Annotated in this window: 219 protein-coding genes, 4 tRNA genes and 4 pseudogenes; 143 read left to right on the top strand and 84 right to left on the bottom strand. The window is 68.6% G+C overall.

Annotated features, from left to right (window positions below):
- Nucleotides 1-122 precede the first annotated feature (122 nt).
- A complete protein-coding gene (locus tag C1737_RS15470; RefSeq protein ID WP_102418822.1) occupies nucleotides 123-1,028 on the top strand; it encodes an AEC family transporter in 906 nt (301 codons plus the stop codon).
- A gap of 3 nt (nucleotides 1,029-1,031) precedes the next feature.
- On the opposite strand, the gene C1737_RS15465 is transcribed toward C1737_RS15470, so the two are convergent.
- Genes C1737_RS15465 through C1737_RS15455 form a run of 3 tightly spaced genes read right to left on the bottom strand, consistent with a single transcriptional unit; the run spans nucleotide 1,032 to nucleotide 3,338 of the window.
- A complete protein-coding gene (locus C1737_RS15465; RefSeq protein WP_102418821.1) occupies nucleotides 1,032-1,934 on the bottom strand; it encodes a 1,4-dihydroxy-2-naphthoyl-CoA synthase in 903 nt (300 codons plus the stop codon).
- Between the two features lie 13 nt (nucleotides 1,935-1,947).
- On the bottom strand, nucleotides 1,948-2,403 hold the full coding sequence (locus tag C1737_RS15460) for a nitroreductase family deazaflavin-dependent oxidoreductase (RefSeq protein ID WP_068097542.1): 456 nt from the start codon (nucleotides 2,401-2,403) through the stop codon (nucleotides 1,948-1,950).
- Between the two features lie 11 nt (nucleotides 2,404-2,414).
- A complete protein-coding gene (locus C1737_RS15455) occupies nucleotides 2,415-3,338 on the bottom strand; it encodes an aldo/keto reductase (protein WP_102418820.1) in 924 nt (307 codons plus the stop codon).
- Nucleotides 3,339-3,420: 82 nt separating this feature from the next.
- Between C1737_RS15455 and C1737_RS15450 the strand changes: the two genes are divergently transcribed.
- The gene (locus C1737_RS15450; RefSeq protein ID WP_233214763.1) at nucleotides 3,421-3,969 is read left to right on the top strand and encodes a TetR/AcrR family transcriptional regulator; all 549 of its coding nucleotides are present in this window, start codon (nucleotides 3,421-3,423) and stop codon (nucleotides 3,967-3,969) included.
- 58 nt (nucleotides 3,970-4,027) lie between these two features.
- Here the strand turns inward: C1737_RS15450 and fadD8 are convergent, their stop codons facing one another.
- On the bottom strand, nucleotides 4,028-5,629 hold the full coding sequence (gene fadD8 / locus C1737_RS15445; RefSeq protein ID WP_102418818.1) for a fatty-acid--CoA ligase FadD8: 1,602 nt from the start codon (nucleotides 5,627-5,629) through the stop codon (nucleotides 4,028-4,030).
- A gap of 77 nt (nucleotides 5,630-5,706) precedes the next feature.
- Between fadD8 and C1737_RS15440 the strand changes: the two genes are divergently transcribed.
- The 6 genes from C1737_RS15440 to C1737_RS15415 are packed head-to-tail and all read left to right on the top strand — an operon-like array spanning nucleotide 5,707 to nucleotide 12,491.
- Nucleotides 5,707-7,320: an amidohydrolase gene (locus C1737_RS15440; RefSeq protein ID WP_102418817.1), complete on the top strand. Its 1,614-nt coding sequence runs from the start codon at nucleotides 5,707-5,709 to the stop codon at nucleotides 7,318-7,320.
- Nucleotides 7,317-8,297, top strand: coding sequence for an o-succinylbenzoate synthase (locus C1737_RS15435; protein ID WP_102418816.1), 981 nt, complete (start codon nucleotides 7,317-7,319; stop codon nucleotides 8,295-8,297). Before C1737_RS15440 ends, C1737_RS15435 begins: the two co-directional genes overlap by 4 nt.
- Nucleotides 8,294-9,076 carry an alpha/beta fold hydrolase gene (locus tag C1737_RS15430; RefSeq protein ID WP_067917722.1) on the top strand — a complete coding sequence of 261 codons (783 nt, stop codon included), beginning with the start codon at nucleotides 8,294-8,296 and terminating at the stop codon, nucleotides 9,074-9,076. The genes C1737_RS15435 and C1737_RS15430 overlap by 4 nt, the downstream gene beginning before the upstream one ends.
- Before the next feature lie 55 nt (nucleotides 9,077-9,131).
- A complete protein-coding gene (gene menD / locus C1737_RS15425; RefSeq protein WP_102418815.1) occupies nucleotides 9,132-10,757 on the top strand; it encodes a 2-succinyl-5-enolpyruvyl-6-hydroxy-3-cyclohexene-1-carboxylic-acid synthase in 1,626 nt (541 codons plus the stop codon).
- Between the two features lie 7 nt (nucleotides 10,758-10,764).
- The gene (locus tag C1737_RS15420) at nucleotides 10,765-11,298 is read left to right on the top strand and encodes a DUF3592 domain-containing protein (protein WP_102418814.1); all 534 of its coding nucleotides are present in this window, start codon (nucleotides 10,765-10,767) and stop codon (nucleotides 11,296-11,298) included.
- Nucleotides 11,299-11,336: 38 nt separating this feature from the next.
- Nucleotides 11,337-12,491 (top strand): glycosyltransferase family 1 protein, encoded by a 1,155-nt coding sequence (locus C1737_RS15415; protein WP_067917719.1) that lies wholly within the window; start codon nucleotides 11,337-11,339, stop codon nucleotides 12,489-12,491.
- A gap of 9 nt (nucleotides 12,492-12,500) precedes the next feature.
- On the opposite strand, the gene C1737_RS15410 is transcribed toward C1737_RS15415, so the two are convergent.
- Complete coding sequence (locus tag C1737_RS15410) at nucleotides 12,501-13,325, bottom strand: SDR family oxidoreductase (RefSeq protein WP_102419970.1); 825 nt, start codon at nucleotides 13,323-13,325, stop codon at nucleotides 12,501-12,503.
- A 100-nt stretch (nucleotides 13,326-13,425) separates the two neighbouring features.
- On the opposite strand from C1737_RS15410, the gene C1737_RS15405 reads away from it, so the two are divergent.
- Nucleotides 13,426-14,118 carry a demethylmenaquinone methyltransferase gene (locus C1737_RS15405; RefSeq protein ID WP_102418813.1) on the top strand — a complete coding sequence of 231 codons (693 nt, stop codon included), beginning with the start codon at nucleotides 13,426-13,428 and terminating at the stop codon, nucleotides 14,116-14,118.
- Nucleotides 14,119-14,125: 7 nt separating this feature from the next.
- Here the strand turns inward: C1737_RS15405 and C1737_RS15400 are convergent, their stop codons facing one another.
- Both C1737_RS15400 and menJ read right to left on the bottom strand, forming a co-directional pair.
- Nucleotides 14,126-14,479 carry a DUF732 domain-containing protein gene (locus C1737_RS15400; RefSeq protein WP_067917714.1) on the bottom strand — a complete coding sequence of 118 codons (354 nt, stop codon included), beginning with the start codon at nucleotides 14,477-14,479 and terminating at the stop codon, nucleotides 14,126-14,128.
- Between the two features lie 92 nt (nucleotides 14,480-14,571).
- Nucleotides 14,572-15,819: a menaquinone reductase gene (gene menJ / locus C1737_RS15395; protein WP_102418812.1), complete on the bottom strand. Its 1,248-nt coding sequence runs from the start codon at nucleotides 15,817-15,819 to the stop codon at nucleotides 14,572-14,574.
- Between the two features lie 15 nt (nucleotides 15,820-15,834).
- Here menJ and grcC1 point away from each other — a divergent pair, with 15 nt between their 5' ends.
- The 3 genes from grcC1 (at nucleotide 15,835) to C1737_RS15380 (ending at nucleotide 18,385) form a co-directional block, all read left to right on the top strand.
- Nucleotides 15,835-16,851, top strand: a complete 1,017-nt coding sequence (gene grcC1 / locus C1737_RS15390; protein ID WP_102418811.1) for a nonaprenyl/(2E,6E)-farnesyl/geranylgeranyl diphosphat synthase — start codon at nucleotides 15,835-15,837, stop codon at nucleotides 16,849-16,851.
- 82 nt (nucleotides 16,852-16,933) lie between these two features.
- Nucleotides 16,934-17,794 (top strand): zinc metalloprotease HtpX, encoded by an 861-nt coding sequence (gene htpX, locus C1737_RS15385; RefSeq protein ID WP_102418810.1) that lies wholly within the window; start codon nucleotides 16,934-16,936, stop codon nucleotides 17,792-17,794.
- Between the two features lie 234 nt (nucleotides 17,795-18,028).
- Complete coding sequence (locus C1737_RS15380) at nucleotides 18,029-18,385, top strand: type II toxin-antitoxin system HicB family antitoxin (protein WP_067917709.1); 357 nt, start codon at nucleotides 18,029-18,031, stop codon at nucleotides 18,383-18,385.
- A gap of 16 nt (nucleotides 18,386-18,401) precedes the next feature.
- Here C1737_RS15380 and C1737_RS15375 read toward each other — a convergent pair whose 3' ends face one another.
- On the bottom strand, nucleotides 18,402-19,955 hold the full coding sequence (locus C1737_RS15375; RefSeq protein ID WP_199182855.1) for a SulP family inorganic anion transporter: 1,554 nt from the start codon (nucleotides 19,953-19,955) through the stop codon (nucleotides 18,402-18,404).
- 245 nt (nucleotides 19,956-20,200) lie between these two features.
- Nucleotides 20,201-21,226 (bottom strand): NAD(P)H-dependent glycerol-3-phosphate dehydrogenase, encoded by a 1,026-nt coding sequence (locus C1737_RS15370; RefSeq protein WP_067917705.1) that lies wholly within the window; start codon nucleotides 21,224-21,226, stop codon nucleotides 20,201-20,203.
- Nucleotides 21,227-21,520: 294 nt separating this feature from the next.
- Between C1737_RS15370 and C1737_RS15365 the strand changes: the two genes are divergently transcribed.
- Nucleotides 21,521-22,891 carry a trypsin-like peptidase domain-containing protein gene (locus C1737_RS15365; protein ID WP_233214762.1) on the top strand — a complete coding sequence of 457 codons (1,371 nt, stop codon included), beginning with the start codon at nucleotides 21,521-21,523 and terminating at the stop codon, nucleotides 22,889-22,891.
- A gap of 18 nt (nucleotides 22,892-22,909) precedes the next feature.
- Here C1737_RS15365 and C1737_RS15360 read toward each other — a convergent pair whose 3' ends face one another.
- A complete protein-coding gene (locus C1737_RS15360; protein WP_102418807.1) occupies nucleotides 22,910-24,421 on the bottom strand; it encodes an NAD(P)/FAD-dependent oxidoreductase in 1,512 nt (503 codons plus the stop codon).
- A gap of 171 nt (nucleotides 24,422-24,592) precedes the next feature.
- On the bottom strand, nucleotides 24,593-25,084 hold the full coding sequence (locus C1737_RS15355) for a YajQ family cyclic di-GMP-binding protein (RefSeq protein ID WP_067917701.1): 492 nt from the start codon (nucleotides 25,082-25,084) through the stop codon (nucleotides 24,593-24,595).
- 69 nt (nucleotides 25,085-25,153) lie between these two features.
- On the opposite strand from C1737_RS15355, the gene C1737_RS15350 reads away from it, so the two are divergent.
- Nucleotides 25,154-25,237: transfer RNA gene (locus C1737_RS15350), tRNA-Tyr, on the top strand.
- Nucleotides 25,238-25,255: 18 nt separating this feature from the next.
- Here C1737_RS15350 and C1737_RS15345 read toward each other — a convergent pair.
- From C1737_RS15345 to C1737_RS15335, 3 genes are all read right to left on the bottom strand, one after another.
- Nucleotides 25,256-26,182: a cytochrome P450 gene (locus C1737_RS15345; protein ID WP_197509012.1), complete on the bottom strand. Its 927-nt coding sequence runs from the start codon at nucleotides 26,180-26,182 to the stop codon at nucleotides 25,256-25,258.
- A gap of 293 nt (nucleotides 26,183-26,475) precedes the next feature.
- Nucleotides 26,476-27,402 (bottom strand): DMT family transporter, encoded by a 927-nt coding sequence (locus tag C1737_RS15340; RefSeq protein ID WP_102418805.1) that lies wholly within the window; start codon nucleotides 27,400-27,402, stop codon nucleotides 26,476-26,478.
- Nucleotides 27,403-27,420: 18 nt separating this feature from the next.
- Complete coding sequence (locus C1737_RS15335; RefSeq protein WP_102418804.1) at nucleotides 27,421-28,320, bottom strand: oxidoreductase; 900 nt, start codon at nucleotides 28,318-28,320, stop codon at nucleotides 27,421-27,423.
- A gap of 91 nt (nucleotides 28,321-28,411) precedes the next feature.
- Between C1737_RS15335 and C1737_RS15330 the strand changes: the two genes are divergently transcribed.
- The 5 genes from C1737_RS15330 to C1737_RS15310 all read left to right on the top strand — a co-directional run bounded on the left by C1737_RS15330 (nucleotide 28,412) and on the right by C1737_RS15310 (nucleotide 36,037).
- A complete protein-coding gene (locus tag C1737_RS15330; RefSeq protein ID WP_102418803.1) occupies nucleotides 28,412-29,398 on the top strand; it encodes a diacylglycerol kinase family protein in 987 nt (328 codons plus the stop codon).
- 457 nt (nucleotides 29,399-29,855) lie between these two features.
- The gene (locus tag C1737_RS15325) at nucleotides 29,856-33,101 is read left to right on the top strand and encodes a thioester reductase domain-containing protein (protein WP_102418802.1); all 3,246 of its coding nucleotides are present in this window, start codon (nucleotides 29,856-29,858) and stop codon (nucleotides 33,099-33,101) included.
- Nucleotides 33,102-33,117: 16 nt separating this feature from the next.
- Nucleotides 33,118-34,026, top strand: coding sequence for a metal-dependent hydrolase (locus C1737_RS15320; RefSeq protein ID WP_102418801.1), 909 nt, complete (start codon nucleotides 33,118-33,120; stop codon nucleotides 34,024-34,026).
- 4 nt (nucleotides 34,027-34,030) lie between these two features.
- Nucleotides 34,031-34,951, top strand: a complete 921-nt coding sequence (locus C1737_RS15315) for an alpha/beta fold hydrolase (RefSeq protein ID WP_369807529.1) — start codon at nucleotides 34,031-34,033, stop codon at nucleotides 34,949-34,951.
- Between the two features lie 9 nt (nucleotides 34,952-34,960).
- A complete protein-coding gene (locus C1737_RS15310; protein WP_102418800.1) occupies nucleotides 34,961-36,037 on the top strand; it encodes a PDR/VanB family oxidoreductase in 1,077 nt (358 codons plus the stop codon).
- 20 nt (nucleotides 36,038-36,057) lie between these two features.
- Here the strand turns inward: C1737_RS15310 and C1737_RS15305 are convergent, their stop codons facing one another.
- Genes C1737_RS15305 through C1737_RS15295 form a run of 3 tightly spaced genes read right to left on the bottom strand, consistent with a single transcriptional unit; the run spans nucleotide 36,058 to nucleotide 39,171 of the window.
- Complete coding sequence (locus tag C1737_RS15305; RefSeq protein ID WP_102418799.1) at nucleotides 36,058-37,062, bottom strand: cation diffusion facilitator family transporter; 1,005 nt, start codon at nucleotides 37,060-37,062, stop codon at nucleotides 36,058-36,060.
- A 43-nt stretch (nucleotides 37,063-37,105) separates the two neighbouring features.
- On the bottom strand, nucleotides 37,106-38,440 hold the full coding sequence (locus tag C1737_RS15300) for an ATP-binding protein (RefSeq protein WP_102418798.1): 1,335 nt from the start codon (nucleotides 38,438-38,440) through the stop codon (nucleotides 37,106-37,108).
- Nucleotides 38,437-39,171 carry a response regulator transcription factor gene (locus C1737_RS15295; protein WP_102419968.1) on the bottom strand — a complete coding sequence of 245 codons (735 nt, stop codon included), beginning with the start codon at nucleotides 39,169-39,171 and terminating at the stop codon, nucleotides 38,437-38,439. The genes C1737_RS15300 and C1737_RS15295 overlap by 4 nt, the downstream gene beginning before the upstream one ends.
- 134 nt (nucleotides 39,172-39,305) lie before the next feature.
- Between C1737_RS15295 and C1737_RS15290 the strand changes: the two genes are divergently transcribed.
- Nucleotides 39,306-40,256 (top strand): DUF1259 domain-containing protein, encoded by a 951-nt coding sequence (locus C1737_RS15290; RefSeq protein WP_102418797.1) that lies wholly within the window; start codon nucleotides 39,306-39,308, stop codon nucleotides 40,254-40,256.
- Nucleotides 40,257-40,273: 17 nt separating this feature from the next.
- On the opposite strand, the gene chrA is transcribed toward C1737_RS15290, so the two are convergent.
- From chrA to C1737_RS15275, 3 genes are read right to left on the bottom strand one after another with little or no spacing between them, the layout of a single operon-like run.
- Nucleotides 40,274-41,491: a chromate efflux transporter gene (gene chrA / locus C1737_RS15285; protein ID WP_102418796.1), complete on the bottom strand. Its 1,218-nt coding sequence runs from the start codon at nucleotides 41,489-41,491 to the stop codon at nucleotides 40,274-40,276.
- Between the two features lie 41 nt (nucleotides 41,492-41,532).
- Nucleotides 41,533-41,925, bottom strand: coding sequence for a hypothetical protein (locus tag C1737_RS15280; RefSeq protein ID WP_142393465.1), 393 nt, complete (start codon nucleotides 41,923-41,925; stop codon nucleotides 41,533-41,535).
- A 29-nt stretch (nucleotides 41,926-41,954) separates the two neighbouring features.
- The gene (locus C1737_RS15275) at nucleotides 41,955-42,248 is read right to left on the bottom strand and encodes a PepSY domain-containing protein (protein WP_158243972.1); all 294 of its coding nucleotides are present in this window, start codon (nucleotides 42,246-42,248) and stop codon (nucleotides 41,955-41,957) included.
- Between the two features lie 403 nt (nucleotides 42,249-42,651).
- Here C1737_RS15275 and C1737_RS15270 point away from each other — a divergent pair, with 403 nt between their 5' ends.
- On the top strand, nucleotides 42,652-42,873 hold the full coding sequence (locus C1737_RS15270) for a hypothetical protein (RefSeq protein ID WP_067917670.1): 222 nt from the start codon (nucleotides 42,652-42,654) through the stop codon (nucleotides 42,871-42,873).
- A gap of 63 nt (nucleotides 42,874-42,936) precedes the next feature.
- Here C1737_RS15270 and C1737_RS26620 read toward each other — a convergent pair whose 3' ends face one another.
- The 3 genes from C1737_RS26620 to C1737_RS26880 form a co-directional block, all read right to left on the bottom strand.
- On the bottom strand, nucleotides 42,937-43,182 hold the full coding sequence (locus C1737_RS26620; RefSeq protein ID WP_142393464.1) for a hypothetical protein: 246 nt from the start codon (nucleotides 43,180-43,182) through the stop codon (nucleotides 42,937-42,939).
- A 657-nt stretch (nucleotides 43,183-43,839) separates the two neighbouring features.
- Nucleotides 43,840-44,583 (bottom strand): DUF523 domain-containing protein, encoded by a 744-nt coding sequence (locus C1737_RS15260; RefSeq protein WP_102418793.1) that lies wholly within the window; start codon nucleotides 44,581-44,583, stop codon nucleotides 43,840-43,842.
- A 179-nt stretch (nucleotides 44,584-44,762) separates the two neighbouring features.
- Nucleotides 44,763-44,900 (bottom strand): hypothetical protein, encoded by a 138-nt coding sequence (locus C1737_RS26880; RefSeq protein WP_199182853.1) that lies wholly within the window; start codon nucleotides 44,898-44,900, stop codon nucleotides 44,763-44,765.
- On the opposite strand from C1737_RS26880, the gene C1737_RS26875 reads away from it, so the two are divergent.
- The 3 genes from C1737_RS26875 to C1737_RS15240 all read left to right on the top strand — a co-directional run bounded on the left by C1737_RS26875 (nucleotide 44,899) and on the right by C1737_RS15240 (nucleotide 49,303).
- The gene (locus tag C1737_RS26875; RefSeq protein WP_199182852.1) at nucleotides 44,899-45,702 is read left to right on the top strand and encodes a ferritin family protein; all 804 of its coding nucleotides are present in this window, start codon (nucleotides 44,899-44,901) and stop codon (nucleotides 45,700-45,702) included. The two genes, C1737_RS26880 and C1737_RS26875, sit on opposite strands and share 2 nt — an antisense overlap.
- Nucleotides 45,699-48,257 (top strand): cation-translocating P-type ATPase, encoded by a 2,559-nt coding sequence (locus C1737_RS15245; RefSeq protein ID WP_233214761.1) that lies wholly within the window; start codon nucleotides 45,699-45,701, stop codon nucleotides 48,255-48,257. The genes C1737_RS26875 and C1737_RS15245 overlap by 4 nt, the downstream gene beginning before the upstream one ends.
- A gap of 137 nt (nucleotides 48,258-48,394) precedes the next feature.
- A complete protein-coding gene (locus C1737_RS15240; protein ID WP_068098534.1) occupies nucleotides 48,395-49,303 on the top strand; it encodes an alpha/beta hydrolase in 909 nt (302 codons plus the stop codon).
- Nucleotides 49,304-49,309: 6 nt separating this feature from the next.
- Here the strand turns inward: C1737_RS15240 and C1737_RS15235 are convergent, their stop codons facing one another.
- From C1737_RS15235 to C1737_RS15220, 4 genes are all read right to left on the bottom strand, one after another.
- On the bottom strand, nucleotides 49,310-50,659 hold the full coding sequence (locus C1737_RS15235) for a hypothetical protein (protein ID WP_067917658.1): 1,350 nt from the start codon (nucleotides 50,657-50,659) through the stop codon (nucleotides 49,310-49,312).
- A gap of 92 nt (nucleotides 50,660-50,751) precedes the next feature.
- Nucleotides 50,752-51,990, bottom strand: a complete 1,239-nt coding sequence (locus C1737_RS15230) for a cytochrome P450 (RefSeq protein WP_067917795.1) — start codon at nucleotides 51,988-51,990, stop codon at nucleotides 50,752-50,754.
- Between the two features lie 157 nt (nucleotides 51,991-52,147).
- A complete protein-coding gene (locus tag C1737_RS15225) occupies nucleotides 52,148-53,341 on the bottom strand; it encodes an MFS transporter (RefSeq protein WP_102418792.1) in 1,194 nt (397 codons plus the stop codon).
- On the bottom strand, nucleotides 53,328-54,227 hold the full coding sequence (locus C1737_RS15220) for an NYN domain-containing protein (protein WP_102418791.1): 900 nt from the start codon (nucleotides 54,225-54,227) through the stop codon (nucleotides 53,328-53,330). The genes C1737_RS15225 and C1737_RS15220 overlap by 14 nt, the downstream gene beginning before the upstream one ends.
- 110 nt (nucleotides 54,228-54,337) lie before the next feature.
- Here C1737_RS15220 and C1737_RS15215 point away from each other — a divergent pair, with 110 nt between their 5' ends.
- Nucleotides 54,338-55,210, top strand: coding sequence for an alpha/beta fold hydrolase (locus tag C1737_RS15215; RefSeq protein WP_102418790.1), 873 nt, complete (start codon nucleotides 54,338-54,340; stop codon nucleotides 55,208-55,210).
- Nucleotides 55,211-55,269: 59 nt separating this feature from the next.
- Entirely contained in the window at nucleotides 55,270-56,661 is a 1,392-nt protein-coding gene (locus tag C1737_RS15210; RefSeq protein WP_102418789.1) for a cytochrome P450, read from the top strand.
- 79 nt (nucleotides 56,662-56,740) lie between these two features.
- On the opposite strand, the gene C1737_RS15205 is transcribed toward C1737_RS15210, so the two are convergent.
- Nucleotides 56,741-58,990 (bottom strand): FUSC family protein, encoded by a 2,250-nt coding sequence (locus C1737_RS15205; RefSeq protein ID WP_102418788.1) that lies wholly within the window; start codon nucleotides 58,988-58,990, stop codon nucleotides 56,741-56,743.
- Nucleotides 58,991-59,102: 112 nt separating this feature from the next.
- On the opposite strand from C1737_RS15205, the pseudogene C1737_RS27175 reads away from it, so the two are divergent.
- From C1737_RS27175 to C1737_RS15195, 3 genes and pseudogenes are all read left to right on the top strand, one after another.
- Nucleotides 59,103-59,174: pseudogene (locus C1737_RS27175) on the top strand (hypothetical protein); the annotation flags it as partial.
- Nucleotides 59,148-60,182 carry a galactose-1-phosphate uridylyltransferase gene (gene galT, locus C1737_RS15200; RefSeq protein WP_369807563.1) on the top strand — a complete coding sequence of 345 codons (1,035 nt, stop codon included), beginning with the start codon at nucleotides 59,148-59,150 and terminating at the stop codon, nucleotides 60,180-60,182. The pseudogene C1737_RS27175 and the gene galT, both read left to right, overlap by 27 nt.
- Nucleotides 60,179-61,270 carry a galactokinase gene (locus tag C1737_RS15195; protein ID WP_102418786.1) on the top strand — a complete coding sequence of 364 codons (1,092 nt, stop codon included), beginning with the start codon at nucleotides 60,179-60,181 and terminating at the stop codon, nucleotides 61,268-61,270. Before galT ends, C1737_RS15195 begins: the two co-directional genes overlap by 4 nt.
- Before the next feature lie 109 nt (nucleotides 61,271-61,379).
- Here the strand turns inward: C1737_RS15195 and C1737_RS15190 are convergent, their stop codons facing one another.
- A complete protein-coding gene (locus tag C1737_RS15190) occupies nucleotides 61,380-61,955 on the bottom strand; it encodes a TetR/AcrR family transcriptional regulator (RefSeq protein WP_199182849.1) in 576 nt (191 codons plus the stop codon).
- Between the two features lie 164 nt (nucleotides 61,956-62,119).
- Between C1737_RS15190 and C1737_RS15185 the strand changes: the two genes are divergently transcribed.
- Together C1737_RS15185 and C1737_RS15180 are read left to right on the top strand one after the other, a co-directional pair.
- A complete protein-coding gene (locus C1737_RS15185) occupies nucleotides 62,120-62,866 on the top strand; it encodes an SDR family NAD(P)-dependent oxidoreductase (protein WP_102418784.1) in 747 nt (248 codons plus the stop codon).
- 55 nt (nucleotides 62,867-62,921) lie between these two features.
- Nucleotides 62,922-63,806, top strand: coding sequence for an alpha/beta fold hydrolase (locus tag C1737_RS15180; protein ID WP_102418783.1), 885 nt, complete (start codon nucleotides 62,922-62,924; stop codon nucleotides 63,804-63,806).
- Between the two features lie 21 nt (nucleotides 63,807-63,827).
- Here C1737_RS15180 and C1737_RS15175 read toward each other — a convergent pair whose 3' ends face one another.
- Nucleotides 63,828-64,163 (bottom strand): cupin domain-containing protein, encoded by a 336-nt coding sequence (locus C1737_RS15175; RefSeq protein WP_158243970.1) that lies wholly within the window; start codon nucleotides 64,161-64,163, stop codon nucleotides 63,828-63,830.
- 74 nt (nucleotides 64,164-64,237) lie between these two features.
- On the opposite strand from C1737_RS15175, the pseudogene C1737_RS27170 reads away from it, so the two are divergent.
- Together C1737_RS27170 and C1737_RS15165 are read left to right on the top strand one after the other, a co-directional pair.
- Nucleotides 64,238-65,036, top strand: a pseudogene (locus C1737_RS27170) (IS3 family transposase); the annotation flags it as partial.
- 106 nt (nucleotides 65,037-65,142) lie between these two features.
- Nucleotides 65,143-65,769 carry a TetR/AcrR family transcriptional regulator gene (locus tag C1737_RS15165; protein WP_102418781.1) on the top strand — a complete coding sequence of 209 codons (627 nt, stop codon included), beginning with the start codon at nucleotides 65,143-65,145 and terminating at the stop codon, nucleotides 65,767-65,769.
- 39 nt (nucleotides 65,770-65,808) lie between these two features.
- Here the strand turns inward: C1737_RS15165 and C1737_RS15160 are convergent, their stop codons facing one another.
- Complete coding sequence (locus C1737_RS15160) at nucleotides 65,809-67,332, bottom strand: glycosyltransferase family 39 protein (protein ID WP_102418780.1); 1,524 nt, start codon at nucleotides 67,330-67,332, stop codon at nucleotides 65,809-65,811.
- 187 nt (nucleotides 67,333-67,519) lie between these two features.
- Nucleotides 67,520-68,410 carry a helix-turn-helix transcriptional regulator gene (locus C1737_RS15155; protein ID WP_102418779.1) on the bottom strand — a complete coding sequence of 297 codons (891 nt, stop codon included), beginning with the start codon at nucleotides 68,408-68,410 and terminating at the stop codon, nucleotides 67,520-67,522.
- A 175-nt stretch (nucleotides 68,411-68,585) separates the two neighbouring features.
- On the opposite strand from C1737_RS15155, the gene C1737_RS15150 reads away from it, so the two are divergent.
- The 4 genes from C1737_RS15150 (at nucleotide 68,586) to C1737_RS15135 (ending at nucleotide 70,962) form a co-directional block, all read left to right on the top strand.
- A complete protein-coding gene (locus C1737_RS15150; protein ID WP_102418778.1) occupies nucleotides 68,586-69,011 on the top strand; it encodes a nitroreductase/quinone reductase family protein in 426 nt (141 codons plus the stop codon).
- Nucleotides 69,008-69,820: an alpha/beta fold hydrolase gene (locus tag C1737_RS15145; protein WP_233214759.1), complete on the top strand. Its 813-nt coding sequence runs from the start codon at nucleotides 69,008-69,010 to the stop codon at nucleotides 69,818-69,820. The genes C1737_RS15150 and C1737_RS15145 overlap by 4 nt, the downstream gene beginning before the upstream one ends.
- 111 nt (nucleotides 69,821-69,931) lie before the next feature.
- On the top strand, nucleotides 69,932-70,297 hold the full coding sequence (locus C1737_RS15140; protein ID WP_142393463.1) for a hypothetical protein: 366 nt from the start codon (nucleotides 69,932-69,934) through the stop codon (nucleotides 70,295-70,297).
- Entirely contained in the window at nucleotides 70,282-70,962 is a 681-nt protein-coding gene (locus tag C1737_RS15135; protein WP_102418776.1) for a PAS and ANTAR domain-containing protein, read from the top strand. The genes C1737_RS15140 and C1737_RS15135 overlap by 16 nt, the downstream gene beginning before the upstream one ends.
- Nucleotides 70,963-70,968: 6 nt before the next feature.
- Here C1737_RS15135 and C1737_RS15130 read toward each other — a convergent pair whose 3' ends face one another.
- Nucleotides 70,969-71,454 carry a hypothetical protein gene (locus tag C1737_RS15130; RefSeq protein ID WP_102418775.1) on the bottom strand — a complete coding sequence of 162 codons (486 nt, stop codon included), beginning with the start codon at nucleotides 71,452-71,454 and terminating at the stop codon, nucleotides 70,969-70,971.
- 231 nt (nucleotides 71,455-71,685) lie between these two features.
- Between C1737_RS15130 and C1737_RS15125 the strand changes: the two genes are divergently transcribed.
- Nucleotides 71,686-74,319 (top strand): GH92 family glycosyl hydrolase, encoded by a 2,634-nt coding sequence (locus tag C1737_RS15125; protein ID WP_102418774.1) that lies wholly within the window; start codon nucleotides 71,686-71,688, stop codon nucleotides 74,317-74,319.
- A gap of 14 nt (nucleotides 74,320-74,333) precedes the next feature.
- Here C1737_RS15125 and C1737_RS15120 read toward each other — a convergent pair whose 3' ends face one another.
- A complete protein-coding gene (locus C1737_RS15120) occupies nucleotides 74,334-76,712 on the bottom strand; it encodes a lysylphosphatidylglycerol synthase transmembrane domain-containing protein (RefSeq protein WP_102418773.1) in 2,379 nt (792 codons plus the stop codon).
- 158 nt (nucleotides 76,713-76,870) lie between these two features.
- Here C1737_RS15120 and C1737_RS15115 point away from each other — a divergent pair, with 158 nt between their 5' ends.
- The gene (locus C1737_RS15115; RefSeq protein ID WP_102419964.1) at nucleotides 76,871-77,818 is read left to right on the top strand and encodes a class I SAM-dependent methyltransferase; all 948 of its coding nucleotides are present in this window, start codon (nucleotides 76,871-76,873) and stop codon (nucleotides 77,816-77,818) included.
- Here C1737_RS15115 and C1737_RS15110 read toward each other — a convergent pair.
- Genes C1737_RS15110 through recC form a run of 4 tightly spaced genes read right to left on the bottom strand, consistent with a single transcriptional unit; the run spans nucleotide 77,815 to nucleotide 86,895 of the window.
- Nucleotides 77,815-78,528 (bottom strand): TVP38/TMEM64 family protein, encoded by a 714-nt coding sequence (locus tag C1737_RS15110; protein WP_068098559.1) that lies wholly within the window; start codon nucleotides 78,526-78,528, stop codon nucleotides 77,815-77,817. The two genes, C1737_RS15115 and C1737_RS15110, sit on opposite strands and share 4 nt — an antisense overlap.
- 38 nt (nucleotides 78,529-78,566) lie before the next feature.
- On the bottom strand, nucleotides 78,567-80,327 hold the full coding sequence (gene recD, locus C1737_RS15105) for an exodeoxyribonuclease V subunit alpha (protein ID WP_199182846.1): 1,761 nt from the start codon (nucleotides 80,325-80,327) through the stop codon (nucleotides 78,567-78,569).
- The gene (locus tag C1737_RS15100; protein WP_102418771.1) at nucleotides 80,324-83,605 is read right to left on the bottom strand and encodes a UvrD-helicase domain-containing protein; all 3,282 of its coding nucleotides are present in this window, start codon (nucleotides 83,603-83,605) and stop codon (nucleotides 80,324-80,326) included. The genes recD and C1737_RS15100 overlap by 4 nt, the downstream gene beginning before the upstream one ends.
- Nucleotides 83,605-86,895 (bottom strand): exodeoxyribonuclease V subunit gamma, encoded by a 3,291-nt coding sequence (recC, locus tag C1737_RS15095; protein ID WP_102418770.1) that lies wholly within the window; start codon nucleotides 86,893-86,895, stop codon nucleotides 83,605-83,607. The genes C1737_RS15100 and recC overlap by 1 nt, the downstream gene beginning before the upstream one ends.
- Nucleotides 86,896-86,979: 84 nt before the next feature.
- On the opposite strand from recC, the gene C1737_RS15090 reads away from it, so the two are divergent.
- Together C1737_RS15090 and C1737_RS15085 are read left to right on the top strand one after the other, a co-directional pair.
- Nucleotides 86,980-87,813, top strand: coding sequence for a lysophospholipid acyltransferase family protein (locus tag C1737_RS15090; RefSeq protein WP_067919536.1), 834 nt, complete (start codon nucleotides 86,980-86,982; stop codon nucleotides 87,811-87,813).
- The gene (locus C1737_RS15085; protein WP_067919535.1) at nucleotides 87,813-88,256 is read left to right on the top strand and encodes an SRPBCC family protein; all 444 of its coding nucleotides are present in this window, start codon (nucleotides 87,813-87,815) and stop codon (nucleotides 88,254-88,256) included. The genes C1737_RS15090 and C1737_RS15085 overlap by 1 nt, the downstream gene beginning before the upstream one ends.
- A gap of 9 nt (nucleotides 88,257-88,265) precedes the next feature.
- Here the strand turns inward: C1737_RS15085 and C1737_RS15080 are convergent, their stop codons facing one another.
- Entirely contained in the window at nucleotides 88,266-89,132 is an 867-nt protein-coding gene (locus tag C1737_RS15080; protein WP_067919533.1) for a cyclopropane mycolic acid synthase family methyltransferase, read from the bottom strand.
- Between the two features lie 178 nt (nucleotides 89,133-89,310).
- Here C1737_RS15080 and C1737_RS15075 point away from each other — a divergent pair, with 178 nt between their 5' ends.
- From C1737_RS15075 to C1737_RS15065, 3 genes are read left to right on the top strand one after another with little or no spacing between them, the layout of a single operon-like run.
- A complete protein-coding gene (locus C1737_RS15075; protein ID WP_067919531.1) occupies nucleotides 89,311-89,826 on the top strand; it encodes a nitroreductase family protein in 516 nt (171 codons plus the stop codon).
- Between the two features lie 48 nt (nucleotides 89,827-89,874).
- Entirely contained in the window at nucleotides 89,875-90,330 is a 456-nt protein-coding gene (cynS, locus tag C1737_RS15070; RefSeq protein ID WP_067919528.1) for a cyanase, read from the top strand.
- Nucleotide 90,331: 1 nt separating this feature from the next.
- On the top strand, nucleotides 90,332-91,342 hold the full coding sequence (locus C1737_RS15065) for a patatin-like phospholipase family protein (RefSeq protein WP_102418769.1): 1,011 nt from the start codon (nucleotides 90,332-90,334) through the stop codon (nucleotides 91,340-91,342).
- A 277-nt stretch (nucleotides 91,343-91,619) separates the two neighbouring features.
- Here the strand turns inward: C1737_RS15065 and C1737_RS15060 are convergent, their stop codons facing one another.
- From C1737_RS15060 to C1737_RS15050, 3 genes are all read right to left on the bottom strand, one after another.
- A complete protein-coding gene (locus tag C1737_RS15060; RefSeq protein WP_067919516.1) occupies nucleotides 91,620-92,315 on the bottom strand; it encodes a crotonase/enoyl-CoA hydratase family protein in 696 nt (231 codons plus the stop codon).
- Nucleotides 92,312-93,169: a hypothetical protein gene (locus C1737_RS15055; protein ID WP_067919514.1), complete on the bottom strand. Its 858-nt coding sequence runs from the start codon at nucleotides 93,167-93,169 to the stop codon at nucleotides 92,312-92,314. The genes C1737_RS15060 and C1737_RS15055 overlap by 4 nt, the downstream gene beginning before the upstream one ends.
- A 62-nt stretch (nucleotides 93,170-93,231) precedes the next feature.
- Nucleotides 93,232-93,945 (bottom strand): MBL fold metallo-hydrolase, encoded by a 714-nt coding sequence (locus C1737_RS15050; protein WP_067919512.1) that lies wholly within the window; start codon nucleotides 93,943-93,945, stop codon nucleotides 93,232-93,234.
- Nucleotides 93,946-94,056: 111 nt separating this feature from the next.
- Between C1737_RS15050 and C1737_RS15045 the strand changes: the two genes are divergently transcribed.
- The 12 genes from C1737_RS15045 to rplA all read left to right on the top strand — a co-directional run bounded on the left by C1737_RS15045 (nucleotide 94,057) and on the right by rplA (nucleotide 98,984).
- On the top strand, nucleotides 94,057-94,269 hold the full coding sequence (locus tag C1737_RS15045; RefSeq protein ID WP_067919510.1) for a type II toxin-antitoxin system VapB family antitoxin: 213 nt from the start codon (nucleotides 94,057-94,059) through the stop codon (nucleotides 94,267-94,269).
- Between the two features lie 77 nt (nucleotides 94,270-94,346).
- Nucleotides 94,347-94,419, top strand: a tRNA-Thr gene (locus tag C1737_RS15040).
- Nucleotides 94,420-94,471: 52 nt separating this feature from the next.
- Nucleotides 94,472-94,545: transfer RNA gene (locus C1737_RS15035), tRNA-Met, on the top strand.
- A 46-nt stretch (nucleotides 94,546-94,591) separates the two neighbouring features.
- On the top strand, nucleotides 94,592-94,759 hold the full coding sequence (rpmG, locus tag C1737_RS15030; RefSeq protein WP_007167776.1) for a 50S ribosomal protein L33: 168 nt from the start codon (nucleotides 94,592-94,594) through the stop codon (nucleotides 94,757-94,759).
- A gap of 34 nt (nucleotides 94,760-94,793) precedes the next feature.
- The gene (gene hadA / locus C1737_RS15025; RefSeq protein WP_067918516.1) at nucleotides 94,794-95,273 is read left to right on the top strand and encodes a (3R)-hydroxyacyl-ACP dehydratase subunit HadA; all 480 of its coding nucleotides are present in this window, start codon (nucleotides 94,794-94,796) and stop codon (nucleotides 95,271-95,273) included.
- Nucleotides 95,260-95,688: a (3R)-hydroxyacyl-ACP dehydratase subunit HadB gene (hadB, locus tag C1737_RS15020; RefSeq protein WP_067918518.1), complete on the top strand. Its 429-nt coding sequence runs from the start codon at nucleotides 95,260-95,262 to the stop codon at nucleotides 95,686-95,688. The genes hadA and hadB overlap by 14 nt, the downstream gene beginning before the upstream one ends.
- A 3-nt stretch (nucleotides 95,689-95,691) precedes the next feature.
- Complete coding sequence (hadC, locus tag C1737_RS15015) at nucleotides 95,692-96,192, top strand: (3R)-hydroxyacyl-ACP dehydratase subunit HadC (RefSeq protein ID WP_067918520.1); 501 nt, start codon at nucleotides 95,692-95,694, stop codon at nucleotides 96,190-96,192.
- A 149-nt stretch (nucleotides 96,193-96,341) separates the two neighbouring features.
- A tRNA-Trp gene (locus tag C1737_RS15010) sits at nucleotides 96,342-96,414 on the top strand.
- Between the two features lie 94 nt (nucleotides 96,415-96,508).
- A complete protein-coding gene (gene secE, locus C1737_RS15005; protein ID WP_102418768.1) occupies nucleotides 96,509-96,955 on the top strand; it encodes a preprotein translocase subunit SecE in 447 nt (148 codons plus the stop codon).
- A 26-nt stretch (nucleotides 96,956-96,981) separates the two neighbouring features.
- On the top strand, nucleotides 96,982-97,725 hold the full coding sequence (gene nusG, locus C1737_RS15000; RefSeq protein WP_102418767.1) for a transcription termination/antitermination protein NusG: 744 nt from the start codon (nucleotides 96,982-96,984) through the stop codon (nucleotides 97,723-97,725).
- A gap of 42 nt (nucleotides 97,726-97,767) precedes the next feature.
- Nucleotides 97,768-98,196 (top strand): 50S ribosomal protein L11, encoded by a 429-nt coding sequence (gene rplK, locus C1737_RS14995; RefSeq protein ID WP_067211717.1) that lies wholly within the window; start codon nucleotides 97,768-97,770, stop codon nucleotides 98,194-98,196.
- Nucleotides 98,197-98,276: 80 nt separating this feature from the next.
- On the top strand, nucleotides 98,277-98,984 hold the full coding sequence (gene rplA, locus C1737_RS14990) for a 50S ribosomal protein L1 (protein WP_067920380.1): 708 nt from the start codon (nucleotides 98,277-98,279) through the stop codon (nucleotides 98,982-98,984).
- 86 nt (nucleotides 98,985-99,070) lie between these two features.
- Here rplA and C1737_RS14985 read toward each other — a convergent pair whose 3' ends face one another.
- From C1737_RS14985 to C1737_RS14955, 7 genes are all read right to left on the bottom strand, one after another.
- Entirely contained in the window at nucleotides 99,071-100,288 is a 1,218-nt protein-coding gene (locus C1737_RS14985) for an RNA polymerase sigma factor (RefSeq protein WP_102418766.1), read from the bottom strand.
- Nucleotides 100,289-100,298: 10 nt separating this feature from the next.
- Nucleotides 100,299-100,991 carry a YciI family protein gene (locus C1737_RS14980; RefSeq protein ID WP_102418765.1) on the bottom strand — a complete coding sequence of 231 codons (693 nt, stop codon included), beginning with the start codon at nucleotides 100,989-100,991 and terminating at the stop codon, nucleotides 100,299-100,301.
- 105 nt (nucleotides 100,992-101,096) lie between these two features.
- Nucleotides 101,097-101,993, bottom strand: a complete 897-nt coding sequence (gene mmaA4 / locus C1737_RS14975; RefSeq protein WP_102418764.1) for a hydroxymycolate synthase MmaA4 — start codon at nucleotides 101,991-101,993, stop codon at nucleotides 101,097-101,099.
- A 115-nt stretch (nucleotides 101,994-102,108) separates the two neighbouring features.
- Nucleotides 102,109-102,969 (bottom strand): cyclopropane mycolic acid synthase family methyltransferase, encoded by an 861-nt coding sequence (locus tag C1737_RS14970; RefSeq protein WP_102418763.1) that lies wholly within the window; start codon nucleotides 102,967-102,969, stop codon nucleotides 102,109-102,111.
- Nucleotides 102,970-103,056: 87 nt separating this feature from the next.
- Nucleotides 103,057-103,962 carry an alpha/beta fold hydrolase gene (locus C1737_RS14965; protein ID WP_067923612.1) on the bottom strand — a complete coding sequence of 302 codons (906 nt, stop codon included), beginning with the start codon at nucleotides 103,960-103,962 and terminating at the stop codon, nucleotides 103,057-103,059.
- Nucleotides 103,962-105,308, bottom strand: a complete 1,347-nt coding sequence (locus C1737_RS14960; RefSeq protein ID WP_102418762.1) for an AarF/ABC1/UbiB kinase family protein — start codon at nucleotides 105,306-105,308, stop codon at nucleotides 103,962-103,964. The genes C1737_RS14965 and C1737_RS14960 overlap by 1 nt, the downstream gene beginning before the upstream one ends.
- A gap of 146 nt (nucleotides 105,309-105,454) precedes the next feature.
- Nucleotides 105,455-106,036 carry a DinB family protein gene (locus C1737_RS14955; RefSeq protein ID WP_102418761.1) on the bottom strand — a complete coding sequence of 194 codons (582 nt, stop codon included), beginning with the start codon at nucleotides 106,034-106,036 and terminating at the stop codon, nucleotides 105,455-105,457.
- A 59-nt stretch (nucleotides 106,037-106,095) separates the two neighbouring features.
- Here C1737_RS14955 and C1737_RS14950 point away from each other — a divergent pair, with 59 nt between their 5' ends.
- The 5 genes from C1737_RS14950 to rplL all read left to right on the top strand — a co-directional run bounded on the left by C1737_RS14950 (nucleotide 106,096) and on the right by rplL (nucleotide 113,128).
- Entirely contained in the window at nucleotides 106,096-110,274 is a 4,179-nt protein-coding gene (locus C1737_RS14950) for an NEW3 domain-containing protein (protein WP_102418760.1), read from the top strand.
- Nucleotides 110,271-110,882 (top strand): malonyl CoA-ACP transacylase, encoded by a 612-nt coding sequence (locus tag C1737_RS14945; RefSeq protein ID WP_067923601.1) that lies wholly within the window; start codon nucleotides 110,271-110,273, stop codon nucleotides 110,880-110,882. The genes C1737_RS14950 and C1737_RS14945 overlap by 4 nt, the downstream gene beginning before the upstream one ends.
- Nucleotides 110,882-111,796, top strand: a complete 915-nt coding sequence (locus tag C1737_RS14940; RefSeq protein ID WP_068092088.1) for an ROK family protein — start codon at nucleotides 110,882-110,884, stop codon at nucleotides 111,794-111,796. The genes C1737_RS14945 and C1737_RS14940 overlap by 1 nt, the downstream gene beginning before the upstream one ends.
- A gap of 270 nt (nucleotides 111,797-112,066) precedes the next feature.
- Nucleotides 112,067-112,699, top strand: a complete 633-nt coding sequence (rplJ, locus tag C1737_RS14935) for a 50S ribosomal protein L10 (RefSeq protein WP_067923595.1) — start codon at nucleotides 112,067-112,069, stop codon at nucleotides 112,697-112,699.
- Nucleotides 112,700-112,735: 36 nt separating this feature from the next.
- Nucleotides 112,736-113,128, top strand: coding sequence for a 50S ribosomal protein L7/L12 (gene rplL / locus C1737_RS14930; protein WP_067923592.1), 393 nt, complete (start codon nucleotides 112,736-112,738; stop codon nucleotides 113,126-113,128).
- A gap of 58 nt (nucleotides 113,129-113,186) precedes the next feature.
- On the opposite strand, the gene C1737_RS14925 is transcribed toward rplL, so the two are convergent.
- On the bottom strand, nucleotides 113,187-113,864 hold the full coding sequence (locus tag C1737_RS14925; protein WP_102418759.1) for a TetR/AcrR family transcriptional regulator: 678 nt from the start codon (nucleotides 113,862-113,864) through the stop codon (nucleotides 113,187-113,189).
- 71 nt (nucleotides 113,865-113,935) lie between these two features.
- On the opposite strand from C1737_RS14925, the gene C1737_RS14920 reads away from it, so the two are divergent.
- The 11 genes from C1737_RS14920 (at nucleotide 113,936) to C1737_RS14870 (ending at nucleotide 131,195) form a co-directional block, all read left to right on the top strand.
- Nucleotides 113,936-115,462 carry a carotenoid oxygenase family protein gene (locus C1737_RS14920; protein ID WP_102418758.1) on the top strand — a complete coding sequence of 509 codons (1,527 nt, stop codon included), beginning with the start codon at nucleotides 113,936-113,938 and terminating at the stop codon, nucleotides 115,460-115,462.
- A 169-nt stretch (nucleotides 115,463-115,631) separates the two neighbouring features.
- Nucleotides 115,632-116,642, top strand: coding sequence for an ABC transporter ATP-binding protein (locus tag C1737_RS14915; RefSeq protein WP_007167801.1), 1,011 nt, complete (start codon nucleotides 115,632-115,634; stop codon nucleotides 116,640-116,642).
- Between the two features lie 391 nt (nucleotides 116,643-117,033).
- Entirely contained in the window at nucleotides 117,034-120,555 is a 3,522-nt protein-coding gene (locus tag C1737_RS14910; RefSeq protein ID WP_102418757.1) for a DNA-directed RNA polymerase subunit beta, read from the top strand.
- Nucleotides 120,556-120,595: 40 nt separating this feature from the next.
- Complete coding sequence (locus C1737_RS14905) at nucleotides 120,596-124,546, top strand: DNA-directed RNA polymerase subunit beta' (RefSeq protein WP_102418756.1); 3,951 nt, start codon at nucleotides 120,596-120,598, stop codon at nucleotides 124,544-124,546.
- A 262-nt stretch (nucleotides 124,547-124,808) separates the two neighbouring features.
- Complete coding sequence (locus C1737_RS14900) at nucleotides 124,809-125,456, top strand: dihydrofolate reductase family protein (RefSeq protein WP_067916649.1); 648 nt, start codon at nucleotides 124,809-124,811, stop codon at nucleotides 125,454-125,456.
- A 27-nt stretch (nucleotides 125,457-125,483) separates the two neighbouring features.
- The gene (locus C1737_RS14895; RefSeq protein WP_067916647.1) at nucleotides 125,484-126,239 is read left to right on the top strand and encodes a deoxyribonuclease IV; all 756 of its coding nucleotides are present in this window, start codon (nucleotides 125,484-125,486) and stop codon (nucleotides 126,237-126,239) included.
- A 9-nt stretch (nucleotides 126,240-126,248) separates the two neighbouring features.
- Complete coding sequence (locus C1737_RS14890; RefSeq protein ID WP_067916645.1) at nucleotides 126,249-127,079, top strand: PHB depolymerase family esterase; 831 nt, start codon at nucleotides 126,249-126,251, stop codon at nucleotides 127,077-127,079.
- 54 nt (nucleotides 127,080-127,133) lie between these two features.
- Entirely contained in the window at nucleotides 127,134-128,762 is a 1,629-nt protein-coding gene (locus tag C1737_RS14885) for an acyl-CoA dehydrogenase family protein (RefSeq protein ID WP_102418755.1), read from the top strand.
- A gap of 8 nt (nucleotides 128,763-128,770) precedes the next feature.
- Nucleotides 128,771-129,709: a crotonase/enoyl-CoA hydratase family protein gene (locus tag C1737_RS14880; protein WP_067916641.1), complete on the top strand. Its 939-nt coding sequence runs from the start codon at nucleotides 128,771-128,773 to the stop codon at nucleotides 129,707-129,709.
- A 2-nt stretch (nucleotides 129,710-129,711) separates the two neighbouring features.
- Nucleotides 129,712-130,431, top strand: a complete 720-nt coding sequence (locus C1737_RS14875; protein ID WP_102418754.1) for a PaaX family transcriptional regulator C-terminal domain-containing protein — start codon at nucleotides 129,712-129,714, stop codon at nucleotides 130,429-130,431.
- A complete protein-coding gene (locus C1737_RS14870) occupies nucleotides 130,428-131,195 on the top strand; it encodes a crotonase/enoyl-CoA hydratase family protein (RefSeq protein WP_067916636.1) in 768 nt (255 codons plus the stop codon). Before C1737_RS14875 ends, C1737_RS14870 begins: the two co-directional genes overlap by 4 nt.
- A 21-nt stretch (nucleotides 131,196-131,216) precedes the next feature.
- Here C1737_RS14870 and C1737_RS14865 read toward each other — a convergent pair whose 3' ends face one another.
- The 3 genes from C1737_RS14865 to C1737_RS14855 all read right to left on the bottom strand — a co-directional run bounded on the left by C1737_RS14865 (nucleotide 131,217) and on the right by C1737_RS14855 (nucleotide 132,939).
- Nucleotides 131,217-131,951, bottom strand: coding sequence for a DUF732 domain-containing protein (locus tag C1737_RS14865; protein WP_102418753.1), 735 nt, complete (start codon nucleotides 131,949-131,951; stop codon nucleotides 131,217-131,219).
- An 89-nt stretch (nucleotides 131,952-132,040) separates the two neighbouring features.
- Nucleotides 132,041-132,493: a DUF3060 domain-containing protein gene (locus C1737_RS14860; protein ID WP_102419963.1), complete on the bottom strand. Its 453-nt coding sequence runs from the start codon at nucleotides 132,491-132,493 to the stop codon at nucleotides 132,041-132,043.
- 77 nt (nucleotides 132,494-132,570) lie between these two features.
- Nucleotides 132,571-132,939: a DUF3060 domain-containing protein gene (locus C1737_RS14855; protein WP_102418752.1), complete on the bottom strand. Its 369-nt coding sequence runs from the start codon at nucleotides 132,937-132,939 to the stop codon at nucleotides 132,571-132,573.
- 139 nt (nucleotides 132,940-133,078) lie between these two features.
- Here C1737_RS14855 and C1737_RS14850 point away from each other — a divergent pair, with 139 nt between their 5' ends.
- From C1737_RS14850 to C1737_RS14810, 9 genes are all read left to right on the top strand, one after another.
- Nucleotides 133,079-133,723 carry a TetR/AcrR family transcriptional regulator gene (locus tag C1737_RS14850; RefSeq protein ID WP_102418751.1) on the top strand — a complete coding sequence of 215 codons (645 nt, stop codon included), beginning with the start codon at nucleotides 133,079-133,081 and terminating at the stop codon, nucleotides 133,721-133,723.
- A 375-nt stretch (nucleotides 133,724-134,098) separates the two neighbouring features.
- Nucleotides 134,099-134,473, top strand: a complete 375-nt coding sequence (rpsL, locus tag C1737_RS14845) for a 30S ribosomal protein S12 (protein WP_007167812.1) — start codon at nucleotides 134,099-134,101, stop codon at nucleotides 134,471-134,473.
- Nucleotides 134,473-134,943 (top strand): 30S ribosomal protein S7, encoded by a 471-nt coding sequence (rpsG, locus tag C1737_RS14840; RefSeq protein WP_007167813.1) that lies wholly within the window; start codon nucleotides 134,473-134,475, stop codon nucleotides 134,941-134,943. Before rpsL ends, rpsG begins: the two co-directional genes overlap by 1 nt.
- A gap of 84 nt (nucleotides 134,944-135,027) precedes the next feature.
- On the top strand, nucleotides 135,028-137,133 hold the full coding sequence (gene fusA / locus C1737_RS14835; RefSeq protein WP_082972724.1) for an elongation factor G: 2,106 nt from the start codon (nucleotides 135,028-135,030) through the stop codon (nucleotides 137,131-137,133).
- Nucleotides 137,134-137,243: 110 nt separating this feature from the next.
- Complete coding sequence (gene tuf, locus C1737_RS14830; RefSeq protein ID WP_067921884.1) at nucleotides 137,244-138,434, top strand: elongation factor Tu; 1,191 nt, start codon at nucleotides 137,244-137,246, stop codon at nucleotides 138,432-138,434.
- Nucleotides 138,435-138,568: 134 nt separating this feature from the next.
- Complete coding sequence (locus tag C1737_RS14825) at nucleotides 138,569-139,321, top strand: PE family protein (RefSeq protein ID WP_102418750.1); 753 nt, start codon at nucleotides 138,569-138,571, stop codon at nucleotides 139,319-139,321.
- A gap of 88 nt (nucleotides 139,322-139,409) precedes the next feature.
- On the top strand, nucleotides 139,410-140,252 hold the full coding sequence (locus C1737_RS14820) for an SHOCT domain-containing protein (protein ID WP_102418749.1): 843 nt from the start codon (nucleotides 139,410-139,412) through the stop codon (nucleotides 140,250-140,252).
- A gap of 49 nt (nucleotides 140,253-140,301) precedes the next feature.
- On the top strand, nucleotides 140,302-141,120 hold the full coding sequence (locus tag C1737_RS14815; protein WP_067921877.1) for a mycofactocin-coupled SDR family oxidoreductase: 819 nt from the start codon (nucleotides 140,302-140,304) through the stop codon (nucleotides 141,118-141,120).
- 25 nt (nucleotides 141,121-141,145) lie between these two features.
- Nucleotides 141,146-142,324 carry an NAD(P)/FAD-dependent oxidoreductase gene (locus C1737_RS14810; protein WP_102418748.1) on the top strand — a complete coding sequence of 393 codons (1,179 nt, stop codon included), beginning with the start codon at nucleotides 141,146-141,148 and terminating at the stop codon, nucleotides 142,322-142,324.
- A 4-nt stretch (nucleotides 142,325-142,328) separates the two neighbouring features.
- Here C1737_RS14810 and C1737_RS14805 read toward each other — a convergent pair whose 3' ends face one another.
- Together C1737_RS14805 and mftR are read right to left on the bottom strand one after the other, a co-directional pair.
- Nucleotides 142,329-143,375 carry a DUF2332 domain-containing protein gene (locus C1737_RS14805; RefSeq protein ID WP_102418747.1) on the bottom strand — a complete coding sequence of 349 codons (1,047 nt, stop codon included), beginning with the start codon at nucleotides 143,373-143,375 and terminating at the stop codon, nucleotides 142,329-142,331.
- Nucleotides 143,372-143,968: a mycofactocin system transcriptional regulator gene (gene mftR, locus C1737_RS14800; RefSeq protein ID WP_067921868.1), complete on the bottom strand. Its 597-nt coding sequence runs from the start codon at nucleotides 143,966-143,968 to the stop codon at nucleotides 143,372-143,374. Before mftR ends, C1737_RS14805 begins: the two co-directional genes overlap by 4 nt.
- Nucleotides 143,969-144,067: 99 nt before the next feature.
- Here mftR and mftA point away from each other — a divergent pair, with 99 nt between their 5' ends.
- The 7 genes from mftA (at nucleotide 144,068) to mftG (ending at nucleotide 150,590) form a co-directional block, all read left to right on the top strand.
- A complete protein-coding gene (mftA, locus tag C1737_RS14795; RefSeq protein WP_040621348.1) occupies nucleotides 144,068-144,157 on the top strand; it encodes a mycofactocin precursor MftA in 90 nt (29 codons plus the stop codon).
- 4 nt (nucleotides 144,158-144,161) lie between these two features.
- Complete coding sequence (mftB, locus tag C1737_RS14790; RefSeq protein ID WP_067921865.1) at nucleotides 144,162-144,434, top strand: mycofactocin biosynthesis chaperone MftB; 273 nt, start codon at nucleotides 144,162-144,164, stop codon at nucleotides 144,432-144,434.
- A complete protein-coding gene (mftC, locus tag C1737_RS14785; RefSeq protein ID WP_068092139.1) occupies nucleotides 144,431-145,627 on the top strand; it encodes a mycofactocin radical SAM maturase in 1,197 nt (398 codons plus the stop codon). The genes mftB and mftC overlap by 4 nt, the downstream gene beginning before the upstream one ends.
- A 2-nt stretch (nucleotides 145,628-145,629) precedes the next feature.
- Nucleotides 145,630-146,820 (top strand): pre-mycofactocin synthase MftD, encoded by a 1,191-nt coding sequence (gene mftD, locus C1737_RS14780; RefSeq protein ID WP_067921860.1) that lies wholly within the window; start codon nucleotides 145,630-145,632, stop codon nucleotides 146,818-146,820.
- A 161-nt stretch (nucleotides 146,821-146,981) separates the two neighbouring features.
- Nucleotides 146,982-147,713, top strand: coding sequence for a mycofactocin biosynthesis peptidyl-dipeptidase MftE (gene mftE / locus C1737_RS14775; RefSeq protein ID WP_102418746.1), 732 nt, complete (start codon nucleotides 146,982-146,984; stop codon nucleotides 147,711-147,713).
- Nucleotides 147,710-149,128: a mycofactocin biosynthesis glycosyltransferase MftF gene (mftF, locus tag C1737_RS14770; RefSeq protein ID WP_067921852.1), complete on the top strand. Its 1,419-nt coding sequence runs from the start codon at nucleotides 147,710-147,712 to the stop codon at nucleotides 149,126-149,128. The genes mftE and mftF overlap by 4 nt, the downstream gene beginning before the upstream one ends.
- A gap of 22 nt (nucleotides 149,129-149,150) precedes the next feature.
- Nucleotides 149,151-150,590 (top strand): mycofactocin system GMC family oxidoreductase MftG, encoded by a 1,440-nt coding sequence (mftG, locus tag C1737_RS14765; RefSeq protein WP_102418745.1) that lies wholly within the window; start codon nucleotides 149,151-149,153, stop codon nucleotides 150,588-150,590.
- 425 nt (nucleotides 150,591-151,015) lie between these two features.
- Here the strand turns inward: mftG and C1737_RS14760 are convergent, their stop codons facing one another.
- Nucleotides 151,016-152,611 (bottom strand): MFS transporter, encoded by a 1,596-nt coding sequence (locus C1737_RS14760; RefSeq protein ID WP_102418744.1) that lies wholly within the window; start codon nucleotides 152,609-152,611, stop codon nucleotides 151,016-151,018.
- Between the two features lie 150 nt (nucleotides 152,612-152,761).
- Between C1737_RS14760 and C1737_RS14755 the strand changes: the two genes are divergently transcribed.
- The 15 genes from C1737_RS14755 to C1737_RS14685 all read left to right on the top strand — a co-directional run bounded on the left by C1737_RS14755 (nucleotide 152,762) and on the right by C1737_RS14685 (nucleotide 163,299).
- A complete protein-coding gene (locus C1737_RS14755; protein WP_255398332.1) occupies nucleotides 152,762-153,370 on the top strand; it encodes a TetR/AcrR family transcriptional regulator in 609 nt (202 codons plus the stop codon).
- 347 nt (nucleotides 153,371-153,717) lie between these two features.
- The gene (gene rpsJ / locus C1737_RS14750) at nucleotides 153,718-154,023 is read left to right on the top strand and encodes a 30S ribosomal protein S10 (RefSeq protein WP_003873519.1); all 306 of its coding nucleotides are present in this window, start codon (nucleotides 153,718-153,720) and stop codon (nucleotides 154,021-154,023) included.
- Nucleotides 154,024-154,038: 15 nt separating this feature from the next.
- Nucleotides 154,039-154,692: a 50S ribosomal protein L3 gene (rplC, locus tag C1737_RS14745; protein WP_067924227.1), complete on the top strand. Its 654-nt coding sequence runs from the start codon at nucleotides 154,039-154,041 to the stop codon at nucleotides 154,690-154,692.
- Nucleotides 154,692-155,345 (top strand): 50S ribosomal protein L4, encoded by a 654-nt coding sequence (gene rplD / locus C1737_RS14740; RefSeq protein WP_068061950.1) that lies wholly within the window; start codon nucleotides 154,692-154,694, stop codon nucleotides 155,343-155,345. The genes rplC and rplD overlap by 1 nt, the downstream gene beginning before the upstream one ends.
- Nucleotides 155,346-155,648: a 50S ribosomal protein L23 gene (rplW, locus tag C1737_RS14735; protein ID WP_067924225.1), complete on the top strand. Its 303-nt coding sequence runs from the start codon at nucleotides 155,346-155,348 to the stop codon at nucleotides 155,646-155,648.
- Between the two features lie 29 nt (nucleotides 155,649-155,677).
- On the top strand, nucleotides 155,678-156,520 hold the full coding sequence (gene rplB / locus C1737_RS14730) for a 50S ribosomal protein L2 (protein WP_067924224.1): 843 nt from the start codon (nucleotides 155,678-155,680) through the stop codon (nucleotides 156,518-156,520).
- Nucleotides 156,521-156,538: 18 nt separating this feature from the next.
- A complete protein-coding gene (gene rpsS / locus C1737_RS14725; RefSeq protein WP_010908582.1) occupies nucleotides 156,539-156,820 on the top strand; it encodes a 30S ribosomal protein S19 in 282 nt (93 codons plus the stop codon).
- Nucleotides 156,817-157,359: a 50S ribosomal protein L22 gene (gene rplV, locus C1737_RS14720; protein WP_068092153.1), complete on the top strand. Its 543-nt coding sequence runs from the start codon at nucleotides 156,817-156,819 to the stop codon at nucleotides 157,357-157,359. The genes rpsS and rplV overlap by 4 nt, the downstream gene beginning before the upstream one ends.
- Complete coding sequence (gene rpsC, locus C1737_RS14715) at nucleotides 157,359-158,198, top strand: 30S ribosomal protein S3 (RefSeq protein ID WP_067924222.1); 840 nt, start codon at nucleotides 157,359-157,361, stop codon at nucleotides 158,196-158,198. The genes rplV and rpsC overlap by 1 nt, the downstream gene beginning before the upstream one ends.
- Before the next feature lie 3 nt (nucleotides 158,199-158,201).
- Complete coding sequence (gene rplP, locus C1737_RS14710) at nucleotides 158,202-158,618, top strand: 50S ribosomal protein L16 (protein ID WP_007167840.1); 417 nt, start codon at nucleotides 158,202-158,204, stop codon at nucleotides 158,616-158,618.
- Entirely contained in the window at nucleotides 158,618-158,851 is a 234-nt protein-coding gene (rpmC, locus tag C1737_RS14705; protein WP_067924221.1) for a 50S ribosomal protein L29, read from the top strand. Before rplP ends, rpmC begins: the two co-directional genes overlap by 1 nt.
- Nucleotides 158,851-159,195 carry a 30S ribosomal protein S17 gene (gene rpsQ, locus C1737_RS14700; protein WP_067924220.1) on the top strand — a complete coding sequence of 115 codons (345 nt, stop codon included), beginning with the start codon at nucleotides 158,851-158,853 and terminating at the stop codon, nucleotides 159,193-159,195. The genes rpmC and rpsQ overlap by 1 nt, the downstream gene beginning before the upstream one ends.
- A 115-nt stretch (nucleotides 159,196-159,310) precedes the next feature.
- On the top strand, nucleotides 159,311-161,671 hold the full coding sequence (locus C1737_RS14695) for an arylsulfatase (RefSeq protein ID WP_102418743.1): 2,361 nt from the start codon (nucleotides 159,311-159,313) through the stop codon (nucleotides 161,669-161,671).
- On the top strand, nucleotides 161,646-162,320 hold the full coding sequence (locus tag C1737_RS27160) for a hypothetical protein (protein WP_233214758.1): 675 nt from the start codon (nucleotides 161,646-161,648) through the stop codon (nucleotides 162,318-162,320). Before C1737_RS14695 ends, C1737_RS27160 begins: the two co-directional genes overlap by 26 nt.
- Nucleotides 162,321-162,363: 43 nt before the next feature.
- A complete protein-coding gene (locus C1737_RS14685) occupies nucleotides 162,364-163,299 on the top strand; it encodes a DUF4436 domain-containing protein (RefSeq protein WP_067924218.1) in 936 nt (311 codons plus the stop codon).
- Nucleotides 163,300-163,310: 11 nt separating this feature from the next.
- Here the strand turns inward: C1737_RS14685 and pstS are convergent, their stop codons facing one another.
- Nucleotides 163,311-164,438: a phosphate ABC transporter substrate-binding protein PstS gene (gene pstS / locus C1737_RS14680; protein WP_068092158.1), complete on the bottom strand. Its 1,128-nt coding sequence runs from the start codon at nucleotides 164,436-164,438 to the stop codon at nucleotides 163,311-163,313.
- Nucleotides 164,439-164,769: 331 nt separating this feature from the next.
- Here pstS and C1737_RS14675 point away from each other — a divergent pair, with 331 nt between their 5' ends.
- From C1737_RS14675 to rplO, 15 genes and pseudogenes are all read left to right on the top strand, one after another.
- On the top strand, nucleotides 164,770-165,660 hold the full coding sequence (locus tag C1737_RS14675) for a formylglycine-generating enzyme family protein (protein WP_102419961.1): 891 nt from the start codon (nucleotides 164,770-164,772) through the stop codon (nucleotides 165,658-165,660).
- A 225-nt stretch (nucleotides 165,661-165,885) separates the two neighbouring features.
- The gene (locus C1737_RS14670) at nucleotides 165,886-166,875 is read left to right on the top strand and encodes a DUF4436 domain-containing protein (RefSeq protein WP_082972726.1); all 990 of its coding nucleotides are present in this window, start codon (nucleotides 165,886-165,888) and stop codon (nucleotides 166,873-166,875) included.
- 32 nt (nucleotides 166,876-166,907) lie between these two features.
- Nucleotides 166,908-168,424 (top strand): annotated as a pseudogene (locus C1737_RS14665) (HNH endonuclease signature motif containing protein).
- 81 nt (nucleotides 168,425-168,505) lie between these two features.
- Nucleotides 168,506-168,880, top strand: a complete 375-nt coding sequence (locus C1737_RS14660) for a hypothetical protein (RefSeq protein WP_067924216.1) — start codon at nucleotides 168,506-168,508, stop codon at nucleotides 168,878-168,880.
- A gap of 50 nt (nucleotides 168,881-168,930) precedes the next feature.
- Nucleotides 168,931-169,467 carry a DinB family protein gene (locus C1737_RS14655; protein ID WP_102418742.1) on the top strand — a complete coding sequence of 179 codons (537 nt, stop codon included), beginning with the start codon at nucleotides 168,931-168,933 and terminating at the stop codon, nucleotides 169,465-169,467.
- Between the two features lie 211 nt (nucleotides 169,468-169,678).
- On the top strand, nucleotides 169,679-170,047 hold the full coding sequence (rplN, locus tag C1737_RS14650; protein WP_003403649.1) for a 50S ribosomal protein L14: 369 nt from the start codon (nucleotides 169,679-169,681) through the stop codon (nucleotides 170,045-170,047).
- Nucleotides 170,048-170,365 (top strand): 50S ribosomal protein L24, encoded by a 318-nt coding sequence (gene rplX, locus C1737_RS14645; RefSeq protein WP_067924214.1) that lies wholly within the window; start codon nucleotides 170,048-170,050, stop codon nucleotides 170,363-170,365.
- 4 nt (nucleotides 170,366-170,369) lie between these two features.
- A complete protein-coding gene (gene rplE, locus C1737_RS14640) occupies nucleotides 170,370-170,933 on the top strand; it encodes a 50S ribosomal protein L5 (protein WP_067924213.1) in 564 nt (187 codons plus the stop codon).
- A 2-nt stretch (nucleotides 170,934-170,935) separates the two neighbouring features.
- A complete protein-coding gene (locus C1737_RS14635) occupies nucleotides 170,936-171,121 on the top strand; it encodes a type Z 30S ribosomal protein S14 (RefSeq protein WP_003873499.1) in 186 nt (61 codons plus the stop codon).
- 67 nt (nucleotides 171,122-171,188) lie between these two features.
- The gene (gene rpsH, locus C1737_RS14630; protein ID WP_067924212.1) at nucleotides 171,189-171,587 is read left to right on the top strand and encodes a 30S ribosomal protein S8; all 399 of its coding nucleotides are present in this window, start codon (nucleotides 171,189-171,191) and stop codon (nucleotides 171,585-171,587) included.
- 10 nt (nucleotides 171,588-171,597) lie between these two features.
- Nucleotides 171,598-172,137 carry a 50S ribosomal protein L6 gene (rplF, locus tag C1737_RS14625; protein ID WP_067924211.1) on the top strand — a complete coding sequence of 180 codons (540 nt, stop codon included), beginning with the start codon at nucleotides 171,598-171,600 and terminating at the stop codon, nucleotides 172,135-172,137.
- Nucleotides 172,138-172,178: 41 nt separating this feature from the next.
- Complete coding sequence (gene rplR / locus C1737_RS14620; RefSeq protein WP_082973128.1) at nucleotides 172,179-172,547, top strand: 50S ribosomal protein L18; 369 nt, start codon at nucleotides 172,179-172,181, stop codon at nucleotides 172,545-172,547.
- A 38-nt stretch (nucleotides 172,548-172,585) separates the two neighbouring features.
- On the top strand, nucleotides 172,586-173,263 hold the full coding sequence (rpsE, locus tag C1737_RS14615) for a 30S ribosomal protein S5 (protein WP_067924209.1): 678 nt from the start codon (nucleotides 172,586-172,588) through the stop codon (nucleotides 173,261-173,263).
- Complete coding sequence (gene rpmD / locus C1737_RS14610; RefSeq protein ID WP_067924208.1) at nucleotides 173,260-173,457, top strand: 50S ribosomal protein L30; 198 nt, start codon at nucleotides 173,260-173,262, stop codon at nucleotides 173,455-173,457. Before rpsE ends, rpmD begins: the two co-directional genes overlap by 4 nt.
- A complete protein-coding gene (gene rplO / locus C1737_RS14605) occupies nucleotides 173,454-173,894 on the top strand; it encodes a 50S ribosomal protein L15 (RefSeq protein ID WP_068098586.1) in 441 nt (146 codons plus the stop codon). The genes rpmD and rplO overlap by 4 nt, the downstream gene beginning before the upstream one ends.
- Here the strand turns inward: rplO and C1737_RS14600 are convergent, their stop codons facing one another.
- On the bottom strand, nucleotides 173,895-174,821 hold the full coding sequence (locus C1737_RS14600; RefSeq protein WP_102419960.1) for an LLM class flavin-dependent oxidoreductase: 927 nt from the start codon (nucleotides 174,819-174,821) through the stop codon (nucleotides 173,895-173,897).
- Nucleotides 174,822-174,860: 39 nt separating this feature from the next.
- Between C1737_RS14600 and sppA the strand changes: the two genes are divergently transcribed.
- Nucleotides 174,861-176,633: a signal peptide peptidase SppA gene (sppA, locus tag C1737_RS14595; protein ID WP_199182844.1), complete on the top strand. Its 1,773-nt coding sequence runs from the start codon at nucleotides 174,861-174,863 to the stop codon at nucleotides 176,631-176,633.
- 4 nt (nucleotides 176,634-176,637) lie between these two features.
- Here the strand turns inward: sppA and C1737_RS14590 are convergent, their stop codons facing one another.
- From C1737_RS14590 to C1737_RS14570, 5 genes are all read right to left on the bottom strand, one after another.
- Entirely contained in the window at nucleotides 176,638-177,552 is a 915-nt protein-coding gene (locus C1737_RS14590; RefSeq protein ID WP_102418740.1) for a class I SAM-dependent methyltransferase, read from the bottom strand.
- 22 nt (nucleotides 177,553-177,574) lie between these two features.
- Complete coding sequence (locus tag C1737_RS14585; RefSeq protein WP_067924199.1) at nucleotides 177,575-178,489, bottom strand: class I SAM-dependent methyltransferase; 915 nt, start codon at nucleotides 178,487-178,489, stop codon at nucleotides 177,575-177,577.
- A complete protein-coding gene (locus C1737_RS14580; protein ID WP_102418738.1) occupies nucleotides 178,486-179,451 on the bottom strand; it encodes a class I SAM-dependent methyltransferase in 966 nt (321 codons plus the stop codon). The genes C1737_RS14585 and C1737_RS14580 overlap by 4 nt, the downstream gene beginning before the upstream one ends.
- A gap of 118 nt (nucleotides 179,452-179,569) precedes the next feature.
- Nucleotides 179,570-180,580 carry a dihydrodipicolinate reductase gene (locus C1737_RS14575; protein WP_102418737.1) on the bottom strand — a complete coding sequence of 337 codons (1,011 nt, stop codon included), beginning with the start codon at nucleotides 180,578-180,580 and terminating at the stop codon, nucleotides 179,570-179,572.
- A gap of 22 nt (nucleotides 180,581-180,602) precedes the next feature.
- Nucleotides 180,603-181,241 carry a class I SAM-dependent methyltransferase gene (locus C1737_RS14570; protein ID WP_369807528.1) on the bottom strand — a complete coding sequence of 213 codons (639 nt, stop codon included), beginning with the start codon at nucleotides 181,239-181,241 and terminating at the stop codon, nucleotides 180,603-180,605.
- A gap of 74 nt (nucleotides 181,242-181,315) precedes the next feature.
- Between C1737_RS14570 and C1737_RS14565 the strand changes: the two genes are divergently transcribed.
- Complete coding sequence (locus C1737_RS14565; RefSeq protein ID WP_068098600.1) at nucleotides 181,316-182,167, top strand: AraC family transcriptional regulator; 852 nt, start codon at nucleotides 181,316-181,318, stop codon at nucleotides 182,165-182,167.
- Here the strand turns inward: C1737_RS14565 and C1737_RS14560 are convergent.
- Nucleotides 182,160-182,765 carry a TetR/AcrR family transcriptional regulator gene (locus C1737_RS14560; RefSeq protein WP_102418735.1) on the bottom strand — a complete coding sequence of 202 codons (606 nt, stop codon included), beginning with the start codon at nucleotides 182,763-182,765 and terminating at the stop codon, nucleotides 182,160-182,162. The genes C1737_RS14565 and C1737_RS14560 overlap by 8 nt on opposite strands.
- Before the next feature lie 86 nt (nucleotides 182,766-182,851).
- Here C1737_RS14560 and C1737_RS14555 point away from each other — a divergent pair, with 86 nt between their 5' ends.
- Nucleotides 182,852-183,709: an SDR family oxidoreductase gene (locus tag C1737_RS14555; protein WP_102418734.1), complete on the top strand. Its 858-nt coding sequence runs from the start codon at nucleotides 182,852-182,854 to the stop codon at nucleotides 183,707-183,709.
- Between the two features lie 3 nt (nucleotides 183,710-183,712).
- On the opposite strand, the gene C1737_RS14550 is transcribed toward C1737_RS14555, so the two are convergent.
- The 3 genes from C1737_RS14550 to C1737_RS14540 are packed head-to-tail and all read right to left on the bottom strand — an operon-like array spanning nucleotide 183,713 to nucleotide 186,260.
- Nucleotides 183,713-184,630 (bottom strand): MBL fold metallo-hydrolase, encoded by a 918-nt coding sequence (locus tag C1737_RS14550; protein ID WP_068098606.1) that lies wholly within the window; start codon nucleotides 184,628-184,630, stop codon nucleotides 183,713-183,715.
- The gene (locus C1737_RS14545; RefSeq protein WP_102418733.1) at nucleotides 184,630-185,283 is read right to left on the bottom strand and encodes an L-fuculose-phosphate aldolase; all 654 of its coding nucleotides are present in this window, start codon (nucleotides 185,281-185,283) and stop codon (nucleotides 184,630-184,632) included. The genes C1737_RS14550 and C1737_RS14545 overlap by 1 nt, the downstream gene beginning before the upstream one ends.
- Nucleotides 185,280-186,260, bottom strand: a complete 981-nt coding sequence (locus C1737_RS14540) for an NAD(P)-dependent oxidoreductase (protein ID WP_102419958.1) — start codon at nucleotides 186,258-186,260, stop codon at nucleotides 185,280-185,282. Before C1737_RS14540 ends, C1737_RS14545 begins: the two co-directional genes overlap by 4 nt.
- Before the next feature lie 30 nt (nucleotides 186,261-186,290).
- Between C1737_RS14540 and C1737_RS14535 the strand changes: the two genes are divergently transcribed.
- Nucleotides 186,291-187,649 carry an FGGY-family carbohydrate kinase gene (locus C1737_RS14535; RefSeq protein ID WP_102419959.1) on the top strand — a complete coding sequence of 453 codons (1,359 nt, stop codon included), beginning with the start codon at nucleotides 186,291-186,293 and terminating at the stop codon, nucleotides 187,647-187,649.
- A gap of 9 nt (nucleotides 187,650-187,658) precedes the next feature.
- Entirely contained in the window at nucleotides 187,659-188,324 is a 666-nt protein-coding gene (locus tag C1737_RS14530) for a GNAT family N-acetyltransferase (RefSeq protein WP_068098614.1), read from the top strand.
- Between the two features lie 31 nt (nucleotides 188,325-188,355).
- Here C1737_RS14530 and C1737_RS14525 read toward each other — a convergent pair whose 3' ends face one another.
- The gene (locus C1737_RS14525) at nucleotides 188,356-189,261 is read right to left on the bottom strand and encodes a class I SAM-dependent methyltransferase (RefSeq protein ID WP_102418732.1); all 906 of its coding nucleotides are present in this window, start codon (nucleotides 189,259-189,261) and stop codon (nucleotides 188,356-188,358) included.
- Nucleotides 189,262-189,482: 221 nt separating this feature from the next.
- Between C1737_RS14525 and secY the strand changes: the two genes are divergently transcribed.
- From secY to C1737_RS14485, 8 genes are read left to right on the top strand one after another with little or no spacing between them, the layout of a single operon-like run.
- A complete protein-coding gene (secY, locus tag C1737_RS14520) occupies nucleotides 189,483-190,808 on the top strand; it encodes a preprotein translocase subunit SecY (protein ID WP_067916694.1) in 1,326 nt (441 codons plus the stop codon).
- Nucleotides 190,805-191,350 (top strand): adenylate kinase, encoded by a 546-nt coding sequence (locus tag C1737_RS14515; RefSeq protein WP_067916692.1) that lies wholly within the window; start codon nucleotides 190,805-190,807, stop codon nucleotides 191,348-191,350. Before secY ends, C1737_RS14515 begins: the two co-directional genes overlap by 4 nt.
- A 2-nt stretch (nucleotides 191,351-191,352) precedes the next feature.
- Nucleotides 191,353-192,153, top strand: a complete 801-nt coding sequence (map, locus tag C1737_RS14510) for a type I methionyl aminopeptidase (protein ID WP_068098618.1) — start codon at nucleotides 191,353-191,355, stop codon at nucleotides 192,151-192,153.
- A gap of 48 nt (nucleotides 192,154-192,201) precedes the next feature.
- A complete protein-coding gene (locus C1737_RS14505; RefSeq protein ID WP_082974719.1) occupies nucleotides 192,202-192,747 on the top strand; it encodes a sigma-70 family RNA polymerase sigma factor in 546 nt (181 codons plus the stop codon).
- Nucleotides 192,748-192,787: 40 nt separating this feature from the next.
- Complete coding sequence (locus tag C1737_RS14500; RefSeq protein WP_102419957.1) at nucleotides 192,788-193,507, top strand: anti-sigma factor; 720 nt, start codon at nucleotides 192,788-192,790, stop codon at nucleotides 193,505-193,507.
- A gap of 9 nt (nucleotides 193,508-193,516) precedes the next feature.
- Entirely contained in the window at nucleotides 193,517-194,719 is a 1,203-nt protein-coding gene (locus C1737_RS14495; protein ID WP_102418731.1) for an NAD(P)/FAD-dependent oxidoreductase, read from the top strand.
- Between the two features lie 23 nt (nucleotides 194,720-194,742).
- Nucleotides 194,743-195,309 (top strand): DUF4389 domain-containing protein, encoded by a 567-nt coding sequence (locus C1737_RS14490; RefSeq protein WP_067916702.1) that lies wholly within the window; start codon nucleotides 194,743-194,745, stop codon nucleotides 195,307-195,309.
- Nucleotides 195,306-195,932 carry a class I SAM-dependent methyltransferase gene (locus tag C1737_RS14485; RefSeq protein ID WP_102418730.1) on the top strand — a complete coding sequence of 209 codons (627 nt, stop codon included), beginning with the start codon at nucleotides 195,306-195,308 and terminating at the stop codon, nucleotides 195,930-195,932. Before C1737_RS14490 ends, C1737_RS14485 begins: the two co-directional genes overlap by 4 nt.
- Here the strand turns inward: C1737_RS14485 and C1737_RS14480 are convergent.
- Together C1737_RS14480 and C1737_RS14475 are read right to left on the bottom strand one after the other, a co-directional pair.
- Nucleotides 195,919-198,318, bottom strand: a complete 2,400-nt coding sequence (locus C1737_RS14480) for an ABC transporter permease (protein ID WP_233214756.1) — start codon at nucleotides 198,316-198,318, stop codon at nucleotides 195,919-195,921. The genes C1737_RS14485 and C1737_RS14480 overlap by 14 nt on opposite strands.
- Nucleotides 198,319-198,407: 89 nt before the next feature.
- Nucleotides 198,408-199,103, bottom strand: a complete 696-nt coding sequence (locus tag C1737_RS14475) for an ABC transporter ATP-binding protein (protein ID WP_068098627.1) — start codon at nucleotides 199,101-199,103, stop codon at nucleotides 198,408-198,410.
- A gap of 78 nt (nucleotides 199,104-199,181) precedes the next feature.
- Here C1737_RS14475 and C1737_RS14470 point away from each other — a divergent pair, with 78 nt between their 5' ends.
- From C1737_RS14470 to C1737_RS14450, 5 genes and pseudogenes are all read left to right on the top strand, one after another.
- Entirely contained in the window at nucleotides 199,182-200,927 is a 1,746-nt protein-coding gene (locus C1737_RS14470) for a thiamine pyrophosphate-binding protein (RefSeq protein ID WP_102418728.1), read from the top strand.
- Nucleotides 200,908-201,555: an SRPBCC family protein gene (locus C1737_RS14465; RefSeq protein ID WP_102418727.1), complete on the top strand. Its 648-nt coding sequence runs from the start codon at nucleotides 200,908-200,910 to the stop codon at nucleotides 201,553-201,555. Before C1737_RS14470 ends, C1737_RS14465 begins: the two co-directional genes overlap by 20 nt.
- Nucleotides 201,556-201,559: 4 nt before the next feature.
- Nucleotides 201,560-202,579, top strand: coding sequence for a 3-oxoacyl-ACP synthase III family protein (locus tag C1737_RS14460; RefSeq protein ID WP_102418726.1), 1,020 nt, complete (start codon nucleotides 201,560-201,562; stop codon nucleotides 202,577-202,579).
- Nucleotides 202,579-203,599 (top strand): annotated as a pseudogene (locus tag C1737_RS14455) (histidinol-phosphate transaminase); the annotation flags it as partial. The gene C1737_RS14460 and the pseudogene C1737_RS14455, both read left to right, overlap by 1 nt.
- 11 nt (nucleotides 203,600-203,610) lie before the next feature.
- Nucleotides 203,611-204,123, top strand: coding sequence for a MarR family transcriptional regulator (locus C1737_RS14450; protein ID WP_068096169.1), 513 nt, complete (start codon nucleotides 203,611-203,613; stop codon nucleotides 204,121-204,123).
- A 106-nt stretch (nucleotides 204,124-204,229) separates the two neighbouring features.
- Here the strand turns inward: C1737_RS14450 and C1737_RS14445 are convergent, their stop codons facing one another.
- The 5 genes from C1737_RS14445 to C1737_RS14425 form a co-directional block, all read right to left on the bottom strand.
- The gene (locus C1737_RS14445) at nucleotides 204,230-204,688 is read right to left on the bottom strand and encodes a nuclear transport factor 2 family protein (protein ID WP_067924295.1); all 459 of its coding nucleotides are present in this window, start codon (nucleotides 204,686-204,688) and stop codon (nucleotides 204,230-204,232) included.
- An 18-nt stretch (nucleotides 204,689-204,706) separates the two neighbouring features.
- Nucleotides 204,707-205,582: a 3-hydroxyisobutyrate dehydrogenase gene (gene mmsB / locus C1737_RS14440; RefSeq protein WP_102419956.1), complete on the bottom strand. Its 876-nt coding sequence runs from the start codon at nucleotides 205,580-205,582 to the stop codon at nucleotides 204,707-204,709.
- Nucleotides 205,583-205,592: 10 nt separating this feature from the next.
- Nucleotides 205,593-206,762: an acyl-CoA dehydrogenase family protein gene (locus tag C1737_RS14435; RefSeq protein WP_067924293.1), complete on the bottom strand. Its 1,170-nt coding sequence runs from the start codon at nucleotides 206,760-206,762 to the stop codon at nucleotides 205,593-205,595.
- Nucleotides 206,763-206,766: 4 nt separating this feature from the next.
- Nucleotides 206,767-208,287 (bottom strand): CoA-acylating methylmalonate-semialdehyde dehydrogenase, encoded by a 1,521-nt coding sequence (locus C1737_RS14430; RefSeq protein ID WP_102418725.1) that lies wholly within the window; start codon nucleotides 208,285-208,287, stop codon nucleotides 206,767-206,769.
- A 79-nt stretch (nucleotides 208,288-208,366) separates the two neighbouring features.
- Nucleotides 208,367-209,263, bottom strand: coding sequence for an SDR family oxidoreductase (locus tag C1737_RS14425; protein ID WP_102418724.1), 897 nt, complete (start codon nucleotides 209,261-209,263; stop codon nucleotides 208,367-208,369).
- Between the two features lie 84 nt (nucleotides 209,264-209,347).
- Between C1737_RS14425 and C1737_RS14420 the strand changes: the two genes are divergently transcribed.
- Genes C1737_RS14420 through C1737_RS14390 form a run of 7 tightly spaced genes read left to right on the top strand, consistent with a single transcriptional unit; the run spans nucleotide 209,348 to nucleotide 214,386 of the window.
- Entirely contained in the window at nucleotides 209,348-209,920 is a 573-nt protein-coding gene (locus tag C1737_RS14420; protein ID WP_102418723.1) for a TetR/AcrR family transcriptional regulator, read from the top strand.
- 20 nt (nucleotides 209,921-209,940) lie between these two features.
- Complete coding sequence (locus C1737_RS14415) at nucleotides 209,941-211,365, top strand: NAD(P)-binding protein (protein ID WP_068096165.1); 1,425 nt, start codon at nucleotides 209,941-209,943, stop codon at nucleotides 211,363-211,365.
- Between the two features lie 45 nt (nucleotides 211,366-211,410).
- Nucleotides 211,411-211,959, top strand: coding sequence for an RNA polymerase sigma factor (locus C1737_RS14410; protein WP_068096163.1), 549 nt, complete (start codon nucleotides 211,411-211,413; stop codon nucleotides 211,957-211,959).
- Nucleotides 211,956-212,657: a Rieske (2Fe-2S) protein gene (locus tag C1737_RS14405; RefSeq protein ID WP_102418722.1), complete on the top strand. Its 702-nt coding sequence runs from the start codon at nucleotides 211,956-211,958 to the stop codon at nucleotides 212,655-212,657. Before C1737_RS14410 ends, C1737_RS14405 begins: the two co-directional genes overlap by 4 nt.
- A gap of 30 nt (nucleotides 212,658-212,687) precedes the next feature.
- On the top strand, nucleotides 212,688-213,077 hold the full coding sequence (locus C1737_RS14400; protein ID WP_102418721.1) for a cupredoxin family copper-binding protein: 390 nt from the start codon (nucleotides 212,688-212,690) through the stop codon (nucleotides 213,075-213,077).
- Nucleotides 213,074-213,997, top strand: a complete 924-nt coding sequence (locus C1737_RS14395) for a metallophosphoesterase (protein ID WP_102418720.1) — start codon at nucleotides 213,074-213,076, stop codon at nucleotides 213,995-213,997. Before C1737_RS14400 ends, C1737_RS14395 begins: the two co-directional genes overlap by 4 nt.
- A complete protein-coding gene (locus C1737_RS14390) occupies nucleotides 213,994-214,386 on the top strand; it encodes a hypothetical protein (protein WP_102418719.1) in 393 nt (130 codons plus the stop codon). The genes C1737_RS14395 and C1737_RS14390 overlap by 4 nt, the downstream gene beginning before the upstream one ends.
- On the opposite strand, the gene C1737_RS14385 is transcribed toward C1737_RS14390, so the two are convergent.
- From C1737_RS14385 to C1737_RS14345, 9 genes are all read right to left on the bottom strand, one after another.
- Nucleotides 214,343-215,458, bottom strand: a complete 1,116-nt coding sequence (locus C1737_RS14385) for an acyltransferase (RefSeq protein WP_102418718.1) — start codon at nucleotides 215,456-215,458, stop codon at nucleotides 214,343-214,345. The genes C1737_RS14390 and C1737_RS14385 overlap by 44 nt on opposite strands.
- Nucleotides 215,459-215,562: 104 nt before the next feature.
- Nucleotides 215,563-216,687, bottom strand: coding sequence for an acyltransferase (locus C1737_RS14380; RefSeq protein ID WP_067924282.1), 1,125 nt, complete (start codon nucleotides 216,685-216,687; stop codon nucleotides 215,563-215,565).
- An 86-nt stretch (nucleotides 216,688-216,773) separates the two neighbouring features.
- Nucleotides 216,774-217,952 carry an acyltransferase gene (locus C1737_RS14375; protein WP_068096150.1) on the bottom strand — a complete coding sequence of 393 codons (1,179 nt, stop codon included), beginning with the start codon at nucleotides 217,950-217,952 and terminating at the stop codon, nucleotides 216,774-216,776.
- Nucleotides 217,953-218,182: 230 nt separating this feature from the next.
- Nucleotides 218,183-218,791: a dTDP-4-dehydrorhamnose 3,5-epimerase gene (gene rfbC, locus C1737_RS14370; RefSeq protein WP_068096148.1), complete on the bottom strand. Its 609-nt coding sequence runs from the start codon at nucleotides 218,789-218,791 to the stop codon at nucleotides 218,183-218,185.
- Between the two features lies 1 nt (nucleotide 218,792).
- Nucleotides 218,793-219,788 (bottom strand): dTDP-glucose 4,6-dehydratase, encoded by a 996-nt coding sequence (gene rfbB / locus C1737_RS14365; RefSeq protein ID WP_068096146.1) that lies wholly within the window; start codon nucleotides 219,786-219,788, stop codon nucleotides 218,793-218,795.
- 26 nt (nucleotides 219,789-219,814) lie between these two features.
- On the bottom strand, nucleotides 219,815-220,681 hold the full coding sequence (locus C1737_RS14360; protein ID WP_067924278.1) for an LLM class F420-dependent oxidoreductase: 867 nt from the start codon (nucleotides 220,679-220,681) through the stop codon (nucleotides 219,815-219,817).
- A 25-nt stretch (nucleotides 220,682-220,706) separates the two neighbouring features.
- Complete coding sequence (locus tag C1737_RS14355) at nucleotides 220,707-221,549, bottom strand: LLM class F420-dependent oxidoreductase (RefSeq protein WP_102418717.1); 843 nt, start codon at nucleotides 221,547-221,549, stop codon at nucleotides 220,707-220,709.
- A 29-nt stretch (nucleotides 221,550-221,578) separates the two neighbouring features.
- Nucleotides 221,579-223,054, bottom strand: coding sequence for an ATP-binding protein (locus tag C1737_RS14350; RefSeq protein WP_067917039.1), 1,476 nt, complete (start codon nucleotides 223,052-223,054; stop codon nucleotides 221,579-221,581).
- A gap of 4 nt (nucleotides 223,055-223,058) precedes the next feature.
- Complete coding sequence (locus C1737_RS14345) at nucleotides 223,059-224,744, bottom strand: FAD-dependent oxidoreductase (RefSeq protein WP_067917041.1); 1,686 nt, start codon at nucleotides 224,742-224,744, stop codon at nucleotides 223,059-223,061.
- Between the last annotated feature and the right edge of the window lie 38 nt (nucleotides 224,745-224,782).

Raw genomic sequence — 224,782 nt, 5'->3', positions numbered from 1 at the left:
GTCTAGGGGCGTGGCGCGCGGCTTACCCCGCCGTGCTTGGCGATCGCCCCTTCAATACGATCGCCGACCGTCGGTTACTTCTTGTCGGCACGCGGCCCGGGCCGCCGGAGGAAGCGGGCTGCATGCGGGAGATCGCACTGGTCCTGGTCTGTCTGATCCTCGGTTTCCTGTTGCGGCTCTCGGGACGGCTACCGGACAACGCCGGCAGCGTGCTGGGCGGCTGGGTGATCAACGTCGCGCTGCCGGCCGCGGCCTTCCACAGTGTTCACAACCTGCGCGTCAGCGACGACTGGTGGTTCGCCGCCGCAACGCCGTGGCTCGACGTCGCCCTTGCCGTCGTGGTCATCGTTCCCCTGAGCCGTGCATTTGGATGGTCGCGGCGACGCACCGGCGCTCTGCTGCTCGCCGGGGGCTGGTGCAACACCTCGTTCGTGGGGCTCCCGCTGATCGCCGCGTACGCCGGTGAACAGTGGATGGCTCTGGGCATGGTGATCGACTTGTGCGGGTCCTATCTGGCGGTCTCCACCCTGGGTATCGCGGTCGCGTCGATCGCGGGCGCCAGCAGGCTCGACTGGCGTGACGTGGTGAAGAGGATCGTGACCTTCCCGCCTTTCCTGGCCATCCTCGCCGCTTTCGCCACCAATCATGTCGATCGCCCGACGTGGGTGACCCAGGTGATCGACGCGCTGGCGCTCACGCTGACGCCGCTGGCGATGGCGGCGGTGGGCTATGCCCTGCGGCTGGACCACATCGCCGGGCGTCTCGCACCACTGAGCGTCGGCCTGGGTTATCGGCTGCTGGTGGCTCCGCTGGCTTTGGTGGCCATGTATTGCGCCCTCGGGCAAGCGCACGATCCCGTCGCCAAGGTGGCGATGCTGGAGATGGGGATGCCCCCGATGCTCGGCGCCAGCATCATCGCCATGGAGCACGATCTCGAGCCCGAGCTCGTCGCCTTGTTGATCGGTGTCGGGGTGCCGCTGTCCATCCTGACGACCTGGTGTTGGTGGCCGGTGATCTTGGGGCTGTGAACGCTAGAAGTAGCGCGGGAACCGGCTCCAGTCCGGCGGCCGCTTCTCCAGGAAGGCGTCGCGGCCCTCGACGGCCTCGTCGGTCATGTACGCCAGCCGGGTGGCCTCGCCGGCGAACAGCTGCTGGCCGACCAGCCCGTCGTCGAGGAGGTTGAAGGCGAACTTCAGCATCCGTTGCGCCTGCGGGGATTTGGCGTTGATTTCGGCGGCCCACGCGATCGCCTCCTTCTCCAGATCGGCGTGGTCGACGACCGCGTTGACGGCGCCCATGTGGTGCATCTGCTCGGCGGTGTACGCGCGGCCGAGGAAGAAGATCTCGCGGGCGAACTTCTGGCCCACCTGGCGCGCCAGGTATGCGCTGCCGTAGCCGCCGTCGAAGCTGCCCACATCGGCGTCGGTCTGCTTGAACCGGGCGTGCTCGCGGCTGGCCAGGGTGAGGTCGCAGACCACGTGCAGGCTGTGCCCGCCGCCGGCCGCCCAGCCGTTGACCAGGCAAATGACCACCTTGGGCATGAACCGGATCAGCCGCTGCACCTCGAGGATGTGCAGCCGCCCGGCGCGGGCGGGGTCGACGGTGTCCGCGGTGTCGCCGCTTGCATATTGATAACCGCTGCGTCCGCGGATGCGCTGATCGCCGCCGGAGCAGAACGCCCAGCCGCCGTCTTTGGGGGAGGGGCCGTTGCCGGTCAGCAACACCACGCCCACATCCGGGGCCATCCGGGCGTGGTCGAGCACCCGGTAAAGCTCGTCGACGGTGTGCGGCCGAAACGCGTTGCGCACCTCGGGCCGGTCGAACGCCACCCGTACGGTCGCGTCTTCGACGTGGCGGTGGTAGGTGATGTCGGTCAGGTCGTCGAACCCGACGACGGGCCGCCAGGACTGCGCGTCAAAGGGATTGTCGGTCAAGGTGGTTGAACTCCTATGCCGGGTCCAGGCGGAAGACGGCGCAGCGGCCGGCCAGGGCCTCGAACTCCTCGGGCCGGCCTTCGGTGACGAGTCCGGCCCGCTTCATGAAGCCGACGCCCGTGGGCACTTCGGCCGGGAAGGCGCGCAGGATCGGCCGGGCGTCGTCGGCGGCCAGCTCGGCCATCCGCACCTTCTGGACGTGCCGCCCCCGCGCGATCGTCGCTTCGCCGGCGGCCCGCGCGTTGGCCACCCAGTCGGCGCCCGGGAACCCGGCGACGACGTACTGCTGCCCGTCAACCGTCATCGGGGTCACCGGTGTCGAGCGCGGTGCGCCCGACTTGCGGCCGGTCACCGTCAGCACCACGGGGCTTTCGCCGCCGAAACTCAGTCCCAGCCGCGACATCTGGATGAACACCTTGTTGGCCGGCTTCAGCCACCACGGCGGCTTGACCGGTTTGCCGCTTCCCATAGGCAGCGACGTTACCTCTGGAACGGCTCGACCCCGTGGGGCTGGGGCTCCGTTGTGCCGACGGCGTCCAGCCTTTCCATGGCGTCGGCGCCGAGGGTGACGTCTCCGGCGCCGAGATTCTCGTGCAGGTGCGCGACGGATCGCGTGCCGGGAATCAGCAGCGTGTTCGGCGTGTGGGACAGCAGCCAGGCCAGGCCGACCTGGGCGCCCGTGACGCCGAGCTCGCCGGCGATCTCGGCCACCACGGGATGGTCGGCGACCTTCGGGAAGCCGGGGAACGACGATCCCAGCGGGAAGTAGGGCACCCACGCGATGCCCTCGGCCGCGCACAGCTGCAGCGTGTCTTCCTGCGAACGGTCCAGCACGCTGTAGGCGTTCTGCACGCAGGCGATGCCGGCCGGCAACGCCCGGCGCACCACGTCGAGCGGCACGGCGCTGATGCCGATGCCGCCGATCTTGCCCTCGTCGCGCAGCGCGATCATCTCGGCGAGCTGGTCGTCGAGGTCGACGGCCTGGTCGCCCTCGGCGGCCACGCCGGGCCCGAGGTCCATGCGCCGCAGGTTCACCACCGGGATGCGGTCCAGGCCGAGCTGGCGCAGGTCGTCCTCGACCGCGGCGCGCAGCTCCGCCGGCTTCTGGGCGGCGGCCAGGGGTATCGGCTCTTCGCCGGTGTATCGCGCGCCGACCTTGCTGACGATGACGAGATCGTCGGGGTAGGGGGCCAGCGCGGCGCGGATCCGGCGGTTCACCTCGCCGGGGCCGTAGAACGACGCGGTGTCGATGTGGTTGACGCCGAGTTCGACCGCGCGGCGCAGCACCACGGCCGCGTCGTCGGCGGACGTCGCCTCGAACAGCTGCATCGCGCCGTAGCCCACGCGTGCGACGGTCGACGTGCCGATGGTGCCGAGACCGCCGGGTTGTGGTTTGTCCGTCATGGTGCTCCCTCGTGCCAGACTGGAGAAGATGCGGAGGATCCTCCGCTTATTCGAGCGTAGCAGAAACGGAGGAGCCTCCGCTTTGGCCGAGATCCGATCGGACGCACGCCGGAACCGTGAGCGGCTGCTCGAGGTGGCGACGGCGGCGTTCTCGCAAGGCCGGCCGGTGTCGCTGGAGTCGATCGCGCGCGAGGCCGGCGTCGGGATCGGCACGCTCTACCGCCATTTCCCGAACCGGGAGGCGCTGGTCGAGGCCATCTACCGCGCCGAGCTCGCGGAGGTGGCCGCGGCGGCCGAACGGCTCCTCGGGCGGCATCCACCCAAGACCGCGCTGCGCAATTGGATGGACCGTTACGCCGCCTTCGTGGCCGCCAAGCGCGGCATGGCCGAGTCGTTGCACGCAATCTTCGACTCGGGTGCCATGCAGCCCAGCCAGACTCGGGACAGCATCGTCGGCGCCGTCGACCTGCTGTTGCGGGCCGGCGCCGACGACGGCAGCCTGCGCTCCGACGTGCGGGCCGACGACGTGGTGTCCAGCCTGATCGGCATCTTCCTGGCCAGCGGCTCGGCGGAGCAGACCGGTCGCATGCTCGACCTGCTGGTCGCTGGGGTGACTGCGCCCCGAACGTGAAGCCAGTTTCACGCTCGGGCGCGAGCGTGAAGTTAATTTCACGCTCGGCGAGAGCCGCTCAGCCGACGGCGCGGTCGGCGCCCTCCCAGAACTGGGCGCGCACGGCCTTCTTGTCCGGCTTGCCCAGAGCGGTCACCGGCACCGACTCGACGACGATCACCTGCTTGGGCGATTGCACCGAACCCTTGCGCTCCTTGACGGCGGACTGGATCTCGATGGTCACCCGCGCCACCGACTCCTCGTCGGAGGGATGGTCGGGCCGCAACACGATCACCGCGGTGACGGCCTCGCCCCACTTCTCGTCCGGCGTGCCGATCACGCACACCTGCGCGACGGCCGGGTGCTCGGCGACGACGTCCTCGACCTCGCGCGGGAACACGTTGAACCCGCCGGTGACGATCATGTCCTTCACCCGGTCGACGATGAACCAGAAGCCGTCCTCGTCCTCGCGGGCCATGTCGCCGGTGTGCAGCCAGCCGCCCTTGACCGTCTTGGCCGTCTCCCCCGGCAGGTCCCAGTCCCCGCCGCTCAAAAGTGGCCCGGACACGCAGATCTCACCGACCTCGCCCTGCGGCACGGGGTTGCCGTCGGCGTCCAGCAGTGCCGTGCGCGCGAACAGGGTGGGCCGCCCGCAGGAGGTGAGCCGCTTCTCGTCGTGGTCCTTCTTGGCCAGATACGAGATCACCATCGGGGCCTCGGACTGCCCGTAGTACTGGGCGAAGATCGGCCCGAAGCGGCGGATGGCCTCGGCCAGCCGCACCGGGTTCATCGCCGAGGCGCCGTAATAGACGGTCTCCAGCGAGGACAGGTCGCGGGTGTGCGAGTCCGGGTGGTCCATCAGCGCGTAGATCATCGACGGCACCAGCATGGTCGCGGTGATCTTCTGCTCCTCGATCACCCGCAGCACCTCGGCCGGGTCGAACTTGGTCAGCACCACCAGCTCGCCGCCCTTGATGATGGTCGGCACGAAGAACGCCGCCCCGGCATGCGACAGCGGGGTGCACATCAAAAAGCGCGGGTTCTCCGGCCACTCCCACTCGGCCAGCTGGATCGTTGTCATCGTGGTGATCGACTGCGCGGTGCCCAGCACACCCTTGGGCTTGCCGGTGGTGCCGCCGGTGTAGGCCATCCCGCCGATGTGATCGGGCGGAAGGTCGGCCGCCACCAACGGTTTGGGCGAATACTTCGCGGCCTCGGCCACCAGGTCCACCGCGGAATCGCCGAGCGCCTCGGGGACCGGGCCGATGGTCAGGACCTGCTTGAGGCCGGGCACCTTCTCCAGCAGGCCCAGCGCCCGCTCGACGAACATCGGGTTGGGGTCGATGATCAGCGACGTCACGCCGGCGTCGCCCAGCACGTAGGCGTGGTCGTCCAGCGAGCCCAGGGGGTGCAGGGCCACGCGCCGGTAACCCTGGGTCTGGCCGGCGCCGATGATCATCAGCACCTCGGGCCGGTTCAGCGACAGCAGCCCGACGGTCGCGCCGGTGCCCGCACCGAGCGCCTCGAACGCCTGGATGTACTGGCTGATGCGCTCGGCGAGCTGACCGCCGGTCAGGGTGGTGTCGCCGAGATGCAGCACGGGCTTGTTCTTGTTGCGCTTGAGCGCACCGACGGTCAGGTGTCCGGAATGAATGGGATGGCGCAGCAGCTCGTCACTCATGTGGCCAGACTAGAACGTGTTGCAATTCCGGTCAGCCAGACCCTCCATGGCACCCCGGAGCACTAGCATCCGTTCTCATGGCCGACGCTGACCTCGTCATCACCGGGACCGTGCTCACCGTCGACGACAAACGCCCCACGGCCGAGGCGCTCGCCGTCGCCGACGGGCGCATCGTCGCCGTCGGGAGCCGGTCGGACGTCGCGGGATTCGTCGGCCCCGACACCCAGACCGTCGACATCGGCTCGTTAGGTGGAGGCTGCGTCATGCCGGGATTCGTTGAGGCACACGGCCATCCGCTGATGGAGGCGCTGGCGCTGTCGGACCGGATCGTCGATATCCGGCCCGTGACGGTGGCCGACGCCGACGCCGTCGTCGCCGCCGTCCGGAGCGAGGTCGCCAAGCGGGGCGAAGCCGGCGCGTTCCTCAACGGCTGGGATCCGCTGCTGCAGCCCGGGTTGCCCCGGCCGACGCTGGCCTGGCTCGACGAGATGGCGCCGGACGGGCCGCTGATCATCATCCACAATTCCGGGCACAAGGCCTTCTTCAATTCGCACGCGGCTCGGCACGCAGGCCTGACCCGGGACACCCCCGATCCCAAGGGCGCCCGCTTCGGCCGCGACGCGCACGGGGACCTGGACGGCACCGCCGAGGAAACCGGCGCGGTGTTTCCGTTGCTGGCCGGCGCCATCGCGCCGAGCGACTACCCGGCGATGCTGCGCGCCGAATGCGCCCGGCTCAACCGCGCCGGCCTCACCACCTGCTCGGAGATGGCCTTCGACCCGGCGTTCGGGCCGCTGGTCGAGCAGTTGCGCGGCGAGCTGACCGTCCGGCTGCGCACTTACGAGATCTCCAACCCGCAGATGCACACCGACGCCACCCCCGGTCAGGGCGACGACATGCTGCGCCAGGTCGGCATCAAGATCTGGGTGGACGGCTCCCCGTGGGTGGGCAACATCGCGCTGTCCTTCCCGTACCTGGACACCGACGCCACCCGCACCATCGGGGTGGCGCCCGGCTCCTGCGGACACGCCAACTACACGCGCGAGCAGCTCAGCGAGATCGTCGGCGCCTACTTCCCGCTGGGCTGGCCGATGGCCTGCCACGTGCAGGGTGACGCCGGGGTGGACACCATCCTCGACGTGTACGAGGAGGCGCTCAAGCGTCACCCGCGCCCCGACCACCGGCTGCGGCTCGAGCACGTCGGCGCCATCCGGCCCGAACAGCTGCAACGCGCCGCCGACCTCGGGGTCACCTGCAGCATCTTCGTCGACCAGATCCACTACTGGGGCGACATCCTGGTCGACGGCCTGTTCGGTCCCGAGCGCGGATCCCATTGGATGCCGGCGGGTTCCGCGGTGGCCACCGGCATGCGCATCTCCCTGCACAACGACCCCCCGGTCACGCCCGAGGAGCCGCTGCGCAACATCAGCGTCGCGGTGACCCGCACGGCGCCCAGCGGTCGGGTGCTGGCACCCGAGGAGCGGTTGACGGTCGAGCAGGCCATCCGCGCGCAGACCATCGACGCGGCCTGGCAGTTGTTCGCCGACGACGTGACCGGCTCGCTGGAGGTGGGCAAGTACGCCGACCTGGTGGTGCTCTCCGCCGACCCGCGGACCGTGCCGCCCGAGCAGATCGCCGACCTGCAGGTGCGTGCGACGTATCTGGCCGGCCGCCAGGTTTACGGCGAGTGATTCCATCCACCCAGGACTTGCTCGACCGCCTGCACGTGGTCGCGCTGCCGATGCGGGTGCGGTTCCGCGGCATCACGACCCGGGAGGTCGCCCTGATCGAGGGGCCCGCGGGCTGGGGTGAGTTCGGGGCCTTCCTGGAATACCGCCCGCCCGAGGCCGCGCACTGGCTGGCGTCGGCGATCGAGGCCGCCTACCGCCGCCCGCCGCCGCCGCGGCGCGACCGCATCCCGATCAACGCCACCGTGCCGGCCGTTGAGGCCGCCCGGGTGGGCGAGGTGCTGGCCCGGTTCCCGGGCGCCCGCACGGCCAAGGTGAAGGTCGCCGAACCCGGCCAGACGCTGGCCGACGACGTCGACCGGGTCAACGCGGTGCGCAGACTCGTGCCAACCGTGCGGGTGGACGCCAACGGGGGCTGGAGCGTGGAGCAGGCGGTGCAGGCGGCCGCCGCCCTGATCGCCGATGGCCCGCTGGAATACCTCGAACAGCCGTGCGCGACCGTCGCCGAGCTCGCGGCCCTGCGCCTGCGGCCGGACATGCCGGACGTGCCGATCGCCGCCGACGAAAGCATCCGCAAGGCCGACGACCCGCTGGCCGTGGTCCGCGCCCGTGCCGCCGACATCGCCGTGCTGAAAGTCGCTCCGCTGGGCGGCATTTCGGCCATGCTGGCGATCGCCGCGCAGATCGACATCCCGGTCGTGGTCTCCAGCGCGATCGACTCGGCGGTGGGGATCGCCGCCGGGCTGGCCGCCGCGGCGGCCCTGCCGGTGTTGGACCACGCGTGCGGCCTGGGCACCGGTGGGCTGTTCACCGAAGACGTGGCCGACGTCGCCCCGCCCATCGACGGCGCCCTGCCGGTGGGCCCGGTCACGCCCGATCCGGCGCGGCTGCGCGCCTTGGCCGCGCCCGCGCAGCGGCGGCAATGGTGGATCGACCGGGTCAAGGCCTGCCACGGACTGCTTGTACCGTCGTCGGAGTGATCAACCTGGCTTACGACGACCGCGGCTCCGGTGAGCCCGTGGTGTTCATCAGCGGTCACGGCGGCGCCGGTCGGACGTGGCACCCGTATCAGCTTCCCGCGTTCCTGGCGGCCGGTTACCGCGTGATCACCTTCGACAACCGCGGGATCGGCGCCACCGAGAACGCCCAGGGGTTCACGACGCAGACCATGGTCGCCGACACGGCGGCGCTGATCGAGGGGCTCGACGCCGCCCCGGCCCGCATCGTCGGGATGTCGATGGGCGCGTTCATCGCCCAGGAGCTCATGCTCGCCCGGCCCGAACTCGTCAGCTCCGCGGTGTTGATGGGCACCCGCGGCCGCATGGACAAGACCCGTGAGTTCTTCCGCGACGCGGAGGCCGAGCTGGCCGATGCCGGTGTCCAGGTGCCGAGCTCGTACGAGGCGAAGATCCGCCTGCTGGAAAACTTTTCGCACAGGACGCTCAACGACGACGTCGCGGTCGCGGACTGGATCGCGATGTTCTCCATGTGGCCGGTCAAGTCCACCCCGGGAATGCGGTGTCAGCTGGACATCGCCCCGTACACCAACCGGTTGCCGGCCTACCGCGGCATCACGACGCCGGTGCTGGTGATCGGCTTCTCCGACGACGTGTTGACGCCGCCCTACCTGGGCCGAGAGGTCGCGGACGCGCTGCCCAATGGCCGTTACGTGCAGATCGCCGACGCCGGCCACCTCGGGTTCTTCGAGCGTCCGGACGCCGTCAACGAGGCGGCGCTGAAGTTCTTCGCCAGCAACTAAGTCCCGACCCCGCTGCTCCACGCACCCGGTTGGCCGGCTGTGACACTCTGTATGAGTGAACCCCTCGACGACACAGGCCCGCGTCGTCGTTGACGAGCTGATCCGCGGCGGCGTGCGCGACGTGGTGCTGTGCCCCGGGTCGCGCAACGCGCCGCTGGCGTTCGCGCTGGCCGACGCCGACCGGTCCGGGCGGATCCGGCTGCACGTCCGCATCGACGAGCGCACCGCCGGCTACCTGGCCATCGGGCTGGCCATCGCCGCCGGCGCCCCGGTCTGTGTCGCGATGACGTCGGGCACCGCCGTCGCCAACCTCGGGCCGGCCGTCGTGGAAGCCAACTACGCCCGGGTGCCGCTGATCGTGCTGTCGGCCAACCGGCCCTACGAAATGCTGGGCACCGGGGCCAACCAGACCATGGAGCAGCTGGGCTACTTCGGCACCCAGGTCCGCACCGCCATCAGCCTCGGCCTGGCCGAGGACGCCCCCGAACGGCTGGACGCCCTGAACGCCACCTGGCGATCGGCCACCTGCCGGGTCTTGGTGGCCGCCACGGGGTCTCGCACCGCCAACGCCGGCCCCGTGCAGTTCGACATCCCGCTGCGCGAACCGCTGGTGCCCGATCCCGAGCCGCACGGCGCCGTCATCCCCCAGGGACGGGCCGGCGGGCTGCCGTGGACCTACACGCCGCCCGTGACGTTCGACCAGCCGCTGGACATCGACCTGACGCCCGACACGGTCGTCATCGCCGGCCACGGTGCGGGCGCCCAGCCCAACCTCGCGGAGCTGCCGACCGTCGCCGAGCCGACGGCCCCGGCGCCGGCCAACCCCCTGCATCCCCTGGCACTGCCGCTGCTGCGCCCCAAGCAGGTGATCATGCTCGGCCGCCCCACCTTGCACAGGCCGGTGTCGGCGCTGCTGGCCGACCCCAAGGTCCCGGTGTACGCGTTGACCACCGGACCGCGCTGGCCAGACGTCTCGGGCAACTCACAGGCCACCGGCACCCGGGCGGTGACCACCGGCGCCCCGAATCCCGCCTGGCTGAGGCGCTGCGCGGAGGTCAACAGGCACGCGATCGACGCGGTGCGCGGCCAGCTCGAGGCGCACCCGCTCACCACGGGCCTGCACGTTGCGGCGGCCGTGGCCGACGCGCTGCGGCCCGGTGACCAGCTGGTGCTGGGGGCCTCCAACCCGGTCCGCGACGCGGCGCTGGTCGGCCTCGACACCCACGGCATCCGGGTGCGCTCCAACCGCGGTGTCGCCGGCATCGACGGCACCGTCTCGACCGCGATCGGCGCCGCGTTGGCCCACGAGGGGCGCACCGTCGCGCTGATCGGCGACATGACGTTCGTCCATGACAGCTCCGGGCTGCTGATCGGCCCCACCGAGCCGACGCCGCGCCGGTTGACCATCGTGGTCTCCAACGACAACGGCGGCGGCATCTTCGAACTGCTCGAGCAGGGCGATCCGAGGTTCTCGGACGTGTCGTCGCGGATCTTCGGCACTCCGCACGACGTCGACGTGGGGGCGCTGTGCCGCGCCTATCACGTCGAGAGCCGGCAGATCGAGGTCGACCAGCTCAGCGCGGCCCTCGACGAACCCGCGGCCGGCATGCGGGTGCTGGAGGTCAAGGCCGACCGCTCGTCGCTGCGCCAGCTCCACGCCGCGATCAAGGCGGCCCTGTGAGGGCTCGGTGAATTTCCCGAAGAGATTGCTGCACATACTGATTCACGGCCGCAGCGACCAACCGCCGAGCACCCGGCCCAGGATTGCGTTGCGCTGGGCCCGCATTGCGGTGCTCATCGTGGCCGCCCTGGTCACCCTGCAGTCGATCCTGCTGGTCGCCGGCGCCTGGCGTAACGACCTTGCGATCCAACACAACATGGGGGTGGCGCAGGCCGAGGTGCTCAGCGCCGGCCCGCGGCGCTCCACCATCGAATTCGTCACACCCGAGCGGGTCACGTATCGCCCGGAGCTCGGCGTGCTGTATCCGTCGCATCTGGCCACGGGCATGCGCATCTACGTCGAATACAACAAGAACGACCCCAATCTGGTTCGCGTGCAGCACCGCAACGCGGGGCTGGCCATCATCCCGGCGGGCTCCATCGCGGTGGTGGGCTTTCTGGTGGCGACGCTCCTGCTGATCGGCCTGGCGCTGCTCGATAAGCTGCTGGACCGGCGCCCGGAGGTGTCCGACCAGCAGATTTCGCACGACGTATGCCCGTAGGCAACCTTGTCGAAAGTCGGTGCTGACACCGTGGTGTTGTGCGCGTTGCCATCGTCGCCGAATCGTTCCTGCCGGAAGTCAACGGTGTCAGCAACTCGGTGATCCGGGTTCTCGAGCACCTGCGCCGGACGGGTCACGAAGCCCTCGTCATCGCCCCGGACACCCCGCCCGGTGCGGTCCCGGCCGACCGGATCTACGACGGCATCCGCGTGCATCGGGTTCCGTCGCGGATGTTCCCGAAGGTGACCACGTTGCCGCTCGGTGTGCCGATGCCGCGGATGGTGAAGGTGCTGCGCGGATTCGACCCGCACGTCGTGCATTTGGCCTCGCCGGCGCTGCTCGGCTACGGCGGCGTGAAGGCGGCGCGGTGGCTGGGGGTGCCGACGGTCGCCGTGTATCAAACGGACGTGCCGGGTTTCGCGGCCAGTTATGGCATTCCCATGACGTCTCGCGCCGCGTGGGCCTGGTTCCGTCATCTGCACAGTCTCGCCGACCGCACGCTGGCCCCTTCCAGCGTGACGATGGAATCGCTTGTGGCACACCGCTTCCCGCGGGTACACCACTGGGCGCGCGGGGTGGACGTGCTGCGGTTCGCCCCGTCGGCGCGTGATGAGGAGCTCAGGCGGCGATGGTCGCCACAGGGCAAGCCGATCGTCGGCTTCGTGGGCCGGCTGGCGCCCGAGAAGCACGTCGAGCGGCTGATCCCGCTGGCGGCGCGGGACGGGTTGCAACTCGTCATCGTCGGTGACGGTGTCGACCGCGCCAAGCTGCAAAAGGCCATGCCCACAGCGGTTTTCACCGGAGCTTTGTACGGTGACGAACTCGCGGCGGCATACGCCAGCATGGACGTCTTCGTGCATCCCGGCGAGCACGAGACATTTTGCCAAGTCGTGCAGGAAGCGCTGGCGTCGGGGCTGCCGGTGATCGCCCCCGACGCCGGCGGCCCACGTGACCTCGTCACGCCGTGGCGCACCGGTTTGTTACTGGGCGTCGACGAGTTCGAGACGAAGTTGCCTGCGGCCGTCACCCATTTGATCGACGAACGGCAGCGTTACGCACTGGCCGCCCGGCGCAGCGTGCTCGGCCGTAGTTGGCCGGTCATCTGTGACGAGCTGCTCGGCCACTATGAGGCGGTGCTATCGCCGTTCGCCCGACGGCGCGTGTTCGCCAAGCGGTACGCGCAAGGCGAGTGAGCTGACGCCTCAGCCCTGCGCCAGTTCGGCGACGGGCTGCCATTCCTCCCACGTGCGCAGTCGGTTCTCGTAGTCGACCTTAGCGGTTCCCAGCGGCGACGAGCCGAAAAACACTCGCAGCGGCGGATTTTCGGCGTCGATGACCTTGAGCAGCGCGGCTGCGGACGCCTCCGGGTTGCCCGGGCTGGCCCACCGCTTGCTCCGTTCCGCCTGGACGGCCGCGCGCACGTCGTCGTACGCCGGCAGGGGGTCGGCGTGCCTGGCCGAATCTCCGGCCCAATCGGTGTCGAAACCGCCCGGTTCGATCAACGTGACGTGCACGCCGAACGGGGCGACCTCCTGGGCCAGCGCCTGCGAAAAGCCTTCCAGCGCCCACTTGGACGCGTGGTACATGCCGACCAAGGGGAACGCGGTGATGCCCCCGATCGAGGACACCTGAATGATGTGCCCGCTGCGCTGCTCGCGCAGGTACGGCAGCGCAGCCTGGGTGATCCACAGCGCCCCAAAGACATTCGTCTCGATCTGATCGCGTGCGTCCCGCTCGGAGAGTTCCTCGATGAACCCGAACTGCCCGTAGCCGGCATTGTTCACCACGATGTCCAGACGACCGAAGTGGTCGTGTGCCTGCTTGACCGCGGCGAAGTCGGCGTCTCGATCCGTGACGTCCAGCCGGATCGGCAGCAGCGCGTCGCCGTACTTCCCGGCCAGGTCGTCCAGTGACGCCGTGTTGCGCGCCGTGGCGGCCACCTTGTCGCCACGCTCCAGCGCCGCGATCGTCCACGTCCGTCCGAAACCGCGCGATGTACCGGTGATAAACCAAACTTTTTGAGTCACGCAGTGTTGCAACGCCGATGTCGCCATGTAATTCCCCGAGAGCTCACACGCGTGGGGGCGAAAGCGAGTGGTCCGTTATCCAGCCGGTAGCGTCTCCACCATGAGTCGCGCGGCCTTGGACAAGGACCCCCGGGACGTCGCGTCGATGTTCGACGGCGTCGCCCGCCGCTATGACGTGACCAACACCGTGCTATCGCTGGGGCAGGACCGGTACTGGCGGAAGGCCACCCGTTCGGCGCTGACGATCGGGCCGGGCCAGAAGGTGTTGGACCTGGCCGCGGGCACCGCGGTATCCACCGTCGAGTTGCAGAAGTCGGGGGCCTGGTGTGTGGCGGCCGATTTCTCGGTCGGCATGCTCGCGGCGGGTGCGGCCCGCCACGTGCCGAAAGTTGCCGCCGACGCCACCAGGCTGCCGTTCGGTGACGACGTATTCGATGCTGTCACAATAAGTTTCGGCTTGCGCAACGTCGTCGACCCGCAGGCGGCGTTGCGCGAGATGGCGCGCGTCACGCGCCCGGGAGGCCGATTGGTGGTATGCGAATTCTCCACGCCCACCAACGCGCTGTTCGCCACCGCCTACAAGGAGTACTTGATGCAGGCGCTGCCGCGGGTGGCGCGCACGGTGTCCAGCAATCCCGACGCCTACGTCTACCTGGCCGAGTCGATCAGGGCGTGGCCCGACCAGGCGAGCCTGGCGCGCGAGATAGCCCGGGCGGGGTGGGCGGCGGTGCGGTGGCGCAACCTGACCGGCGGCATCGTCGCACTACACGCGGGCTATAAGCCCCTGCGTTGAGAACGAGCTAATGCGTACCGGCGCGCTGCACGAAGCCGACCTGGTCGGGGCAGTAGTGGTCGACCGCGGCGCCGAGGAACTGGAACGCCTGGCCCTGGGTGGTGCCCCGCGGCAGGTTGCGCTGGATGAAGTTGGCCGACTTGTACGGGTCACCGTCCACGCCCCGGCCGATCCGGTCGCAGGTGATCTTGCCCAGCCACGCCAACTGGTCCTGCGGCTGATAGATGCCGAAGCCGTTGACCGTGTTCTTGAACGGGGCGTCGTAGTCGTTGGACGGCGGCGGCGAGGCCAGCGCCGGCGCGGCCAGCGCGATGGCGGTGACGGCCAGGCCGCCGATAGTAGCCAGCTTCGTTCCCTTCATTAGCCGGACTATACACCGCGCGCCCGAACCGTGCGGAAAATTGTCGGCGGCCGCTACCAGGCCCGTTGGCCTTTTGCGCACGTCAAAGGCGCTCAGCTGAACGGCACCCGGCGATCGATCAGCCGGGACAGCCGTCCGGCGCCCCGCCAGGCCCGCGCCACCCAGTCGGCGTCGTCGTCGGTGACCAGGTTGGCCATCACCCGCACCGCGATCGTCATCAGCCTGGGGGAGCGCATCGCGACCGGCCCCGTCGCGGGCAGGAACCGCTGGAAGGTCAGCAACAGGGCCAGTCGGCGCGCCACCGAGAACCCCCGGCCGTAGTGCTGCTGCAGCAGGGACGGCCACACCTGCGACAGGTCTTGGGACAGGCCACAGGAGTCCAGCAGCTCGGCGGCCAGCCGCCCGGTCTCCATGCCGTAGTCGATGCCCTCGCCGTTCAGCGGGTTGACGCAGGCGGCGGCGTCGCCGATCAGCATCCAGTTGGGTCCGGCCACCCCGGACACGGCGCCGCCCATCGGCAGCAGCGCCGACGACACGGCCCGCGGTGGCCCGTCGAAGCCCCACTCGTCGCGCCGCAGGTCGGTGTAGTGGTCGATCAGCGGTCGCAGCGCCAGATCGGCCGGCCGCCTCGACGTCGACAGCGCCCCGACGCCGATGTTCACCTCCCCGTTGCCCAGCGGGAAGATCCAGCCGTAGCCGGGCAGCACTTTGTCCTCGGAGCCGTCGGGTCCGCGCAGCTCCAGATGCGACGTCAGCCACGGGTCGTCGGCGCGCGCGGTGGCCAGATATCCGCGGGCCGCGACGCCGTACACCGTCTCCTGATGCCAGCGCCGGCCCAGCTTGCGGCCCAGTGAAGACCGCGCCCCGTCGGCCACGATCAACCGCCCGCAGCCCACCTCCGTGCCGTCGGCCGACGTCAGCGACATCACGCGCCCCGACGAGTCACGATGAACCGCAACGACTTTCGTTCCCAACATCATCCGCGCGCCGGAATCCTCGGCGACCTTACGGATGCGGTCGTCCAACTCGAGCCGGGCCACCGCGCTGCCGGTCGAGGGGAACGACGGGCCCGGCCAGCCGACTTCTACCTCGCCACCGAATCCGCTCATCCGCAGGCCCCGATGCCGGATGCGGGTGTCCAGCCACTCGCCCAGCCCGAGGCGCTCGCACTCGGCGACGGCGCGCGGTGTCAGCCCGTCACCGCACGGCTTGTCGCGCGGAAAGCTGGCGGAGTCGATGACCAGCACGTCGTTGCCCGCGCGCGCGGCCCACGCGGCGGCCGCCGAACCGGCCGGCCCGGCTCCGACGACCACCAGGTCGGCTTTGGTCTCCACGCTCACCAGTATGTTGGTCGGGTGAGTACTCCGGCGACGGTGGTGGCGGGCGTGGACTTCGGCGACGCCGCGTTCGCGGCGGCCGTGCGTGACGGCGTCGGGCGGATCGAGCAGCTGATGGACACCGAGCTGCGCAGCGCCGACGAGGTGATGACCGACTCCCTGACGCACCTGTTCAAGGCCGGCGGCAAGCGATTCCGGCCGTTGTTCACGGTGCTGTCCGCCCAGATCGGGCCGAACCCCGAGGCGCACGATGTGACCATCGCCGGCGCGGTCATCGAGCTGGTGCACCTGGCGACGCTCTACCACGACGACGTGATGGACGAGGCGGAGGTGCGCCGCGGCGCGCCCACCGCAAACGTCCGCTGGGGGAACAACGTCGCGATCCTGGCCGGGGACTACCTGTTCGCCACGGCGTCGCGGCTGGTCTCCCTGCTGGGACCGGAGGCGGTGCGGTTGATCGCCGAGACGTTCGCCCAGCTGGTAACGGGCCAGATGCGCGAGACGCGCGGCCTGACGGGCGCGGCCGAAGGCGCGGACCCCATCGAGCACTACCTGAAGGTGGTGTACGAGAAGACCGCCTGCCTGATCGCCGCGGCCGGCCGGTTCGGCGCAATGTTCTCGGGCGCCGACGCGGAGCAGGTCGAGCGGCTGAGCCGGCTCGGCGGCATCGTGGGCACCGCCTTCCAGATCTCCGACGACATCATCGACATCGACAGCGATTCGCACGAGTCGGGCAAGCTGCCCGGCACCGACGTGCGCGAAGGCGTGCACACCCTGCCCATGCTCTACGCCCTGCGCGAACCCGGCCCCGACGCGGCGCGGTTGCGGGAGCTGCTGGCGGGTCCGATCGACGACGACGACGCGGTGGCCGAGGCCCTCGCCCTGCTTCGGGCGTCCCCGGGCATGGCGAAGGCCAAGCAGACGCTGGCCGAATATGCGGGCGAGGCCCGCGACGAGCTGGCCCTTCTGCCCGACGTGGCCGGCCGGCGCGCGCTGCAAACGCTGGTCGACTACACCATCAGCCGGCACGGGTAGCGGGTCGCGGAACCCAACGACCCATCTCGGGCGTTCAATTGGCTGTAGTAGTCAATTCCTGAGTGCTCCGAGGAGGACACCGATGACCTGGCATCCCCATGCCAACAGGCTGAAGACCTTCGCCCTGTTGGTCGGTATGTCCGCGTTGATCGTGTTTGTCGGATCGCTGTTCGGCAGGACGGCCATGTTCCTGGCGGTGCTGTTCGCCGTCGGGATGAACATCTACACGTACTACAACAGCGACAAGCTCGCGCTGCGGGCCATGCACGCGCAACCGGTGTCCGAACTGCAGGCGCCGGTGATGTACCGCATCGTGCGCGAGCTGGCCACCGCCGCGCACCAGCCGATGCCCCGGCTCTACATCAGCGACACCAACGCCCCCAACGCCTTCGCGACGGGCCGCAACCCCCGCAACGCCGCCGTCTGCTGCACCACCGGCATCCTGGGCATCCTCAACGAGCGTGAGTTGCGCGCGGTGCTGGGCCACGAGCTTTCCCACGTCTACAACCGCGACATCCTGATTTCCTGCATCGCCGGCGCGATGGCGTCGATCATCACCGCGCTGGCCAACATGGCCATGTGGGCCGGCATGTTCGGCGGTAACCGCGACGGCGAGAATCCCTTTGCGCTGCTGCTGGTTTCGCTGCTGGGCCCGATCGCCGCGACCGTGGTGCGGCTGGCGGTATCCCGGTCACGGGAGTACCAGGCGGACGAATCCGGCGCCGTGCTGACCGGCGACCCGTTGGCCCTGGCGTCCGCGCTGCGCAAGATCTCCGGCGGGGTGCAGATGGCCCCGCTGCCGCCGGAGCCGCAGCTCGCCAGCCAGGCGCACCTGATGATCGCCAACCCGTTCCGGGCGGGCGAGCGAATCGGGTCGCTGTTCTCGACGCACCCGCCGATCGAAGACCGCATCCGGCGGCTGGAGGCGATGGCGCGCGGCTAGCTGTCGACGCTCTCCGCAGTACGAGTGGGTTGCCGATTTTTTGATATCACCCGCGCTATCAAATTTTGAGTGAGCCACATGGTCTGGAGAGCCGGATCAAATTTTGAGTGAGCCACATGGTCTGGAGAGCCGGGCCACCCCGCCCGCCGCACGCGCCACCCGACCGACGCCCGCGCCCTCAGCTGGGGATGAGTGACTCCCCGATTTGATATCGCCCGTGCTATCAAGTCCCGCGTGGACCGCTACACCTACCGCGCGCAATGGTTGCCCGACTACAACGAATACCTGGGCGTATGCATTGAATTGCCCTACATGAGGCGAGAAGCGCCGACGGCGCCCCAGGCCGTGGCCGCCATCGAGGAGGCTGTCAAGGTCCACGTGGAAGCCCTGCGAGAAACCGGAGAGGTGCCCCCCGAACCGCTTTCCGAACGCCGCTACAGCGGGAGAATCCTCGTCAGAACCTCACCGCAGCTGCATGCCCGCCTCGCGCTGGAAGCCATCGAGCAGGGCGTGCCGATGAACCAATGGATAGTCCAGAAACTCAGCGGGCGGGCGCCGAGCGAGACCTTCGGCCTCTCGGGGTGGGACTAGCTAGCCCGGTGCCCGATCAGGCTGCGGCCCCGGGTCTTTCGCGTTCGATCAGCTCGCTTGCATCCCTGCGAGCGGCGTGGCCCGTCTCCAGCCTGCCCCGGATCCGGACCGCGCCGCCGTTGGCCTCGTGCTGGCGCTGCCAGTCGCTGACCGCCTGATGCGCAGCGTGATCCAGGTAGTGCACCGAAACCTCCACGGTGACAACGCTTCCGCTGGGGATCGACGCCAGAACCCGCGTCAGCCGCGGGAGCGCCAGGAACGTGCATGCCGCACCCTCGATCACCACCTGCCACTCGTCGTCGACCGGCTTCGCCTCAACCCTGGCGCGGATGACCCGCCAACCGGTCAACGCGATGGCCAGCGCCAGGCCGATCATCACACCGTGCAACAGGTTGAGGAAGACGACGCTGACCGAGGTCACGACGTACACGGCGAGATCGCCGTGCTTCATTGCGGTTTCGATGTGGGCCGGCTTGAGCAGCTGAACGCCGATGACGATGAGCAGTCCGGCCAGCGCGGCGGTGGGGATCTCTTCGACGAGCTCCGCGAACGGGACGGTGAACAGCAGGATCCACACGCCGTGCAGGAGGGCCGAGGCCCGGGATCGGGCGCCGGCGTTGACATTGGTCGAGCTGCGCACGATCACCCCGGTGACCGGCAGCCCGCCGATGGCGCCCGAGACGATGTTGGCGGCGCCCTGTCCCACCAACTCCCGGTTGAAGTCGGTGCGCGGCCCGTTGTGCATCCGGTCGACCGACACCGCTGACAGCAGGCTCTCGACGCTGGCGATGAGCGCGATGGTGATCACTCCGATCGCAACCGCGCCCCAATTGCCGTGCGGAAGGTCGGGCAGCTGCAGCGCGTCCAGCGGCGACCCCTCGAGGTCGATCCGGCGCACGTGGAACGGGAAGACGACCGACACCACGGTCACGGCGACGATGGCGACCAACGGGCCCGGAACGCGGCGCACCTTGGCCGGAACCCACCGCCACCCGACGAGGATGACGATCACCAGCACGCCGAGGATGACCCCAGGACGATGCGCGCCGATGATCTGACCCGGCAGCCCGATGAGGTTGTGCCAGGCTGTGCTCTTGGACTTTCCGCCCAGCAACACGTGCGCCTGCTGCAGCGCGATCGTGATGCCGATGCCCGCCAGCATCGCGTGCACGACCACCGGTGAGATCGCGAGGGCCGCCCGCGCGACGCGGCTGAGTCCCAACAACACCTGCAGCGCGCCCGCGGCTACGGTGATCAAACACGTTACGCCCCAACCGAAGTCGGAGACCAGGTCGGCGACGACGACGGTCAGCCCGGCGGCGGGGCCGCTGACCTGCAGCGGTGACCCGCCGATGGCGCCGACCACGATGCCCCCGACGATCGCGGCGATCAGGCCGGCGAGCACCGGGGCGTTGGACGCGATCGCGATGCCCAAGGACAACGGGAGTGCGACCAGGAAGACCACGAGCGACGAAGGCAGGTCGTGGCGGATGATCGATCGCACCCTGTCCTTGCGCGCGTGCGTGCCGTGGTCTTGAGGTTGATTGCCGAGCTGTTCGATGTCCTGCATCGGTCTCGTCCCTCGTTAGGAGTTAGCGGGGGACGTTCCGATATCCGCCGCGAGTGGCGCTGTATTACATCGGCGTAACACCTTGGCGCACAGCAAGTTACAACCCGTCCGGACCCATGGAGCCGCGGCCGGGAACCCCTGGCTGCTTCGTCGACGGTATTTTGCTGGCAAACGCCGGGTCAAGCCGATGGGTCAAGCCCATATGGAACGCAAAGATTTAAATTCCGCGTCGCCGCACGGCCAGCTCAGAAGCCCGAACCGTGCACCTCGTGGCCCGGGACCTCGGCGATCAGGCCGCGATAGGCCTCCTCGACGGTCGAACCGTGGTTGATCACCGCGTCGACCTCGCGGGCGATCGGCATGCTCAGTCCGAACTCGTTGGCGAACTCCATGATCACGCTGGCGGCCTTCACGCCCTCGGCGACCTGGTTCATCGAGGCGATGATCTCGTCGATCGGCTTGCCGGCGCCCAGTTGCTCACCCACATGCCGGTTGCGGCTGCGCTGGCTGGTGCACGTCACGATGAGGTCGCCCAGGCCGGCCAGGCCGGGGAAGGTGTCGGGGTTGCCGCCCATGGCCACCCCCAGCTTGGTCATCTCGCGCAGGGCGCGGGCGATCACCAGCGCCCGGGTGTTCTCGCCGATGCCCAGCGAGTAGCCCATTCCGACCGAGATGGCGTAGACGTTCTTCAGCGCCCCCGCCATCTCCACCCCGACGACGTCGTCGGTGGTGTAGACCCGGAAACGCCGGGTGCGGAACAGCCCGGACAGCCGGGTCGCCAGATGCTGGTCGGGCATGGCCAGCACCGCCGCCGCGGCGTAGCCCTCGCCGACCTCGCGCGCGATGTTCGGACCCGCCAGGATTCCCGCCGGATGACCGGGCAGCACCTCCTCGACGATCTGCGACATCCGCATGTTGGTGCCCTGCTCGAGTCCCTTGACCAAAGACACCACCGGCACCCAGGGCCGCAGCTCTTTGGCCAGCTCGGTGAGCACGCCCCGGAACCCGTGGGAGGGAACGCCCATCACCACGACGTCGGCGCAGTTGGCCGCCTCGGCGAAGTCGGAGGTGGCGCGCAGGGTGTCGCTGAGCACCGCGTCGTCGCCGAGGTAACGGCTGTTGCGGTGGTTCTCGTTGATGTCCTTCGCCGTCTCCTCCGACCGCACCCACTGCAGCGTCGGTCCCCGGCGCGCACAGATGGACGCCACCGTGGTTCCCCAGGAACCACCACCGAGGACAACGACGTTGGGTTCGCGCATCTGTGCCGCCATGGCGATCAGCGTATTGCCGACACCAACGATTTAGAAGCAGTTCACGAACCAATGACCCGGCACCCAGGGACTTCTGTCCCTAGCCCCGTGGCGTGGCGCGCCGGATCGTCAACGTCAACAACCTGTAAAGGAGAAATCATGTCCCGCCCAGCCGGCCTCTTGACCAAGAGGCGCCTACCGGGCCGCAGCTTGGCCTTGCTGTCTGCGGCTGCCCTCTCGCTGCTTGGGTCGCCAGGCATCGCATCCGCCGATGGCGGTCGTCCGCAGACCAACCCGGAGGAAAGGGCGGCGGCCATGATACGGCCCGCCGTGATGTACTTCGCCGCCGAAGCCGCCGGGTGGGTCCGGCTACCCAACGGCGACCTCCTGCCGCACTACAGCGAACCCAACGTCAACAGGGCCTTCGATGCCGCCTGGGGCTGCACCGCCTTCGTCGTGAATCCCGACGGCTGGGTGGCGACCGCCGGCCACTGCGTCGACCCGGAGGAAGCCAAGAGCGCGATCCTCAGGCATGCCGCCAACGACTACATCGCCGAATTCCCGGACTCGCCCGAGGCGGCGGATCCCGAGCGGGCGGTGGAATGGCTGCGCGCGAACGCGCACGTTGAAGGCACCACCGCCGACCGGGGCCCCGAGATCAGCATCACGCTCCTGTACGGCACCGGGACGAAGGTCGCCGGCAAGATGCCCGCGAACGTCGTCGACTTCAAGCCCCTCGAGAAGGGCGATGTCGCCCTGTTGAAGGTGGAGAAGCACAACATGCCGTCGTCCGAGCTGGCCACCGACGCCGACGTCAACATCGGCACCTCGGTTCTCGCCGTGGGATTCCCGGGGAGCACCGAGCGTGTCACCGATCCCTCCCTGGACCCGACGAACAAGAGCGGCAAGGTCAGCAAAAAGTCCTCCATGGGAACCATTCCGGAGTATGAGATCGATGCGGCGGTGTCCCCGGGCATGAGCGGCGGCCCGACCATCGAGCTCAACGGCAAGGTGATCGGGCTCAACAGCTTCGGCCCCACCGGCGAACCGCAGGCGTTCAACTTCATCGCGCCCGCGGACGGCCTGGCCGCGGTCCTGGCGGGCAAGGGTGTCAAGGCGACGCTCGGGCCCGCCGACGTGTCCTACCGCAAAGGGCTCGACGCGTACTACACGGGTCACTACACCGACGCGATCAAACATTTCGACCAGGCCCTGTCGATGTCACCCGACTATCCCGGGGTGGCCGATCTGAAGACGAACGCGGTCAATCTGCGGGCGCAGTACGGTGATGTGTCGGCGCCGGGAAGCTCGAAATCGCGGTGGTACCTCCTGGGCGGCGTTGCGCTGCTGCTCGCCGTGGGCGCCGGTGTCGTGCTGGTGGTGGTGACAACCCGTCGGCGGCGACCGGCCCCGGCCGGGGTGACCGGCTTCCAGCCGGTCCCGGACGGGCAGTTCCCGGCGGGCGGGCCGCAAGCCGGACCGTTCGCCCCGCAGCCCGCGCCGCCCGTTGCACCGGCGCCGGTGCCGGGCACGCCGGAACCGCCCGGCGCCGCGCAGCCCGCGGGCATAGCCGTTGCGCAACCGTCGACGGCAGCCGAACCCCACTTCTGCGCGGGCTGTGGCGCCGAGCACCATCCCGCCGAAAGGTTCTGCCCGAACTGCGGGAAGCAGATCTCTGCCGGGTGAGCCGGCCGAGCGCCGGCCCTAGCCCGCCAACGCCTCCCGATCGGAAACCCGCCCGAACACCATCGCCTCCTCGATGCGGTCGAAGCGGTAATCGATGGCGTCGGCGAGGTAGTTCTGCCGCACGTTCCACGGTCGCTTGGTGCCCGATTTCGGCAACGCGTGCACCGACCGCAACACGTAACCGGCGTTGATGTCCCACGACGGCTTCTCGGTCATCGGCTCGTTGCCGCGATGCGGGTAGGCGTGCGTGTAGCCGTGAGCGGCCATGTGCGCCAGCAGCTTTGCCGTGGCCCGAGCGGTGATGTCGGCGCGCAGCGTCCACGACGCGTTGGTGTAGCCGACGCACCAGAACAGGTTGGGCACGTCTTCGAGCATGTGCGCCTTGTAGACGAAGCGGTCGTTGGTCTTGACGTCGTTGCCGTCCAGGCTGATCGCCGTCCCACCCAGGGCCTGCAGCTGCAGGCCGGTCGCGGTGACGATGATGTCGGCGTCGAGGTGCGCGCCCGATTTCAGCGCGATGCCGCTCGTGTCGAAATGGTCGATGTGGTCGGTGACCACGTCGGCGCGGCCGGCGGTGATGGCGTTGTACAGATCGGCGTCGGGGATCAGGCACATCCGCTGGTCCCACGGGTTGTACCGCGGCTTGAAGTGGGTGTCGACGTCGTAGCCGGGGGGCAGGCTACTGATCGCCTTGCGCCGCAGCAGCCACCGCACCAGCCCCGGCGCCTTGCGCGACAGGGCGAAGAACACCGCCTCGGTGAGCGCGCTGTACATCCTGACGACGAGATGAGCCGGCTTGCGGGGCAGCACTTTCCGCGCGGCGGCGGCGACCTTGCTGTACTTGGAGGCCGAGATGAGGTAGGTCGGGGAGCGCTGCAGCATGGTCACTTTGGCGGCCCGGTCCGACAGCGAGGGCAGCAGCGTGACCGCGGTGGCCCCGCTGCCGATCACCACGATCTTCTTGCCGGTGTAGTCCAGGTCCTCCGGCCAGTGCTGCGGGTGTACCACCATGCCGCCGAACGTTTCGATGCCGGGGAAGTCGGGGGAGTAGCCCTCGTCGTAGTTGTAGTAGCCGCTGCCGAAGAACAGGAATCGGGCGCGGTAAAGCTTGCGCTCGCCGTCCTGCTCGACGGTGACCGTCCAGGTGTCGGTGGCCGAATCCCAGTCGGCCGAGCGGACGTAGGCGTTGAACCGGATGTGACGATCGATGCCGTACTTGCGCGCCGTGGCAACCAGGTACTCGCGGATGTGGACACCGTCGGCCACCCCCTCCTTGCGCGTCCACGGCTCGAACGGGAAGGACAGCGTGAAGATGCTGCTGTCCGAGCGCACGCCCGGATAGCGGAACAGGTCCCAGGTGCCGCCGATCTGTGCGCGCCGCTCCAGGATGGTGTAGGTCAGCTGCGGGTTGCGCTCGCTGATCCGGTAGGCCGCGTCGATGCCGGAGATGCCGGCGCCGACGATGATGACGTCCGAGTACTCGGCCTCGGTCGGTACCGGGGCGCCGGCTTCCTGGGGAGTCACGGTCATCGTGAACCTCGCTCACATTGTGGGGCTGGTCACTACATTAGGCACCCACCGGTTGGCCGGGCCAGTAATCGCCCGTCGAGCGCGAGCGTAACGACAATGCGAAAAATCGGGCGCAATTTCGCGGTGAGGTTACGCTCGCGGCCGCGGTGCCCCCCCGAAGCCGCCGCCCGCCTACCGGTAGTTGACGAACTGCAGCGCGACGTCCAGGTCCGCCTGCTTGAGCATCGAGATGACGGCCTGCAGGTCGTCGCGCTTCTTGCTCGTCACGCGGATCTCGTCGCCCTGGATCTGCGTCTTGACGCCTTTCGGCCCCTCGTCGCGGATCAGCTTGGTGATCTTCTTGGCGTGCTCGCTGTCGATGCCCTGCTTCAGGGTGCCGCTGACCTTGTAGGTCTTGCCGGACGCCTGCGGCTCGCCGGCGTCGAAGGCCTTCATCGAGATGTCCCGGCGGATCAGCTTCTCCTTGAAGACGTCGACGGCCGCCTTGACGCGTTCCTCGGTGGACGACGTCAGCTCGATAGCCTCGTCGCCCTTCCACGCGATCGTGGTGTCGGTGCCGCGGAAGTCGAAGCGGGTGGCCAGCTCCTTGGCGGCCTGGTTGAGTGCGTTGTCGACCTCTTGGCGCTCGACTTTGCTGACAATGTCGAACGATGAGTCCGCCATTCGATCCGTCCCTTCATCCCGTGATGGCCGTTTGTGCTTTGTCTACCCCCTCGTTGTAACCTGTCTGGCGGCAGGTTGCCCGAGCGGCCAATGGGAGCGGACTGTAAATCCGTCGCGAAAGCTTCACAGGTTCGAATCCTGTACCTGCCACCACCAGCTCGCGGCCGCCTGTCACCAGGTGACCGGAACGGCCGCGACACCGCCGTCGATGCGGTCGGTGATGATCTCGAGATCGTTGACGTCGACGGCCAGGCGGATGTCCGGGAACCGCTGGAACAGCGACCTGACCATCATCCGCAGCTCGATGCGCGCGAGGTTCTGCCCGATGCAGTAATGCGGCCCATGACCGAAGGCGATGTGGCCGTTGGGCATTCGGTCCGGGTTGAACACGTCGGGGTCGTCGAACACGGATGGGTCGCGGTTCGCCGCCCCTTCGGAAACGATCACCAGGTCGCCGCGGCGTACGGTGACACCGCCGATCTCGACGTCCTCGAGCGCGTACCGCGGCCGGCCCGTGTGGTGGGGCGAGGTCATCCGCAGGATCTCCTCGACGGTCTTGTCCAACCGTGCGCCGACGTCGGCCATCAGCCAATCCCGCCGGCTCGGCTCGCTGAGCAGGTAGAGCACCGCGAAGTCCATTCGGGCCACCATGGTTTCGTGACCGGGAGAGACCAGGCCCACCGCGAAGTATCTCAGGTCGGAATCGGAGAGCAGGTGGGGATCGGCATCCTGAGCGGCCAACAGATGCGAGAAGACGTCTTCGCCGCGGGCATGCCGCTTGGTCTCGAGCAGACGGGTTACGCATTGCCGGAGTTCGGCGATGGCGGCCATCTTGTCATCGGCGTCGGCGGTGCTGCCCAGGCGCCCCGACAGGCCGATCACGTGGTCGCGGTCCGCGTCGGGGACACCCAGCATGGCGCAGATCACCAGGCCCGGAAGCCGGAATCCCACCAGGTCATGGAAGTTCACGGGCTGGCCGGGATGGCGGTCGTGCGCCGCGGCCATGTCGTCGAAGCAGCCGTCGGTCAATTCCTGGATCCGGCCACTGAACGGCGCGAGCCGCTTTGGGGCAAACCACGGCAGCATCAGCTTCCGCATTCTCGTTACCTGACCTTCGTAGGCCATGACCATTCTCGCCATGTCACGTTCGAAAGGGTTGTCTCCCAAGGCCTCTGGATCCACCGGGGCGTGAAGACCGAAGCGCGCCGCGTCGGCGAAAATCTCGCGGGCTTCTTTATAGCTGGTCACCAGCCACGCCGGCCGACCCGTCGGCGTCAAAACCCCGGTAAGCGGCGCGTCGCGGCGAAGCGCATGGTATTGCGGCGCGAGAGCCAAGACGTTAGGGCGCGGCAACGGCAGTTGGACTGCGGGGCAGTCGGTACCGGCCATTGCTACCCGCTCAAGCGTTGCGGAGACGCTTCCGGCTCGTCGGCGATTCTGACGTCGCGACCCGCGCCCGCCGACACTGTCGCGGCCTCACCGTGGGCCAGGCCCACCGTCGCGACGATCACCAACACCGCCGCCACCGCCAGTACCACCCAATCGAAGCCGTGCGCGTCCAACGTCTCGCCCAGCACGGCGATCCCGAGCACCGCGCCCACGATGGGCTTGGCGGCGATGATCGTCGGCAACGAGGCGGTCAGCGCGCCGGCGCGGTAGGCCGATTGATGAATCACCATCCCGGCCGCCCCGCAGAACACCCAGCCGTACAGCTCGGGTCTGCTCCACAACTGGTCGGGGTTGTGTTCGAGGATGTCGACGACGCCCTTCATCAGCACTGCGAACACCGCCAGCAACGAGCCGGCGACCGCGGCGAGCAAGACGGCCGCCGCCGGGCGGTCCGACCAGACGCGGGCGCCCAGCATCGCCAACAGCAGCGGCGGGGCCATCGCCAGGGCCACGATCAGCCAGACCTGGGCCGCGGCGCGCTCCTGGCCGCCCACCGGCTGGCCGACCGCGATGACGACCACCAGCGCCGCGGTCAGCAACATCGCCCACATCCACTCGCCGCGGGTGACCGGGTGGCGGCTCATCCGCGCATAGAGCGGCAGGGCGAACAGCAGCGAGGTCACCTGCAGCGACATCACCAACAGCACCGAGCCCTTGTCCAGGGCCGCGGCCAGCAGAATGTAGCTGGCGATGTCGCCGAGACCGCCCATCCACCAACGGGTATCGCGCAACAGCATGCCGAACAGCGCCAGGTGCCCGACCGGTTTGTCGGTGACCTCCTGCGCGGAACGCTGGCGCACGACGTTGCCGATCGCCGACGCCAGTGCGGCGCACAGGGCAAGAATCGCCGCCAGATCAGCCCTCGACATGCCACCAATCTAGTCGTGTCACGGCAAACCGCCCGCCGGGAGCGGGAACGCGGTGCCCGTCAGCCGCTCGGACAGGTCCCACAGCGCCGCGGCGGTGCCCGCCCGCTTGGCGGGCCAGTTGCGCCAGGTCGGCTGGGTGCGGCCATACAGACCGAAGCGCGGGCCGACGAAGGTGTTCCCCGGCAGATCCTGCGACACGGCGTACAGCGTCTGCCGCGCGCCGAAATCGGCGTCGGTGGACACGATGCGGTCGACGGCCAGTACCGCCGCGTCGCCCCATTTGCGGCCGGAATTGCCCTGCAGGTTCGTGTGCGACCAGCCCGGGTGGGCGACCACCGCGCGCAGCCCGGAACCGGCGGCGTCCAGGCGCCGCTGCAGCTCGCTGGTGAACAGCAGGTTGGCCAGCTTGGACTGGCTGTAGGCCAGCCACGCCGAATACGGGCGGGACCGCCAATTCAAATCCCTGAGGCTGATGTAACCGAAGTGGTGCATCAGCGACGACACCGTCACCACCCGGTCGGTCAGCCTGGGCAGCAGCAGGTTGGTCAACGCGAAGTGGCCGAGGTGGTTGGTGCCGATCTGACCCTCGAAGCCGTCGGCGGTCACCGCGTGCTTGGTGGCCATGATGCCGGCATTGTTGACCAGCACGTCGACCGTGCCCATCTCGTCGGCGAAGCGCCGCACCGAGCCCAGGTCCTGCAGGTCGAGCTGGCGCACCTCGACTTGGCCGGTTTTGAAGCCGGTCATCCGCTCGGCGGCGGCCTTGCCCTTCTCGGTGTTGCGCACCGCCAGCACGACGCGGGCACCGACCCGCGCCAATTCGCGGGCGGTGACCTCGCCCAGGCCGGCGTTGGCCCCGGTGATCACGACGGTGCGTCCGGCGAACGAAGGCAGCTGCGCTGTGGTCCAACCCGGCATGCAGCCCACCCTAACTACGTGATCTCGTCCATCCGAACGCCGCAGGTATCGTGCGTGGGATGGCCAGCGGAAACTCACCCGGACGCCACGGATGTATCTAGGTGTCATCGTCAATCCGCTCGCGCGCCAGAACCGCCGCGGGCGGGGCGACCGTGTCGCCGAGTTGCGCCGCATCGTCGGCCCGCGGGGCGAGGTGCACGAGACGGCGTCCATCGAGGAGCTCGGCAAGACCCTGGACCGGCTTCACCCGCGGGTCACCCACCTGGTGGGGGACGGCGGCGACGGCGCGCTGCACTGGTTGATCAACGAGACCGAGCGCTGCGAGAGCGATCCCGACCGCTGGCCGGCCTTCGTGCCCACCAATGGGGGCAGCGTCAACGCCGTCGCCCGCAAGGCAGGGGTTCGTGGGCGGCCCGACGCCGTCATCCGCGCGCTGGCGGCCGCCGCGGCGGCCGACCGCCCCCCGCCCGAGATCCGCCTGGACACCTTGCGGCTCGACGGCGAAACCGCGGACGGCGCGCCGTTCCACCGGCTGTGCTTCGGGCTGGCCGCCGGCGGCGTCGGAAACCGGTTCTACGACATGTATTACGGAAAGCCCGACCACGGCCGCGGCGAAGTCGCGAAGGTGATCGGTCGGTCGTTCCGTGACTATCTGGCGTCGAAGGTCGGGCGCTCGCAGGCGTCCAACTACGCGTCCGTGCTGTTCGCGCCGACGCGCGCCCGAGTCGTCATCGACGGTGAGGAGGTTCCGACGCGGACGCACCGCCTGCTGCACGCCGGTGCGATCGACCTGCGGATCGGCGGGCCGTTCCGGCTTTTCCCGAAGGCCGAAAGCCCCGGTGCGCTGCACTTTCAGGCCGGCGAGGTCAGGCCGTCCAGGATCGTCACGCAGCTTCCGTCGGCGCTCACCAACGGGACGGTCCACGGCCGTCGGGTACGCGACGTCAACGGACGTGAGATGGTGATCGAGGCCGAGGGTGAGCCGCTGTCGCCGATCATCGACGGCGAACGATACGTCGGCGTCACCAGGCTGGTGGCCCGCGCCGGCCCGCTCATCCGCGTCGCCCGGACCGGCTGACTGCGTATCTCAGTAGATCAGCAACGCCGGCGCCGGAAGGCCGTGGCGGAAATCACTTTCATGCCGCCATCCCGCGCGGGAGCTCCATATCCATTGGATGTATTTACGCCGTTTGCGGTGGCGATACGATATGAGGCCCGAATCACGTGCGATTTGCGAAGCGCAAATTCAGGAAGCGCGCAAATGCAAACATCAGTATGTCCGTGTTGGCGGAGCGCTGTCCGGTGGAATCACCTGGTAGAGCCCGTTATCGCGGATACTGAGGTCAGTAGTTACGCCCTTGTTCGACGGAAGTCAGTCACCGTAGCCAAGCCTATGCTGTGAGATTAATGTGCACCGCCCAAAATGGGCCTGCTTACTTTGCCTGGGCTCCTCCAGCGGCGTTACATTGGGCTTTATCCATTGGTACGAAAGCCCTTATCGCTCATAGTGAACCCAGAAGGGGGTGGCTCCTGCGATGGAGACGCTCATCGATCATCTGCACAAGTGGGAAGCTTTAACGCCCGACAAGACCCTCTTCCGCTTCGTCGACGCCGAGGGCCGGGAGCAGGAGCACTACACCTACCAGACTTTCGCCGAGCGGACACGTGAGCTGGCCGCCTACCTGGCGACGGAGGCCGGGCTGCGCCGGGGAGATCGCGTGCTGCTGGTCTACCCGCCCAGCTTGGAGATGGTCGCGGCGTTTTACGCCTGCGCCCGCATCGGGGTGATCGCCGTGCCGGTCAGCCCACCGCTGCCGATGTCGTTCGAGTCGGGACTGGCCAAACTCGCCTTCATCGCGCGGGACTGCCAGGCCAAGGCGGTGCTGTCGACCAAGCAGTTCGAGTACGACTACCGCCTGCTGGTCAGTCACCTCGAGAGCGAGTCGCCGTGGCCGGAGACCCAACGTCCCCCGGAACTGCCGTGGTTCGGAACCGATGGCACGCAGGAGTTCGGCGGCGCCCCCGTCCCCGACACACCGGCTCCGGTGCTCTTCCTGCAATACACCTCCGGCTCCACCAGCGACCCCAAGGGCGTCGTCGTCACCCACGCCAACGTCATCGCCAACGCCTCGGCCTTCACCGGGGGCGAGGTCCTGGTCAGCTGGCTGCCCCAACACCACGACATGGGTTTGATCTCCGCATACCTCTTCGTCCTGCTCGGCGGCGGGACCACGCACGCGATGTCGCCGCTGGACTTCCTCAAGCGGCCTTCGGCGTGGCTGCGGCTGATCAGCGACGTGCGCGCCACCCACACCCCGGTGCCCAACTTCGCCCTGGAGCTGTGCCTGCGGGAGGACAAGCTGCCCACGTCCGAGCTGGAAGGGGTCGACCTGAGCAGCCTGCAGAGCATCGTCGTCGGCGCCGAGCCGCTGCGCGCCAGCACGTTCGCCCGCTTCCGGCAGCGCTTCGCCCCCTACGGCCTGGAGCCCAACGCGCTCACCGGCGCCTACGGCATGGCGGAGAACACCCTGATCGTCTCGCTTCGCGGACGCCAGACGCTGGCGCTGAACAAGCGCGCCCTGGAGAAGAACCTTGCGCGGGTCGAAAAGGCGCAGCCCGAGAACCGCAACCAGGCCCCGGTGGTGAGCTGCGGCAAGCCCATCGACGAAGACGTGGTCCGGATCGTCGACCCGGAGTCCGGGCACGCGCTCGGCGAGGGCCGGGTCGGCGAGGTCTGGCTGGACGGGCCCTCGAAGGGGGGCGGCTATTGGAACCGCCCGGAACTGACCGCGGAGGCCTTCGCCGCCCGCATCCCCGGCGACGACGCGCACACCTACCTGCGCACCGGCGACCTCGGCTTCCTGTACGAGGGTGAGCTGTTCGTCTGCGGCCGCAGCAAGGACCTCATCATCGTGCGGGGCGTCAACTGCTACCCCTCGGACATCGAGGAAATCGTGGAGCGGTCGGCCCCGCAGGTCCGCGGCGGCTGTGTCGCCGCCTTCGCGGTGGAGCAGGACGAGCAGGAAGTGCTGACCGTGGTGGCCGAGGTCCGCGACGCGGACGCGCTGCCGGACGGCAAGGCACTGGCGCGGGCCATCCGCCGGCACGGCCACATCGACCCGCACGCCATCGCGTTCGTGCCCGCGCACAGCATCCCCAAGACCACCTCGGGGAAGATCCGGCGCTCGTCCACGCGCCAGCTCTGGCTGGATGGTCAACTGCCGGTGTTGGCCACCTACACCCATCAGCCCCACGATGCGGCGCAGGAGGGTGCGGGCCCACTGGACCGGTTCCGCAACCTGATCGAGAGCTACGACCTCACCGGCGACGAGGACTGCTCCTTCGCGGACCTCGGCATCGACTCGCTGGCGCTCGCCGAGCTGCGGGCGGACCTGCAGGCCCTGCTGGAAGAGCACGGCGCCGGGGAGCTGGCCGAAGACGTCAACACGCGCCTGCTCCAGCGGCTGACGGTGGCCGAGTTCTTCCGGCTCATGCGGCAGTTCGGCGAAGGGTCCGGGCAACCGCTGGACGCGCTGCGCGAGGCGCTGGACCAGATTTCGGCCGAGTACGAGGCCTACGAGGTCGCGCGGATGCGGGCCGACGCCCAGCTTCGGTTGCCGGCGCTACCGCCGGCGCGGCCGGGCACGCCCAGCGACATCCTCTTGACAGGGGCGACGGGCTTCCTGGGGCCGTTCCTGGTCAGCAGCCTGCTCGGCCGCACGTCTCACACCGTGCACGCCCTGATCCGCGCCACGGACACCGCGCACGGGCTGGACCGGATCGTCGCGTCGCTGCGCAAGGCCCGGCTGTGGTCTCCGGCCCTGGAAGCGCAGGTCCGGGAGCGGGTGCGCGTGGTCTGCGGAGACCTCGCCGAGCCGCAGCTGGGCCTGGGCGAGGCGGGGTTCCGGCGGCTGGCCGGGAGCGTCGACGCCGTCGTCCACAACGGCGCCCTCGTCAACTACGTGCGCACTTACGACGCCCTGCGGCCCGCCAACGTGGCCGGGACGCACGAGCTGTTGCGGCTGGCCATGACGGGGCACCGGAAGACCTTCCACCTGGTGTCCAGCACCTTCATCTACGGGTGGAGCGTCAAACCGGTGGTCGGGGAGTCCGACGCGAACCTGGAGATGAACGCCCTGGACTTCGGCTACTCGCAGACCAAGTGGGTCGCCGAACAGCTGGCTTTCGCCGCCCAGCGGCAAGGGCTGGACGTGCGCATCTTCCGGCCCTCGCTGATCTCACCGACCGGCGCGGGCTTCGGCAGCCAGGACGACATCCTGGTGCGCACCGTGGCGTTCATGATCGAGCACGGCGTCGCCGCCGACGCGCTCAACCAGCTCAGCCTGCTGCCGGCGGACCTGATCGCCGACCACATCGTGGCGTTGATGGACCTGCCGAAGGACGACACCGTGTGCGGCAACGTTTTTAACATGACGGCCGACGACTACTACAACCTGACCGACATCACCCGGGTGTTGTCGGAGCGCTACGGCTACCGCTTCGACTACCACGACATTCCGTCGTTCGCCGCCGAGATGAACCGTCGGTGCACGCCCAGGGACCCGATCTACCCGCTGGTCGACTTCCTGACGCGCTCGGCGGACAAGATCGCGGCGATGCGGGACAAGCGCTACGGCAACACCCAATACCAGCGAGCGCGCGCCCTGGCCGATATCCGCCTGCGCGAACCGGCCCTGACCGAGACGGTCGACAACCTGGTCCGGTTCTTGCGTAGCGAGCGCCTGATCACCGAGGCTGAGGACGAGGCGCGCAGCGCCTGACTCAAGGGGGTCCACCATGTTCACTGTCGATGACCAGGCCACGGGGCCGCATGACGCATCGCTCGACCACGAGCGGATCGTCCTGCAGGCGCGTGACGTCGACTTCGACTGGGCGACGCTGCCGTTCTACTACGTGCCGGGCGAGCCCTTCACCACCCACTTCTGCAACGTCCTGCACCTGCTGCTGCCCGCCGGCGAGGAGTTCATCGTCGACGCGTTCAAGAACACGCTGCCGCTGATCAAAGACGATCAGCTGCGGCTGGACGTGCAGGGCTTCATCAGCCAGGAGGCCATGCACTCCCAGGCGCACTCGGGCGTGCTGGACCATTTCGCGGCCAAGGGCATCGACGTCACGCCGTTCACCGACCAGATGGCGTGGCTGTTCTCCCAGCTGATCGGCGACCGGCCCGGCTGGGGTCGGCGGCGACGGCAGAGCTGGCTGGTCGAGCGGGTGTCGATGGTGGCCGCCCTCGAGCATTACACCGCCATCCTGGGCGAATGGATCCTCGACACTCCGCAACACGACGCCTTCGGCACCGACCCGGTGATGCTGGACCTGCTGCGCTGGCACGGCGCGGAAGAGGTCGAACACAAGGCGGTCGCCTTCGACACCATGAAGCACCTGGGCGCCGGCTATTGGCGCCAGGTGCGCACCCAGCTGCTGGTGACGCCGGCGCTGCTGTGGTTGTTCATCCGTGGCGTGCGGTTCATGTACTCGGTCGACCCCTACCTGCCGCCGGGCACCAAGCCGCGCTGGCGCGACTACTTCAGCGCGGCGCGCCGGGGCCTGGTGCCCGGGCCGTTCCAGTTCCTGCGGGTCATCGGCGCCTACTACACACCCAGTTTCCATCCGTCCAAACTGGGCGGGGTGGGACGCGCGGTCGACTACCTGGCCCGATCGCCCGCGGCCCGCGCGGCGCACTGAGGGCATGCGAGAGATGACTCAATCCAGCACCGTGATCGCCTCCGACGGCGTGTCGCTGGCCGTTCATGCCCGCTCGGAGATCGATCCGGGACGCCCGACGATCTTGGCCATCCACGGCTACCCGGACAACCACCACGTGTGGGACGGCGTCGCCGACGAACTCGGCGGGCGGTTCAACGTCGTGGCCTACGACGTGCGCGGGGCCGGCGAGTCGTCCAAGCCGCGCAGGCGCTCGGGATACCGCCTCCCGCAACTGGTTTCCGATGTCGGCGCGGTGATCGACAGCCTCGGGGTGGGCCGGGTACACCTGGTGGCCCACGACTGGGGTTCCATCCAGGCGTGGGCCGCGGTCACCGACGACGCGGTGATGCCCAAGGTCGCCTCGTTCACGTCGATCTCCGGCCCGCACCTGAACTACGCGGGCAGGTTCCTTCGGTCCCCGCGCACCGCCCACGGGGTGTTCGACGTGCTCAAGCAGGCCCTGGCGTCGTCGTACATCTGGTTCTTCCTGTGCCCGGCGGTGCCGGAGCTGGCGATCTGGTCCCGCGCGTCGGTGGCGGTCTTCGCGGGGGTCGAACTGATCGGCCGCCCGCGCGGCACGGGCCGGGGGCGCGCGGCGCCCACCCGGTCGATCCGCGACTATGTAAACGGTCTCAACCTGTACCGCGCCAACATGCCGGCGCCGTTTCTGGCTCCGCCGAAGCAGCTGCCGCAGACGGCCGTCCCGGTGCAGGTGCTGGTGGCGCGCCACGACTATTTCGTCTCGCCGCCCCTGCAGCGGTTCACCGGCTCGATACCGCCCCACGGCAGGGTCGTCGACATCGAGGGCGGACATTGGGTGGTGTCCTCGCATCCCGACGTCATCGCCCGGCTGACGAGCGAGTGGGTCAGCCAGGTCACCGGCACCGACATCCGACAGGCATAGGACTCCGTTGTGACGCATGCGATTTGGAGGAGCAGGCCCGCCGACCTCTACGGTCGCCGCAGACGCGATCGCCTGTACACCGCGTTGTGGGGGGTGGGCACCCTGTTCGGCGGGTTCGCGTCGGCGTCGCGGTGGACTCCGGCGCGGGTCGTGCCGGTGCAACGGACCAACACCGCGGTGGTCACCCAGCGCGAGCTCCTCACGCCCGACGTGGTCGCCCTGACCCTCGCCGACGCCCAGGGCGGGTTGCTGCCGTCGTGGACCCCCGGCGCGCACATCGACGTCCGGCTGGCTTCGGGCCGCCGCCGCCAGTATTCGTTGTGCGGTCCGCCGGGGCGGCGCACCGACTATCGCATCGCGGTGCGGCGGATCGCCGACGGCGGCGGCGGCTCGATCGAAATGCACGACACCTTCGACGTGGGCGACACGCTCGAGTTCGAAGGCCCGCGCAACGCCTTCTACCTCGTCACCGACGAGCGGGAGGTGTTGTTCGTGATCGGCGGCATCGGAGTGACACCGATCCTGCCCATGATCCGACTTGCCCAGCAACGCGGAATCGACTGGCGGGCCGTGTATTGCGGGCGCGGCCGGGAGTTCATGCCGCTGCTCGACGAGGTGCTGGCGATTGCGCCCGAGCGGGTCACCGTCTGGGCCGACGACGAGCGCGGCCGCATCCCCACCGTCGAGGAATTGCTGGCCGACGCCGGGCCGGCGACGGCCGTGTACGTGTGCGGGCCGACCGCCATGCTCGAATCCGTGCGCAGGGCGCGCGATGAACACGCCGACGCGCCGCTGCACTACGAACGGTTCGGGCCACCGCCCGTCGTCGACGGCGTCCCGTTCGAGCTGGAGCTCGCCAGGTCGGGGCGTGTGCTCGGCGTCCCGGCGAACCGGTCGGCGCTGGACGTCATGCTCGACTCCGATCCGACCGCGGCGTACTCGTGCCAACAAGGTTTCTGCGGGACCTGCAAGGTGAAAGTCCTTGCCGGACGGGTCGATCGACGCGGCCGCGCCCTGGAGGGCGACGGCGAAATGCTGGTCTGCGTCTCCCGGGCGAACGGCGGTCGCCTCGTGATCGACGCCTGATCGCACCCGGCGCGGGCGCCCTATTCGTTGTGGTGCGCCGGGTAGGCGTGGACGAGCGCGCTGTTGAGCCTGGGCACGGCGTGCGTCAGTTCGTGCTCGGCGTCATGGGCAATGCGGTGGGCCTCCTCGAGGCTGGTGCCGGGATCGATGTCGAGTTCCGCGTCCGCGTGCAAGCGATGCCCTATCCAGCGCATCCGGATGCTCCGCACGCCGCGGACACCGGGCCGGGCGGCGAGTGCCGCTTCGGCGGAGTCGACGAGTTCGGGGTCCACGGCATCCATGAGCCGGCGGAATATTTCACGGACCGCCCCGCGCAGCACCGCCAGGATCGCCAGCGTGATGACCAGGCCGATGATCGGGTCGGCTATTGGGTAGCCGAGGGCGACACCGCCTGCTCCGAAAAGCACGGCCAGAGAGGTGAATCCATCCGTTCGCGCGTGTAGGCCGTCGGCGATGAGGGCGGCCGAGCCGATGCGGCGACCGATCCGAATCCGATAGACGGCGACGACTTCGTTGCCGACGAAGCCGATCAGACCCGCGGCCGCGACCCAGCCGAGGTGCCCGACGGGCACGGGGTGAAACAGGCGCCGGATCGATTCGTAGCCCGCGACGAAGGCCGACATCGCGATCATGCCGATGACGAACAAGCCCGCCAGATCCTCGGCGCGCCCGTAGCCGTAGGTATAGCGCCGGGTGGCGGCACGGCGACCCAGCGCGAACGCGATCCACAGCGGGACGGCCGTAAGCGCGTCCGAGAAGTTGTGAATGGTGTCGGCGACCAGGGCGATGGACCCGGAAACGACGGCGATGACGACCTGTACGAACGCGGTTGCGCCCAGCCCGAGCAGGCTGATCTTGACCGCCCGAATGCCGACCGCGCTGGTTTCCAGCGCGGTGTCGACGCTGTCGGCGGCGTCGTGGCTGTGCGGGAGGAAAAGTTGCGTCACGAGGCCGCGAAGCCCATGGGCATGCTCATGACCGGGACCATGGTGGTGGTCGTGATCGTGCCCGCTATGCGTATTCATCAGCGCGTTGTCCGCTTACCTGCATGCATACGCAGATACTAGATCACTTACCCGGCCCGCGCGAAAACCTGACGGTGATCTCAGCGCCGCCGCCGACGCGATTCTCGGCGGTTACCGTGCCATGGTTGCGCTGCGTGAGGGTGTCGACGATGGCCAATCCAAGGCCGGTGCCCCCGGCGGTCCGTGCGGTGTCGGCGCAGCTGAATCGGCGAAAAGCGTATGGGAGGAAGCCGGGCGGGAATCCGGTCCCCTGGTCGGCGACGTGGATCTCGACGCCGTCGGCGGCCGTCCGGACGCGGATGGTGATCGGCGGGGCGCCGTGCTGGGCGGCATTGTCGATGAGATTGCCGATGACCCGATCCAGATCGTCCGGGTGCGCGCGGATGTATTGTCCTGCAGGGCAGTCGATTACAAGACGATCGCCGAGGCTGCGCCGGTAGCGCTCGCCGATGGCGGACAGGGCGGTGCTCAGGTCGACAATGGGCGGGTCGGGCCGCCTGCCCGCGTCCGCGACCGCGAGCAGGTCGCGGGCCAAGCGGGACAGCCGAGTGGTTTCCTGCAGGGCGGAGCTCAATGCGTCGACGAGCTCGGGGTTGCTGCGCGGGCGCCGCAGGGCGAGCTCGAGTTCGGTGGTCAGCAGGCTCAGCGGGGTGCGAAGTTCGTGGCCCGCGTCGACGACGAACTGTCTTTCGCGCTCCAGCGCGTCTTGCAGCCGCTGCAGGAGCTCGTTGAACGTGGTTCCGAGATCACGGATTTCATCACGGGCCGGTGGTACGGGCAGCCGGGCGTCCGCGTTGCCGGCGCTGATCCCGGCCGCCCGGGTACGCATCCGTTCGACCGGCCGAAGCGCGGCGGCCGCGAGGAGGTATGCGCCGACGGCGGTGGCCAACAGCAACAGCGGGAAACTGACGGCCAGCTCGTTGCGCAGATCCGCGACCGCGGCATCCCGGTCGGCGAGACTTTGGGCCGCGACGACGACGCGTCCACCGGGCGCCGGGCCGGCCGCCAGCCGCAAGGGCGCCGGCAGGTTGCCGAGCCGCGATTGATCGGTGACCAGTATCCCGCGGCGGGCGCTCTCCAGCTGCGAGGGCGTCAGCGCGTTCTGCCCGCCCAGATTGGAGGTCGCCGCCAGCACCCGACCCTCCGGGCCGACGATCTGCTGGGCGGTGTCGGGATCGCCTCCGGCCAGTACGGGATCGTCGTCCGCCGCGATCGGGCGCAGGTTGGCCAGTTGGGTGGACAGGGACTCGGTGATCGCGGTGTCGAGCGATCCCTTGGTGTGGGCAGCCGTGAGACTCGCCACCGCGAATAACAGCAGCCCCGTCACGACGGTGAAGGCGGCGGTGAGCCTGATCCGGATCGGCCAGCGCCGGATCATCGGCTCGATTTCTCGGGCACACCGCCGTCGGCGCGCATACGGTAACCGATCCCACGGACGGTTTCGATGGAGCGCGTCCCGAACGGCCGGTCGATCTTGTCGCGGAGCGCACGGATGTGAACGTCGATGACGTTGGAACGTGATTCGTACGCGAAGTCCCAGCAGTGTTCCATCAGCAGGTCTCGGGTGAGCACCGTGCCGGGTCGGCGCATCAGCAGTTCCAGGAGCCCGAACTCCTTTGCCGTCAACTCAATCTCGACATCACCCCGCCAGCATCGGTGGCCCGCAGGGTCGGCCCGCAACGCACCGGCGGTCAATACCGTGGGTCGCGGTGTCGGCCCGCGCCGAATGAGCGACCGCAGTCGGGCGAAGAGCTCATCGAGGTGAAAGGGCTTGGTGACGTAGTCATCGGCACCGCCGTCAAGCCCCGCGACTCGGTCGACGACGGCGCCGCGGGCGGTGAGCATCAACACCGGCACCCAGTTCTGCCGGCGGCGCCATTTCCGGCAGACCTCGAAGCCCGACATTCCCGGCAGCATGACGTCGAGGACGACGGCGTCGTAGTCACAGACCGTTGCGGCGTGGTAGCCGCTCGGGCCGTCGGCGGCGATGTCGACCGCGTAGCCCTCTTCGATCAGACCGCGGCGGAGTAGGGCGGCCATTTTTGGCTCGTCCTCGACCACCAGCACACGCACGGTCGCCACCATCCTCTCCCCGTACGGAGATGCCATCAGGCTTACACCCATCATCACCTCTCAACGGGGTAAAGCAGGTGTAGTCGCAGTTGATGAAGTTGCGATGAGGACATTCCGCCACGCCGTCCGGCTTCATCGTGGCTTCATGAAGAAGCGGTAGACCCACGGTCATGGCCGGCGTCAAGCATGCTGTCGTGGGGATCGCGATCGCCGCAACGGTGCTGGCGGGGTGCAGTTCGGGTCCGAAAGGTGGCACCGGGCAACCGGCCAACACGCGTTCAGCGGTGACGGCCGGCGATGCCGACTGGAAGCCGGTGGCCGACGCGCTCGGACGAACCGGAAAGCTCGGCGACCACAACAGCGCATATCGGATCAACTTGCCGCGCAACGATCTTCACATCACATCTTACGGCGTGGACATCAAACCAGGCCTGTCGTTGGGCGGGTATGCGGCATTCGCCCGTTACGGCAACAACGCGACGCTGCTGATGGGCGACCTAGTGGTCACCGAGGAAGAGCTGCCCAAGGTCACCGACGCGCTGCAGGCGCATGGCATTGCCCAGACCGCACTGCACAAGCACCTGCTCGAACAGAATCCGCCGATTTGGTGGACGCACATACATGGCATGGGTGACGCCGTGCAGCTGGCGAAGGGGCTTAGAACGGCGCTGGACGCGACATCGATTGGCCCGGCCGCCGCGCCGCCGGCGCAGCAGCCGCCGGTCGACATAGACGTCGCCGGGGTGCAGCAAGCGTTGGGCCGCAATGGGACCCAAGATGGAGGACTGTTGAAGTACAGCATCCCCCGTAAGGACACCATCGTTGAAGACGGGAACGTCCTGCCGGCGGCGTCGCTGAACCTGACCACCGTCATCAACTTCCAACCTGTCGGTGGCGGTCGGGCAGCGATCAACGGCGACTTCATCCTGATCGCTCCCGAAGTGCAGAAGGTGATTCAGGCCTTGCGTGCCGGAAACATCCAGATCGTCGAGCTGCACAACCACGGACTGACCGAGGAACCGCGGCTGTTCTACATGCACTACTGGGCGATCGACGACGCGGTTGTGCTGGCGAGGGCGTTACGCCCGGCGCTCGACGCCACCAACCTGCAAGCGCCATAGACCCGCCGCAGGAACGCTCAAAAAGCCAGGAGGCCAAGCACTCCCGTCGCGGCGACGACATAAGGCTCTTTGATCTTGAAACGCCACAGCACGCCCAGCGTGACCAGGGCGATGCCGGCGGTGATCCAATCGGTGACAGCTTGTCGAGTGAGCACCACGACCGCACCGCAGAGCGCCCCGCCGGCGGCGGCGGTGGCACCGGCGACGAAGGCGCGCACCTGAACATTCTCGCGGTGGCGCAAGAACCAGCGACCGGGAACGACGACTCCGAGGTAGATCGGGGTGAAGATGGCGACGCTGGAGACGATCGCCCCGGGCAGTCCCGCGACGAGATAGCCGATGAATCCAGCGCTGATCACGACCGGCCCTGGGGTGATAAGACCTATCGCCACGGAGTCCAGGAACTGGCTGTTGGTCAGCCAGTGGTGCTGGTCGACCACTCCCGCGCGCATGAAGGGCACAATCGCCAACCCGGAGCCGAACACAATCGCCCCGGTCTTCAGGAAGAACAATGCCAGAGAAGCCAGCGTCCCGCCGCCGGCAATCGTGCCCAGCCCGATCACCAGGGGCATGGACTTCGGGGCGCTTCCGGTGGTGCCGAAGTTGTCTGGGGGATTGCGCCGCAATCGGATTCGTGGCCGGGCGTCGAGCACGATCATCAACAGACCCGCCCCAACGATCACCAGCACGGGTTCGGAACCGGTGAGGGCGGTGAGCGAGAATACCGCCGCGCTGATGCCCCACAGCCGCCAGTCGGCGCGGTCGGTCAGTTTGATCAGCCTGATCGCGGCGATGGTGATGATCGCCATCACGGCCGGGCCGATGCCGTAGAACAGCGCTTGCACGACGCGCGATCCCGAATAGTGGGTGTAGATGGCGCCCACGGCCACCACGATGATGAAGGAGGGCGCCACGAACGCCGCTGCGACCGCGGCCGCACCGAGCGCGCCGCGACGCAAGTAGCCCACCCACATCGCGACCTGCGCCGCCAGGGGGCCGGGCATCGTCTGGCCGAGGGCGACGCCGTCAAGGAATTCCTGCCGGTCCATCCATCCGCGCCGTTCGACCAGGTCGCGTTGCATGTATCCCACGGTGGCGATGGGCCCGCCGAACCCGATCGCGCCCAGTTTCGCGAAATACGCGAGGACGCGACCGAAGCCCACGCCGCCAGCGGGCTCTCGATCGGCCGATTGGGGTTCCCCGTCGAGCGGTGAACCCGGGCCTACCTCACTCATATCGAGTATGTAATCAAGGTTTGCCTCTCGTGCGGGTGGCGTCAGATGGTGACCACGTTGACGCACAACGACACCACCACGGCGAGCGCGCGGGCCTGGCCAAAGCGCCTCGGATCAGCAGGAGGCCGGAGATCGGCGTATGCCGCGAGAAAGAGAAACGTCATGACGGGTGCGAGCCAGTCGTTGGCGGAAAAGCCCGGGAGTCCGTCGCTGTTGAGTTGTGGCATGTTGGCCGACATTCGCCACAGGAACACCGCGACCGCGCTCAGGACACCGATGGCAATGACATCCAGCCAGGAAGTTCGCCCCAACCGCCACGCCGCCGCGGCCAGCGCGAGCACACCGGTTAGTGCGGCCGTCAGCGCGATGTGCGTCGCGCTGAAGTTACCGGCCCCGGCGGCGAAATCGGTTGCCCTGCCCACGATTCGAGTCACCTGAAACTCCGGGAACTCCGATTGCGAGATCAGTCGTTGTCGGGGGCTTCGGTGCCGACGAAGTGGAAGCCTTGGTCGAGGTGAACTTCCACCTGCGTGCCGTCCGTTTTGGTGACGAGCACCCCGTAATAGGCGGCGCCCTCGTTCGTTTCCTTTTCGACCTTCCCGGCTTTACCCGGTATGGCCTGTACGGCTGCGGCGCGAGCTTGGTCGGCGGTGGGCCCGGTGATCTCTTGGTCGTCGGCGACAGCGACCCCCACGCCAATGGCCGCCAGGGCGGCGACGCCGGCCACACCGATACCGATCTTCATTCCGAGCTTCATTGATTCATCCCTTTCCGGTCCGTGACCTGGTCTGAACGCGACGCTAACGCCCGCACATGAAGCCAGAATGAAAGTGATCGGACTCCTTATGCTGATGGGTACAGCGTCTTGCTCGCTCGGGTAGTCGCGCGTTGACTTGGCGGCGCGATGACCACTGAAGTGGGCGATGACTGGTGGGCGCTGGGGGCGTTTATCCCGAGAAGCGTTGTGCGTCAGGTGCATAACATAGACGTTCCGCTTGCCGCTTCGAGCGGGAGAGGTGAAGAGGATCGGCGTTACGGTCGCGGTCACCTGGCCCGACGGCAGGGGTACGCCATCAATGGGCCATCCTCGGCATTTGGCATCTTGCCGGCCGATGCCGACAAGGACGATGATCGTGACTGACCGCTAAGGAGGGTCAATCATGATGCTCAACAGGTTCGCCGCCTGGACCGGGTGGCTGTCCACACTCCTTGCGTTTGCGGCTCTGCCGATGGCCCTGTTCGCGGCCGGCACCGGCCACCCGGGTTGGGCGATGGTGGCGGCCGCCGCATTGCTGTCCTGTGTCGGCGTCGGCGCCGGCGTGGTCGGAGCGGTGGTGCACTACGACCATCGACATCACAGAAGCACTCCCCACCTCTTCTAGCGGAGTCGACCTGCGGTCTCGCCGTTTGGTGTCACCGAGGCCACCAGGCCAGCGCGCTTGCGCCTAGCAGTTGACGTGGGGAATGCAGCCGTTGGGGCCGCCGGGAGCGGTGAAGTCACGAGTGGGCTCACTGGTTGCGGGCGCTCCCTGGCCGGCCGTGGCAGGGGGTGCGGGCGTCACGGTCGACGTTGGGGCCGCGGTCGGTGTGGTTGTGTCGCTGAGCAATTCGCTGACGCCAAAGCCTGCGGCCAGCGTCAGGACCGTCGCACCGCTGAACAGCACGATCGCCGTCCTCGCTCGAGATGTCATCGGGGCCTCCGTTCTCGGTTGTGTGTAACGCCCATCGTGCCGCATCGATACCCCTAGGGGGTAGGGGCTTAAGTCCCCGGATCGGACCTCAAGGCCCGGCCGGCCGTGGGTTGCCGTCGTGGGCTTGCAGCCGGGAGAGGCCATCGTCGATTCCGTGGGCGATTTGACCGCGGACGTCAGAACCGGGGCCAGGAGGCGACTGGCAATGACAGCTCAGGTTGCCGAACGGATTGGGGTCGGCGCCGGCCACCGGCGCGACCTCCACGCATGCGCCGAGGAGAATCGTGAGACCGATGATGAGTCTCGTAATCAGCTGGGGGTGATTCACTTGCGGCCTATGGCCACGGGTGCGATGGGCCTTGCCGCCGCCACTCGGGCGACCGGCGGGCTGGTGGCCCCGTGAGGTAGCGGCGCACTGTGAGCGATGAGGCTGACTAATCGTTACACGTGCATCCGGGGTGACCGCAGCTGCAGCCGGCGGCCTGCGTGCAGCCGGAGTCGCCACAGGTGCAACCGGTGGACTTACAGTGGCAGGTGTCTGTCTCGTTCATAGCCAGAACCATACCCCTGTAGGGTATATAAGACAAGCGGTTCGGCGAGTAGTCCGCGAGTGGGCGGGCCCGCGATAAGCCACCAGACGACGAATCCGGAAGCGGGTCAGCGGGTTTCGACGCCGCCGGAGGGGGTCCCGCGGTTCCGGAGTTCCCCCAGGGCCCGCAATGGGCCCGCGGCGAGCAGCGTCTGCCGCTCACCGCGAAGCTCCGCCGCGAGGTCATGCTCGAGCGCGGGAAGCTGCAGCCCGCGTCGCCGCAACGCACGATCCAGCGCCGCGACGAACATGCCCTCGCCCTGGCGGCGGCATCCGAGCACGGCTCGTTCATTCATGACGTCACGGGTCAGCGCGGCGGCCGGACAGGCCGCGACCACGTCCAGCGAGGCCCGCATATCCAACGTCGTGATCACCCCGCACGACGGTGAGGCGCCGACCCCGACCATTCCCTCGACCGCGATCCCGGACAGCTGGTAATCGGCCACGTCGCGTACGACGCGCCGCGCCAACCGCCGGTAGACCAGGCGGGTCCACCACACGAACGCGCGGAGCAGCGGGCCACGCAGCGGATACAGCCAACCGCCCTTGGAGCCGTACAGGAGCAGGCTGTGGGGCTTGAGGACCCCGCCCCAGGCCAGCCGTTCCGGGCAGGGCATTTGGTGAATTCCGTAACCCGCGCCGATCAGCTCCTCGACCGCCTCCGGCACCGCGCCGGCTCGGGTGGCACCGCCCGCGTACCGGGTGTTCTCGTTCAGCAGGCAATGCGACACGAACACCACCCGCCGGCCGCGCTCGTCGCGCAGTTGGTCGAGCAGCAGCCGCGGTGGAAGCGGCCCGGAGCTACCGCGCATGATCCGACACGGTACCCCGGCTCAATCGACGCGGCAGCCGCTTTCGGCCTCGGCCCGCACGCAAGCGGTCGCCGTCACCGATTACGGGACTTCCGCCTCTACGGCCGGCCCGCCGCACAGCGTTACCGTCGGCCGTATGGCAAGACGAGTGACACATCGACTGCCGGGCTAGCCATGTCTCAGACCAGGTGGTTGTTGGGTGTGGTGTGTGCGGCCGCGCTGCTGGTGGCGGCATGCTCGAGCCATCCGGCGCCACCGGCAGCATCCACCACCTCCGCGCTTGCCGATTCCACCCGATCGAATGCGTTATCAGCCATGCACGGTGAGGCGCTGGCCCATGCGAAGTATCTCGCTTACGCCGCCCACGCGAAGCAGGCGGGGCGGGCCCGGGCCGCGCAGGCCTTCACCGATGCCGCCCAAACCGAGCACATGGATCACTTTGCGCGCGAGGCCGATCTGGTCGGCCTGGGCGGCGACATCGCGACCAACCTGGGCGACGCGATCAACGGCGAGAGCAACGAGGCCACGGCCATGTACCCCGGTTTCGCCAACCAGGCCACCGCCGACAACGACCCGGCCGCGGCGGCCGCCTTCAGCGAGCTCGGCGCCGACGAGGCGAATCACCTCAGGGACTTTCAAACCGCACTTCAGGCGGTGAACAGCCCGGGCAGTGGCGCGTCGGTCCCCGCCGGCCAAGCTGCGGCGCCGGCGGCTATCGCGGCCGGGCCCCCACGGTCGTCCGGGGTCACGCTGGCGAACCTGCGCACGGCGATGCAGGGCGAGGCCTTCGCCTACGCCAAGTACATGCGATACGCCGATCAGGCGCGAAGGGCCGGCAATCCTGCTGTGGCACAGCTGTTCACCAACACCGCCGACGTCGAATTGAACGAGCATTTCGCGATGCTGGCCACCCTCGCGGGGCTGGTGGCCACCGACACCAACGCCAACCTGCAAGACGCGATCAGCGGTGAGCAGCACGAGGCCGACGTCATGTATCCCGACTACGCCCGCCAGGCCGACCAGGCGGGAAACCCCGAGGCCGCCAACCTGTTCCGCGAAATCGCCGGCGACGAAAAGGGCCACCAGCAGACATTTCAGACCGCGCTGACGACATCGTGACGAAGGCTGAGATAGGACGCGGCGCCGCCCTGTCCGGACTAACCGCCGCGGAAGCCGCGCGCCGGTTCGCAGCCGACGGTCCCAACGAGTTGGCGGCCCAACAGCGCCGGAACTTGCTGCAGGAGGCCTGGGACGTCATCCGGCAACCCATGCTGCTTCTGCTGCTGGGGGCGGGTCTGGTGAACTTCCTCTTGGCGGAGCCGCTGGACGGCGTCATGTTGATGGGTTTCGTCGTCGTCGTCATCGCGATTTCGATCTATCAGGAGCACAGAACCGAACGGGCCCTGGCCGCATTGCGTGACCTGTCTTCGCCCAGGGCCCTCGTGGTGCGGGACGGTGCGCAGGTACGCATTGCCGGCCGCGAAGTGGTGCGGGGTGACGTGGTCCTGCTCGCCGAGGGCGACCGGGTCCCCGCCGACGGGATGCTTTGGGAGTGCGCGAACTTCTCGGTCGACGAATCGGCGTTGACGGGCGAGTCCGTCCCGGTCCGGAAGGTGTCGATCGAGCCTGCGCAGGTCCCGGCGGCCATGGGCCGGCCCGGCGGGGACGCGACCCCCTGGGTCTTCTCGGGAACCCTGGTGGTCAAAGGTCATGGCATCGCCGAGGTCATGCAGACCGGAGCAGGAACCGAACTGGGAAAGATCGGGACAGCGCTGCGCACGATAGAGCCGGAGCGCACCCCGCTGCAGCGCGAAATCGACCGGCTGGTTGGGATTCTGGCCGCGCTGGGTGTGGCCGTCGCGGTTGCGGTCGTCATCGTCTACGGGCTGACGCGGGGCAACTGGCTGACGGGCGTGCTCGCGGGCATCGCGACCGCGATGGCGCTGCTGCCGGAAGAGTTTCCGGTGGTCTTGGCGGTATTTCTGGCCCTAGGCGCGTGGCGAATGTCGCGTAAGCGGGTTCTCACCCGGGTTCCCCCGGTCATCGAGACGCTGGGATCGGCGACCGTCCTGTGCGTCGACAAGACGGGCACCTTGACGTTGAACCGAATGACCGTGCGGCAGCTCATCGTTGACGGGCACGCGTATACCCTCGGCCAGGACGCGCTGCCGGAGGCGTTCCACACCCTCGCGGAGTTCGCCGTGCTGGCCTCGCCCGTCGATCCCTTCGATCCGATGGACAAGGCGTTCAGGGAACTGGGCGAAAAGTACCTGTCCGGAACCGAACACGTGCACGACGAGTGGGAACTCGTGCGCGAATATTCGCTCTCGGAGGAATTGCTGGCGCTGTCCCACGTGTGGCGTTCGCCTGACGGAGGCAGCTACGTCATCGCCGCCAAGGGTGCACCCGAGGCCATCGCGGACCTGTGCCATTTCACCGCCGACGACCTCGCCGCACTCACCGCCGACGTCGAACAGGCCACGGCCGGCGGCCAGCGGGTCCTGGCGGTGGCTTGCGCCCACTTCGATGCCGACACAGCGTTACCGTCCGAACAGCACGACTTCGAGTTCGAATTCCTTGGGCTGGCCGGCCTCAACGACCCTGTGCGGCCCGGCGTGGCAGCTGCGGTCGCCGAATGCCGGCATGCGGGCGTCCGCACCATCATGATCACCGGCGACTACCCCGGCACCGCTCTGGCGATCGCCCGCGACATCGGCTTGGACCATGAAGCCGGCTGCATCACCGGCCGCGACCTCGAGGCGATGCCGGGCGATGAGTTGGCTCGCCGCATCCGGTCGGTCAGTGTCTTCGCGCGAATGGTGCCGGAGCAGAAGCTTCAACTCGTCCGCGCCCTGCAGGCCAACGGTGAAGTGGTCGGGATGACGGGTGACGGCGTCAATGACGCCCCGGCCTTGCGCGCGGCCAACATCGGCATCGCAATGGGGGGACGTGGCACCGACGTCGCCCGCGAGTCCGCCGGGCTGGTCATCACCGATGACGACTTCACGTCGATCGTCGGCGGAGTGCGACAGGGACGCGGCGTCTTCGACAACTTACGAAAAGCGATGTCCTATGTGATCGCCGTGCACCTGCCGATCGTGGGCATGTCGCTCATCCCGGTTTTCGTGGTCGGCTGGCCTCTTGTGCTACTGCCCGTGCAGATCGCCTTCCTCGAACTCATCATTGATCCCGCCTGCTCGGTGGTGTTCGAAGCCGAGGAGATCGACCCGGAGATCATGGATTCGCCGCCGCGCGGGCTGAACGAGCCGATGTTCGGTGCAGGCAAACTGGCGATCGCTGTGCTGCAAGGGGTTTCGATGCTGGTCGTCAGCCTCGGCGTTTACTTGTGGGCAGTGCTTGACCATCGCCCTGACAATGTGGTCCGCTCGGTGACGTTCGCCACGCTCGTCGTCGGCAATCTTGCGTTGATTCTGGTGAATCGGTCATGGCGGCTGCCGATCTGGCGAACGTTCCGGGAGCGGCGCAACCGCGCCCTGAAGTGGATACTGGGCGCGGCGGCTGCGCTGCTCATCGTGGTGCTGACAGTGCCCGGACTGCGCCGGGCCTTCAACTTCGGTCCGATCGCGCCGCGCGACTGGGTCGTCGCCGTGTCGGCCGGGTTCATCGGCGTCGCATGGTTCGAGGTCTATAAAGCGACCACAGCGCGGCGCTGACGGTTTCGAGTTGTACGCGCCCCGTTCAGTAGGGGCCTAGGTCACCGGGAACTGTTGCTCTTGGTCCTGGTCACTGCTCCTCGGGAGGTGCAGATTGAAAGCACGGTGTACCGACTCAGAGCGGAACGAACGTGTCAATGCTGAAGGAAGTGTCCTTCGACTCCGGCGGGGTGCGGTGCGTGGCCGATCTCTACCGGCCCGCGACCGCCGGCGGCGGGCTGGCCTGCGTGGTGATGGGGCACGGCGGCAGCGCCACCAAGCGCCTGGGCCTGCCGGCCTACGCGGAGAAGTTCACCGCGGCGGGCCTGGCGGTGCTGGCGTTCGACTACCGGAATTTCGGCGCCAGCGGCGGCGAGCCCAGGCAAGTCATCGACGTCGCGGCGCAACAAGACGACTACCGGGCGGCGGTGCGATACGCGCGCGCGTGCGACGACATCGATCCGCGTCGGGTCGCGTTGTGGGGAACCTCGCTCAGCGGCGGCCACGTGCTGGCGGTGGCCGCCACCGACCCGGACATCGCCGCGGTCGTGGCGCAGGTACCGCTGATCGACGGCTGGCACCGCGGCCGCAGGCTCGGCGAGCGCCTCAATTGGGATGTCACTTGGCGGACGGTGCAGTTCACCGCCGCCGCGTTGCGCGACGTGGTGGGCGCGACGTTGGGGCAGCAGCCGTATCTGGTCCCCGTGGTCGCCGATCCCGGCGAGGTCGCGGTGTTCACCGAGCCCGAAGCGAAGGCCGCGTTCGAGGCGCTGGGCGGTGAAGCCGTCGGCTGGCGCAACGCGCTGGCTCCCCGCATGCTCTTCGCCCTGCCGCGCTACCGGAAGGGCACGGCGGAAAGGCTGGGGATGCCGGTGCTGATGTGCGTGGGGGATCACGACCTGCAGGCGTCGCCCAGGTTCGCCGTGCGTATCGCGTCGAAGATGAAACACGTTGAACTGCAACGCTATCCGGTTGGGCACTTCGACGTGTACACGGGAACCCTCTTCGAGGAGATCAGCTCGGTGCAGGCGCAGTTTCTGCGCCGCCAACTGATCCCGCAGTCCTGACGAGGCTCACGTCCACGGGCCGGGGAAGTGGCCGTCCTGGTCTTGCACCATCACGATGTCCTTGCAGTCGCCGTTGAGGGCGACGGCATTCTCGCCGCGGCACACCAGGGTCCAGCCCGATATCCGCGCGAAGGGCCGGACGGACCAGGTGGTCGCGACCGGATCGGTGGCGGGCAACGCGAGGACGGCGAACGTGTTGCCGACGTTGGTGATGTAGAGGTGGTCTTCGAAGAACGCCAATTTGGCGATCGGCATCTTCTTCGCGTCGTCGCGCGTCTTCAGCAAGTCCCACTGCTGGGTCCGCAGGTTCCACACGCCGAAGCCGAATTGCGAATTGTCGGAGTTACGGCCGTCGACGAACAACTTCCCGTCCGACAACGTGGCCGACAAGCCGCCGCCCGAAATCTTCTCGGAATCGCCGACTTTGATGACGGATTTGCCGTTGAGGTCATAGAACATCGTCGAGACCACCGGCGGGTTGTAGGAATCCCAATGCGTCATCTTCACCAATTTGTCCGGGCCGTCGGACAACTCACTGTCGACCGTCCAGATGTCGTTGTCCTGGTAGAGCGCTTCACCGCTCGGACGGCGCAGCTCGGCCCCCGACGTCTTGGTGGCGTCGGTGTTTCGCTGGAAGGAGAGCACGTCCTGCCATGCGTGGCCCGGCTGCGGGTCGTCCCACATCGGCGCGAGATCGGCGCCGGACAGCAGCACGGTCCGCGGCGGCGAGGGGGCGCCGTGCCCGTCGGTGAACGCGTTCACCCACGCCACGCCCGACGCGGTCGCGGCCAGGGTCCAGTCGTTCGATGGGGTGAGCTTCAGGCCGGGGTTCGGCGGCTGCAGCTCTTTGGTCACCAACGGTTGGCTGGTCTTGAGGTCGAACGCGTACGCGGTGGCCTTGGCGACCTCGGGGTCCGGCCCGTGCGCCGGTTTGACGGTCGTCACCAGATAGACGACCTTCATGTCGTCGGCCGTGCCGGTCAACGCGCAGACGGCACCGGTCAAACTCTCTCCGGCGGGCACCGTCGGGGCCCCGGGCGCCACATACTGCCCGGTTTTCGTATCGAATACCTTGGGCCGAATCGCCTCGAGCGCCGAGGTCCCCGGGGAGAACTTCTCGGGGCAACCGAAGTACGCCGTCGCGCCGTAGGTTTTCCAGTCCTTCTCCAGCGGACCCGTCACCGGGGGCGGCGCGGGAGCCGGGCGGGTAGCCGCCTTACCGGTCGACGTCGAGGTCCTCGGCGCCGCCGCGGGCGGTGACGCGGTCGCCGAGCAGGACGCCACCGCCAGGCAGGTGACCGACGCGAAGAGGGCACGCCCGAATCTGGGCGCGCTTTGCCCCGCAACTGCCCGCATCGAAAACCCCCGTTAAGTTCGTGTAACCAACGAGCGTAAAGCGGGCCGGGGGCAACCGCGACTTGTGTCGGGCGGTCTTCGTCACACCCCGGTCATCGGTCGAACTCGATGGGCAGGCTCTTCGGGCCGCTCAGGCTGACCATCGGCTTCCACGGGACCGGCCCGACGGTGCGCGGGTCGAGCAGGCGCCCGGCGATGACGTTCAGTGCCTCGGCGATCTCGCGGCGGGCCAGGTTGGCGCCCAGGCAGTAGTGCACACCGCCGCCGAAGGTCAAGATGGGCGGCGCCCCCGCACGCGTGATGTCGACCCGGTCGGGATCGGCGTACACGGCCGGGTCGCGGTTGGCCGCGGCGGTGTTGACCAGCACCATCGCGCCGGCGGGGAACAGGTAGCCGTCCAGCTCGGCGTCCTCGACCACCAGCCGAAGGGTTCCGCACGCGATGGGCGAATGGCGCATGGTCTCCTCGACGGCGCGCATCGCCCGCTCCGGGTGGGCCTTGAGCAGGCCCCACTGCTCGGGGTGCTCGCACAGCACGTGCACCGAGGCGGCCACCTGGTTTCGGGTGGTGTCCGTCCCGGCCAGCAGCAGGCCGCCCGCGAGCATCCGCAGTTCGGCGGTGCTCAGGCGGTCGCCTGGAAGAGTCGGGTCCTCGGCCCGAATCAGGTCGGAGAGCAGGTCATCGGTCAGGCTGTGCCGCCGCCGCGCCACCATGTCGTCGACGTAGTCGTCGAGCTGCCGCCACGCCGCCATCACGACCGGCTCGACCTCGCGGAGGTCCACGCTGAAGCTGAAGGCTTTGAAGACGTCGTCCGCCCACGACGAGAACCGTTGCCAGTCCTCGCGCGGCGCGCCGAGCAGTGCGCAGATGATCGGAACGGGGTAGGGGCGGGCCAGGTCGGTGACGACGTCGCAGCGGCCCGCGTCGATGACGTCATCGATCAGCTCGTTCATCACCGAGACCATGGTGTCGTGCAACCTCAGGGTCGCGCGGGGCGTGAACGCCTTGGAGGTCAGGCTGCGCAGCCGGTGGTGCGCGTCGCCTTCCAGGCAGAGCAGGCTGTCGACCACCTTGTCCCACAACGGACCCGACGTGACGCCCTGGACGAGCAGGTTGATCCCGGGCGGGATCTGGAAGCGAGGATCGCGCAGCACGGCGCGGACGAGGCGGTAGGACAGGACTTCGGGTCCGTGCGGTCCGAGGGCGACGGGCGCGCGTCGTTGCGCCTCCTGAAGCCGTGGATAGACCTCGGCCGGGGTCTCCTCCGCGCCGTACGCCAGCGTCGGCAGATCGGCATCGAAAACGCTTGTGGGAGCGGTACCGACGGCCATGGCGGTCTCCTCGGGGTTGCGCGAACCAGTCGCGACAACTTTCACACAATGTATGGCCGGACCCGGGGGCTGTCAACGACTTTGCTGGGCTGCCGCGGGCGTTCTTCGGAGGTCCGCCATACAGCAGGGGATGTGTGTGTGGCCACTCGCGCGGCGGCTACCCGCGTCTCCCGCCGCCAACCAGCCGGCCGCCGATCAACACGACCGCGAACACGCCGCCGGTGATTCCCGAAATGAGCAGTGGCAGTTGGCCGTTCGCACCCCACAGCAAGCCCGCCCACAAGCCCGCCACCAGGACGCCCAGCCCGATGGCGCCCTGGAACACGCCCTGCGCGCTGGCCTGATGCGGCTGATCGACGAGGCCGGAGATCCAGGCCTTCCCGACGCCGTCGGTGCAGCCGGTGAACAATCCGTAGGCGCCGATCAGCAGCCAGGCGGTGACGATGTCGGTGGTCAGCCCCAGCCCGATGTAACCGACGGCGAAGAAGGTCAGGCCGAGCCCGAACAGCGCCGGCCTGCCGATGCGGTCGGCCAGCGCCCCGGCCGGGTAGCTGGCCAGGGCGTACACCGCGTTGTATCCGACGTACGCGAGGATCACCCCCACCACCGAGAAGCCAATCTCGTTGAGGCGCAACAGCAACAGGGCGTCGGGAAAGTTCGCCATGCTGAAGACCACCAGTAGCGCGGTCACCCGCCAGTACGGTCGCGGCAACGAGCGCACACCGGCCCACATGGAGGGCCGCTGCGCTTGCGGGGCGCCGCGGCCCCGCTCGCGCACCAAAAAGACCAGCGCCACGGACAGCACCGCGGGCACGATGGCGACATACAGCAGCGGCGGGATGCGGTGATCCAGCAGTTCGTAGCCGGCCAAGCCGAGCAGCGGACCGGCGACGGCGCCCAGGGTGTCCATCGCGCGGTGGAAGCCGAACACCCGGCCGCGCAGGGCGTCGTCCACGTCGTCGACCAGCAGCGCATCCCGGGGTGCGCCGCGCACCCCCTTGCCCAGCCGGTCGACGACGCGGCCCGCCAGCACGCCCGGCCACGCCGCGGCGACCGCGATGATGACCTTCCCCAGTGCCGCCATCCCGTAGCCGGCGGCGATCAGCGGGCGTCGCGCGAACCGATCCCCTAGCGGGCCCGCGGCGAGTTTGGTCATGGACGCCGCACCTTCGGCCACGCCCTCGACGGCTCCCACCACCGACGGCGGCGCGCCCAGCACGGCCGTCAGGTAGATCGGCAGCAGCGGATACAGCAGCTCGCTGGCGGTGTCCTGCAGGAAGGAGACCGCGGAGAGCACCCGGACGTTGCGGGTGAGCCAGTGGGGCCCCGAGGGGGCTTCACTCTGGCGCACGAAGCCGGACCATACGCGTCGTCGACGTCTCGTCCAACTCCACCACCTCGGAGCGCGAACGCAGGAAGTCGCTGAACGACCGGAATCCCAAAGACCTTTCGCTGAACGACGGGTCCATCCGTTTCATCTGCGCCTTCACCGCGGAGTTGTGCAGCCAGTCGGCGTCGTCCTTGTCCAGGCCGATCTGCAGCGCGCGCGTCAGCAGGGCCGTGGCGGCGGCCTGCGGGTCGGGTGGCTCGGACTCCTCGGGCTGGGCGGCCTTGGCGCGGCCGGCCCGGCGCTTCGGTGATTTGGCCGCGTCGCCGGCGTCGGTGGCCGCGGGCTCCGGTTCGAGCGCCGGCACCCCGGGCAGCGAGTCGTAGATGACGAACTCGTCGCATGCCGCGGCGAGCGCCCGGCTCGACGCACCGGCCACCCCGATGCCCACCACGTACCGGCCAAGCCGCTTGCAGCGCTGCGCCAGCGGGATGTAGTCGGAGTCACCGGCCACGATCACCACGTGGGTGAGGTCGGGCAGCCGGAACATGTCCTCGACCGCGTCGACGGCCAGGCGGATATCGGCGCCGTTCTTGCCGTAGGCCGCCGCGGGGAACAGTTGCACCAGGTCGACGGCGCGGGCCACCAGCTGCCCGCGGTATCCGGCGTTGATGTCCGCCGACCAATCCGCGTAGGCGCGGGTGAGCACCAGGGTCCCGAACGAGGACGCGAAGTCGAGGATCGCGCCGACGTCGACGGTGGCCCGGTCCAGCCGCTCGGCGTAGTGCTCGAGCCCCTTGGCTTTGTCCCGCTGGAAGGAGCTGCGGCCGTGCACCTGGTCGTATCGCGAGATGACGATGTTGTCGAAGTCGAGGTAGACGGCCACGCGGGCCGCGACCGGTTCCGTCATGGACTAAATCATCGCTGAGGTGTCCGGCACTGTGGTGGCCGGAAGCGTTTTCCGTCACGATTTGCCCCGTCCGGGTCCCTAAACGGCGCCAGAGCGGGTACACCGGGGCCATGAATGAGTTGAAGTTCCTCGAGCTGCACGGCGATCGGGTCGCCTACCGCGACGAGGGTGACGGTGAGGTGCTCCTGCTCATCCACGGCATGGCGGGCAGCTCGGAGACGTGGCGCTCGGTGATACCGCCGCTGTCGAAGAAGTTCCGGGTCATCGCCCCGGACCTGCTCGGCCACGGCGAATCGGCGAAACCCCGCACGGACTATTCGCTGGGCGCCTTCGCGGTGTGGCTGCGCGACCTGCTCGACGAACTCGGCGTCAGCCAGGCCACCCTGGTCGGTCAATCGCTCGGCGGCGGGGTCGCGATGCAGTTCGTCTACCAGCACCCGGACTACGCCAAGCGGCTGATCCTGATCAGCAGCGGCGGCCTGGGCCCGGACGTCGGTTGGGTGCTGCGGCTGCTCTCGGCGCCCGGGGCCGAGCTGGTCCTGCCGATCATCGCGCCGAAGCCCGTCCTGGCCGTCGGCAACCGGCTGAGGACGTGGTTGATGAGCGCCGGCATCCAGTCGCCGCGGGGGGCCGAGATTTGGAGCGCCTACTCGTCGCTGTCGGATGGCGAGACGCGCCAGTCGTTCCTCAGGACGCTGCGCTCGGTGGTCGACTACCGCGGGCAGGCGGTCAGCGCGCTCAGCCGGCTGGGGCTGCGTGACGACCTCCCGGTCATGGCGATCTGGGGGGAGCGCGACGGCATCATTCCCGTCGAGCACGCGTACGCCGCGCACGAGGCCCGCACCGACGCCCGGCTGGAAATCCTGCCCGACGTCGGCCACTTCGCCCAGGTCGAGGCGCCCAGCCAGGTGGTGGAGCTGATCGAGGACTTCATCGCGACCGGCGACCGCCACGAAACGGGCAGCGCACGGGCGCAGCTGTGACCTGAGGCGCCGAAAATCGTTCTCGCCGCACCGCGCGGGCCGGCCGTAAAATTGAGGCAATGCCCAAGATCGCGGGTGTGGCGCTGCCGCCGGGGCCACGGTTGCCCCGCGCGGTGCAGGCCGCCCTCATGCTGCACCGCGGGTCGCACTTCGTCGCCGCGTGCCGTCGGCATTACGGGGATGTGTTCACGCTGCGCGTCGCGGGAATGGGCACGCTGGTGTATCTGGCCGACCCCGCCGACATCAAGGCGGTGTTCGCCGGCGACCCCCACGTCTTCCACGCCGGCGAAGCCAATTCCATTCTGAGCGGGCTGCTCGGCGACACCTCTCTTCTGGTGATCGACGAAGACGTCCACCGGGATCGCCGCCGGCTGATGCTGCCGCCATTCCATCGCGACGCCGTCGCCCGCCAAGCCGGGCTGATGGCCGAGATCGCCGCGGCGAACATCGCGGGGTGGCCGGTGGGCAAGAGCTTTGCGGCCGCGCCCAAGATGTCGGAGATCACTCTCGAGGTGATCCTGCGGACGGTCATCGGCGCCACCGACCCGGCCCGGCTCGCGGCGTTGCGGGCGATCATGCCGCGGCTGCTCAGCGTGGGGCCGTGGGCGACCCTGGCGCTGGCGAAGCCGGAGCTGCAGCGCCGCCTCCCGTGGCGCGGGCTGCGCCGGCACATGGCCGAAGCCGACCGCCTGCTCTACGCGGAGATCGCCGAGCGCCGCGCGGACCCCGACCTGGCCGCCCGCACCGACGTGCTGGCCATGCTGGTCCGCGCTGACGACGCCGAGCGCACGATGTCCGATAAGGAGCTGCGGGATCAGCTGATGACGCTGCTGGTGGCCGGGCACGACACCACCGCGAACGGTTTGTCCTGGGCGCTCGAGCGGTTGACCCGCCACCCGGCCGTGCTGGCCAAGGCCGTGGCCGCCGCCGAGGCCAGCGCCGCCGGTGATCCGGCCGGTGACGAGTATCTCGACGCGCTGGTGAAGGAGACCCTGCGGATCCGTCCGGTGGTTTTCGACGTCGGCCGGGTGCTCACCCAACCGACCGACGTGGCCGGCTACCGGCTGCCGGCCGGGGTCATGGTGGCGCCCGGAATCGGTTTGGTGCACACCAGCGCCTCGCTGTACCCCGATCCCCACCGATTCGATCCGGACCGGATGCTGGGCGCCACCCTGAGCCCGACGACCTGGTTCCCGTTCGGCGGCGGCAACCGCCGCTGTCTGGGCGCGGGCTTCGCCCTGGTCGAGATGCGGGTGGTGTTGCGCGAGATCCTGCGCCGCGCCGAGCTGGAAACCACCACCGCGCCCGGCGAACGACAGCAGCTGAAGTTCGTGGTGCTGGTGCCGCATCGCGGCGCCCGCATCCGGCTGCGGGCGATCAGGGACGTCCCCGCCGACGCTAGTGGGGGACCGGCGTTCGCGCGCCCCGGTAATCGACCTGCCAGTGCTTGATGCCGTTGATGAACGACGACCACAGCCGCTCGGGATCGGCCAGCGGGATCAGGTCGGGCACGGGGCCCAATCAGCCGTGTTATTTCCCTGCGTGCCTGCCCGGCCTCTGAAATCCGTCGGTGTGGAATTCGGCGCCGGCGGTTTCGCGCCCGCCGAGGTTGGTGGCCGCGATGACCACGGCCCGTTCGATCTGGCGCAGCGCGTGCACCGCGGTGAGGAATCGCCGGGTATCGGGCGCCGGTCGATGCGCCGACCCGTCGCGCTGGCGGGCCAGGGTCTCGGCGGTGTCGAGGTCGTCGGCCGCCGAGATCATGGTCGGCCCGCGGCCTGTGCCGATGGCCGCGGCCAGCGCGTCGATGTTGCGCCGTGTCTGAGCGGCGGCCGCCGAGAAGGCTTGCGCCAGTTCGACGGCCAGCGGTTGCGACCCCACCCGGTCCTGGTATTGCTCGCTGCTGCGCGCCAGGCGGCGGCCGTACCGGTCGCAGGCGGCGAAGATGCGCAGCGCGCGGCGAATGCTGCGCCGCCCGGCAAGGCCGGCGACGCCCGCGAGCAGCGGCTTGGCGGTGACCCGGAACTGCTGAAGGTCCCGGTCCAGTTGGCGCGCCTGCTCGGACGGGCTCACGCTCTCGCCTTCGCCGAACATCGTCGCGGTGGACACGTCGATCAACATCGACAGGCTGCCCAGGAACGTGCGGGTGTCGTCGCGGATCGCGGCTCTGGTGTTGGTCGGCAACACCACGATCGCCACGGTGGCCCCGATGACCGCGCCGATCGCCGTCTCCTCGATCCGCAACATCAGTACGCCGAAAGAGAATTGGCCAAGCAGGCCGTACAACAACGCCAGCATCGTGGTGATCCAGAACGTCATCAGGCTGTAGGTGACCGTCATGAAATAGAAGGCGCAGAACAGGCACACGAAGATCCCGGCGAGCGCGGCGGTCTTGTCGCCGGCCAGCAGCGTGGCCACCAGCACGCCGCACGGCACACCGAGCAGCGTGCCGAGCAGGCGCTGCCAGCCCTTGGTCAGGGTCTCGCCCCACGAGTTGGTGCCGGCGAAGATGACGAACGCGGCGATCACCGCCCAATACCAGCGAGCCGGCGACACCAGCTCGCCGGCGACGATGGCCAGCGACGCGGCGACGGCGACCTGGATGGCCTGCCGGGTGGTCGGTCGCAGACCCGCCGGCTGCGCTTCTTCGGCGGGTTGGGCGGGTTCGTCGCCGGATGCGGGCGGCCGCTCGCTGTCCATGGTCCCCAGCGGGCCGTCGGTGGCGGCCCGGTCGACGATGGCCCGCACGTCGGCAGTCGCTGTGGCGGCGTTGACTATCGCCAACGCGAGGCGGCGCACGGCGGCCTCACCCGGGTCGTCGTCCGCGGGGGCCGCCGCCGGGCGGCACTGCTCGTCGAGCAGTCGATGCGCTTGGTCGGCGGCGCGTCGAAGGCCGTCGGGCTCGGGGAGGCGGATGGCCCGAGCCAGCGGGGAGAGCGCGTCGACGAGCGCGGCCCGGGTCTGGGCGGGTATGGCGCCGGGGTCCGCCGACGCCAGCGCGGCGGCCCGCCGGCCGGCCGTGGCCACCCACTCGATGGCCAGCTCGGCGTCCAGCAGCCACGGGGCCAGCTGTTCGGCGGTGACACCGGGCCACAGCAGGGCGGGGTCCGCCTTGTCCTCGATCTGGCTCTGCACCATCAGGGCGGTCTCGTTGAGCCGCAGGGTGCGCGCCCGCATGCGGCGCCGGCGGCGTTCGTCGAGGCGGCCGGTGCGCACCGCCTCCGCCGTCGTGTCGACGACGATCGCCATCCTCGCCCGCAACGCCCGGACGGTCGCCCGCAGCACGCGTTCCGGCCGATCGGGCATGACGTAGGTGGTCATCACGAACGTGCACACCGTGCCCACCGCGACCGCCCCGATCATCCACGGCAGCTCCGAAATGCGCGCGCGCAGATACAACGTGAAGAAGTAGGACATAAAGGCGACCATGCCCAGGGCCCGGCCGCGGGCGCCGAAGCGGCGGATGTAGGCGGCGGTGAAGACCACCACCACGAACACCGCGTCGCTGACCACCGGGTGGGGCGCGAGCACCGCGGCGGCGGTGATGGACGCGGCGGCGGGCAGCGGCAGCAGCGCCATGGTGATCCGCTGCCGGCGCGGGTCCGGCTCGTTGACGGATCGCGACGCGACCATCGTGATGACGACGCCCAACAGGGCGACGGTCAGGGGCTGTCCGGTCGCCCGGGTCAGGACGGAAAGCGCCAGCAGCGAACAGCCGAGCGCGGCCGTCGTCCGCGTCGCCATCCGCAGCCGGAGCAAACCGGGATCCGAACCGATCACCCAGTTGCCGGCTTGTTCGTAAAGACCGGTTATCGCCCTGCCCCCTTCCCGGCGCCCGACCCATCATGGTTACCCGAACGGCGTCACGGCGGCCAAGCTAGTCTTCGACATCGTGACAGCGCCGACGCGGGCGAAGCTGGCCGACGGCCGTGAGCTGCTGTTCTTCGCGCTGCCCGGCCACCGCCCCGCACCGGTCGAAGATCGCAGGCCGCTGCCGGCGCGCGCCGGGCAGCACTCCGAGTTGCGGTTCGACCAGACGACGGGGCAGTGGGTGATCGTCGCCGCGCTGCGCCAGGACCGGACCTACATGCCGCCGGCCGACCAGTGCCCGCTGTGCCCGGGTCCGACCGGTCTCACCAGCGAGGTGCCCGCCCCCGACTACGACGTCGTGGTGTTCGAGAATCGCTTCCCCAGCCTGTCGGGCGCCGGGCCGGCGCTGGCGCCCCCCGGCGACGGGTTCGTGTCCGCCCCGGGGCACGGTCGGTGCGAGGTGGTCTGCTTTTCCAGCGACCACACCGGCTCCTTCGCGGGATTGGAGCCCGCGCACGCCCGGCTGGTCGTCGAGGCGTGGCGGCACCGCACCGCCGAGCTCATGGACACCCCCGGGATCGAGCAGGTGTTCTGCTTCGAGAACCGCGGCGAAGAGATCGGGGTGACGCTGAACCACCCGCACGGTCAGATCTACGCCTATCCCTACCTGACGCCGCGAGCCGCCGTGATGCTGGGCCAGGCGCGTCGGCACCGAAAGCGTCACGGCACCAACCTCTTCGGTGACCTACTGGCCGGTGAAGTCGCCGACGGCGGCCGCATCCTGGTGCGCGACGGCCTGTTCACCGCCTTCGTGCCGTTCGCTGCGCGCTGGCCGGTCGAGGTGCACATCTACCCGAACAGGTTCGTGCGCAACATCACCGAACTCGACGAGGAAGAACTGGACGCGTTCGCGCGCATCTACCTCGACGTGTTGGGGAGGTTCGACCGAATGTATTCCTCACCGCTGCCCTATATTTCGGCGTTGCACCAATACACCGACACCGGCTCCCAGGCCGAGGGCTACTTCCACGTCGAGTTGATGTCGGTCCGGCGCAGCGCCACCAGGCTCAAATACCTGGCGGGGTCAGAGTCCGCGATGGAAGCGTTCATCAGCGATGTGACGCCCGAAAGCGTGGCCGAGCGGCTGCGCGAGCTGGGATGACGGTCCGCTATGCCGCGCCAGGACGGATCAACCTGATCGGCGAGCACACCGACTACAACCTGGGGTTCGCGCTGCCCATCGCGCTGCCCCAGCGCACGGTGGCGGCGTTCACGCCCGACCGCGGCGGCGCCGTCACCGTGGCCAGCGACCGCGCGGATGGGTCGGTGCGCATCCCGCTGGACACCGCCCCCGGCGGCGTGTCCGGCTGGGCCGCCTACGTGGCCGGGGTGATCTGGGCGCTGCGACAGGCGGGCCACCCTGTGCCCGGTGGCGCGATGCGGATCACGAGCGACGTCCCGATCGGATCGGGCCTGTCGTCGTCGGCGGCGCTGGAGTGCGCGGCGCTGGGCGCGATCGCGGCGGCCGCCGGCGTGCGCATCGACCCCAAGGAACAGGCGCGCCTGGCCCAGCGCGCCGAGAACGACTACGTCGGCGCCCCAACGGGTCTGCTCGACCAGCTGGCCGCGCTGTTCGGCCGGCCGACGACGGCGCTGCTGATCGACTTTCGCGACCTCACGCTCGCGCCGGTGGCCTTCGACCCGGACTCCGCCGGTGTCGCGCTGCTGCTGATCGACTCCCGGGCCCGCCACAGTCACGCCGGCGGCGACTACGCCGCACGCCGGGCGTCGTGCGAGCGGGCGGCCGCGGACCTCGGGGCGTCGTCGCTGCGCGAAATCCAGGACCGCGGGCCGTCCGCGGTGGCAGCGGTGCGTGACCCGGTCGACGCCCGACGGGCCCGCCACGTGCTGACCGAGAACCAGCGGGTTCTGGATTGCGTTGCGGCACTGAATGATTCGGATTTCGCCGAAGCGGGGCGGATCTTCAGCGAATCGCACGCGTCCATGCGCGACGATTTCGAGATCACCACCGACCACATCGACCTGATCGCCGACACCGCGGTGCGCGCGGGCGCGTTGGGCGCGCGGATGACCGGCGGAGGGTTCGGGGGCTGTGTGATTGCGCTGGTGCCGATCGACCGCGCCGGCGCGGTCGACGAGGAGGTGCGACGTGCGGTGAGCTCCGCCGGTTTCGCGCAGCCGGTCATCGCCCGAACCCGCGCCGCCGCCGGCGCGGGACCGTGTGGGTGAACGAGCCGACCGGCCACGTCGAAGTTCGGGTGTACGCCGAACTCAACGACTTCCTGCCAGTTCCTGCCAGCGGGCCAGCGCGGTGCGACGGCGCGGCCCAACTTGGCGGTCATGCACGCTCAGTCACCGTGCTCACCAAGCGTGTCACGAACTCGTCGTCCATCGGTTCTTTGGAGAACCATCGTCGATAGAAGAGCGGGCCGACCAAGCTGGCGACGACCTCGGTCGGGGACCGGTCCGAGGAAAGTTCGCCCCGTCTTTGCGCGCGCTCAGTCACGGCGACGAACGGCGACATCAGTGCCTCGTGGAGGGCGGCGTGCACGCGGGCCAGGTCGGGGTCGCGCTCGGCGGCATCGATGATCGACGGCAGAATCGACGCCCATTGGGCGGCGCGAAGTTCTGCGGCGAGGTCGCGGGCCAGCGCGGCGATGTCGCCGGCAAAGCTGCCAGAGTCTGGAATCGGGCGAGACCCGCCCAGTTTGGAGCATGCGTCTAGAAGCAGGGCGCTGCGCGAGGGCCAATGTCGGTAGATCGTTGTTTTTGCGACGCCTGAACGGCGGGATATCTCCTCCACGCTGACTCCGCCGATGCCGCTCTCGGTCAGCAGACGATACGTCTCCGTGAGCACGGCGTCTACGGAGCGTTCGACCCGCTTGTCGGCGCCGCTAACGGTCGGTTTCTCCACGGAGATCATTATCGCGGAGTTGACGCGATGAGAAACGCTACGATACCGTAGCGTAGTGTGCGACGTCCGAAGAACGTTTGCAGAGCACGGCCCCGTTTGACCGATCAAGTGCGGCCATCCAACCGGTATGAACCCGGCCGAACCGCCGACGAGGAGCTCGTCTGATGAATGTTGAAGGAAAGCTCGCCGTGGTCACGGGCGGGGGAGCGGGGATCGGCTTGGCCATCACGAGGGCGTTGCGAACCGCAGGGGCCGACGTGCTCATCGTCGGCCGCAACGGCGCGCGGCTTCGTGCGGCGCAGGACACCGACCCGCAGATCCGCACCGTGGCAGCCGATCTCGGCGACGGCGCCCAACGGGCACGGCTCATCGATCACCTGAGCAACAGCCGCCCGCCGGACATCCTGGTCAACAACGCGGGCACGATGACCCAAATCGACCTACAGGGCTCGACTGCCCGGGCCATGATGGACGACGAAATTGCCGTTGACCTGTTGGCGCCGATGCGCCTGTCGACCGCCTTGCTGCCAATGCTGCTAGGTCGACCCGAGAGCGCAATTGTCAACGTGACCACGGGGCTGATTTATGCGCCGTTGGCTGCGAATCCCGCGTATTCCGCGGCCAAGGCAGGACTGCATGCGTTCACTCAGGCGCTGCGCCACCAGACCAGGCACACTCCGCTCCAAGTGCTGGAAGTGCTGCCGCCGACCGTTGACACTGAACTGACCCACGGCTACGGGGGCCCGAAGATCGCCCCGGTGGTGGTCGGCAGAGCAGTCGTCCGCGCGCTGATAACCGGCCGCACGGAGCTGCGGATCGGGCAGGCGAAGCTTCTCTATCCGATGTCACGGCTGATGCCTAACGGCACCTTCCCGATGATGAATCGTTTCGTTACCCAAGAGCAGACGTGAACGTGCCGGCCGCCGGTGGGCAACGATTGAAATATCAGAGTAGAGAGGGAATTTCATGACCGTTGCGCCGGCAGTACCGCCCTGGCTCGACACGACAGCGTTTCCTTATGAGAACCACTATCTGAAGATCGATGGCAACACCGTGCACTACGTCGACGAAGGCAGCGGCCCAGTGCTGCTGCTCCTACACGGGAACCCCACGTGGTCGTTCCTCTATCGGCACATGATCGCCGAGTTGTCCGGATCGTTTCGATGCATCGCGCTCGACTATCCCGGATTCGGGCTCAGCACTGCCCGTGAAGGCTATAGCTACAAACCCGTCGAGCACTCCGCGGTCGTCGAATCCTTCGTCGAAGCATTGGGGCTCAACGACATACGGTTGATGGTGCAGGACTGGGGTGGCCCGATCGGACTCGGTTTCGCCGGCCGTCGTCCCGAGCTAATCCACTCATTGATCGTCGGCAACACCTGGGCACGGCCCGCGCAAGATGTCGCCCACATCGCCATGTTCTCGCGTATCGCGGGCAACCCGGTCAGCCGGTGGCTGATCAAGCGCTTCAATCTTTTCGTCAGGCTGCTGTTGCCGTTTGGCGTCAGCCGCAGCCTGACCGCCGCGGAGAAGGCCGCCTACCGCGGGCCATTCCCGACACCGAGATCCCGCGTGCCCACCGCGCTGTTTCCGCACGAAATCCTCGCCAGCCGAACCTATCTCACCGAGGTCCAATCCGGCCTGTCTGCACTCGCAGGCACGCCGGCACTGATCGTATGGGGCGACGCTGACACCGGATTCCGGGCGAGCGAGCGTCAGCGATTTGAAGCCGCGTTCGCACACCACCGCACGGCCATCCTCAGCGGTGCCAAACACTTCATTCAGGAAGACCGCCCCCACCAGATCTGTGCGGAAATTGTTGCCTTCGAACAGCAGACACGCGGCAGGTAGTAGCCCGCAGACGCGGACACCTCACCTCGTGGGATTGTGCACGACGACGGATACGACGCGTGCGATTTCGGTTGTGCGGTTGCGGTATTGGTGTGGCGTCGCGGGGTCGAAGGCCAGCGAGTCGCCCTCATGCAGTCGCAGGGTGTCGAAGCCGATGACGGCTTCCAGCTCTCCGTGCAGAACGTAAAGGTACTCGCGGCCGTCGTGTCGAACGGCCTGACCACCATCGCAGGACTGTCCACCGGGGGTGTAGATCACCTCGAGAAAGTCGACCCACTCGTCGTGCGTCGGTGTGAGTCGCTCCCAGCGGACGCCCGTCGAGAGTTCGATGACGCTGCGATCGCCGGCTCGTTGCACGATCCCCGTTCCGTTGGCGCCGCTGGCGCGACCCCATTGGTGGAACGCAGCGGGTGGCGCCGCGAGCGCATCGCCTGGCTGAGGGCAAGGACACCGCGGCGGTCTTCGGGGAGTTGGGCATCTCGGGGGCGACGTATCACCGTTGGCACAACCAGTTCGGTGGCTTGGAAGGCAAGGACGCCAAGAAGCTCAAGGAACTTGAACGCGAGAACGCCACCCTCAAGCGGCTATCGGCTGATGCTGAGTCGGAGAAGGACGCGCTGCGGGAGGTCGCCAAGGGAAACTTCTAGACCCGGAGCGTTGGCGGGCGGTCGTTCGTCACCTCCAGCGGGCGCTGGGGGTCAGAGAGCGGTTCGCCTGCCGCGTGACCGGGCAGCACCGCGCAACTCAACGCCATGAACCCCGTTCGGCGACTCCGGCTGATCCGGATGCCGTTTTGCGGGACTGGCTGCGCTAGGGCCCACCCGCACCGCGGGTTCCGGCCGGCCTACCACGATGCCCGTTGCGAAGGCCTGGGTAGTGAATCATAAGAAGATCCATCGACTTTGGCGAGAAGAGGGCCTGCGGGCTCCGCAGCGGCGCAAGCGCAAACGCCACGGCACCTCCACGGCCCCGCCGGGGGCGGTAGCTGATGCGCCGAACAAGGTGTGGGCAACTGACTTCCAGTTCGACGTGACGCCGACGGGTGGCCGATCGAGATCGTCTCGATCATCGACAAGCACACCCGTGAATGTCTAGGCATGATGATCGAACGCAGCATCACCGGTGAAGACCTGATCGACGAGTTGGACCGGGTGACTGTCGAACGCGGTGCCTATCCCGTGGTGCTGCGTTGTGACACGGACCCGATTAGCTTGCAGCGCAATGGCTGAGACCGGGATAAATAGGACGGAAGATGGCCGCCACACAGGTGTCTCTTTTCTCTAGAACAGAGACGCTCCGCGCAGCCAGTGTTAGTGAAGCATTGTTACACTAAGGGGTGCCCCGTCCGGTTGATCATGCCAAGCGTCAGGACCTTGTTGCCGCCGCCAGTGTCGTCCTGGCGCGCACAGGGGTGATTGATACGTCGCTGCGGTCGCTGGCCGCCGAGCTGGGCACCAGCGCTCGCATGCTGGTGTATTACTTCGGCAGCAAGGAACAATTGATTCTTGAGGTGCTGAATCGTCAGCAGCGTGCTGCGATTCCGGAGACTAAAGAGGTCGAGCTGCCGGTTTCGCTTGTGGCACACCGGAATTGGTGCTTTGACGACTGGCATGCGTGCACGCGCGGTGATCGCAGCGACACCTTACGCATCGTCTTGCAAGTTTTCGGGGCGGCCTGTGGGCGTGACAGCGCCTACCGGGCCTACACCTGGAGCACGTTGTCGTTGCTGACGCGCAACTCCCAAGCCCGATTAGAAGCGTTGGGCTTTCCGGCCCATGTCGCGGAAACGCGTTCACGGATCGCGCTGGCGGCCTTTCAGGGCTTCATCATCGAGTACTTCACAGCAGACGACCCTAGGTACGTCGATGCCAGTTTCGCCCGGTTTGTCGACGAATTCCTCTTAGCGCCATGGACACCCGCCGCTCAGCCAGCCCTCCGCGCGGAACTGCCAGCTGGTCACTGACTCGCCCTGCTTCGCGTCAGCGTCGGTGGCCTGCCCGCGCTAGAGGTCCATCATCGTCGGCCATAACGAAGACCACGGCCGCCGGGGGCCGTTGCATATCCAGACGGTGACGTCACGTGTGACTAGCGGCATGCCGAGCCGAACATCTAACGTCCCCGCCGGCACCACGGAGATGAACCACCGCTGCAAGCCTTGCGCGGTGCTACCGACCCAGATTACGGTCTGGGCAGTCTCCGGCGGGTTGCCGAAGTAGCCGAATCCGCGCTTAGGGCTGTAAATCGCGGGAAGGCCCGCCCCTTCCCGGTCATAGTCGAGCGCGCTGGCCTGGATGTAGCGTTCTGTCACGATCACCGCGGTGCGACGCTGCTCGGGCGGCATCCGCTGATACACGCCGGCCACCGCTGCAGTCAGTTCTTTCCAGCCGAACTCACCGTAGGCCTGCCCGTTGACACCGGCGGCGAAATCTGCGGCCGGAGTCAACTGTGACGCCGATCGCCACGGGGTCTGCCACACCACGAACGCCACGACCGACACCACAACAGCGGCCGCGACTGCGACAGCCGCTCGCCGGGTGCGTACCACCGCCGCCAGTTCCACCGCTCCTGCGGCCATCACCGCCACATATAAGCCGGCACCGTACTCAGTGCGCCCGCCAGTAGCCGCAAAGATGATCACCATCAGCAGAAATGCCAAACCGACAAACCGGTACGGCCGCAGCTGCGGCGATCGCCACAATCGCCACACGCCGTACACCAGCAAGACCGCGCCCAGGGGGCCGCACATTTCGGCCACCCCGGGCAGGAAGGCGAGCAGACCGCCCGCCAACCCAGTGGTCTGACCTCGCACCACAGCACCCATACCGACCTGTGGCCAACCATGATTGGCCTGCCACACCAGCATCGGGCTCGCACACACCACGACCAACGCGGCACTGCACCACAGTGCTGGCCGGCGCAGCAGCTCCCGTGGGCCCAGGGATGCAGCCGCAACGAGAATCACGACCCAGAACACCGGGGCAAGCCACTTCACTTCCAGTGCCGCGACGGTCACCACCCCGGCCGCGAGCAGCAGCGCATCGCTGCGCGTGCGCACCCAGCGCACGATCAGCCACGCCAACAGCACCCACAACGCGGTATCGATACCGTTGGTCGTCAACCTCTGGTTTTGCCCCAGCGCGCAGACCGACGTCGCGCACGCCGCCGCGACCAGCACCTGCGCGAACCGTCCGCCACCCAGTTCGCGTGCAATGACTGCACTGAAGACCACGATCACCACCGCGGCGACGATCGCCGGAATCCGCAGCGCGGCAAACGATCCCGGAAAAGCCCAATCTATGCCTCGTGCCAGCAGCGGCACCAACGGGCCCTGGTCGACATAACTCCACGCCAGCCGCTTGCCGGCAGCGATGAAGTACAACTCGTCGTAGTAGTAGCCATAGCGGCACGCAGACAACGCCGCCACAACGCCGGCGACCACTGCCACGGCCGCCACTTCCCACGTCGCGATCGGCGGGCATGCGTCAACTCGCTCGTTCTGGACGGTCCTTACCTCAGCCACGGGCATAACTGTAACGTTTGCTTCACTAATGATCCACCGCCCTGGAGGAGTCGAATTGAACCAAAGCTCGGGCCTTCGTTGTGCCAGCTACGCCATGAGACAGGATCTGAGCCGTCTTCATTCTCTAGAAACGAGACAGCCGTTGATACGGATGAAACCGTGAAGAAGCAATGTTGCTGCGTGTTCGGGCCATTCATCGAGCCGGCGGACTGCCGACGTTGCCGGTCCGCTGATCTGATGTGTGGACGGCGGATGTCTCATTCGTTGCTGTGATCGAGCTGAGGAGGTTGAGAGCGTCAGCCGATGGTGAGCCTGGCTCGGCCGTGTAGGTGACGACAGTCTGGTTCGGTGAGGTGGGCGTTGTCCACCCGACGAACGTCAAATCGAGATCCCCGACTTGAGGATGTCGGAGTTGCGTCACTCCGGTCGACTTCTCGTAAACGTGGTGGGTACTCCACAAGCGTCGAAATGTCGAACTGAAAACCGATAGCTCGCCCACCAGCGCGGTCAGGTCAGGGTCGTCTGGTACCTTGCCGGCGGCAGTGCGCAGCATGCCGACAGTATTGCGTGCGGCTGTCTCCCATTGGCGATGGCGGGCGGCGACTTCCTCGTCACGAAACAGCAACCACGCGGTGTTCCTTTCTCGCGCAGGGCGATTCGCGAAATCGGTGAAGACCGCACTGGCTAAACCGTTCCATCCGATGACCTGTGCGCTGCTGGTCATCACCAGCGCCGGCACCGTCAGAGTGTGCAGAAACGCGAGCACCGGCGGGGACACCCGTTCCCGTCGTGCGCGCGGACGTTGACGTGGTGGATGTGCGAGCCGGTAGAGGTGCTCGCGTTCTGTGGTATCGAGCATGAGAGCTGCCGCGATTGCGTCGAGGACCGACTCCGACGGTCGCCCACCTCGGCCTTGTTCCAGGCGGACGTAGTAGTCCGTCGACAATCCGACCATGGCGGCCACCTCTTCGCGCCGAAGGCCGGGAACCCGGCGCCGTTGCCCAGTGTCCGGTAAGCCGGCGACGGTGGGCGACACGGCCGCACGCCGCGCCTGCAGAAATTCACCCAACTCCGACTTGCTCATACCACATCATGGCCCAGTGGGCGGGCGGCCAACATGGACTTGTGAGGCCCCTGGTTAGGCGGTCCCCCTGCACAGTACGGCCTGGCCGAGCGTGCGGCGGCCGGGCACAGTAGGCCCGGTGAGTTCTGACACGCGACCGCCCGCGGAACTGCCTTCGGTTCCCACCTACGCTCAAGTGCTCGACGACCCGGCCGCCCTGCATATTTTCAACGAGCAGATCGTGGTCGAATTTCGCCGCAACGGCGGGGTGGTTGGTGGTCCATTCCGGGAATCGCGCGTGCTCTTGTTGACGATGACCGGGGCTAAGTCGGGCCGCCGCAGACTGACGCCTTTGGAGTACTTTCCGATCGACGGACGGGTCATCTTGATCGGCTCGTTCGGTGGTGCTCCACGAAATCCCGCGTGGGTGCACAACCTTCGGGCGCACCCGGTTGTGAAAGTGGAGATCGGCGAGACGGCATATGACGCGATCGCCCAGGAGTTGAGTCCACAGGAGGGGGCGCGGCTGCTGTCGTTGATCAAATCCCAACACCCTCGCGTAGCGGGCTACCCCAAACCCGATCGTGTGATCCCGGTCTTCGAGCTTCGGCCGATGCGATGAACACGCGTGTGTCGTCAGTTGACGTAGAGGGCGCGCGGGTCGTATTCCATGTCGATGGCACCGGGCCGGGTCTCGTGCTGGCCCACGGTACCGGTGGCGATGCGGAATCGAACTGGTCCGGTGTCGTGGCTCCCTTGGGTGTAGGCCGGATGGTCGTTCGTCCGAACTACTCAGGCTCGGGCCAGACAACCGACGACGGTGGGCCGCTGACCGTCGCAGGCCTGGCCGCTCAGGTGGTCGCCGCCTCGACGGCGGCGGGCGCGGTACCGTTCGACCTCGTTGGATTCTCCCTGGGATCGGCGGTAGCAACATTCATCGCCGCGGAGTACCCCCACGCGGTGCGTTCGCTGGTCAGTTTGGCCGGGTTCGTAGACACGGATGCACGCCAAAAGCTGCAGTTCGAAATTTGGCGCGATCTCATCGACGCCGACCGCTCGGCCATGGCCCGACTGATGCTGCTGAGCGGACTGAGCTCCAAGCACCTTAATCAACTCGACCCCGCATCGATTCAGGCCCTGACCGCGGACGTCGTAGCCGCAGTGGACTGGCCCGGCATGCGGCGACAGATTGCCCTTGACCTCACTGTGGATGTCCGCGATCAAGCACAGCGTATATACGTACCGACACTGGTCATCGGCTGTGAACACGACCAGATGGTGCCAGTCGCTCACGCACGAGCGTTGGCCGCGCTGATCCCCACAGCTCGCTACGCGGAAATGAGTTGCGGCCATCTCGCCTTGATGGAGAACCCCGACAAATTCGTCGATCTGGTGCTCGACTTCCTGGCGGCGCCGGGCAGACACGACTAGCGCGGCCGCCCAAAACCAATCTTTCGGCGGGATGCTGGAACGGCTGTGGCCGCGCCCTGGTCGGTCCGAACATAGCTGTAGCGGCGGCCGGATAGCTGTAACGTAACGGATATGTCGGGGATGACATGCGGCGCGTGCGGGGCGGGGTCCTCGGCCCGGTCCGACGCCCTCTACTGCTCGTCGGCCTGTCGGCAGCGGGCTCATCGCGCCCGTTCGGCGCGCCGCACCGCCGAGCTGCGGGAGACCGTTCGGCGCAGCACGCGGACGGCCCGCGGCACGCCCTCGGACGTCGCCAGGTCGCTGCAGCGTTCGGTGGCCGATTCCGTGGAACGCGCGCGGCGGCAGGTCGACCGATCCCGCGAACTTTGCCGCGTGTCGGCGCTGCGGCTGCAGGAAAGCGACGCCATCCGGCTGGCGTCGCTCGAGAATTGGGCGTCGGTGTCCCACCCGGAGCGTGTGTCGTGGCGTGGGATCTAGACGGCCAGGCGGCGGCGGTTGAGCGGGCGCTCGCGGGAGGCACCCCGCAGCGGGCGGGCTGGTTCCGCTTCTACTTCGAAGATCAACGCTGGGAATGGTCCGACCAGGTGCACCGCATGCACGGCTACGAGCCGGGAACGGTGACCCCGACGACCGAGCTGGTGCTGTCCCACAAGCACCCCGCGGACCGGGCCAGGGTGGCCGAAGGCATCGACGACATGATCAAGCATCGCCGCCCGTTCAGCACCCGGCACCGCATCGTCGACACCCGCGGCAACACCCACGACGTGGTCGTGGTGGGCGACCAATTCTGCGACGACAGCGGTGAAGTCATCGGCACCCACGGCTTCTACGTCGACGTCACGCCGACGTCGAGCCGCAAGCGCGAGGAGGCCATCAGCGCACAGGTCGCCGAGATCGCCGACCGTCGCGGCGCGATCGAGCGAACCAAGGGGATGCTGATGCTGGTCTACGGCGTCGACGAGAAGGCGGCGTTCAACCTGCTCAAGTCGTTGTCCCAGGTGCGCAACATGAAGCTGGGCGTGCTCGCCGAACAAATCGCGAAAGACTTCCCCGAGCTGGCCAAGGAGGCCATCGGGTCGCGCTCACGATTCGACCAGAGCCTGCTCGCCGCCCACCTGCGCGCCGCCGGCTCTACCGAGTAGCGGTCGCTAGCCGCCGCGCGCCAGGCGGACCGCTCCCAAGTTCATCCGGTCGACCGCCTCGGCGAACTCTTCCCGCGTCGGCATGCGATTGTCGCGGAACTTCAGGCCGATCATGCGTTGGGCGCGCGCGACGCCGTAGGACTCGGCGCAGCGCAGGAAGAGATCGGAGACCACAGCGCGGTCCGAGATGAGCTCCCCGCGCATCGCGGTCGTCTCGCCGTCGTAGACCACCCGGGCCGGCGCGCCGCCTCGGAAATTCCGCTTCCACGCGGCCCCCGTCAGCGCGTAGAGCTGACCGTCGATGACGTGGGCGCTCACCGGAATCGTGAACGACCGGCCGGTTTTTCGCCCGGTGAAGCTCAGCACCATCAGCTGCTTGCGGGCGGGGCCGGCCAGCGGCGTGCGCAGCAGCAACCCCAACACCGGGTTGACCAAGCGCAGCAGGATCGACGGCGGGTGCCCGGCGTCGATCGCATATGACTGTTCTGCCATGGGTTCACCGTAAGCCCGTTCGGTTGCGCGGCGTAGCGTCATCTTCCTCGGTCAGGGTGCGATGGTGGTCCGGTCCCTGGCCCGGAATCACCACCGCTTTCCGCGCGGGGACGCGGGCGGTGCCGTCCTTCTGATGCGTGCTTTGAGCTGCCCGGCCGGATCCGCAAATCGTTATCCAATTCGTTTGAAGAAACAGCCACCCAACACACCGTTGTCCAGTAAGAGACAGGTATGCGGTCACGCAGGGCCCTCGTCGCGCTCCTGGCGGCGTCGGTCGTCTTCATCGCGTTCGTCGCTGCGGCGCCGCCGCCCGTTGCCTACGACGGCGAGCCCGGATTCGTGACCGACCCCGTCGACCACGTCGCCACGCTGATCGGCACCGGAACCGGTGGCCATACGGTGGGGGAGATCAACAACTTCCCCGGCGCCACCATGCCGTTCGGAATGGTGCAGTACTCACCGGACACCGTCGGCAATTACGCCGGCTACAACTACGACAACCCGCGCTCGACCGGGTTCAGCATGACCCACGCCTCCGTGGGCTGCGCCGCGTTCGGCGACATCTCAATGTTGCCGACCACCAACGAAATTGGCTCGCAGCCCTGGAAGGCCTGGGAACGGATCGCCCACGACGACACCGAACGGGGCGTGCCGGGCTACTACACGGTGCGATTCCCGGGTACCGGGGTGAAGGCGGAACTGACCGCGACCACGCGCACGGGCGTCGGCCGGTTCAGTTATCCCCGCAACGGCCGCCCCGCGCTGTTGCACGTGCGTTCCGGAGCGTCGCTGGCGGGCAACTCCCGCGCGACCATCCAGATCGGTGAGGACAACACCACCATCACCGGCTGGGCGACCAGCGGCGGGTTCTGCGGCAAGAACAACACCTACACCGTCTATTTCGCCATGAAATTCAGCCAGCCGTTCATTTCTTACGGGGCATGGGACGGCAATGCGGTGTATCCGAATGCCCGCAGCGCGAATTCGCCGTACAGCGGCGGATACGTGGAGTTCCCGGCCGGGGCGGTGCTCGAGGTGCGGACCGCGATCTCCTACGTCGGTATCGACGGGGCGCGGGCCAACCTGGCGGCCGAGGGTGCCGCCAGCTTCAACGACGTGCGCCACGCCGCGTCGAGGACGTGGAACGCCACGTTGTCGCGCATCTCGGTCGCCGGCCGCAACGCCGGTGACGTGGAAACGTTCTACACCTCCCTGTATCGATCGTTGTTGCACCCCAACACCTTCAACGACGCGGACGGACGCTACATCGGGTTCGACGGCGCGGTGCACGCCGTGGCGGCGGGGCACACCCAGTACGCCAACTTCTCCGACTGGGACACCTACCGATGTCTGGCGCCGTTGCAGGCGCTCCTTTTCCCGGACCGGGCCGGCGATATGGCCCAATCGCTGGTGAACGACGCCGAGCAGAGCGGAGCGCTGCCGCGCTGGGCGCTGGCCAACGCCGCGACCGCGGAGATGAGCGGCGACAACGTGGTGCCGCTCATCGTCAACCTGCATGCCTTCGGGGCCGGGGGCTTCGACACCCGCGCGGCCTTGCGCTACATGGTGAACGCGGCGACGAAAGGCGGTGTGGGGCTGGGCGGTTACGTCGAGCGACCGGGCATCGAGACATACCAGCAATTCGGCTACGCGCCGTTCTCCTTCGAGTTCCGCACCGACGGCTGGATCGCCGCCGCGTCGATCACGCTCGAGTGGTCGGTCGACGACTTCGCCATCTCGCGGTTCGCCGATTCGCTCGGCGACACCGCCACCGCCGCCGAATTCCAGCGGCGGTCGCAGTACTGGCAGAACCTGTTCAACCCGACCACCCGGTACGTCTCGCCGCGCAGCTGGACCAGCTTTTTCCGCGCCGGGCCCGCGTTCGTGGTGTCGCCCTCCGATTTCGGCCAGGTCGGATTCGACGAGGGCAACGCCGCGCAGTACGTCTGGTGGGTGCCGCACAACGTGGCCGGCCTGGTGACCGCGCTCGGCGGGCGCCAGGCGGTGGCCGGGCGGCTCGACGGCTTCACCAGGAAGCTGAACGTCGGCCCCAACGAGCCCTACCTGTGGGCCGGTAACGAACCCGGTTTCGGGGTGCCGTGGCTGTACAACTACATCGGTCAGCCGTGGAAGACGCAGCGCACGGTCGACCGGGTGCGCGGGCTGTTCGGCCCGACGGCCGACGGGGAACCGGGCAACGACGATCTGGGCGCGATGGCCAGCTGGTACGTCTGGGCGGCCCTGGGACTGTATCCGAGCACGCCGGGAACGCCGATCCTCACCGTGGCCGCACCGCTCTTCGATCGCGTCGTGATCGCGCTTCCCGGCGGCAAAACCATTCGGATCTCGGCGCCCGGCGCGTCCGGACCGCGCCGTCTCAGATACGTCAGCGGCCTGCGCGTCGACGGGCAGGCCACCGACCACACGTGGCTGCCCGAGTCGTTCATCCGCACCGGCGGGGAACTGAGCTTCACGCTCGCCACCTACCCGGACAAGAGTTGGGGCACAGGCGAATCCTCCGCCCCGCCGTCGTTCGGTGCCGCCAGTTCGGCCGTGACCGTCAACGTCCCGAGCCCGATCGTCACCATCGCCCCGGGCAGCACGGGCACGGTCAGGCTCGACGCCCAGCGGATGATCGGCGATGCCGGCGGATACACGGTCACCGGCACCGCCTCGGACGGCGGCATCACCGTGACGCCCTCGACCGGCCAGTTCTCCCCGGACGGGTCGGCGAGCATCGACGTGCCCATCACGGTGGCACGGGCGGTGTCCGACGAGTATTACCTCGCGTATTTGACCTCGACCGTCGGCCAAAGTTCCCGGACGTCAACCGTTCTCGTGGTGGTGCAGTCCCCGTTCGAGTGATCCCGTACCGGACGTCAGATCATCTCGTTCCGGGTCAACCACCGCATCACCGGCCAGCCGGCGAACACCGGCAGCCAGCAGGTGAGCACCCGGTACAACAGGACCGACGGTAGGCCGACCGCCGGCGGCACGCCGAAGGCGGCCAGTCCACCGATCAGCGCCGCCTCGACGGCCCCGACGCCCCCGGGAGTCGGCGCGGCGGAGGCCAGCGTTCCGCCGACCATGGTGACCACCGTGACGGTGACGAACGAAGCGCCGCCGCCGAACGCCTCGACGCTGGTCCACAGCGTCAGTGCGGCTCCGAGAGTCGTTCCGGCACAACCGAGGACGATCAGCCCCAAACGCTGTGGCTCTCGGGCCACCTGGACGAGGTCGGTCGTCACCTCCTTGAGTTTGGGGCGCACGTCCGTCGCCAGCCAGCGGCGCAGCTTCGGCACGAACAAGAAGGTGCCGATAATCCCCAGTGCCACACCCGCGATCAGGTACAGGACCGTCGCGGTGGGGACGAAGTGCGAGAGGTTCATCGACGCGCCCGCAACCGTGCTGAACAGGATCAGCAACATCAGGTGCATGATCACTTGCACGGATTGCTGCAGGGCCACCGCCGTGGTGGCCCGCATGGCGGACAGCCCGCCGCCCTTCTGCAGGTACCGGGTGCTGAGCGCCAGCCCGCCCACCCCGGCGGGCGTCGTCGTGGCGGCAAACGTGTTGGCCACCTGCGCGATTGACAGCTTCCAGAAGCTCACCGTCTCGTCCGCGGACGCCCACAGAGCGGCGGCCGCCCCGACGTAGGTCAGCGCCGACACCGCCAGACCCAGCAGTGCCCACCACCAGTGCGCGGTCCGCAGCTGCGACACGAACGTGGGCGCGGTGCTGATGAAGGGATACGCGACGTAGACGAGCGCGCCGAACAGCACCAGCTGGATGAGCTGGCTGCGGGTGAACCGCGTGATGGTCTCGGTTTTGATCTGGTCGGCCCCGGTCTGACGCTTCACTTCGGCGCGGGCGGCGGAGATGACGGTGCCCGCATCCTGGATCGACCTCCGAATGGGCCGGGGCACAGCCACTTTCGTCAGGCGGCGCGACGCGGTCAGCACGGTGTCCCTGTCGAAAGCGTCGATCGCGGCGGCCACCGCCGACTTGGGGTCGTACAGGGCCGAGGTGGTCACCAGCAGCTGGGCGATGTCGGATTGGAGTTGGGCGTCGGTGGCGCCGTATTCGGCGCTGTGGAAGCCGCCGAAGAGCACGGCGTCGCCGTCGACGGTGATCTCGTTGCCGCGCAGGTCCCCGTGCGCGATCTGCTGGTCGTTGAGGATCCGCAGCGACCGCCACACCCGGTCCACCGGCGTCGACTGCGCGCACCGGCTCAGGGGCAGGCCGCGGGGTGGCTTGTGCGAATACAGAATCCAGCCCCGGTCGAGGGTGGCGACGGCGATCGTCGAGGTGTTGGCCAGACCGACCTCACCGATGGCGATCGTCATCAGCGCGCGGTGCTCGACGGCGCGTCGCATGGAGGTCACCAGGGGCCCGGTCTCGGTATCGCGCAGCCGCAGCTTGATCCAGAGCTGGCGCAGCGTGCCGCCGCTGCGTTGGTGCGGGCCGTACAACTCGACGACCGCCGTGCGGTCGGGCTGTTCGCACGCCGCCGACAGGACCAGCGGGCCCCGACCCGCCGGCCGGACCACGGTGAGCCGCGAGACGACGAACCCGCGCCTGGCCATCGCGCGCACGGCCGACTCCAGGGGCACCTCCAGCGCCGGGGTGCCGACCACGAGAACCACCAGCGAGCCGACCAGCCAGCCGACCGCCAGCCCCAACAGCGCGCGGGCGGGCACGATGGCACTGACCACGAGGTGGATCGGCACGAAGGCCAGCAGCAGCGCCCACCACCAATGCCGCCAGCGCGCGGGCAGCCACGGCCCGGAGACGGTCAGCACCGCCGCCAGCATGCCGATCCAGCGCGGGTCGTCGAGGAACTGGCCCAACACGGTCGGCAGGCGTTCGGAGAGGTCGAAGTGCCAGCGGGGAGCCGAAAACCCGTTGCCGCCCACCGAAAGCGGCAGCGCCGCCAGTAGGGCGGCGGCCGCGTAGGCGCCCAGCAGTTTCCATTGCCGGCCGACGATCAGGCCGATCAGGATCATGAACGGCAGCGCCAGGATCGCCACGCCGTAGGCGAGGTACACCAGATCGGCCTGGCGGGGGGAGAGCACCCCGACGATCTGCGAGATCGACTTCTCCAGCGCCTCCCACTGCGGCCGGGTGATCAGCGAACTCGTGATCACCACCGCGAGGAAGGTCGCGCTCGCGGCCAGCCGCAGGATGTCGTTGGTGCGCCGGGTCAGTGGCTGCAGCAAGCTGCCGGAAACGCTCACCTCGCGCCCGTCGACTCGCATGTGGTAATGATCCTTCGGATCCGTTCGGCGCCGCTGCTCGACCCGCTCGCCGGCTCGCCGACAACTTAACGCCGATGTCCCGTGCGCGACAGCTCGCACCCGCCCGCCGCGCGTAGGGTCGGTTAGGTAGGCGAGCTAGCGAATCGGAGGGCGTGAGCGTGGGCAGAACCGACAACGACAGCTGGGAGATCACCGAGAGCGTCGGGGCGACCGCACTGGGTGTGGCGTCGGCGCGCGCGGCGGAGACGCGCAGCGAGAATCCCTTGATCCGCGATCCGTTCGCGCAGGTCTTCCTCGATGCCGCCGGCGACGGCGTGTGGAACTGGCACTCGGCGCCGCAGCTGCCGCCCGAACTCGTCGAGGCCGAACCCGAGTTGCCGCTGCAGATGCGGGCGATGGTCGGCTACATGGCCTCGCGGACAGCCTTTTTCGACGATTTCTTCCGCGCCGCGACGGACGCGGGGATCCGCCAGGCGGTGATCTTGGCGGCGGGCCTGGACGCGCGGGCGTGGCGGTTGCCCTGGCCGGACGGCGGATGCGTCTACGAACTGGACCAGCCGCGGGTGCTGGACTTCAAGTTGTCGACGCTGACCGAACACGGGGCCCAGCCGGCATGCCACCGCGTCGCGGTCCCCGTGGACCTGCGCCACGATTGGCCGGCGGCGTTGCGGCAGGCGGGTTTTGACCCATCGGAGCCCAGCGTGTGGTCGGCGGAGGGGCTGATGCCGTATCTGCCGGCCGCCGCCCAGGAGTTGCTCTTCGACCGCGTGCACCAGCTCACCGCGCCCGGCAGCCGGGTCGCCGTGGAGGCGCTGGGGCCGCGGTTCCTCGACCCGGAGCTGCGGGCGAAGCGCCGTGAGCGCATGGACCGGGTCCGCACGCTGATGGCGCGCGTGGCCCCCGACCGGGAGGTGCCCAGGACCGACGAGCTGTGGTACTTCGAGGAGCGCGAGGACGTCGGCGACTGGTTTCGTCGCCACGGCTGGGATGTGACCGTGACCCCGTCCCCCGAACTGATGGCCGGCTACGGCCGCGCGGCGCCCAAAGAGGTCGAGGACTTGGTGCCGGGAAACCTGTTCGTGGCCGCGCAGCGACCGGCGAACTAGCCGTCCTCCGCGTCCGAAGCCGCGCGACGGCCGTGCCCGCGCCACTTCCGGTAGCCCTGCCGCGCGGCGACGGCGCCGACGACGGCGGTCATGCACCACACCGCGATCGCCGAATAGGCCAGCCAGGATGACCGATTCGCGATCGACGCCCCCAGCGCGGTGTAGGCGAACGCTCGCGGCACCGAACCGATGAAGGAGCCAACGGCCATCTGCCACAACGGGACTCCGAACGCACCGAACGCGTAGGAGGCCAGCGCGTCCGATAGGCCGGGGACGAACCGCTGGCCGACAACGGCCCAGAGTCCGCGGCGTTCGATCAACGCGTCGATGCGGTCCGCGCGCGCCGGTCCCAACAGCGCCCGCGCGCTGTTCCGCCCGGCCCGACGGCCCACGAGGCTGGCCACGATCGCCGTGCCGACCGTCGCGCCCAGCGTCACGACGATGCCCAGCACCGGGCCGAACAACAACCCGCTGCCCGCGGCCAGTATCGAGCCCGGCACGAACACCGCGCCCAGCGCGGCCGACAACACGACGTAGGTCACGGGCGCCGCGGAACCGGTCGCCGAGACGGTGCGCCGCACGTCCTCGACGTTGACGATGTGCGCCACGGCCACCAGGAAGAACATGGCGAGCAGGAAAGCGGCGAACACCGCGAGCCGCAGGATGTGCGGCCGGCGGGATGCCGGTGGTGCTTCGTCGACGTCAGTCATCTCGACCACGATTCTTCCGCACCGGCATGGCCGCGGCGTCAGCCGAGGCCCACACCGGATTTGAGGCGCTCTCGCAGGCCGCTCGCGCGCACCGCGCGCCGACCGATGGCGGCGCGTACCGCGCTCTCCGAACCGGCCACGCGCACCTTGGTTTTGGCGCGCGTCACCGCGGTATAGAACAGCTCACGCGTCAGCAGGTGAGAGTCTTCCGGCGGGAGCAGCACGGTGACCTCATCGGCTTGGCTGCCTTGGCTCTTGTGGATGGTCATCGCATACATCGTCTCGACGTCGGAAAGCCGGCTGGTCGCGAACTCCAGCCGCCCCGCGGCACCGGAGATCACCGCCCGCAGGCCCGCCTGGCGGGCGACGACCACGCCGGTGTCGCCGTTGTACACCCGCAGCCCGTAGTCGTTGGCGGTCACCAGCAGCGGCCGGCCCGCGTACCACTGGGACCACACCGGCAGGCCGCTGTCCTCGGTGAGCCATCGATGGACCTGGCGGTTCCAGTGCTCCACCCCGGACCGTCCGTGCCGGTGCGCGCACAGCAGCCGGTGCCCGTCGAGCGCCTGCAACGCCGCGGCGTCGGCACCCAACACGGCGGCCTGCCGGACGCGGAGCGCGTGCGGCACCAGGATCGCCCGCAGACGATCCGTCGGATCCTCGTCTTCCACCCAGTCGATGTGATCGCTGCCGGCCCGCAATACCGCGATCGCCCGGTCGGCGTCACCGTCGCGGATCGCGTCGGCCAGCGCACCGATCGACTCACCGAACCGGTGCGACGAAAGCAGGGCGGCGACGCGGCTGTCGGCGCGGGCGGACAGGCCGTCGACGAGGTCCGCCAGCACCGCTCCGGCCTCCACCGAGGCCAGTTGGTCGGGGTCGCCGACCAGGATCAGCCGCGCGTCGGCGCGCACCGCCTCGAGCAGCCTCGCCATCATCGTCAGCGACACCATCGACGTCTCGTCGACGACGATCACGTCGTGGGGCAACCGGTTGGCCCGGTGGTGACGAAACCGTACCGACGTGTCGGGCCGGCTACCGAGCAGGCGGTGCAATGTCACCGCCTCCAGCCCGCCTAGGCGCTCGCGGTCGGCGGGCTCGAGCCTGGCGACCTCTGCCGCCACCGCTTCGGTCAGCCGCGCGGCCGCCTTGCCGGTGGGCGCGGCCATCGCGATCCGCAGCCCCGCCCCGCCCGACCGGTCCGCGTGTTCGGTCAACAGCGCGAGAAGGCGGGCGACGGTCGTCGTCTTCCCGGTCCCCGGACCACCGGTGAGCACCGTAACCGCTTGGGACAGCACGATCTGGGCCGCCGCGCGCTGTTCCTCGTAGCCGGCCGGAAAGAGGCGGTCGAGGGCGCGCGCTTCGACGGAAGCCATGGGCGCCGACAGCGCCAGCAGGTCGATGCAGACCTGTGTCTCTTCGCGCCAATACCGGTCGAGGTAGAGCAGGCGATCCTGGTAGAGCCGAAGCACCGGGGGGTCGGCGATCAGGCGGCTCGAACGCACCGACGCCAGCCACGCCCCCGGCTCCGGCCACGGCAATTCCGGCGCGTCGGCGTCGGCGGCGACGCTCGCCAGGTCGACGCACACCGCCCCGCCCCGCAGCGCACGAACCACCAGCGCGAGCGCCAACGCCACCGATTCGTCCGGCTCGTCGGCGAGCGTGGTGATCCGTTGCGCCGCATGCACATCCGCGGCGTCCAGCACGCCGGCCCGGTTGAATTCGCCGAGCAGGCCGGCGGCGGCGAGCGCGAATCGGTGGTCATATCGATCCTGGGGGATTTCCTCGACGGTGCTCATGCGGCGCGTGGCCCCTCGTCGAGCAGATCGGACAGCGCGACCGCCAGCTCGGCCGGAGGCGACCAGCCGAACACGCCGCAGGGCCGGCCGTCCGGCGCTGGTGTGGCGGCGCCGCACATGCCGCGCACGAACAGGTACAGCACCCCGCCCAGGTGCCGCCCTGGATCGTAACCGGGCTGGCGCCATCGCAGGAAACGATGGAGCACAACCAGATACAGCAGCGCCTGCAGCGGATAGTCCGAGTGCAACATCGCCTCGGTCAGCGCGGGGAAACTGTAGTCGGCCGCGGTGCCACCCAGCAGGTTGGTCTTGTAATCCACTACGAGGTAGCGCTGCCCGGGCAGGCGCAGCACCGCGTCGATCGAACCGGACAGGTAACCCCGCAGCGGCTGGCGGCCCAGCCCGTCCGACCTCAGCCGGTCGGCGTAACCGGCCAGGGGATCGTCGGGGGAGAGGTGCCGGCCCAGCAGTCCGCCGACGTCGGAGAGCCGGATGTCGGGCACCTCACCGCGGAGGTCCCCGCCGGCCAGCGGGATCTCGAACGCCAACTCGCGCAGCCGATCCGGGAGGGCGACCTGCCGCAAGGTGACGCCGGGAGCCAACGGCCCCAGCGCCGTGTCGTGCAGCGGCACCAGCGCCGAGGCCAACACGGCGGGATCGACGTCGACGGGCCACCATGCCGAATGCGTTCGGATCCGCGCCTCCAGCTCGGCCGTCAGGTCGCCGGCGAGCGGGTCGGCGCTCTCCAGCACCGCGTGCACCAACGACCCGAACGTCGCACCCGCCGGCAGATCGGCCATCGGGGACGGCACGTCCGCGCCGGCGGCCGGCGGGACCGCCGCCGGGGTCACCTCCACCTCGTCGTCGCGGGCGCCGGCCTCCGGTTCACTGGCAAGCGCGGGCTCATCGACGTCGCGGATCAACGCCGAGTACGACGTGCGCCGCCAGCCGGTGTCGATGACGCGATGAAAGTGCCGCACTGCCAAGGTGTTCGGCGGCGCCGCTCCGGCAAGCGCGGGCACCCCGGCGACGGCGGCCTCCTCGATCACCGGGCCGCCCGCGGCCTGCCACGCGTCGAAGCGGGCCCGAGCTTCCTCGTCGGTGATCGTCTTCGGATCGCACCGGTCCGGTACGTCGGCCTCGCCGAGGCGCCGGCCTCGCATCAGCCGTGACAGACCGCCGTTGGGTTCGTCCCAGGACGGCGCCCACCACGCCACCACCTGGGACTGCGCCCGGGTCAACGCGACATAGGTCAGCCGGATGTCGTTGCGCGCCGCCTCGGCCCGGCTGAACCGCTCGGTCTCGGCGAGGTCCGGGCTCTCGGGGCCGCCGATGTGCAGGCAGCGGACACCGGCGTCGTCGTGAAACATCGGGATGTCGTCGATGAAGACGTGCCGGTTGAACGCGAACGGCAGGTAGACGATCGGGAACTGCAGGCCCTTGGCCCCCCACACCGTCATGACCTGTACCGCGGCGGAGTCGCTGTCGAGGCGACGATTGCGTTCGGGTGCACCGTCTCGCTCGCCGCATTGCCGGCGCAGCCAATCGCGCAGCGCGGGCAGGGCCAACCGCTCCCGGTGCGAAACGTCGTGCAGCAGTTGGGCGATGTGAGCGAGGTCGGTCATGGTGCGCTCGCCGCCCTGTTCCGCGAGCACGCGCCGGCCCATCCCGGCCAACTGCGCCGCCTCGAACACCGCCGCCGGTCCGCGCTCGCGCAGCTGGGCCGACCAGTCCCGCAGCGTGGCGGCCACCTCGTCGGTGAGCATGTCGCCCCCGGCGGCCAACGCGCCGGCCGCCTTGCCGAAGAACACCGTCGCCGCGGCGGCCCGCACCATCCCGCTGCGGTGGGTCTGATCGAACGCGTTGAGCAGGCACAGCCAGTCCTCGGCGGCCAGGGACAGGAACACATCGGCGTCGCCGGTGTAGACGGCGGGAATCCCGGCCTGGATCAGGGCGCTCTGGCACGCCCGGGCATCCTCACCGGTCTCGACTATCACCGCCACATGACCGGGCTCGACCGGGGCACCGTCGAACGTGGCGCCGCCCGCTCGCAGGGCGCCGACGTCGGCGGCCAGGTCGGCGGTGATGTAGCGGCGAAGCTCGGACATGGGAATGGTTTTCGCCTGATCGACACCGAACAGGGAGCGGTTGACCAGGCGCAGTCGAAACGGCGCATTGCGCGGCGCGCCGGCCAGCCGGTGCCCGGCGAGGCGGGTCTCGACCTTGCCCACGACGATGCCCGGATCACCCAGCGCCGCGCCGCGCAGCACGGTCTGCAGACGTTCGACCAGCGCGGTGTCGCTGCGCCAGTTGACGTCCAGCGTGCACCGCTCGCCGGCGGTGCGGGCGGCCTCGAGGTAGGTGTAGATGTCGCCGCCGCGGAAGCCGTAGATGGCCTGCTTGGGATCGCCGATCAGCACCACGGTGGAGTGGCCGCCGAACGCGCGCCCGATGACCTCCCATTGGATGGGGTCGGTGTCCTGGAACTCGTCGACCATGACGATCGGCCACCGGGCCCGCATCCGGTTGGCGGCGTCGGAATCCTGCGCGCGCAGCGCGGTGGCGAGCCTGCGCAGCAGGTCGTCGTAGCCCAGGATGCCGAGCCGGTGCTTGCGCAGCTCCAGCTCGGCGAGCACATCGTTGGCGAACCGAAGCCGCACCTCCGCAACCGAACCCGCGTCCGGCCGTTGCGGCCGCAGCTCGGCGCACGGGTCGCGGACCACCGCGCGGGCCAGGGCCAGCGCGTCGGCGTGGCTGAGCGCCGCGTCGTCGCGCTCGGATGCGAACCGCGCGAGGTAGAGGTCGTCGACGATCTGGGTCAGGAGATCCTCGAGGCTCTCGACCAGCGTCACGCCGGCGTCGGTGTCGCCGGCGACGCCAAGGGATTTCAGCACCATGCTGCAGAACTCGTGGGTGGTGGCGATGGTGGCGGCGTCGAATCCCGCCAGCGCGTCCCTGAGCCTGCCGCAGCGCTGGTCGCGGTCGGCGGCGGTGCCCCGCATCAGGTGGGCCACCAACTCGTTGAGGGCATCGGACGCCGGATTGCACAGCGCGGCAACGGTTTGCGAGATTTGTGCGCGGACGCGCTCGCGCAGTTCGCGGCTGGCGGCGCGACTGAACGTGATCAGCAGCATCTCGTCGAGGGTGGCCACGCCGTCGGCGAGGTAGCGGGTGACCAGCCCGGCCAGCGCGAACGTCTTTCCGGTGCCGGCGCTGGCCTCGAGGACGGTCGTGCACCCGGGCCCGGGCAGGGGGCCGAGCAGGTCGAACCGTTCCATCAACGCACCTCCGAGCGCAGCAGCGGCAACCACAACCGCACCGCCAACGCGCCCAGACGGGAATCCTCCCCGTCGACCTCCTCGCCGAGATGCGGCGCGCCGAGCAAGACGCTGAGCGGCGCCCGTTTGCCCCAGACCTTTTCGTGCGCGGGCTCGGCGTTCTCGCCGTGAAAGTTGTTCTGTGACTGCCACCGCCAGCCGGCCGCCCGCGCCGGGTCCCTGCCGCCGTGGCGGGCGTCGGCCCAGGCGAACGACGTCCGCACCGGCAGCGGCAGCGGCTCTCGGCGGCCCGCGTCGTAGAGGTGCACCAGGTCGCGGAGCGTCGCACGGGGATCCGCCGGCGGTCCCAGCAGCCGCTGTTCGATGCGGTGATCGGTTCGGGCGCGGCCGATGCACAGGGCCGACCAGCCGCGGCCCGGCATGGCGGTGCTCAAGGCCAGCAGTGGAATCCACGACTCCATCAGGTGTTTGCCACCCAGCCTGGAGTACGTGACCGACACCGTGCGCTCGCCGAAGACGGGTGTCACGGTGCCGGTGAGCCGGCGACCGCCGCCGAGGTCCACGTCGACGTCGTACGCGTCGGCGTCAACCTGACGGTGCCGTAACGCCGTGCGCGCCAGGTCGGCGGCCTGGTCGCGGATCTCGACGGCTTTGCGCATCCCGAGGCGGCCGGGCGGCAGGGTGCCCCGCCGCCACTCGGCGTTGGCGGCGGTGTCCGGATGCATGCCGCGCAGCATGTCGCGCAGCATGCGATCGCCGACGCTCCACTGGGCCAAATCGTCGATCTGGACCGGCATCTCGTCGTCGAGGTCCTCGACTTCCCAGGGCAGCGCGTAGTCCAGCGCACGGAAGAAACCCTTCACCGGGTCCCGGAAGAAGGTGAGCAGATCGGCCAGGGCGACGTCGTCGCGCGGGGGCGCGGGAAGCGGCTCGGCGAAGAACGGGCGGCCGGCATGCCGGTCGCCGGCGGCGGCCTCGGCGGCCACCAGTGCGGTGGGGTCGAAGGTGAACGGCTGGTCCGGGACCAGCTCGCCGGGGGTCACGTTGCGAATGTCGAAGGGCTGCAACGGATGGTGCACCACCACGCGGTCGCGCACGCGTTGGGTTGTCGTCTGGTCCAGCGCGTCGAGCAGTTCGGACAGCGGCACGGCCGGCGGGCGCGGGTGGCCGGTGTGCTCGTCGTTGCCGGTGTACGTGATCACCAGCGTTTCGGTGGCCGCGCACACGGCGTCCAGCAGCAACTGCCGGTCCTCCGAACGGATGTCGCGTTCACCGGTCATCGGCGTCCGGGCCAGCGCGTCGTCGCCGTCGGGCCGGTCGAACCGGGGGAAGACGCCGTCGTCGAGGCCGACCAGGCACACCACCCGATGGGGAACGGACCGCATGGGCACCATGGTGCAGACGGTCAACGTGCCGGTGCGGAAGTTCGCGCGGGTCGGCCGCCCGGCCAGGCGACCGGCCAGCAGCGCGCGCACGTCGGGCAGGCGCATCATGGTCGACTCGCGGGAGCCGGCCTGTTCCAAGACCTTTGCGAACTCGTGGCGCAGCTGCCCGTGCTGCCACGCGTCGCCGGCAGCCACCCGGGTGAGTGCGGCGACTCCGCCGGTGAGCGCGTCGATCCACTCGGTCAGCGGCCGGGTTCCGGTCAGCGAATCGACCACACCCTGCAGCCGGGCGACGTATTCGGCCAATCTTCCGGCCAATTCGACCTTGTTGCTGCCCACGTCGTCGAGCGGTAGCGCGGTGCTCAGCCAGGCCTGCGAGTCGTCGGACATCGCGACGCCGGTGAGGATGCGGTCGAGCCCGAAACGCCAGGTGTTGTGCAGGATGTGGTCCAGTCCGTAGGGCGCCCGCTGTTCCTTGTCGAAGCCCCACCGGATGCCCGATTCCCGCACCCACGCCGTCATCGAGTCGAGGTTGTCGTCGGTGAAACCGAAGCGAGCGCGCACCGGCGGGGCCTGCGCCAGGTTGAGCACCTCGGTGGCGGTGGTGCGGCCACCGGCGATGCCCAGCAGTTGCCCGGCCACCGCGAGGAGCGGATTGGTCTGGGTGGGGGACCGGTCGGCCAGGCGCATCCGCAGCCGGTGCGCGGGGTGGCCTTCTCCGGGCAGGTCCCCCAGCCCGAAGCCGGCGACGATCAACGGGGCGTAGGTCTCGATATCGGGGCACATCACGACGATGTCGCGGGGCTCCAGCGTCGGGTCGTCCTCGAGCAACCCGAGCAGCACCTCGCGCAGCACGCCGACCTGCCGTGCCGCGCCGTGGCAGCTGTGCACCTGCACCGAGCGGTCGTCTGGCGACGGGGCGCGGCCCGTCCGCCGGACCGCATTGGCGGCGATGTCGGACTGCAGCCAGCCCAGCAGGGTATCGGATCGTGTTGCGCCGCAGATGAACTCATCGGTTGCTCGGCGGATCGGCAGCGCGCGTTGCAGCTCGCGCAGGTCGCGGCCGAGGGTCTGAAGCAGCGGGTGCTGCGCCGCGCGCCTGCTGTCGTCGTCGCGTCGCCGCACCACGCCATGGACACCGCTCAACCCCTGCCACAGCTGGTCGCTGGGGTGCGGCAGCCACAGGTGCAGGTCGTGGTGGGCCGACACCGCCTCGAGGAGTTCCACATCGGTCCGCGACAACCGGGTGTGGCCGAACAGCGACAACCGCGTGGGCAGGTCGGTCGGGCCTTCCCGCAGCCGGGCGATCGTGTCCCGATGGCGGACGTGCGGCGGATCGGCCGGGATGATCGCCGCCACCGCCCGCCACAGTTGCGGCTGCCAGGCCAGGTCGGTGTCGAGGTCGCCCGGGTCGCCGTCCAGCCAGGCGGCCAGCAATTGCGGACGCTGGCTCGCGTACGAGGCGAACAACCCGGCCAGCCTGCGCGCCACCGAATACCGCCTGGCGCGGCGCAGTTCCGCCTCGGGCCCGGTGTCGAAGTGGCCCAAATGCGTTGCCAGCGTTGCGCACCACGGCTCGTCCAGGGAGCAGTCGATCACCTCCAGCAGCGGCCAGGTGATGGCGTCCGGCGACCAGGGATCGGCGTCGGCGGCGCCGATGATCTCGGCGATCAGCGATCCGGGACTGCGGAACGCCACCCCCGCGCACACCCCGTCGCCGCCCGGGCCGCCCCGGGACCGGCCGAGCACGTGCGACAGCCGTTGGCTGAGCCAGCGCTCCACGCCGCGCGCGGGAACCAGCACCAGCTCCCCGGCGAACGGATCGGCTTGCGGATTGGCCAGCAGGGCCCCGAGGGCGTCGGCAAGGACATCGGTGCGTTCGGCACGGTGGAGATGAAGCGCCATTGCGGTGCAACGATAGACCCCCGCACCGACATCGGGCGACGAAAGTCCCTCCACCGGCGGGCTCCGCTGTGCCAGGCTGACACCATGGCGACAGTCGCGGATGCCATCGGGTGGGCCAGTAGGCAGATCGCCGACCGGGTGCCCAAGGCGGACCTGGATCAGCGCGACCCCGACTTCATCCGGGACCAGCTGCCCGCCACCTGGCTGGTGGCCTCGCTCTATTTCCGGGCCGACGTCCGCGGCCTCGACCGCATCCCACCGCACGGGCCGGTGCTGCTGGTCGGCAACCACAGCGGCGGCAACGTCCCGCCCGACACGTTCGTCTTCACCCTGGCGTTCTGCTCGTACTTCGGTGTGGAGCGCCCGTTCTATCAGCTCGCGCACAACCTGGTCACCCTCTATCCGCCGCTGCGCTGGCTGCGCAAGTTCGGCACGGTCGCGGCCAGCCCCGAAAACGCCCGCCTCGCTTTGGAATCCGGCGCCGCGGTACTGGTGTACCCGGGCGGCGACTACGAGGTCTTCCGCCCGTCATGGCAGCGGCACGTCGTCGACTTCGGTGGCCGCAAGGGCTTCGTGCGGCTCGCGCGCGAGACGGGCGTACCGATCGTTCCGGTGGCCAGCGTCGGCGGCCAGGAGACCGCGTTGTTCCTGGGTCGCGCGCAGTGGCTGGCCAAACTGTTGCTGCTCGACAAGGTGATCCGGCTCAAGAGCGTGCCCATCTCGCTGGCCCTGCCCTGGGGGCTCGACGTCAGCGACCTGTTGGGGCACATTCCGCTGCCCGCCAAGATCGTCATCGAGGTGCAGGAGCCGATCACGGTGGGCGACGACGACCAGGCGGTGTACGACGAGGTGATCGCCAGCCTGCAGGCCGGCGTGGATCGGCTTGCCGCGCAGCGCCGATTCCCGGTGATCGGCTGATGCGCGTCGAACGCCGGATCGTCGTCGACGCGGACCGCGACACCGTGTGGAAGGTGCTCAGCGACCCGGATCGCTACCCGTCGTTCCTCCCGCACCTGGAGCGCTGGGAGACGCTGACCGAGGGCCCGGCCCGGGTGGGCGCCCGCTACACCGTGCTGTGGAAGATCGGCTCGATCCCGGTGGGTGGCGTCGCCGAAGTCGTGGAGTTCGATGCGGCGCGGGACCTGGCGTGGATCAACATCACCGGCGTGACGCAGCGTGGCCGGTTCCGCCTGCGCGACGCCGGCCCCGGCCGGACCCGCGTGACGTTTCGGCTCGCCTACAGCTCGGAGGGCGGCCTGCTGGGCCTGATCGCGGACCGGGTGGCGGCCTTCTGGGTCGGCCGCTCGCTCGACGAGAGCCTGAAGAACCTTCGCCGCCTTGTCGAGCCGACCGGCCGGTGAGAGCCGCGCCTATTTGGCCAGCGTGAACTGGTTGATGTCGATGTAGCCGTCCCGGAACGCCTGGGCGCAACCGGTCAGATACCTCATGTATCGCTGGTAGACCTCTTCGGACTGGATCGCGACGGCCTCGCTGTGGTGCGCCTCGAGCGCGGCGGCCCACAGGTCGAGCGTGCGGGCGTAGTGCAGCTGTAGCGACTGCCTGCGGGCCAGGTTGAAACCCATCTTCGACGCGTGGAACTCCACCATCTCGATCGGCGGCAACTGGCCGCCCGGGAAGATTTCGCGGGCGATGAAGTCGTTGAAGCTGGTCTGCTCCTCGGTCATCGGCAGGCCGCGTGCGACGATCTGTTCCGGGGTCAGCATGGTGATGGTGTGCAGCAGCATCACCCCGTCGTCGGGCAGGATGCGGAAAGCCTTCTGGAAGAAGTCGTCGTAGCGGTCGTAGCCGAAGTGCTCGAAGGCGCCGATGGAGACGATCCGGTCCACGGGCTCGTCGAATTCTTCCCAGCCGTGCAGCAGCACCCGCCTGCTGTGCGGGGTGGTCATCGCGTCGAACATCTTCTGCACGTGCGCGCACTGGTGCTTGGACAGTGTCAAACCGATGACGTCTACGTCGTACTTCTCGAGCGCGCGGCGCATGGTTCCGCCCCAGCCGCAGCCGACGTCCAACAGCGTCATCCCGGGCCGCAGGCCCAGCTTTCCGAGCGCCAGGTCCATCTTGCGGAGCTGCGCCTCTTCGAGCGGGATGTCGCGCATGCGGTCGAAGTACGCGCAGCTGTAGGTCATGGTGGGGTCGAGGAACAGCCGGAAGAAGTCGTCGGACAGGTCGTAGTGGGCCTGGACGTCCTCGAAGTGCGGCGTCAGGTTCTCTGTCATGCCGGCTACGCGCCTTCCTCATCCGGGGCCATTCAGCTGGATCACGAGTGGGCGGCACAGCTGGTTCACCGTGGCTTCCCGTAATGGCCGGAATCAAACTTCTGCGCGCGTATGCGGGGAATTCGGACGACGTTACCCCCGTTTACCTGGGGTCGGCTGGAGAATGAGGAGGTCATCCATGGAGGCTTGGGACGCGATCCGGGCCAGGCGCAATGTCCGGCAGTACAAGCCGGACCCGGTTTCCGAAGACGACCTGAACCGCATCGCCGAGGCCGGGTGGCGCGCGCCCTCGGCGAAGAACCGGCAGCCGTGGGATTTCGTGATCGTCACCGACCGGGCGCAGCTGCAGGAGCTGTCGACCGTCTGGCAGGGCGCCGGGCACATCGCCGCCGCGGCCGCGGCGATCGCGATCGTCGTGCCCGTGCCGCCGGACGAGCGCAGGCTGGTCACCGACAACTACGACGTCGGGCAGGCCACGATGGCGATGATGATCGCCGCCACCGACCTCGGAATCGGGACCGGGCATTCATCGGTGGGGGACCAGCAGAAGGCGCGCGCCATCCTCGGCGTCCCCGAGGACCGGCTGGTGGCGTTCCTGCTGGGGGTCGGTTATCCCGCCGACCGTCCGCTCACCCCGATCCGCACGCCGAATCGGCGCCCCTTCGCCGAGGTCGTCCACCACGGCCGGTGGTGAGGCAGGCGGCCGTAAGCCGGCGTGAGGGCCGCCGGGCATGCTTGGGCGATGAACAGACACGAGATCACCGAGCAGATCGTCCTGGCTCGACTGCGGCTTGGCCTGACGTGGCAGGAGCTGGCCGACGCCATCGACAGGCCGGTGCTGTGGACCACCGCCGCGCTGCTCGGCCAGCATCCCATTCCCGCTGAGTCGGCACGGATCCTCGTCGAGAGGCTGGGTCTGAGCGAATCGGTGGTGCCCGTGCTCGCGGCGCCGCCCATGCGCGGCGGGCTGCCCACCGCCGTGCCGACCGATCCCACCATCTATCGCTTCTACGAGGCCCTGCAGGTCTACGGCGGCGCCATCAAGGAGCTGATCCACGAACAGTTCGGCGACGGCATCATGAGCGCGATCAACTTCAGTGTCGACCTACAGAAGAAGCCGCACCCCTCGGGCGATCGGGTCGTGGTGACCCTGGACGGCAAATTCCTTCCCTACCAATGGGTTTCGGCGGACGATTGAGATGGCGGCCGAGAAGAAGCCGGTAGACCTGGTCCTCTCTGGCGGGGGCGTGAAGTTCATCGGCCTGGTCGGCGCAGTCGCCGGGCTCATGGATGCCGGCTACTCGGCCTATCGGGTGTCGGGGGTCTCGGCGGGTTCGGTGGTCGCGGTGATCTCGGCGGCCGCGTCCAAGGGCGATCAACTGACCAGTGGTGAGCTCAGGGAGCTCGCGCTGTCGGTGCCGTTGCGCAAATGGCGCGGCGCGGGGCCTCTGCCCGTCGTCGGCTCCGCATGGGGGCTGGTGCGCGACACGGCCATGTACCGCGGCGACTTCGCCCACGACTGGATCCGTAGCGAGCTGAAAAACCTGGGCGTGGTCACGTTCGGCGATCTGGCCATCGACGACGACGACCTCCCACCGGAACGGCGCTATCAGGTCGCGGTCACCGTCGCCGACGTCACCGCGGCGCAGCTGGTGCGACTGCCCTGGGACTATCGGCGCCTCTACGGGCTCGATCCCGACGAGCAGCCCGTCGCCGACGCGGTCCGTGCCTCGATGGCGATTCCGTTCTTCTACCCGCCGGTCGCGCTGACCAACACCATGGGGCTCAGCTCCTGCCTGGTCGACGGAGGCGTCCTGTCGAATTTCCCGATCGACTCGCTGGACCGCACCGACGGCAAACCGCCGCGCTGGCCCACGTTCGGCGTCACGGTGATGCCCAAGCTCGCCGAGGGCATAGACCAGGTGTTCCCCGCCCTGCGCCCGTTGCGTTTCCTCAAACAATCCGCCCTGCTGCAAAGCCTTTTCACCACCATGATGGTCGGCCACGACCAGGCACAGCTGAGTCTGCCGTGGGTCAAGTGCCGCACCATCGGGGTCGCCTCCACCGACGTGAGCGTGCTCGACTTCGGCATTTCCCGGGGCCGCCTCGAACAGCTCTGCGACAGGGGGTATGCGGCGACGCAGGATTTCTTGTCCACGTGGGACTGGCCGGCGTATCTGGACCGGTTCCGCCGCATCGTCAGGCAGTGAAGTGACGGCATGTCCCGCACGTGCCACACTGGCCGCGAGGAGGCGAGAGAACGCGGTGGCGGCGGGCAGCGGCCACCGCGTTCGCCGTTCAGTTCATCAATACCTGCGGTGACAACTCTTTGAGCATCGCGTTGGCCCAGCGCATCTGGCGCAACGTCTCGGGATGGCAGCGCGACGCCAGGCTCAGCAATTCGGCATCCTTGGCGGCCTGCGCGCGCCGGCCGGCGTACCCGGGCGTCGGTGTCGAAAACGTGCTGACCAGCGCGGGTCGGGCGGGCTACAGCCCGAACTCGGCCTCGATGCCGTCGATCCCGGCCCGGATGGCCTTCAGGGCATCCGCCCGCGCGCGCAATTTGGTTGCGGCGTGGGCGTGTTGGTGCAGGCCGGCGAATTCGCGCGCGGCCTCCTCGGCGCGGCTGACCACCATCTCCGGCAGCACGATCTCGTCGACGAAGCCCGCGGCCAGCGCCGTCTCGCCGAAGAACGTCTTGGCCAGCCCGGCGGCCTGCTGGTAGGCCGACTGCGTCAGGCGCAGTTTCATGATCTCCAGGGCCGCGTAGGGGATGACCATGCCGATCGCCACCTCGTTGGCCTGAATGTTGTAGGCGTGCGCGGCCACCCGGTGGTCGCCGGACGACAGCAGGAACGCCCCCATGGCGATGGCGTGGCCGGTGCAGGCCATCACGACCGGCTTGGGGTGGGACAACAGCCGGTACGCCAGCTCGAAGCCGCCCCGCAGCATGTCGATCGCCGGCTGCGCCTCGCCGGAGGTGAGGACCTTCAGGTCGAACCCGCCGCTGAACACCCGCTCGTTGCCGGTGATCACCAACGCCCCGGCGTTGTCGGCGTCGGCCCGGTCGATCGCCTCGCCCAGGGCCTGCTGCATTGTCGGGCCCAGGGCGTTGACCTTGCCGTCGTCCATCCTGATGACGGCGACGGAATCCTTGAGGGTGTAGTGGACCGGGCCGCTCATGGGTTGCTGGCTCCTTGCCGCCCCGCGGGCGCACTGTGGTGTTTGCCCAGCTCGTCCTCGGTCTCACCCCAGCGCAGGCTGACGTCGGTGGGCTCGTCGAGCTGGCGGGTGCGCCACCTGTCCTGCGTCTCCCGCACGGCGGCGTTGATCCGTTCGATCTCGCTGCGGAACACCTCGGGGCGGGTTTCCTTACTCGCGTAGTGGAAGTAGGTCAGCAGCCCGCGCAGCAGCTCCAGCTTCTGCTTCTCCCGCTTCGCCAGGTCATGGGTGGTCATCAACTCGATGCGCTGCACCGGCGGCAACGAGTCCCAGTCCAGCACCACCTGGGTTTCCAGCGGCACGCGTTCGCGTTCCCAGAACCGGCGCCCGTGCGCGTGCTCCGGCCGGTCGTAGTAGCGGATGGTGCCGGTGAAGCGGGACTCGATGCCGCTGCCGATCTCGGCGCGGTCGAGCGCCGAGTCCCACACCATGCGCCATTCCTGGCCGGGAGCCAGCACCGGCAACTCGCGGGGCAGGCGCAGTTCGGCGACGTCGGCGTAGCCGTCGGTGGCGTTCTCGTATTCGGCCACCGTCGGCGGATTCATGAACGAGAACGTGATGTCGTACGCCGCGGTCTGGCCGAAGTTCCTGACCACCAGTTCGATCACGTGCCAGTCCGCGGGATGCGGTTCCATGAACATCGCGACCTGCGGCCGCGTCTGTTCGGCGGCCAGCCGGCGATTGCGGGTGATCTGGCGGTTGGTGAAGATCAGGGTCACGACGGCGAGCGCGATCGCCGCCCACGCCGCCCACGCGATCCAGGTGCTGGACCCAGCGTGCGTGATTCCGTTCCAGCTGTCCTGGATCCACCCCATGGAATCCACCCTCCGCTTATATCACAGGCCGGTTGCCGATTCGTCGTGGTCGAGCGAACGCCTCAGCCGCCCATCAGCATGCGCCACTGGCCGAGGTCGGCGGCCCGATACACGTAGTTGGAGCGTTTGACCTCCGACAGCGACGCGCTGGGCTCCGCCGAATACCAGTGCCCGGGAAAAACGATCGGGTCACCGGGCAGGGTCGCGAGTTGCCGCAGGCTGCGGTACATCTCGTCGGAGTCGCCGCCGGGGAAGTCGGTCCGGCCGCAGCCCTCCAGGAACAACGTGTCACCGGCCACCAGTCGGCCGTCGAGTAGGAAGCATTGGCTGCCCGGCGTGTGGCCGGGAGTGTGCAGCAACTCGATCTCGATGCCGCCGATGCTGACCTTGTCGTGGTTCTCATGTGAGGTCAGATCGCCGAGGCCGATGCCGGTGACCCGCGAAACCCATTGCGCCTCATGAGTGTTGACGTGTACCGGTACGGCCGCCCGCTCCAGCAGCTCGGCCAGGCCCTGCAGCGAGAAGCCCATCATCGATCCGCCCACGTGGTCGGGATGGTGGTGGGTGACCAGCACCCCGGACAGGTGCATGCCGTCGGCCTCGAGCGTGTCGAGCAGATCGCCCGCCGCGTACGCGGGGTCGACCACCACGCAGTCGCCCGTCTCGCGGTCACCGATCAGGTAGGCGAAGTTGCGCATCTGGGTCGCGAACATGTCGCCGGCGGCGAAGTCGCGACCGGAGAGCAGTTGACGAAAGTACAGCCGGTCGTTTGACACGTGACCAGCCTAGGACCTGCCCGTCCGGGGCCCGCAGCGCCGCCGTGGACTTCGCCGCACAACCTCCCGCGAGCAACGATTGGCGGTGTGCCCAGTGGGTATTGTTGGCGCATGATCAGGAAGGTCGAGATCGAGATCGACGTCGATCTGATTGACGAGGCGGTACGCCGCTTCCATCTGGCCGACGCCCGCGAGGCCGTCAATCTCGCGTTGCGCACCCTGCTCACCGAAGCCGAAGCCGATGCCGCAGCGGCCGAGGAGTACGACGAGTTCAGCGACCTCCGCGCGTGGCAGCCGCGGCGAGGCGGCGACAGCGCCCCCTGAGAGCCCGTGGTTTGGTCCGGCTGCGAGCCAGGTTGTACCCTCTTTTAGGCCCACGGCACTGCCGATTCGGGTGAACGGCCCCCTTAGCTCAGTCGGTAGAGCGTTTCCATGGTAAGGAAAAGGTCAACGGTTCGATTCCGTTAGGGGGCTCGGCGGACGCCGAGCAGGCGTGGCGGCCCCGACCCGGATTGGGGCGGGCAGAGGCGATGTAGCTCAGTCGGTTAGAGCGAACGACTCATAATCGTTAGGTCGCCGGTTCGAGTCCGGCCATCGCTACAACACAACACAATGCACACCTTGAGAGATTTGAGAGAGAACCGTCATGGCTTCCAGTACCGACGTGCGGCCGAAGATCACCTTGGCATGCGAGGTGTGCAAGCACCGCAACTACATCACCAAGAAGAACCGCCGCAACGACCCGGACCGCATGGAGCTGAAGAAGTTCTGCCCGAACTGCGGCAAGCACCAGGCGCACCGAGAGACGCGCTAGCCGCGTCACGAGAGCGACTAGGTAGATTTCAGCCGTGCCGTTATCCGAAAGCATCGTCGGGATGCACTACCGCTACCCCGACCATTACGTCGTGGAGCGGGAGAAGATCCGCGAGCACGCCGTCGCCGTGCAGAACGACGACGCCGCGTTCCTCGAGGAGAAGGCCGCGGCCGAGCTGGGCTACGGCGGCCTGCTCGCGCCGCTGACGTTCATCTGCGTTTTCGGGTACAAGGCGCAGACGGCCTTCTTCGAACACGCGAATGTCGCCGTCAAGGACGCGCAGATCGTTCAGGTCGACCAGGTGCTGAAGTTCTATGCCCCGATCGTGGCCGGCGACAAGCTGTACTGCGACGTCTACGTGGATTCGGTGCGGGTGTCGCACGGCACCCAGATCATCGTGACCAAGAACGTCGTCACCAACGAAGCCGGTGACGTCGTGCAGGAGACCTACACGACCTTGGCGGGCCGTGCCGGTGATGATGGAGAAGAGGGATTTTCTGATGCCACTGCGTGAGTTCAGCTCGGTGAAGGTGGGCGACCAGCTCCCCGAGCGGACCTACCCGCTGACCCGTCAGGATCTGGTGAACTACGCGGGCGTCTCGGGCGACCTGAACCCGATCCACTGGGACGACGAGATGGCCAAGGTCGTCGGGCTGGACACCGCGATCGCGCACGGCATGCTGACCATGGGCATCGGCGGCGGGTATGTCACCGCGTGGATCGGTGACCCCGGCGCGGTCACCGAGTACAACGTGCGGTTCACCGCGGTGGTGCCGGTGCCCAACGACGGCAAGGGCGCCGAGCTCGTCTTCAACGGGCGGGTGAAGTCGGTCGACCCGGAGACCAAGTCGATCACCATCGCGTTGACGGCCACCACCGGCGGCAAGAAGATCTTCGGCAGGGCGATCGCGTCCGCAACCCTCGCCTAGGCCATGGCGCTCAAAACAGACATCAGGGGAATGATCTGGCGCTACCCGGACTACTTCGTCGTGGGGCGCGAGCAACTCCGCCAGTTCGCTTTGGCCGTCAAGGACCGCCACCCGGCCCACTACGACGAGGACGCGGCCGCCGAACTCGGCCACGAGGCGATCCTCGCCCCGCTGACGTTCGCGACCATCTTCGCCAAGCTGGTGCAGCTGGATTTCTTCCGGCACGTGGACATCGGCATGGAAACGCTGGTGATCGTCCAGGTCGACCAGCGGTTCGTGTTCGCCAAGCCGATCAAGGCCGGCGACAAGCTGTGGGCCCGGATGGACATCCTGTCGGTCGACGAACGGTTCGGCGCCGACATCGTCGTCACCAAGAACATCTGCACCAACGACGACGGTGAGCTGGTTCTGGAGGCGTACACCACGCTGATGAGCCAGTACGCCGACCAGTCGGAGAACCTGCGATGGGACCCGGAGTCCGGCCAGGTCGTCAGGACGGCGTAATCGGATTTCCTGGGTTTGAGGGGAATCGAGTACACTCGGACGTCGGGGTTTTCCCAGCATCAGCGCGCTTTCCGTGAGTCGAAAGAACGGGGAGCGCGCGTGTCATGTGAGCCCCGGTAGGTAAGCGCAGGTTGGCCTGCCAACCGCGAAGGGGCGTAGCTCAACTGGCAGAGCAGCGGTCTCCAAAACCGCAGGTTGCAGGTTCAAGTCCTGTCGCCCCTGCTGAACACGAAGCCGTGCCATGGTGGACACTGGAAGAATGGCCCACCACGACTGGGGCGGCCCGCGGGACACTAGCAAAACTAAGGAGCATGCGGTGAGCGACGAAGGCGATGCTGCCAACGACGCCACGAGCGACGTCGCTGACAGGGAGGACGACCGCGCGAGTGGCGGCCGGACCGCTGTGGTGACGCGGCCGCAGCGCCCCACCGGCAAACGATCCCGCCAGCGAGCGGCCGAGACCGGCGAGGACGCCGACGTGGAGTCGGCGGACGAGGTCGATCCCGCCAAGGAGGACAAGGGCGCCAAGGCCAAGAAGGCCAAAAAGCCGAAGAAGCCCGGGGACCGGTCGGCCAACCCGTTCGTCTTCGTCTACAACTACCTCAAGCAGGTGGTTGCGGAGATGCGGAAGGTTATCTGGCCCAACCGCAAGCAGATGCTCACCTACACATCGGTGGTGCTGGCGTTCCTGGCCTTCATGGTGGCGCTGGTCGGCCTCGCGGATTTCGGCCTCACCAAGCTGGTGCTGCTGGTGTTCGGCTGAGCGAGAGATAGAGAGGACTGAAAACCGTGACTACCTTCGACGGTGACACGTCCGCGGGTGAAGCGGTCGACGTAGAAGAGCGCGCCGAGGCTGCTGAAGCCCCGGAAACCTCAGCGGCCGAGGCTCCCGAGGAGTCGGCCGAGGAGATCGACCCGGCGGCCGCGCTCAAGGCGGAGCTTCGCAGCAAGCCCGGCGACTGGTACGTCATCCACTCCTACGCAGGCTACGAGAACAAGGTCAAAGCCAACCTCGAGACCCGCGTGCAGAACCTGGACGTCGGCGACTACATCTTCCAGGTCGAGGTGCCCACCGAAGAGGTCACCGAGATCAAGAACGGCCAGCGCAAGCAGGTCAATCGCAAGGTGCTGCCCGGCTACATCCTGGTGCGCATGGATCTGACCGACGACTCGTGGGCCGCGGTGCGCAACACGCCGGGCGTCACCGGGTTCGTCGGCGCGACGTCGCGACCGTCGGCGCTGACGCTCGACGACGTGGTCAAGTTCCTGCTTCCGCGGGGGGCCGCGAAGAAGGCCGCCAAGGGCGCGGCCAGCACCGCGGCCGCCGCCGAGGTGGGTGGCCTGGAGCGGCCGGCCGTCGAGGTGGACTACGAGGTCGGCGAATCGGTGACCGTCATGGACGGACCGTTCGCCACGTTGCCGGCGACCATCAGCGAGGTCAACGGTGAACAGCAGAAGCTCAAGGTGCTGGTGTCGATCTTCGGCCGCGAGACGCCGGTGGAGTTGACGTTCAGCCAAGTTTCGAAGATTTAGCTCGGGCGTCCCGCCCAGTTCAGGAAGGAACACCAACATCTCATGGCCCCGAAGAAGAAAGTCGCTGGGCTGATCAAGCTGCAGATCGTGGCGGGGCAGGCCAACCCTGCGCCGCCGGTCGGACCCGCGCTCGGCCAGCACGGCGTCAACATCATGGAGTTCTGCAAGGCCTACAACGCGGCCACGGAAAGCCAGCGCGGCCAGGTCATCCCGGTGGAGATCACCGTCTACGAGGACCGCAGCTTCACCTTCGCCCTCAAGACGCCGCCCGCCGCCAAGCTGCTACTCAAGGCCGCCGGCGTGGGCAAGGGTTCGGCCGAGCCGCACAAGACCAAGGTCGCCAAGGTGACCTGGGACCAGGTTCGTGAAATCGCCGAGACCAAGAAGACCGATCTCAACGCCAACGACATCGACGCGGCGGCCAAGATCATCGCCGGCACCGCCCGGTCGATGGGGATCACCGTCGAATAGCCGAGCACAGTTCGACCCCGTGGGAGGGCCAGCTTCGGCCCGCTGCTTAACCACGACCCAACACCAGATTGGATGAATCAATGAGCAAGAACAGCAAGGCATATCGCGCCGCCGCCGAGAAGGTGGACCGCAACAGTCTCTACAGCCCGCTGGAGGCGGCCAAGCTCGCCAAGGAGACCGCGTCGGCCAAGCAGGACGCGACGGTCGAGGTGGCGATCCGGCTCGGTGTCGACCCGCGCAAGGCGGACCAGATGGTCCGCGGCACGGTCAACCTGCCGCACGGCACCGGCAAGACCGCCCGCGTCGCGGTGTTCGCCGTCGGCGACAAGGCCGAGCAGGCGCAGGCCGCCGGCGCGGACATCGTCGGCAGCGACGACCTGATCGAGAAGATCCAGGGCGGCTTCCTGGACTTCGACGCCGCGATCGCCACGCCCGATCAGATGGCCAAGGTGGGCCGCATCGCCCGCGTGCTCGGTCCGCGCGGCCTGATGCCCAACCCCAAGACGGGCACCGTCACCCCGGACGTCGCCAAGGCCGTGGCCGACATCAAGGGCGGCAAGATCAACTTCCGCATCGACAAGCAGGCCAACCTGCACTTCGTCATCGGCAAGGCGTCCTTCGACGAGAAGGCCCTCGCGGAGAACTACGGCGCGGCGCTCGACGAGGTGCTGCGGCTCAAGCCGTCCGCCTCGAAGGGTCGCTACCTGAAGAAGATCACCGTGTCGACGACCACGGGCCCGGGCATCCCGGTGGACCCGGCCATCACCCGCAACTTCGCGGAGGCGTAGGCCTCGGCACGCCGAACGTCGACTTGTCGGGCGTTTTCGGCAGTAATCGCCGCAACAAGTCGACGTTCGGCGGCAAAGTAGGGTGGTCACCCGCCGCACTCGGCGATGCGGCGCCGCAGGAACTCCCTACCGGGCTCGGAACCGTTGGCGTCCAGGGCTTCTCGATACCAGGTGAGGGCTTCGGCCGGCCTGCCGGCACGCCGGAGCAGGTCGGCACGCACCGTCGCGACCAGATTCGAACGGCCCAGCCGGGGGTCGTGCGCCACCTCGTCCAAGGCGGCGAGGCCGGCGTCGGGGCCGTCGCGGAAGCCCACCGCCAGCGCGCGGTTGGCCCGCACGACCGGTGAGTCGGTCAGAAGCAGCAGCCGGTCGTAGGCCGCGCAGATGGTGACCCAGTCGGTCTGGTCCCACGACGGCGCCGTCGCGTGCAGCGCGGCGATCACCGCCTGTGGCAGGTAGGGGCCGGTCGAGCCCTCCGCCCGGCGCAGCCGATCCAGCCCCCGGGCGATGCGGCCGCGGTCCCACCGGCGGCGGTCCTGCTCCCCGAGCGGCACCAGCATCCCGGCGTCGTCAACCCGGGTCGCTCGTCGCGAATCGTGCAGCAGCATCAGGGCGGCCAGCGCGTGGGCCTCGGGCTCGTCCGGCATCAGCGCGCACAACTCACCGGCCAGCCGAATCCCTTCGTCGCACAGTTCGTCGCGGATCGCCGACGGGCCGGCGGTGGACCAGTACCCCTCGGTGAACACCGAGTAGACGCAGGCCAGCACGTGCGGGGTGCGTTCGGGCAGCAGCTCGGCGGGCGGCACCCGCAGCGGGATGTTGGCGTGCCGAATCTTGTTCTTGGCGCGCGTGATTCGCTGGCCGATCGCCGTGTCGGTCTGGAGCAGCGCGCGGGCGATCTCGGCGACCGTCAGCCCCGACACCAGTCGCAGGGTGAGCGCCAGTTGCGATTGACGGTCCAGGGCGGGATGCGCGCAGGTGAACATCATCCGCAGCTCGTCGTCGCGAACGGGAGACGGGTCGGTGTGATCGGTGCGCGCCCGGATTTCGTCGATCACGGCCGCCAATTCCTTTCCTGGACGGACGGATTCGCGGCGCAGACGATCACGCACGCGATTGCGTGCGACCGTCACCAGCCAGCCGCCCGGATTGCCCGGGACACCGTCGCGGCCCCAGCTGCGAAGCGCCTCGGCGCAGGCCTCCTGGACGGCGTCCTCGGCGAGGGTGAGGTCGCCGGACCACCGCGCGAGCGCGGCGACGGCGGGCCCCCATTCCCGCCGGAAGACGCCGTCCAGGTCGGCCATCGCGGGAGCTTTAGAGTCCCGAGACCCCGGCCAGCTGCCGCACCTGCACGGTCGACGCGGGGATCATCGAGGCCAGCTTGACGGCCTCGTCCCGGTCGGTGGCGGCCAGGAAGTAGATCCCGGTGGCGATCTCGGCGCCTTCCGCGTACGGCCCGTCGGTGATGAGGGCCTCACCGTCGCGCACCCGCACGGTCGTGGCGGTGGAGCGGTCGTGCAGAGCGGCCCCGCCGATGATGTGATCACCCGCGGCCGCGTGCAGATCGGCGTGCTTGGCCGCCACGGCCTCCCACTCGGGGGTGCCCGGGGTGTGCGCCGACGCGGGTGGTTCGAGCAGCAGCGCCAGCCAGTCGTTCCCGGTGAGCTTGCGGGACGGTTCGATCGAGTGCACCACCGGCCACACCTCCACCGCCCCGAACCCCGCGACCGGGATGTCGCGGGCCAGCGCCAGCGCCTCGTCCAGATTCTCCGCTTCGAACACGTAGTAGCCGCAGGCGACCTCGGCCGACTCGGCGAACGGGCCGTCGGTGGTGATCGGCGCGTCGGGGCCGCCGGTGATGACCGTTGCGGCGGGTGTCAGCGCGTCACCGGCCCGGATCGCCGCGCCGGCTTTGGCATGGAAGCTCTCGAACGCGGCCATCGCGGCGGCCGCATCGTCGGGCGTGCGGTCTTGCTCCTTGCTGATCAACAACGCGAAGTACTGCATCTGTCGTCACCTCCGGGTAGCGAGCGAAACCGGCTGTTTCACTCTCTACCTCTTTGACGAACGGCGCGCGGGGGATCCGACAACGCGGACCCGGTCAGGACCGAACTACTTGGCCGCTCCCGGCTTCAGGTAGGTCACCAGGCTGACGTCGAGCATCTCGTCGGTGAAGTAGTGCTCACAGCCGCGCAGATACTTCACGTAGCGGTTGTAGACCTCTTCGGAGGTGACCTCGATGGCCCTGTCTTTGTTGGCCTCCAGGTTGTCGCCCCAGATGTGCAGCGTCTTGATGTAGTGCGGACGTAGCGAAAGGGGTTCGGGCACAACGAAACCCGCCTTCTCGCCGTGGTCGACCATCATCTGGGTGGACGGCAGGCGGCCGCCCGGGAAGATCTCGGTGACGATGAACTTGATGAACCGGGCCGTCTCGAACGTCAGCTTCTTCCCGCGGGCCGCCATCTCCAAGGGGTGGTAGCTCACGCTGCTCTGGACGGTCATCCGGCCGTCCTCGGGCATGATGTCGAACGTCCGCTTGAAGAAGTCGTCGTAGTTCTCGTGCCCGAAGTGCTCGAAGGCCTCTATCGACACGATCCGGTCGACCGGTTCGCTGAAGTCCTCCCAGTTCTGCAACCGCACCTCACACGAGCGGTTGGTGTCGATCGAGGCCAACACCTGCTCGCAGCGGGCGTGCTGGTTCTTGGACAGCGTCAGGCCGATCACATTGACGTCGAACCGCTCGACGGCGCGCTTCATCGTGGTCCCCCAGCCGCAGCCGATGTCCAGCAGCGTCATGCCGGGCTGGAGGTCCAGTTTGTCGAGGTTCAGGTCGATCTTGGCGTATTGCGCCTCTTCCAGCGTCATATCCTCACGCTCGAAGTAGGCGCAGCTGTAGATCCGGGTGGGGTCCTGGAACAGGGCGAAAAAGTCGTCGGATACGTCGTAGTGCGCCTGGATGTCCTCGGGAGCCGTTCGGATCTTCGTCGGGCTAGCCGCTTGATCAGCCATTTTCGTCCTGTTCTGCTCCGAAGGAGTTCGCTGCCGATTACCCACGCACTGCTCGGCGGGTTTGACGTGCAACGATACCGAACTTGTCCAGCCCCACCCGTATGAGGCGCGGTCACTATTTGGTGAGGGTGTACTGCGCGACGTTCGAGATGCCCTTGCGGAACAGGTCCGCGCAGCCGGTCAGGTAGCGCATGAAGCGGTCGTAAACCTCTTGGGACTGGACGGCGATTGCGCGTTCGCGATTGGCCTCCAGATTGGCCGCCCACGTATCGAGGGTCCGCGCGTAATGCGGCTGTAGATATTGAATCTGCTCGACCGAGAAACCGCTGGCTTGCGCATTGTCGACGATGTCGGGTTCGCCGCACATCTGCCCGCCGGGAAAGATCTCCTTGCCGAGGAAGTGGAAGAAACGCAGGTCCGACATGGTGATCTGAACGCCGCGCTTTTTCCACTCCGACTGCGGATAGGTGAAGATGCTGTGCATCAGCATTCGGCTGTCATCGGGCAGGGTCTTGTAGGCCCAATCCCAGAACGCCGGCCAGCGTTCCTTCTTGAACGCGTCGAAGGCCTCGAAACTCATGATCCGGTCGACCTGCTCGTCGAACTCCTCCCAGCCCTGCAACCGGGCCTCGACCCGGCGCTTCGTAGGGATCGCGGCCAGCCGCTCCTTGGTGCGCGCGTAGTGGTTGCGGCTGAGCGTGATGCCGATGACGTTCACGTCGTATTGCTCGACCGCCCGGACCACCGCCCCGCCCCAGCCGCAGCCGACGTCCAGCACCGTCATTCCCGGCTCGAGATCGAGCTTGCCCAGCGCCAGATCGAGCTTGGCGAGCTGCGCCTCTTCCAGCGCCATGTCGTCGTTCTTGAAGTAAGCGCAGGTGTAAACCATGTTGGGGTCGAGGAACAGCGCGAAGAAGTCGTCTGAAATGTCGTAGGTTGCCTGCGACTCTTCGTAATACGGCTTCAGCTTGGCCATTGGTAGACCCACCTCCTTTGACAACCGTACAACCCTGCGAGCTGGACTGAGACCGCAGGGGAAGCGTTTCTTCCGAGTGTTTTTTGCTCAGTTCGCTTCGGCGAAGTTGCTCGTCAGCACACCGATCACCTGGTCCCACAACTGTTGTGGCAGATCATGTCCCATCCCGTCGAATAACACCAATCGAGCGCCGTCGATGGCCCGGGCCACCGCGCGGCCGCCGAAGGGCCGCATCAGCTTGTCCGCCCGGCCGTGGATGACCACGGTGGGGGCGGCGGTCCGGCGGTTGTACCGACGCAGGCTGCCGCTGCCCAGCACCGCGCCGAAATGCCTCGCGACGCCCTGCGGGTAGTAGTTGCGGTCGTAGCCCTCCGCGGCCTCGGCGCGGGCCTGCTCTTCGGGCACCCGGTAGCGCGGGCTGCCGATGATGTTGCCGACACGCACCGCGTTGTCGATGATCACCTCGCGGGGCGAACCCGGCGGCGGGCCCTTCAGCAGCGCCAGCAACGCGCGCGGGGCCGGCGGCGGCAGGAAAGCCGAATTGTTGCTGGAGAAGATGACGGCCAGCGTTTTCGTCCGGTGGCGGAACCGTCCGGCGAAGATCTGGGCGATCATGCCGCCCATCGACGCGCCCACGATGTGCGCGTCCGCGATGCCGAGATGATCCAGCACGGCCGCGGCGTCGTCGGCCATGTCCTCGAGCGTGTACGCCGCTGGGCTGGGCAGACCCAGCCAGGAGCGCACCAACCGGGTCACCAGCGGCTGCCCCGAGCTGCGGTGCTGGGTCTTGCTCGACAGGCCGACGTCGCGGTTGTCGTAGCGGATGACGCGCAGCCCATGGCCGACCAACTGTTCGCAGAACGCCGTGCGCCACAGCAGCAGCTGGGCGCCCAGCCCCATGATGAGCAGCACGGGCGGGTGATCGATGTCGCCCATGTCCTCGTAGTAGAGCTTGAGGTCGCCGGATATGGCGTTGCCGGTGCGAACCTGCATCAGACCTCGATGTCGGATTCGTACTCGCGGCTGACCTCGACCATGAAGTTGGCGAAGTAGCCGGTCAGTTGCGGGTCGGACATCATCTGCCATTTGGGGGCGAGCAATTTCATGTACCGCTCGACGTAGAGGAACTGCTTGCCGATCAGCACCAGCTCGCGGGGCAGCTTGACGTCGTAGGCGTCGGCCAGGGCCGACAGCTGCCGCCCGATGTCGGCGTAGGACATGTCGCCCAGCGTCTGCATGGTCAGCGGCGTGGCGAAGCGCTCCAGGTCCTTGGCGGCCTGGGCCTCGGGCTTCACGGTGCCCACGGCGCCCATCAGCACCACGATCTTGCCCGCCGCGGCGTGGTCCTTCTTGACCAGCAGCGCGTACACCAGCTCGCGCAGCAGCCAGCGGGTGCGCGGGTCGATGCGGCCCATGATCCCGAAGTCGAAGAACACGATGCGGCCCTGATCGTCGACATAGAGGTTGCCGGCGTGCAGGTCGCCGTGGAAGAGCCCGTGCCGCAGCCCGCCCTCGAACAGCGAGAACAGCAGCGCCTTGACCAGCTCGGTGCCGTCGAAGCCGGCCTTGCGGATGGCGGCGACGTCGTCGATGCGGATGCCGTGCACCCGTTCCATCGTCAGCACCCGGTCGCTGGTGAAATCCCAGAACACCTGCGGCACCCGGATGTTGCGGCCCAGTGGGGAGGCGTGCAGGTGCGATACCCAGGCCTCCATCGACTGCGCCTCGAGCCGGAAGTTCAGCTCCTCGGCCAGGTTGTCGGAGAAGTCCGCGACCACGTCCTGCGCCGAGAGCCGGCGACCCAGCTTGGCCAGCTCGACGGCCTGGGCGAAGCGCTTGAGGATCTGCAGGTCGGCGGCCACCCGGCGGCGGATGCCCGGGCGCTGAATCTTGACGACCACCTCCTCACCGGTGTGCAGGGTCGCGTAGTGCACCTGGGCGATGGACGCCGACGCGAACGGCTCCTCTTCCCACTTGGCGAACAGCTCGGCCGGGTCGCCGCCGAGCTCCTCGACGAAGAGCTTGTGCACCTCGTCGGTGTCGGCGGGCGGCACCCGGTCGAGCAGGCCGCGGAACTCGCGGGACAGCGATTCGCCGAACGCCCCGGGGCTCGAGGCGATGATCTGCCCGAATTTCACGTACGTCGGGCCGAGGTCGGCGAAGGTCTGCGGGAGCTGCTTGATCACCTTCTGCTGCCACGGGCCCCGGCCCGGCAGCTTGGTGACGACACGAGCGGCGGTGCGGGTGACCTGCCAACCGGTGACGGCCACCCGGGCCGCCTCGACCGGCAGCGGCACCCGGTCCAGCCGGGCCCCGTCGCGGTGCTTGCTAGAGCTCATCTAAAGCAGTCTGCCAAATCTGGGGTGTCAAGTCCCAACTCGCTGTGGCCGCGGTCACCGGCGACTGAAGACCGCCGAGCGTGCATCCACGGCGAAAAATCGGGCCGGATTTCGCCCTGAATGCACGTTGGGCGACGGTTCGGCGGTCAGGATCTCGCCCCCGGGCTCCAGGGCTGCACCCAGCCCTCGATCGCCCAGCCCTCGAGCCCCGCGATCAGCTCGTACATGGTGGCGCCGTCGATGGTTTCGCGGATGATGTCGGCGTGCCCGGCGTGCCGGGCCAGCTCGTTGATGACGTGCAGGATCACCCAGCGCACCGACCAGGCCTCCTGATCCTTGGGAAACCAGGGGATGTCCTTCGGCACCGGCACCGCGGCGTCGAGGTCCGCGGTCTCGGCCAGCCGCAGCGTCGTCGCGTTCTGTTCGGCGAACGCCCGCAGCAGCCCGTCCAGCGTCTCGTCGGGCCGCATCACGTGCTGGTCCGCGAACTCCCTGGTGATCTGCTCGAACGGCCGGGGGTCCTTCGGCGGGGCGCCCGGCGCGGCCGCGACCCGCGCCATCCAGCTGCGCTGCATGCCGGTGGCGTGCTTGACCAGGCCGCCGATCGACAGGGCGCTGACCGACGGGGCGGACCGCGCCTGTTCGTCGGTGAGGCCGTAGCTGACGGCGAAGTAGGCACTCTGGTGAAACTGCAGGAATTCGCGCAGTGCGCTACGTTCGTCGGCCACGGGCCGGGCAAGAGCGGGCATTCTCGGATATTAGGTCCCCCGCGCCGTAAAGTGCGGGCATGCAGCTGGTTTCGGCGGACTCGACGCAGCTTTTCGTCGGGCCGCCGGACGCGCCGTTGCAGGTCGCCCGCGTCGTCGTCGCCGGAGCATGCGAGCCGACGCCGGTCCGCGTCGAAGGGGACGGTCTGCGCGGGGAGGCGGTCGCCGGGGGCGGCGAGGAGGTCGTCGAGGTCCCCGTCCGGGTGGACCACCCGGTCGTCGGGCAGCGGCGCGCGGCGCGGGTGCTGGCCGCCGGCGCCGCCGAGCCGTTCGAGTTCGTCGTGGCCGAGCCTGGCTGGACCATGTTCATGGTCAGCCACTTCCACTACGACCCGGTCTGGTGGAACACCCAGGGCGCCTACACCAGCGAATGGACCGAGGACCCGCCGGGCCGCGCCCGGCAGACCAACGGGTTCGAGCTGGTGCACGCGCACCTGGAAATGGCGCGTCGCGAACCCGAGTACAAGTTCGTGCTGGCCGAGGTCGACTACCTCAAGCCCTACTGGGACACCCGCCCGGAGGACCGCGCCGACCTGCGCCGCTTCATCGCGCAGGGCCGCGTCGAGGTGATGGGCGGCACCTACAACGAACCCAATACCAACCTGACCAGCCCGGAAACGACGATTCGAAACCTGGTGCACGGCATGGGTTTCCAGCGTGACGTGCTGGGCGCCGACCCGGCCACCGCCTGGCAGCTGGACGTGTTCGGCCACGACCCGCAGTTCCCCGGGCTGGCCGCCGACGCCGGGCTGACGTCGAGCTCGTGGGCCCGCGGCCCGCACCACCAGTGGGGCCCGGCCCTGAGCGGGGACGTCGAGCGGATGCAGTTCAGCAGCGAGTTCGAGTGGATCTCGCCGTCGGGCCGCGGCCTGCTCACCCACTACATGCCCGCGCACTACTCGGCGGGCTGGTGGATGGACTCGTCCACCTCGCTGGCGGAGGCCGAGGACGCCACCCTCGCGCTGTTCGATCAGCTCAAGAAGGTCGCGCTGACGCGCAACGTGCTGCTGCCCGTCGGCACCGACTACACGCCGCCGAACAAGTGGGTCACCGCCATCCACCGCGACTGGGCCTCGCGCTACACCTGGCCGCGCTTCGTGTGCGCGCTGCCACGGGAGTTCTTCGCGGCCGCGCGCGCCGAACTGGCCGAGGGCGGCCGGACGCCGTCGCCGCAGACCCGCGACATGAACCCGATCTACACCGGCAAGGACGTCTCCTACATCGACACCAAACAGGCCAACCGGGCCGCGGAGAACGCGGTGCTTCAGGCCGAGCGGTTCGCCGTGTTCGCCGGACTGCTGGCCGGCGCCGAGTACCCGCAGGCGGCGCTGGCCAAGGCGTGGGTGCAGCTGGCCTACGGCGCGCACCACGACGGGATCACCGGCTCGGAGTCCGACCAGGTCTACCTCGACCTGCTGACCGGCTGGCGCGACGCGTGGGAGCTGGGCCGCGCGACCCGCGACGCCGCACTGGCGCTGCTGTCCGGCGCGGTCGGCGGCGACGTCGTCGTGTGGAACCCGCTTGCGCAGCGGCGCACCGACATCGTCACCGCCCGGCTCGACCCGCCGCTGAGCGCGGGCGTCCGGGTGCTGGACGCGGACGGGACCCAGCTGCCGGCGCACGTCGAGCACGGCGGCCGGTCGGTGACCTGGTTGGCGCGCGAGGTGCCGTCGTTGGGCTGGCGGGCCTACCGCCTGGTGCCCGGCGCCGAATCGGCCGGCTGGGAACCGCTGCCCGGCTCGGCGATCGCCAACGAGCATTACCGCGTCGAGGTCGACCCCCAGCGTGGCGGGGGAGTCGCGTCCCTGCTGCAGGACGGCCGCGAGCTGATCGCCGACGGCCGGGTGGGCAACGAGCTGGCCGTCTACGAGGAATACGCGGCGCACCCGACGCAGGCCGAGGGCCCGTGGCACCTGCTGCCCAAGGGGCCGGTGGTGTGCTCGTCGGCCTTCCCGGCCCGGGCGCGTGCCTACCACGGCCCGCTCGGGCAGCGGCTGGTCGTCACCGGGCGGATCGGCGCGCTGCTGCGCTACACCCAAACCCTGACCCTGTGGCGCGGCGTCCCGCGGGTGGACTGCCGCACCACCATCGACGAATTCACCGGGGCCGACCGCCTCGTGCGGCTGCGGTGGCCGTGCCCGGTGCCGGGCGCCATGCCGGTCAGCGAGGTCGGCGACGCCGTTATCGGGCGGGGTTTCGCGCTGCTGCACCCGCCCGGCGGGGGGCCCGAGTCGGTGGACACCGCCCAGCATCCGTGGACGCTGGACAACCCGGCCTACGGCTGGTTCGGCCTCTCGTCGGCGGCGCGGGTCCGGGTGGGTTCGCCCGACGGCCAAGCCGTGCGGGCGGTCTCGGTGGCCGAGGTGGTGGCGCCGGACGAGGCGGTGTCGGCGCCGCTGGCCCGAGGGCTGATGGTCGCGCTGGTCCGGGCCGGGGTGACGGCGACATGCAGCGGCGCGGACAAGCCGCGCTACGGCCACCTCGAGGTCGATTCGAACCTGCCCGACGTGCGCATCGCGCTGGGCGGGCCCGCCCGAAACGCCTTCACCCGGGCCGTGCTGGCAGCCGCCGACGCGGCGTACGGCGAGGAACTCGACCGCCAATTGGCGGCGACCGGCCGGGCCAGGGTTTGGGTGCCGGCCGCGACCCCGTTGGCCGCGGTGTGGGTGCCCGGCGCGGACCTGCGCGCGGTGCGGGCCCTGCCGGTGCTGGTGATCGCCGGCCGCGACGACGAAAGCCTGGCCGCCGCGATCGCGTCGGTGGCCGAGGACCTGGGTGACGCGGAGGTGGTCGTGACCCAGCGGCCGCCGGCGGGCGGCGGCGAACACGAGGACCGCACCGTCGCGCTCCTCAACCGCGGGGTGCCCAGCTTCGCCGTCGACACCGAGGGCACCCTGCACACCGCGTTGCTGCGGTCCTGCACCGGTTGGCCGTCGGGCATCTGGATCGACGAACCGCGCCGCACGGCCCCGGACGGCTCGAACTTCCAGCTCCAGCACTGGACCCACGTTTTCGACTACGCGCTGATCGCGGGCGCGGGCGACTGGCGGCGCGCCGACGTGCCCGCCCGCAGCGCGCAGTTCTCCCACCCGCTGCTCGCGTGTGTGTGCGGGCGTGCGGCGGGCGCGTTGCCCCCGTCCGGGTCGCTGTTGCGCGTCGAGCCCGAAGGTGGTGTGCAGCTGGCGGCCCTCAAGGCGGCCGGCAACCCGCTCGCGGCGGGCAGCGCCCGTCCGGTCGACCCGCGCGCGGTGGCGCTGCGCCTGGTGGAAACGACGGGGGCGGGGGCCGGCGTGGTGATCGGCTCCGACGTCGCCGAGGTCAGCGGATTCCGCGACGCCGATCTCCTCGAAACCCCGCGCGACGGCCACCGCCCGCTCGACCTGCACGGCTATCGGGTGGCCACGGTGCTGGCGCGGTTCGAGGCGCCCCGGGCGGTGACGGCGGCCGGCGCGCCGGCCACGCACGCCGAAGCCGCCCAGCCGCTCTACGCGCGCTACTGGCTGCACAACCGGGGACCCGCGCCGCTCGGCGGGCTGCCGGCCGTCGCCCATCTGCACCCCACGCGGGCCGCCGCCGAACCGGGCGAGGAGGTCGCCCTGCGGCTCACCGCGGCCAGCGACTGCAGCGATGCCGCCCTGACCGCAACGGTGACGCTGGTGTGCCCGGACGGCTGGTCGGCGAAGCCCGACGAGCTGCCCGTCACGCTGCGCGGCGGCGACTACCGCGAGGCCGACGTGGCGGTGTCGGTGCCCGCCACCGCCGGGCCCGGCCTGTACCCGGTCCGCGCCCAGCTTCGCCTCGCCGGGGCGGAGGTCCCGGCCGCGTGGCGGCAGGTGGTCGAGGACGTGTGCGTCATCGAGGTCGGCGCGCCCGCCGGCGCGGAGCCGTTCTATCTCCTCGAAGGCCCGGGCGACGTCGAGGTGACCGCCGGCGATACGGCGGCGCTGACCCTCCGGGTCGCCAGCCACGCCGGGGCGGACCTGGCGCTGGAAGCGCACCTGATCAGTCCGTGGGGGACGTGGGAATGGCTGGGTCCCGCCGCGGTGGGCGCGGTGCTGCCCGCCCACGGCGCCGCGGACCTCGGCTTCGACGTGCGCCCTCCGGCCTGGCTGGAGCCCGGCCAGTGGTGGGCGCTGATCCGGGTCGGCTGCGCCGGCCGGCTGCTCTACTCCCCGGCCGTGCGGGTGACCGTGACATGAGCGTGGTCGCGACGGTTGCCGGGGTCCCGGTCGGTGTCGACGAGGTCGACGCCGCCGAGGCGCGGCTGCGCGGCGGGCCCGGCGCGACCGCGTTGCCGCCCGGCGGCACCGGGGAGGGGCGTCAACTCCGGCGCTGGCTGACCCAACTGATCGTCACCGAGCGGGTGGTCGCCGCCGAGGCCGACGCGCGCGGCCTGACGGGGCGGGGCGCGCCCGGCGAGGCCGAACTGCTGCCCGACGCGACGGCCCGCCTGGAGCTGGGCAGCGTCGCCGCGGCGGTGCTGGCCGATCCCCGCGCGCGGGCGCTATTTGCCGACGTGACCGCCGCGGTGTGCGTCACCGACGAGGAGGTGGCCGCCTATCACGCCCGCAACCCGCTGCGATTCGCCGAGCCGCGCCGCGACCGGCACGGCTGGCGCGCCCCGGCGCCGGTCGGGCCGCCGCTGGACGACGTGCGGCCGGCGATCGCCGACCATCTGCGGGGCGCCGCGCGCCGACGTGCCTTCCGCGTCTGGCTGGACGCGCGGCGAGCCGAGCTGGTGTGCCTCGCCCCGGGCTACGAGCATCCCGGCGACCCCCGCCAACCCGACAACGTCCACCGCCACTGATGACCGCGCTCACCCTCTGCCTGGACATCGGCGGCACCAAGATCGCCGCCGGCCTCGCCGACCCCGACGGCGTGCTGGTGCACACCGTTGTCCGGCCCACGCCGAGCCGTGGTGCGGCCGAGCAGGTCTGGGCGGCGGTCGACGCGACGATCGCCGACGCGCTGCGGGCGGCCGACGGCGCGGTCGGCGCCGTCGGCATCGGCTCGGCCGGCCCCATCGACCTGCACGGCGGAACCGTCAGCCCCATCAACATCGGAGGGTGGCAGGGCTTCCCGCTGCGCGACCGGGTGGCGGCCGCGGTGCCGGGCGTGCCCGTGCGGCTGGCCGGCGACGGCCTGTGCATGGCGCTGGGGGAGCACTGGCGCGGTGCGGGTCGCGGCGCGGCCTTCCTGCTGGGCATGGTGGTGTCCACCGGGGTGGGCGGCGGGCTGGTGCTCGGCGGCGTCCCCTACACCGGCCGCACCGGCAACGCGGGCCACGTCGGGCACGTGGTGGTGGAGGACGGTGGTCCGCCCTGCGTGTGCGGCGGCCGCGGCTGCGTCGAGGCCATCGCGTCGGGACCGTCGATGGTGCGCTGGGCGCGGGCCAACGGTTGGGCGGCGCCGCCGCCCGGCGGCGCCCGTGACCTGGCCGCCGCCGCGGCAGGCGGGGAGCCGGTGGCGCAACGGGCGTTTCGCCGGGGGGCCACCGCGTTGGCGGCGATGATCGCCTCGGTCGGCGCCGTCTGCGACATCGACGTGGTCGTCATCGGGGGAGGCGTGGCCAACTCCGGGCGCCTGCTCTTCGACCCGTTGCGGGAGAAACTGGCCGAGTACGCCAGGCTGGACTTTCTGGCCGGTCTGCGGGTGCTGCCCGCCGAACTGGGCGGCGACGCGGGGCTGGTCGGCGCCGCCCGGCTGGCGAGCCTCGGCTGACCACCCCGACGCCCGCCGTTTTGGTCGAACGGGTCTAGCCGGGCTATCCTGGTGGCCGATCCACCGAAGACCGTCGGTCACCGAGAAATCGGTTGAAGGTCCGGGAGCATCCCGGCGGCCCACGCAGGAGGACGAGGCAGCAGCGCCGGCACGCGCCGGCGTCTTCTTCACGCCCCGGCCGCATCCTGCGCCGGGGCGTACTTCGTTTCCAGCCGTTCCTTCGGTGATCGCAGACGACACGTCGCATGGCTTTCACTTCAGGAGGTACGCATGGCCAGGGCTGACAAAGCCACCGCCGTTGCAGACATCGCCGAGCAGTTCAGGGAGGCGACCGCGACCCTGATCACCGAGTATCGCGGTCTGACCGTGGCCAACCTGGCCGAGCTGCGCCGGTCGCTCAGCGGGTCGGCCACCTACTCGGTGGCCAAGAACACGCTGATCAAGCGGGCGGCGTCCGAGGCGGGCGTGGAAGGCCTCGACGAGCTGTTCGCCGGGCCCACCGCCATCGCGTTCGTCACCGGGGAGCCGGTCGACGCCGCCAAGGCCATCAAGACCTTCGCCAAGGACAACAAGGCGCTGGTCATCAAGGGCGGCTACATGGACGGCCGCGCGCTGACGGTCGCCGAGGTTGAGCGCATCGCCGACCTGGAGTCGCGCGAGGTGCTGCTGGCCAAGCTGGCCGGCGCGATGAAGGGCAACCTCGCCAAGGCGGCCGGCCTGTTCAACGCCCCCGCCTCGCAGATCGCCCGCCTCGCCGCGGCCCTGCAGGAAAAGAAGGCCGCAGAAGGCCCCGCGGCCGCCGCGGAACCGGCAGCCGCGGCGGAGCCCGCCGCGGAAGCCGCCCCAGAACCAGCTTCGGAAACACCCACCGAGGCCCCGGAAACCCCGGCCGAAGCCGAATAACCCCCAACCGCCGAAATTAGGAAGGACCCACACACCATGGCGAAAATGTCCACCGACGACCTGCTCGACGCCTTCAAGGAAATGACCCTCTTGGAGCTCTCCGACTTCGTCAAGAAGTTCGAGGAGACCTTCGAGGTCACCGCGGCCGCTCCGGTCGCCGTCGCCGCGGCCGGCCCGGCCGCCGGTGGCGCGCCCGCCGAGGCCGCCGAGGAGCAGTCCGAGTTCGACGTCATCCTCGAGGCCGCCGGCGAAAAGAAGATCGGCGTCATCAAGGTCGTCCGCGAGATCGTGTCCGGCCTGGGCCTCAAGGAGGCCAAGGACCTGGTCGACGGCGCGCCCAAGCCGCTGCTGGAGAAGGTCGCCAAGGAGGCCGCCGAGGAGGCCAAGGCCAAGCTGGAGGCCGCCGGCGCCACCGTCACCGTCAAGTAGTTCATTTCGCGAAGACCCCCGGAACCGCCCAGGGCAGGTTCCGGGGGTCTTCGTGTGCTCAGCCCGCGCGCGCCGCCGAGCGCTGCGACTGGGCAACCCGCTCGGGTGAATCCCCCAAAGCAACAAGAAATTTCGATTCCATCGAGCCGAGCACCTGTGCGACGGCAGCGCCGTCGTCGCCGTAGTGCCCGGCCAGTTCCAGCATCACGAACCCGTGCACCAGCGCCCAGAACTGGGCGGCCGTGGCCACCAGGGTCCTGTCGTCTGCGCCCGAGCACACGGTGATTCGTCCCGCCTGTACGGACCGCTGCACCGCGCGTACCACGTGCGCGAAGCTGGGGATGTGCTGCTCGATCTCGGTGACCGTCAGGGTCAAGATGTTGCCCGCGGGTGCGTTGATGCCGTGCGCGCTGGTGCTGCCGAACATCAGTCGGTACATGTGGGGGCGCTCGATGGCGTATCGCCGATAGGCCGCGGCGGTGGCGAACAGATCGGCCACCGGGTCGTCGGTCCGGGGTACCGACAGCGCGGCGTCGAACTGCCGCAGGCCCTCCTGGGCGACCTCGGCGATCAGGCCCCGCATCCCGCCGAAATGGGTGTACACCGCCATCGTCGAGGTCCCGGCCGCGCCGGCCACCCTTCGGGTCTGCAGCGCGTCGGGCCCCTGCTCGTCGAGCAGGCCGACGGCGGCGTGCACCATCTCGTCACGAACGCTGCGCTGAGTCTGCGAAGTCATCCTTGTCATCTTCTCATCGGGGGCGTAGGTTGCCAATAACAGCGAAATAACAATGTTATAGGAGCTCAGCGATGACCTCTGCGCAGACCACCCGGTCCCGGAATCCGTATCTCGAGGGTTTCCTGGCGCCGGTGGGCGCCGAGGTGACCGCGACCGATCTGGAGGTCACCGGCCACATCCCGCAGCACCTCGACGGGCGCTATCTGCGCAATGGCCCCAACCCCGTCGCGGAGGTCGATCCCGCCACCTATCACTGGTTCTCCGGCGACGGAATGGTGCACGGGGTGGCGCTGCGCGACGGGAAGGCCTGCTGGTACCGCAACCGCTGGGTGCGCACCGCGCGGGTATGCGATGTGCTGGGGGAGCCGGCACCCACCGGACTGGACCCGCGGGCCGGAATGCTGTCGGTTGGCCCCAACACCAATGTGCTGATGCACGCCGGACAAACGCTGGCACTGGTCGAGGGGGGCGGCGCGAACTACCGGCTTACCGACGAGCTGGACACCCTCGGGACATGCGACTTCGACGGCACTCTGTTCGGTGGCTACACCGCCCATCCGCACGCCGATCCCCGCACCGGTGAATTGCACGCGGTGTCTTATGCGTTCACCCGCGGGCGGACGGTGCAGTACTCCGTGATCGACACCCACGGACGAGCGCGGCGCACCGTCGACATCGAGGTGAGCGGGTCGCCGATGATGCACGACTTCTCCCTGACCGACAAATACGTGGTGATCTACGACCTGCCGGTGACGTTTGACCCGATCCAGATCGCTCCGGTTAAGGTGCCCCGCCCGCTCAGTGCGCCGGCGCGGCTGGTGGCGCAATCGGTGCTTGGCCGCGTCCGGATCCCCAGCCCGCTCGCAACGATGATGAACCGCAATCGGCAGCCGATCAACCGGATGCCCTACCGCTGGGATGCGAACTACCCGGCGCGCATCGGGGTCATGCCGCGCGAGGGCTGCGGGAGCAACGCGGGCAAAGATGCCATCCGCTGGTTCGATATCGAACCCTGTTACGTCTACCACCCGCTCAACGCCTATTCCGAGATGCGTGGCGGGACCGAGGTTTTGGTGCTCGACGTGGTGCGCTATTCGCGGATGTTCGATCGGGACCTGCGCGGTCCCGGCGACAGCCGGCCAACGCTGGACCGCTGGACCGTCAACCTGGCGACCGGTGCGGTGAGCAGCGAGCGCCGCGACGATCGGCCGCAGGAGTTTCCCCGCATCAACGAGGCCCTGCTGGGTGGGCGGCACCGGTTCGGCTACGCCGTCGGCGTGGACGGTGGGTATCTTTCCGGCGGGGCATCCGAGATGTCGACCGCGCTGTACAAGCACGACTACGCCACCGGATCCAGCGCGGTCGCGCCGCTGGACCCCGACCTTTTGCTCGGCGAGATGTCTTTCGTGCCCAACCCCCGCTCCCAGAAAGGACGCGCCGAGGACGACGGCATCCTGATGGGCTACGGGTATCACCGCGGCCGCGACGAAGGCCAGCTGGTGTTGCTGGACGCCGCGACGCTCGAGTCGGTGGCTACCGTGCACCTGCCGCAGCGGGTGCCGATGGGCTTCCATGGGAACTGGGCGCCCGCTGGCTAACGCGCGTTGAATAGGACACCCGCCGCCGGCGGCGGCGGGATCTCAGGTCAGCCAATTTTTGCCGGCTGTGCCGCGCAACCCTGATGCCGCGTAGCAAGCGTGCGCTACAGTGACTCATGCCACATAAAAGGGCAGGTGGCGGGCTTGAGCGTCGACGGAAGGATCTCCCATGGGTGTCGCTATTGAGGTGAACGGCCTCACGAAGTCCTTCGGATCCTCCAGGATTTGGGAAGACGTGACGCTGGAGATCCCCGCCGGGGAGGTCAGCGTCCTGCTGGGGCCGTCGGGTACCGGCAAATCGGTGTTCCTGAAGTCCCTGATCGGCCTGCTGCGGCCGGAGCGCGGCTCGGTCGTCATCGACGGCACCGACATCCTGCAGTGCTCGGCCAAGGAGCTCTACGAGATCCGCACGCTGTTCGGCGTGATGTTCCAGGACGGCGCGCTGTTCGGTTCGATGAACCTGTTCGACAACGCCGCCTTCCCCCTGCGCGAGCACACCAAGAAGAAGGAAGGCGAGATCCGTGACATCGTCATGGAGAAGCTGACGATGGTCGGCCTGGGGGGCGACGAGAAGAAGTTCCCCGGCGAGATCTCCGGCGGTATGCGCAAGCGCGCCAGCCTGGCCCGCGCCCTGGTGATGGACCCGCAGATCATCCTCTGCGACGAGCCCGACTCGGGTCTGGACCCGGTTCGTACCGCCTACCTGAGCCAGCTCATCCTCGACATCAACGCCCAAATCGACGCCACCGTCCTGATCGTCACGCACAACATCAACATCGCCCGCACCGTGCCGGACAACATGGGCATGCTCTTCCGGCGCAAGCTGGTCATGTTCGGCCCGCGCGAGGTGCTGCTGACCAGTGACGAGCCGGTTGTGCGGCAGTTCCTCAACGGCCGCCGCATCGGGCCGATCGGCATGTCCGAGGAAAAGGACGAGTCGACCATGGCCGAAGAGCAGGCCGCCCTCGAAGCCGGCCAGCACGCCGGCGGCGTGGAGGAGATCGAAGGGGTGCCGCCGCAGATCGTCGCGTCGCCCGGGATGCCGGAGCGCAAGGCCGTCGCCCGCCGCCAGGCGCGGGTGCGCGAGATTCTGCACACCCTGCCGCAGAAGGCACAGGCCGCGATCATCGACGACATGGAGGGTACCCACAAGTACCGGGCGCACGAGGTCGGCGACTAGACGACCGGCCCGAGGTTTCGCGATAACTTCGCGTAACTCGGCGGCCCGCCCTCTTGACGACGGGCCGTAAACGGGCCAGTCTGTTGGGCAGCATGTATCCAGTGGAAAGTCGAGATGCCAGCCAGCGCCGATGTCCCTGGATTGCCTGTGCTGGGCAGTTGAGGAATGCGCCGTCCTACGCTATTGTTGGACGTTGCGCTGGCTACCTCCTGCCCACCTCACCCGCCACTTGACACTGTGGTCTAAGCCTGAGCCCCCTCTAGCGGCTTAGTTCTTTAGTTGTGCGCGTGAGAATCGGACAGATCGTTCGCCGGCCTAACCGACACAATTCGCGGCGAACAGACCGGATCCCGGTTTTCGTGAGTCGCACGAGGTGCTGGAAGGATGCATCTTGGCTGATTCTCGCCAGAGCAAAACGGATCGCCCACAAAGTTCCTCTAATGGAAGTTCCTTAAACGGCTCCGTGCCCGGAGCGCCCAACCGAGTGTCGTTCGCCAAGCTCCGCGAACCGCTCGAGGTTCCCGGCCTGCTCGATGTGCAGATCGATTCGTTCGAGTGGTTGATCGGCTCGCCGCGTTGGCGTGCGGCCGCCGCCGAGCGCGGCGAGCCCACCCCGGTCGGCGGCCTCGAAGAGGTGCTGTACGAGCTCTCACCGATCGAGGACTTCTCGGGCTCGATGTCGCTGTCGTTCTCCGACCCCCGCTTCGACGAGGTCAAGGCGCCGGTCGAGGAGTGCAAAGACAAGGACATGACGTACGCGGCCCCGTTGTTCGTCACGGCCGAGTTCATCAACAACAACACCGGCGAGATCAAGAGCCAGACGGTGTTCATGGGTGACTTCCCGATGATGACGGAGAAGGGCACCTTCATCATCAACGGCACCGAGCGTGTGGTCGTCAGCCAGCTGGTGCGCTCGCCCGGCGTGTACTTCGACGAGAGCATCGACAAGTCGACCGAGAAGCTGCTGCACAGCGTCAAGGTGATCCCCAGCCGCGGCGCGTGGCTGGAGTTCGACGTCGACAAGCGCGACACCGTCGGCGTGCGCATCGACCGCAAGCGCCGCCAGCCGGTCACCGTGCTGCTCAAGGCGCTCGGCTGGACCAACGAGCAGATCCACGAGCGGTTCGGCTTCTCCGAGATCATGATGGGGACGCTGGAGAAGGACAACACGGCCGGCACCGACGAGGCCCTGCTGGACATCTACCGCAAGCTGCGCCCGGGCGAACCGCCGACCAAGGAGTCCGCGCAGACGCTGCTGGAGAACCTGTTCTTCAAGGAGAAGCGCTACGACCTGGCCCGCGTGGGCCGGTACAAGGTCAACAAGAAGCTGGGCCTCAACGCAGGCGAGCCGATCACGTCGTCGACCTTGACCGAGGAAGACGTCGTCGCCACCATCGAGTACCTGGTGCGCCTGCACCACGCCCGTACGGATGGCCAGCCCGCTGTCATGACCGTCCCCGGCGGCGTCGAGGTGCCGGTGGAGACCGACGACATCGACCACTTCGGCAATCGCCGCCTGCGCACCGTCGGCGAGTTGATCCAGAACCAGATCCGGGTCGGCATGTCCCGGATGGAGCGGGTGGTCCGCGAGCGGATGACCACCCAGGACGTCGAGGCCATCACGCCGCAGACGCTGATCAACATCCGCCCGGTGGTCGCCGCGATCAAGGAGTTCTTCGGCACCAGCCAGCTCTCGCAGTTCATGGACCAGAACAACCCGCTGTCGGGTCTGACCCACAAGCGCCGCCTGTCGGCGCTGGGTCCCGGCGGTCTGTCCCGTGAGCGCGCGGGCCTGGAGGTCCGCGACGTGCACCCGTCGCACTACGGCCGGATGTGCCCGATCGAGACCCCCGAGGGTCCCAACATCGGTCTGATCGGCTCGCTGTCGGTGTACGCGCGGGTCAACCCGTTCGGGTTCATCGAGACGCCCTACCGCCAGGTGGTCGACGGTGTGGTCACCGACGAGATCCACTACCTGACCGCCGACGAGGAGGACCGCCACGTCGTGGCGCAGGCCAACTCGCCGATCGACGGGAACGGCCGGTTCGTCGAGCCGCGCGTCCTGGTCCGCCGCAAGGCGGGCGAGGTCGAGTACGTGCCGTCGTCGGAGGTGGACTACATGGACGTCTCGCCGCGCCAGATGGTGTCGGTGGCGACCGCGATGATCCCGTTCCTCGAGCACGACGACGCCAACCGTGCCCTGATGGGCGCCAACATGCAGCGTCAGGCGGTTCCGCTGGTGCGCAGCGAGGCGCCGTTGGTGGGCACCGGGATGGAGCTCCGCGCGGCGATCGACGCCGGCGACGTGGTGGTCGCCGACAAGGCCGGGGTGATCGAGGAGGTGTCCGCCGACTACATCACCGTGATGGCCGACGACGGCACCCGGCACACCTACCGGATGCGCAAGTTCGAGCGCTCCAACCACGGCACCTGCGCGAACCAGTCGCCGATCGTGGACGCCGGTGACCGGGTCGAGGCCGGCCAGGTGATCGCCGACGGTCCGTGCACCGAAAACGGTGAGATGGCCCTGGGCAAGAACCTGCTCGTGGCGATCATGCCGTGGGAGGGCCACAACTACGAGGACGCGATCATCCTCTCCAACCGCCTGGTTGAGGAGGACGTGCTCACCTCGATCCACATCGAGGAGCACGAGATCGACGCCCGCGACACCAAGCTGGGTGCCGAGGAGATCACGCGGGACATCCCGAACGTCTCCGACGAGGTGCTCGCCGACCTCGACGAGCGCGGCATCGTCCGCATCGGCGCCGAGGTCCGCGACGGCGACATCCTGGTCGGCAAGGTCACCCCGAAGGGTGAGACCGAGCTGACCCCGGAGGAGCGGCTGCTGCGGGCGATCTTCGGTGAGAAGGCCCGCGAGGTCCGCGACACCTCACTGAAGGTGCCGCACGGCGAGTCCGGCAAGGTCATCGGCATCCGGGTGTTCTCCCGTGAGGACGACGACGAGCTGCCGGCCGGTGTCAACGAGCTGGTCCGCGTGTACGTGGCCCAGAAGCGGAAGATCTCCGACGGCGACAAGCTCGCCGGCCGGCACGGGAACAAGGGTGTGATCGGCAAGATCCTGCCGGCCGAGGACATGCCGTTCCTGCCGGACGGGACCCCGGTGGACATCATCCTGAACACCCACGGTGTACCCCGACGGATGAACATCGGCCAGATCCTGGAGACGCACCTCGGTTGGGTCGCCAAGTCCGGCTGGAACATCGACGGCTCACCCGAGTGGGCGGCCAACCTGCCCGCGGATCTGCTGCACGCGCAGCCGAACCAGATCGTGTCGACGCCGGTGTTCGACGGCGCCAAGGAGGAGGAGCTGCAGGGCATGCTGTCGTGCACGCTGCCCAACCGCGACGGCGAGGTCATGGTCGACGGCGACGGCAAGGCGGTGCTCTTCGACGGCCGCAGCGGTGAACCGTTCCCGTACCCGGTGACGGTCGGCTACATGTACATCATGAAGCTGCACCACCTGGTGGACGACAAGATCCACGCCCGCTCCACCGGCCCGTACTCGATGATCACCCAGCAGCCGCTGGGTGGTAAGGCGCAGTTCGGTGGCCAGCGGTTCGGTGAGATGGAGTGCTGGGCCATGCAGGCCTACGGCGCCGCGTACACGCTGCAGGAGCTGTTGACCATCAAGTCCGACGACACGGTCGGCCGGGTCAAGGTGTACGAGGCGATCGTCAAGGGCGAGAACATCCCGGAGCCGGGCATCCCCGAGTCGTTCAAGGTGCTGCTCAAGGAGCTGCAGTCGCTGTGCCTGAACGTCGAGGTGCTCTCCTCGGACGGCGCAGCGATCGAGCTGCGCGAGGGCGAGGACGAGGACCTGGAGCGGGCCGCGGCCAACCTGGGAATCAACCTGTCCCGCAACGAATCCGCCTCCGTCGAGGATCTCGCTTAATTCAGTTAGTTACTAAACCCGCAAGGGGAAAGGAAGTTACGTGCTCGACGTCAACTTCTTCGATGAACTCCGTATCGGCCTGGCCACCGCGGAGGACATCAGGCAATGGTCTTACGGCGAGGTCAAGAAGCCGGAGACGATCAACTACCGCACGCTGAAGCCGGAGAAGGACGGCCTGTTCTGCGAGAAGATCTTCGGACCCACTCGCGACTGGGAGTGCTACTGCGGCAAGTACAAGCGCGTCCGCTTCAAGGGCATCATCTGTGAGCGCTGCGGCGTCGAGGTGACCCGCGCCAAGGTGCGCCGGGAGCGGATGGGCCACATCGAGCTCGCCGCGCCCGTCACGCACATCTGGTACTTCAAGGGTGTGCCGAGCCGGCTCGGTTACCTGCTCGACCTCGCCCCGAAGGATCTCGAGAAGATCATCTACTTCGCGGCGTACGTCATCACGTCGGTCGACGACGAGATGCGGCACAACGAGCTGTCCACGCTCGAGGCCGAGATGATGGTGGAGCGCAAGGCCGTCGAGGACCAGCGCGACGCCGATCTGGAGGCCCGCGCGCAGAAGCTGGAGGCCGACCTGGCCGAGCTGGAGGCCGAGGGCGCCAAGGCCGACGCCCGCCGCAAGGTCCGCGACGGTGGCGAGCGGGAGATGCGCCAGCTCCGCGACCGGGCCCAGCGTGAGCTGGACCGGCTGGAGGACATCTGGAGCACCTTCACCAAGCTGGCCCCCAAGCAGCTGATCGTCGACGAGAACCTCTACCGCGAGCTCGTCGACCGCTACGGCGAGTACTTCACCGGCGCCATGGGCGCCGAGTCGATCCAGAAGCTCATCGAGAACTTCGACATCGACGCCGAGGCCGACTCGCTGCGTGACGTCATCCGAAACGGCAAGGGGCAGAAGAAGCTTCGCGCGCTGAAGCGGTTGAAAGTGGTCGCCGCCTTCCAGCAGTCGGGCAACTCGCCGATGGGCATGGTGCTCGACGCCGTCCCGGTGATCCCGCCGGAACTGCGTCCGATGGTGCAGCTCGACGGTGGCCGGTTCGCCACTTCCGACCTGAACGACCTGTACCGCCGGGTGATCAACCGCAACAACCGCCTCAAGAGGCTGATCGACCTCGGTGCGCCCGAGATCATCGTCAACAACGAGAAGCGGATGCTGCAGGAGTCCGTGGACGCGCTGTTCGACAACGGCCGCCGCGGCCGCCCGGTCACCGGGCCGGGTAACCGTCCGCTGAAGTCGCTGTCGGATCTGCTCAAGGGCAAGCAGGGCCGGTTCCGCCAGAACCTGCTCGGTAAGCGCGTCGACTACTCGGGCCGTTCGGTCATCGTGGTCGGCCCGCAGCTCAAGCTGCACCAGTGCGGCCTGCCCAAGCTGATGGCGCTCGAGCTGTTCAAGCCCTTCGTGATGAAGCGGCTCGTCGACCTCAACCACGCGCAGAACATCAAGAGCGCCAAGCGCATGGTGGAGCGGCAGCGCGCCCAGGTGTGGGACGTCCTCGAAGAGGTCATCGCCGAGCACCCGGTGCTGCTGAACCGCGCACCCACCCTGCACCGGCTGGGCATCCAGGCCTTCGAGCCGATGCTGGTGGAGGGCAAGGCGATTCAGCTGCACCCGCTGGTGTGTGAGGCGTTCAACGCCGACTTCGACGGTGACCAGATGGCCGTGCACCTGCCGCTCTCCGCGGAGGCGCAGGCCGAGGCCCGCATCCTGATGTTGTCTTCCAACAACATCCTGTCGCCCGCGTCCGGGCGTCCGCTGGCCATGCCGCGATTGGACATGGTGACGGGGCTGTACTTCCTGACCACCGAGGTCGCCGGCGACAAGGGCGAGTACGCGCCCGCCGCGAAGGACACCCCGGAGGTCGGCGTGTACTCCTCGCCGGCCGAGGCGATCATGGCCGCCGACCGCGGCGTGCTGTCGGTGCGGGCCAAGATCAAGGTGCGGCTGACGCAGCTGCGTCCGCCCGCCGAGATCGAGGCCGAGCTGTTCGGTGCCAACGGCTGGCAGCCCGGCGATGCCTGGATGGCCGACACCACCCTGGGCCGGGTGCTGTTCAACGAGTTGCTGCCGCACGGCTACCCGTTCGTGAACAAGCAGATGCACAAGAAGGTGCAGGCCGCCATCATCAACGACCTGGCCGAGCGCTACCCGATGATCGTGGTCGCGCAGACCGTCGACAAGCTCAAGGACGCCGGCTTCTACTGGGCCACCCGCAGCGGTGTCACCGTGTCGATGGCCGACGTGCTGGTCCCCCCGCGCAAGAAGGAGATCCTCGACCACTACGAGGAGCGGGCGGAAAAGGTCGAAAAGCAGTTCCAGCGCGGCGCTTTGAACCACGACGAGCGCAACGAGGCACTGGTGGAGATCTGGAAGGAGGCCACCGACGAGGTCGGTCAGGCGCTCCGCGAGCACTACCCGGCCGACAACCCGATCATCACGATCGTCGACTCGGGTGCCACGGGTAACTTCACCCAGACCCGAACGCTGGCCGGCATGAAGGGCCTGGTGACCAACCCGAAGGGTGAGTTCATCCCGCGCCCGGTCAAGTCGTCGTTCCGCGAGGGCCTGACCGTGCTGGAGTACTTCATCAACACCCACGGCGCCCGGAAGGGCTTGGCGGACACCGCGTTGCGTACCGCCGACTCGGGTTACCTGACCCGACGTCTGGTGGACGTGAGCCAGGACGTCATCGTCCGCGAGCACGACTGCGAGACCGAGCGTGGCATCCTCGTCGAGCTGGCCGAGCGTCAGCCCGACGGCACCCTGATCCGCGACCCGTACATCGAAACCTCGGCGTACGCGCGGACTTTGGGCGCCGACGCGGTCGACGAGGCCGGGAACGTCGTCGTCGCACGCGGCGAGGACCTCGGTGACCCGGAGATCGACGCGCTGCTGGCCGCGGGCATCACCCAGGTCAAGGTGCGCTCGGTGCTGACCTGCACGACGGGCACCGGCGTGTGCGCCACCTGCTACGGGCGGTCCATGGCCACCGGAAAGCTGGTCGACATCGGCGAGGCCGTCGGTATCGTCGCGGCCCAGTCCATCGGTGAGCCCGGCACGCAGCTGACCATGCGTACCTTCCACCAGGGTGGTGTCGGTGAGGACATCACCGGCGGTCTGCCCCGCGTGCAGGAGCTGTTCGAGGCCCGTGTCCCGCGCGGCAAGGCCCCGATCGCCGACCTCACCGGGCGGGTGCAGCTGGAGGAGGGCGAGCGCTTCTACAAGATCACCATCATTCCCGACGACGGGAGCGAGGAGGTCGTGTACGACAAGCTCTCCAAGCGGCAGCGTCTGCGGGTGTTCAAGCACGAGGACGGTTCCGAGCGGGTGCTGTCCGACGGCGACCACGTCGAGGTGGGCCAGCAGCTGATGGAGGGCTCGGCCGACCCGCACGAGGTGCTGCGCGTGCAGGGCCCCCGCGAGGTGCAGATCCACCTGGTCCGCGAGGTCCAGGAGGTCTACCGCGCCCAGGGTGTGTCGATCCACGACAAGCACATCGAGGTGATCGTCCGCCAGATGCTGCGCCGCGTCACCATCATCGACTCGGGCGCGACGGAGTTCCTGCCCGGTTCGCTGATCGACCGTGCGGAGTTCGAGGCGGAGAACCGTCGGGTGGTGGCCGAGGGCGGCGAGCCCGCCGCCGGCCGTCCGGTGCTGATGGGTATCACGAAGGCGTCGCTGGCCACCGATTCGTGGCTCTCGGCGGCGTCGTTCCAGGAGACCACGCGAGTCCTGACCGATGCGGCGATCAACTGCCGCAGCGACAAGCTCAACGGTCTGAAGGAGAACGTGATCATCGGAAAGCTGATCCCGGCTGGTACCGGCATCAACCGGTACCGCAACATCCAGGTGCAGCCGACCGAGGAGGCCCGGGCCGCCGCGTACACGATCCCGTCCTACGAGGATCAGTACTACAGCCCGGACTTCGGTCAGGCGACCGGCGCCGCGGTTCCGCTGGACGACTACGGCTACTCCGACTACCGCTAGTTCGACGACGATGCGGCGAGGTAACTCGCCGCTGAGGAGTCGGACAATTGGACCTAGTTCGACGACGATGCGGCGAGGTAACTCGCCGCTGAGGAGTCGGACAATCGGCGGTAGTCCGCACGCTAGTTCGACAAGAAAAGAGCCCCCGCCCAGTGCGGGGGCTCTTTTCTTGTTCGCTCGTCAGTGCAAGCGGCCAACGGCGATGAGTTCGGCCAGCAGCCCGGGTCTACCTGTTGACCATCGAAGATCTCAGGAGGACCGCGTGGCCCAACTGCTCAGAGTCCAGAATTTCATGTTGTCGCGCGATGGGTTCGGCGCCGGGCTCAACCAGTGCTTCGAACGCCCATTCGGCGACGCCGACCAAGGCGCCATGTTCGCCTGGGTCGGCGCGACCGCGAGTTGGGTAGGCCGCAGCGAGCCCGGCGGAAGCCGGGGCCTCGACGACTACTTCACCCGCGACTTCACCAACAACATCGGCGCGGAGATCATGGGCCGCAACAAGTTCAGCCCATACCGCGGCCCTTGGCAGAACCACCCGGATTGGCAGGGGTGGTGGGGTGACGAGCCACCGTTCCATACCCCGGTGTTCGTCATGACGCACCATGCCCGCGCGCCGTTGACACTGTCGGACACCACGTTCCACTTCGTCTCCGGCGATCCGGCGGGCGTCCTGGATCAGGCGAAGGCGGCCGCCTTCGGCAAGGACGTCCGGCTCGGCGGTGGCGCGAGCACCGTGCGCCAATTTCTCGACGCTGGCCTCGTCGACGCTCTCCACGTCGCGGTCGCGGAGGTGGAGATCGGGGCTGGATCGCGCCTCTGGGAGTCCCCGGAAGAGCTCGAGGACCGGTTCCACCACGAGGTCGTACCCAGCGCCAGCGGGGTCACCCATCACTTGTTCTGGCGGCGATGACGGCCGCACTCCAACTACACTGGCCGCGTGCTCATCGGTTCACACGTCAGCAATGACGACCCGCTGGCTGCCGCGGAGGCGGACGGCGCCGACGTCGTGCAGTTCTTCCTCGGCAACCCGCAGAGCTGGAAGAAGCCGAAACCCCGCGAAGACGCCGAGGCGCTCAAGGCGTCGAGCGTGCCGCTCTATGTCCACGCGCCCTACCTCATCAACGTGGCGTCGGCGAACAACCGCATCCGGATCCCGTCGCGCAAGATCCTGCAGGACACCTGCGACGCCGCGGCGGAGATCGACGCGACGGCGGTGATCGTGCACGGCGGCCACGCCGACGACGACGACATGGAGGCCGGCTTCGAGCGGTGGGTCAAAGCGCTGGACTACCTGGAAACCGACGTGCCGGTGTACCTGGAGAACACCGCGGGCGGCGACCACGCGATGGCTCGCTACTTCGACACCATCGGCAGGCTCTGGGATCACATCGGCGACAAGGGAATCGGGTTCTGCCTGGACACCTGCCATGCGTGGGCGGCGGGTGAGCAATTGATCGACGCGGTGGACCGGATCAAGGCGCTGACCGGGCGCATCGACCTGGTGCACTGCAACGACTCGAGGGACGCGGCGGGCTCGGGTGCCGACCGGCACGCGAACTTCGGCACCGGCCAGATCGACCCCGAGCTGCTGGCCGCGGTCGTCAAGGCGGCCGACGCGCCGGTCATCTGCGAGACCGCCGACGAGGGCCGCAAGGACGACATCGCGTTCCTGCGGGAAAAGACAAGCGGCTGAGTCACGGCCGTGCTCGGTCGGCTCGCCACCCTCCTCGGGGTCGTCTTGCTCGTCGCGGGCTGTGCGCCGACACTGCCGTCGGGCTTCGTGACCGGCACCAGTTTGCACCACCTCGAGGTCGGCGGACACGATCGCAGCTATCGGCTCTACAAGCCGGTGGCAACACCGGATTCGGTGCCGCTTGTCGTCGTGCTGCACGGCTATTCCGGTAGCGCGAGGCAGGTCGAAAGGGATTACGGCTGGGACGAACTGGCCGATGCGGGCAGGTTCGTCGTCGCCTACCCCGACGGGCTCGACCGGGCCTGGAACGTCGACGGGGAATCGTGCTGCGGCCGGCCCGGACGGGAAAACGTCGACGACGTCGCCTTCATCGCCGCGGCGGTGGCCGACGTCGCCAAGAACGTCCGCACGGATCCCGCCAGGGTCTACGTCACCGGAATGAGCAACGGCGGCATCATGTCCTACACGCTGGCGTGCACCACCGACATCTTCGCCGCCATCGGCCCGGTGGCCGGCACGCAACTGAACGGGTGCCCGGACCCGCGCCCGATATCGGTCATGCACATCCATGGCACGGCGGATCGGTTGGTGCCCTACGGTGGCGGGCAGGGTTTCAGCGTCATCAACGGCCCGCCGGTTCCCAGCGTGAATGCGTTCTGGCGCAACGTGGACCGGTGTGCGAACCCGGCCAGCACGACCGACGGTCCGGTCACCACGTCGACGGCGGAATGCGCCGGCAACCGTGGCGTCACGCTGATCACGATCGACCAGGGCGGCCACGAATGGCCGCCGTTCGCCAGCCAGGCGCTGTGGGCGTTCTTCCGAGCGCACGCCCGCTGACACACCAGCATTACACGTCTTGTGCGACTGTCGGAAAAATGTAACATGAGGGGCATGTCGGATACGCATGTCGTCACCAACCAGGTCCCCCCGCTGGAAAACCACAACCCCGCGACATCCGCGGTGCTCGTGGAGGCCCTGATCCGCGAGGGCGGGCAGTGGGGCGTGGAAGAGGTGAACGAGGTCGGCGCGATCGCGGGCGGCCGCGAGGCCCTGCGGTGGGGTGAACTCGCCGACCGTAACCGGCCGATCCTGCACACGCACGACAAGTACGGTCACCGCATCGACGAGGTCGAGTACGACCCGGCCTACCACGAGTTGATGCGCACGGCGATCGCCAGCGGCATTCACGCCGCCCCGTGGGCGGACGACCGCCCGGGCGCGCATGTGGTGCGCGCCGCGAAGATGTCGGTCTGGAACGTCGAGCCCGGCCACACCTGCCCGATCTCGATGACCTACGCCGTCGTCCCCGCGCTGCGCTACCAGCCCGAACTGGCGGCGGTCTACGAGCCCCTGCTCACCAGCCGCGAATACGATCCCGAACTCAAGCTCGCCACCACCAAGCGCGGTATCACCGCCGGCATGTCGATGACCGAGAAGCAGGGCGGGTCCGACGTGCGCGCCGGCACCACGCAGGCGACCCCGAACGGGGACGGCAGCTACCGCCTGACCGGACACAAGTGGTTCACCTCGGCGCCGATGTGCGACATCTTCCTGGTCCTCGCCCAAGCGCCGGGTGGACTGTCCTGCTTCCTGCTGCCGCGGATACTGCCCGACGGCACCCGCAACCGGATGTTCCTGCAGCGGCTCAAGGACAAGCTCGGCAACCACGCCAACGCGTCCAGTGAAGTCGAATACGACGGCGCCGTCGCGTGGCTGGTGGGCGAGGAGGGCCGCGGCGTGCCCACCATCATCGAGATGGTCAACCTCACCCGGCTGGACTGCACCCTGGGCAGCGCCACCAGCATGCGCACCGGACTGACCCGGGCCATCCACCACGCCCAGCACCGAAAGGCGTTCGGCGCCTACCTGATCGACCAGCCGCTGATGCGCAACGTGCTGGCCGACCTGGCCGTCGAGGCCGAGGCCGCCACCATCGTCGCGATGCGGATGGCCGGCGCCACCGACAGGGCGCTGCGCGGCGATGACCGGGAGGCCCTGTTGCGCCGCATCGGTTTGGCCGCCAGCAAGTACTGGGTGTGCAAGCGGGCCACCCCGCACGCCGCCGAGGCGCTGGAATGCCTGGGCGGCAACGGCTACGTCGAGGACTCGGGCATGCCGCGGCTGTTTCGTGAGGCGCCGCTGATGGGCATCTGGGAGGGCTCGGGCAACGTCAGCGCGCTGGACACGTTGCGCGCCATGGCAACTCGGCCCGAATGCGTCGAGGTGCTGTTCGACGAGCTGGCCGAAAGCGCGGGCGCCGACCCGCGACTGGGCGCGCACGTCGAACGCCTGCGCCGCGACCTGACCGACCTGGACACCATCGCGCTGCGGGCCCGCAAGGTCGCCGAGGACATCTGTTTGGCGCTGCAGGGATCGCTCTTGGTGCGCCACGGCCACCCTGCCGTCGCCGAGGCCTTCTTGACCACCCGGCTCGACGGGCAGTGGGGCGGCGCCTACGGGACCATGCCCGTCGGCCTGGATCTGGCCCCGATCCTCGAGCGGGCGCTGGTCAAGGGCTGAGCCGCAATATGACCCACGCGATCAGGCCGGTCGACTTCGACAACCTGAAGACGATGACCTATGAGGTTACCGATCGGGTTGCCCGGATCACCTTCAACCGACCGGAGAAGGGCAACGCGATCGTCGCGGACACCCCGCTGGAGCTCTCGGCGCTTGTGGAGCGCGCCGACCTGGACCCCGATGTGCACGTGATCCTGGTCTCGGGCCGCGGCGAGGGGTTCTGTGCGGGCTTCGACCTGTCCGCCTACGCCGACCGCACCGGTTCGGCCGGCGGTACGGGTGCCTATCGGGGCACCGTCCTGGACGGAAAAGCCCAGGCTGTCAACCACTTACCGAATCAGCCCTGGGATCCGATGATCGACTACCAGATGATGAGCCGGTTCGTACGCGGTTTCTCCAGCCTGATGCACGCCGACAAACCGACGGTGGTCAAGATCCACGGCTACTGCGTGGCCGGCGGCACCGACATCGCGCTGCACGCCGACCAGGTGATCGCCGCCGCCGACGCCAAGATCGGCTACCCGCCCACGCGGGTATGGGGCGTCCCCGCGGCCGGGTTGTGGGCGCACCGGCTCGGCGACCAGCGCGCCAAGCGCCTGCTGTTCACCGGCGACTGCATCACCGGCGCCCAGGCCGCCGAATGGGGTCTGGCGGTCGAGGCGCCGGACCCGGCCGACCTCGACGAGCGCACCGAGCGGCTGGTGGAACGGATCGCCGCGGTGCCCGTCAACCAGCTGATCATGGTCAAGCTCGCGCTCAATTCGGCTCTGCTGCAACAGGGCGTGGCCACCAGCAGGATGGTCAGCACCGTGTTCGACGGGGTCGCCCGGCACACGCCGGAAGGCCACGCCTTCGTCGCCGACGCCACCGAGCACGGCTTCCGCGACGCGGTCCGGCATCGCGACGAGCCCTTCGGTGACTATGGCCGCCGGGCGTCACAGGTATAGCCATGCCCACCATGACGGCCCGGTCGGTGGTGCTCAGCGTGCTGCTGGGGGCGCACCCGGCGTGCGCCAGCGCGAGTGAATTGGTCAGGCTCACTTCCGACTTCGGCATCAAGGAGACCGCGCTGCGGGTGGCGCTGACGCGCATGGCCGGGGCCGGCGACCTGATCCGCTCCGCCGACGGCTACCGGCTCTCGGACCGCCTGCTGGCCCGCCAGCGGCGGCAGGACGACGCCATCGACCCCCGGGTCCGACCCTGGCGCGGGGAGTGGGTCACGCTCATCGTGACCAGCGTGGGCAACGACGCGCGTACCCGCGCGGCGCTGCGAACCGCATTGCACGACAAGCGGTTCGGTGAACTCCGCGAAGGCGTGTGGATGCGCCCCGACAACCTGGAGCTCGACCTGGACCCCGAGATCGACGCGCGGGTCCGGGTCCTGCGGGCCCGCGACGACGACCCGACCGGGCTGGCCGCCCAGCTGTGGGACCTGCCCGCCTGGGCGCGGGCCGGTCAGGAGTTGCTCGACGAGATGGCCGCCGCGCCGGACATTCCGGGCCGTTTCGTGGTGGCGGCGGCCACGGTGCGACACCTGCTCACCGACCCGGTCCTGCCCGACGAACTGCTGCCCGTTGACTGGCCCGGGGCCCGGCTGCGTGCGGCGTACCACGACTTCGCCACCGAGCTGCTCGAGCGGCGCGAACCACTATTTGCGGAGGCACAATGAGCGATCCCGTACGTATCGAGCGCAACGGCCCGGTGACGACGGTCATCTTGAACCGGCCGGCGGCGCGCAACGCGGTCAATGGTCCCACCGCGGCCGCGCTGTACGCGGCGTTCGACGAATTCGACCGCGACGACACCGCGTCGGTCGCGGTGTTGTGGGGCGACGGTGGAACCTTCTGTGCCGGAGCCGATTTGAAGGCCTTCAGCACCCCCGAGGCCAACTCCGTGCACCGGAGGGGCCCGGGCCCGATGGGGCCGACCCGGATGGTGTTGTCCAAACCCGTGATCGCCGCGGTGAGCGGCTACGCCGTCGCCGGGGGCCTGGAGCTGGCCATCTGGTGCGACCTGCGGGTGGCCGAGGAGGATGCGGTGTTCGGGGTGTTCTGCCGGCGGTGGGGGGTGCCGCTGATCGACGGCGGCACCGTGCGGTTGCCGCGGTTGATCGGGCACAGCCGCGCGATGGACATGATCCTCACCGGCCGCGGTGTCAAGGCCGACGAAGCGCTCGCGATGGGGTTGGCCAACCGCGTGGTGCCCACCGGCCAGGCGCGGCAGGCGGCCGAGGAGCTGGCCGCGCAGCTGGCCGCGCTGCCGCAGCAGTGCCTGCGATCGGACCGGCTCTCGGCGCTACACCAGTGGGGCGCAACGGAATCCGAGGCGATCGACTTCGAATTCGCCAGCATCTCCCGCGTCGCCGCCGAGGCCAACGAGGGTGCGGGGCGGTTCGCCGCGGGTGCCGGCCGGCACGGCGCGCCCGCCGGTTAGGCGACCCGTCCGCTCCCGACTTTACGGCGCGAGCCGCACCCTGCCGGGCGGCATGGGGGGCGGCTCCGGACCGGCGCCACCACCGCCGGGAGGGATCCCCGGCTGGGGGGCACTGGGCTCCTGTTGCGGTCCCGGTGGCGCCTGCTGGGCCGGCAGCGGTTGCTGCGGTGGAGACGGGGTCGTGGCGGGCCGGGGTGGCGTCATGATCTGGGCCGTCGGCGGCGGCGGTGGCGGAAGCTGGGGCGGGTCCGGCTGGCCGGTTTCTCCCGACGGGAACGGTCCCGACACCGGGCCGATCGGGTGGAATGCGGCGGTGTGCGTGGCCGCATCGCTCCGCTGCGGCGGTTCGCTCGCGCCGGGCAAGGGATTCGCCATGGACTGCAGGGAAGCAATCTTCGGTTGGTTGTTCGGACAATAGGCCTCGACCGAGGCGGAGATGAATCGGGCGACGGTGCGCATGACGCGGTCGGGAGGGTATGGGCCGCCGGCCGAGTTGGCATTGAACGCCCGTTGCTTCATGTCATCGACCACGCCGCTGGCCGGCATTCCGCCATCGAGTTGGCGGCAAATCCGATGGGCCGTGGCGATGAGGCTCGGCACGTTCTCGAGAGCAGGGATGCCCTTCTGGTCGAGCAGCGCCACAAACTGGTCGTCGGGATTGGGGTCGGCCGCCGCCGCGGGAAGCGTCACGGCGCCGGTCAGTACCACGAAGGCCGTAACCAGCGCGCCGGTGCGGTTGGTGGTACTGGGGAACATGGCTGGAGTCCGTTCTGCTGGGACGATCATATGCCCCGGATACTCCCGCAGCACCCCGGCGAAAACCGATGCCGGCGAACGACTACCGCTCAGCTGCCCTTGGTGATGGTGTTGCCGGAGCCCAGGTTGTCGACCTTGGGCTCACCGTCTTTGTAGGTGATGGTGTTGTTCAGCCCCACCACGCTGATGCGGGTGTCGACCTTGTCCAGGGTGATCTTGTTGTTCGTGCCGCCGACGGTCACCGTCGTGCAGTCTCCGGTGACGGTCAGGGTGTTGTCCGAACCGCCCACGTTCAGCGACTTGCCGCTGGCGCAGTCGAGCGCCGTGGTGGTGCCCATCGACCCGTAGTTGAGCGTGTTGCCGATCTCCACCGACGCGGTGGTGCTCGCCCCGCTCGACCCCGTCGTCGGCGCCGCCCCGGCGCTCGTTGTCGTCGTACTGCTCTTCGTCGTCGTGGTGGAACTCGTGGGCGGGTTGGCCGTCGAACTGCAGCCGGCCAGCAATACCGCCGCGACGGCCGGGGCGATGGCGAACGCGGTCAGCCCCGAGGGGCGGTCAAAGATGTGGGCGGACAATGTTCCTCGATTCCCCTCGGTCGAATGGCGGTGCGGTGTCGGGCTCAGCCGGGTACCTGCTGAAGCCGGTTGGTCATCCCGAGCTCGCGGCCGCGGTCCCAGAGGAACGGCGAGCCGCCGTGGTAGAACACCGTCTGGTCGTAGCCGTAGACGGTGATGTCGTGCGAGACCGAGTCGGCGACGACGGTGTTGGACGAGCCCATCACCGTCACCGCGTAGCAGTTGCCCAGCGCCGTCACGTTGTTACGGGTGCCGTTGACCAGCAGGGTGGCGTCATTGCAATCCAGCGTCTGCTCGATGCCCTCCCCGACGACGTGGGTGTCGCCGTTCTTGGCGTGTGCGGCGGGGGCGGGGATTGCGGCGACGGTGATGACACAGGTTGCCAGCGACCCGGCGACGGTTGTCCACTTCACTGCGGGCCCCCTTTAGTGACGGGTGGATCTGCTCGATGAGATTACGTCCATCCGGCCATGGCTGAAACAGTTTCGCGCCCGGCGTCAACTAGAGTCATTAGTTAAGCACCCCGATGAACGCAAGCGAAGGGCCCCCGCCATGGCAGCTCAGCCGGAAACGGCCTCCGCGGCCGGGCGTCCGCGCGGGGGGAGAACGGGCTCGCGCCCTGCCAAGCTGAGCCGCGAAGGCATCATCGACGGCGCGCTCACCTTCCTGGACCGGGAGGGCTGGGACGCCCTCACCATCAACGCGCTGGCGACGCAACTCGGCACCAAGGGGCCGTCGCTGTACAACCACGTGGACAGCCTGCAGGACCTGCGCCGCGCGGTGCGGATCCGCGTCATCGACGACATCATCACGATGCTGAACAGGGTCGGCGAGGGTCGCGCCCGCGACGACGCCGTGCTGGTCATGGCGGGCGCCTACCGCAGCTACGCCCATCACCACCCCGGCCGGTACTCGGCGTTCACCCGGATGCCGTTCGGCGGTGAGGATCCCGAGTACACGGCGGTGACCAGGGGCGCGGCCGCGCCGGTGATCTCGGTGCTGTCCTCCTACGGTCTCGACGGCGAGGAGGCCTTCCACGCTTCGCTGGAGTTCTGGTCCGCGCTGCACGGCTTCGTGCTGCTGGAGATGACCGGTGTGATGGACGACATCGACACCGACGCGCTGTTCTCGGACATGGTGCTGCGGCTGGCGGCGGGCATGGAGCGGCGCGTCGCGCACAACACCGCAAGAGGTTAGGTCCGATGGTGGCGACCCGCTGCGCCCGGCTCGCATCGACTGTGGCGGCCCGCTGCGCCCGGCTTCGCCGCGCTTGCGACCACCACGGCCGCGCTTGCGATCGCCACGGCCGCGCTTGCGATCGCCACGAACCGCCGCTTTGACCTGCGAGACCGGCGGCGGGTATTGTGGAGGCTCGTGCCTGGCGGCTTACGGCGCCTAACCGTAAGGAAGTGGATGCCGGGCGAATTCGCATGTCCACGATGCATCGGATCTTCTCCGGTGCGCAGCGCGTGCGACACACCCGGCCGCGGGGTAGTGCGGCAGGGCAAAACTGCAGTACGAAGACTTGAGAACAGCCGACAGGCACCGAACACGAACACAGAAAGCCGGTAGATGCCAACGATTCAGCAGCTGGTCCGCAAGGGTCGCCGCGACAAGATCGCCAAGGTCAAGACCGCGGCCCTGAAGGGCAGCCCGCAGCGCCGTGGCGTATGCACTCGCGTGTACACCACCACTCCGAAGAAGCCGAACTCGGCGCTTCGGAAGGTCGCGCGCGTCAAGCTGACCAGCCAGGTCGAGGTCACCGCCTACATCCCGGGCGAGGGCCACAACCTGCAGGAGCACTCGATGGTGCTGGTCCGTGGTGGCCGAGTCAAGGACCTGCCCGGTGTGCGGTACAAGATCATTCGCGGTTCGCTCGACACCCAGGGGGTCAAGAACCGCAAGCAGGCTCGCAGCCGTTATGGCGCCAAGAAGGAGAAGAGCTGATGCCGCGCAAGGGGCCCGCGCCGAAGCGTCCGTTGGTCAACGACCCGGTCTACGGGTCGCAGCTGGTCACCCAGCTGGTGAACAAAGTCCTCCTGCAGGGGAAGAAATCGCTGGCCGAGCGCATTGTTTATGGAGCGCTCGAGAATGCCCGGGACAAGACGGGCACCGATCCTGTGATCACGCTCAAGCGCGCCCTCGACAACGTCAAGCCCGCGCTGGAGGTGCGCAGCCGCCGCGTCGGCGGTGCGACCTACCAGGTGCCGGTCGAGGTCCGTCCGGACCGGTCCACCACGCTGGCGCTGCGCTGGCTTGTCAGCTTCTCGCGGCAGCGCCGGGAGAAGACGATGGTCGAGCGGCTGGCGAACGAGATCCTGGACGCCAGCAACGGCCTGGGAGCCTCCGTCAAGCGGCGTGAGGACACCCACAAGATGGCCGAGGCCAACCGCGCCTTCGCGCACTATCGCTGGTAAAGGCGGCGTCCGGCGCCGAACTGGCAGAGTGGCCGGGCGCAACCAAGACAGCAACCAAGCAATCGAAAGAGTGGGAAGACTTCTGTGGCACAGAAGGACGTGCTGACCGACCTGACCAAGGTCCGCAACATCGGCATCATGGCGCACATCGACGCCGGCAAGACGACGACGACGGAGCGCATCCTCTACTACACCGGTATCAGCTACAAGATCGGTGAGGTCCACGATGGCGCCGCCACCATGGACTGGATGGAGCAGGAGCAGGAGCGCGGAATCACCATCACCTCCGCCGCCACCACCTGCTTCTGGAACGACAACCAGATCAACATCATCGACACCCCCGGGCACGTCGACTTCACCGTCGAGGTGGAGCGCAGCCTGCGCGTGCTCGACGGTGCCGTGGCCGTCTTCGACGGCAAGGAGGGTGTCGAGCCGCAGTCCGAGCAGGTGTGGCGCCAGGCCGACAAGTACGACGTCCCGCGGATCTGCTTCGTCAACAAGATGGACAAGATCGGCGCCGACTTCTACTTCTCGGTGCGCACGATGGAAGAGCGCCTGGGCGCCAACGTCATCCCGATCCAGCTGCCGGTCGGCTCCGAAGGCGACTTCGAGGGCGTCGTCGACCTGGTCGAGATGAAGGCCAAGGTGTGGAGCGCGGAGGCCAAGCTCGGTGAGAAGTACGACGTCGTCGACATCCCCGCCGACCTGCGGGAGAAGGCCGACGAGTACCGCACCAAGCTGCTCGAGGCCGTCGCCGAGACCGACGAGTCGCTGCTGGAGAAGTACCTGGGCGGCGAGGAACTCACCGTCGAGGAGATCAAGGGCGCACTCCGCAAGCTGACCATCAGCTCGGAGGCCTACCCGGTGCTGTGCGGCAGCGCGTTCAAGAACAAGGGCGTGCAGCCGATGCTGGATGCGGTCATCGACTACCTGCCCTCGCCGCTGGACGTGCCGCCGGCCGTCGGCCACGCGCCCGGCAAGGAGGACGTCGAGGTCATCCGCAAGCCGTCCACCGACGAGCCGTTCTCGGCGCTGGCGTTCAAGGTCGCCACGCACCCGTTCTTCGGCAAGCTCACCTACGTTCGGGTGTACTCGGGCAAGGTCGACTCCGGCAGTCAGGTCATCAACTCCACCAAGGGCAAGAAGGAGCGGCTGGGCAAGCTGTTCCAGATGCACTCCAACAAGGAGAACCCGGTGGAGACCGCGTCGGCGGGTCACATCTACGCGGTGATCGGCCTGAAGGACACCACCACCGGCGACACCCTGAGCGACCCGAACGACCAGGTCGTACTGGAGTCGATGACCTTCCCGGACCCGGTCATCGAGGTGGCCATCGAGCCCAAGACCAAGAGCGACCAGGAGAAGCTGAGCCTCTCGATCCAGAAGCTCGCCGAAGAGGACCCGACGTTCAAGGTGCACCTGGACCAGGAGACCGGCCAGACCGTGATCGGCGGGATGGGCGAGCTGCACCTGGACATCCTGGTGGACCGCATGCGCCGCGAATTCAAGGTCGAGGCCAACGTCGGTAAGCCACAGGTGGCCTACAAGGAGACCATCAAGCGGGCCGCGAACAACGTCGAGTTCACCCACAAGAAGCAGACGGGTGGCTCCGGCCAGTTCGCGAAGGTGATCATCAACCTCGAGCCGTTCACCGGCGAGGACGGCGCCACCTACGAGTTCGAGAACAAGGTCACCGGTGGCCGCATCCCCCGGGAGTACATCCCGTCGGTGGACGCGGGCGCGCAGGACGCGATGCAGTACGGCGTGCTGGCCGGTTACCCGCTGGTGAACCTCAAGGTCACGCTGCTCGACGGCGCCTTCCACGAGGTGGACTCCTCGGAGATGGCGTTCAAGATCGCCGGTTCGCAGGTGCTGAAAAAGGCTGCCGCGCAAGCACAGCCGGTGATCCTGGAACCCATCATGGCCGTCGAGGTCACCACGCCCGAGGACTACATGGGCGACGTGATCGGCGACCTGAACTCTCGCCGTGGCCAGATCCAGGCCATGGAGGAGCGGAGCGGTGCACGCGTCGTCAGGGCGCACGTGCCGCTGTCGGAGATGTTCGGCTACGTCGGCGACCTGAGGTCCAAGACCCAAGGCCGGGCGAACTACTCCATGGTGTTCGACTCCTACGCCGAAGTGCCGGCGAACGTGTCGAAGGAGATCATCGCGAAGGCGACGGGTCAGTAAACATCTGCTCGGAGTAATCTTGCCGGGTCATTGCAAAGCCTTGGGCGCGGCACAACTGAAAACACCAACACTGCTTTAACAAGCACCAACAAGTCCAGGAGGACAACGAAGTGGCGAAGGCGAAGTTCGAGCGGACGAAGCCGCACGTCAACATTGGGACCATCGGTCACGTTGACCACGGCAAGACGACGCTGACCGCGGCTATCACCAAGGTTCTGCACGACAAGTACCCGGACTTGAACGAGTCCCGCGCGTTCGACCAGATCGACAACGCGCCCGAGGAGCGTCAGCGCGGTATCACCATCAACATCTCCCACGTGGAGTACCAGACCGACAAGCGGCACTACGCCCACGTCGACGCCCCCGGCCACGCCGACTACATCAAGAACATGATCACCGGCGCCGCCCAGATGGACGGCGCGATCCTGGTGGTCGCCGCCACCGACGGCCCGATGCCGCAGACCCGCGAGCACGTGCTGCTGGCGCGTCAGGTGGGCGTGCCCTACATCCTGGTGGCGCTGAACAAGGCCGACATGGTCGACGACGAGGAGCTGCTGGAGCTCGTCGAGATGGAGGTCCGCGAGTTGCTGGCCGCCCAGGAGTTCGACGAGGACGCCCCGGTCGTTCGGGTGTCGGCGCTCAAGGCGCTCGAGGGCGACGCGAAGTGGGTCGAGTCCGTCGAGCAGCTGATGGACGCGGTCGACGAGTCGATCCCGGACCCGGTCCGCGAGACCGAGAAGCCGTTCCTGATGCCGGTGGAGGACGTGTTCACGATCACCGGTCGTGGCACTGTGGTCACCGGTCGTGTCGAGCGCGGCGTGATCAACGTGAACGAGGAAGTCGAGATCGTCGGCATCCGGCCGACCAGCACCAAGACCACGGTCACCGGTGTGGAGATGTTCCGCAAGCTGCTCGACCAGGGGCAGGCCGGTGACAACGTCGGTCTGCTGCTGCGCGGTATCAAGCGCGAGGACGTCGAGCGCGGTCAGGTCGTCACGAAGCCCGGCACCACCACGCCGCACACCGAGTTCGAGGGCTCGGTCTACATCCTGTCCAAGGATGAGGGCGGCCGGCACACGCCGTTCTTCAACAACTACCGTCCGCAGTTCTACTTCCGCACCACAGACGTGACCGGTGTGGTGACACTGCCGGAGGGCACCGAGATGGTGATGCCCGGTGACAACACCAACATCTCGGTCAAGCTGATCCAGCCCGTCGCCATGGACGAGGGTCTGCGGTTCGCGATCCGCGAGGGTGGCCGCACCGTCGGCGCCGGCCGGGTCGTCAAGATCATCAAGTAGTTCGTCCGCGCTAAAGCCCGGATTGCCGATTGCGGCAATCCGGGCTTTATGCGTTTTACCGGGCCGAACGCGGCCGGCTCCGCTACGATTCCTCGGTAAGGGAGTCGGGGGCGGAAGATGACCGGGAGGTTCGGATGTCCTTCGTATTCGCGACGCCTGAATACGTGGAGGCAGCGGCGTCGGATCTAGCCAGGATCGGCTGGACGATCACGTCGGCGAACTCGATGGCGATGGGCCCGACGTCGACCGTGCTGGCCCCGGGCGCCGACGAGGTGTCCGCGGGCATCGCGGCGCTGTTCGGCGCGCACTCTCAGGTATATCAGGCGCTCAGCGCGCAGGCCGCGGCGTTTCACAACCAGTTCGTGCAACTGATGAATGGCGGCGCGGCGCAATACCTGGCCACCGAGGCCGCCAACACCACGCCGTTGCAGGCCGCGGGGGCACCCGCGTCGATGGCCGCGCAGCTGCCGGCGGCGGCGGCCGCGGGCGGTTCGGCGCCGGGCGTACCGGCGGCCCCCCTGATGTCGGCGATCGCGCCGGCTTCGGCGATCGCGGGCAATCCGGCAGCGGCCGGCCCGACGGTGGTCGCCGACGCCGCGGGGCCGGCCGGGCTGGCCCCGGCCGCCACGCCCGCGACGCCGGTGAATATGGTGACGCCCGCCTACGCCCCGGCCGCCTCGCAGCCGGTAGCGACCCCTCCGACGACGGTCAACCCGCTCGTCTCGACGCCCGCCCAGGTTGAGACACCGCAGGCCGCCGCGGCCCCGGCGATGCCGGTATCGACCGGCACACCGGTGAAAATGGTGTCGGCCCATTCGCCCACCCCGGGGACTTCGGCGGGGTCGTCGGCGCGTCCCGCGCCGCCGCTGATACCCAGGGTGGACTGACACTCCGGCCGTTCGCGCGTATGCGAGTCGTGCTGAGACCGCGACAGCTAATCTGACACGGAAATTCGGCCAGTGTAAGGAGACACTCGTGTTGGCGCGCTACCTGAAGGCACAGTTGGTGGTTTTACTGTGCGGCGGCCTGGTCGGGCCGATTTTCCTGATCGTCTATTTCACCCTCGGGCTCGGCAGCCTGTTGCAGTGGATGTTCTATGTCGGTCTCCTCGTCACCGTGGCCGACGTGCTGGTCGCGCTCGCACTGGCCAACTACGGCGCGAAGTCCTCGGCCAAGACCGCGGCGCTCGAACAAAGCGGGGTGCTGGCCCTCGCCCAGATCACCGGCGTCACCGAGACCGGGACGTGGATCAACAACCAGCAGGTGGTCAAGGTGCACCTGCACATCGCCGGGCCCGGGTTCCTGCCGTTCGACAGCGAGGACCGGGTGATCGCCAGCGTGACCCGGCTGGGCAACCTCAACGCACGCAAATTGGTGGTGCTGGTCAATCCCACCACCAATGAATACCTAATCGACTGGGAGCGAAGCGCTTTGGTCAACGGCCTGGTGCCCGCCCAGTTCACGGTGTCCGAAGACAACCAGAGCTACGACCTGAGCGGGCAGGCCGGCCCGTTGATGGAGATCCTGCAGATCCTCAAGGCCAACAACGTCCCGCTGAACCGGATGGTGGACATCCGGTCGAATCCGGTGCTGCGCCAGCAGATTCAGGCGGTGGTGCGCCGGGCGGCCGAACAACAGGCGCCGGCCGCCCAGCCGGCCCCCCAACCGGCGACTGCCGGCGGGCCCGCACCGGTGGTCACGCCCCCGCAACCATCGATCGCTCAACGGCTGCAGGAACTCGAGACGCTGCGCGCCAGCGGCGCGCTGACCGACCAGGAGTACAGCAGCCGGCGGGCCCAGATCATCTCCGAAATCTGATCGCCGGCCGAGTTAGAACAGGTTTCAGTTCCGCTGCTAGCCTGACTCCGTGACTGGATCACTGCAGGGGCGGGTCGCGTTCATCACCGGCGCCGCCCGCGCCCAGGGCCGTTCGCACGCGGTGCGGCTGGCCCGCGAGGGTGCCGACATCATCGCGCTCGACATCTGTGCGCCGGCGTCGAAGTGCCTCACCTACACGCCCGCTACGCCGGAGGACCTCGCCGAGACGGTCCGCCTGGTGGAAGCCGAGGGGCGCAAGGTGTTGGCGCGCGAAGTGGACATCCGGGACGACGCCGCCCTGCGCCAGCTCGTGGCCGACGGCGTCGAACAATTCGGCCGGCTCGACATCGTGGTGGCCAACGCCGGAGTCCTGAGCTGGGGCCGGGTTTGGGAGCTCACCGACGAGCAGTGGGACACGGTGATCGGGGTCAACCTGACTGGCACCTGGCGCACCCTGCGGGCCACCGTGCCCGCGATGATCGAGGCCGGCAACGGGGGGTCGATCGTGGTGGTCAGCTCGTCGGCGGGGCTGAAAGCCACGCCCGGCAACGGGCATTACTCGGCCAGCAAGCACGGTCTCACCGCGCTGACCAACACGCTCGCCATCGAGCTCGGCGAATACAACATCCGCGTCAACTCCATCCATCCGTATTCGGTCGACACCCCGATGATCGAGCCGGAGGCGATGATGGAGATATTTGCCCGCCATCCCAGCTTCGTGCACAGCTTTCCCCCGATGCCCTTGCAGCCCAACGGCTTCATGACCCCCGATGAGGTGGCCGATGTTGTGGCGTGGCTAGCTGGCGACGGCGCGGGCACCCTCACCGGCACGCAGGTGCCCGTGGACAAGGGCGCCTTGAAGTACTGACCGGCCTGCGTGGTATGAACTCCACGTGACCGCTAGCAAAGGAATCGTGATCGTCGGTGGCGGTCTGGCCGCCGCCCGGACCGCCGAGCAGCTTCGCCGGTCGGGTTACGCGGGCCGCGTCACGATCGTCAGCGACGAGGTGCACCTGCCCTACGATCGCCCGCCGCTGTCAAAAGAGGTGCTGCGCAAAGAAGTCGACGACGTGGCCCTCAAACCCCGCGAGTGGTACGACGAGAACGACATCACCCTGCGGCTCGGCGCCGCGGCCACCGGCCTGGACACCGCGGCGCAGACGGTGGCGCTGGCCGACGGGTCCGTGATCGGCTACGACGAACTCGTCATCGCGACCGGCCTGGTGCCGCGGCGCATCCCTACGCTGCCTGATCTGGAGGGCATCCGGGTGCTGCGCACGTTCGACGAGAGCCTGGCGCTGCGCGAACACGCGTCCGCCGCGCGGCGCGCCGTGATCGTCGGCGCCGGCTTCATCGGCTGCGAGGTGGCGGCCAGCCTGCGCAGCCTCGGGGTGGACGTGGTGTTGGTCGAGCCCCAGCCGACGCCCCTGGCGTCGGTGCTCGGCGAGCAGATCGGTGGGCTGGTCGCGCGGCTGCACCGCGAGGAAGGGGTCGACGTCCGCCTCGGCGTCGGGGTGGCCGACGTGCGCGGCGACGAGCGGGTGGACACCGTGGTGCTGTCCGACGGCTCCGAGCTGGCGGCCGACCTGGTGGTGATCGGCATCGGGTCGCACCCGGCGACCGGCTGGCTCGAGGGCAGCGGCGTCGAGGTGGACAACGGCGTGCTCTGCGACCAGGCCGGACGGACCAGCGCGCCCAACGTGTGGGCGCTCGGTGACGTCGCCTCCTGGCGCGATGCGACGGGACATCAAGCGCGCGTGGAACATTGGAGCAATGTCGCCGACCAGACCCGCGTCGTGGTGCCCGCGATGCTGGGCCAGGACGTGTCGTCGGCCGCGGTCGTCGTCCCGTACTTCTGGAGCGACCAGTACGACGTGAAGATCCAGTGCCTGGGAGAACCGGAGGCCACCGACACCGTCCACCTCGTCGAGGACGACGGCCGCAAGTTCCTGGCCTACTACGAGCGCGACGGGGTGTTGGTCGGCGTCGTCGGTGGCGGGATGCCAGGCAAGGTCATGAAGGTCCGCGGCAAGATCGCAGCCGGCGCACCCATTTCCGACGTGCTGGGCTGACTGGCTACCGCCAGTGCACCGGCGGACCGTGCGGGTGGCATTCGCCGAGAACCTGCAGCTCGCCCCCGGGCCACCGGCGCGCCCGCACCAGGAACCGGATCGGTGAGTCGGGGCCGCCGCGCGCCGGCTCCAGCGTGAGGTGCACGAACGGCGACCGCGCGTCCGCCTGTGCGCCCACCGCCCGGACCCGGGCGCGCACCGTCTCGCGCTCCTCCTCGGACAGGTACTGCCAGGTGATCGAGTGCCACAGCACCGTCAGCGCGCCCTCGGCAGGCGCCAGGCCGGCGACCGCGTCGGCCGCGGTCTGGCGCGCCAGCCGTGCCGGCACCTGCCGGGCGACCTCGATGGCGCCGCGCAGCCGTTCGAGCCGGGCCGTCTGGTCGGGCCAGACGTAGCTCAACACGGTGAGCTCCCCGTCGGCTGCGGTGACGTCGACGGGTGCGATGTCGTAGCCGTGCCGCTCGACGATGCGCACCCCGCCGCCGGGCGGCAGAGCGCCGCGCCATGCGTCGGTGATGGTCACCGGCGAATCGCTGGGCCCCCACTCTCCTCCGGCGAAGCGGTACCGGTAGCGGTCCGCGCGCAGGTTGAGTCCCGCGCTGGTCCCGATCTCGAAAAGCCTTATCGGCAGGTCTGATTCACCGTTGATGCGCAACAGGGCGCCGATGAGTGCGGCGGAGCGCCCGACCTCGTTGGTCTGGGGCGGTTGCCGCAACGCCGCCCGCAGCGTTTCGGTGTGGCCGGCCGCGACGTCCACGATGTCGGGCCACGCCCGTTCGGCGTCCCAGCTGCCGCCCGTGCTGGGATACCACCGGCGCAGCTGCTCAGCCCGGCCGTCGAGCACCAACCGGTGCAGGCCGCCGAGCAGCCGCAGCGGCACCGCGAGGCGGGAGGGGGCGTCCTCGTGCCCGGACAAGACGGCCGCGAAGACCCCGCCGGCGGCGACGTCGCGGGCCACCAGCTCGAAAAGCTCGCCGTACATCGGCGAGCCGGAGCCCGCGCAGAACCGCCCCTGCGCGCGCAGGGTGTTCAGCAGGTGGTCGGCGGTCATCGATCCAGCCCGTGCAACCCGGTGGCCACCACGTCGAACGCCTGGCCCAGCGCGGTCGGCAGCGGCACGGACTCGTCGCCGAGCCAGTGCTCGTAGGCCGACAGCGCCACCCCCAGCATGGTCCAGGCAACGGTCCGGGGCAGCAGGTCGGTCGTCTTGCGGTCCGACCGGCGGGCCACGAAACCGGCGATCACCTCGCGCCAGCCGGCGTACATGGTCATCGAGTAGGCCTGCAGCTCGGCCGTTTGCAGTATCACCCGCATGCGCTGGCGGTGTCGCGCGGTCTCGGACTCGTCAAAGGTGTTGAACGCCAACAGTGCATCGCGCAATGCCTGACCCAGCGGCACCCGCGGATCGACGTCGTCGAGCAGGTCGCTCAGGTGCGCGAGGTGGGTGTCGAAGTCGCCCCACGGGATGGCGTTCTTGGAGGCGTAGTAGCGGAACAGGGTCCGCCTCGAGATGCCGGCGGCGTGCGCGACGTCGTCGACGCTGACGTCGGCGAAACCGCGGGCGCTGAACAGCTCGATGGCGACGTCGGTGATGTGGTGGGGCGTGGTCGAGCGGCGACGGCCCACCCGCGGCTGCGGCCCCATGAGACCCCGCCCTTCCATTTCGGCACTCGATGCCATATTCTGACGAAGCTTGTGACCCAAGTCCCATCGTTGTCAAGACCCGGCGAAAGGCAAAGACCCATGGACCACGAGACCGAGACCGAGACCCAGCTCGTCGCCGAGACGCTGGTCGAAGAGGTGTCCATCGACGGCATGTGCGGGGTCTACTGACCGCGTGTTCGACCCCGACCGCGGCTGGCGGCTGCACCCGCAGGTGGCGGTTCGACCCGAACCGTTCGGGGCGCTGCTCTATCACTTCGGCACCCGCAAGCTGTCGTTTCTGAAGAACCGCACCATCCTGACGGTGGTGCGGTCCCTGGCTGACCATCCCGACGTGCACTCCGCCTGCCGCGCGGCGGGCGTGGACGACTCGGGTGAGGCGCCGTACCTGCAGGCGCTGGGCGTGTTGGCCGATTCGTCGATGTTGGTTCCTCAGGAGGCCCCATGACCGCCGGACTGGCCAGAGTGCCGCGGCTCATCGAGCAGTTCGAGAGCGGGCTGGATGCGCCCATCTGCCTGACGTGGGAGTTGACCTACGCCTGCAATCTGGCGTGCGTGCACTGCCTTTCGTCGTCGGGTAAGCGGGATCCGCGGGAGCTGTCCACCCGGCAGTGCATGGACATCATCGACGAGCTGGAACGCATGCAGGTGTTCTACGTCAACATCGGCGGCGGGGAGCCGACCGTGCGGCCGGACTTCTGGGAGCTGGTCGACTACGCCACCGCGCACCACGTCGGGGTGAAGTTCTCCACCAACGGCGTCCGCATCACCGAAGAGGTGGCCACCCGGCTGGCAGCCAGCGACTACGTCGACGTCCAGATCTCGCTCGACGGCGCCACCGCGGAGGTCAACGACGCGGTCCGGGGACCCGGCTCCTTCGACATGGCGGTGCGTGCGCTGGAGAACCTGGCGGCGGCGGGCTTCGCGGACGCCAAGATCTCGGTGGTGGTCACCCGGCACAACGTCGACCAGCTCGACGAATTCGCCGCGCTGGCACGCCGTTACGGTGCGACCCTGCGGATCACCCGCCTGCGTCCGTCGGGGCGGGGCGCGGACGTCTGGGAGGACCTGCACCCCACCGCCGCCCAGCAGGTCCAGCTGTATGACTGGCTGGTGGCCAAGGGGGAGCGGGTGCTCACCGGTGATTCCTTCTTCCACTTGTCCCCGCTGGGCTCGGCCGGCGCGCTGGCCGGCCTGAACATGTGCGGTGCCGGCCGGGTGGTGTGCCTGATCGACCCGGTGGGCGATGTCTACGCCTGCCCGTTCGCCATCCACGACCGCTTCCTGGCCGGAAACGTGTTGAGCGACGGTGGATTCGACAACGTCTGGAAGAACGCACCGCTGTTCCGCGAGTTGCGCGAACCGCAGTCCGCGGGCGCCTGCGGCAGCTGCGGGCACTACGACGCCTGCCGGGGCGGGTGCATGGCGGCCAAGTTCTTCACCGGGCTGCCGATGGACGGGCCGGATCCCGAATGCGTCCAGGGGCACAGCGCGTCGGCGCTGGCCCGGCAGCGGGAGACGCCGCGTCCCCGCGCCGACCATTCCCACGGGCGCCGGGTCCGGCAGCCGGTGCCGCTGACGCTGTCGGTGCGACCGCCGGACGCGCCGCCCGCCCGCCTGTGCAACGAAAGCCCGGTCTAGCCATGGCCGACCAGTGGTTCGAGACCGTCGCCATCGCGCAGCAACGCGCGAAACGGCGGCTCCCGAAATCCGTGTATTCCGCGCTGGTTGCGGGCAGCGAAAAGGGAATCACCGTCGCAGGCAACGTCGAGGCCTTCAGCGAACTCGGGTTCGCCCCCCACGTCGTGGGCGCGCCGGAAAAGCGTGACCTGTCGACCACCGTTATGGGACAGGATATTTCGCTGCCGGTGCTGATCTCGCCCACCGGCGTGCAGGCCGTCGACCCCGACGGCGAGGTTGCCGTCGCGCGGGCCGCGGCGGCGCGCGGCACGGCGATGGGACTGTCCTCGTTCGCGAGCAAACCGATCGAGGACGTCATCGCCGCCAACCCCAAGGTCTTCTTCCAGGTCTACTGGCTGGGCGGGCGCGACGCGATCGCCGAGCGGGTGGAGCGGGCCCGGCAGGCCGGTGCGGTCGGCTTGATCGCCACCACCGACTGGTCGTTCTCCCACGGCCGCGACTGGGGCAGCCCGAAGATCCCCGAGGAGATGAACCTGCGGACCATCCTGCGCCAGTCGCCGGAGGCCGTCTTCAAGCCCCGCTGGCTGTGGAAGTACGGCAAGACGCTGCGCCCGCCGGACCTGCGCGTGCCCAACCAGGCGCGCCGCGGCGAACCCGGCCCGCCGTTCTTCGCGGCCTACGGGGAGTGGATGGGCACGCCGCCCCCGACGTGGGAGGACATCGCCTGGCTCCGCGAGCTGTGGGGCGGGCCGTTCATGCTCAAGGGCGTGATACGCGTCGACGACGCGAAAAGGGCCGTGGACGCTGGAGTTTCGGCGATTTCGGTGTCGAACCACGGCGGCAACAACCTGGACGGAACGCCGGCGTCGATCCGCGCCCTGCCCGCGGTGGCCGCCGCGGTGGGCGATCAGGTCGAGGTGCTGCTCGACGGCGGCATCCGCCGCGGCAGTGACGTCGTGAAGGCGGTGGCGCTCGGGGCCCGCGCGGTGATGATCGGTCGCGCGTACCTGTGGGGCCTGGCCGCGGCCGGGCAGGCGGGCGTGGAGAACGTGCTCGACATCCTGCGCGGCGGCATCGACTCGGCGCTGATGGGTCTGGGGCGTGGCAGCGTCCACGACCTTGGCCCGGACGACATCCTCGTGCCGCCCGGCTTCACCAGGGCGCTCGGCGTCCCGGACGGCGGCGGCGCGTAGGCGCCAATCACCGATATCCCGGGCAGATTTCCCGAGAATGATGGCCCGCCCACACCGTGGTACAAGCGTGGTGTCCGTGACGGACGAGCATTGATTTCGAACGCCGCATGAACCAGCCAGAAAAAAATCATTTTCAACGGACAACAATCGGTGCACGCCAGGTGAATTCGTCCTACCATCACCGAGTGCCCGTACTCGGCGAATTGGCAATGGCGACGTCAAGCCAGCTGTCGGGCACCTCGCCGTCGGTATTGGTCCCGCTGGGGTCGACCGAACAGCACGGTCCGCACCTGCCGTTGGATACCGACACCCGGATCGCAACCGCGGTCGCCCGCGGGGCCAGGGCGCGCCTCGGGCGCGACTGGCTGGTGGCGCCGGCCATCGCCTACGGCGCCAGCGGCGAGCACCAGAGCTTCGCCGGAACCATCTCGATCGGGACCGAAGCCCTGACGACGCTGCTGGTGGAGTACGGCCGGTCGGCCGCTGGCTGGGCCGGGCGCCTGGTCTTCGTCAACGGCCATGGCGGCAACACCGCCGCGCTGAGCGTCGCGGTGGCCCGGCTGCGCGCCGAGGGTCGCGACGCCGGCTGGTGTCCATGCCTGGCCGCCGGCGGCGACGCCCACGCCGGCCACACCGAAACCTCGCTGTTGCTGCACATCTCGCCGGGCGACGTGCTGACCGATCGGTGGCTCACCGGCAACCGGGCGCCGCTCGCCGAACTGCTGCCGTCGATGCGCCGCGGAGGAGTGGCCGCGGTCAGCCCCGTGGGCGTGCTTGGAGACCCGACCACCGCGACCGCCGCCGAGGGGGAGCGCATCCTCGCCGAGATGGTCGACCGGTGTGTCCGCCGGGTAGACCGTTGGTCACCCGGGCGCGACGGGATGCTGACGTGACCGCGCCCGCGCCCCGGCTGCCGGACGGCTTCGCCGTCCAGGTCGATCGCCGCGTGCGGGTGCTCGGCGACGGCTCCGCGCTGCTCGGCGGTTCGCCGACCCGGCTGCTCAAGCTCGCGCCGGCCGCCCAGGACATGCTGTGCGACGGCCGGCTGAAGGTCCGCGACGACGTCAGCGCGCAGCTGGCCCGCACGCTGCTGGACGCCACGGTCGCGCATCCGCGGCCGGCGGGTGGTCCGTCGCACCACGACGTCACTGTGGTAATCCCGGTGCGAGACAACCTGTCCGGAGTGCGACGCCTGGTGAGCTCGCTGCGCGGCCTGCGGGTCATCGTGGTGGACGATGGCTCGTTCCCGCCCATCGAACCGGACGATTTCGTCGGCGCCCACTGCGACGTGGAGGTGCTGCGGCACTCGCGCAGCCGGGGTCCGGCCGCCGCCCGCAACACCGGGCTGGCCGCCTGCACCACCGACTACGTCGCCTTCCTGGATTCCGATGTCGCGCCCCGGCGCGGGTGGCTGGAGGCGCTGCTCGGGCATTTCTGTGATCCGACCGTCGCGCTGGCCGCGCCGCGCATCGTCGGTTTGTCGCACAGTGAGAATGTGGTGGCGCGTTATGAGGCGGTGCACTCCTCGCTCGACCTCGGCGAGCGCGAAGCCCCGGTACTGCCCCACAGCACCGTGTCCTACGTGCCCAGCGCGGCGATCATCTGTCGGTGTTCCGCCCTGCGCGCGGTCGGTGGGTTCGACGAGACGCTGCAGTCCGGCGAGGACGTCGACCTGTGTTGGCGGCTCATCGAAGCCGGCGCCCGGCTGCGCTACGAGCCCATCGCGCTGGTCGCCCACGACCACCGCACCGAACTGAGGGATTGGCTGGCGCGCAAGGCCTTCTACGGCGGCTCGGCGGCCCCGCTCTCGGTCCGCCACCCGGACAAGACGGCGCCGGTGGTGATCTCCGGCTGGGCGCTGATGACCTGGATCCTGGTGGCGTTCGGGACCAGCCTGTCGCAGCTGGCCTCCGTGGTCTTCGCCGTCTTGACGGGTCGCCGGATCGCCAGGGCGATGCGCGGTGCCGACACCTCGATCACCGACGTCGTGGTGATCGCGGCCCGCGGCCTGTGGTCGGCGGCGCTGCAGCTGGCGTCGGCCCTGTGCCGCCATTACTGGCCGCTGGCACTGATCGCCGCCACGGTGTCGCGACATTTCCGGCGTGTCGTGCTGGTCGCGGCGATCATGGACGGCGTGGTGGACTGGCTGCGCCGCCGCGACGCCATCGGGGACGACGCGGAGCCGATCGGCCTGCTGACGTATCTGTTGCTCAAGCGCGTCGACGACCTGGCGTACGGTCTCGGGTTGTGGTGGGGTGTGCTGCGGGAGCGCAACCTGCGCGCGCTGAAACCGCAGATTCGGAGCTAGCCGCCACCTTGACCCGTCCTTGATGAACGCCGCCCCGCACAGCGACGTGCTGATCGTCGGTGCCGGCAGTGCTGGATCGGTTGTTGCCGAGCGCCTTTCGGTCGATCCCAGCCGCGTGGTGACCGTCCTCGAGGCGGGCCCGGCCCTCGACGATCCGGGACTGCTCGCCCAAACCGCCAACGGCTTCCAGCTGCCGATAGGGGTCGGCAGCCCACTGGTCCGGCGCTATCAGACCAGCCTGACCGATCGGCCGGTGCGCCGGCATCCACTCGTGCGCGGGGCGACGGTCGGCGGTTCCGGCGCGGTCAACGGTGGCTATTTCTGCCGCGGGTTGCCGCGCGACTTCGACCGCCTCGCCCTGCCGGGCTGGGCCTGGTCCGACGTCCTCGACAGCTTCCGCGCCATCGAGACCGACCTCGATTTCACGGGCCCCGCCCACGGGGACAGCGGCCCGATCAGGGTGCGTCGCACCCGGGAGATGACCGGGACCACGGAGCGTTTCATCGCCGCCGCAGAGCGCTCCGGATTCGGCTGGATCAGTGATCTCAACGACGTTGGCACCGAACCGGTTTCGGGCATAGGGGCGGTCCCGCTCAACATCGTCGACGGTGTGCGTACCGGATCCGGTGCCGGATTCCTGCTGCCGGCCCTGGGCCGGCCCAATCTGACGTTGCACGCGCAGACCCGCGCGGCGCGGTTGCGGTTCGCCGGCACCGCCGCGATCGGTGTCGACGCGATTGGCCCGCACGGCCGCATGACCCTGACCGCTGATCGGATCGTGCTGTGCGCCGGTGCCATTCAAACCGCGCAACTGCTGATGCTTTCCGGCATCGGGTCGGAGGACGGTTTGCGGGCCGTCGGCGTACCCACGGTGGCGCCGCTGCCGGTCGGCGCCGCGTTCAGCGATCACCCCGAATGGGTGTTGCCGACCGAGTGGACGGTGGCCCCCGGCCGGCCGGTGCTCGAGGTCGTGCTCAGCACCGACGAGGATCTCGAGATCAGGCCCTACACCGGAGGATTCGTCGCGATGACGGGCGACGGCACCGCCGGGCATGCCGACTGGCCGCACATCGGCGTGGCGCTCATGCAGCCGCGGGCGCGCGGGCGCGTCACGCTGGTCTCCGCGGACCCCGACGTCCCGCCCCTCATCGAACACCGTTACGACAGCCGGCCCGGCGACGTCGCGGCGCTACGCCGGGGGGCCGAGCTTGCCCGCGAACTGGCCGGTACCGCAACCCCTGTCGGCGCTCCCACCGTATGGTCCACTTCGCAACATCTGTGCGGCACCGCGCCGATGGGTGCCGACACCGACCCGCGGGCCGTCGTCGATCGTCGCTGCCGGGTGCGCGGCATCGACAACCTTTGGGTGATCGACGGCTCGATCCTGCCCGCCATCACCAGCCGGGGGCCGCACGCGACCATCGTGATGCTCGGGCATCGGGCCGCCGAGTTCGTGCGGTGATTGCGCACGCGTGTGGGGGCGGGCCCCACCATGATGATGCGTGGGGGCCCGCCCCGACGAGCGGCTAATGTTCGCGCGGTCCACGCAGATGGCCACGACAAGTGGCGGTGCGCGCGCAGGTGTGCGTCGCGCGGACAATGCGTCGCAATATTCGTGGACGGCACGGCCGCCGGCTCGCTTTACACGTGCTCTTGATTACCCCGGTGACTCACCTCCTTCCCGTACCCGAAATACGTTGGCGGTCAAGCCCGCAGCGGAGGTGACCGCTGCCGCGCCAACGCCACATCGCACCTCGCCTCGCCTCGCGGAGATGACCTGTATCTATCGATATCTATTTCAGATACCAGAAGCGGCAGGCCGTTTCAAGGATTCCCGGCCGTGTGCACGCTGAAGCTGCTGTCGGACAACGGCATTGGCCGTCACGCTCAGTGACGGCCTCGGGATGCGATCCGGCGTATCGGTCGCAGCTGCCGCCCGTCGCGGCCCGGCGCCCAGAGCCCGATCAGCACCGCGGCGACCGCGACGATCACGGCCATCGCGACCGTGGACGCATGCAGGGCCGCCAAGAACGCGGTCTTGCTGAGGTCCGCCAGCTGGCGGCCCTGGGGTCCCAGCCTGCCCGCGACCTCGACGGCTTTGGCCAGCGAATCCGTGGCCGGCCCGCGGACCGGTGCCGGGAAGTCAACCAGCTTCGGGGCCAACTCGTGTGAATACCGGCCGGCCAGAATGGAACCGGCCACCGCGATCCCCAACGCGCCGCCCATCTCGCGGGACGTGTCGTTCACTGCGGAGGCGACGCCCTGCTTCTCGTCGGGAACCGCGCCCATGATCGCCGACGTCGTCGGCGCCGTGCAGATTCCGATACCCGTGGCCAACACGAGAGTGGGCCAGGCGAATTGGAGGTAGGACGAATGCAGGTCCAGCCGGTACATGCAGGCGAACCCGACCGCCATCAGCAGCGTGCCCACGAACAACACCAGCCGCAGACCCAGCTTGGGCACGTACCAGAACGACAGCGCCGAGAAGATGCCCAGCGGCACCATGAACGGGCCGAAGGAGATCGCCGTCTCCAGGGCCGAGTAGCCCATGATCTGTTGCACGTATTGCATGCCGATGTAGAAGAAGCCGAACGTCGCGCCGAACAGGATGACGATCGCGGCGACACCGGTGGCGAAATTCGCGTCCGCGAACAACCGCACGTCCAGCAGCGGTTGCCCGTCGCGCCGGGTGAGCCGGAGCTCGGCGACACCGAAGGCGGCGGCGAGCACCGCGCCCGCGGCGAGTCCGCCCCAGACCAGCGGGTCGCTCCACCCGCGGGTGGGGGCTTCGAGGATCGCGGCCACGGCGATCGCCACGGCGGCGCCGATCAGGACCGCGCCCAGCGAATCGATGCGCGGAGCGCCGCTGTCGCGGGACGAGGCGACGGTGCACGCCAGCGCGAAGATCACCAGCCCGCCGGCGCCCAGGGACCAGAAGATCGCGTGCCAGTCCCAGAAGCGAAGCAGCAGGCCGGAGCCGAGCATGCCCAGCACCCCGCCGGATCCGGCCGTGCCGGCCCAGATCCCGACCGCCTTGGTGCGTTCGTCCTTCGGATGGGCCACCGTCAGCAGCGACAGCGTCGCCGGCATCACGAAGGCGGCGCCGATCCCGGCGACCGCGCGTCCGGCGATGATCTGAGCCGGGCTGTGCAGCATCGCCGGCGCCACCGACCCGACGGAGAAGACCACCATGCCGATCAGCAGGGCGCCGCGCCTTCCGTAGCGGTCGCCGATCGCGCCTGCGGGCAGCAGCAGGCACGCCAGGGCCACGGTGTACCCGTCGACGACCCAGTTGAGCTGCGACTGGGTGGCCGAGGTGGCCACCGCGAGGTCTCCCAGCGCGGTGTTCAGCGCCGTCATCGACGCGACCACCAGCGCGACGCCCATGCAGGCGACGGCCAGCGTCCAGTTCCGCGCTCGGGGGCTTCCGCCGATGCTGACCGCATCAGTACGCTGGTCGGGCCGGACCAGGGTTTCGACCATGTGCTACGCCTCCTCACGGTGGCGTCGAAGAGAGAGTTTCGAGACCGACAGTCTTGTAGATAGACCGATAGTCTTGTTCCCAAACGTGGGAGGTGGGTCACAATTACCGGCGGTAACACCGATCCACGCCCGGCGCGCTCGCGAGCCCGCCTGCTCGAGGCCGCCGCGGCGCTGCTGAGTTCCGGTGGGCCCAGCGCGGTGACCGTCGACGCGGTCACCCGTACCGCCAACGTAGCGAGGGCCACGTTGTATCGCCACTTCCCCAGCGGAAACGATTTGCTCGCAGCGGCTTTCAACAGCCTCATCCCGCCGGCGCCCTCGCCGCCCGCCGAGGGGTCGCTGCGGGATCGCCTGGTGGCGGTGGTGCTGGCCCAGGCCGAGTCCGTGGCGCAGGCGCCCGCCCTGATGGCTGCCATGTCGTGGCTGTCCATGGGCCGGGACCTCGAGGAGCTGCCGGAACCCCGCGGCACCCACTCCGCCGACAGCCCGGCGATCACCACGCTGCGCGAGCGCATCGCCCAGCAGTACGCGGCGCCGTTCGACGCCATCTTCGACAGCCCGGAGGCCGCCGAGCTGGGTGAGGTGGACCGGTCCCGCGCCATCGCGCTGCTCATCGGCCCCCTGGTGCTGGGGCGGCTGTCCACGCTCCCCGGCTTCGACTACCGCGAGTGCGCGCTCGCGGCCGTCGACGGTTTCCTCTATGTTCAGCGCGCACACAATCGGGCCGGCGCGGCGAGCGTCGAATCGGCGGGTGCCTGAGGGGCCAAAAGGGCAGGTCGGCGGCCCTGGGTCCAGATTTGGCCAAACACACGATCTAGGGCATACTGTTCAGGTTGCCTTGGGCCGGGTTTGCGCCTGGTCGGGCATACGACCAGCGCCCAAAACGGGCGCGTCCGGTCTCATCCTTGGAGCGCGACAGATTCGTCGGGGTCCAGGCTGCGTGAGGGTGACACACCCGACCGCGGGGGCCGGTGGACCACGACAGGTAAACAGCGGCGCAGTATCCGGCGCGACGCTCGATCGGCCCGGCTCCGGGCCCGGTCAGCGCGCTGGGAGCACCAGGTCCGGACACGGATTTTTGTAAGTGGAGTGAGGGTAGGAGAAGCGTGGCGGGACAAAAGATCCGCATCAGGCTCAAGGCCTACGACCATGAGGCCATCGACGCATCGGCGCGCAAAATCGTCGAGACCGTCGTCCGCACGGGTGCCAGCGTCGTAGGTCCGGTGCCGCTGCCGACTGAGAAGAACGTGTATTGCGTCATCCGCTCTCCGCATAAGTACAAGGACTCGCGGGAGCACTTCGAGATGCGTACTCACAAGCGGTTGATCGACATCCTCGACCCGACGCCGAAGACCGTCGACGCGCTGATGCGCATCGACCTTCCGGCCAGTGTCGACGTCAACATCCAGTAGGGGCTTGGTGAACTCATGGCAAGAAAAGGCATTCTGGGTACCAAGCTGGGCATGACGCAGGTGTTCGACGAGAACAACCGGGTCGTCCCGGTGACGGTGGTCAAGGCGGGGCCCAACGTGGTCACCCGCATCCGTACACCCGAGCGTGACGGTTACAGCGCCGTTCAGCTGGCCTACGGCGAAATCAGCCCCCGCAAGGTCAACAAGCCGGTGACCGGTCAGTACAGCGCCGCGGGCGTGAACCCGCGCCGCCACCTGGCCGAGTTGCGGCTCGACGACGAGGCCGCCGCCAGCGAATACCAGGTCGGCCAGGAGCTGACGGCGGAGATCTTCGCCGACGGCGCCTATGTCGACGTGACCGGAACCTCCAAGGGCAAGGGCTTCGCCGGCACCATGAAGCGGCACGGCTTCCGCGGCCAGGGCGCCAGTCACGGCGCGCAGGCGGTGCACCGCCGGCCGGGTTCCATCGGTGGCTGCGCCACCCCCGCCCGGGTCTTCAAGGGCACCCGGATGGCGGGCCGCATGGGTAATGACCGGGTGACGGTCCAGAACCTGGTGGTGCACAAGGTCGATACCGAGAACGGCGTGCTGTTGATCAAGGGTGCGGTCCCCGGCCGCACCGGTGGGCTCGTGGTGGTCCGCAGCGCGATCAAACGAGGTGAGAAGTAATGGCGCTCAAGATTGACGTGAAGACGCCGGACGGCAAGGTCGAGGGCTCCGTGGAGCTGCCGGCCGAATTGTTCGACGCCCCGGCCAATATCGCGCTGATGCACCAGGTGGTCACCGCGCAGCGGGCGGCGGCGCGCCAGGGCACGCACTCGACGAAGACTCGCGGCGAGGTCAGCGGCGGCGGGCGGAAGCCGTACCGGCAGAAGGGAACCGGTCGTGCCCGTCAGGGTTCGACGCGGGCCCCGCAATTCACCGGCGGCGGCGTCGTGCACGGCCCCAAGCCACGCGACTACGCCCAGCGCACCCCGAAGAAGATGATCGTCGCGGCATTGCGCGGCGCATTGTCGGACCGGGCGCGCAACGGCCGCATCCACGCGGTCACCGAGCTGGTGTCTGGTCAGACACCGTCGACCAAGAACGCCAGGGCGTTTCTGGGCACGCTGACCGACCGCAAGAACGTGCTGATCGTGATCGGCCGCAGCGACGAGGCCGGCGCCAAGAGCGTGCGCAACCTGCCGGGTGTGCACATCCTGACGCCCGACCAGCTCAACACTTACGACGTGTTGCGCTCCGACGACGTGGTGTTCAGCGTCGAGGCGCTCAACGCCTACATCGGGGGCAACGCTGCTAGCACCGAGGAGGTTTCGGCGTAGATGGCGACCATCACCGACCCCCGCGACATCATCCTGGCCCCGGTCATCTCGGAGAAGTCCTACGGGCTGCTGGATGAGAACGTGTACACCTTTGTGGTGCACCCCGATTCGAACAAGACGCAGATCAAGATCGCCATCGAGAAGATCTTTGCCGTCAAGGTCGCGTCGGTGAACACCGCGAACCGCCAGGGTAAGCGCAAGCGCACCAGGACCGGGTACGGCAAGCGCAAGAGCACCAAACGGGCCATCGTCACGCTGGCGCCGGGTAGCAAGCCGATCGACCTGTTCGGGGCCCCGGCCTAGCCGCGCGCGAGAGAAAGACCTGATTAGACATGGCAATTCGTAAGTACAAGCCGACGAGCCCCGGCCGCCGCGGCTCCAGCGTGTCCGACTTCGCCGAGGTCACCCGGTCGGAGCCGGAGAAGTCGCTGGTGCGCCCGCTGCACGGCCATGGCGGCCGTAACGCACACGGCCGCATCACCACCCGCCACAAGGGTGGCGGCCACAAGCGCGCCTACCGGGTGATCGACTTCCGCCGCAACGACAAGGACGGCGTCAACGCCAAGGTCGCGCACATCGAGTACGACCCGAACCGGACCGCCAACATCGCACTGCTGCACTACCTCGACGGCGAGAAGCGATACATCATCGCGCCGCAGGGCCTTTCGCAGGGCGACGTGGTGGAGTCGGGCGCGAACGCCGATATCAAGCCGGGCAACAACCTGCCGCTGCGCAACATCCCGGCCGGTACCGTGATCCACGCCGTGGAGCTGCGGCCGGGCGGTGGCGCCAAGCTGGCGCGGTCCGCCGGCTCGAGCATCCAGCTGCTCGGCAAGGAGGGCTCCTACGCGTCGCTGCGCATGCCCAGCGGTGAGATCCGCCGCGTCGACGTGCGCTGCCGCGCCACGGTCGGCGAGGTGGGCAACGCCGAGCAGGCAAACATCAACTGGGGCAAGGCCGGCCGCATGCGGTGGAAGGGCAAGCGCCCTTCGGTCCGTGGTGTGGTCATGAACCCGGTGGACCACCCGCACGGTGGTGGTGAGGGTAAGACGTCCGGTGGTCGGCACCCGGTGAGCCCCTGGGGCAAGCCGGAGGGTCGCACCCGCCACCCGAACAAGGCCAGCAACAAACTCATCGTCCGGCGCCGGCGCACCGGCAAGAAGCACGGTCGCTAGGAACTCGAGGAGTAGCACATGCCACGCAGCCTGAAGAAGGGCCCGTTCGTCGACGACCACCTGCTCAAGAAGGTGGACGTCCAGAACGAGAAGAACACCAAGCAGGTCATCAAGACCTGGTCGCGACGTTCGACGATCATCCCGGACTTCATCGGCCACACCTTCGCCGTCCACGACGGACGCAAGCACGTCCCGGTGTTCGTCACCGAGGCGATGGTCGGTCACAAGCTTGGTGAATTCGCGCCGACGCGCACCTTCAAGGGACACATCAAGGACGACCGGAAGGCCAAACGGCGATGACCACAACCGAATTCCCGTCCGCGGTCGCCAAGGCGCGGTTCGTGCGGGTTTCGCCGACCAAGGCGCGCCGGGTGATCGACCTGGTGCGCGGCCGGTCGGTGGCCGACGCGCTGGACATCCTGCGCTGGGCGCCCCAGGCCGCCAGTGAGCCGGTTGCCAAGGTGATCGCCAGCGCAGCGGCGAACGCGCAGAACAACAACGGGCTGGACCCGTCGACCCTGGTGGTCGCGACCGTCTACGCCGACGAGGGCCCGACCGCCAAGCGCATCCGCCCTCGCGCGCAGGGTCGCGCGTTCCGGATCCGCAAGCGCACCAGCCACATCACGGTCGTGGTGGAGAGCCGGCCCGCCAAGGACCAGCGTTCGGCGAAGTCGACGAGGGCCCGCCGCGCCGAGGCCAGCAAGGCCGCCGCGAAGAAGGCCCCATCCAAGGCGCCCGCCAAGAAGGCACCGGCGAAGAAGGCTCCGGCGAAAACCGCCGAGGCGAAGACTTCTAAGGCAACTGCTGAGACCTCGGAAGCGAAGGGAGGCTCAGACTAGTGGGCCAGAAGATCAATCCGCACGGCTTCCGGCTGGGCATCACCACGGACTGGAAGTCGCGTTGGTACGCCGACAAGCAGTACGCGGACTACGTCAAGGAAGACGTCGCCATCCGGCGGCTGCTGTCCACCGGACTCGAGCGCGCCGGCATCGCCGACGTGGAGATCGAGCGCACCCGTGACCGGGTGCGGGTGGACATCCACACCGCGCGTCCGGGCATCGTCATCGGCCGCCGCGGCACCGAGGCCGACCGCATCCGTGCGGACCTGGAGAAGCTGACCGGCAAGCAGGTTCAGCTCAACATCCTCGAGGTCCGTAACCCGGAGTCGCAGGCGCAGTTGGTGGCCCAGGGTGTCGCCGAGCAGCTGAGCAACCGCGTGGCGTTCCGCCGCGCCATGCGCAAGGCCATCCAGTCGGCGATGCGCCAGCCGAACGTCAAGGGCATCCGGGTGCAGTGTTCGGGCCGCCTTGGCGGCGCGGAGATGAGCCGCTCGGAGTTCTACCGCGAGGGCCGGGTGCCCCTGCACACGCTGCGCGCCGACATCGACTATGGCCTGTACGAGGCGAAGACCACCTTCGGCCGCATCGGTGTGAAGGTGTGGATCTACAAGGGCGACATCGTCGGCGGCAAGCGGGAATTGGCCGCGGCCGCCCCGGCGGGCGCCGACCGTCCGCGCCGCGAGCGCCCGTCGGGCACGCGGCCCCGGCGCAGCGGTGCGTCGGGCACCACGGCGACCAGCACCGAGGCCGGCCGCGCGGCCGCGGGCGCCGAAGAGAGCACTGCAACCGCCGCGGCGGAGACGCCGCCCGCTGCAGAACCGCAGAGCACGGAGAGCTGAATCATGTTGATTCCCCGCAGGGTTAAACATCGTAAGCAACACCACCCCCGCCAGCGCGGCATCGCCAGCGGCGGCACGGCGGTGAACTTCGGTGACTACGGCATCCAGGCCCTGGAGCACGCCTATGTCACCAACCGCCAGATCGAGTCCGCTCGTATCGCGATCAACCGCCACATCAAGCGTGGCGGCAAGGTCTGGATCAACGTCTTCCCGGACCGCCCGCTGACCAAGAAGCCCGCCGAGACCCGGATGGGTTCGGGTAAGGGCTCGCCGGAGTGGTGGGTCGTGAACGTCAAGCCGGGCCGCGTGCTGTTCGAGCTGAGCTACCCCAACGAGCAGGTGGCCCGGGCGGCACTCACCCGTGCAATCCACAAGCTGCCGATCAAGGCACGCATCGTGACCCGAGAGGATCAGTTCTGATGGCAGTGGGAATTTCGCCTGGCGAACTGCGTGAGCTCACCGACGAGGAGCTGGCCGAGCGCCTGCGCGAATCCAAGGAGGAGCTGTTCAACCTGCGTTTCCAGATGGCGACCGGGCAGCTCAGCAACAACCGGCGGCTCCGCACGGTGCGGCAGGAGATCGCGCGCGTCTACACCGTGCTGCGCGAACGGGAACTGGGCCTGGCTAGCGGGCCCGACGGTAAGGAATCGTGATGGCAGAAGCGAAGAAGGCGGCTCCGAAGGCGGCCGCGCAGGACGCCGGCTCGAAAGAGAAGGGCTCCAAGCACACTCCGGCCACTCCGAAGGTGCGTGGGCGGCGCAAGACCCGCATCGGCTACGTCGTGAGTGACAAGATGCAGAAGACCATCGTGGTCGAGCTGGAAGACCGCGTGCGCCACCCGTTGTACGGCAAGATCATCCGTACCACCAAGAAGGTCAAGGCGCACGACGAGAACAGCACCGCGGGCATCGGCGACCGCGTCTCGCTGATGGAGACGCGTCCCACGTCAGCGACCAAGCGGTGGCGGCTCGTCGAAATTCTGGAAAAGGCCAAGTAGCCGCGAAGCGATATCGAAACGCCCGGGACCCGAGGTCTCGGGCGTTTCGCTTTGCCGAGCGTGACGGCACCGCGAAAAAAGGTCGGAAGTTTCGCGGTCGCGTTACGCTCGGCGCATGTCGACTGACTCCCAAACCTTTCAGGGCAAGATCGAGCTGGATATCCGGGACTCCGAGCCGGACTGGGGCCCGTACGCCGCGCCGACCGCACCGGAGAACGCGCCGAACATCCTGTACCTGGTCTGGGACGACACCGGCATTGCCACGTGGGACTGTTTCGGCGGCCTGGTCGAGATGCCAGCGATGACCCGCATCGCCGAGCGCGGTGTTCGGCTGTCGCAATTCCACACCACCGCGCTGTGCTCGCCAACCCGGGCGTCGTTGTTGACCGGCCGCAACGCCACCACCGTCGGCATGGCGACCATCGAAGAGTTCACCGACGCCTTCCCCAACGCCAACGGTCGCATCCCGTTCGACACCGCCCTGCTCTCCGAGGTGCTCGCGGAGCGCGGATACAACACGTACTGCGTCGGCAAGTGGCACCTGACGCCGCTGGAAGAGTCCAATCTCGCGGCCACCAAACGGCATTGGCCGATCGCGCGCGGCTTCGAGCGGTTCTACGGTTTCCTGGGCGGCGAGACCGACCAGTGGTATCCCGACCTGGTCTACGACAACCATCCGGTCAACCCGCCGGGCACGCCCGAAGACGGCTACCACCTCTCGAAAGACCTCGCCGACAAGACCATCGAATTCATCCGCGACGCCAAGGTGATCGCGCCGGACAAGCCTTGGTTCAGCTACGTCTGCCCGGGCGCCGGCCACGCGCCGCACCACGTTTTCAAAGAATGGGCCGATCGCTACGCCGGCAAGTTCGACATGGGCTACGAGGCCTACCGCGAGATCGTGCTGGACAACCAGAAGTCGATGGGCATCGTGCCGCCGGACACCGAACTGTCGCCGGTCAACCCGTACGCGGACGTCACGGGGCCGAACGGCGAGCCCTGGCCCCTGCAGGACACGGTGCGGCCGTGGGATTCGCTGAGCGATGACGAGAAGAAGCTGTTCTCCCGCATGGCCGAGGTGTTCGCCGGCTTCCTGAGCTACACCGACGCCCAGATCGGCCGGATCCTGGACTATTTGGAGGATTCCGGTCAGCTGGACAACACGATCATCGTGGTGATCTCCGACAACGGCGCCAGCGGGGAGGGCGGGCCGAACGGGTCGGTGAACGAGGGCAAGTTCTTCAACGGCTACATCGACACGGTCGAAGAGAGCATGAAGCTCTTCGATCACCTCGGCGGCCCGCAGACCTACAACCATTACCCGATCGGCTGGGCGATGGCCTTCAACACCCCGTACAAGCTCTACAAGCGGTACGCGTCGCACGAGGGCGGCATCGCCGACACGGCGATCATCTCGTGGCCCGACGGTGTTGCCGCACATGGGGAGATCCGCGACACCTACGTCAACGTCTGCGACATCACGCCCACGGTCTACGACCTGCTGGGCATGACACCGCCCGAAACCGTCCGGGGCATCGCGCAGAGGCCACTCGACGGAGTGAGTTTCAAAGCGGCCCTCGCCGATCCGGCCGCGGGCACCGGCAAGCGGACTCAGTTCTACTCGATGCTCGGTACGCGCGGGATATGGCATGAGGGTTGGTTCGCCAACACCATCCATGCGGCCACCCCGGCCGGATGGTCGCATTTCGACGCCGACCGCTGGGAACTGTTCCACATCGAGGCCGACCGCAGCCAGTGCCACGACCTGGCCGCCGAACACCCGGACAAACTCTCAGAACTCAAGGCGTTGTGGTTCTCCGAAGCCGCCAAGTACAACGGGCTGCCGCTGTCGGACCTGAACATCTTGGAGACGATGACGCGGTTCCGCCCGTACCTTGTCGGTGACAGGACGAGTTACGTCTACTATCCCGACTGCGCGGACGTGAGCATCGGTGCGGGCGCCGAAATCCGGGGCAGGTCGTTCTCGGTGCTGGCCGAGGTGAGCGTGGATACCACCGGCGCGGAGGGGGTGCTGTTCAAGCAGGGCGGCGCGCACGGCGGGCACGTGCTGTTCATCCAGGACGGGCGCCTGCATTACGTCTACAACTTCCTGGGCGAGCGGCAGCAGGCCGTCTCGTCGTCGGGCGCGGTGCCGCTGGGCAGGCATCTGCTGGGCGTGAGCTATGCGCGGACCGGAACCGTGCCCGATAGCCATACGCCGCTCGGGGACGTCACGTTGTTCATCGACGACGACGTGGTCGGCACCCTCGCCGACGTGCAGACGCACCCCGGGACGTTCGGGATCGCGGGTGCCGGCATCACGGTCGGGCGCAACGGCGGCTCGGCGGTGTGCAGCCGCTACAAGGCGCCGTTCTCGTTCACCGGCGGCACCATCACGCAGGTCACCGTCGACCTGTCCGGCCGGCCCTACGTGGACGTGGAAGCCGAAATTGCGCTTGCCTTTTCGCGCGATTGAAGTCCTGGCGCTGTGCTTGCTGGTGATCGCGGCGGTGGGGTGCGAGAAGACCACCGGCGGCACCGCCATCGGTTCGACCGCCTCGCCGACGACCCCCACCACGCGGCTGTCCGACCCGGCCGAGCCGGTGCCCGGCGTCGAAACCACGCTGCCCGACCACATTCCGCCCAATGCCCTGGTCTGCTTCCCGCCACCGGCCGGCGGCTCCATGACCAAGGCCTCGGTGTCCGACCCGGTGGCGCCCGTGCTCACCGTCCCGCTGCCGGACGGCTGGAGTTCGACCCCCGGCACGGGTGACGTGGCGTTGACGGCCGCCGGGCCCGACGGCATGTCGGTGCGGGTGACCATCACCCGTACCGACCTCGATCCGGGCGGCGCGTTTCTGCGTTACGCCGGCGACTTGGGACGGGCGAACCCGAACGCCAGGGTCACCGTCACGGCGGCCCAGTTCTGTGGCTACAGCAGCCAGCTGCTCACCGGTGCCGGTGGTGGGCCCGGAGCAAACGAATTCGCCGACCGCATCGCCCACATCTGGACGAACACCCAGGCGTATCTGGTTGCCGTCCATCTGGAGGGGCCCGGCAAAGCCCCGGGTTTCGACGCGGCGAAATCCACGGTAATGCAGGAATTCGCCGTCACTATCCCCTGAAAATTGCCGTTGTCCCTGCTAGCATCTGGCCCGTGATGCTGCAATGACCGCCGGGAACCCGGCTCCCCCCGCGCCGCCGGCGCCGGCCGCCCACCGGGGCCGGCAAATGGCGATTACTTTCGGCATTGTCGTGGCCGTGATCGTCATCTACGTGCTGTCGCTGATCGCCGTGCACCTGCTGGCAAAGTCGGCACCCGCGCTGCCCCCGGTGGATTTCAGTAAGCTCGAGGCCGACGACAGCGTCGTGCAGGTGCACCTCGAGAAGCTGGATACCGTCGCGAACCGCCTGACGGTGAACGTGCTTGTCTACCCGAAGGACTCGTTGTACGACAAGAACTTCGGTGTGCTGACGACCGATGCGGCCGTGCGGTTGTACCCGGAGAACGATCTGGGGGACTTGCAGTACCCGGTCGGCAAGGCGCCCGCGCAGGTCAGCACCGCCCTCGTCGCCCACGGTGATCCCGGAAACTGGCCGTTCGACTCGTACAAGACGGAAGTCCTCGCGGCCGACGTGTTCACCGGTACGGGCCAGAACCGCGAGAAAGCACCCGCCCGCGTGGAGGTGACCGGGAAGCTGGACGGCTGGGACGCCACCGTGACGCGCGTCCACGACCCCGAAGACCCCAACCCCGACGTCCAGGACAATGTGATCATCACGTTGGAGCGCTCCAAGGGTCCGCTGATCTTCGATGTCGGCATCTGCCTGGTCCTCATCGCCCTGCCGGTGCTGGCGCTGTGGGTGGCGATCCCGATGGTGTTGGGCCGGACCACATTCCTGCCGCCGCTGGGAACTTGGTTCGCGGCGCTGCTGTTCGCCGTCGTGCCGCTGCGCAACTTCCTGCCCGGTTCTCCACCGCCGGGGTCGTGGATCGACCAGGCCGTCGTGCTGTGGGTGTTGATCGGTCTGGTCACCGCGATGTCCCTGTTCATCGTCGCCTGGTGGCGATCCCGGGAGAAGAAGACACCGAAGAGGGCCTAGCCAGCCCCGGGTTACTCGGAATTCGACGTGTCACCGGGGCCGATCGCGTCGACGGCGCTCGAGACCCGTGCCCGGAAGTCCACCGACAGCGGGATGTAGCCGATCTTCGCGAGGTCGACCTGGCCGGGGCCGATCGCCGCCTGCAGGAACGCCCTGACCGCCTTGGCCACGTCGGCGCTGGGATAGGTCGAACAGACGATCTCGTACGTGGCCAACACGATCGGGTAGACGTCGGGTTGGGCCGGGTTGTAGAACGCCGAGAGATCGAGCACGAGATTGTTGCCGTCGCCGATGACCTTGGCGCCGGAGATGGTCTTGCCGACCGCGTCGGCGCCGATCCGCACCGGCCGCAATGACCTGCGGCTGGCCGGCGTCTTGATCTCCGCGGCGAAAAGCCCTTCCTTCAGCGCGAACGACAGCTCGTTGTAGCTGATCGCGCCTTCGGTGGTCCTCACCAGCGCGGCCGTGCCGGCGTTGCCGGCGGCGCCGGTCCCCACGCCGCCGTTGAAGGCCTTGCCCGTGCCCTTGTTCCACGCCCCGCCGGACGCGGCCTGCAGATAAGACTGGAAGTTGTCGGTGGTGCCCGAGGCGTCGCTGCGGTAGATGACGTGGATGTCCTCGGCGGGCATGGAGGCGTTGAGCGCGGTGAGGGCCGGATCGTCCCAGCGCGTGATGGTCCCGTTGAAGATCTTGGCCAGCGTGGGTCCGTCGAGCACCAAGGAGTCGGCCGCGGCGAGGTTGTAGGTGATGGCGAGCGGGCCGAACACCACCGGCAGGTTCCAGGCGTCGGCGCCGCCGCATCGCTGCTTCGCCACCGCGTATTGGTCGGGCGTCAGCGGTATGTCAGACCCGGCGAAATCGGTTTTGCCGGCCAGGAAATCGCCGACCCCGGCGCCGGACCCGTTGGCCGTGTAGTTGAGATTCTGGCCCGGGCAGGCCTTGGTGTAGGCGGCGATGAATCGGTTCATCGCGTTGGCTTGTGCGGTCGATCCGCTGGCCAGCAGGTTCTGGTCACCGCCGCAGTTGACCTTCGCCCCAGCGGTATACGGCAGGGTGGCGGGAGCGTTGCTGCATGCCGGAAGCACCAGAGCGGCCGCGGCCAGCATGCAGATGGTCGCGGCCAATCGTTTGCGCTTCACTTCGCTTGATTTCCTTGCGGGCAACAGATCCGGGTGCGTGGCGTCGGCGATGGCGCCCGGCGCCGAAGGGAGGGGTCGGGAACGTCACCCCGTTCGGCACATGTCGAGACTTAACGGCATCGACCGAGCAAGCAAACCAAATTCAGGTGAACGGGTTGGCTCGGCTGGGCGAATAGCGGGTGTCGCGCGGCAGTAATCGCCTAGGGCGGAAGGGGATTCATGTCGCCCGGCGTCGACGTGTTTGGCCGTGAGGCCGCCGGCAGTTATCCGCGCATGCGCGCGTTACTGCCGGTAGGTCACTGGCGGCTCGTGGTGGTCCTACGCTGAGGTGGTGCTTACCGAGCTGGTCGACTTGCCTGGCGGGTCATTCCACATGGGCTCGACGAGCTTCTACCCCGAAGAGGCACCCATCCACACGGCCACCGTGGGCCCGTTCGCGGTGGAGCGGCACCCGGTGACCAACGCGCAGTTCGCCGAATTCGTCGCCGCGACAAGCTATGTGACGGTCGCCGAACAACCCATCGACCCGGCGCTCTATCCAGGCGCCGATCCCAACGATCTGTGCCCCGGTGCCATGGTCTTTCGCCCGACGCGGGGCCCGGTGGATCTGCGTGACTGGCGCCAATGGTGGCACTGGGTGGCGGGGGCCAGCTGGTCCCACCCGTTCGGACCGGACAGCGACATCGCAGACCGTCTCGACCATCCAGTGGTGCAGGTGGCCTATCCGGATGCCGTGGCCTACGCCCGCTGGGCCGGTCGGCGCCTGCCCAGTGAAGCCGAATGGGAGTATGCGGCGCGCGCCGGAAGCACGACGACCTACTCCTGGGGGGACGAGGCCAGGCTCGATGGCCGGCTGATGGCCAACACGTGGCAAGGCGACTTCCCCTACCGCAACGGTGGTGCGCTCGGCTGGGTGGGGACTTCTCCGGTGGGGACGTTTCCGCCCAACGGGTTCGGCCTGCTCGACATGATCGGCAACGTATGGGAGTGGACCGCCACCGAGTTCTCCGCACACCACCGGCTCGATCAGCCGCCGAAAGCCTGTTGCACCCCAACGGGGCCACCGAACCCCTCGATCAACCAAGTCCTCAAAGGCGGTTCGCACCTGTGCGCGCCGGAGTATTGCCACCGCTACCGCCCGGCGGCCCGGTCGCCGCAGTCGCAGGACTCGGCGACCTCCCACATCGGGTTTCGCTGCGTGGTGGACGCGGAGTCCCGCTAGCAAACGGTTCGCCGTGGCGCCGCCTGGTGCCGTGCAAGTCGTCGTCCAGTGGGTGAACCGAGGATGTCCAGCGGGTGACGGAACCGCCAGACACACGCGGACATAGGAATTCGCCGCGCGACCGGGAGGGCTGTTCGCTAGCATCCCACCACGTGGCGCCCCGTTACAGTGCACCTCGGCAGCCATGCCGGCGCGGCACCAGCAAGCAGCCGCGGCGGTCGACCGATGACGTCTGAGGCGCCGGCGTCGGCCGAACCGGCGGTCGGTGCGCCCGCCGCGCCGACGGCCGCGGCGCCGAAGAAAAAGAAAAAACCGGCAGGCAAGGTCAAGCCGCCGAAGTTGACGAGGTCGCAGATCGAGATCGGTGTGGCCGTCCTGGTCACCGTCGTCATCACCTACGCGCTCTCGCTGCTGGGGGTCCATGCGCTGCAGCGGGAATCGGGTCCGCTCCCTCCCCTGGATCTGAGCCAGGGTGGGGGTGACGCCACCATCGTGCAGCTACGCGTCGAGGAGCTGAAACCCGTCGCGAACCGGCTCACCGTCAACGTCCTCGTCTATCCGGGGGTTGCGCAGTACGACCCACGATTCGACGTGTTGGGCAACGACGTCGCCGTGCGGCTGTATCCGACGAGCGACCTCGGGGACCTGAACTACCCCAAGGGAAAGGCGCCGGCGCAGCTCACCACCACCATCGAGGCGCACGGAAATCCGCGGAACTGGCCATTCGACAAGTACAAGACCGAGCCGATCGCGGCCGACGCGTTCGTGGGGGCCGGTGACAACCGCAGGAAGGTGCCGGCCATCGTCGAGGTAACCGGCTCGTTGGACGGTTGGAACATCAACGTCGAGCGCGTACGCGACCCCAGCGGTCTTCGGACTTCGCGGTCGATGGACACCGGCAACGTGGTCGTCACCCTGGAGCGGGCCGACGGGCCGCTTGTCTTCGACCTGGTCATCTGCCTTGTCCTGATGGCGTTGCCGACCGTGGCGCTGTTGGTGGCCATTCCGATGGCGATGGGCAGGCGGAAGTTCGTGCCGCCGTTCGGCACGTGGTACGCCGCGATGCTGTTCGCCGTCGTACCGCTGCGCAATATCCTTCCCGGCAGCCCACCGCCCGGTTCATGGATCGACCAAGCGTTGGTGCAGTGGGTGCTGCTGGCGTTGGTGACGGCGATGAGCTTGTACATCTTCTCCTGGGTGCGGCAAGGGGACTAGTTCTGTCGTAGGCCGGTGGCATGATCGAATGTATGTTCGATTCAAAGGGGTCGTCGGTGGAGGTGATCGCCGCGTTTGATGAGCATTTCGAGCGGCGGTATCCGTCGAAGACGGCGGAGTCGTCGGGGTTGCTGGAGCGGGCGTCGTGGTGTGCGCGGGCGGAGAATCGGGCGGCAGCGGCGCAGTTGTGCTGGGTCGGGGAGTTGTTCGCCTACCGGCTGTCGCGGTGCGCGGAGACCGAAGAGTGGGCGGTGGATACCGAGGTGGCGGTGGCGGCCGAGATCGCCGCGGAGCTGCGGATCAGCCAGGGGATGGCGGCCAGCCGGGTCCGGTACGCGCGGGCGATGCGTGAGCGGTTGCCGAAGGTGGGTGCGGTCTTCAAAGCGGGCGAGATCGACTTCCGGATGTTTCAGACGCTGGTGTTTCGCACCGATCTGATCACTGATGCCGAGGTGTTGGCGGCCGTGGACGTGCAGTTGGCCGCCAATGTGGTGCGTTGGCCCTCACTGACGCAGGGCCGGTTGGGCGCGCAGGTGGACAAGATCGTGGCCAGGGCTGACGCCGATGCGGTGCGCCGGCGCCGGGAGCGCGCGGCGGGGCGCGAGGTGTGGATCGGTGAAATGGGGGACGGCCTGGCCCGCCTTGAGGGTGTGCTGTTCAGCCCCGATGCGCACGCCCTCGAAGCGCGGCTGAACGCGTTGGCGGCCACGGTATGCGCGCACGATCCGCGCACCCGAGCGCAGCGCCGCGCGGATGGGTTGGGGGCGCTGGCCGCCGGGGCCGACCGGCTGGGCTGTCGCTGTGGGCGCGCAGACTGCGCCGCGGGAACGCGGCCCGCAGCGAGCCCGGTGGTGATTCATGTGCTCGCCGAGCGGGCCACCCTCGACGGCGATGGCGCCGCGCCGGGCGGCGAGGTCCGCGCCGACGGGCTGATTCCGCCCGAGGTGGTCGCCGAGTTGGCCGCCTCGGCCAAGCTGGTGCCGCTGGTCCACCCCGCCGACGCACCCCCGGAGCAGGGCTATGTGCCGTCCGCGGCGTTGGCCGATTTCGTGCGGTGCCGGGATCTGACGTGCCGCTGGCCCGGCTGTGATTGCCCGGCGGTGGCCTGCGACATCGACCACACGATCCCCTACAGTGCCGGCGGGCCCACCCATGCCTCCAACCTCAAATGCTTGTGCCGCACGCATCATTTGGTGAAAACCTTCTGGGGCTGGCAGGAGAAGCAGCTGCCCGACGCGACGTTGATCCTGACTTCCCCGGCTGGGCGCACCTATGTCACCACCCCGGGCAGCGCGCTGCTGTTCCCGAGCCTGTGCTGGGCCACCGGGGCGCTCGCGGCCCCCGAAGTCGACCCTTCCAGGATTACTGCGCCGAGCGCACGGCGATGATGCCGACCCGACGACGCACCCGCGCCCGGGACCGCGCCACGCGCGTGGCCACCGAACGTCGACAGAATCGAATGGCCCGCACCGCGGTCCGGCAACCAAGCGACACCGCGCATTACCGGCCCCGCGACGCCCCCACCGACGACGACCCACCCCCGTTCTAAATCCTGGCCGGCGGGCCAATGAAAGCGCCGAATTTCATCAACGCTTCGAGTGCTATGGCGATACGATGCGTGTGTTCAAACTTGGAGAACATGATCGTGAGATTCGTCGCTAAAGGTGTTGCGTTACTCGCCGTTTGCGTTCCGATCGTCGGCCCGCCCGGATTTGCGTGGGCCGACACCGTTGACCCAAACCACCTGGCTTCGGTAGAAAGCTGGCCGGACAACGCCTGCGGCGGCTTTTATTCCTGGCACGTGGTCAACGCCTCGAAGGATTTTCCGATCCGCGCGACCGTCGCGGTTCAACGCACAAAAGGTGGCGAGCAGTTCAACGATCAATACGTGTACGACCTCGCACCCGCCGCATCGAGCTTCGTCTCGTGCAGAAGAATCACCGCAACCGACGGCCCCGCTTATTACGACGTCAACGCCTGGCTCGTGGGCGCGGGAAAGGCTTAGAAACCGCCACCGACGAAAATCCCCCACCGTTCCAGGTGGAACATTGCCCCATGCCCGCGTCGCTGCCCCCGTTGGCCGCCGAAGACCACGTCTGCGCGGCCTGTGAGCTGAGCTATTCGAGTATTCGGCTTGACGACGCGGTCGGCGTGATCGCCGGCCTGCCGGACGCCGTCCGGGTTGCCGTCTCCGCGATCCCGCCCGAGGCGCGGCGGGTACGGCCCAGCCCGGAAGTGTGGTCCGTCGCCGAGTACCTCTGCCACGTGCGCGACGTCTACGTCAGCTTCACCATCCGGCTGTACCGCGTCCGCACCGAGCACCAGCCCGCGTGCGAGCCGATGTTCAACGATCTGCGGGCCCGCCGCTTCCGGTACAACGACTGCGACATCGATGCCACGCTCGACGAGCTGGCGGCCGCCGCGGCGGGCTTCCGCGACGAAGTCGCGCGCACCAAAGATCCCGGCTGGGACCGCACGGCTACCCGGTTGCCGGGGGAGGAGCGCACCGCCCGCTGGCTCGTGCGGCAGGCCATGCACGAGGGCGTGCACCACCTCGGCGATATCCGAAGGATCGGGGAAACCGCCCCCTGAACCGACGTTGCACCGGCCTCGCACCCGCCTGGGCCGCGAATTTGGCTCTGAGCTGCTCGTCCCCTAGACTCTAGGGGTTGCCTTGGGCAGACCTCGGCCGGTGCGAATCGGCCCCGCGTGCCCTTCGGTGACAAAGACCGCGCATGTCAGGTTATTCGGTGGGCTGTGGCTTGCCTCCTGCCGTGCACACGCAACCAGGTCAGGAGATCGAGTGATTCAGCAGGAATCGCGGCTGAAGGTGGCCGACAACACCGGCGCCAAGGAGATCTTGTGCATCCGGGTGCTCGGCGGTTCGTCGCGACGCTACGCCGGTATCGGCGACGTCATCGTCGCCACCGTCAAGGACGCCATCCCCGGCGGCAACGTCAAGCGGGGGGATGTCGTCAAGGCCGTCGTCGTGCGCACGGTCAAGGAGCGCCGCCGCCCGGACGGCAGCTACATCAAGTTCGACGAGAACGCCGCGGTGATCATCAAGCCCGACAACGACCCGCGCGGAACCCGCATCTTCGGGCCGGTCGGCCGCGAACTGCGCGAGAAGCGGTTCATGAAGATCATCTCGCTTGCCCCGGAGGTGTTGTAGATGAAGGTCCGCAAAGGCGACACCGTTCTGGTCATCGCCGGCAAAGACAAAGGCGCCAAGGGCAAAGTGCTGCAGGCCTACCCGGAGCGCGACAGGGTCCTCGTCGAGGGCGTCAACCGGATCAAGAAGCACACCGCGATCTCGAGCAACCAGCGCGGAGCGCAGTCCGGCGGAATCGTCACCCAGGAGGCCCCGATCCACGTCTCCAACGTGATGGTGGTCGACTCGGACGGCAAGCCCGCCCGCGTCGGTTACCGGGTCGACGACGAGACCGGCAAGCGCGTCCGCATCTCCAAGCGCAACGGCAAGGACATCTGAGGCCATGACCACAGCAGAAAAAGTGCAGCCGCGTCTGAAAGAGCGCTACCGCAACGAGATTCGTGATTCGTTGCAGCAGCAGTTCGGTTACGCCAACGTCATGCAGATCCCGACGGTGACCAAGGTCGTCGTCAACATGGGCGTCGGCGACGCGGCTCGGGACGCGAAGCTGATCAACGGCGCGGTCAACGACCTGGCGCTGATCACCGGTCAACGGCCGGAGATCCGCCGGGCGCGCAAGTCCATCGCCCAGTTCAAGCTGCGCGAGGGCATGCCGATCGGTGCGCGGGTCACCCTGCGCGGCGACCGGATGTGGGAGTTCCTGGACCGCCTCACCTCCATCGCGCTGCCCCGTATCCGCGACTTCCGCGGCCTGTCGCCCAAGCAGTTCGACGGTGTCGGCAACTACACCTTCGGGCTGGCCGAGCAGTCGGTGTTCCACGAGATCGACGTGGACAAGATCGACCGGGTCCGCGGCATGGACATCAACGTCGTCACCTCGGCGACGACCGACGACGAAGGACGAGCGCTGTTGCGGGCCCTCGGCTTTCCCTTCAAGGAGAACTGAGCATGGCGAAGAAGGCACTGGTCAACAAGGCCGCACGCAAGCCGAAGTTCGCGGTGCGCGGCTACACGCGCTGCAACAAGTGCGGCCGCCCGCGCGCGGTCTTCCGCAAGTTCGGGCTGTGCAGGATCTGCCTGCGCGAGATGGCGCACGCGGGCGAGCTGCCCGGCGTGCAAAAGAGCAGTTGGTAACGAGCCCCAAACAGTTGCGCGGTAGGCCCGGGACGGGAACCGCCGCGAGGAAGGTGACACGCCTGTCATGACTATGACGGACCCGATCGCAGACTTCTTGACACGTCTGCGCAACGCCAATTCGGCGTATCACGACGAGGTGACGTTGCCACACTCGAAGATCAAGGCGAACATCGCCGAGATCCTCAAGGCCGAGGGCTACATCACCGACTACCGAACGGAAGACGCCCGGGTCGGCAAGGCGCTGATCGTCCAGCTCAAGTACGGACCGAGCCGGGAGCGCAGCATCGCCGGTCTGCGGCGAGTGTCCAAGCCCGGTCTGCGGGTCTATGCGAAATCCACCAACCTGCCGCGCGTGCTCGGCGGCCTGGGTGTGGCGATCATCTCGACCTCCTCGGGCCTGTTGACCGACCGCCAGGCAGCCAGACAGGGCGTGGGCGGCGAAGTCCTCGCATACGTGTGGTGAGGGAATAGAAATGTCGCGTATTGGTAAGCAGCCGGTTCCGGTTCCCTCCGGAGTCGACGTAACGATCGAGGGCCAGAACGTCTCGGTGAAGGGGCCCAAGGGCAGCCTCAATCTGACGGTGGCCGAACCGATCACGGTGGCGCGCAACGACGACGGCGCGATCGTGGTCAGCCGTCCGAACGACGAGCGGCGCAACCGCTCGCTGCACGGGCTGTCGCGCACCCTGGTCTCCAACCTGGTCACCGGAGTGACCGAGGGTTACACCACCAAGATGGAGATCTTCGGGGTGGGTTACCGCGTGCAGCTCAAGGGCGCCAACCTCGAGTTCGCGCTGGGGTACAGCCATCCGGTGGTGATCGAGGCGCCGGACGGCATCACGTTCGCGGTCCAGTCACCGACGAAGTTCTCGATCACCGGGATCGACAAGCAAAAGGTCGGCCAGATCTCGGCGAACATCCGCCGCTTGCGCCGTCCCGACCCGTACAAGGGCAAGGGCGTGCGCTACGAGGGCGAGCAGATCCGCCGCAAGGTCGGAAAGACAGGTAAGTAGTCATGGCGCAAAAACAACCTGACAACGCCGCGCGAAAGCCGGTGGGGCAGAGCGTATCCGCGACCCGCCGGATCTCCCGTCTGCGTCGGCACGCGCGGCTGCGCAAGAAGATCGAGGGCACGCCGGAGCGTCCGCGCCTCGTCGTCAACCGATCCTCGCGCCACATCCACGTGCAGCTGGTCAACGACGAGAACGGCACCACGGTGGCCGCAGCGTCGTCCATCGAGGACGACGTGCGCGGCCTGCAGGGGGACAAGAAGGCCCGCAGCGTGCGGGTGGGCCAGTTGATCGCCGAGCGCGCCAAGGCCGCCGGTATCGACACCGCGGTGTTCGACCGCGGCGGGTACACCTACGCCGGACGGATCGCGGCGCTGGCCGATGCCGCACGCGAGAACGGATTGAGTTTCTAGATGATCGAGACCTCGAACAAGACTGGAAGGACCGCATAATGGCGGAACAGTCGGCCGGCGGGCAAGGCGCCCCAGACAGCCGTGACTCGCGCGGTGACCGCGACAGCCGCGGTCGGCGCGACGGCGACCGCGGCGGCCGTGGCCGCGAGCGCGACGGCGACAAGAGCAACTACCTGGAGCGGGTGGTCGCCATCAACCGCGTCTCCAAGGTGGTCAAGGGCGGTCGGCGCTTCAGTTTCACCGCGTTGGTCATCGTGGGTGACGGCAACGGCATGGTCGGCGTCGGCTACGGCAAGGCCAAGGAAGTTCCGGCCGCCATCGCCAAGGGCGTCGAGGAGGCGCGCAAGGGCTTCTTCCGTGTGCCGCTGATTGGCGGCACCATCACGCACCCCGTCCAGGGTGAAGCGGCCGCCGGCGTGGTGCTGCTGCGCCCGGCGAGCCCCGGTACCGGTGTGATCGCCGGGGGTGCGGCGCGTGCCGTGCTGGAATGCGCCGGGGTGCGCGACATCCTGGCCAAGTCATTGGGCAGCGACAACGCGATCAACGTGGTGCACGCCACCGTCACCGCGCTCAAGCTGCTGCAGCGTCCCGAGGAGGTGGCCGCCCGGCGCGGGCTGCCCATCGAGGATGTCGCCCCCGCCGGAATGCTGAGGGCGCGGCGGGAAAGTGAAGCGCTGGCCGCCAGTGCCGCGCGAGAGGGAACGGCACCGCAATGAGCCAACTGAAGATCACCCAGGTGCGCAGCACCATCGGGGCCCGCTGGAAGCAGCGGGAATCCCTGCGCACCCTGGGCCTGCGACGGATCCGCCACTCGGTGATCCGTGAGGACAACCCACAGACCCGCGGCCTGATCGCGGTGGTCAACCACCTGGTCGTGGTGGAGTCGGCGCCCGAAGGGAAGGCACAGTGACCATCAAGCTGCACGACCTGAAGCCGGCCCCCGGCTCGAAGACCGCCCGGACCCGGGTCGGTCGCGGTGAGGGCTCGAAGGGCAAGACGGCCGGCCGCGGCACCAAGGGCACCAAGGCCCGCAAGAACGTGCCGGCCACCTTCGAGGGTGGGCAGATGCCGATTCACATGCGGCTGCCCAAGCTCAAGGGCTTCCGCAACCGGTTCCGCACTGAGTACGAGATCGTCAACGTCGGCGACATCAACCGGCTGTTCCCGCAGGGCGGCTCCATCGGCGTCGACGACCTGGTGGCCAAAGGCGCTGTCCGCAAGAACGCGTTGGTCAAGGTTCTCGGCGACGGCAAGCTGACCGTCAAGGTCGACCTGACCGCGCACAAGTTCAGCGGCAGCGCCCGCGAGAAGATCACTGCGGCGGGCGGCTCGGCCACCGAGCTCTGATCAGCCCAGCTGCGGAATGACCTCCGCGGCAAGGCGTTCCATCTGCTCGAGGTTCTCGGGTACGTCGACGCCCACGGGATTGAGCAAGAGGTATTGTGCGCCCGCGTCGATCACCGCCTGCAGTCCGCGTGCGACGTCGTCGGGTGTGCCGGACACCGGAACGTCTTCGACGCCCGGCATCGTGCTGTAGATCCGGCGCAGCCCCGCGAGCACGCGCTCGCGGGCCCGGCCCGCGTCGTCGTCGACCATCAGGTAGACGCGCTTGCCGATCGTGAAGTGCGCCGGGTCCTTTCGCTGTTCGTCGAGTTCGCGGCGCACCACGGTGACGGCCCCGGCGAACGCCTCGGTGGTCGACGAGCCGGCGCCCAGGAACGAATCGCCGTGGCGCACCGCCCGGGCCAGGGCCTTGGGGGCCAGGCCGCCGAACCAGATGGGCGGATGGGGCCGCTGCAGCGGTTTGGGCTGGATCGGCACGTCGTCGACGTCGCGGAAGCGCCCATGGAAGGTGATCCGTGGCTCGTCGGACCAGGCGGCCTTCATCAGCTCCAGGCCCTCGGTGAAATACGAGACGTACGTGGACTTTTCGACGCCGAACGCGGCGAACCTGCGGAAGCCGCCGCCGGTGCCGACGCCGACGTCCAGCCGGCCGTGGCTGAGCCGGTCGACTGCGGTGACGGACGAGGCCAGCTGCAGCGGGTCGTGCAGTGACGTCACCAGGACGGCCACCCCCAGGCGGAGGCGCTCGGTGCAGGCCGCGCAGTAGGCCAAGAGCTCCAGCGGCGCCAGCAGCGGCGCCTCACCGATGATCTGTTCGAGCACCCAGCCGGCCTCGAAGCCGAGTTCCTCGGCGCGGGCGAGATAGCCGCGCAGCCCCTGGGCGTCGAACCGGTCGTAGTCGAATTGGGGGATGGCGATGGCGAACCTCACCCCACCACCGTACGGCGGCGCTGTCGGTACGCTGCAAACATGTTCGCCTTCCTGCCCTCGATTCCCGGGGTCGACGACGTACGCGCTCTGGCCGAGCGAGTCGACACCGCCCGCCACCACGGCGTCCCCAACGGCTGCGTGCTCGAGCTCGACCTGCGTTCGGCGCCGCCGGAGGCCACGGGGTTCGACCCGCTGGCGATCTTCACCGGCGGGCGGCCGATGGCGCTGCGCGACGCGGTCGCCGCCATCCACCGCGCGGCCGAGGACCCGCGGGTCGCCGGGCTGATCGCCCGGGTGCAGCTTGCGGCGTCGCCGCCGGCGGCGGTGCAGGAACTGCGGGAGGCCATCACGGCTTTCAGCGCCGCCAAGCCGTCGCTGGCCTGGGCCGAAACCTACCCGGGCACGCTGTCCTACTACCTGGCCTCGGCGTTCGGCGAGGTCTGGATGCAGCCCTCGGGAAGCGTCGGGCTGATCGGCTTCGCCAGCAACGCCACCTTCCTGCGCGACGCGTTCGACAAGGCGGGCATCGAACCCCAGTTCGTCGCGCGCGGCCAATACAAGTCCGCGGCAAACCGTTTCACCGAACACGGCTTCACCGCGGCCCATCGCGAGGCCGTCACCCGGATGCTGGAAAGCCTGCAGGAGGAGGTCTGGCGGGCGATCGCCGATTCGCGCAAGCTCGACCCCGCGACGCTCGACGCGCTGGCCGACCGCGCCCCGCTGCTGCGCGACGACGCCGTGGCCGCCGGCCTGCTCGACCGGATCGGATTCCGCGACGAGGCATACGCGCGCATCGCGGAAATGGTTGGCGTGAAAGATGTTTCGGATGACACCGACCCGCCGCGGCTGTACCTGACGCGCTACGCCGGTGCGGCCCGCCCGCGGCTGACGCCGCCCAAACCGCCGGTTCCGGGCCGGCGGCCCAAGCCGACCCTGGCCGTCATCACCCTCGACGGCATGATCGTCGACGGTCGCGGTGGTCCCGGGTTCCTGCCGTTCGGCGCCACCACCGCCGGCGGTGACACCATGGGGGCGGCGCTGCGGGAGGCGGCCGCCGACGAGTCGGTGTCCGCGATCGTGCTGCGTGTCAACAGCCCCGGCGGCACGATCACCGCGTCGGAAAGCATCTGGCGCGAGGTGACCAGGGCGCGGAAGCGTGGCAAGCCGGTGGTGGCCTCCATGGGTGCGGTCGCCGCTTCCGGCGGTTACTACGTCTCGATGGGGGCCGACGTGATCATCGCCAACCCGGCGACCGTCACCGGGTCGATCGGGGTGATCACCGGCAAGCTGGTGATCCGAGATCTGTTGGAGCGGTTGGGGGTGGGGTCGGATACCGTGCGCACCAACGCCAACGCCGACGCGTGGTCGATCGACGCGCCCTTCACACCGGAGCAGCAGGCCCACAGGGAAGCCGAGGCGGACCTGTTCTACGCGGACTTCGTGCGGCGCGTCGCCGAAGCGCGAAACCTGACCGCCGAAGCCGTCGATCGCGTTGCGCAGGGACGAATCTGGACCGGCGCCGACGCCCTCAAGCACGGGCTGGTCGACGAGCTCGGCGGCTTCCGCACCGCGGTGCGCCGGGCGAAGGTGCTGGCCGGCCTTGACGTGGACGGCGAAGTGCGCGTCGTCAGCTATCCGGGCTCCTCGCTGCTGGACATGGTGCGCCCCCGGGCCTCGTCGCAACCGGCCGCCGCGTCGTTGCCGGACGCACTGGCCGCCCTGCTCGGACACACGGTCGGCGGCATCCTGGACAACGTCGAACAGTCGCTGGGCGGCGCCACGGTGTTGTGGCCGGGGCAGTCGCGGTTCTGACGACCTAGGCGGTGAGCCCGCCGCTGATGAAGATGATCTCACCGAGCGGGTCGTCGTTTTCCGGGGCGGGCGCCTCGATGCCCTGCCGCGCGAACAGCTCCGTGCGGGTCGTGCCTTCGACGGCCCAGTGCTTGGACCGCAGGTAGTCCACGACGTGGTTGCGCTCGCCGGCGTACACCAGCGATGCCATGTCGATGTCCACGCCGTGCTCGCGGAAGGAACCCGACATCTCCCGCACCTTGTCGGCATCGAAATCCACGATGCCGGGCACGAATTCGGTGGCGATCGTGCTGCCGGGGACGCTGAGCGCGCTGATGTTGTCGAACAACCGGTCCTGGGCCTCCGGCGGCAGATAGATCAGCAGACCCTCGGCCAGCCACGCGGTCGGCGCAGTCGCATCGAATCCGGCCGCCTTCAGCGCGGCCGGCCAGTCGGCGCGCAGATCGATCGGCACGGTGCGCCGCGTCGCCGTCGGTTCGGCACCGATGCCGGCCAACGTGGCGGTCTTGAACTCGATCACGCGGGGCTGGTCGATCTCGTAGACCACCGTGCCGTCCGGCCACGGCAACCGGTACGCGCGCGAGTCCAGCCCGGAGGCCAGGATCACCACCTGCCGGATTCCGTGCGCCGTCGCCTTGACGAAGTAGTCGTCGAAGTACTTGGTGCGCACAGCCATTCCGTCGACCATGGCCTGCACGCGGACCAGCGAAGCGTTCTCGATCGCGTCCAGGTCGAGCTCGCCGTCCATCATCTTGGTGAAGAAGTCCACCCCCACCGCGCGCACCAGCGGTTCGGCGAACGGGTCGTGGATCAGGCCGCGGGGATCCCTCGTCGCCATGGCGCGCCCGGCGGCCACCATGGTCGCCGTCGCGCCCACACTGGACGCCAGGTCCCACTCGTCGTCGTGAGCGCGTGACATAGGCGAAACCCTAGTCAATCCGCTACGCCAGTGTCGCGGCGACGTAACTCAACTCGCCGAAGGTGGCCGACATCTCGTCCTCGGGGAATTCAAACCCGTTCTGGGCGTACAACTCCCGGGCCGGATGTGCGGTCACCCGCCAGCCCTGGCCGGTCAAGTAGTCGGCGACGACGTTGCGTTCCCCGCGGTAGAACAGGTCGGCCGCGTTGAGGTTGAAGCCGAAGCGCTGCCACCGTTCGCTGATGCGCTGCAACCGCTCGTCGGAGAACGCGTTGGGGTCGGGCACGTGCTCGGTGGCCAGCCGGCTGCCCGGGGCGCTGAGCGCGGTGATGTTGTCGAACAGCCGGTCCTGGGCCTCGGGCGGGAGGTAGGGGAGCAGCCCTTCCGCGCTCCACGCGGTCGGCTGCGTCACGTCGAACCCGCCTTCGCGCAACGCGGCCGGCCAGTCGTCGCGCAGATCGATGGCGATCGCGCGGCGCTCGGCGGTCGGGGCGGCGCCGAGCCCGGCCAGCGTGTCGGTCTTGAACGCGATGACCTGCGGCTGGTCGATCTCGTAGACGACGGTGCCCGCCGGCCACGTCAGGCGGTAGGCGCGGGTGTCCAGGCCGGAGGCCAGGATCACCGCCTGTCGCACACCGTCTTTGGTGGCGCCGGTGAAGAAGTCATCGAAAAAGCGGGTGCGAACCGTGATCTGCTCGGCCCGGGCCTTGCGGTTGAACAGCGGGTCGTCCTCGAAATCGACCTGCCCATCCACGATGCGGATGAAGGGCTCCAGGCCGACGGCGCGGACCAGCGGCTCGGCCAGCGGGTCGTCGAGCAGCGCATCGGGGCCCTGCGACGCCACCGCGCGGGAGGCCGCCACCATAGTGGCCGTCGCTCCCACGCTGTGCCCGGGGCCCCAACTGTCGCCTTCTGTGCGTCCCGATTCCACAGTCATGCAATGGCTCCTGTTTCTTCGTCCAACGTGCCGCTGACGTAAAGCACTTCACCCATGCGCATGTCGTCGTCCTTGAGCGGCGGAAGCCCGTTGGCCGACAACAACTCCCGGATGCTGACGCCGTTCAGCGCCCAGCCCCGGTCGCGCAGGTAGGGGGCCGCCTCGTTGCGTTCCCCGAAGTAGACCAGCCCCGCCATGTCGAGGTCGAAGCCGTGCGCACGCCAGCGTTCGGAGATCTGCTGCATGCGCTCCTTCATCTTGTCCTCGTCGCCGGGCTCGGGGCTGGGCGCGCTCTCGACGGCCAACCGGCTGCCCGGTGCGCTGAGTTCGGTGATGGTGTCGAGCAGTCGGTCCTGCGCCTCCGGGGGCAGATAGCCGAGCAGGCCCTCGGCGCTCCAGGCGGCGGGCTGGGCCGGGTCGAAGCCGGCGGCCCGCAGCGCGGCGGGCCAGTCGTCACGCAGGTCGATGGCCACCACGCGCCGCTCGGCGGTCGGCGTGGCGCCCAGTTCGGCCAGGGTGCGCGACTTGAAGTCGATGACCTGCGGCTGGTCGACCTCGTACACGACGGTCCCGGCGGGCCACGCCAGCCGGTAGGCGCGGGCGTCCAGGCCCGAGGCCAGAATCACCGCCTGCGTGATTCCCGCGCGCGTCGCGTTCAGAAAGAATTCGTCGAAGAACTTCGTGCGCACCGCCATGTTGTCGGCCATCCGGGACATCGCGCCGGCGGACCCCGTCGCGCCGTCGTGCGCGTCGTTGAGTTCGTCCGGGCTCACTTCGCCGGTCGCCAGCCGGGTGAGCAGGTCCACGCCGACGGCCCGCACCAGCGGCTCGGCGAACGGGTCGTTGATCAGCGGACGCTCGGCGCGGGTCGCGACGGCGCGGGCGGCGGCGACCATCGTCGCGGTCACCCCGACGCTGGATGCCAGGTCCCAGGTGTCGCCCTCGTACCTGGTGGAAGTCATGCTCGCCCCGTTCAGAAGTAGTTGGGCTAATATTTAGCCGATATAACAAGCTGCCACCACTGTACGCTTCCGCCGGTCGGCGGCAACCGGGCTGACGGCCCCCTGAACGCGACCAGCGTTAGAGCAGGGCGCCCCGGGATCCGGTGACGGGCAGATCGATCGGCGTGATGACGCCCGGTTGCGCGTCGCAGAGGAACGGTATGGCGTTGACCGCCGCGACGGCGGTGCTGTCCATCAACACGGTCATCACGTCCTCGCCGGGTTTGCCGAACCGGATCGTCGCGTCCACGCGTGGCTCGCCTTCGATCACCACGCTGAAACCCTTGGGGTCGGTCCATCGCGGGTCCAGCGCGTCGTCGCTCATGGTCCAGCAGATGGCGAGCTCGACCACCGGACGGCCCCCGCGGTAGCCGCGATAGGTGCGGCGCTGGCCCCCGGCGGTGCCGGCGGAGTATTTCACCCAGCCCAGATCCAGATCCCGGGTCAGCACCGCGGGCTCGACCAATGCCTCCTTGGAGTCGAGCTCGGTGCCCAGCATGGTGGCGATCATGTCCAGCGTCTCGAAGTAGCCGAGGCCGTATCGTTGCGTCGCCGGGTCGAGGTGCGTCACCCGCTCGCGCGGTGGCTTGCCGAATCCGAGCACCTTCCAGACGTCCTGTATGGGATAGGTTGTGCAGTCCAACGTTTCGACGAGTTTGACGCTGTGCACCCGTCGGCACGCGCCGGTGAGGAACCCGGCGACGACGTTGATGAAGCCGGGCTCGAATCCCGTCCCCAGGAAGGTCGCGTTGCCCCGTCGGGCCGCCTCCTCGAGGGCCGGGCGTTCAACCGGGTGGTGGGTGCCGGTCAGGAAATCCCCGGTGGTGACCACGTTGATGCCGCGGCGCAGCATCCTTTCCACCAGTTCGTAGTCGATGGCGCGCGGCATGTAGTTCACGCAGTCCGGGGCCAAGTCGAGCAGCGCGTCGACGTCGCCCGTCGCGGTGACGCCGGTCGCGTCGCGCCCCACTTTCCCCGCCCCATGCGCGTGCACGCCCACCACCTCGAAGTCGTCGCGGTCGAGCAGGATGCCGAGCGCTCGCTTCCCGATGTTGCCGGTGGACCACTGAACCACGCGGTAGGGGGCCATGGCACCAACCGTAACCGGCGGCCTAGGCGGGGCGGGTGGCGCGATAGTAATTCAATTGTCCGAGGATGCGGTGCCGCGTCGATGCGACCTCGGTGCACTCGAACCCCGCCCCACGCAGCAGTCGCGGGATCGCGTCGCCGAGGTTGGCTGCCGCGTGGTGGTTGCGCCTGATTCGCCGCGCCAGCAGGCCGTGGTCGTCGGTCATGTCGCCGCCGATGTCGACCAGGTGCAGCCGGCCGCCGGGGCGAAGGACCCGGAAAACCTCGGCCGCCGCAGCGTTTTTCGCGTCGTCAGCGATGTGGTGCAGCATCATCGACGACAGCACCCGGTCGAATTCGCCGTCGGCGTAGGGGAGCCGTTCGGCGTAGCCCTGCTCGAAGCGGATCGCGGCCGCCTTTCGTTTCGCCCGGTCCAGCGCGCGCGGGTCGGGATCGCATCCGATCACCTCCAGGTGGGGATGGGAACGTTTCGCTCGAATGATGAGATTGCCTGTGCCGCAGCCGATTTCCAGGACATGGCGGCAGTCGTCGAGTTCGGCCTGCGCGAGGAGCGCGTCGTGGACCCTTCTCATGCCGAGCAGGCGCGATATCAGGTCGTAGGTCGGCAGCAGCGCGTCATGGCCGGCGGCGGGTAGATAGTCATGTGGATGATGTTTCGTCACATAATCCATGGTGAACCGCTGGCAAGGTCAAGAATTGGTCGATCCTCGGTCAAAGTAGGACTATTTTTGGCGATATGACGCGACCGGCTCGGATGGTTCGTCAGCGCGCCGGGGTACCGGTCTATGCATACCGGACCGATCCGGATACGCCCCCGGTCGCGGTGGTGCGGTCCGGCCCCGAGGATTTCGTCGACCGCGGTCGCCACATCCACGACTTCCCGGCGCTCTGGTACCTCCCGTCGCCCTCGCTCGTCTACGTGGCGGCCGCGGGTGAGGTGCTCGACCCCGGCCGCCTGGAAGACCTCGACGACGGTGTCGCGGTGTTCTTCGATCCCGCCGCCCTGGGCGAGGACGGGCGATCGCCCTGGCCGGCATGGCGAGGACACCCGCTGCTGTTCCCGTTCCTGCACGGGCACACCGGCGGCATCCTGCGGCTGCAGGTGCCCGCCGCGCGGCGACCGGCATGGGACGCCGCGATCCGGTCGATCGAAGCCGAGCTGCTCGCGCGGCAGGACGGCTATCGGCAGGCCGCGCTGGCGCATCTGACGCTGCTGTTGATCGACCTCGCGCGGCTGGCGGGCCCGGCGGTGGCGGAGCTGCGCCGCGCGGGCGAGCCGCTGCTGGCCGAGGTATTCGATTCGATCGACCGGCGTCACGCCGAGCCGTTGTCGCTGCGCGACGTCGCGGGCGAACTCGGCGTGACACCCGGACACCTGACCACCGTCGTGCGGCGCCGCACCGGGCGCACCGTCGGCGAGTGGATCACCGACCGTCGCATGGCCGCGGCCCGCGGGTTGCTCGCCGAAACCGACCTGCCCATCCGGGAGGTCGCCCGGCGGGTCGGAATGTCCGATCCCGGCTATTTCAGCCGGCTGTTCAGCCGGGCGCACGGCGTCTCGCCCCGCCGGTGGCGAGACGCTACGTAGTGGGGAGATTGCCCACGCCGCGCATCGTGATATCGATGGCGTGTTCAACCGCGGCGCGCAGTTGTTCAGTCGTGCCGCCGCCTTGCAGGCAGACGAGTGCCGCGGCGATCGCGGCCCCCATGACCGAGCCGACGACGGCGGCAGCGGCCGCCGGGTCGAGCACGTCGGAATAGGCGCCATGGAGCGCCCCGGCCAATCGGGTCTCGGCCAGGAAGTATCGGTGCAGGGTGGCCGCTTGGACGGCGGGTACCGACAGGATCATCGGCAACCGCACCGCGGCCAGGCCGCCCTCGACTTCCTCGGTGAGGGCATCGGCCAACATGTGTTGCATCGCTGCCAGGAGGACATCGGCCAATCGATCATCGGATCCGCGCTGATCGATGAGCGCCACCGCGGTGTCGATCCGGCGGGCGAGGTGGGGGAAGAGGACCTCATCCTTGCTCGCGAAGTAATTGAAGAACGTCTTTGTGGACACACCTGCGGCCGAAGCGATTTCGGCGACCGTGGTCTGCTCGTAACCCTTCTCCTCGAACAGTCGCATCGCCGCGCCGATCAGCTCCTGCCTAGTCTGCCGTCGCTTGCGTTCCCGCAGGCTCATCTCGCTTGCCGTCGCGACTCCTTCCAAAAACTTATACCAAGAGTAATATTATAGCGAGTGTAGTAATGCATCGGAGGGCCCCGGCCATGCAACGGTTCACGAACTTCGAGGACGCCGTGGCGATCGTCACCGGCGGCGGAATGGGTCTGGGCGAAGCTTTATGCGAGGAACTCGGGCGCCGAGGCGCGACGGTCGTGGTCGCCGACATCGACGGCGATGCAGCACGTCAGGTGGCCCAGCGCCTGGCGCAGGCCGGCACACCGGCTGTGGCCGTGCCCGTCGACGTGGCCGACCCGATCGCGATGGCGGAGCTGATCGAGAACACCGTGTCCGAATACGGGCGCATCGACTACATGATCAACAACGCCGGCATCGCGATCGGCGGGGATTCGCGAGACCTGTCGATGCAGCAATGGCGTCGTGTGCTCGATGTCGACCTGCTGGGTGTGGTGTACGGGACGGTGCACGCCTACCGGGCAATGGCGCGCCAGGGCCATGGGCACATCATCAACGTTTCCTCGCTGAGCGGGCTGGTTCCCCAGCCGGGCAACGCCGCATACTGCACCAGCAAGCATGGGATCGTCGGCCTTTCGCTCTCCCTGCGGGCTGAGGGAGTCGACCTCGGCGTGAAGGTGAGTGCAGCATGTCCGGGCGACATGAAGACGAAGATCTACGACAACATGGTCGTGGTCAACATGCCGCGCGAGCAGGTGGCGACGTTGAGTCGGCGCACTCACTATCTGATGCCCCAGATGAGCGCTGAGGCCGCGGCCCGCGCGATCCTGCGTGGCGCGGAGCGGAATCGACCGCTGATCGTGTTTCCCGTTGTGGTTCAGGTCATCTGGCACCTGTACCGCCGGTTTCCGGGCCTGTTCTATCGGGTCAACGTCCACCGGATGAGACTGTTCCGCAGACTTCGAGTCAATCAACCCGAAACGCCATAGCCGTCAGAGGGATTCGAAGCCCAACCAGTGGTCGACGTCGAAGCGGTCCTCATCGGCGCGGATCGTCGCGCCGCCGCAGCCGGGGTAGTGCGCGGGGAGCACGGCCGCTTTCGCCCGGACCGCCTCGGTGAAGACCCGGCGGCGGGTGGCGGCGGCGGCCGGCGCGTCGACGTCGAAGGCGCAGGCGTCGGCGGGCCGACGGAGTTGCAGCGGGCTATGGGTGAGGTCGCCCACGAAGACCGCGGGCTCACCCGCATCCAGCCACAGCACCGAGGAGCCCGGGGTGTGCCCCGGTGCGGGCCGCAGCCGCAGCGACCGGCTGATCTGGTAGTCATCCGACCATCCGACGAGCTGACCCGCTTCCTCGATGGGCGCCACGCTGTCGGCGAACACGAGCCGGTCGCCTTGCTGCTGGGCCGCTTCCTCGTCGGTGCGCGGCGTCCGCCGCGCCGCGGGCCCGTCGGGCGCGAAGAAATGAAAGTCCTTTGCGGGCAACAGGTATCGGGCGTTGGGAAACGTCGGCACCCAGGTGTCGTTGTCGAGCATGGTGTTCCACCCGACGTGGTCGGAGTGGATGTGGGTGTTCACCACCACATCCACGGCGGCGCGGTCGACGCCCGCCGACCGCAGCGCGGCGAGGAAGTCGGTGTTCAGGTGGTCCAAGGGCGGCATGTGCGGGCGCGGGCGGTCGTTGCCGACTCCGGTGTCCACGACGACGGTCAGCCCGTCGACCTCGATCACCCAGCTCTGGATCGCGATGTGCCACTGATCGGTCGAGGGATCGAAGAAGTCCGGCACCAGCAGGTCCGCGTTGTCCCGCCAACCCGACGCCGGGGTGTGCGGGAAAAATCGTGTCCCCAGGTCGAATTGGAGCTCGAGCACCCGCGTCACCCGCGCGTCACCGAACCGGACGGGGCGCATCAGGCGTTCGCGCGCAGGTAGCCGTAGACGCCGGCGAAGTTGCGGTTCACGTCCTCGGGGATGGGCACCGCGCCGCCGAGGGCCCTTGCGCCCCAGACGATCTGGGCGGTGCGCTCCACCAGGGCGGTGATGTGCAGCACCTTGTCCGGCCGCGGACCCACGGCCACCACGCCGTGGTTGGCGATCAACGCGGCGCCCCGGCCGTCGAGCGCCTTGACCGCGTTGGCGCCGACGTCGGGCGTGCCGGACGCGGCGTACTCGGTGCAGCGCACGTCGCCGCCGCAGTAGACGGCGAACTCGTCGATGCAGGCCGGAATCGGTTGGTGCGCAACCGCGAACATCGTCGCCCACACCGGATGGCTGTGGATGACGCTGCCGACGTCGTCGAACGCGCGGTAGCAGGCCAGGTGCAGCTGCATCTCCGACGACGGCGAGCGGCCGTCGGCCGCGTGCAACACGGCGCCGTCCGGGTCGACCAGAACGAGGTCGTCGAGCTGCATGTCGCGGTAGTCGACCGACGACGGCGTGATGACGATGTTGCCGTCGGGGCGCCGAGCGGAGATGTTGCCGGCGGTGCCCTCGACCAGGCCCCGGCGCAGCATGTCCTTGGCCGCGTCCAGCACCGCGGTCTCGGGATGGGGGACCGATTTCATGAGGCCAGCACCTCCGGGTTGACGATGTGCGCGGGCGGGTCGCCGGCCAGCAACGCTTCGAGGTCGTCGGCCACCATCTGCGCCTGCCGTGCCTCAGTGTTCCACGTGGCGCCGCCGATGTGGGGCGTCAGCACGACGTTGGGCATGCCGGCGAGCGGGTGGTCGGTGGGCAGCCATTCGCCGACGAAGTGGTCCAGTCCGGCGGCCGCCACCTTGCCGCCGCGCAGGGCCTCGACGAGCGCGTCGGTGTCGTGCAGCTGAGCGCGGGCGGTGTTGAGGAAGACCGCGCCGTCGCGCATGGCGGCGAACTGCGGCGCACCGATCATGCCGACGGTGTCGTCGGTGACGGGCGCGTGCAGGGAGACGACGTCCGCCTCACCCAGCAGCTCGTCGAGGCCGTGCCGCGCGTCGTCGTTGTACGGGTCGTGGGCGATGACGCGCATGCCCAGCCCGGTCAGCCGCCACCGGGTGGCGCGGCCGACGGCGCCCAGGCCCACCAACCCGGCGGTGCGCCCGGCGATCTCCCAGCCGCGGAACCGCTGATAGGGAATGGTGCCGTCGCGAAAGATGTTGCCGCTGCGGACATCCGCGTCCGCGGGCAGCAGCCCCCGGGTCGCGGCGAGCAGCAGGGCCACCGTCATCTCGGCGACCGCGTCGGCGTTGCGGCCCGGGGTGTTCAGCACCGGCACACCGGCCGCGGTGGCCCCGGCGATGTCGACGTTGTTGGGGTCCCCGCGGGTCGAGGCGATCACCCGCAGGCCCAGCTCGAACACCGGTCCGGCCACCGAGTCGCTTTCCACCACAACGACATCGGCGCGTTCCGCGGCGATGCGTTCGGCCAGTTGCTCGGCGCCGTAGATCCGCAGCGGGGTCTGCTCGATCCAGGGGTCATAGACCACGTCCGCCAGCTCCCGGAGCTTGGTGAACCCCGGCCCCCGCAGGGGCGCGGTCACCAGCGCGCGCGGTCTTGACGTCACGAACCCCAATGCTGGCGTACGGTGACGCCCGTGTCACGCAAAGACGTCACAATCGGCGTCGACGTCGGCAGCACCGCGGTCAAGGCGGTCGCCGCGGACGCCGACGGCCGGGTGACGGCGCGTGCGCGGATCCCGCACCAGCTGCGGGTGCCGGCGCCGAACCGGCTCGAGCACGACGCCGACGAGGCGTGGCGGCGGGGACCGTTGGCGGCGCTGGAACGGCTGGGCGGACCGGACGTCCGCGCGGTGGCCGTGTCGGCGATGGTGCCGTCGCTGACGGCCGTCGATGCCGCGGGCGTGCCGGTGACGCCCGGGCTGCTGTACGGCGACGAACGCGGCCGGACGCCGGATCAGGACGCGCAGCCGCTGCCGGCCCTGGGCGAGGCGGCCGAGTTCCTGCGCTGGACCGCGGCGAGGGCGCCGGGCGCGGCCGGCTACTGGCCGGCGCCGGCGGTGGCCAACCACGCGCTGGCCGGCGAGTCGGTGATCGACGTCGCCACCGCCGCGACCGCCTACCCGCTGTTCGACGGGACGCGCTGGAGCCCGGAGGCGTGTGCCGAGCGCGGCGCGCGGCCCGAGCAGATGCCGCGGGTCGAGAGCATGGGGGCCGCCGTGGGGCAGGTGCGCGGCAGCGGCGCCGCGCTGGCGATCGGCGCGATCGACGCGCTCTGCGAGCAGATCGTGGCCGGCGCCGACCGCGAAGGCGACGTGCTGGTGCTGTGCGGCACCACCCTGATCGTGTGGACCACGATCGGACAGGCCCGGCAGGTGCCGGGCCTGTGGACCATCCCGCATACGGCCGCGGGCAAGAGCCAGATCGGCGGCGCCAGCAATGCCGGCGGGCTGTTCCTCGGCTGGGTTGACCGCGTGGTTGCGTCCGGCGACCCCGCCGCCGCGCAGCCCGGGCGGGTGCCGGTGTGGTCGCCCTACATCCGCGGGGAGCGCACCCCGTTCCACGACCCGGATCGCCGGGCCATGCTGGACGCCCTGGATCTCACCCACGACGCGGCGGCGTTGCGGCGCGCCGCCTACGAGGCGTCGGGCTTCGTGGTGCGCCAGCTGATCGAACTGAGCGGCGCGCCGGTGGCGCGCATCGTCGCCACCGGCGGCGGCACCCGGGTCGCGCCGTGGATGCAGGCCATCGCCGACGCGACCGGGCGGCCGGTCGAGCTGTCGGCGGTGCCCGAGGGCGCGGCGCTGGGTGCCGCCTTCCTCGCGCGCATGGCGGTCGGCCTGGAGACCGCGATCGCCGACGCCGCCCGGTGGGCCCGCACCGAACGCGTCGTCGAACCCGACGCCGGTTGGGCGACCGCGATCGAGGATCGCTACCAGCGATTCCTGGAGCTGGGAAACCGCCGATGTAGCGCGCTACCTCCCCCCGCGTTCTAGGCTGGTGCAATGACCGACCACGACCGCAAAGCCGCCCGCCGCGAAATCGCCGACGCCCTGTTGAAAGCCCTTGAGCGGCGCCATGAAATCGCCGACGTCGTGGTGGAATCCGAGAACAAGGCGGCCGCGGTCGAGGCCATCGTCCGCCTGCTCGACACCTCGCACGTCGCCGCCGAAGCGGTGATGGGCATGTCGTTCGATCAGCTCACCATCGACTCGCGCCGCAAGATCCTGGCCGAACTCGAGGACCTGAACAAACAACTCAGCTTCACCCTCGGCGAGCGTCCGGCCAGCTCGGGGGAGACCCTCGAACTGCGGCCCTTCTCCGCCGAGAAGGACCGCGACATCTTCGCCGCCCGCACCGAGGACATGGGCGCCGCCGGTGACGGCTCCGGCGGACCGGCCGGCAACCTCGACGACGAGATCGGAGCCGCGCTCTCCCGCCTCGACGACGAGGAGGCCGCCTGGTTCGTGGCCGTCGACTCGGGCGAGAAGGTGGGGATGGTGTTCGGCGAGCTGCTGGGCGGCGAGGTCAACGTGCGCATCTGGATCCACCCCGAGCACCGCAAGAAGGGGTACGGCACCGCCGCGCTGCGCAAGTCGCGCACCGAGATGGCGTGGTGCTTCCCCGCGGTGCCGATGGTGGTGCGGGCGCCGTCCGCCCGGCCCGCCTGAGCTACGGCAAAGCCAGGGTCGGCTCCGGCATTCAGCCCAGCGTCGCGGTGACCGCGACGATGTTGCGCAGCTGCGAGGTCTCGTCGTCGGGGAAGACCAGGCCGTAGTCGGCGAAGTACTCCCGCCGCTCGCGGGTGGTCACCCGCCAGCCCCGGCCGGTCAGGTAGTCCACGACATTGCTGCGCTCGCCGTCGAAAAACAGCCCGGACAGGTCGATGTCGCAGCCCAGGTTGGCCCAGCGCTCGTTGAACTGCTGGGCGCGTTCTGTCATCGTCCGCCCGGAGTCGCCGTGGAATTCGGTGGCCAACACGCTGCCGGGCGCACTGAGCTCGGTGATGTTGTCGAAGAGCCGGTCCTGGGCTTCGGGCGGCAGGTACATCAGCAGGCCCTCGGCGCTCCACGATGTCGGCTGCGTCGGGTCGAACCCGCTGCGCCGCAACGCTTCCGGCCAATCGTCGCGGAGGTCGACGCTGACGGTGCGCCGGTCGGCGGTGGGCGTGGCGCCCAGCTGCGCCATCGCGGCGGTCTTGAACTCGACGACCTTGGGTTGGTCGACCTCGTAGACCACGCTGCCGGGCGGCCAGCCCAGCCGGTACGCGCGGGCGTCCAGGCCGGCGGCCAGGATCACCGACTGGCGGATGCCGTCGCGGGCGGCGTTGAGGAAGAAGTCATCGAAGAAGCGGGTGCGCACGGCGATCGAATCCGTTTCCAGCTGCAGGTCGCGCTCGCCGTCCTGCGCATCGGCGGGGGTCATCTCGCCGTCCACCAGCCGGCGGAAGAATTCCAGTCCCACTGCCCGCACCAGCGGCGCCGCGAACGGGTCGTCGATGATCGGGTCGGTGCCCTCGCTGGCCAGCGCGCGCGCCGCGGCGACCATCGTGGCCGTGGCACCGACGCTGGAGGCCAGGTCCCAGCTGTCTTGGTCAGTGCGTGTCATCCTGCTCCCATTTACTTAGCGAACGCAACGAGTCAAGAGCACTCTACGCTCAACCGCTGACGGCTTCCTGTGCATTTATCGGTCGCCCGATGACGGGCCTGGACGGACTCACCCGGCTCAGCTGTTAGTCTCGTACACGGTTTGACGCGCGACGCCGTACGTCCTGGCCTGCGGGGTGTTGGGCGCGTAATGCAGGAGACCCCCGGCTCGCAGGAGGAAGAGTGCTTTCGGCTTTCATCTCATCGCTGCGGACAGTCGACCTGAGACGGAAGATCCTCTTCACGCTGGGCATCGTCGTTCTCTATCGGCTGGGCGCCGCTTTGCCGTCCCCCGGCGTCAATTTCCCCAACGTCCAGCAGTGCATCAAAGAGGCCAGCGGCGGCGCGGCCGGGCAGATCTATTCGCTGATCAACCTGTTCTCCGGCGGCGCGCTGCTGAAACTGACGGTGTTCGCGGTGGGGGTGATGCCCTACATCACCGCGAGCATCATCGTCCAGCTGCTCACCGTCGTCATCCCGCGGTTCGAGGAACTGCGCAAGGAAGGCCAGTCCGGCCAGGCCAAGATGACGCAGTACACCCGCTATCTGGCCATCGCGCTGGCCATCCTGCAGGCGACCAGCATCGTGGCGCTGGCGGCTAACGGCGGGCTGCTGCAGGGCTGCTCGCTGGACATCATCGCCGACCAGAGCATCTTCACGCTGGTCGTCATCGTGATGGTGATGACGGCCGGTGCGGCGCTGGTGATGTGGATGGGCGAGCTGATCACCGAGCGCGGCATCGGCAACGGGATGTCGCTGCTGATCTTCGTCGGCATCGCGGCGCGGATCCCGTCGGAGGGCAAGACCATTCTGGACAGCCGCGGCGGGATGATTTTCGCCGCTGTCTGTGTGGCCGCCCTGGTCATCATCGTCGGCGTGGTGTTCGTCGAGCAGGGGCAGCGCCGCATCCCCGTGCAATACGCCAAGCGCATGGTCGGCCGGCGCATGTACGGCGGAACGTCGACCTACCTGCCGCTCAAGGTCAACCAGGCCGGCGTCATCCCGGTCATCTTCGCGTCGTCGCTCATCTACATTCCGCACCTGATCACGCAGCTCATTCGCAGCGGCAGCGGCGGTGTGGGCAACAGCTGGTGGGACAAGTTCGTCGGCAGTTACCTCTCCGACCCCAGCGATCCGATTTACATCAGCATCTACTTCGGGCTGATCATTTTCTTCACGTACTTCTACGTGTCGATCACGTTCAACCCCGACGAACGTGCCGACGAAATGAAGAAGTTCGGCGGGTTCATCCCCGGCATCCGGCCGGGCAAGCCCACCGCCGATTACCTGCGTTATGTGCTGAGCCGAATTACCCTGCCGGGCTCGATCTACCTCGGCGCGATCTCCGTGCTGCCCAACTTGTTCCTGCAAATCGGCAATGGCGGAGCGGTTCAGAATTTGCCGTTCGGCGGTACGGCGGTTTTGATCATGATTGGTGTTGGCTTGGATACGGTCAAACAGATCGAGAGCCAGCTCATGCAGCGCAACTATGAAGGGTTCCTCAAGTGAGAGTCGTTTTACTGGGACCGCCCGGGGCGGGTAAGGGGACGCAGGCCCAGAAGCTCTCGGAAAAGCTCGGTATCCCGCAAATCTCCACCGGGGAACTGTTCCGCAGCAATATCGAGAACGGAACCAAACTCGGCCTGGAGGCCAAGCGCTATCTGGACGCCGGTGACCTGGTGCCCTCGGAGCTGACCAACCAGCTCGTGGACGACCGCCTGAACGACCCCGACGCGGCCGACGGCTTCATCCTGGACGGCTATCCGCGGTCGACGGAGCAGGCCAAAGCGCTGCACCAGATGCTCGAGCACCGGGGCACCGACATCGACGCCGTGCTGGAGTTCCGGGTCTCGCAGGAGGAGCTGCTGCAGCGGCTCAAGTCGCGCGGCCGCGCCGACGACACCGACGACGTCATCCTGAACCGGATGAAGGTCTACCGCGACGAGACCGCGCCGCTGCTGGAGTACTACCGCGACGAACTCAAGACGGTCGACGCCGTCGGCACGATGGACGAAGTGTTCGCCCGTGCCCTGCAAGCGCTGGGCAAGTAACCGTGAACCCGCTGGCGCGGCTGCGGAGTCGCAAAGTCGTGCCGCAGCGCACCGCCGGTGAACTCGACGCGATGGCTGCGGCGGGGGCGGTGGTGGCGGCAGCGCTGCAGGCCGTGCGGGCGGCCGCGGTTGCGGGAGTGTCGACCCTGGGCCTGGACCAGATCGCCGAGTCGGTGATCCGGGAGGCCGGCGCGGTGCCGTCCTTCCTCGGCTACCACGGATACCCCGCGTCGATCTGCGCGTCGATCAACGAGCGGGTGGTGCACGGGATACCGTCGGCCGCTGAGATCCTGGCGCCCGGTGACCTGGTCTCCATCGACTGCGGGGCGGTGCTGGACGGCTGGCATGGTGATGCCGCGATCACGTTCGGTGTCGGCACGCTCGACGCCGCCGACCAGGCCCTCTGCGACGCCACCCGGGAATCGCTGGAAGCCGGCATCGCGGCGATGGTGCCCGGCAATCGGCTGACCGACGTCTCGCACGCCATCGAAACGGGCACGCGGGCGGCGCGGGAGCGGCACGGGCGCGCCTTCGGGATCGTGGAGGGCTACGGCGGGCACGGCATCGGCCGGCAGATGCACATGGACCCGTTCCTGCCCAACGAGGGCTCGCCCGGCCGGGGTCCGCTGCTGGCCCCCGGGTCGGTGCTGGCCATCGAACCGATGCTGACCCTCGGGACGGGCAAGACCTTGGTGCTCGACGACGAGTGGACCGTCACCACCTCCGACGGGTCCCGTGCGGCGCACTGGGAACACACCGTCGCGGTCACCGACGCCGGGCCGCGCATCCTGACACAGCCTTAGGTGAACTAAACAGCCATTCGACTCGTATCAGAAGTCGGAGGTGATCGAGTGGCTCGTGTGGCAGGCGGTTGGCGGGCATCCGGGGCTGCCGAAGCCGCCCTGATGAAGGCGCTCTACGACGAGCACGCGGCGGTCCTGTGGCGGTACGCGCTCCGGTTGACGGGGGACGCGAGCCAGTCCGAGGACGTCGTGCAGGAGACGTTGCTGCGGGCCTGGCAGCATCCGGAGGTCGTCGGGGACACCGAGCGCTCGGCGCGGGCCTGGCTGTTCACCGTCGCCCGCAACATGATCATCGACGACCGGCGCAGCGCGCGGTTCCGCAACGTCGTCGGCTCGACCGACGAGGCGGGCGCGCCGGAACGGTCCACCCCGGACGAGGTGAATGCGGCGCTGGACAAACTGCTGATCGCCGACGCAATGGCGCAACTGTCCCCCGAGCACCGGGCCGTCATAGACCGGTCCTATTACCGCGGATGGACGACCGCCCAGATTGCCGCCGACCTCGGGATCGCCGAGGGAACCGTGAAGTCGCGACTACACTACGCCGTGCGGGCGTTGCGGCTCACTCTGCAGGAACTTGGGGTCACCCGCTGAGGGCTCCGAATGCTTAAAGGGTGATGAGGAAATGGATGACATGAAAACGCCGCTACGGGGGATCGGCGCTCCGGACGATCCCTACGTGATGTGGGATGCCGCATACGTTTTGGGCTCGTTGTCGGCCAGCGAGCGACGCGAATTCGAGGCGCACCTGGCGCACTGCCCGGCCTGCCGCGAGGCCGTCGCCGACCTGAGTGGTGTGCCGGCCCTGCTGTCGCAGCTCGGCGGGGACGAGGTGGCCGCGATCCACGAGTCCGGCCCGGCGCCGGTGACGCCGGAGCTGTCGCCGCAGTTGCTGCCGTCGTTGCTGGGCAAGGTGAGCTGGCGGCGGCGCCGCACGCGGATCGTGACCTGGGTGGCCTCGTCGGCCGCGGCCGTGGTCCTGGCCGTCGGCGTGTTCGTCGGGGTGCAGGGGTATTCCTCGTCGCCGTCGCCGCAGGTGGCCGCGCCCTCCGCGCCGATGGCGCAGGTGGGTACCACCCTGCTGGCCTCGACGGTGCAGCTGTCCAGCGAGCACTGGGGGACGTCCATCAACCTGCGGTGCGTGTGCCTGGCGCCGCTCAACGCCCACCATGACACCCTGGCGATGGTGGTGGTGGGTCGCGACGGCACCCAGACCCGGCTGGCGACCTGGGTGGCCGAACCCGGCCGCACCGCGACGCCCGCGGGCAGCATCTCGACGCCGGTCGACCAGATCGCCGCGGTGCAGGTGGTGGCCGCCGACAGCGGCCAGGTTCTGCTGCAGCGTTCGTTATAGGCCACTGACATGTCCAGCCACCGGCGTCCGCTTCGGGCCCTGGTGGTGGGCGCCGGGGTCGGCGGCATTTCGGTGGCCAGGGGATTGTTGCGAGACGGCCACGACGTCACCGTCTTGGAGCGGCGGCCGGATGTGCGGGCGGCCGGCGGCGCGGTGACGATCTGGTCCAACGGCGAAACGGTGCTTCGGCAACTCGACGTGGAGATGGACGGGGCCGGCCAGCTGCTGCGCACGGTGCGAGCCGTGACGTCCACGGGCCGCCCGCTCGCGACGCTGGACGTGTCCGCGATCGCCGACCGGCTGGGCGCGCCCGTCCGGATGGTGCCGCGCCGGATCCTGCTGGAGCGGCTGCTGGACGGTTTCCCGGCCGACCGCATCCGCTGTGGCGCCCACGCGGTCGCGTTGGCCCGCACGCGCGATGGCGTGCGCGTCGAGTTCGGCGACGGCGGCTCGGCCGACGGGGACCTGGTGATCGGAGCCGACGGCCTGCACTCGATGGTTCGCAACACCGTCGGTGCGCCCGACGCGAAGCCCACCGGCTGGTGCAGCTGGCAGGGATTGATCACCCTCCCGGAGGTCCCGGACAGGGACTCCGCGCTCATGGTCATCGGCGAGCGCGGCAACCTCGGCCTGTGGCCGGCCGGGGGCTCCGAGGTGCAGTGGTGGTTCGACCTGCCGTGGTCATGCGACTTCGTGCGGCCGCAATGCCCGATCCAGACCATCCGGTCCCATTTCACCGGGTGGTCCGCAACCGTCGATCGGGTGCTGGCGGCACTGACCGACGACGACCTGGCGCATTCGCCGTACCCGCATTTCCGGCATCCGATTCCTCCCGCGGGCCGCGGTCCGGTCACGTTGCTCGGGGACGCCTTCCACACGATGCCGCCCACCCTGGCGCAGGGCACCAACCAGGCGCTGCTCGACACCATGGTGCTGTGCAAGGCGCTGTCGGATTGGCACGGCACCGGCGATGTTGCGAGCGCGTTGCGCTGGTATGAGAAGACCCGCCGGCGCAGGGTGATGGCCGTGTCCCGGCTGGCGTCGCTGCCGGTCTCCCACGGGGAGGTCGTGCTGCGCCCGGCCGCGCTGATTCCCGACCGGCTGCAGGCCCGCGCGCTGACGACGTTTCTGCGGTGGACCAGTCACCGGCGCATGTCCGGGGAGATCAGTCGAGAGGTGGGGGCAGCGACGGCCGGTCGATCCAGTCCATGAACGCTTCGGACGAATGCGTCACGGTGCGAGGCGATTTCGACGCCCCGTCGCGGTGGCTCTGGCTGTTGAAGTGGTGCGTGCTGGCGGTTCCGCACTACCCCATATTGATCGGGCTCTATCTGGTCTATCCGTTGTCGACCGTGGTCGCCGGCGTCGTCATCTTGTGCAGCGGGCGGTATCCGCGGCCCCTCTTCGACTTCAACGTCGGCGTGCTTCGCTGGTCGTGGCGCGTCATGAATTTCAGGTTCCCGATGAACAGCACGGACTCCTACCCGCCTTTCACCCTCGCGTCGCGGCCCGACTACCCCGGCGACCTGCAGGTCGAGTATCCGCAGCGGCTGCGGAATTGGGCCGTGTTGGTGAAGTGGCTGCTCGCCGTCCCGCACATCCTCCTGTGCTGGTCCATGGAGCCGCTCCTGCAACTGCTGTGCGTGATCACCGCGGTGACGCTGTTGTGCACCGGAACCATCCCGGCGGGCATGTACGATCTCCTGCTGGGCATCGTCCGTTGGCGCTACCGGGTGGCCGTCTACGTGTCCCTGATGCGCGACGAATACCCGCCGTTCCGAATGGATCTGGGTGGGCAATGACCCGTCGCAATCCCTTGTTCCCGTACTTGTATCGGTTCGGGCAGCCGGTCTTCGACCGGCTGTTCTATCACCGGTATCGGCGCGCGGCGCTGAGCAACGCGAGCGGCCGATTGCTCATGCTCGGCCTGGGGCCGGGCACCGACTTGAGGTTCCTGCCCCCCGCGGTGACGTCGGTCGCCGCGGTGGAGCCGGAGGCGCCGTTCCGCCGGATGGCGTCCCGGCTTGCCGATCGCCACGGCATCGCCGTCGACATCCTCGAGGGGACTGGCGAGTCGATTCCCTTCCCCGACAACAGCTTCGATTCGGTCCACGTGGGCCTGGTGTTGTGCTCGGTCGACGACGTGACCGCCACCCTGGCCGAGATACGGCGCGTGCTCACGCCGGGGGGGAGGCTCGTCGTCCTCGAGCACGTGCGCGGGGAGGGCGCGACGGGCCGGTTGCAGGATCTGATCTGCAAGCCGTGGTCATGGCTGGCCGCCGGTTGCGAGCCGAACCGGCGAACCCGGGATGCCATCGCCGCGGCCGGGTTCGACACCACGGCGCTGCGGACCATCCCGCGCACGCCGGTCCCGTTCCCGTGCAAGCCCCATCTGCAAGGCTTCGCCGTCCTCATTCCACGCTGACGGCCTCGACGATGTTCAGCCGCGCCGCACGCCGTGCCGGTGGCAGCGAGCCGAGCAGGCAGATCGCCAGCGCCCCGGCGGTAAAAGCGAGGGCCATCGGACTCAGGCGGAAGCCGACCTGGAAATTCATGATGTCCCCGCTGATGAGGCTGAACAGCCATTGGTCGGTCAAGCCGAACAGCAGCCCCAGAAGGCCTCCCACAAAACCGATTCCGGCCGCCTCGGCAAGGACCATCCGCAGGGTGAACCGGCGGCTGGAACCCATGGCGCGCAGCACACCGATCTCGCGGCGGCGTTCGGTCACCGAGAGCGTCAGCGTGTTGAGCAGCGCGACGGCGGCCACTGCCACGACGATGACCCACACGGCGTTGGCGATGAACATGCTCTGGTGCAGCGGAGCTTCGAGCCCCGCCAGCGCCGCGCGACCGTCGTACACGTGGTTGGGCGCCGGCACCACCTTGCGCACGTCGGCCAACAGGTGCCGCGGGTCCGTCCCGGGGGCCGCGGTGACTTGCAGGGTCGTCGCGGCCGGGCGATCGAACCATGTGCGCAGATGATCGAGGTCGATTCCGACCGTTCCGATGACGGTCGAAAAGAACGGCACCAGGGCCAGGACGGCCGTCTGCCGCGGCCCGTTCGGTGTCTGCAGCTGCAACCGGTCGCCGGCGCGCACGTGCAGCGCGGCGCCGAGGTTCTGCGTGAGCACCACACCGCGGCCGGCCAGGACGTCGGCGCGCAGGCGCTCGTCGAGCGCGCGGAAGAGCGAGTCGTGGGTTCCGGCGGAGAAGCCGTCGAGCAGAACGCGCGTGCCGCCGATCACGGCGAATCCGAATGCGCCCTCTGTCACCCGCGCCACGCCGGGCACCGCCGCCACGCGTTCGGAAAGGCCCTGCGGCAGAACGTCGGTCGGATAGCTGTCCGGCGCGTCCGCGCTCACCCACACGTCGACGTCGGCGGCGGGAGAGAAGATGCCGCGGGCCGAGCGGATCATGTCGGCGTTGGTGCCGGTGATCACCACCGTGGTGACGACCCCGATCAACACGGTCATCACCGTGGCCCAGACTCGTCGCGGCGCGCGTTCGATGGTGGCCGCCGCGAGCGCCCCGAACGATCCGAACAGGCGAGCCGTCGCGGCCGTGGCCGCGACGATGGGCGTAGTGAGCGCGAAGCCCAGCGCGATCTCGGCGCTGAGCAGGGCGGCCATCGCGACGAACGCGAAGGTGCCGCGTTGGCCGATGACCACCCAGATCGACGCCGCGGACACCGCGACGGCGCCCACGCCGGCCGCGACCCGCAGCCATCGCGGCACGACGTCCGCCGCCGACGCCCCGGCGGGCGCCAGCGCCTCGATCGGTGCGACCTTGTACACCTGCCGCGCGGCCATCGCCGACGCGGCCACGCTGGTGAGCGCCGTGGCCGTGACGGCCAGCGGGATGGCGTAGCCGGGCAGCCAGTACTCGACGCGGGCCTCGAGGCCCTGGGTCATCGCAGGTGGCAGTCGACCAATTGCCAGGTGGCCCGCCAGGATTCCGAGGCCCGACCCGATGGCCCCGCCCATGAGCCCGAGGATCGCCGCCTCGCCGAGCATGTCGCCGACGATGGTGACGCGCCGGCCGCCGATCGCGCGCAGCATGGAGATGACGGGGCGGCGCTGGGTGATCGCCATCGTCATCGTGGTGTAGATGAGAAACGCGCCGACCACCAGCGCGACCGCCGCCCCCAGCAGGGCCATGTAGTTCATCAGCTTGACGCCGTCGCCGGCCCGGGCCGCCCGCAGGCTCGGCGCGGCGACGACGGCGCGGCCGTTGACCGCGGCGGTGACGGCGGCCCGGGCGGCGGCCGGATCGGCGCCCGGTTTGATGGTGATCAGTATCGAGTCCAGCTGACCGGGGCGGCCGGTGACGTTCTGTGCCAACGCAAGTGGGGCAAGGACGTAGTGCCCGCCGTTGAGGTCCGCGAACTGCCGGCCCGCGAGCACCTCGGCGACGGTCACCGACCCCGAGCCCAGTTGCAGCGTCTGGCCTTTCGCATAACCCACCCGCGGCCCGACCTGAACGCCGCCCGGCGTCGAGGACAGCTCCTGCACCGGTCGTGCGACCGCATCCTTCAGGGCCCCACCCAGCGCGGCGGTGCGCGCATCCGCGCCGAGCAACAGCACCGGCCCCGTCGCCGTGGACGCGGAAGTCCGGATCATCGGCGCCGCGGTGGCGACACCCGGAACCGCGGCGACGTCGGCCAGTATCGTGTCGGGGAATCCGGCGTCGGTGATGCCCGACACCTCCAGCGGTGCCACGCCGGCGATCCCGTTGGCCAGCCGGTCGACCGATCCGGTGATCGAGCCGAAGATGCCGAATATCGCGACCAGATACGTTGCGGAGACGGCCATTACGGCGATCGAAGCGAACGTGCGGCGACGGTGCACGGCGAGCTCACGCAGGCTGAGCACGCGCACTCGGCTCGCGGCCGCCGATATCCTCACGCGGGGACCGCCGGGAGGTCGGAACCGACCCGTCCGTCCTGCAGCGTGATGACCCGATCGGTCGCCGCGGCGGCGTCCGAATTGTGGGTCACCATCACCACCAACCGGTCGCGGCCGTCCTCGTGCGCCACCTCGGCGAGAAGGGCGAGGATCGCGGCGCCCGTCGCGGAGTCGAGGTTGCCGGTGGGCTCGTCGGCGAGGACGAGCGCCGGATCCATCATCAACGCGCGCGCCACCGCGACCCGCTGCATCTGGCCGCCGGACAGTTCCGCCGGGCGGTGCTCGGTCCGGTTGCCGAGCCCGACGCGGTCCAGCAACCGGATCGCATCCGGTTTGGCCCTGCCCAGCCGCACACCGTCGAGCAGCTTGGGGACCGCCACGTTCTCCCAGGCCGACAGCGTCGGCAACAGGTTGAAGAACTGGAAGATGAAACCCACTCGGTGATGGCGGAACTCGGACTGCTGCTCGTCGCCCAGGCGGCCGATCTCCTCGCCGTCGAACGTGATGGAGCCCGAATCGGGGGAGTCCAGCGCGCCGAGCAGATGAAGCAGCGTGCTCTTGCCCGCCCCGGACGGACCGACCACCGACACGAACTGACCGCCGTCGAGGCGCAGGCTGATCCCGTCGAGCGCCCGGACCGATTGACCGCCGACCCGATACTCGCGCACCACGTCGCGCAGTTCGATGGTCATCTAGACACCACGAGAGCCGCCGGCGGTCGGTTCACCGCTCGGGTGAACCGACCAAGTGCCCCATTCGTGTCTGATGACATGTTCGGCAACTATCGGGTGGTCGACCATATAGTCGGCCACCTCGCCGCACTGGGGGTGGACCACGTTTTCGGTGTCGACGGCGCCAACATCGAGGATTTGTACGACGCCGCGCACTTCGAACCCGAGATCACCGCGGTGCTGGCCAAACACGAATTCTCCGCGGCCACCATGGCCGACGGCTACAGCCGGAGCGGCGCCGGGCTCGGCGTGGTGGCGGCGACCTCGGGCGGGGGAGCACTGAACCTCGTCGCCGGCCTGGGCGAGTCGTTCGCGAGCCGCGTTCCGGTGCTGGCCCTGGTCGGCCAGCCCGCGACCACGATGGACGGCCGGGGCAGCTTCCAGGACACCAGCGGCCGCAACGGTTCCCTCGACGCCCGTGCGCTGTTTTCGGCGGTGTCGGTGTTCTGCGAGCGGGTGCTGGCGCCGGCCGGCATCGTTTCGGCGTTGCCCCGCGCCATCGCCGCGGCGCGCACCGGCGGCCCCGCGGTGTTGTTGCTGCCCAAGGACATTCAGCAGGCGCGCATCACCGTCGACGACGCCACGGAGTGCCCGAACAGTTTCAGCGCGCCGATCGGCAACCCGCATCTCATCGCCTCCGAGCTGCGCCGCGCAACCGGCCAGGTCACCATCATCGCCGGCGAGCAGGTGGCCCGCGACGACGCCCGCGACGAACTCGAGCAGCTGCGTGCGCTCCTGCGCGCGCGGGTGGCCACCGTCCCGGACGCCAAAGATGTCGCGGGTACACCGGGTTTGGGGTCGTCGTCGGGGCTCGGGGTGACCGGCGTGATGGGCCACCCGAGCGTGGCCGAAGCGGTGGCCGCCAGCGCCGTGTGCCTCATTGTCGGCACCCGGTTGACGGTCACCGCGCGCGGAGGCCTGGACGACGCGCTAGCCGCGGTGCGAACGGTGTCCATCGGGTCGGCGCGGCCCTACCTGCGCTGCGTCCATGTGCACACCGACGACCTTCGCGGCTCGCTGCGCATGCTGACCCAGGCGCTGTGCGGTCACGGACGCCCGAGCGGCCTGCGCGTGCCCGATGTGATCCCCCGCACCGAGCTGAAACCGCCGGCCGGGCCGGGACCGGGGATCCGATACCGCGACGCCATGGCGGTGCTGGACCGCGTCCTGCCCGACGGGGCCGACATCGTGGTCGACGCCGGCAACACCGGCGCGGCCGCCATCCATCACCTGCCGGCGCGGCGCGGTGGCAGGTTCGTGGCCGCGCTCGGCATGGGCGGCATGGGCTACAGCTTCGGGGCCGCGATCGGGATGGCGTTCGGGCGTGCGAACGGCGGCCGGGGCGCCGGCCGAACCGTGGTGATCGCCGGGGACGGCGCGTTCTTCATGCACGGTCTGGAGGTGCACACGGCCGTGCAATACGCGCTTCCCGTGACGTTCGTGTTGTTCAACAACAACGCCCACGCCATGTGCGTGACCCGTGAGCAGCTGTTCTACCAGAACCGCTACAGCTACAACCGTTTCCGGCCCAGCGCGCTGGGAACCGGTCTGGCGACGATGTTTCCCGGCCTGACATCGGTCGATGTCAGCGAGCCCGCCCAATTGGCCGCGGCGCTCCGGACGTCGCTGGACATCGAGGGCCCGGCGGTGGTCAGCGTCGAATGCGACGCCGATGAAATCCCGCCGTTCGCCCCTTTTCTCGCCGTGCCGTCAGGGAATGGCGCTGTTTCAGAACAGGTTTCGACCGCGAAGGAGAACCGGGCCGATGTCGCTGCCAGCGCTTGAGGATATCCCCACCCCCATCGACGGGGTGGTCCGCATAGAAACCAGTCCGCGGGAGAAGGCGACTCCGATCATCATGGAGATGATGCGGTCGGTGTACCCGCACGATCAGGTGTTCGGGCAGTACTGCACGGTCAACGATTACGTCGCGTGCCCGCCGGACGAGCTGTATGAGTACATGGCGGACACCCGAAGCCTCGAGGAGTGGACGTACAGCCTGCGCGGCTTCACACCCACCGACGAGTCGGGCCTGTGGCTGGCCTACGACCGGCTCGGTTCGGAGACCGAGATCTACACCCGGACCGTCGCCAACGCGGCGGCGCGGACCGTCGACTACCACTGCGCGTGGGACCAGGGCAAGCACCTGTGGATGGTCTACCTCATGCGCGTCGTCGACGCCCAGGTGGTCTTCGACAAGCCGGGATCGGTTGTGCTGTGGACGAACTGCCACCACCCGTTCTACGACCACAACCCGTACCCGGAGACCGCGCCGCCGCAGCGGCCGGTGTGGGTGGGCGACTTCTGGGACATGTTCGGTGCCGGGCATGCGCTGGAGCTGCAGAACCTCAAGGCGATCGCCGAATACCGGCACCGCAACGGCCTGCCGGTGACGCCGAAATGGATGAGGTAGCAACATGAGCCGACCCAGCGTCAGCCTGATCGACGTATCCACCTATCTGCCCGGCGAGCCGATCGGCGCCGACTACTACGCCCAATTCGCCGAATCCGACGACCTGCGCGAGAACGTCATGTTCCGCGCGCCGAAGTTTCGCCACCACGTCGCGCGCGACGAGAGTTCGATCGACATGGTCGAACGTGCGGCGCAGGGCCTGATCGAGCGGCACGGCCACGACGCGGTGGAGGGTGCGGACGTGCTGATCACCCACACCCAGGTGCCGGACATGGCGTTCTACGGCCAGGGCGGCGGCATCGCCCACCGGCTGGGCATGCGACCGTCCTGGGTGCTCGACCTGAACAACGGTGGCTGCGCGGCGTTCGTGTTGGCGCTCAACGTGGCTCGCAAACTGCTGGCCGGCGGCGACGGGCGCACCGCGCTGATCGCCATCGCGCAAAACGCTGCGGGCCAGTTCTTCGATCAGCCGACCATCCGGCGCAAGGCGCAGTCCGCGGTGCCCGGGGACGGCGCGGCGGTGGGCCTTGTCGCGCTCGGCGACCGGTCACCCATTCTGGACGTCGAGTGCCGCACCTACGGTGAGTACGCCGGTGAGATGACCCTGTCCTACGACCCGCCGCGCAAGTGGTGGCAGGCCGGGCCCGGGGAGGGCAGCATCGGCTTCACCGAAAGCAAGATCACCAAGGTGCTGGCCCGGGGCAATCGGCAGGTTCCCGAGGTGGCCCTGGCGGTGTGCGACCGAATCGGACTGCCCGCCAAGGACATCGACCTGCTGGTCACCAACCAGCCCAATCGGGTGTTCCTGCGCAACTGGCGTGAGGCGCTCGAACTACCCCCCGAGCGGCATCGAGACACCTTCGACGAGTGTGGCAACCTGTTCGGCGCCGGGATCCCGATCAACCTCGACCGCGCGATCTCCGACGGCCGGCTCGGGGCCGGCGACGTCGTGATGATGGCGGCATTCGCCCATGCCGGCGACTTCGCCGGTGCGGCGGCGGTGCGCTGGGGCGGGCGAGACTGATGCAGCCCGACGCGGGGGATCCGCTCGGGTTGTCGCTCAACGAGAACCCGTTCCCGCCGCTGCCTCAGGTGCGATCGGCACTGATGCGGTCCGTCCAGACGGCCCACCGCTATCCGGAATTCCTGCCCGAACGGCTGCGCGGCGTGATCGCCGACCACATCGGGGTGCCCGCCGACCGGGTGGTGCCGGGCGCCGGCGCGACGGGCGTCGCGCTGCTGGCCCTGCAGGCGCTGACCGTCCCGGGCGACACGATGGCGATGGCGACACCCACCTTCGACGGTTACCCGATCCTCGCGCGGATGGCGCGGCTGAAGACGCGGACGGTTGCGCTGGATGAGCACGGTCACCACGACCTCGACGGGCTGGCCCGCGCCGCCGCCGATGCCCGGGTGGTGGTGCTGTGCCGGCCGCACAACCCCACCGGAACGCTGGAGTCCGCGGACGCCGTTTCGGCGTTCCTGCGCCGCGTCTCGCGCGACACCGTCGTCCTGCTCGATGAGGCGTATGTCGAGTTCACCGCGCCCGAGCACCGCATCGCCGTTTCGGCGTTGATCGCCCGCTTTCCCAATGTGGTGGTGGTACGCACCTTCTCCAAGGCCTACGGCCTGGCGGGGCTGCGCATCGGTTACGCGGTGGCGTCGCCGGAGCTGGCCCGGACACTGTGGTCCCACCAGCAGCCGTTCGGCGCCGCGATCACCAGTTTGGTCGCGGTCGCCGCGTCGTACGGCGCGGAAGATCAACTGCTGCACCGGGTCCGGTTGATCAACGCCGAACGCTGCTATCTGCGGATGCGGCTGAGCGCGATGGGGGTCTACACGACGGACGCGCACGCGAACTTCCTGTACCTGCTTCCGAAAACGGATGGCCGGGGCGCGCCGTGGCACGAGGTTTTCGCCGAAGGCGGGTTGCGGGTGCGGTGCTACCCGGACGGCGGCGCGCGGATCACCGTCGGGCACCGCGCGTCGACGCTGGCGGTGCTGTCGGCGGTGGGGAAAGGCCACGCTCGCGCGCCAAGTGCGGTATGAAGGGGCGTGGCTGCCTCACGACCGCGCAAGCGTGATCCGATCGCCGCGGCGCGTGACAACTGGGAGCGCTCCGGTTGGGCCGACGTGGCGCCGGGCATGGTCGCGGTGACGTCGGTGATGCGCGCCCATCAGATCCTGCTGGCCCGCGTCGAAACGGCGTTGCGCCCCTACGACCTGAGCTTCTCCCGGTACGAGTTGCTGCGGCTGCTGGCGTTCAGCCGCACCGGCGCGCTGCCGATCACCAAGGCATCCGACCGGCTGCAGGTCCACGTCACGAGCGTGACCCACGCGATCCGCCGGCTGGAAGCCGACGGCCTGGTGCAACGGGTACCCCACCCCACCGATGGCCGCACCACGCTGGTGCAGATCACCGAGCTGGGCCGCTCGACGGTCGAGGACGCCACCGTCACGCTCAACGAGCAGGTCTTCGCCGACATCGGGATGTCCGAAAGCGAAGCGCAGGCGCTGGTTTCGTCGATCGAGACGCTGCGCCGCGACGCCGGCGACTTCTCGGATTGAACCAGAGAACGTCCATCCTTCGCCGAACGTGTACTGAGTGCGATTTTTCCCGCGATATTTCGCAGTGAGTACACGCTCGGCGCGCTGTTGCACCCACTACGGTGGCTCAGCCGCTGCGCGGCGCCGCGCTTCGTCTGCTCATCCACGGCAGCAGGGGCAGCAGGGCATACATTGCGAGACCTGCTGCGGCGTTGGGTGGATTGATGTACTCGCGGATCGCATCGAATCGGCCTTCGCGCATATGGAAAACGAAACAGTAACCGTCCACTGTTAGGCGCAGTCCGAGACCTCCAACGATGAGCTTGTGCTTGTACTCCACACACAAGTGCTCGCCGTCGGTGAACCAGTTCTTGATCTCAACGTGAGAGCGTTGGTCGTGCCGTCTGCTGCGGCCCGCCGCAAGCGCCATGGACTCGATCGCTCGGCGACCCGACCACGTGTGGCCGATCGGCATGATGGTCCAGGTCGCATCGTCGGTCACGATCGATCCGACTCCCGCATAGTCGTCCTCTTGCACCATGCGGAAATAGGCTTGGATGAGTTGTTCGTTCTGTGTCGGCGGCATCAGACGAAACTCCCGGATTCAGCTCTCCCGCAGCATTTCGATGACCGCGCTGAAGTCCTTGTCCGCGTGGTCGGTCGCGAACTTGGCGTAGATCTCGGCGGCGTGCCGGCCCAGCGGTGCCGTCGACCCGGTGGAGTTCACCGCGTCCATGGCCAGGCCCAGGTCCTTGTTCATCAGCGCGGTCGCGAAACCCGGCTTGAAGTCGTTGTTGGCCGGCGAGGTCGGGACCGGCCCCGGCACCGGGCAGTTGGTGTGCACGGCCCAGCAATTGCCGGTCGCCCCGGTGATGACGTCGAAAAGGGACTGCGCGGGCAGCCCGAGCTTCTCGGCCAGGACGAACGCCTCGCCGATGGCGATCTGCTGCACCGCCAGCACCATGTTGTTGCACACCTTGGCGGCCTGCCCCGCCCCGGCCGCGCCGCAGTGAATGACCTTGCCCGCCATGGGTTCGAGCACCGGCCGGGCGCGCTCCAGGGCGGCCTCGTCGCCGCCCACCATGAACGCCAGCGTCCCGGCCACGGCGCCCTTCACGCCACCGGAGACCGGCGCGTCCAGCTGCGAAACCCCGTGCGATTCCGCGAGCGCGTGCACCTCGCGGGCGTCGTTGACCGAGATCGTGGAGCTGTCGATGAACAGCGCGCCGGACTGGGCGGCCGGGAGCACCTCGGCGTAGCAGCGCTTCACCAGGTCGCCGTTGGGCAGCATGGTGATCACCACGTCGGCCCCCGTCACCGCGTCGGTCGCGGTCTCGAACGTCGTGACCCCGTTGCCGGCCGCGGCGGCCACGGCCGCGGGCACCGGGTCGAACCCGCGCACCGTGTGGCCCGCGGCCACCAGGTTCGCCGACATCGGCCCGCCCATGTTGCCCAGACCGAGAAAAGCGATGCTCGTCATGGTCGCCTTTCTACGCGCCCGCACGCGCCCGTGCGGCCTCGGCCCTACCGATGACCACGCGCATGATTTCGTTCGTGCCTTCCAGGATCCGGTGCACCCGCAGGTCGCGCACGATCTTCTCGAGGCCGTACTCGCGCAGGTAGCCATAACCGCCGTGCAACTGCAGGGCCTTGTCGGCCACCTCGAAGCAGGTGTCGGTGACGTAGCGCTTGGCCATCGCGCACAGCGCGACCTTGTCGGGGTCGTCGTTGTCCAACGCATCGGCGGCCCGCCACAACATCATTCGCGAGGTTTCCAGACCGGTGGCCATGTCGGCCAGGGTGAACCGGATGGTGGGCTCGTCGAGCAGGGCCTTCCCGAACGCCTCGCGTTCGCGGACGTAGGCCGCGGCCTTGTCGAAGGCGGACTGGGCGCCGCCCAGCGAGCATGCCGCGATGTTGAGCCGCCCACCGTTGAGGCCGTTCATCGCGATGCCGAAGCCGGTGCCCTCACCGTCCGCGCCGCCCAGCATCGCGTCGGCGGGCACGCGGACACCGTCGAAGATCACCTGCGCGGTGGGCTGGGCGTGCCAGCCCATCTTCTCTTCCAGCGCCCCGAAACTGAGCCCGGCGGAACCCTTTTCGACGACGAAGGCCGAGATGCCGCGCGGGCCCGGATTTTCGGGGCCGCCGGTCCTGGCCATCACCACGTAGACGTCCGAGGCGCCCGCGCCGGAGATGAACTGCTTGACCCCGTCAAGCACATAATCGCCGCCCTCGCGGACGGCGCGGGTGCTCAACGCGCTGGCGTCCGACCCGGCGCCCGGCTCGGTGAGGCAGTAGCTGGCGATGACGTCCATCGAGGCCAGCCGCGGCACCCAGGCCTTGCGCTGTTCGGCGGTGCCGAACTTGTCGATCATCCACGCGCACATGTTGTGGATGGACAGGAAAGCCGCGGTGGTCGGGTCGGCGATGGCCAGTTGCTCGAAGATGCGGACCCCGTCGAGCCGGCGCAGCCCGCTGCCGCCGACGTCCTCGCGGCAGTAGATCGCCGCCATGCCGAGCTCGGCGGACTCGCGCAACACGTCGGTCGCGAAGTGCTTGGTCGCGTCCCATTCCAGGGCGTGCGGGGCGAGGCGTTTGGCGGCGAACGCGGCCGCCGTCTCGGTGATGACCCGCTCGTCGTCGTTGAGGGTGAACATGTACCTAATCCATTGTGGGAATCACGAATTCGGCGCCGTCCTTGATGCCGGAGGGCCACCGCGACGTGACGGTCTTGGTCTTGGTGTAGAACATGATCGACGAGGGACCGTGCTGGTTGAGGTCGCCGAAGCCGGAGCGCTTCCACCCGCCGAACGTGTGGTAGGCCACCGGGACCGGGATCGGCACGTTGACGCCGACCATGCCCACCTGCACCCGGGAGACGAAGTCGCGGGCGGCGTCGCCGTCGCGGGTGAAGATCGCCACGCCGTTGCCGTACTCGTGCTCCGACGGCAGGGCCAGGGCCTCTTCGTAGTCGTGGGCGCGCACGATGCACAGCACCGGACCGAAGATCTCGTCGGTGTAGATGGACATCGCGGGGGTGACGTGGTCGAACAGCGTTGGACCGATGAAGAATCCGCCCTCGAGGTTGGCGTCACCGAAGGTGAGGTCGTCGCTGGCGCGTTCGCGGCCGTCGATCACCAACTCGGCGCCCGCCTCGACGCCCTGGCCGATGTAGTTGCGCACCCGGGCCAGGGCGGCCTCGGTGACCAGCGGACCGTAGTCGGCCTTCGGGTCGAGGCTGTGGCCCACGCGCAGGTTGTTGATCCGGTCGATGAGCCTGGCGCGCAGCCGATTTGCTGTCTGCTCGCCCACCGGCACCGCGACGCTGATCGCCATGCAGCGCTCGCCGGCGCTGCCGTACCCGGCGCCGATCAAGGCGTCGACGGCCTGGTCCAGGTCCGCGTCGGGCATCACGATCATGTGGTTCTTGGCGCCGCCGAAGCACTGCGACCGCTTGCCGGTGGCCGCGGCCGTCGCGTAGATGTACTGGGCGATGTCGGAGCTGCCGACGAAGCCCACCGCCTGGATGTCGGGATGGTGCAGGATGGCGTCGACGGCCTCCTTGTCGCCGTGCACGACCTGGAACACGCCCGGCGGCAGGCCCGCCTCCAAGAAGAGCTCGGCCAGCCGCACCGGGACCGACGGGTCACGTTCGCTGGGCTTGAGCACGAACGCGTTGCCGCAGGCGAGGGCGGGCCCGGCCTTCCACAGCGGGATCATGGCGGGGAAGTTGAACGGGGGGATGCCCGCGACCACGCCCAGCGGCTGGCGCAGCGAGTAGACGTCGATCCCCGGTCCGGCGCCCTCGGTGTACTCGCCCTTGAGCAGGTGCGGGATGCCGATGGCGAACTCGATGACCTCGATGCCGCGTTGGACGTCGCCGCGCGAGTCGGCCACCGTCTTGCCGTGCTCGAGGGACAGCATCTCGGCGAGCTCGTCCATGTGCTCGTTGACCAGTTCGATGAAGCGCATCATCACCCGCGCGCGGCGCTGCGGATTCCATGCCGCCCAACCCTTTTGGGCTTCGACGGCCGAGGCCACGGCGGCGTCGATCTCGGCCTTGCCGGCCATCGGCACCTGCGCCTGTACCTCCCCGGTGCTGGGGTTGAAGACGTCGGCGGTGCGGGTGGACTGGCCCGCGGTGCGCTGCCCGTCGATGAAGTGGGGGATCTGTGTGGTCATGGTGTCCTCGGTTTAGTGCGCGCGTGAGAGGCGGATACTTGGATATCCTAGTAACCGCGGTCGAGCGCCGCAAGGACACCTACAAGTTCGCCACGGGCGCCTCGGGGTAGTTTCCGGCCGCCAGGTCCTCGAGCAGGCTGGGATGAGTGGGCTGCCAACCGAATCGCTCGCGGGTCAGCTCGCTGGACGCCGGCTGGTCCGTTGCGAAGACCGCGCCGAGGAATCCGAAACTTTCCGCCGGGACCGACGCGGTGGGCACGTTGAGCTGCCGCCCGATGACCTCGGCGAGCGCGCGCATCGGGTCGCCCTCGTCGGCGACGGCGTGGGCCACCGTGCCGGGCGTGGCGTCTTCGAGAACCAGGCGAAACAGGCGCGCGGCGTCGAGGACGTGCACGGCCGGCCAGCGCTGGCTCCCGTCGCCCACGTAGCCGGAGACCCCGGTGCGTCGCGCGGCCTCGACGAGCAGCGACGCGAACCCGCAGGGGCCGGCAGCCCGGTGCACGGACCGGGGGAGGCGCACCACCGCCGACCGGACCCCCTTGGCGGCCAGTTCCAGGGCGGCGTGCGCGTTGCGGCCGCGGCCGCCGATGGGTCCCTCGGTCGGCATCGGGTCCCGTTCGGTGGAGGGGCGTCCCGCGATGCGCGGTGTGCCCGACGCCATGATGAACGGCTTGCCGCTCCCCGCGAGAGCGGCGCCGAAAGTCTCGACGGCAGCGGCCTCCTGAGCGACCGCCTTCTCGAAGTCGTCGAAGTGCAGGAAGGCGAGGTGGATGACGCCATCGGCCTGGACCGCGCCTTTGGACAGGCTCTCGGGATCGTCGAGGTCGCCGCGCAACACGTCGGCCCCCATGGACGCGGCGGCCCGCGCCGACGCGTCGGAGCGCGCCAGCGCCAGAACTTCGTGGCCCGCACCGATGAGCTCGGGCAGGACGGCCGAACCGATCCCGCCCGTGGCGCCCGTGACGAAAACGCGCATGATCAACTCCTTCGAGTGATGGGACTTATGTCTCATCACGTTACCAGAGCGATGGGACAAAGGTCGCATCGCTACGATGACGGGATGCCCCGATGGGAACCGGATGCGCGGCTGCGGCTGGTCGAGGCCGCGCTGCATCTGTTTTCCGAGCAGGGCTACGACCGGACCACGGTCGCCGAGATCGCCGAGCGCGCCGGCCTGACCAAGAGCACGTTCTTCCGGTACTTTCCCGACAAGCGCGAGGTGCTGGCGGCGGGCCAGGCGACCCTGTCGCGGCTCTTGGTGGACGGCATCTCGTCGGCGCCCGCGGACGCCACTCCGCTCGCCGCGGTCGCCAGCGGGCTGGAGCGCGCCGCCGGTTCGATGACGCCGTTCAATCGCGAGCTCGCCCCCCGGTTGAAAGCCGTCATCGCCAGCAGCACCGAGTTGCAGGAGCGCGACACGCTCAAACAGGTCGGCCTCGCCGCGGCCATGGCCGACGCGTTGCGCGCGCGGGGGGTGGCGGACCGGGCGGCGACGCTGGCGGCCGAAATCGGAGGCCTCGCGTTCAAGGAGGCATTCGCCGCGTGGCTTGCCGCGGATGACGAGCAAGACCTGGGCGAACTGGCGCGCAAAGCCCTGGACGACCTTCGCGCGGCGGCCGCCGACATCGGGTGAGCGCGCTAGCCTTCAGGCGTATGCACACCATCGAGGCGGACTACCTGGTGGTCGGCGCGGGCGCCATGGGGATGGCGTTCGCCGACACGCTGGTGACCGAGACTGCAGCGACCGACGCGCGGGTGGTGCTGGTCGACCGCAACCACCAGCCGGGCGGGCACTGGACCATGGCCTACCCGTTCGTGCGGTTGCATCAGCCCTCGGCGTTCTACGGCGTCAACTCGCTGCAGCTGGGTGGCGACTCGATCGACAGAATCGGCTGGAACCAAGGGCTTTACGAGTTGGCCACCGCCGGCGAGGTGTGCGCCTACTACGACCATGTGCTGCGCAGGCGGCTGTTGGCGAGCGGGCGGGTCACCTACTTCCCGATGAGCGAATACCGCGGGGAAGGCCGGTTTACCACGCTGGCCGGGACCGACCACACCGTCAGCGCGACGCGCCGCGTCGTCGACGCCACCTACATGCACGTCACGGTGCCGGCCATGCGGCCGCCGCCCTATCCGGTCGCGCCGGGCATCGCCTGCGTGCCCCCCAACGACCTGCCGAGACTCGGTGCGCACGAGCGCTACGTGATCGTCGGGGCCGGCAAGACCGGCATCGACACCTGCCTGTGGCTGCTGGGCCAGGGCATCGCGCCCGACCGGCTGACCTGGATCGCGCCCCGCGACTCCTGGCTGCTGGACCGCGCGCGGATGCAGCCCGGGCCGTTGTTCGCCGCCCAGATCAAAGCCGGCTTCATCGCGCAGCTTCGCGCCATCAGCGACGCCACGTCGGTCGAGGACCTGTTCGCGCGGCTCGAGGAATCCGGCGGCGTGTTGCGGATAGATCCGGCGGTCCGCCCGACCATGTATCGGTGCGCGACCGTCACCCGGCTGGAACTCGAGCAGCTGCGGCGCATCGCCGACGTGGTGCGGCTGGGCCACCTGCTGCGCGTCGAGGCGGACAGGATGGTCCTCGACGGCGGCACGGTGGCGAGCGACGGCAACGCTCTGTACATCGACTGCACCGCCGACGGTGCCGAAAAGCGCCCGGCGACACCGATTTTCGATGACGGGCGGATCACGTTGCAAAGCGTGCGCGGATGCCAGCAGGTCTTCAGCGCAGCGCTCATCGCCCATGTCGAGGCCGCGTACCACGACGACCCGACGAAAAACGAACTGTGCGTGCCGTTGCCACATCCCGACACCGACCTGGACTGGCTGCGGCTGGCGCTGGCCGACTACAGCAATCAGCTGCGCTGGCTCGAGGACCCCGACCTCACGGGGTGGATGTCCGCCGCGCGCCTGGACCTGTTCGGTCACCTGATCGGTCACCTGCTGCCTCCGGCGTCGGCAAAGCCCCGGGTGCGCGAGCGGATGCTGGGCATCGCCAAATCGGTGTTCTCGGCCACCGCCACCAAACTCGACGAGCTCCTCAGTGAACAAACCTCGCTCGCCGCACCGTGATACCGGGTGTAACCCGATTCGGTATTCATCGGGTGGAGGAGGCACGTGGCGGCACGAAACGAACCGGTCAAACGACCCCTGCGGGCGGTGCCCGACAGCGGCTTTGACGAGGGCTACCCCGACTGGGAGGCCGTATACCAGGACAACGCGTCCTGGGTCTACCGCACGCTGTTCGCCCGGGTCGGGAACCGGGCCGACGCCGAGGACCTCACCGCCGAGGTCTTCCTCGCCGCGCTGCGGCCGCTGCGGCTGACCGCGAGCGTCGGCGAGGTGCGCGCCTACCTGCGGGTCACCGCGCGCACGGTGCTGGCCGCGCATTGGCGGGAGACCCTGGGCCGGGAGATAACCTCGATCGACGACATCGAACAACCACCGGAGAGTGAGGAAGCGATCAGCACAGCGCCCCAGCGTGTCGCCCGGGTCCTCGACAACCTGCCGGACCGCTACCGGCAGATCCTGGAATTGCGCTTCCTGCAAGGGCATTCGATCAAGGACTCGGCCGCGGAGCTCGGGGTCAGCGTCGCCAATGCCAAGGTGCTCCAGCATCGCGCGCTGCGGCTGGCGGCGCAGGTCAACGAGGGGGGCCCGGCATGAACGCGCGCGGGTTGCGCCGATACGTCGACGACCTGTTGCGGGGCCGGCGGCCCAGGCCGTTCGCTCCCGACGACTTCGAGGCCGCGCAGCTGCGCACCGCGATCGAACTTCGCGCGGCCGGGCGCAGGGACCAGGCCCCGCGGCAGGAATTCCTCGACGACCTGCACCGCCGCCTCGCCGAGCAGATGTCCGACGCCCGGCCACAAGCCGCGCGCACGCACAGCAGCACCCGCCGCCAGGTCATCGTCGGCACCTCTGCCGCCGCGGCCGCCGCGGTGACCGCGGTGTCCATCGACCGGGCGGTGATCAACGGTCGATCCGGCGGCGTTCCCGCCGCCGACAACGCGCCGCTGAAGCCCAACGCCGGAACCTGGCAGCGGGTGGCCGCCAGCTCCGATGTGCCCGACGGGGTCATGCATCCCTTCGACCTCGGTTCGGTCAGCGGCTTCGTCCGCCGCGTCGACGGCAAGCCCCAGGCCATCTCCGGGGTGTGCACGCACCAAGGGTGCAGGCTGTGGTTCGACGCGCCCGGCGACAGGTTGCGCTGCCCGTGCCACTCGACGTCCTTCTCGCCGGCCGGACAGGTGCTCACCCATCAGCTGCCGATCGCTCCGAAACCATTGCCGCCGTTGCTGGTTCGCGAGGCCGACGGCGTCATAGAGGTGTTCGCGCCCCGCCGTCCCGACCAGCCCGCCTGAGTGGTGTAACGCGCCGCCCTATTCCTGGGCATGATGCTTACCAAACTCTCGGCGGCCGCACTCGCCGCCGTATTGCTGGCGGGCTGCTCGGCTTCCCGGCCCGCCGCCGGCTCCGGCACCAGCATGTCGATGGGCTCGGTGTCCATCACCGCGCCGGCGGCCCCGGCCAGCGGCGACCAGGTGAACATCGACGGCTTCGCGTTCGCGCCCGCCACGTTGACCGTCGCGGCCGGCACCACCGTCACGTGGACCAACCGCGACGAAGAACCGCACACGGTGGTCGCGAGCGACGGGTCGTTCCACTCGCCCGGGATGGGCACCGGGGCGACCTTCACCCACACCTTCAGCGCCCCCGGGACTTTCGACTACGTCTGCTCGATCCACCCGATGATGCGCGGCACCGTGGTGGTGACGCGATGAACCCCGACATGAGTCGCCGTCAGTTGATCCGGCACACGGCGTGGTTCGGCGCGGCGGTCGGGTTCGCCGTGGTCGGCGGCGAGGTGATCTCGCATGTCGCCGGCGCGGGGGCGGCCGAGCAGCGCGCGCAGGGCCGGCCCACGCTGCGGTTCGCGCAGATCAGCGACAGCCACATCGGCTTCACCGGGGCGCCCAACCCCGACGTCTCCGCCACCTTCGGCCACGCGATCGACCAGGTCAACAACCTCGGCTACACACCGGATTTCGTCGTTCACACCGGTGACCTGACACACCTGTCCAGCCCCGCACAGTTCGACCAGGTGAAGCAGATGATGAGCGCCTTGAAGACTCCGCGCGTGTTCACCGTGCCCGGGGAGCACGACTCGGTCGACGACGCGGGGCAGAAGTACCGAAACGCCTTCGGCGCGGGATCCGTCGGCGACGGCTGGTACAGCTTCGACATCGCCGGCGTGCACGTGATCGCGCTGGTGAACACGTTGAACCTGCGCAAGCTCGGTCACCTGGGCGCCGACCAGCTCGATTTCGTTCAGAAGGACGTCGCGCGGCTGTCGAGCGACACCCCCATCGTCGTGTTCAGCCACATCCCGTTGTTCGCGATGTACCCCGACTGGGGCTGGGGCACCGACGATGCGGGCCAGGCGCTGTCCTACCTGCGCCGGTTCTCCTCGGTCACCTGCCTCAACGGCCATGTGCACCAACTGTTCTCCAAGACGGAGGGAAAGGTGACGTTCTACAGCGGGACGACGACCGCGTACCCGCTGCCGCGACCCGGCGAAGGGGCGGCGCCCAAGCCGGTCACCCTGCCGGCCGGCAAGCTCCGCGACGCACTCGGGATCCGCGAGGTCAGTTACACCCGGGGCGAGACCGCACTGGCGTTGAAAGAGCAGGCGCTGCAATGACTCTGTTGCTTCGCATCGGCCTGGCCACGTCGTTGGCGGTCAGCGCCGCCGGCCACGCCTACCTGTATGTCCACGGCTACCGGCACATCCCTGAGATCGGCGCCGCGTTCCTGGTGCAGGCCAGCGTCTCGTTCGCGATAGCCGTGCTGATACTCGCCGGCGGCCCGGGATGGCTGCGCTGGGCCGGCGCGGCCGTGGCGGGTGGCTCCCTGGTGGCGTTCCTCATGTCCAGAACCGTTGGCCTGGACGGCTTTCTGGAGCGCGGCTGGGAGCCGGCGCCGCACGCGGCGATCAGTGTGAGCGCCGAAGTGCTGACGGTGCTGTTGTGGGCGGGGGAGCTGGCGACTAGGCGGGCTCGGGAAGTTCGCCACCCGGCTCATCAACCATGAGGTCGGCCGCGGCGACGGGTTCCTCTTCGAGCGCCCACTTTCGCAACAGCCGAGACTTGAGCGACATCGCGGGCTTCTCGATCAGCAACCAGCTCAGCGCGGCCAACGGCAGCGTGGCCATCGCCGCAACGGCGGCGTGCGCAACCGCATTCGGCCGGCCGGGCCAACAGATCACCAGCAGCTGCTGAACCGGGAAGGCGTAAATGTACACGCCATAGGACAGATCGGTGCGGAGCCTCAGGCGTTCGTTTCGAAGCAGTGCACCGGAGGCGATGATGGCGTACGCGAGCGGAATCCCGCCCAGCAACCGGTAATGCGGAAGCAGGGTGCCGCTCAACGCGACGACGGCCGCGCTCACCGCGACGAGCCACCAGCGGGCGGGGATCTTGTCGCGCCACTGGTAGAGCAACGCGCCCGCCGCGAACATGACGGCGAAGCGCGCGGTCACCGCGGCGAACTGGCCCGCCCACGGCTGGTCCGGGGCGATGGGCGGCGACAACGCCTCGCCGACGACCGCCACCGCCAATATCACGGGGGAGACCCACCGGCGGTGGGCAAGCCCGGCGATACCGATAGCGGCGACCGCGGCATAACACGCCAGCTCGAAAGCCAACGTCCACAGCGAACTGTTCCAGCTCCCCGGATAGGGGACCCCTTGGGGCGTCCCGCCGACGTCGGCCTTGAGCAGGATCACCCCGCTGTTCATGGCGACGTACTCGACCGGCGCGGCGGAGAGCAGGAGCTTGAGCGCCGCGCCTCCCTGCATCGCCACGCCGATCGGCGCGATGACGAACGCGGTGACGACCAGGCAGACGTAGTAGCCGGGAAGGATGCGCAGGGCTCGGGCCGCGGAATAATCCCGCAGGTGCGGGTGACGAAGCCAGCTCGCGGTGATGAGGAAGCCCGAGACGGCGAAGAATCCGTCGACCCCGCCGTCGGCGAGGTAATGCGCGCCCATCCATGGGTGGCCCGTGAGGATGAACGAGTGACCGACGATCACCGTGGTCGCCAGCGTCAGCCGCCAGGCGTTGAGCGCATTCTGCCGAGTGTCGAACACTTGCCCGAGGGTCATTGGCCTCCGCCTATATCGCCCCCGAAGCCCGTCCGCGGCATACTATGACACGCCGTCGCGCGTGTGCGGAATTTTTGGCGATTTGGCCCGCTTGTGACCCGGGCCTAGGCGGCACCCGGGGCTTGGCGAGCGGGCCGGTCGGCGACGAGGTCGTCGGATTGTTCGCCGCCGGGGCCTGCGGGCGCGGGTGCGCCCCACTTCTGCTTGAGCCGGCGTTTCAGGGACATCGCGGGCTTTTCGATGGCGAACCAACTGGCCGCGGCCAACGGCAGCGTGGCCAGGGCGCTGGCGCCGAAGAACACGAACGGACTCAAAGTCGCGAGCCCGCAGACGGCCAGCATTTGCTGAGTGGGGTACGCGTAGATGTACACGCCGTAGGACAGGTCCGTGCGCAACTGCAGCCGCTTGTGGTGCAGCAGGGCGCCCGTCACGATGACGACGTACGCCAGGGGAAGGGCGGCGACGACGCGGTAATCGGGCAGGAAGCCGGCCGCAACAACGATGACCGCGCACACCCCGACCAGCCACCAGCGGGCGGGAATGACGTCGCGCCACTGATACATCACCGCTCCGGCGGCGAACATGATGGCCGAACGCGCCGCGAGCTGGGGGATGGTCCACACACCGGGGAAGGTCAGCGGCGGAAACGCCAGCGCCGCACACACGGCCAGCACCAGCATGACGGGAGAAACCCACCGGCGGTTGGCGAGCCCGACGACGCCGATAATCGCGACGGCGAGGTAGCACAGCAATTCCCAGACGAGGGACCACAGCGACGCGTTCCAGGTGGGCCCACTGGGCACCCCCTGCAATGTGCCGGCGATGCCCGGCTGCAGGTAGGCCACCGCGCTGTTCTTCAGGACGTACTCGATCGGCGCGATCGAGCCCAGCAGCTTGAGGGCCGACCCACCCTGGATCAGCACACTGATGGGTGCGAACGCGAACGCCGTCAACAGCAGGCAGATGTAAAAACCGGGCAGGATGCGCAGGCCTCGCGCGGTGAGATAGTCACGCAATCGCGGGTCGGTCAGCCAACTTCTGGTGATGAGGAAGCCCGAGATCGCGAAGAAGCCGTCGACACCCACGGAAAAGAACACCTGATTGATCGCTGCGGGCGGCTGGCGGCCCGTGATAGCCCACGAGTGGAAGAGCATCACCTCGGCCGCGAGCGTTAACCGCAACGCGTTCAGGGCATTATTGCGCGGATCGAATACCTGTCCGAGCTTCATCCGTCTCCGACCGTCGTCCCCCATCGAACTGTCGGCGTCATAGTATCGGCCGGAGGCCAACGGCGTGGGCACTTGGCCGTTGCCGGCTAGGCAGTACCCGGCAGTTCCGGGGGCAGCGCGGGTTCGGCGACTTCGTGGGTGGGTCGCGCCATCGCCGGTTGTTCCTGGCTCTGGTCTTGGTCTTGGTCCTGTGGGGCGGTCAATTTACTTCTGAACCGCCGTTTGAGGCGCCGCGCCGGCTTCTCGATCAGGAACCAGCTCGCCGCGGCCAGCGGCACCGTCGCGGCGGCGGTGACGCCGGTGAACAGCAGTGGGTTCAGGGTGATGAGTCCGCAGACGAGCAGCAGTTGCTGGGTGGGATAGGCGTAGATGTACATGCCGTAGGAGAGGTCCGTCCGCAACCTGAGGTGCTTGTTGCGGATCAGGGCCCCCGACACGACGACGGCGTAGGCCAGGGGGAGGGCGCCGACCACCCGGTAGTCGGGCAGGAAGCCGGCCGCCAGGACGATGACCGCGCTCACCGCGACCAGTGACCAGCGGGCGGGGATCACGTCGCGCCATTGATACAGGAACGCGCCTGCCGCGAACATGATGGCGGCGCGGCACGCCAGGAAGAACAGGGCGGTGCGGACGTCGCCCTCGTGTTGGGTCATCACGTCGGGGAATTTCAGCCCCGGGAGCATCATCGCGCCGCCCGTCGCCGCCAGCAAGAACGCGAGGGAGACCCAGCGGTGGGTGGCGAGCCCGACGACGCCGATGAGGGCCACGATGAGGTAGCACATCACTTCCCAGATGAGGGACCACAGGGAAGCGTTCCAGACGCCCGCGCTGGGAACCCCGGTGGGTGTGCCGCCGATATCGAATTTGACCAGCGCCACGGCGCTGTTCTTCAAGACGAAGTCCAGCGACGCGCCCGAGGTGATGAGCTTGGTGAACGAGCCGCCCTGAATCGCCACGCTGAGTGGGGCGATGACGAACGCGGTCACCAGCAGGCAGACGTAGAAGCCGGGCAGGATGCGCAGCGCGCGGGCGGCGAGGTACTCACGCAGGCGTGGGTTGCTGAGCCAGCTCGCGGTGATGAGGAATCCCGAGATGCCGAAGAACCCGTCCACCCCTACGCAAAGGAGAAGTTGAAGTACGGCCCGAATGTTCGGTAGGTGGCCCCTGATCGGGAAGGTGTGCCAAAAGATCACCTCGCCGGCCAGCGCCAGCCGCCAGGCGTTGAGTGCATTGTTGCGCGGATCGAAGACCTGCCCGAGTTTCATCCGCCTCCCCCGTAGTCCGCACAGGGCCTATCGGCGTATCGTATCGCGACCACGCACCGAATTGGGCTGGTTCACGGTACCTGAGGTACCGCGCAATGGCAAATAAGCGGCGACCCCTTATCCGCTAATCGAGCTGGTCAACTGCTGAATACATTTTTGCGCGCGATGAGTCACCAAGTGTGTTGTGGGATAACGACCGTCGCGTTCGGCGGAATTGCTGGGTCACGCGCTTATCGGTTACGCATTTGCGCAATGAAGTGCTGCGTCTCTTCCCAGCTGGGCAAAAGCCCGGCGGCGCGCACTGCTTCGAGGCCGGGGGCTGCTGCGTCGCGGTCGGACAGGCTGGGTGCGGCACCGTTCACCAGCGGCCAGTCGACCCCGATCGCGGGATCGGTTGCACAAATGGTGTGCTCGCGCTGCGGGTTGTATTCGGCCGAGCACAGATACATCACCGTCGAATCGTCCTGCAGGGCAAGGAAGCCGTGCCCCAGGCCTTCGGACAGGTAGATCGTCCTGCGGTCCTTGTCGTCGAGCAGCACCGAATCCCACTGGCCGAACGTGGGCGAACCCTCGCGGATGTCGACCACGACATCGAACACCGAGCCGCGCACGCAGGTCACATATTTGGCCTGGCTGGGTGGCAGCTGCGCGAAGTGCAAGCCGCGCAACACGCCGGCGGACGAAACCGAACAGTTCGCTTGCCGGACATCGAGTCGGTGACCGGCGAACTCGGTGAATCCTTGGTCGGTAAGCCATTCGAAGAACAGGCCACGGGAATCGCCGTGAATGGTGGGGGTGATTTCCCATGCGCCGGGGACGGCGAGTTCGCGCACCTTCATTTTATTGACCACGCTCTTCGTAACGGGCTTCCGCGGCGTCCTTCAAAGGGCGCCACCACGATTCGTTGGCACGATACCAGTCGATGGTGGCGCTCAAGCCCTCCTCGAAATCGGTATGTTTTGGCGCCCAACACAGTTCGTCGTACAGCAGCGACGGGTCGATGGCGTAGCGCAGGTCGTGGCCGACCCGGTCGGTCACGTGGTCGAAGTCGTCGGGTTCGCGGCCCATCATCTTCAGCAGCGTGCGCAGCACGCTGAGGTTGTCGCGCTCGCCCTCGGAGCTGATCAGGTACGTGCGGCCGATCTCGCCCTTTTCCAGGATCCGCCGCACGGCGCTGTTGTGGTCGTCGACGTGAATCCAGTCGCGCACGTTGGCGCCGCTGCCGTACAGCTTGCACCGCCGGCCGGTGAGCACGTTGGTGATCTGGCGCGGAATGAACTTCTCGACGTGCTGGTAGGGCCCGTAGTTGTTGGAGCAGTTCGAGATCGTCGCTCGCACGCCGTACGACCGCACCCAGGCTCGGACCAGCATGTCGGCGGCGGCTTTGGTCGCCGAGTAGGGGCTCGAGGGGTTGTAGGGCGTCGACTCGGTGAACCGGTTGGGGTCGTCGAGCTCCAGGTCGCCGTAGACCTCGTCGGTCGAAATGTGATGCAGCCGCACACCGTGGCGGCGCACCGCTTCCAGGATGGTGAACGTCCCGACCACGTTGGTGTGCAGGAACGGCCCCGGGTCGTCCAGCGCGTTGTCCACGTGGCTCTCGGCGGCGAAGTGCACGACCGCGTCGGACTCGGCGACCAGCCGCGAGACGAGCTCGGCGTCGCAGATGTCGCCCACCACCAGCCGGATGGTGCCCTCGACGTCGGCCAGTGACTCGCGCCGGCCGGCGTAGGTCAGGGCGTCGAGCACCGTCACGGAGTCCTCGGGATGCTCGCGGACGGTGCTGTGCACAAAATTCGCGCCGATGAAGCCAGCGCCGCCGGTGACCAGTAGCCGCATGGTCAAACCCTAACCGAGCGAGTCGGTCAGCTTGCGGGAGTCAGCCCCAGCGGCCCGGCCAATTCGGTCAGCACGCGCACTACCTCGTCGTCGCCGGCCGCGTCGAGCACCTGGACCGCCACGTGGTCGGCGCCCGCGTCGATGTGCTCGTTGAGGCGTTGGGCGATGGCCTCGGCGGTGCCGTACGCCACCACCGCGTCGATCAGCTTGTCGCTGCCCGGCTTGCGGACGTCCGCTTCGGTGAAGCCGGTGCGCAGCCAGTTGTTCACGTAGTTGCTCAGGTCCAGGTAGAAGTCGGCGTACCTGCGGCCGACGGCGCGGGCTTCCTCCGCGTCGGTGGTCAGCACCACCTTGTGTTCGGGCGCGAGGAACACCGAGTTCCCGATCAGTTCGCGCGCCTTGGCGGTGTGTTCAGGGGTGGTCAGATACGGGTGCGCGCCGGCGCTGCGCTGCGCCGCCAACCGCAGCACGCGTGGGCCCAGCGCCGCCAGCACCCGGCGGCTGGTCGGCACCACCGCCGCGTCGAGCTCGTCGAGGTAGGAGACCAGCGCGTCGTACGGCTTGACGTACTCCTGGGTGTGTTCGGGATGTCCGACCCCGATCCCCAGCAAAAACCTTCCCGGATAGGCGCTTTCGATGCGGTGGAAGGATTCGGCCACCGGTTTGGCGTGTGCGGTCCAGATGTTGAGGATCCCGGTGGCCAGCTGCAACGATTCCGTCTCGGCCAGCGCCGGCTCCACCCAGGCCAGGTCGGCGTCGGGCGATCCGCCGATCCAGACGGCGCCGTAGCCGAGCGATTCGATCCGCCGCGCCAGTGCCGGGGTGATGGACCTGGACCCCAGCCACACGCCGAATCGGCCCAGGTCTGGTTTGAGTGCTACCGGCTCGGTCATCTACGTCCCCCTCGTGCGTCGTCTGCTAGCTCAGGCCGAGCGGCCCAGCCAATTGGGCCAGCGCCGGCACCAGGTTTTCATCCTTCGTCAGGACCTGCACGGGCACATGGTCGGCGCCCGCGTCGAGGTGCTCCTTCAACCGGGCCGCGATCGCCTCCGGCGTGCCGTAGGCGACGACCGCGTCGACAAAACGGTCGCTGCCCGGCTTCGTGACCTCCTCGTCGGTGAAGCCGAGCCGTTTCCAGTTGTTGCGGTAATTGGCGAGCTGGAAATAGATGTCGAGCGCCCTGCGGCCCACCGTACGGGCCTTCTCGGCGTCGGTGGTCAGCACCGCCTTGTGTTCGGGCGCCAGGAACGCCGACGGGCCGATCAGCTCGCGCGCCTGAGCGGTGTGCTCGGGGGTGGTCAGGTACGGGTGTGCCCCGGCGCTGCGCTCCGCGGACAGCTTGAGCACGCGGGGGCCGAGCGCGGCGACCACCCTGCGGTTGGTGGGCACCCCGTATTCGTCGAGCTGCTGCAGGTAGTCGGCCAGCGCGTCGTAGGGCTTGCGGTATTCGGTGTGCGCCTCGGGATGGCCGACGCCGATGCCGAGCAGGAAGCGGCCGGGGAAGGCCTTGTCGATGCGGTGGAAGGACTCGGCCACCGGCTTGGCGGCGGCGGTCCAGATGTTGACGATGCCGGTGGCCACCTGCAGGGTGGTCGTCGCGTCGAGCAGGGGCTCCACCCAGGCCAGCTCGGCCGGCGGCGAACCGCCCACCCAGACGGCCCCGTAACCCAGGGCTTCGATGTCTTTGGCTTGTTCGGGCGTGACGCCGCGTCCGAAAACTCCGAACCGGCCGAGATCGGGCTTGCTCGCTGCATCGGTCATGGTTGTTCCCAACCGGCGCAGCGGTGGCCCTATTCCGCAGGCTCCATGTCCACGATCGGCGGGGCCTCGAGGGGGAGCAAGACGATGAATCGGGTGTCCCCGGGCTTGGACTCGACCCGCAGGTCCCCGCGATGTTTCTTGGCGACGATGTTGAAGGCCAGGTCCAGCCCCAGGCCGGTGCCCTCCCCGACCGGCTTGGTGGTGAAGAACGGTTCGAAGATGCGTTGGCGCACGTCCTCGGGCACGCCGGGCCCGGTGTCGCAGATCTCGACACGCGCCATCTTCTCGCCTTCGCGGCAGGTGCGGATGGTCAGCGTCCCGCCCGCGTCGCCCATCGCGGCGATCGCGTTGTCGATGATGTTGGTCCAGACTTGGTTGAGATCGCCCGGATAGCAAGGGATTTCGGGAAGAGTTCGGTCCAGCTCCTTGACCACCGTGATGCCGGCATCCCGGCCCAGCCGGTCGGCGAACATCACCAGCGTGCTGCGCAGCAGTTCGTGAATGTCGGCCACCTGGAAGGGGGCACGGTCCATCTGCGAATACTGTTTGGCGTCGGCGACCAGCGCCGAAATCCGCTTGCTCGCCTCCAGGATCTGGTTCAGCAGCAGCTCGCTCTCGACGGTGTACGTCAGCCACCGGATGGCTTTCTCCAGCGACGCCGACGCCCCGAGCTCCTCGGTGGCCGCGGCGATGCGCTCCAGCCAATCGGTGTCGATGCCCCCCTCGACGAAGGTGGGCGCGATGTCCCAGCCGCCCTCGATGCCGTGGCCGTCGAGCCATTCGCCGACGGCGTCTTCGCAGTCGGCGGTCTCGATGGCGGTCAGGTTCGCCGACGCCGCCTTGGCAACCTGGGCGGCGACCTCCTCCTGCAGGCGCACCAGCGCCCGCAGCGCCTCCGGGCTGACGGTCCCGTCGGCGAGCATCCCGAGTTTCTGGCGCATGCCGGCGACCCGCTGGCGCAGCTCCGAGGCCGCGCGGACGGTGGCCGCGGCGGGGTTGTTCAGCTGATGGGTCAGCCCGGCGGACAACTGGCCCAGCGCCAGCAGCTTCTCCCGGTTGTCGATGATCCGGCGGGTCCGTTCGAGTCCGACCGCCATCCCGTCGAGCAGGTGGACGGCCATCGGGAACTGGTCCTTCATGAACCGGGCGAACGCGGGCGCGTCGAGCACGAAGAACCGCGACGGCTTGGTGACGTACACCGTCGCGTCGTAGCTCTGGTGCTGGGGCTGACCGGTGAACGCCCGCCACGCGCCGCAATACACCCCGCGCTGCGAGGTCCGGTTGGTCTCGATGTCCTGGCCGCCCGACAGCTTCGACATCACCAGCTCGCCGTCGAGGAGGACGTAGAGGCAGGTCGCCGGTTCGCCCTCGACGCAGATCGGGCCCGGCGGGTAGTTCTCGATGTGGCCGTTGGCGCACAACACCGCCAGCTGCTCGTCGGTGAGCGCCTCGAACAGGAACAGGCTGCGCAGCTCGTCGGGCTCGCAAGGAACTTGCGCGGTCATGCCGTCACGATTCCGCCAGGTAGCGGTGCACCAGCATCACGGCCATCGATCCCTCGCCGACCGCGGCCGCGACGCGCTTGGCGGACTCGGCCCGCACGTCGCCGGTGGCGAACACCCCCGGCACGCTGGTCTCGAGGTGGTGGGGCGGGCGGTCCAGCGTCCAGCCGCACACGTTGCGCAGGTCCGGCCCGGTGAGGACGAAGCCGTGGCTGTCGCGGGCGAGCACCCCGTCCAGCCACTCGGTGCGCGGCGCGGCGCCGATGAAGATGAACATCCGCCCGCAGGTGACCTCCTGGGTTTCCCCGGTCTGGTTGTCGACCAGGGTGAGCCGCTCCAGGTGGTCGTCGCCGACGGCGCGGTGCACCTCCGTGCAGGTGCGCACGGTGATGTTGGGCCGCTGCTTGATCTGCTGAATCAGGTAGTAGGACATCGAGGCGTCCAGCGACGGGCCACGCACCACGATGGTCACCGACTTGGCCTCCCGGGACAGGTACATCGCGGCCTGGCCGGCGGAGTTGGCCCCGCCGACGACGTAGACCTCCTCGCCCGCGCATTCCGACGCGATCGAGACGGCCGCCCCGTAGTAGACGCCGCGGCCGGTCAGGTCGCTGCAGCCCTCCGCCGGCAGCTGGCGGTAGGCGACGCCGGTGGCCAGGATGACCGCGTGGGCGTCGATCGAGCCGCCGTCGGCGAACCGCACCGTGCGCTTGGGGCCGTTGACCTCCAGCGCCGTGGCGGTGCGGGCGGTGATCAGCTCGGCCCCGAACTTCTCGGCCTGCCGCCGCGCCCGGTCGGCGAGCTGGCCGCCCGACACCCCGTCGGGGAAGCCGAGGTAGTTCTCGATCCGTGAGCTCTGGCCCGCCTGACCGCCCGTCGCCGTGCGTTCGATGAGCACCGTGCGCAGCCCCTCCGACGCCCCGTACACGGCGGCGGCCAGGCCGGCGGGCCCGCCGCCGACGACGATCAGGTCGTAGAACTCCTGCGACGGCGTGGTGGTCAGGCCCAGGGTGTCGGCCAGCTCCGCGTCGGTGGGTTCGACCAGGGTGTCGCCGCGTTCGGTGACGACGACGGGCAGCCGCAGGCCGTCCTCGCCGGCGGCCTTCAGCAGCCGCTGGCCGTCGGGGTCGTCGGCCATGAACCACGAGTAGTGCAGCCCGTTGCGGGCCAGGAAGTCGCGCACCCGCCAGGACCGCTCGGACCAGCGGTGGCCGATCACCTTGGTGTGCGGGATCGGGTGTTCCGGCGCCGCCCGCCAGGCGTCCAGCAGTCCGTCGATGACGGGATAGAACTTCTCCTGCGGCGGGTCCCACGGCTTGAGCAGGTAGTGGTCCAGGTCGACGACGTTGATCGCGTCGATGGCGGCGTGGGTGTCGGCGTAGGCGGTCAGCAGCACGCGGCGCGCGGCCGGGTAGAGGTCCATCGCCTGCTCGAGGAATTCGATGCCGCTCATCTGCGGCATCCGGTAGTCGGCGATCAGCACGGCGACCGTCTCGCCGCGCAGCTTGAGCTCCTTGAGCGTCTCCAGGGCGTCGGGTCCCGAGTCGGCCCGCACGATCCGATGCCGGTCACCGTATTGACGACGCAGATCACGGGCGACGGCGCGCGAGACCGAGGGATCGTCGTCGACAGTCAGCAGGACCGGCTTGCGAGGTTGAAGGGAGGAGGCTGCGGGGTTCGCGGGGCTCGTCATCGGGTTCAAGTATGCCCTCGTCAGGGCGTTGGCGGCAG

The organism is Mycobacterium sp. 4858 (genome assembly GCF_900240975.1).
Classification (GTDB): Bacteria; Actinomycetota; Actinomycetes; order Mycobacteriales; family Mycobacteriaceae; genus Mycobacterium.
This window is presented reverse-complemented; position numbering and strand designations above follow the sequence as displayed.

Excerpts from the sequence above, each read along its gene's own strand:
- C1737_RS15470 (WP_102418822.1), top strand. The coding sequence starts at position 123 with ATGCGGGAGATCGCACTGGTCCTGGTCTGTCTGATCCTCGGTTTCCTG.
- C1737_RS15460 (WP_068097542.1), bottom strand. The coding sequence starts at position 2,403 with ATGGGAAGCGGCAAACCGGTCAAGCCGCCGTGGTGGCTGAAGCCGGCC.
- C1737_RS15455 (WP_102418820.1), bottom strand. The coding sequence starts at position 3,338 with ATGACGGACAAACCACAACCCGGCGGTCTCGGCACCATCGGCACGTCG.
- fadD8 (WP_102418818.1), bottom strand. The coding sequence starts at position 5,629 with ATGAGTGACGAGCTGCTGCGCCATCCCATTCATTCCGGACACCTGACC.
- C1737_RS15440 (WP_102418817.1), top strand. The coding sequence starts at position 5,707 with ATGGCCGACGCTGACCTCGTCATCACCGGGACCGTGCTCACCGTCGAC.
- C1737_RS15405 (WP_102418813.1), top strand. The coding sequence starts at position 13,426 with ATGAGTCGCGCGGCCTTGGACAAGGACCCCCGGGACGTCGCGTCGATG.
- C1737_RS15400 (WP_067917714.1), bottom strand. The coding sequence starts at position 14,479 with ATGAAGGGAACGAAGCTGGCTACTATCGGCGGCCTGGCCGTCACCGCC.
- htpX (WP_102418810.1), top strand. The coding sequence starts at position 16,934 with ATGACCTGGCATCCCCATGCCAACAGGCTGAAGACCTTCGCCCTGTTG.
- C1737_RS15375 (WP_199182855.1), bottom strand. The coding sequence starts at position 19,955 with ATGCAGGACATCGAACAGCTCGGCAATCAACCTCAAGACCACGGCACG.
- C1737_RS15370 (WP_067917705.1), bottom strand. The coding sequence starts at position 21,226 with ATGGCGGCACAGATGCGCGAACCCAACGTCGTTGTCCTCGGTGGTGGT.
- C1737_RS15365 (WP_233214762.1), top strand. The coding sequence starts at position 21,521 with ATGATACGGCCCGCCGTGATGTACTTCGCCGCCGAAGCCGCCGGGTGG.
- C1737_RS15360 (WP_102418807.1), bottom strand. The coding sequence starts at position 24,421 with ATGACCGTGACTCCCCAGGAAGCCGGCGCCCCGGTACCGACCGAGGCC.
- C1737_RS15355 (WP_067917701.1), bottom strand. The coding sequence starts at position 25,084 with ATGGCGGACTCATCGTTCGACATTGTCAGCAAAGTCGAGCGCCAAGAG.
- C1737_RS15345 (WP_197509012.1), bottom strand. The coding sequence starts at position 26,182 with ATGCGGAAGCTGATGCTGCCGTGGTTTGCCCCAAAGCGGCTCGCGCCG.
- C1737_RS15340 (WP_102418805.1), bottom strand. The coding sequence starts at position 27,402 with ATGTCGAGGGCTGATCTGGCGGCGATTCTTGCCCTGTGCGCCGCACTG.
- C1737_RS15335 (WP_102418804.1), bottom strand. The coding sequence starts at position 28,320 with ATGCCGGGTTGGACCACAGCGCAGCTGCCTTCGTTCGCCGGACGCACC.
- C1737_RS15330 (WP_102418803.1), top strand. The coding sequence starts at position 28,412 with ATGTATCTAGGTGTCATCGTCAATCCGCTCGCGCGCCAGAACCGCCGC.
- C1737_RS15325 (WP_102418802.1), top strand. The coding sequence starts at position 29,856 with ATGGAGACGCTCATCGATCATCTGCACAAGTGGGAAGCTTTAACGCCC.
- C1737_RS15320 (WP_102418801.1), top strand. The coding sequence starts at position 33,118 with ATGTTCACTGTCGATGACCAGGCCACGGGGCCGCATGACGCATCGCTC.
- C1737_RS15315 (WP_369807529.1), top strand. The coding sequence starts at position 34,031 with ATGCGAGAGATGACTCAATCCAGCACCGTGATCGCCTCCGACGGCGTG.
- C1737_RS15305 (WP_102418799.1), bottom strand. The coding sequence starts at position 37,062 with ATGAATACGCATAGCGGGCACGATCACGACCACCACCATGGTCCCGGT.
- C1737_RS15300 (WP_102418798.1), bottom strand. The coding sequence starts at position 38,440 with ATGATCCGGCGCTGGCCGATCCGGATCAGGCTCACCGCCGCCTTCACC.
- C1737_RS15295 (WP_102419968.1), bottom strand. The coding sequence starts at position 39,171 with ATGGCATCTCCGTACGGGGAGAGGATGGTGGCGACCGTGCGTGTGCTG.
- C1737_RS15290 (WP_102418797.1), top strand. The coding sequence starts at position 39,306 with ATGGCCGGCGTCAAGCATGCTGTCGTGGGGATCGCGATCGCCGCAACG.
- chrA (WP_102418796.1), bottom strand. The coding sequence starts at position 41,491 with ATGAGTGAGGTAGGCCCGGGTTCACCGCTCGACGGGGAACCCCAATCG.
- C1737_RS15275 (WP_158243972.1), bottom strand. The coding sequence starts at position 42,248 with ATGAAGCTCGGAATGAAGATCGGTATCGGTGTGGCCGGCGTCGCCGCC.
- C1737_RS15270 (WP_067917670.1), top strand. The coding sequence starts at position 42,652 with ATGATGCTCAACAGGTTCGCCGCCTGGACCGGGTGGCTGTCCACACTC.
- C1737_RS26620 (WP_142393464.1), bottom strand. The coding sequence starts at position 43,182 with ATGACATCTCGAGCGAGGACGGCGATCGTGCTGTTCAGCGGTGCGACG.
- C1737_RS15260 (WP_102418793.1), bottom strand. The coding sequence starts at position 44,583 with ATGCGCGGTAGCTCCGGGCCGCTTCCACCGCGGCTGCTGCTCGACCAA.
- C1737_RS26875 (WP_199182852.1), top strand. The coding sequence starts at position 44,899 with ATGCACGGTGAGGCGCTGGCCCATGCGAAGTATCTCGCTTACGCCGCC.
- C1737_RS26880 (WP_199182853.1), bottom strand. The coding sequence starts at position 44,900 with ATGGCTGATAACGCATTCGATCGGGTGGAATCGGCAAGCGCGGAGGTG.
- C1737_RS15240 (WP_068098534.1), top strand. The coding sequence starts at position 48,395 with ATGCTGAAGGAAGTGTCCTTCGACTCCGGCGGGGTGCGGTGCGTGGCC.
- C1737_RS15235 (WP_067917658.1), bottom strand. The coding sequence starts at position 50,659 with ATGCGGGCAGTTGCGGGGCAAAGCGCGCCCAGATTCGGGCGTGCCCTC.
- C1737_RS15230 (WP_067917795.1), bottom strand. The coding sequence starts at position 51,990 with ATGGCCGTCGGTACCGCTCCCACAAGCGTTTTCGATGCCGATCTGCCG.
- C1737_RS15220 (WP_102418791.1), bottom strand. The coding sequence starts at position 54,227 with ATGACGGAACCGGTCGCGGCCCGCGTGGCCGTCTACCTCGACTTCGAC.
- C1737_RS15215 (WP_102418790.1), top strand. The coding sequence starts at position 54,338 with ATGAATGAGTTGAAGTTCCTCGAGCTGCACGGCGATCGGGTCGCCTAC.
- C1737_RS15210 (WP_102418789.1), top strand. The coding sequence starts at position 55,270 with ATGCCCAAGATCGCGGGTGTGGCGCTGCCGCCGGGGCCACGGTTGCCC.
- C1737_RS15195 (WP_102418786.1), top strand. The coding sequence starts at position 60,179 with ATGACGGTCCGCTATGCCGCGCCAGGACGGATCAACCTGATCGGCGAG.
- C1737_RS15185 (WP_102418784.1), top strand. The coding sequence starts at position 62,120 with ATGAATGTTGAAGGAAAGCTCGCCGTGGTCACGGGCGGGGGAGCGGGG.
- C1737_RS15180 (WP_102418783.1), top strand. The coding sequence starts at position 62,922 with ATGACCGTTGCGCCGGCAGTACCGCCCTGGCTCGACACGACAGCGTTT.
- C1737_RS15160 (WP_102418780.1), bottom strand. The coding sequence starts at position 67,332 with ATGCCCGTGGCTGAGGTAAGGACCGTCCAGAACGAGCGAGTTGACGCA.
- C1737_RS15155 (WP_102418779.1), bottom strand. The coding sequence starts at position 68,410 with ATGAGCAAGTCGGAGTTGGGTGAATTTCTGCAGGCGCGGCGTGCGGCC.
- C1737_RS15145 (WP_233214759.1), top strand. The coding sequence starts at position 69,008 with ATGAACACGCGTGTGTCGTCAGTTGACGTAGAGGGCGCGCGGGTCGTA.
- C1737_RS15140 (WP_142393463.1), top strand. The coding sequence starts at position 69,932 with ATGTCGGGGATGACATGCGGCGCGTGCGGGGCGGGGTCCTCGGCCCGG.
- C1737_RS15130 (WP_102418775.1), bottom strand. The coding sequence starts at position 71,454 with ATGGCAGAACAGTCATATGCGATCGACGCCGGGCACCCGCCGTCGATC.
- C1737_RS15125 (WP_102418774.1), top strand. The coding sequence starts at position 71,686 with ATGCGGTCACGCAGGGCCCTCGTCGCGCTCCTGGCGGCGTCGGTCGTC.
- C1737_RS15120 (WP_102418773.1), bottom strand. The coding sequence starts at position 76,712 with ATGCGAGTCGACGGGCGCGAGGTGAGCGTTTCCGGCAGCTTGCTGCAG.
- C1737_RS15110 (WP_068098559.1), bottom strand. The coding sequence starts at position 78,528 with ATGACTGACGTCGACGAAGCACCACCGGCATCCCGCCGGCCGCACATC.
- recD (WP_199182846.1), bottom strand. The coding sequence starts at position 80,327 with ATGAGCACCGTCGAGGAAATCCCCCAGGATCGATATGACCACCGATTC.
- C1737_RS15100 (WP_102418771.1), bottom strand. The coding sequence starts at position 83,605 with ATGGAACGGTTCGACCTGCTCGGCCCCCTGCCCGGGCCCGGGTGCACG.
- recC (WP_102418770.1), bottom strand. The coding sequence starts at position 86,895 with ATGGCGCTTCATCTCCACCGTGCCGAACGCACCGATGTCCTTGCCGAC.
- C1737_RS15090 (WP_067919536.1), top strand. The coding sequence starts at position 86,980 with ATGGCGACAGTCGCGGATGCCATCGGGTGGGCCAGTAGGCAGATCGCC.
- C1737_RS15085 (WP_067919535.1), top strand. The coding sequence starts at position 87,813 with ATGCGCGTCGAACGCCGGATCGTCGTCGACGCGGACCGCGACACCGTG.
- C1737_RS15080 (WP_067919533.1), bottom strand. The coding sequence starts at position 89,132 with ATGACAGAGAACCTGACGCCGCACTTCGAGGACGTCCAGGCCCACTAC.
- C1737_RS15075 (WP_067919531.1), top strand. The coding sequence starts at position 89,311 with ATGGAGGCTTGGGACGCGATCCGGGCCAGGCGCAATGTCCGGCAGTAC.
- cynS (WP_067919528.1), top strand. The coding sequence starts at position 89,875 with ATGAACAGACACGAGATCACCGAGCAGATCGTCCTGGCTCGACTGCGG.
- C1737_RS15065 (WP_102418769.1), top strand. The coding sequence starts at position 90,332 with ATGGCGGCCGAGAAGAAGCCGGTAGACCTGGTCCTCTCTGGCGGGGGC.
- C1737_RS15060 (WP_067919516.1), bottom strand. The coding sequence starts at position 92,315 with ATGAGCGGCCCGGTCCACTACACCCTCAAGGATTCCGTCGCCGTCATC.
- C1737_RS15055 (WP_067919514.1), bottom strand. The coding sequence starts at position 93,169 with ATGGGGTGGATCCAGGACAGCTGGAACGGAATCACGCACGCTGGGTCC.
- C1737_RS15045 (WP_067919510.1), top strand. The coding sequence starts at position 94,057 with ATGATCAGGAAGGTCGAGATCGAGATCGACGTCGATCTGATTGACGAG.
- rpmG (WP_007167776.1), top strand. The coding sequence starts at position 94,592 with ATGGCTTCCAGTACCGACGTGCGGCCGAAGATCACCTTGGCATGCGAG.
- hadB (WP_067918518.1), top strand. The coding sequence starts at position 95,260 with ATGCCACTGCGTGAGTTCAGCTCGGTGAAGGTGGGCGACCAGCTCCCC.
- hadC (WP_067918520.1), top strand. The coding sequence starts at position 95,692 with ATGGCGCTCAAAACAGACATCAGGGGAATGATCTGGCGCTACCCGGAC.
- rplK (WP_067211717.1), top strand. The coding sequence starts at position 97,768 with ATGGCCCCGAAGAAGAAAGTCGCTGGGCTGATCAAGCTGCAGATCGTG.
- rplA (WP_067920380.1), top strand. The coding sequence starts at position 98,277 with ATGAGCAAGAACAGCAAGGCATATCGCGCCGCCGCCGAGAAGGTGGAC.
- C1737_RS14985 (WP_102418766.1), bottom strand. The coding sequence starts at position 100,288 with ATGGCCGACCTGGACGGCGTCTTCCGGCGGGAATGGGGGCCCGCCGTC.
- C1737_RS14980 (WP_102418765.1), bottom strand. The coding sequence starts at position 100,991 with ATGCAGTACTTCGCGTTGTTGATCAGCAAGGAGCAAGACCGCACGCCC.
- mmaA4 (WP_102418764.1), bottom strand. The coding sequence starts at position 101,993 with ATGGCTGATCAAGCGGCTAGCCCGACGAAGATCCGAACGGCTCCCGAG.
- C1737_RS14970 (WP_102418763.1), bottom strand. The coding sequence starts at position 102,969 with ATGGCCAAGCTGAAGCCGTATTACGAAGAGTCGCAGGCAACCTACGAC.
- C1737_RS14965 (WP_067923612.1), bottom strand. The coding sequence starts at position 103,962 with ATGCAGGTTCGCACCGGCAACGCCATATCCGGCGACCTCAAGCTCTAC.
- C1737_RS14960 (WP_102418762.1), bottom strand. The coding sequence starts at position 105,308 with ATGAGCTCTAGCAAGCACCGCGACGGGGCCCGGCTGGACCGGGTGCCG.
- C1737_RS14950 (WP_102418760.1), top strand. The coding sequence starts at position 106,096 with ATGCAGCTGGTTTCGGCGGACTCGACGCAGCTTTTCGTCGGGCCGCCG.
- C1737_RS14945 (WP_067923601.1), top strand. The coding sequence starts at position 110,271 with ATGAGCGTGGTCGCGACGGTTGCCGGGGTCCCGGTCGGTGTCGACGAG.
- C1737_RS14940 (WP_068092088.1), top strand. The coding sequence starts at position 110,882 with ATGACCGCGCTCACCCTCTGCCTGGACATCGGCGGCACCAAGATCGCC.
- rplJ (WP_067923595.1), top strand. The coding sequence starts at position 112,067 with ATGGCCAGGGCTGACAAAGCCACCGCCGTTGCAGACATCGCCGAGCAG.
- rplL (WP_067923592.1), top strand. The coding sequence starts at position 112,736 with ATGGCGAAAATGTCCACCGACGACCTGCTCGACGCCTTCAAGGAAATG.
- C1737_RS14925 (WP_102418759.1), bottom strand. The coding sequence starts at position 113,864 with ATGACTTCGCAGACTCAGCGCAGCGTTCGTGACGAGATGGTGCACGCC.
- C1737_RS14920 (WP_102418758.1), top strand. The coding sequence starts at position 113,936 with ATGACCTCTGCGCAGACCACCCGGTCCCGGAATCCGTATCTCGAGGGT.
- C1737_RS14915 (WP_007167801.1), top strand. The coding sequence starts at position 115,632 with ATGGGTGTCGCTATTGAGGTGAACGGCCTCACGAAGTCCTTCGGATCC.
- C1737_RS14885 (WP_102418755.1), top strand. The coding sequence starts at position 127,134 with ATGTCGGATACGCATGTCGTCACCAACCAGGTCCCCCCGCTGGAAAAC.
- C1737_RS14880 (WP_067916641.1), top strand. The coding sequence starts at position 128,771 with ATGACCCACGCGATCAGGCCGGTCGACTTCGACAACCTGAAGACGATG.
- C1737_RS14875 (WP_102418754.1), top strand. The coding sequence starts at position 129,712 with ATGCCCACCATGACGGCCCGGTCGGTGGTGCTCAGCGTGCTGCTGGGG.
- C1737_RS14870 (WP_067916636.1), top strand. The coding sequence starts at position 130,428 with ATGAGCGATCCCGTACGTATCGAGCGCAACGGCCCGGTGACGACGGTC.
- C1737_RS14865 (WP_102418753.1), bottom strand. The coding sequence starts at position 131,951 with ATGTTCCCCAGTACCACCAACCGCACCGGCGCGCTGGTTACGGCCTTC.
- C1737_RS14850 (WP_102418751.1), top strand. The coding sequence starts at position 133,079 with ATGGCAGCTCAGCCGGAAACGGCCTCCGCGGCCGGGCGTCCGCGCGGG.
- rpsL (WP_007167812.1), top strand. The coding sequence starts at position 134,099 with ATGCCAACGATTCAGCAGCTGGTCCGCAAGGGTCGCCGCGACAAGATC.
- rpsG (WP_007167813.1), top strand. The coding sequence starts at position 134,473 with ATGCCGCGCAAGGGGCCCGCGCCGAAGCGTCCGTTGGTCAACGACCCG.
- C1737_RS14825 (WP_102418750.1), top strand. The coding sequence starts at position 138,569 with ATGTCCTTCGTATTCGCGACGCCTGAATACGTGGAGGCAGCGGCGTCG.
- C1737_RS14805 (WP_102418747.1), bottom strand. The coding sequence starts at position 143,375 with ATGACCGCCGACCACCTGCTGAACACCCTGCGCGCGCAGGGGCGGTTC.
- mftR (WP_067921868.1), bottom strand. The coding sequence starts at position 143,968 with ATGGGGCCGCAGCCGCGGGTGGGCCGTCGCCGCTCGACCACGCCCCAC.
- mftA (WP_040621348.1), top strand. The coding sequence starts at position 144,068 with ATGGACCACGAGACCGAGACCGAGACCCAGCTCGTCGCCGAGACGCTG.
- mftC (WP_068092139.1), top strand. The coding sequence starts at position 144,431 with ATGACCGCCGGACTGGCCAGAGTGCCGCGGCTCATCGAGCAGTTCGAG.
- mftD (WP_067921860.1), top strand. The coding sequence starts at position 145,630 with ATGGCCGACCAGTGGTTCGAGACCGTCGCCATCGCGCAGCAACGCGCG.
- mftG (WP_102418745.1), top strand. The coding sequence starts at position 149,151 with ATGAACGCCGCCCCGCACAGCGACGTGCTGATCGTCGGTGCCGGCAGT.
- C1737_RS14760 (WP_102418744.1), bottom strand. The coding sequence starts at position 152,611 with ATGGTCGAAACCCTGGTCCGGCCCGACCAGCGTACTGATGCGGTCAGC.
- rplC (WP_067924227.1), top strand. The coding sequence starts at position 154,039 with ATGGCAAGAAAAGGCATTCTGGGTACCAAGCTGGGCATGACGCAGGTG.
- rplD (WP_068061950.1), top strand. The coding sequence starts at position 154,692 with ATGGCGCTCAAGATTGACGTGAAGACGCCGGACGGCAAGGTCGAGGGC.
- rplW (WP_067924225.1), top strand. The coding sequence starts at position 155,346 with ATGGCGACCATCACCGACCCCCGCGACATCATCCTGGCCCCGGTCATC.
- rplB (WP_067924224.1), top strand. The coding sequence starts at position 155,678 with ATGGCAATTCGTAAGTACAAGCCGACGAGCCCCGGCCGCCGCGGCTCC.
- rpsS (WP_010908582.1), top strand. The coding sequence starts at position 156,539 with ATGCCACGCAGCCTGAAGAAGGGCCCGTTCGTCGACGACCACCTGCTC.
- rplV (WP_068092153.1), top strand. The coding sequence starts at position 156,817 with ATGACCACAACCGAATTCCCGTCCGCGGTCGCCAAGGCGCGGTTCGTG.
- rplP (WP_007167840.1), top strand. The coding sequence starts at position 158,202 with ATGTTGATTCCCCGCAGGGTTAAACATCGTAAGCAACACCACCCCCGC.
- rpmC (WP_067924221.1), top strand. The coding sequence starts at position 158,618 with ATGGCAGTGGGAATTTCGCCTGGCGAACTGCGTGAGCTCACCGACGAG.
- rpsQ (WP_067924220.1), top strand. The coding sequence starts at position 158,851 with ATGGCAGAAGCGAAGAAGGCGGCTCCGAAGGCGGCCGCGCAGGACGCC.
- C1737_RS14695 (WP_102418743.1), top strand. The coding sequence starts at position 159,311 with ATGTCGACTGACTCCCAAACCTTTCAGGGCAAGATCGAGCTGGATATC.
- C1737_RS14685 (WP_067924218.1), top strand. The coding sequence starts at position 162,364 with ATGACCGCCGGGAACCCGGCTCCCCCCGCGCCGCCGGCGCCGGCCGCC.
- C1737_RS14670 (WP_082972726.1), top strand. The coding sequence starts at position 165,886 with ATGACGTCTGAGGCGCCGGCGTCGGCCGAACCGGCGGTCGGTGCGCCC.
- C1737_RS14655 (WP_102418742.1), top strand. The coding sequence starts at position 168,931 with ATGCCCGCGTCGCTGCCCCCGTTGGCCGCCGAAGACCACGTCTGCGCG.
- rplX (WP_067924214.1), top strand. The coding sequence starts at position 170,048 with ATGAAGGTCCGCAAAGGCGACACCGTTCTGGTCATCGCCGGCAAAGAC.
- rplE (WP_067924213.1), top strand. The coding sequence starts at position 170,370 with ATGACCACAGCAGAAAAAGTGCAGCCGCGTCTGAAAGAGCGCTACCGC.
- C1737_RS14635 (WP_003873499.1), top strand. The coding sequence starts at position 170,936 with ATGGCGAAGAAGGCACTGGTCAACAAGGCCGCACGCAAGCCGAAGTTC.
- rpsH (WP_067924212.1), top strand. The coding sequence starts at position 171,189 with ATGACTATGACGGACCCGATCGCAGACTTCTTGACACGTCTGCGCAAC.
- rplF (WP_067924211.1), top strand. The coding sequence starts at position 171,598 with ATGTCGCGTATTGGTAAGCAGCCGGTTCCGGTTCCCTCCGGAGTCGAC.
- rpsE (WP_067924209.1), top strand. The coding sequence starts at position 172,586 with ATGGCGGAACAGTCGGCCGGCGGGCAAGGCGCCCCAGACAGCCGTGAC.
- rpmD (WP_067924208.1), top strand. The coding sequence starts at position 173,260 with ATGAGCCAACTGAAGATCACCCAGGTGCGCAGCACCATCGGGGCCCGC.
- sppA (WP_199182844.1), top strand. The coding sequence starts at position 174,861 with ATGTTCGCCTTCCTGCCCTCGATTCCCGGGGTCGACGACGTACGCGCT.
- C1737_RS14590 (WP_102418740.1), bottom strand. The coding sequence starts at position 177,552 with ATGTCACGCGCTCACGACGACGAGTGGGACCTGGCGTCCAGTGTGGGC.
- C1737_RS14585 (WP_067924199.1), bottom strand. The coding sequence starts at position 178,489 with ATGACTGTGGAATCGGGACGCACAGAAGGCGACAGTTGGGGCCCCGGG.
- C1737_RS14580 (WP_102418738.1), bottom strand. The coding sequence starts at position 179,451 with ATGACTTCCACCAGGTACGAGGGCGACACCTGGGACCTGGCATCCAGC.
- C1737_RS14575 (WP_102418737.1), bottom strand. The coding sequence starts at position 180,580 with ATGGCCCCCTACCGCGTGGTTCAGTGGTCCACCGGCAACATCGGGAAG.
- C1737_RS14565 (WP_068098600.1), top strand. The coding sequence starts at position 181,316 with ATGACGCGACCGGCTCGGATGGTTCGTCAGCGCGCCGGGGTACCGGTC.
- C1737_RS14560 (WP_102418735.1), bottom strand. The coding sequence starts at position 182,765 with ATGAGCCTGCGGGAACGCAAGCGACGGCAGACTAGGCAGGAGCTGATC.
- C1737_RS14555 (WP_102418734.1), top strand. The coding sequence starts at position 182,852 with ATGCAACGGTTCACGAACTTCGAGGACGCCGTGGCGATCGTCACCGGC.
- C1737_RS14550 (WP_068098606.1), bottom strand. The coding sequence starts at position 184,630 with ATGCGCCCCGTCCGGTTCGGTGACGCGCGGGTGACGCGGGTGCTCGAG.
- C1737_RS14545 (WP_102418733.1), bottom strand. The coding sequence starts at position 185,283 with ATGAAATCGGTCCCCCATCCCGAGACCGCGGTGCTGGACGCGGCCAAG.
- C1737_RS14530 (WP_068098614.1), top strand. The coding sequence starts at position 187,659 with ATGACCGACCACGACCGCAAAGCCGCCCGCCGCGAAATCGCCGACGCC.
- C1737_RS14525 (WP_102418732.1), bottom strand. The coding sequence starts at position 189,261 with ATGACACGCACTGACCAAGACAGCTGGGACCTGGCCTCCAGCGTCGGT.
- C1737_RS14500 (WP_102419957.1), top strand. The coding sequence starts at position 192,788 with ATGAAAACGCCGCTACGGGGGATCGGCGCTCCGGACGATCCCTACGTG.
- C1737_RS14495 (WP_102418731.1), top strand. The coding sequence starts at position 193,517 with ATGTCCAGCCACCGGCGTCCGCTTCGGGCCCTGGTGGTGGGCGCCGGG.
- C1737_RS14485 (WP_102418730.1), top strand. The coding sequence starts at position 195,306 with ATGACCCGTCGCAATCCCTTGTTCCCGTACTTGTATCGGTTCGGGCAG.
- C1737_RS14480 (WP_233214756.1), bottom strand. The coding sequence starts at position 198,318 with ATGGCCGTCTCCGCAACGTATCTGGTCGCGATATTCGGCATCTTCGGC.
- C1737_RS14475 (WP_068098627.1), bottom strand. The coding sequence starts at position 199,103 with ATGACCATCGAACTGCGCGACGTGGTGCGCGAGTATCGGGTCGGCGGT.
- C1737_RS14470 (WP_102418728.1), top strand. The coding sequence starts at position 199,182 with ATGTTCGGCAACTATCGGGTGGTCGACCATATAGTCGGCCACCTCGCC.
- C1737_RS14465 (WP_102418727.1), top strand. The coding sequence starts at position 200,908 with ATGTCGCTGCCAGCGCTTGAGGATATCCCCACCCCCATCGACGGGGTG.
- C1737_RS14460 (WP_102418726.1), top strand. The coding sequence starts at position 201,560 with ATGAGCCGACCCAGCGTCAGCCTGATCGACGTATCCACCTATCTGCCC.
- C1737_RS14445 (WP_067924295.1), bottom strand. The coding sequence starts at position 204,688 with ATGCCGCCGACACAGAACGAACAACTCATCCAAGCCTATTTCCGCATG.
- mmsB (WP_102419956.1), bottom strand. The coding sequence starts at position 205,582 with ATGACGAGCATCGCTTTTCTCGGTCTGGGCAACATGGGCGGGCCGATG.
- C1737_RS14435 (WP_067924293.1), bottom strand. The coding sequence starts at position 206,762 with ATGTTCACCCTCAACGACGACGAGCGGGTCATCACCGAGACGGCGGCC.
- C1737_RS14430 (WP_102418725.1), bottom strand. The coding sequence starts at position 208,287 with ATGACCACACAGATCCCCCACTTCATCGACGGGCAGCGCACCGCGGGC.
- C1737_RS14425 (WP_102418724.1), bottom strand. The coding sequence starts at position 209,263 with ATGCGCGTTTTCGTCACGGGCGCCACGGGCGGGATCGGTTCGGCCGTC.
- C1737_RS14420 (WP_102418723.1), top strand. The coding sequence starts at position 209,348 with ATGCCCCGATGGGAACCGGATGCGCGGCTGCGGCTGGTCGAGGCCGCG.
- C1737_RS14415 (WP_068096165.1), top strand. The coding sequence starts at position 209,941 with ATGCACACCATCGAGGCGGACTACCTGGTGGTCGGCGCGGGCGCCATG.
- C1737_RS14405 (WP_102418722.1), top strand. The coding sequence starts at position 211,956 with ATGAACGCGCGCGGGTTGCGCCGATACGTCGACGACCTGTTGCGGGGC.
- C1737_RS14400 (WP_102418721.1), top strand. The coding sequence starts at position 212,688 with ATGATGCTTACCAAACTCTCGGCGGCCGCACTCGCCGCCGTATTGCTG.
- C1737_RS14395 (WP_102418720.1), top strand. The coding sequence starts at position 213,074 with ATGAACCCCGACATGAGTCGCCGTCAGTTGATCCGGCACACGGCGTGG.
- C1737_RS14390 (WP_102418719.1), top strand. The coding sequence starts at position 213,994 with ATGACTCTGTTGCTTCGCATCGGCCTGGCCACGTCGTTGGCGGTCAGC.
- C1737_RS14385 (WP_102418718.1), bottom strand. The coding sequence starts at position 215,458 with ATGACCCTCGGGCAAGTGTTCGACACTCGGCAGAATGCGCTCAACGCC.
- C1737_RS14380 (WP_067924282.1), bottom strand. The coding sequence starts at position 216,687 with ATGAAGCTCGGACAGGTATTCGATCCGCGCAATAATGCCCTGAACGCG.
- C1737_RS14375 (WP_068096150.1), bottom strand. The coding sequence starts at position 217,952 with ATGAAACTCGGGCAGGTCTTCGATCCGCGCAACAATGCACTCAACGCC.
- rfbC (WP_068096148.1), bottom strand. The coding sequence starts at position 218,791 with ATGAAGGTGCGCGAACTCGCCGTCCCCGGCGCATGGGAAATCACCCCC.
- rfbB (WP_068096146.1), bottom strand. The coding sequence starts at position 219,788 with ATGCGGCTACTGGTCACCGGCGGCGCTGGCTTCATCGGCGCGAATTTT.
- C1737_RS14360 (WP_067924278.1), bottom strand. The coding sequence starts at position 220,681 with ATGACCGAGCCGGTAGCACTCAAACCAGACCTGGGCCGATTCGGCGTG.
- C1737_RS14355 (WP_102418717.1), bottom strand. The coding sequence starts at position 221,549 with ATGACCGATGCAGCGAGCAAGCCCGATCTCGGCCGGTTCGGAGTTTTC.
- C1737_RS14350 (WP_067917039.1), bottom strand. The coding sequence starts at position 223,054 with ATGACCGCGCAAGTTCCTTGCGAGCCCGACGAGCTGCGCAGCCTGTTC.
- C1737_RS14345 (WP_067917041.1), bottom strand. The coding sequence starts at position 224,744 with ATGACGAGCCCCGCGAACCCCGCAGCCTCCTCCCTTCAACCTCGCAAG.